This window comes from Segatella copri (assembly GCF_019249795.2).
Taxonomy (GTDB): Bacteria; Bacteroidota; Bacteroidia; order Bacteroidales; family Bacteroidaceae; genus Prevotella; species Prevotella copri_B.
This window is the reverse complement of sequence record NZ_CP156891.1, coordinates 1-230,686: the sequence shown is the minus strand read 5'-3', so window position 1 is coordinate 230,686 and position 230,686 is coordinate 1. Positions and strand designations below refer to the sequence as shown.

193 protein-coding genes, 13 tRNA genes and 4 pseudogenes (1 of these 210 cut by a window edge) are annotated in these 230,686 nt (G+C 43.7%); 115 read left to right on the top strand and 95 right to left on the bottom strand.

Annotation, left to right across the window (positions count from 1 at the left end; genetic code table 11):
• The 6 genes from KUA48_RS01050 to KUA48_RS01025 form a co-directional block, all read right to left on the bottom strand.
• Positions 1–247 carry the 5' end (the start) of a BatD family protein gene (locus KUA48_RS01050; protein WP_218433030.1) on the bottom strand. The gene continues 830 nt to the left of window position 1, outside the view, so 247 of the gene's 1,077 nt are visible here — the first part of the coding sequence; its start codon is at positions 245–247; the stop codon falls past the left edge of the window.
• Positions 248–275: 28 nt separating this feature from the next.
• Entirely contained in the window at positions 276–1,145 is an 870-nt protein-coding gene (locus KUA48_RS01045) for a DUF58 domain-containing protein (protein WP_006846686.1), read from the bottom strand.
• Positions 1,146–1,213: 68 nt separating this feature from the next.
• Positions 1,214–2,209: a MoxR family ATPase gene (locus KUA48_RS01040; RefSeq protein WP_117586534.1), complete on the bottom strand. Its 996-nt coding sequence runs from the start codon at positions 2,207–2,209 to the stop codon at positions 1,214–1,216.
• A gap of 188 nt (positions 2,210–2,397) precedes the next feature.
• Positions 2,398–3,618, bottom strand: coding sequence for an MFS transporter (locus tag KUA48_RS01035; RefSeq protein ID WP_218433032.1), 1,221 nt, complete (start codon positions 3,616–3,618; stop codon positions 2,398–2,400).
• A gap of 69 nt (positions 3,619–3,687) precedes the next feature.
• Positions 3,688–4,506, bottom strand: coding sequence for a 3-methyl-2-oxobutanoate hydroxymethyltransferase (gene panB / locus KUA48_RS01030; protein ID WP_022120572.1), 819 nt, complete (start codon positions 4,504–4,506; stop codon positions 3,688–3,690).
• A gap of 36 nt (positions 4,507–4,542) precedes the next feature.
• Positions 4,543–5,226, bottom strand: coding sequence for an HAD family phosphatase (locus KUA48_RS01025; RefSeq protein WP_218433033.1), 684 nt, complete (start codon positions 5,224–5,226; stop codon positions 4,543–4,545).
• A 185-nt stretch (positions 5,227–5,411) separates the two neighbouring features.
• Between KUA48_RS01025 and rsmG the strand changes: the two genes are divergently transcribed.
• Genes rsmG through KUA48_RS01000 form a run of 5 tightly spaced genes read left to right on the top strand, consistent with a single transcriptional unit; the run spans position 5,412 to position 9,374 of the window.
• Positions 5,412–6,038, top strand: a complete 627-nt coding sequence (rsmG, locus tag KUA48_RS01020) for a 16S rRNA (guanine(527)-N(7))-methyltransferase RsmG (RefSeq protein ID WP_218433035.1) — start codon at positions 5,412–5,414, stop codon at positions 6,036–6,038.
• Between the two features lie 43 nt (positions 6,039–6,081).
• Positions 6,082–6,726 carry an MBL fold metallo-hydrolase gene (locus tag KUA48_RS01015; protein WP_153072449.1) on the top strand — a complete coding sequence of 215 codons (645 nt, stop codon included), beginning with the start codon at positions 6,082–6,084 and terminating at the stop codon, positions 6,724–6,726.
• Positions 6,727–6,762: 36 nt separating this feature from the next.
• Complete coding sequence (gene ruvC, locus KUA48_RS01010; protein ID WP_218433037.1) at positions 6,763–7,338, top strand: crossover junction endodeoxyribonuclease RuvC; 576 nt, start codon at positions 6,763–6,765, stop codon at positions 7,336–7,338.
• Positions 7,339–7,343: 5 nt separating this feature from the next.
• Positions 7,344–8,834: an ATP-binding cassette domain-containing protein gene (locus KUA48_RS01005; RefSeq protein WP_218433039.1), complete on the top strand. Its 1,491-nt coding sequence runs from the start codon at positions 7,344–7,346 to the stop codon at positions 8,832–8,834.
• Between the two features lie 30 nt (positions 8,835–8,864).
• The gene (locus KUA48_RS01000; RefSeq protein ID WP_153072448.1) at positions 8,865–9,374 is read left to right on the top strand and encodes a hypothetical protein; all 510 of its coding nucleotides are present in this window, start codon (positions 8,865–8,867) and stop codon (positions 9,372–9,374) included.
• A gap of 21 nt (positions 9,375–9,395) precedes the next feature.
• On the opposite strand, the gene KUA48_RS00995 is transcribed toward KUA48_RS01000, so the two are convergent.
• Entirely contained in the window at positions 9,396–9,644 is a 249-nt protein-coding gene (locus tag KUA48_RS00995) for a hypothetical protein (RefSeq protein ID WP_218433042.1), read from the bottom strand.
• A gap of 651 nt (positions 9,645–10,295) precedes the next feature.
• On the opposite strand from KUA48_RS00995, the gene KUA48_RS00990 reads away from it, so the two are divergent.
• From KUA48_RS00990 to KUA48_RS00980, 3 genes are all read left to right on the top strand, one after another.
• Positions 10,296–10,553, top strand: coding sequence for a hypothetical protein (locus KUA48_RS00990; RefSeq protein ID WP_218433044.1), 258 nt, complete (start codon positions 10,296–10,298; stop codon positions 10,551–10,553).
• A gap of 92 nt (positions 10,554–10,645) precedes the next feature.
• On the top strand, positions 10,646–10,741 hold the full coding sequence (locus KUA48_RS00985) for a smalltalk protein (RefSeq protein WP_153072405.1): 96 nt from the start codon (positions 10,646–10,648) through the stop codon (positions 10,739–10,741).
• Positions 10,742–11,035: 294 nt separating this feature from the next.
• Positions 11,036–11,551 carry a GNAT family N-acetyltransferase gene (locus KUA48_RS00980; protein WP_118254710.1) on the top strand — a complete coding sequence of 172 codons (516 nt, stop codon included), beginning with the start codon at positions 11,036–11,038 and terminating at the stop codon, positions 11,549–11,551.
• 108 nt (positions 11,552–11,659) lie between these two features.
• Here KUA48_RS00980 and KUA48_RS00975 read toward each other — a convergent pair whose 3' ends face one another.
• On the bottom strand, positions 11,660–12,760 hold the full coding sequence (locus KUA48_RS00975) for an AAA family ATPase (RefSeq protein WP_119227185.1): 1,101 nt from the start codon (positions 12,758–12,760) through the stop codon (positions 11,660–11,662).
• A 224-nt stretch (positions 12,761–12,984) separates the two neighbouring features.
• Here KUA48_RS00975 and trxB point away from each other — a divergent pair, with 224 nt between their 5' ends.
• The 11 genes from trxB (at position 12,985) to KUA48_RS00920 (ending at position 21,641) form a co-directional block, all read left to right on the top strand.
• Entirely contained in the window at positions 12,985–13,917 is a 933-nt protein-coding gene (gene trxB, locus KUA48_RS00970; protein ID WP_153080617.1) for a thioredoxin-disulfide reductase, read from the top strand.
• A 109-nt stretch (positions 13,918–14,026) separates the two neighbouring features.
• Positions 14,027–14,115, top strand: a tRNA-Ser gene (locus KUA48_RS00965).
• A 53-nt stretch (positions 14,116–14,168) separates the two neighbouring features.
• Positions 14,169–15,062, top strand: coding sequence for a DUF4468 domain-containing protein (locus KUA48_RS00960; protein WP_218433046.1), 894 nt, complete (start codon positions 14,169–14,171; stop codon positions 15,060–15,062).
• Between the two features lie 11 nt (positions 15,063–15,073).
• Complete coding sequence (locus KUA48_RS00955; RefSeq protein WP_228112590.1) at positions 15,074–15,424, top strand: mechanosensitive ion channel protein MscS; 351 nt, start codon at positions 15,074–15,076, stop codon at positions 15,422–15,424.
• Positions 15,424–17,775, top strand: a complete 2,352-nt coding sequence (locus KUA48_RS00950) for a putative porin (protein ID WP_218433047.1) — start codon at positions 15,424–15,426, stop codon at positions 17,773–17,775. Before KUA48_RS00955 ends, KUA48_RS00950 begins: the two co-directional genes overlap by 1 nt.
• Before the next feature lie 55 nt (positions 17,776–17,830).
• Positions 17,831–18,748, top strand: a complete 918-nt coding sequence (menA, locus tag KUA48_RS00945) for a 1,4-dihydroxy-2-naphthoate octaprenyltransferase (RefSeq protein ID WP_153080614.1) — start codon at positions 17,831–17,833, stop codon at positions 18,746–18,748.
• 65 nt (positions 18,749–18,813) lie between these two features.
• Entirely contained in the window at positions 18,814–19,443 is a 630-nt protein-coding gene (locus tag KUA48_RS00940; protein WP_118254701.1) for an HD domain-containing protein, read from the top strand.
• Between the two features lie 523 nt (positions 19,444–19,966).
• A tRNA-Ser gene (locus tag KUA48_RS00935) sits at positions 19,967–20,053 on the top strand.
• A 27-nt stretch (positions 20,054–20,080) separates the two neighbouring features.
• Positions 20,081–20,152: transfer RNA gene (locus KUA48_RS00930), tRNA-Glu, on the top strand.
• A 69-nt stretch (positions 20,153–20,221) separates the two neighbouring features.
• Positions 20,222–20,293, top strand: a tRNA-Glu gene (locus tag KUA48_RS00925).
• A 103-nt stretch (positions 20,294–20,396) separates the two neighbouring features.
• Entirely contained in the window at positions 20,397–21,641 is a 1,245-nt protein-coding gene (locus tag KUA48_RS00920) for a DUF5103 domain-containing protein (RefSeq protein WP_153080613.1), read from the top strand.
• Between the two features lie 77 nt (positions 21,642–21,718).
• Here the strand turns inward: KUA48_RS00920 and KUA48_RS00915 are convergent, their stop codons facing one another.
• From KUA48_RS00915 to metA, 4 genes are read right to left on the bottom strand one after another with little or no spacing between them, the layout of a single operon-like run.
• On the bottom strand, positions 21,719–24,100 hold the full coding sequence (locus tag KUA48_RS00915; RefSeq protein WP_153080612.1) for a TonB-dependent receptor: 2,382 nt from the start codon (positions 24,098–24,100) through the stop codon (positions 21,719–21,721).
• Positions 24,101–24,142: 42 nt separating this feature from the next.
• Positions 24,143–25,069, bottom strand: coding sequence for a hypothetical protein (locus KUA48_RS00910; protein ID WP_022121177.1), 927 nt, complete (start codon positions 25,067–25,069; stop codon positions 24,143–24,145).
• Positions 25,070–27,133 (bottom strand): U32 family peptidase, encoded by a 2,064-nt coding sequence (locus KUA48_RS00905; protein WP_218433048.1) that lies wholly within the window; start codon positions 27,131–27,133, stop codon positions 25,070–25,072.
• 38 nt (positions 27,134–27,171) lie between these two features.
• Positions 27,172–28,089 (bottom strand): homoserine O-succinyltransferase, encoded by a 918-nt coding sequence (gene metA / locus KUA48_RS00900; protein ID WP_117586655.1) that lies wholly within the window; start codon positions 28,087–28,089, stop codon positions 27,172–27,174.
• A gap of 350 nt (positions 28,090–28,439) precedes the next feature.
• Here metA and KUA48_RS00895 point away from each other — a divergent pair, with 350 nt between their 5' ends.
• The 3 genes and pseudogenes from KUA48_RS00895 to KUA48_RS00885 all read left to right on the top strand — a co-directional run bounded on the left by KUA48_RS00895 (position 28,440) and on the right by KUA48_RS00885 (position 31,969).
• Positions 28,440–29,774, top strand: coding sequence for a TolC family protein (locus KUA48_RS00895; RefSeq protein ID WP_118086031.1), 1,335 nt, complete (start codon positions 28,440–28,442; stop codon positions 29,772–29,774).
• Between the two features lie 66 nt (positions 29,775–29,840).
• Positions 29,841–30,643 (top strand): annotated as a pseudogene (locus tag KUA48_RS00890) (efflux RND transporter periplasmic adaptor subunit); the annotation flags it as partial.
• 87 nt (positions 30,644–30,730) lie between these two features.
• Entirely contained in the window at positions 30,731–31,969 is a 1,239-nt protein-coding gene (locus KUA48_RS00885) for an ABC transporter permease (protein WP_153088054.1), read from the top strand.
• A gap of 293 nt (positions 31,970–32,262) precedes the next feature.
• Here KUA48_RS00885 and KUA48_RS00880 read toward each other — a convergent pair whose 3' ends face one another.
• The 3 genes from KUA48_RS00880 to KUA48_RS00870 all read right to left on the bottom strand — a co-directional run bounded on the left by KUA48_RS00880 (position 32,263) and on the right by KUA48_RS00870 (position 36,435).
• Entirely contained in the window at positions 32,263–33,717 is a 1,455-nt protein-coding gene (locus KUA48_RS00880) for a hypothetical protein (protein ID WP_089545425.1), read from the bottom strand.
• Positions 33,718–34,840: 1,123 nt separating this feature from the next.
• A complete protein-coding gene (locus tag KUA48_RS00875; RefSeq protein WP_038606222.1) occupies positions 34,841–35,215 on the bottom strand; it encodes a hypothetical protein in 375 nt (124 codons plus the stop codon).
• Positions 35,212–36,435 (bottom strand): site-specific integrase, encoded by a 1,224-nt coding sequence (locus KUA48_RS00870; protein WP_022459668.1) that lies wholly within the window; start codon positions 36,433–36,435, stop codon positions 35,212–35,214. Before KUA48_RS00870 ends, KUA48_RS00875 begins: the two co-directional genes overlap by 4 nt.
• Positions 36,436–36,844: 409 nt before the next feature.
• Here KUA48_RS00870 and kdsB point away from each other — a divergent pair, with 409 nt between their 5' ends.
• The 8 genes from kdsB to KUA48_RS00830 all read left to right on the top strand — a co-directional run bounded on the left by kdsB (position 36,845) and on the right by KUA48_RS00830 (position 50,889).
• Complete coding sequence (gene kdsB / locus KUA48_RS00865; protein WP_153080608.1) at positions 36,845–37,588, top strand: 3-deoxy-manno-octulosonate cytidylyltransferase; 744 nt, start codon at positions 36,845–36,847, stop codon at positions 37,586–37,588.
• 34 nt (positions 37,589–37,622) lie between these two features.
• Positions 37,623–38,972 carry a tRNA lysidine(34) synthetase TilS gene (tilS, locus tag KUA48_RS00860; protein ID WP_153095278.1) on the top strand — a complete coding sequence of 450 codons (1,350 nt, stop codon included), beginning with the start codon at positions 37,623–37,625 and terminating at the stop codon, positions 38,970–38,972.
• Complete coding sequence (locus KUA48_RS00855) at positions 38,969–40,639, top strand: GH25 family lysozyme (RefSeq protein WP_256624505.1); 1,671 nt, start codon at positions 38,969–38,971, stop codon at positions 40,637–40,639. The genes tilS and KUA48_RS00855 overlap by 4 nt, the downstream gene beginning before the upstream one ends.
• Before the next feature lie 116 nt (positions 40,640–40,755).
• Complete coding sequence (locus KUA48_RS00850; protein WP_006846722.1) at positions 40,756–41,628, top strand: RNA polymerase sigma factor RpoD/SigA; 873 nt, start codon at positions 40,756–40,758, stop codon at positions 41,626–41,628.
• A gap of 64 nt (positions 41,629–41,692) precedes the next feature.
• Complete coding sequence (locus KUA48_RS00845) at positions 41,693–43,819, top strand: DUF5686 family protein (RefSeq protein ID WP_118255657.1); 2,127 nt, start codon at positions 41,693–41,695, stop codon at positions 43,817–43,819.
• A gap of 72 nt (positions 43,820–43,891) precedes the next feature.
• Positions 43,892–47,104 carry an exodeoxyribonuclease V subunit beta gene (locus KUA48_RS00840; protein WP_153080606.1) on the top strand — a complete coding sequence of 1,071 codons (3,213 nt, stop codon included), beginning with the start codon at positions 43,892–43,894 and terminating at the stop codon, positions 47,102–47,104.
• A 76-nt stretch (positions 47,105–47,180) separates the two neighbouring features.
• Positions 47,181–50,168, top strand: a complete 2,988-nt coding sequence (locus KUA48_RS00835; RefSeq protein WP_153080605.1) for a PD-(D/E)XK nuclease family protein — start codon at positions 47,181–47,183, stop codon at positions 50,166–50,168.
• 103 nt (positions 50,169–50,271) lie between these two features.
• A complete protein-coding gene (locus KUA48_RS00830; protein ID WP_218433625.1) occupies positions 50,272–50,889 on the top strand; it encodes a sigma-70 family RNA polymerase sigma factor in 618 nt (205 codons plus the stop codon).
• A gap of 95 nt (positions 50,890–50,984) precedes the next feature.
• Here KUA48_RS00830 and KUA48_RS00825 read toward each other — a convergent pair whose 3' ends face one another.
• Positions 50,985–51,353, bottom strand: coding sequence for a helix-turn-helix domain-containing protein (locus tag KUA48_RS00825; RefSeq protein WP_228112333.1), 369 nt, complete (start codon positions 51,351–51,353; stop codon positions 50,985–50,987).
• A gap of 237 nt (positions 51,354–51,590) precedes the next feature.
• On the opposite strand from KUA48_RS00825, the gene KUA48_RS00820 reads away from it, so the two are divergent.
• The 7 genes from KUA48_RS00820 to KUA48_RS00790 all read left to right on the top strand — a co-directional run bounded on the left by KUA48_RS00820 (position 51,591) and on the right by KUA48_RS00790 (position 60,009).
• Positions 51,591–53,501, top strand: a complete 1,911-nt coding sequence (locus KUA48_RS00820; RefSeq protein WP_218433623.1) for an LTA synthase family protein — start codon at positions 51,591–51,593, stop codon at positions 53,499–53,501.
• A gap of 70 nt (positions 53,502–53,571) precedes the next feature.
• On the top strand, positions 53,572–54,270 hold the full coding sequence (locus KUA48_RS00815; protein WP_117694862.1) for a phosphatase PAP2 family protein: 699 nt from the start codon (positions 53,572–53,574) through the stop codon (positions 54,268–54,270).
• 77 nt (positions 54,271–54,347) lie between these two features.
• Positions 54,348–54,728 (top strand): hypothetical protein, encoded by a 381-nt coding sequence (locus KUA48_RS00810; RefSeq protein ID WP_147380719.1) that lies wholly within the window; start codon positions 54,348–54,350, stop codon positions 54,726–54,728.
• A 298-nt stretch (positions 54,729–55,026) separates the two neighbouring features.
• Positions 55,027–56,742 (top strand): glutamine--tRNA ligase/YqeY domain fusion protein, encoded by a 1,716-nt coding sequence (locus tag KUA48_RS00805; RefSeq protein ID WP_118255651.1) that lies wholly within the window; start codon positions 55,027–55,029, stop codon positions 56,740–56,742.
• A gap of 61 nt (positions 56,743–56,803) precedes the next feature.
• On the top strand, positions 56,804–57,445 hold the full coding sequence (locus KUA48_RS00800) for a DedA family protein (protein ID WP_118255650.1): 642 nt from the start codon (positions 56,804–56,806) through the stop codon (positions 57,443–57,445).
• A 225-nt stretch (positions 57,446–57,670) separates the two neighbouring features.
• The gene (locus tag KUA48_RS00795) at positions 57,671–58,696 is read left to right on the top strand and encodes an IS110 family transposase (RefSeq protein ID WP_218433791.1); all 1,026 of its coding nucleotides are present in this window, start codon (positions 57,671–57,673) and stop codon (positions 58,694–58,696) included.
• Positions 58,697–58,983: 287 nt separating this feature from the next.
• Complete coding sequence (locus KUA48_RS00790) at positions 58,984–60,009, top strand: IS110 family transposase (RefSeq protein ID WP_181993552.1); 1,026 nt, start codon at positions 58,984–58,986, stop codon at positions 60,007–60,009.
• A 516-nt stretch (positions 60,010–60,525) separates the two neighbouring features.
• Here the strand turns inward: KUA48_RS00790 and KUA48_RS00785 are convergent.
• Together KUA48_RS00785 and KUA48_RS00780 are read right to left on the bottom strand one after the other, a co-directional pair.
• Entirely contained in the window at positions 60,526–60,690 is a 165-nt protein-coding gene (locus tag KUA48_RS00785; protein ID WP_006846734.1) for a hypothetical protein, read from the bottom strand.
• Positions 60,683–61,255, bottom strand: a pseudogene (locus KUA48_RS00780) (zeta toxin family protein). Before KUA48_RS00780 ends, KUA48_RS00785 begins: the two are co-directional and overlap by 8 nt.
• Positions 61,256–62,328: 1,073 nt before the next feature.
• Between KUA48_RS00780 and KUA48_RS00775 the strand changes: the two are divergent.
• Positions 62,329–64,302, top strand: coding sequence for a VapE domain-containing protein (locus KUA48_RS00775; RefSeq protein ID WP_369503295.1), 1,974 nt, complete (start codon positions 62,329–62,331; stop codon positions 64,300–64,302).
• Positions 64,303–64,446: 144 nt separating this feature from the next.
• Positions 64,447–64,659 (top strand): DUF4248 domain-containing protein, encoded by a 213-nt coding sequence (locus KUA48_RS00770; protein WP_006846744.1) that lies wholly within the window; start codon positions 64,447–64,449, stop codon positions 64,657–64,659.
• 83 nt (positions 64,660–64,742) lie between these two features.
• Here the strand turns inward: KUA48_RS00770 and KUA48_RS00765 are convergent, their stop codons facing one another.
• Entirely contained in the window at positions 64,743–66,344 is a 1,602-nt protein-coding gene (locus KUA48_RS00765) for an ATP-binding protein (protein WP_153089132.1), read from the bottom strand.
• 421 nt (positions 66,345–66,765) lie between these two features.
• Here KUA48_RS00765 and KUA48_RS00760 point away from each other — a divergent pair, with 421 nt between their 5' ends.
• From KUA48_RS00760 to KUA48_RS00740, 5 genes are read left to right on the top strand one after another with little or no spacing between them, the layout of a single operon-like run.
• Positions 66,766–67,347, top strand: coding sequence for a type IV toxin-antitoxin system AbiEi family antitoxin domain-containing protein (locus KUA48_RS00760; protein WP_117694894.1), 582 nt, complete (start codon positions 66,766–66,768; stop codon positions 67,345–67,347).
• 1 nt (position 67,348) lies between these two features.
• Positions 67,349–68,215: a nucleotidyl transferase AbiEii/AbiGii toxin family protein gene (locus KUA48_RS00755; RefSeq protein ID WP_117694892.1), complete on the top strand. Its 867-nt coding sequence runs from the start codon at positions 67,349–67,351 to the stop codon at positions 68,213–68,215.
• Between the two features lie 58 nt (positions 68,216–68,273).
• The gene (locus KUA48_RS00750) at positions 68,274–69,065 is read left to right on the top strand and encodes a leucine-rich repeat domain-containing protein (RefSeq protein WP_022253092.1); all 792 of its coding nucleotides are present in this window, start codon (positions 68,274–68,276) and stop codon (positions 69,063–69,065) included.
• A 29-nt stretch (positions 69,066–69,094) separates the two neighbouring features.
• Positions 69,095–69,925, top strand: a complete 831-nt coding sequence (locus KUA48_RS00745) for a GLPGLI family protein (protein ID WP_153088386.1) — start codon at positions 69,095–69,097, stop codon at positions 69,923–69,925.
• An 18-nt stretch (positions 69,926–69,943) separates the two neighbouring features.
• Entirely contained in the window at positions 69,944–72,514 is a 2,571-nt protein-coding gene (locus KUA48_RS00740) for a carboxypeptidase-like regulatory domain-containing protein (RefSeq protein ID WP_228112443.1), read from the top strand.
• Positions 72,515–72,990: 476 nt separating this feature from the next.
• Here the strand turns inward: KUA48_RS00740 and KUA48_RS00735 are convergent, their stop codons facing one another.
• Positions 72,991–73,362: a hypothetical protein gene (locus tag KUA48_RS00735; RefSeq protein WP_153089133.1), complete on the bottom strand. Its 372-nt coding sequence runs from the start codon at positions 73,360–73,362 to the stop codon at positions 72,991–72,993.
• Positions 73,359–74,171: a site-specific integrase gene (locus KUA48_RS00730; protein ID WP_228112445.1), complete on the bottom strand. Its 813-nt coding sequence runs from the start codon at positions 74,169–74,171 to the stop codon at positions 73,359–73,361. Before KUA48_RS00730 ends, KUA48_RS00735 begins: the two co-directional genes overlap by 4 nt.
• Positions 74,172–74,611: 440 nt before the next feature.
• Here KUA48_RS00730 and KUA48_RS00725 point away from each other — a divergent pair, with 440 nt between their 5' ends.
• The 3 genes from KUA48_RS00725 to KUA48_RS00715 all read left to right on the top strand — a co-directional run bounded on the left by KUA48_RS00725 (position 74,612) and on the right by KUA48_RS00715 (position 75,978).
• Positions 74,612–75,148, top strand: coding sequence for a DNA-binding protein (locus KUA48_RS00725; RefSeq protein WP_218415374.1), 537 nt, complete (start codon positions 74,612–74,614; stop codon positions 75,146–75,148).
• A gap of 286 nt (positions 75,149–75,434) precedes the next feature.
• Positions 75,435–75,524 carry a smalltalk protein gene (locus KUA48_RS00720; protein WP_218433083.1) on the top strand — a complete coding sequence of 30 codons (90 nt, stop codon included), beginning with the start codon at positions 75,435–75,437 and terminating at the stop codon, positions 75,522–75,524.
• A 16-nt stretch (positions 75,525–75,540) separates the two neighbouring features.
• Positions 75,541–75,978, top strand: a complete 438-nt coding sequence (locus tag KUA48_RS00715) for an N-acetylmuramoyl-L-alanine amidase (protein ID WP_215652769.1) — start codon at positions 75,541–75,543, stop codon at positions 75,976–75,978.
• Positions 75,979–76,067: 89 nt separating this feature from the next.
• Here KUA48_RS00715 and KUA48_RS00710 read toward each other — a convergent pair whose 3' ends face one another.
• Positions 76,068–76,967 carry a YitT family protein gene (locus KUA48_RS00710; protein ID WP_006846749.1) on the bottom strand — a complete coding sequence of 300 codons (900 nt, stop codon included), beginning with the start codon at positions 76,965–76,967 and terminating at the stop codon, positions 76,068–76,070.
• A 181-nt stretch (positions 76,968–77,148) separates the two neighbouring features.
• Here KUA48_RS00710 and KUA48_RS00705 point away from each other — a divergent pair, with 181 nt between their 5' ends.
• On the top strand, positions 77,149–77,745 hold the full coding sequence (locus tag KUA48_RS00705; protein ID WP_118254922.1) for a phosphoribosyltransferase: 597 nt from the start codon (positions 77,149–77,151) through the stop codon (positions 77,743–77,745).
• Positions 77,746–77,808: 63 nt separating this feature from the next.
• On the opposite strand, the gene KUA48_RS00700 is transcribed toward KUA48_RS00705, so the two are convergent.
• The 4 genes from KUA48_RS00700 to dapA all read right to left on the bottom strand — a co-directional run bounded on the left by KUA48_RS00700 (position 77,809) and on the right by dapA (position 82,577).
• Positions 77,809–79,125, bottom strand: a complete 1,317-nt coding sequence (locus KUA48_RS00700) for a YihY/virulence factor BrkB family protein (protein ID WP_218433084.1) — start codon at positions 79,123–79,125, stop codon at positions 77,809–77,811.
• A gap of 105 nt (positions 79,126–79,230) precedes the next feature.
• Complete coding sequence (uxaC, locus tag KUA48_RS00695; RefSeq protein WP_218433085.1) at positions 79,231–80,634, bottom strand: glucuronate isomerase; 1,404 nt, start codon at positions 80,632–80,634, stop codon at positions 79,231–79,233.
• 136 nt (positions 80,635–80,770) lie between these two features.
• Entirely contained in the window at positions 80,771–81,658 is an 888-nt protein-coding gene (locus tag KUA48_RS00690) for an AraC family transcriptional regulator (protein WP_153086897.1), read from the bottom strand.
• Between the two features lie 31 nt (positions 81,659–81,689).
• On the bottom strand, positions 81,690–82,577 hold the full coding sequence (dapA, locus tag KUA48_RS00685) for a 4-hydroxy-tetrahydrodipicolinate synthase (RefSeq protein WP_117693154.1): 888 nt from the start codon (positions 82,575–82,577) through the stop codon (positions 81,690–81,692).
• Positions 82,578–82,800: 223 nt separating this feature from the next.
• Between dapA and truA the strand changes: the two genes are divergently transcribed.
• The gene (gene truA, locus KUA48_RS00680) at positions 82,801–83,544 is read left to right on the top strand and encodes a tRNA pseudouridine(38-40) synthase TruA (RefSeq protein WP_153086899.1); all 744 of its coding nucleotides are present in this window, start codon (positions 82,801–82,803) and stop codon (positions 83,542–83,544) included.
• A gap of 60 nt (positions 83,545–83,604) precedes the next feature.
• A complete protein-coding gene (locus KUA48_RS00675) occupies positions 83,605–84,522 on the top strand; it encodes a DMT family transporter (protein WP_117586885.1) in 918 nt (305 codons plus the stop codon).
• A 53-nt stretch (positions 84,523–84,575) separates the two neighbouring features.
• Here KUA48_RS00675 and KUA48_RS00670 read toward each other — a convergent pair whose 3' ends face one another.
• The 11 genes from KUA48_RS00670 to KUA48_RS00620 all read right to left on the bottom strand — a co-directional run bounded on the left by KUA48_RS00670 (position 84,576) and on the right by KUA48_RS00620 (position 93,338).
• Positions 84,576–86,603: a M13 family metallopeptidase gene (locus tag KUA48_RS00670; protein WP_118254917.1), complete on the bottom strand. Its 2,028-nt coding sequence runs from the start codon at positions 86,601–86,603 to the stop codon at positions 84,576–84,578.
• Entirely contained in the window at positions 86,603–88,039 is a 1,437-nt protein-coding gene (locus KUA48_RS00665) for a sodium:solute symporter (protein ID WP_153086903.1), read from the bottom strand. The genes KUA48_RS00670 and KUA48_RS00665 overlap by 1 nt, the downstream gene beginning before the upstream one ends.
• A gap of 58 nt (positions 88,040–88,097) precedes the next feature.
• Positions 88,098–88,171: transfer RNA gene (locus KUA48_RS00660), tRNA-Asp, on the bottom strand.
• Positions 88,172–88,212: 41 nt separating this feature from the next.
• A tRNA-Asp gene (locus KUA48_RS00655) sits at positions 88,213–88,286 on the bottom strand.
• A gap of 35 nt (positions 88,287–88,321) precedes the next feature.
• Positions 88,322–88,395 (bottom strand) — tRNA-Asp (locus KUA48_RS00650).
• Positions 88,396–88,494: 99 nt separating this feature from the next.
• Positions 88,495–89,004, bottom strand: a complete 510-nt coding sequence (locus KUA48_RS00645) for a GNAT family N-acetyltransferase (RefSeq protein ID WP_118254915.1) — start codon at positions 89,002–89,004, stop codon at positions 88,495–88,497.
• 58 nt (positions 89,005–89,062) lie between these two features.
• Positions 89,063–90,175 (bottom strand): glycosyltransferase family 2 protein, encoded by a 1,113-nt coding sequence (locus KUA48_RS00640; protein WP_118254914.1) that lies wholly within the window; start codon positions 90,173–90,175, stop codon positions 89,063–89,065.
• 30 nt (positions 90,176–90,205) lie between these two features.
• The gene (locus KUA48_RS00635; RefSeq protein ID WP_218433087.1) at positions 90,206–90,640 is read right to left on the bottom strand and encodes a hypothetical protein; all 435 of its coding nucleotides are present in this window, start codon (positions 90,638–90,640) and stop codon (positions 90,206–90,208) included.
• 14 nt (positions 90,641–90,654) lie between these two features.
• A complete protein-coding gene (recR, locus tag KUA48_RS00630; protein WP_006846762.1) occupies positions 90,655–91,266 on the bottom strand; it encodes a recombination mediator RecR in 612 nt (203 codons plus the stop codon).
• A gap of 9 nt (positions 91,267–91,275) precedes the next feature.
• The gene (locus KUA48_RS00625) at positions 91,276–91,767 is read right to left on the bottom strand and encodes an outer membrane beta-barrel protein (RefSeq protein ID WP_117726908.1); all 492 of its coding nucleotides are present in this window, start codon (positions 91,765–91,767) and stop codon (positions 91,276–91,278) included.
• A 38-nt stretch (positions 91,768–91,805) separates the two neighbouring features.
• A complete protein-coding gene (locus KUA48_RS00620) occupies positions 91,806–93,338 on the bottom strand; it encodes a carbon starvation protein A (RefSeq protein WP_118254911.1) in 1,533 nt (510 codons plus the stop codon).
• 135 nt (positions 93,339–93,473) lie between these two features.
• Between KUA48_RS00620 and KUA48_RS00615 the strand changes: the two genes are divergently transcribed.
• From KUA48_RS00615 to KUA48_RS00595, 5 genes are all read left to right on the top strand, one after another.
• Positions 93,474–95,174 carry a glycoside hydrolase family 10 protein gene (locus KUA48_RS00615; protein WP_118254926.1) on the top strand — a complete coding sequence of 567 codons (1,701 nt, stop codon included), beginning with the start codon at positions 93,474–93,476 and terminating at the stop codon, positions 95,172–95,174.
• 93 nt (positions 95,175–95,267) lie between these two features.
• Positions 95,268–95,340, top strand: a tRNA-Lys gene (locus KUA48_RS00610).
• 15 nt (positions 95,341–95,355) lie between these two features.
• A tRNA-Arg gene (locus tag KUA48_RS00605) sits at positions 95,356–95,429 on the top strand.
• A 36-nt stretch (positions 95,430–95,465) separates the two neighbouring features.
• A tRNA-Arg gene (locus tag KUA48_RS00600) sits at positions 95,466–95,542 on the top strand.
• A gap of 10 nt (positions 95,543–95,552) precedes the next feature.
• A tRNA-Lys gene (locus tag KUA48_RS00595) sits at positions 95,553–95,625 on the top strand.
• 211 nt (positions 95,626–95,836) lie between these two features.
• Here KUA48_RS00595 and KUA48_RS00590 read toward each other — a convergent pair.
• Both KUA48_RS00590 and KUA48_RS00585 read right to left on the bottom strand, forming a co-directional pair.
• Positions 95,837–95,986, bottom strand: a complete 150-nt coding sequence (locus tag KUA48_RS00590) for a hypothetical protein (protein ID WP_022120708.1) — start codon at positions 95,984–95,986, stop codon at positions 95,837–95,839.
• 70 nt (positions 95,987–96,056) lie between these two features.
• A complete protein-coding gene (locus KUA48_RS00585; RefSeq protein WP_218433089.1) occupies positions 96,057–97,004 on the bottom strand; it encodes an RluA family pseudouridine synthase in 948 nt (315 codons plus the stop codon).
• A gap of 230 nt (positions 97,005–97,234) precedes the next feature.
• Between KUA48_RS00585 and KUA48_RS00580 the strand changes: the two genes are divergently transcribed.
• The 16 genes from KUA48_RS00580 to rpiB all read left to right on the top strand — a co-directional run bounded on the left by KUA48_RS00580 (position 97,235) and on the right by rpiB (position 118,808).
• Positions 97,235–98,851: an ABC-F family ATP-binding cassette domain-containing protein gene (locus KUA48_RS00580; protein ID WP_118151544.1), complete on the top strand. Its 1,617-nt coding sequence runs from the start codon at positions 97,235–97,237 to the stop codon at positions 98,849–98,851.
• Positions 98,852–98,993: 142 nt separating this feature from the next.
• Positions 98,994–99,614 carry a nucleotide exchange factor GrpE gene (locus KUA48_RS00575; protein ID WP_022122109.1) on the top strand — a complete coding sequence of 207 codons (621 nt, stop codon included), beginning with the start codon at positions 98,994–98,996 and terminating at the stop codon, positions 99,612–99,614.
• 84 nt (positions 99,615–99,698) lie between these two features.
• The gene (gene dnaJ, locus KUA48_RS00570; protein ID WP_118065568.1) at positions 99,699–100,862 is read left to right on the top strand and encodes a molecular chaperone DnaJ; all 1,164 of its coding nucleotides are present in this window, start codon (positions 99,699–99,701) and stop codon (positions 100,860–100,862) included.
• A gap of 93 nt (positions 100,863–100,955) precedes the next feature.
• Complete coding sequence (locus tag KUA48_RS00565) at positions 100,956–102,194, top strand: folylpolyglutamate synthase/dihydrofolate synthase family protein (RefSeq protein WP_153073424.1); 1,239 nt, start codon at positions 100,956–100,958, stop codon at positions 102,192–102,194.
• Between the two features lie 111 nt (positions 102,195–102,305).
• Complete coding sequence (locus tag KUA48_RS00560) at positions 102,306–103,391, top strand: aldose epimerase family protein (RefSeq protein WP_153073425.1); 1,086 nt, start codon at positions 102,306–102,308, stop codon at positions 103,389–103,391.
• Between the two features lie 252 nt (positions 103,392–103,643).
• Complete coding sequence (locus KUA48_RS00555) at positions 103,644–104,969, top strand: MFS transporter (RefSeq protein WP_118254908.1); 1,326 nt, start codon at positions 103,644–103,646, stop codon at positions 104,967–104,969.
• Positions 104,970–105,065: 96 nt separating this feature from the next.
• The gene (galK, locus tag KUA48_RS00550) at positions 105,066–106,226 is read left to right on the top strand and encodes a galactokinase (protein WP_118254907.1); all 1,161 of its coding nucleotides are present in this window, start codon (positions 105,066–105,068) and stop codon (positions 106,224–106,226) included.
• Between the two features lie 209 nt (positions 106,227–106,435).
• Positions 106,436–107,623 carry an aldose epimerase family protein gene (locus KUA48_RS00545; RefSeq protein ID WP_118254906.1) on the top strand — a complete coding sequence of 396 codons (1,188 nt, stop codon included), beginning with the start codon at positions 106,436–106,438 and terminating at the stop codon, positions 107,621–107,623.
• A gap of 185 nt (positions 107,624–107,808) precedes the next feature.
• A complete protein-coding gene (locus KUA48_RS00540; RefSeq protein WP_218415021.1) occupies positions 107,809–109,533 on the top strand; it encodes a sodium:solute symporter in 1,725 nt (574 codons plus the stop codon).
• A gap of 204 nt (positions 109,534–109,737) precedes the next feature.
• The gene (locus KUA48_RS00535; protein WP_040552774.1) at positions 109,738–110,418 is read left to right on the top strand and encodes an NUDIX domain-containing protein; all 681 of its coding nucleotides are present in this window, start codon (positions 109,738–109,740) and stop codon (positions 110,416–110,418) included.
• 27 nt (positions 110,419–110,445) lie between these two features.
• Positions 110,446–111,144 carry an L-ribulose-5-phosphate 4-epimerase gene (locus tag KUA48_RS00530; RefSeq protein WP_006846778.1) on the top strand — a complete coding sequence of 233 codons (699 nt, stop codon included), beginning with the start codon at positions 110,446–110,448 and terminating at the stop codon, positions 111,142–111,144.
• A 66-nt stretch (positions 111,145–111,210) separates the two neighbouring features.
• Positions 111,211–112,752, top strand: a complete 1,542-nt coding sequence (gene araA / locus KUA48_RS00525) for an L-arabinose isomerase (RefSeq protein ID WP_117693122.1) — start codon at positions 111,211–111,213, stop codon at positions 112,750–112,752.
• Positions 112,753–112,833: 81 nt separating this feature from the next.
• Positions 112,834–114,426 (top strand): xylulokinase, encoded by a 1,593-nt coding sequence (locus tag KUA48_RS00520; RefSeq protein WP_118254904.1) that lies wholly within the window; start codon positions 112,834–112,836, stop codon positions 114,424–114,426.
• 79 nt (positions 114,427–114,505) lie between these two features.
• Positions 114,506–116,080 (top strand): alpha-N-arabinofuranosidase, encoded by a 1,575-nt coding sequence (locus KUA48_RS00515; RefSeq protein ID WP_218433091.1) that lies wholly within the window; start codon positions 114,506–114,508, stop codon positions 116,078–116,080.
• A gap of 106 nt (positions 116,081–116,186) precedes the next feature.
• Positions 116,187–118,208: a transketolase gene (locus KUA48_RS00510; RefSeq protein WP_218433093.1), complete on the top strand. Its 2,022-nt coding sequence runs from the start codon at positions 116,187–116,189 to the stop codon at positions 118,206–118,208.
• A gap of 156 nt (positions 118,209–118,364) precedes the next feature.
• The gene (gene rpiB, locus KUA48_RS00505) at positions 118,365–118,808 is read left to right on the top strand and encodes a ribose 5-phosphate isomerase B (protein ID WP_006846783.1); all 444 of its coding nucleotides are present in this window, start codon (positions 118,365–118,367) and stop codon (positions 118,806–118,808) included.
• A 489-nt stretch (positions 118,809–119,297) separates the two neighbouring features.
• On the opposite strand, the gene KUA48_RS00500 is transcribed toward rpiB, so the two are convergent.
• Together KUA48_RS00500 and gyrA are read right to left on the bottom strand one after the other, a co-directional pair.
• Positions 119,298–120,506, bottom strand: coding sequence for a hypothetical protein (locus tag KUA48_RS00500; protein WP_218433095.1), 1,209 nt, complete (start codon positions 120,504–120,506; stop codon positions 119,298–119,300).
• Positions 120,507–120,560: 54 nt separating this feature from the next.
• Positions 120,561–123,197 (bottom strand): DNA gyrase subunit A, encoded by a 2,637-nt coding sequence (gene gyrA, locus KUA48_RS00495; RefSeq protein WP_118139554.1) that lies wholly within the window; start codon positions 123,195–123,197, stop codon positions 120,561–120,563.
• A 284-nt stretch (positions 123,198–123,481) separates the two neighbouring features.
• Here gyrA and KUA48_RS00490 point away from each other — a divergent pair, with 284 nt between their 5' ends.
• The 12 genes from KUA48_RS00490 (at position 123,482) to KUA48_RS00435 (ending at position 136,693) form a co-directional block, all read left to right on the top strand.
• Positions 123,482–126,160: an ATP-dependent Clp protease ATP-binding subunit gene (locus KUA48_RS00490; RefSeq protein WP_218433097.1), complete on the top strand. Its 2,679-nt coding sequence runs from the start codon at positions 123,482–123,484 to the stop codon at positions 126,158–126,160.
• 164 nt (positions 126,161–126,324) lie between these two features.
• Positions 126,325–126,397 (top strand) — tRNA-Thr (locus tag KUA48_RS00485).
• 32 nt (positions 126,398–126,429) lie between these two features.
• A tRNA-Gly gene (locus KUA48_RS00480) sits at positions 126,430–126,500 on the top strand.
• Positions 126,501–126,630: 130 nt separating this feature from the next.
• The gene (locus KUA48_RS00475) at positions 126,631–129,234 is read left to right on the top strand and encodes an SLBB domain-containing protein (RefSeq protein ID WP_218433098.1); all 2,604 of its coding nucleotides are present in this window, start codon (positions 126,631–126,633) and stop codon (positions 129,232–129,234) included.
• A gap of 103 nt (positions 129,235–129,337) precedes the next feature.
• Positions 129,338–129,556, top strand: coding sequence for a hypothetical protein (locus tag KUA48_RS00470; protein ID WP_153085499.1), 219 nt, complete (start codon positions 129,338–129,340; stop codon positions 129,554–129,556).
• Between the two features lie 78 nt (positions 129,557–129,634).
• Entirely contained in the window at positions 129,635–130,699 is a 1,065-nt protein-coding gene (locus tag KUA48_RS00465; RefSeq protein ID WP_218433099.1) for a Wzz/FepE/Etk N-terminal domain-containing protein, read from the top strand.
• Positions 130,680–131,951, top strand: coding sequence for an oligosaccharide flippase family protein (locus KUA48_RS00460; protein WP_153086927.1), 1,272 nt, complete (start codon positions 130,680–130,682; stop codon positions 131,949–131,951). Before KUA48_RS00465 ends, KUA48_RS00460 begins: the two co-directional genes overlap by 20 nt.
• A complete protein-coding gene (locus KUA48_RS00455) occupies positions 131,951–133,129 on the top strand; it encodes an O-antigen polymerase (RefSeq protein WP_218433100.1) in 1,179 nt (392 codons plus the stop codon). Before KUA48_RS00460 ends, KUA48_RS00455 begins: the two co-directional genes overlap by 1 nt.
• Before the next feature lie 35 nt (positions 133,130–133,164).
• A complete protein-coding gene (locus KUA48_RS00450) occupies positions 133,165–134,076 on the top strand; it encodes a glycosyltransferase (protein WP_218433101.1) in 912 nt (303 codons plus the stop codon).
• Entirely contained in the window at positions 134,073–134,948 is an 876-nt protein-coding gene (locus tag KUA48_RS00445) for a glycosyltransferase family 2 protein (RefSeq protein WP_218433102.1), read from the top strand. Before KUA48_RS00450 ends, KUA48_RS00445 begins: the two co-directional genes overlap by 4 nt.
• A gap of 14 nt (positions 134,949–134,962) precedes the next feature.
• Positions 134,963–136,069, top strand: a complete 1,107-nt coding sequence (locus tag KUA48_RS00440; RefSeq protein WP_218433103.1) for a glycosyltransferase — start codon at positions 134,963–134,965, stop codon at positions 136,067–136,069.
• A gap of 27 nt (positions 136,070–136,096) precedes the next feature.
• Entirely contained in the window at positions 136,097–136,693 is a 597-nt protein-coding gene (locus tag KUA48_RS00435) for a glycosyltransferase (protein WP_218433105.1), read from the top strand.
• 90 nt (positions 136,694–136,783) lie between these two features.
• Here KUA48_RS00435 and KUA48_RS00430 read toward each other — a convergent pair whose 3' ends face one another.
• Positions 136,784–137,701, bottom strand: a complete 918-nt coding sequence (locus KUA48_RS00430) for an IS982 family transposase (protein WP_118142112.1) — start codon at positions 137,699–137,701, stop codon at positions 136,784–136,786.
• Between the two features lie 127 nt (positions 137,702–137,828).
• Between KUA48_RS00430 and KUA48_RS00425 the strand changes: the two are divergent.
• Positions 137,829–138,392: pseudogene (locus tag KUA48_RS00425) on the top strand (glycosyltransferase); the annotation flags it as partial.
• Positions 138,393–138,596: 204 nt separating this feature from the next.
• Here the strand turns inward: KUA48_RS00425 and KUA48_RS00420 are convergent.
• The gene (locus tag KUA48_RS00420) at positions 138,597–140,159 is read right to left on the bottom strand and encodes an ATP-binding protein (protein ID WP_218433201.1); all 1,563 of its coding nucleotides are present in this window, start codon (positions 140,157–140,159) and stop codon (positions 138,597–138,599) included.
• Between the two features lie 116 nt (positions 140,160–140,275).
• Between KUA48_RS00420 and KUA48_RS00415 the strand changes: the two genes are divergently transcribed.
• The 3 genes from KUA48_RS00415 to KUA48_RS00405 all read left to right on the top strand — a co-directional run bounded on the left by KUA48_RS00415 (position 140,276) and on the right by KUA48_RS00405 (position 144,154).
• Positions 140,276–141,379 (top strand): MraY family glycosyltransferase, encoded by a 1,104-nt coding sequence (locus KUA48_RS00415; protein WP_218433202.1) that lies wholly within the window; start codon positions 140,276–140,278, stop codon positions 141,377–141,379.
• Positions 141,376–142,005: a sugar transferase gene (locus KUA48_RS00410; protein ID WP_194252699.1), complete on the top strand. Its 630-nt coding sequence runs from the start codon at positions 141,376–141,378 to the stop codon at positions 142,003–142,005. Before KUA48_RS00415 ends, KUA48_RS00410 begins: the two co-directional genes overlap by 4 nt.
• 985 nt (positions 142,006–142,990) lie before the next feature.
• Complete coding sequence (locus KUA48_RS00405; protein ID WP_218433203.1) at positions 142,991–144,154, top strand: DegT/DnrJ/EryC1/StrS aminotransferase family protein; 1,164 nt, start codon at positions 142,991–142,993, stop codon at positions 144,152–144,154.
• On the opposite strand, the gene KUA48_RS00400 is transcribed toward KUA48_RS00405, so the two are convergent.
• The 13 genes from KUA48_RS00400 to KUA48_RS00340 all read right to left on the bottom strand — a co-directional run bounded on the left by KUA48_RS00400 (position 144,151) and on the right by KUA48_RS00340 (position 160,173).
• Entirely contained in the window at positions 144,151–144,876 is a 726-nt protein-coding gene (locus KUA48_RS00400) for a hypothetical protein (RefSeq protein WP_153080904.1), read from the bottom strand. The two genes, KUA48_RS00405 and KUA48_RS00400, sit on opposite strands and share 4 nt — an antisense overlap.
• Entirely contained in the window at positions 144,857–145,672 is an 816-nt protein-coding gene (locus KUA48_RS00395; protein ID WP_228113182.1) for a metallophosphoesterase, read from the bottom strand. Before KUA48_RS00395 ends, KUA48_RS00400 begins: the two co-directional genes overlap by 20 nt.
• 46 nt (positions 145,673–145,718) lie before the next feature.
• Complete coding sequence (locus KUA48_RS00390) at positions 145,719–146,432, bottom strand: tetratricopeptide repeat protein (protein ID WP_228112249.1); 714 nt, start codon at positions 146,430–146,432, stop codon at positions 145,719–145,721.
• A 202-nt stretch (positions 146,433–146,634) separates the two neighbouring features.
• A complete protein-coding gene (gene leuB / locus KUA48_RS00385; protein WP_153080901.1) occupies positions 146,635–147,696 on the bottom strand; it encodes a 3-isopropylmalate dehydrogenase in 1,062 nt (353 codons plus the stop codon).
• A gap of 89 nt (positions 147,697–147,785) precedes the next feature.
• Positions 147,786–149,384, bottom strand: a complete 1,599-nt coding sequence (locus KUA48_RS00380; RefSeq protein ID WP_118080508.1) for an alpha-isopropylmalate synthase regulatory domain-containing protein — start codon at positions 149,382–149,384, stop codon at positions 147,786–147,788.
• A 2-nt stretch (positions 149,385–149,386) separates the two neighbouring features.
• Positions 149,387–149,977: a 3-isopropylmalate dehydratase small subunit gene (gene leuD / locus KUA48_RS00375; RefSeq protein ID WP_006846819.1), complete on the bottom strand. Its 591-nt coding sequence runs from the start codon at positions 149,975–149,977 to the stop codon at positions 149,387–149,389.
• 33 nt (positions 149,978–150,010) lie between these two features.
• Positions 150,011–151,405, bottom strand: coding sequence for a 3-isopropylmalate dehydratase large subunit (gene leuC, locus KUA48_RS00370; protein ID WP_218433204.1), 1,395 nt, complete (start codon positions 151,403–151,405; stop codon positions 150,011–150,013).
• A gap of 36 nt (positions 151,406–151,441) precedes the next feature.
• On the bottom strand, positions 151,442–152,944 hold the full coding sequence (locus KUA48_RS00365) for a 2-isopropylmalate synthase (protein ID WP_153080895.1): 1,503 nt from the start codon (positions 152,942–152,944) through the stop codon (positions 151,442–151,444).
• Between the two features lie 458 nt (positions 152,945–153,402).
• Positions 153,403–154,902 (bottom strand): replicative DNA helicase, encoded by a 1,500-nt coding sequence (dnaB, locus tag KUA48_RS00360; RefSeq protein ID WP_022120959.1) that lies wholly within the window; start codon positions 154,900–154,902, stop codon positions 153,403–153,405.
• Between the two features lie 2 nt (positions 154,903–154,904).
• Positions 154,905–157,325: a hypothetical protein gene (locus KUA48_RS00355; protein ID WP_218433205.1), complete on the bottom strand. Its 2,421-nt coding sequence runs from the start codon at positions 157,323–157,325 to the stop codon at positions 154,905–154,907.
• A gap of 58 nt (positions 157,326–157,383) precedes the next feature.
• Entirely contained in the window at positions 157,384–158,295 is a 912-nt protein-coding gene (locus KUA48_RS00350; protein WP_022120961.1) for an ABC transporter substrate-binding protein, read from the bottom strand.
• A gap of 21 nt (positions 158,296–158,316) precedes the next feature.
• A complete protein-coding gene (locus tag KUA48_RS00345) occupies positions 158,317–159,498 on the bottom strand; it encodes a class I SAM-dependent rRNA methyltransferase (RefSeq protein ID WP_153080888.1) in 1,182 nt (393 codons plus the stop codon).
• Between the two features lie 54 nt (positions 159,499–159,552).
• Positions 159,553–160,173 carry a 3'-5' exonuclease gene (locus KUA48_RS00340; RefSeq protein WP_117586623.1) on the bottom strand — a complete coding sequence of 207 codons (621 nt, stop codon included), beginning with the start codon at positions 160,171–160,173 and terminating at the stop codon, positions 159,553–159,555.
• A 110-nt stretch (positions 160,174–160,283) separates the two neighbouring features.
• Here KUA48_RS00340 and KUA48_RS00335 point away from each other — a divergent pair, with 110 nt between their 5' ends.
• The 4 genes from KUA48_RS00335 (at position 160,284) to KUA48_RS00320 (ending at position 165,012) form a co-directional block, all read left to right on the top strand.
• Positions 160,284–162,911 (top strand): DNA translocase FtsK, encoded by a 2,628-nt coding sequence (locus tag KUA48_RS00335; protein ID WP_218433206.1) that lies wholly within the window; start codon positions 160,284–160,286, stop codon positions 162,909–162,911.
• A 173-nt stretch (positions 162,912–163,084) separates the two neighbouring features.
• Positions 163,085–163,684, top strand: coding sequence for a LolA-like putative outer membrane lipoprotein chaperone (locus tag KUA48_RS00330; RefSeq protein WP_022120965.1), 600 nt, complete (start codon positions 163,085–163,087; stop codon positions 163,682–163,684).
• A gap of 272 nt (positions 163,685–163,956) precedes the next feature.
• The gene (locus tag KUA48_RS00325; protein ID WP_153073448.1) at positions 163,957–164,406 is read left to right on the top strand and encodes a Fur family transcriptional regulator; all 450 of its coding nucleotides are present in this window, start codon (positions 163,957–163,959) and stop codon (positions 164,404–164,406) included.
• 45 nt (positions 164,407–164,451) lie between these two features.
• Entirely contained in the window at positions 164,452–165,012 is a 561-nt protein-coding gene (locus KUA48_RS00320; protein ID WP_117586627.1) for an NADH peroxidase, read from the top strand.
• Positions 165,013–165,140: 128 nt separating this feature from the next.
• Here KUA48_RS00320 and KUA48_RS00315 read toward each other — a convergent pair whose 3' ends face one another.
• The 10 genes from KUA48_RS00315 to KUA48_RS00270 form a co-directional block, all read right to left on the bottom strand.
• Positions 165,141–166,775 carry a dipeptidase gene (locus tag KUA48_RS00315; protein ID WP_371833712.1) on the bottom strand — a complete coding sequence of 545 codons (1,635 nt, stop codon included), beginning with the start codon at positions 166,773–166,775 and terminating at the stop codon, positions 165,141–165,143.
• Between the two features lie 102 nt (positions 166,776–166,877).
• Positions 166,878–167,729: a carboxylating nicotinate-nucleotide diphosphorylase gene (gene nadC / locus KUA48_RS00310; protein ID WP_006846832.1), complete on the bottom strand. Its 852-nt coding sequence runs from the start codon at positions 167,727–167,729 to the stop codon at positions 166,878–166,880.
• 17 nt (positions 167,730–167,746) lie between these two features.
• On the bottom strand, positions 167,747–167,971 hold the full coding sequence (locus KUA48_RS00305) for a hypothetical protein (protein WP_153086953.1): 225 nt from the start codon (positions 167,969–167,971) through the stop codon (positions 167,747–167,749).
• 16 nt (positions 167,972–167,987) lie between these two features.
• Positions 167,988–168,947: a DUF4296 domain-containing protein gene (locus KUA48_RS00300; protein ID WP_218433207.1), complete on the bottom strand. Its 960-nt coding sequence runs from the start codon at positions 168,945–168,947 to the stop codon at positions 167,988–167,990.
• 2 nt (positions 168,948–168,949) lie between these two features.
• Positions 168,950–169,666, bottom strand: a complete 717-nt coding sequence (locus tag KUA48_RS00295) for a lipoprotein signal peptidase (protein WP_153073450.1) — start codon at positions 169,664–169,666, stop codon at positions 168,950–168,952.
• 3 nt (positions 169,667–169,669) lie between these two features.
• A complete protein-coding gene (locus tag KUA48_RS00290) occupies positions 169,670–170,053 on the bottom strand; it encodes an RNA polymerase-binding protein DksA (RefSeq protein ID WP_022120972.1) in 384 nt (127 codons plus the stop codon).
• 111 nt (positions 170,054–170,164) lie between these two features.
• On the bottom strand, positions 170,165–173,776 hold the full coding sequence (gene ileS, locus KUA48_RS00285) for an isoleucine--tRNA ligase (protein ID WP_218433208.1): 3,612 nt from the start codon (positions 173,774–173,776) through the stop codon (positions 170,165–170,167).
• Between the two features lie 224 nt (positions 173,777–174,000).
• Positions 174,001–177,921 (bottom strand): alpha-amylase family glycosyl hydrolase, encoded by a 3,921-nt coding sequence (locus KUA48_RS00280; RefSeq protein WP_369503289.1) that lies wholly within the window; start codon positions 177,919–177,921, stop codon positions 174,001–174,003.
• A gap of 323 nt (positions 177,922–178,244) precedes the next feature.
• Positions 178,245–180,239, bottom strand: coding sequence for an NAD(+) synthase (locus KUA48_RS00275; protein WP_218433211.1), 1,995 nt, complete (start codon positions 180,237–180,239; stop codon positions 178,245–178,247).
• A gap of 6 nt (positions 180,240–180,245) precedes the next feature.
• Entirely contained in the window at positions 180,246–181,385 is a 1,140-nt protein-coding gene (locus KUA48_RS00270; protein WP_006846839.1) for a DUF2027 domain-containing protein, read from the bottom strand.
• Between the two features lie 170 nt (positions 181,386–181,555).
• On the opposite strand from KUA48_RS00270, the gene ispE reads away from it, so the two are divergent.
• The gene (ispE, locus tag KUA48_RS00265; protein WP_218433212.1) at positions 181,556–182,416 is read left to right on the top strand and encodes a 4-(cytidine 5'-diphospho)-2-C-methyl-D-erythritol kinase; all 861 of its coding nucleotides are present in this window, start codon (positions 181,556–181,558) and stop codon (positions 182,414–182,416) included.
• 27 nt (positions 182,417–182,443) lie between these two features.
• Complete coding sequence (locus KUA48_RS00260; RefSeq protein ID WP_118191225.1) at positions 182,444–183,058, top strand: DNA alkylation repair protein; 615 nt, start codon at positions 182,444–182,446, stop codon at positions 183,056–183,058.
• 202 nt (positions 183,059–183,260) lie between these two features.
• On the opposite strand, the gene KUA48_RS00255 is transcribed toward KUA48_RS00260, so the two are convergent.
• A complete protein-coding gene (locus tag KUA48_RS00255; protein ID WP_218433213.1) occupies positions 183,261–183,764 on the bottom strand; it encodes an NUDIX domain-containing protein in 504 nt (167 codons plus the stop codon).
• 11 nt (positions 183,765–183,775) lie between these two features.
• Positions 183,776–185,782, bottom strand: a complete 2,007-nt coding sequence (locus KUA48_RS00250) for a dipeptidyl peptidase 3 (RefSeq protein WP_218433214.1) — start codon at positions 185,780–185,782, stop codon at positions 183,776–183,778.
• Positions 185,783–185,989: 207 nt separating this feature from the next.
• Between KUA48_RS00250 and recQ the strand changes: the two genes are divergently transcribed.
• Positions 185,990–187,852, top strand: a complete 1,863-nt coding sequence (gene recQ / locus KUA48_RS00245) for a DNA helicase RecQ (protein WP_218433215.1) — start codon at positions 185,990–185,992, stop codon at positions 187,850–187,852.
• Between the two features lie 7 nt (positions 187,853–187,859).
• Here the strand turns inward: recQ and KUA48_RS00240 are convergent, their stop codons facing one another.
• From KUA48_RS00240 to KUA48_RS00195, 10 genes are all read right to left on the bottom strand, one after another.
• Positions 187,860–189,422 carry an ATP-binding protein gene (locus tag KUA48_RS00240; RefSeq protein ID WP_218433216.1) on the bottom strand — a complete coding sequence of 521 codons (1,563 nt, stop codon included), beginning with the start codon at positions 189,420–189,422 and terminating at the stop codon, positions 187,860–187,862.
• A gap of 67 nt (positions 189,423–189,489) precedes the next feature.
• Positions 189,490–189,651: a hypothetical protein gene (locus KUA48_RS00235; protein ID WP_218433217.1), complete on the bottom strand. Its 162-nt coding sequence runs from the start codon at positions 189,649–189,651 to the stop codon at positions 189,490–189,492.
• Complete coding sequence (locus KUA48_RS00230) at positions 189,644–190,750, bottom strand: ATP-binding protein (protein WP_218433218.1); 1,107 nt, start codon at positions 190,748–190,750, stop codon at positions 189,644–189,646. The genes KUA48_RS00235 and KUA48_RS00230 overlap by 8 nt, the downstream gene beginning before the upstream one ends.
• A gap of 328 nt (positions 190,751–191,078) precedes the next feature.
• A complete protein-coding gene (locus KUA48_RS00225; RefSeq protein WP_218414654.1) occupies positions 191,079–191,867 on the bottom strand; it encodes a hypothetical protein in 789 nt (262 codons plus the stop codon).
• Positions 191,848–193,179, bottom strand: coding sequence for an AAA family ATPase (locus tag KUA48_RS00220; protein WP_218433219.1), 1,332 nt, complete (start codon positions 193,177–193,179; stop codon positions 191,848–191,850). The genes KUA48_RS00225 and KUA48_RS00220 overlap by 20 nt, the downstream gene beginning before the upstream one ends.
• 208 nt (positions 193,180–193,387) lie before the next feature.
• Entirely contained in the window at positions 193,388–194,503 is a 1,116-nt protein-coding gene (locus KUA48_RS00215; RefSeq protein ID WP_153073457.1) for an MraY family glycosyltransferase, read from the bottom strand.
• 69 nt (positions 194,504–194,572) lie between these two features.
• On the bottom strand, positions 194,573–195,316 hold the full coding sequence (locus KUA48_RS00210) for a WecB/TagA/CpsF family glycosyltransferase (RefSeq protein ID WP_218433221.1): 744 nt from the start codon (positions 195,314–195,316) through the stop codon (positions 194,573–194,575).
• 41 nt (positions 195,317–195,357) lie between these two features.
• Positions 195,358–196,458 (bottom strand): glycosyltransferase family 4 protein, encoded by a 1,101-nt coding sequence (locus KUA48_RS00205; protein ID WP_218433223.1) that lies wholly within the window; start codon positions 196,456–196,458, stop codon positions 195,358–195,360.
• A 48-nt stretch (positions 196,459–196,506) separates the two neighbouring features.
• The gene (locus KUA48_RS00200) at positions 196,507–197,613 is read right to left on the bottom strand and encodes a glycosyltransferase (protein WP_153095214.1); all 1,107 of its coding nucleotides are present in this window, start codon (positions 197,611–197,613) and stop codon (positions 196,507–196,509) included.
• A gap of 7 nt (positions 197,614–197,620) precedes the next feature.
• On the bottom strand, positions 197,621–198,658 hold the full coding sequence (locus KUA48_RS00195; RefSeq protein ID WP_218433225.1) for a polysaccharide pyruvyl transferase family protein: 1,038 nt from the start codon (positions 198,656–198,658) through the stop codon (positions 197,621–197,623).
• 178 nt (positions 198,659–198,836) lie between these two features.
• Here KUA48_RS00195 and KUA48_RS00190 point away from each other — a divergent pair, with 178 nt between their 5' ends.
• Positions 198,837–200,060, top strand: a complete 1,224-nt coding sequence (locus tag KUA48_RS00190; RefSeq protein ID WP_264960474.1) for a transposase — start codon at positions 198,837–198,839, stop codon at positions 200,058–200,060.
• A 15-nt stretch (positions 200,061–200,075) separates the two neighbouring features.
• Here KUA48_RS00190 and KUA48_RS00185 read toward each other — a convergent pair whose 3' ends face one another.
• The 9 genes from KUA48_RS00185 to KUA48_RS00145 all read right to left on the bottom strand — a co-directional run bounded on the left by KUA48_RS00185 (position 200,076) and on the right by KUA48_RS00145 (position 209,729).
• Positions 200,076–201,332, bottom strand: a complete 1,257-nt coding sequence (locus tag KUA48_RS00185; RefSeq protein WP_218433734.1) for a Coenzyme F420 hydrogenase/dehydrogenase, beta subunit C-terminal domain — start codon at positions 201,330–201,332, stop codon at positions 200,076–200,078.
• Between the two features lie 4 nt (positions 201,333–201,336).
• Positions 201,337–202,260: a glycosyltransferase family A protein gene (locus tag KUA48_RS00180; RefSeq protein WP_153094293.1), complete on the bottom strand. Its 924-nt coding sequence runs from the start codon at positions 202,258–202,260 to the stop codon at positions 201,337–201,339.
• On the bottom strand, positions 202,232–203,551 hold the full coding sequence (locus tag KUA48_RS00175; protein WP_153094294.1) for an O-antigen ligase: 1,320 nt from the start codon (positions 203,549–203,551) through the stop codon (positions 202,232–202,234). Before KUA48_RS00175 ends, KUA48_RS00180 begins: the two co-directional genes overlap by 29 nt.
• 9 nt (positions 203,552–203,560) lie before the next feature.
• A complete protein-coding gene (locus tag KUA48_RS00170) occupies positions 203,561–204,685 on the bottom strand; it encodes a glycosyltransferase family 4 protein (RefSeq protein WP_153094295.1) in 1,125 nt (374 codons plus the stop codon).
• A 63-nt stretch (positions 204,686–204,748) separates the two neighbouring features.
• A complete protein-coding gene (locus KUA48_RS00165) occupies positions 204,749–205,792 on the bottom strand; it encodes a GNAT family N-acetyltransferase (RefSeq protein ID WP_218433733.1) in 1,044 nt (347 codons plus the stop codon).
• A gap of 2 nt (positions 205,793–205,794) precedes the next feature.
• Positions 205,795–206,535, bottom strand: a complete 741-nt coding sequence (locus KUA48_RS00160) for a PIG-L deacetylase family protein (protein ID WP_218433731.1) — start codon at positions 206,533–206,535, stop codon at positions 205,795–205,797.
• Between the two features lie 43 nt (positions 206,536–206,578).
• Positions 206,579–207,574, bottom strand: coding sequence for an acyltransferase (locus KUA48_RS00155; RefSeq protein ID WP_218433728.1), 996 nt, complete (start codon positions 207,572–207,574; stop codon positions 206,579–206,581).
• Positions 207,575–207,576: 2 nt separating this feature from the next.
• Positions 207,577–208,809, bottom strand: a complete 1,233-nt coding sequence (locus tag KUA48_RS00150) for a glycosyltransferase (protein ID WP_218433726.1) — start codon at positions 208,807–208,809, stop codon at positions 207,577–207,579.
• A 2-nt stretch (positions 208,810–208,811) separates the two neighbouring features.
• The gene (locus tag KUA48_RS00145; protein WP_334649343.1) at positions 208,812–209,729 is read right to left on the bottom strand and encodes a polysaccharide pyruvyl transferase family protein; all 918 of its coding nucleotides are present in this window, start codon (positions 209,727–209,729) and stop codon (positions 208,812–208,814) included.
• A gap of 490 nt (positions 209,730–210,219) precedes the next feature.
• Here KUA48_RS00145 and KUA48_RS00140 point away from each other — a divergent pair, with 490 nt between their 5' ends.
• On the top strand, positions 210,220–210,432 hold the full coding sequence (locus KUA48_RS00140; protein WP_118064684.1) for a hypothetical protein: 213 nt from the start codon (positions 210,220–210,222) through the stop codon (positions 210,430–210,432).
• A 400-nt stretch (positions 210,433–210,832) separates the two neighbouring features.
• Here KUA48_RS00140 and KUA48_RS00135 read toward each other — a convergent pair whose 3' ends face one another.
• Positions 210,833–211,513 carry a S24 family peptidase gene (locus KUA48_RS00135; protein ID WP_256624518.1) on the bottom strand — a complete coding sequence of 227 codons (681 nt, stop codon included), beginning with the start codon at positions 211,511–211,513 and terminating at the stop codon, positions 210,833–210,835.
• Between the two features lie 165 nt (positions 211,514–211,678).
• Between KUA48_RS00135 and KUA48_RS00130 the strand changes: the two genes are divergently transcribed.
• The 11 genes from KUA48_RS00130 (at position 211,679) to KUA48_RS00080 (ending at position 217,917) form a co-directional block, all read left to right on the top strand.
• Positions 211,679–211,870, top strand: coding sequence for a hypothetical protein (locus KUA48_RS00130; RefSeq protein WP_118064667.1), 192 nt, complete (start codon positions 211,679–211,681; stop codon positions 211,868–211,870).
• Between the two features lie 6 nt (positions 211,871–211,876).
• Positions 211,877–212,101: a hypothetical protein gene (locus KUA48_RS00125; protein ID WP_369503286.1), complete on the top strand. Its 225-nt coding sequence runs from the start codon at positions 211,877–211,879 to the stop codon at positions 212,099–212,101.
• 31 nt (positions 212,102–212,132) lie between these two features.
• Positions 212,133–214,193 carry a transposase family protein gene (locus tag KUA48_RS00120; protein WP_218433502.1) on the top strand — a complete coding sequence of 687 codons (2,061 nt, stop codon included), beginning with the start codon at positions 212,133–212,135 and terminating at the stop codon, positions 214,191–214,193.
• A 32-nt stretch (positions 214,194–214,225) separates the two neighbouring features.
• Positions 214,226–215,107: an AAA family ATPase gene (locus KUA48_RS00115; RefSeq protein ID WP_218433504.1), complete on the top strand. Its 882-nt coding sequence runs from the start codon at positions 214,226–214,228 to the stop codon at positions 215,105–215,107.
• On the top strand, positions 215,104–215,718 hold the full coding sequence (locus KUA48_RS00110; protein ID WP_334649341.1) for a hypothetical protein: 615 nt from the start codon (positions 215,104–215,106) through the stop codon (positions 215,716–215,718). The genes KUA48_RS00115 and KUA48_RS00110 overlap by 4 nt, the downstream gene beginning before the upstream one ends.
• 13 nt (positions 215,719–215,731) lie before the next feature.
• Positions 215,732–215,905 carry a hypothetical protein gene (locus KUA48_RS00105; RefSeq protein WP_153095084.1) on the top strand — a complete coding sequence of 58 codons (174 nt, stop codon included), beginning with the start codon at positions 215,732–215,734 and terminating at the stop codon, positions 215,903–215,905.
• The gene (locus KUA48_RS00100) at positions 215,898–216,122 is read left to right on the top strand and encodes a hypothetical protein (protein ID WP_218433507.1); all 225 of its coding nucleotides are present in this window, start codon (positions 215,898–215,900) and stop codon (positions 216,120–216,122) included. Before KUA48_RS00105 ends, KUA48_RS00100 begins: the two co-directional genes overlap by 8 nt.
• Positions 216,123–216,127: 5 nt before the next feature.
• A complete protein-coding gene (locus KUA48_RS00095) occupies positions 216,128–216,442 on the top strand; it encodes a hypothetical protein (protein ID WP_218433508.1) in 315 nt (104 codons plus the stop codon).
• A complete protein-coding gene (locus tag KUA48_RS00090; protein ID WP_218433509.1) occupies positions 216,430–216,840 on the top strand; it encodes a hypothetical protein in 411 nt (136 codons plus the stop codon). Before KUA48_RS00095 ends, KUA48_RS00090 begins: the two co-directional genes overlap by 13 nt.
• Before the next feature lie 14 nt (positions 216,841–216,854).
• Positions 216,855–217,508 (top strand): DUF3164 domain-containing protein, encoded by a 654-nt coding sequence (locus tag KUA48_RS00085; protein WP_218433510.1) that lies wholly within the window; start codon positions 216,855–216,857, stop codon positions 217,506–217,508.
• A 97-nt stretch (positions 217,509–217,605) separates the two neighbouring features.
• Positions 217,606–217,917 carry a transposase gene (locus KUA48_RS00080; protein ID WP_218433511.1) on the top strand — a complete coding sequence of 104 codons (312 nt, stop codon included), beginning with the start codon at positions 217,606–217,608 and terminating at the stop codon, positions 217,915–217,917.
• Here the strand turns inward: KUA48_RS00080 and KUA48_RS00075 are convergent.
• From KUA48_RS00075 to KUA48_RS00045, 7 genes are all read right to left on the bottom strand, one after another.
• Positions 217,856–218,308, bottom strand: a complete 453-nt coding sequence (locus tag KUA48_RS00075) for a hypothetical protein (protein WP_256624490.1) — start codon at positions 218,306–218,308, stop codon at positions 217,856–217,858. The two genes, KUA48_RS00080 and KUA48_RS00075, sit on opposite strands and share 62 nt — an antisense overlap.
• A 16-nt stretch (positions 218,309–218,324) precedes the next feature.
• Positions 218,325–218,942, bottom strand: a complete 618-nt coding sequence (locus tag KUA48_RS00070) for a phage virion morphogenesis protein (protein ID WP_218433513.1) — start codon at positions 218,940–218,942, stop codon at positions 218,325–218,327.
• A 107-nt stretch (positions 218,943–219,049) separates the two neighbouring features.
• On the bottom strand, positions 219,050–220,204 hold the full coding sequence (locus KUA48_RS00065) for a phage minor head protein (RefSeq protein ID WP_218433514.1): 1,155 nt from the start codon (positions 220,202–220,204) through the stop codon (positions 219,050–219,052).
• 155 nt (positions 220,205–220,359) lie between these two features.
• Positions 220,360–221,748, bottom strand: coding sequence for a DUF935 family protein (locus tag KUA48_RS00060; protein WP_218433515.1), 1,389 nt, complete (start codon positions 221,746–221,748; stop codon positions 220,360–220,362).
• Between the two features lie 12 nt (positions 221,749–221,760).
• A complete protein-coding gene (locus KUA48_RS00055) occupies positions 221,761–222,201 on the bottom strand; it encodes a phage protein Gp36 family protein (protein ID WP_118066382.1) in 441 nt (146 codons plus the stop codon).
• Positions 222,202–222,203: 2 nt separating this feature from the next.
• The gene (locus KUA48_RS00050) at positions 222,204–223,733 is read right to left on the bottom strand and encodes a hypothetical protein (RefSeq protein WP_218433516.1); all 1,530 of its coding nucleotides are present in this window, start codon (positions 223,731–223,733) and stop codon (positions 222,204–222,206) included.
• Positions 223,730–224,173, bottom strand: coding sequence for a helix-turn-helix domain-containing protein (locus tag KUA48_RS00045; protein ID WP_153095093.1), 444 nt, complete (start codon positions 224,171–224,173; stop codon positions 223,730–223,732). Before KUA48_RS00045 ends, KUA48_RS00050 begins: the two co-directional genes overlap by 4 nt.
• A gap of 168 nt (positions 224,174–224,341) precedes the next feature.
• Here KUA48_RS00045 and KUA48_RS00040 point away from each other — a divergent pair, with 168 nt between their 5' ends.
• From KUA48_RS00040 to KUA48_RS00005, 8 genes and pseudogenes are all read left to right on the top strand, one after another.
• Positions 224,342–225,448 (top strand): head maturation protease, ClpP-related, encoded by a 1,107-nt coding sequence (locus tag KUA48_RS00040; protein ID WP_218433518.1) that lies wholly within the window; start codon positions 224,342–224,344, stop codon positions 225,446–225,448.
• A 21-nt stretch (positions 225,449–225,469) separates the two neighbouring features.
• Entirely contained in the window at positions 225,470–226,378 is a 909-nt protein-coding gene (locus KUA48_RS00035; protein ID WP_218433520.1) for a hypothetical protein, read from the top strand.
• Between the two features lie 26 nt (positions 226,379–226,404).
• Entirely contained in the window at positions 226,405–227,607 is a 1,203-nt protein-coding gene (locus KUA48_RS00030; RefSeq protein WP_256624492.1) for a DUF2586 domain-containing protein, read from the top strand.
• A gap of 5 nt (positions 227,608–227,612) precedes the next feature.
• A complete protein-coding gene (locus KUA48_RS00025; protein WP_218433522.1) occupies positions 227,613–228,020 on the top strand; it encodes a hypothetical protein in 408 nt (135 codons plus the stop codon).
• A gap of 40 nt (positions 228,021–228,060) precedes the next feature.
• Positions 228,061–228,345: a hypothetical protein gene (locus tag KUA48_RS00020; protein WP_218433523.1), complete on the top strand. Its 285-nt coding sequence runs from the start codon at positions 228,061–228,063 to the stop codon at positions 228,343–228,345.
• Positions 228,346–228,389: 44 nt separating this feature from the next.
• Complete coding sequence (locus tag KUA48_RS00015) at positions 228,390–228,512, top strand: hypothetical protein (RefSeq protein ID WP_256624493.1); 123 nt, start codon at positions 228,390–228,392, stop codon at positions 228,510–228,512.
• The gene (locus KUA48_RS00010; protein ID WP_369503285.1) at positions 228,505–230,094 is read left to right on the top strand and encodes a DUF6046 domain-containing protein; all 1,590 of its coding nucleotides are present in this window, start codon (positions 228,505–228,507) and stop codon (positions 230,092–230,094) included. The genes KUA48_RS00015 and KUA48_RS00010 overlap by 8 nt, the downstream gene beginning before the upstream one ends.
• Positions 230,095–230,098: 4 nt before the next feature.
• A pseudogene (locus tag KUA48_RS00005) lies at positions 230,099–230,686 on the top strand (hypothetical protein); the annotation flags it as partial.

Sequence of the window (230,686 nt, the reverse complement as noted above, 5' to 3'; positions counted from 1 at the left end):
CTATGTGCGAAGTGTCGCCCTTACTCTGCTCTACCACTTCCACTCCCGGCGTAATTTGCTGCTGCGGCTTGAAAGATGGCAGTTGCACCTTATCGCCCTGCTTTACCGAAGCTTTCAGATGCAGCACGGTCTGCTGTCCTATCAGTATCTGGAGCGAGTCGATGCGTTGCTCTACCTGCTGGGCTTGAGCTAAGCCTGAGCATCCCAGGAGAGCGAGCGACAATATGATATTCTTTACTTTAAACATAGTTTCTTTACTTTGAGCTTTCGGTTTATCAGCCCCTCTGCTTGAAAAGCATCAGGAGCGCCTTCGAGAAGTCCTCGTTAGTGGCAATCGAAGTCCAGTCGACCTTGCTTTTGGCAAAGTCGGTTTTCAGATTCTCCTGCTGCATCAGCCATTGCTGGGTATGAGCCATTCGCAGTTTCTTCGAACTTGTATCAATATACATTTCGTGTCCGGTTTCTGCATCCATCACCTTGAGCAGTCCTACATCAGGCAGCACCTTGGCACGTGGGTCGTAAACCTGGATGGCTACTACATCATGTTTCTGGTTGGCAATCTGCAGCTGATGCTGGAAATCCTTATGATCGTAGAAGTCGCTGATTACGAAAGCTGTGCAGTGGCGTTTCATCACGCGGGTGAAATATTCCAGGGCGCAGCCGATGTCGGTACGCTGGCTTTGCGGCTGGAAGTTGAGCATTTCCCTGATGATATAGAGAATATGCTTTCTTCCTTTCTTAGGCGGAATGTACTTCTCGATACGGTCAGAGAAGAAGATGACACCTATCTTGTCATTGTTCTGAATGGCACTGAAGGCGAGTGTGGCAGCAATCTCAGTAGCCAGATCGCGCTTCATCTGCTTCATCGTACCGAAATCGAGCGACCCGCTGACGTCTACGAGCAGCATCACGGTAAGTTCCCTTTCCTCTTCAAACACCTTGACGTAAGGCTTATGAAAGCGGGCGGTCACGTTCCAGTCGATGTCTCTCACATCATCGCCATACTGATATTCGCGCACCTCGGCAAAGGCCATTCCCCTACCCTTGAAGGCAGAATGATACTGACCAGCGAAGATGTTCTGACTCAGTCCGCGAGTCTTGATTTCTATCTTCCGAACCTTTTTTAAGATATCTTGTGTATCCAAAATCCTAAACTATTAACTATAAACTATTAACTGTTAACTATAAACTGTTAACTATAAACTGTTAACGATCAAGGCACTTCCACCTTATTAATGATGCGGCTTACGATTTCCTCACTTGTCACATTGCTTGCCTCAGCCTCGTAAGAAAGGCCTATACGATGGCGCATTACGTCATGAGCCACAGCTCTTACATCTTCAGGAATCACATAGCCGCGATGCTTGATAAACGCATAGGCTCTGGCTGCCTTGGCAAGAGAGATGCTGGCACGAGGACTGCCGCCGAAGGTAATCATGTCTTTCAGTTCGCCCAGTCCGTAGCGCTCAGGATAACGTGAAGCGAAGACGATATCGGCAATATACTGTTCTATCTTCTCATCGAGATAAACCTCGTTTACAATCTTGCGAGCCTTCAGAATCTCCTCAGCTGATGTTACAGGAGTAACCTCAGGAAGTCCGCCCTGGATATTCTCGCGGATGATGAGCTTCTCCTCTTCCAGTGTAGGATAATCGATGATTACCTTCAGCAGGAAACGGTCTACCTGTGCTTCAGGCAACTGATAGGTTCCTTCCTGTTCGATAGGGTTCTGTGTAGCCATTACCAGGAACGGACTAGGCAGTTTGAAGGTTTCATCACCAATGGTAACCTGGTGTTCCTGCATTGCCTCGAGCAGCGCACTCTGCACCTTGGCTGGGGCACGGTTAATCTCATCTGCCAAAACGAAATTGGCGAAGACTGGACCGCGCTTTACATGGAAAGCCTCATCTTTCTGTGAATAAATCTGAGTTCCCACCACATCGGCAGGCAACAGATCAGGAGTAAACTGAATGCGGCTATAGTCGGAGCTGATAAGCTGTGACAATGTCTTGATTGCAAGTGTCTTCGCCAGTCCAGGTACACCCTCAAGCAGGATATGACCATCAGAGAGAAGACCGATAAGAAGGCAATCTACAAGGTGTTTCTGACCTACGATTACCTTATTCATGCCCATTACCAGGTTGGTAACAAACTGACTTTGTTGTTCTATCCGGATATTCAATTCGCGGATATCAATAGCTTCTGCCATAATTCTATATTTTTACGTTTAATTTCTTAATTCAAACAATATATTTCCAAAACTAAACGCAAAAGTACTCAAATTAAGCCACAAAAGCGAAAAAAACTATCTAAATAATATTAAAAATGTTTCATAAAAGCTATTTTTAGGTTCTTTTAAAGAATAGCTTTTATGAAACAAACGAGATTTCAAATATTTTATCTGTTTTTATGCTTCATGTACCAAGGATGAACCAAGAAATTGTACACCAGCAACGATACGATTGTAAAAAGAAGCGCATAGTGCAACATCCCTGATTCAATCATATTATATACAGGATGATCTACGTCAAAATGCGCTCTCGCCGGAAGATTATGGAACAGGAATCCGAGACCGAGTCCCAAGCTCAATCCCAATTCCCAAGCCAGGAAGAACGAGTTCACGCTCGTGCCGCGCTGGCAATGTTTGGCAAGCTTGATATAGAAGAGCAGGAAACGGCTTCCGATGATTCCCAAGCTGAAACCCAGCAAGGTTGGAACCACGATTTCTACAGCAAACTCCTGACTTCCGAACGAAATCAGTTCAGCAGAAGCCAACAATATCAGACCTACGATTATCTGACTCTTCAGATCTGCATCAGCAAAGACAAACTTTTCTGCCAGGAACGCCAAGACCAATCCTCCGAAAATCATCAGAAAGTTACCAGTAGAATGAGGCACAGAAAAGTATAATCCCGCAGAAAAAGTAATCAGGATAATATTGACAAACAGCGGAGTTCCCTGTGGCAGATAGAAGCGGTCGAGGCTGAATACCTTGATTCCTTCGGCAGGCGCCTTGAAAGGAAACTTGGCGCGAGAAACCAGCACGAAGGCTCCCAAAGCCAGCAACGAAGCCGTAGGGAAAACATAGCCCATGCCGAAATAGTTGTAAACAAAAAATGCCAACAAGGGTCCTACAGCTATCGAAAAGCGGGCAAACCAGGAGGTAATATAATTAGCCTCGGTGCGCTGGAACGACTCGCAGGAATCAATAACCAGCGTACTGGCAAGCGTCATCTGAGCCAACCCCAGAAATGCTCCCAACAGAAAACGGACCGCCAGGAGAATCTCAAAAGAAAACCTGATGTTCCAGAACGTATCCAGATAGTAAAGAACCGAATGACAAACAACCACACTTAAAATGGAAAGCTGACAGACCATATTCCTGCGGTAGCGCTGCACCAGATAAGAGCAGAAGCCGCCAAACAGAAACAATCCCAAGCCGTATGCAAGAAGCACACACCCAATTTGCCACTGCTGGAAATTCTCCTGATTCAGGAAATAAGGAATGGCAAAAACGAGCATGTACACACTCGACATCAGCAAGAGGTTGGCAAAGCATAATCGCCAGAAGTCCTTGTGCCACAGTTTGATATGTACTGGTGTATTTTGTGTATCCATTATTCTAAACTCTTTTATGAATCTATCGTATTTATACTCTCTTACACTTCGCTAAAAAGAGAGTTAATGTTAATAACTCTCTTCAGCGCTAGGATAATCTACGGTCTTCACCGCATCAATATAAGCCTTCACACCCTTGGTCATTTCCTCGCCTACCTGAGCAAAGTGGCGCAGGAACTTAGGCTTGAAGCCCTGTGTCATTCCAAGTGCATCAGCATAAACCAGAACCTGTCCGTCGCAGCCGTTACCTGCACCGATTCCGATTGTTACAGCCTTTACCTTCTTGCTTACTTCAGCAGCGAGCTTAGCAGGAACCTTTTCCAGCACGATGGCAAAGCAGCCTGCTTCGTCCAGTGCAATAGCGTCGCTGATAAGCTTCTGTGCCTCAGCCTCTTCCTTGGCACGAATGCCATAACCGCCAAACTTATTAACGCTCTGCGGGGTAAGTCCGAGATGACCATGAACAGGGATTCCGGCATTAACCAGCGCCTTAACCGTGTCGCAGATTTCTACGCCGCCTTCCAGTTTCAGAGCGTCTACACCCGTCTCCTTCATCATGCGGCAAGCATTGCGCAGCGCCTCTTCCTTGCTGATCTGATAGCTGCCGAAAGGCATGTCGCAAACCACGAAAGCATGCTGGCAGGCACGTGCCACGCTGCGGGCGTGATAAATCATCTGGTCTACGGTAATCGGCAATGTGTCTGCATTTCCTGCCATCACATTGCTGGCCGAATCACCTATTAATATAGAGTCAATTCCTGCAGCATCTATAATTCCGGCTGTTGTAAAGTCGTATGCTGTCAGCATGGTTACTTTCTCGCCAGCCTTCTTCATTTCTGCGAAGGTCTTGGTGGTAATTTTCTTCTTGTCAGTAGATAAATATCCCATTTTTTATTTTGTTTTATTTATTGTTCTGCGTTGAATCTATTTCGCATTCTCCACGATGCGCTGCAAGTCAGCAAAGCTGAAACCTCTGTAATCATCTATCACATAGTCGGATAGCGGCTGGATGGCTTCTCTGCTGTTCGTTGTGGCAAGACCTAGGGTGAAAGCTCCTGAAGCTCTCACCGCCTTCAGTCCGTTAAAGCTGTCTTCCAGCCCTACACAGCCCTCCGGTTCCACACCGAAATAGGCTGCACCTTTCAGATAGCAGTCTGGATGAGGCTTGCTCTCGGCGAAATCCTCGCTGGTCAGCACGCGGTCGAAATAAGCCTTGAATTCCGGGTGACGTTCATAGACATTCAGCATCTTCTGAATGTTGCTGCTCGTTACCACAGCGCATTTTACGCCATGCTGCTTCAAGTCGCTGATGAAGTCTTCGAACCCTGCAATATATTCATACTGCATGGTCTTTTCAAACTCATCCAGTCGGGCTGTAATCTTAGCCTGTTCCTCCTTTGCGCCTGTAAAACCTTCGATGTGGGCGAAGACGGCTTCATCGGTGAAATACTTGTCGTAAATCTGAACCAGAGTCTGTCCTTTGATGCGATATTCGAAATCGGGCATTTCCGGATGATACTCCCTGCCTATCATTCCCCAGAAGATGGAGTACTGTGATTCTGTATCGAATACCACACCATCCAGATCGAAGAGTGCTGCTTTTATCATATTTTCTTGTCTGTTTTTATCTATTTTTGCTTAAATTATATTGAAAACGGGTGCAAAGTTACGCAAAAATCTTAATATACGAGCATAATCTGACAGATTTTGATGTTTTTATTACGTGTTTTCCGATTTTTTACACTACCTTTGCAGAAAAATCAGTAGAAATAAAGAAGAATACATATAATTATATGATAGAAATAATAGAGAAATACTTCCCGAATCTCACGGAAGAGCAGAAAAAGCAGTTCGAGGCACTCGATGCATTATACCGCGACTGGAACAGCAAGATCAATGTCATCAGCCGCAAGGACATCGATAATCTGTACGAGCACCACGTGCTCCATTCTCTGGCTATAGCCAAAGCCATCCATTTCCGTCCGGGCACGGAGATTCTCGATTTCGGCTGCGGCGGAGGTTTCCCGGGCATTCCGCTCGCTATCCTCTTCCCTGAATGCAAGTTCAAGCTGATAGATGGAACGGGCAAGAAAATCAGAGTCTGCAACGAGGTGGCTACGGCCATCAATCTGCAGAATCTCAAGGCTGAACACCTGCGCGGAGAAGACGAAAAAGGCAAGTACGATTTCGTGGTAAGCCGTGCGGTAATGCAACTTCCTGACCTGATGAAGATTATCAAGAAAAACTTTAAGCAGAAGGGGCAAAACGCTCTGCCTAACGGACTTATGTGTCTGAAAGGCGGCAATCTGAAAGAAGAACTGAAGCAATACTTCAAGATTTCAGAAATCACTCCGCTCAGCACTTTCTTCGATGAAGAATGGTTCAGCCAGGACAAGCAACTGGTTTACGTTCCGGCTTAGAAGAGTGAAGAGTGAAAAGTAATCATAAAGTTCAAAGTAAGAAATGTTACATATAGAAAGATTTCAAGTAAACATGTTGCAGGAAAACTGCTACGTGGTGAGCGATGAGACCAAGGAATGCGTCATCATCGATTGCGGCGCCTTCTATCCGGAAGAGCGGACGGCTATTACACAATATATTAAGGAGAACCAGCTCAAGCCCGTTCACCTGCTCGTAACCCATGGCCATCTTGACCATAACTTCGGCAACAACACCATCTATCAGGAGTTCGGACTGAAACCTGAAGTATCGGCAGCAGATGAAAAACTGATGAAGGGACTCGCCAAGCAGGCAGAAACCTTCTATCAGATGCAACTCGATTACCAGTTTCCGCCTATTGGCAGATTCTTCGAAGATGAAGAGGTCATCAAGTTCGGCAACCACGAGTTCCAGGTCATCGCCACTCCTGGCCACAGCAGCGGTTCCGTCACCTTCTATTGCGAGGCAGAGCACGTAGCCTTCACCGGCGACACCCTCTTCCACAACTCTATCGGCAGAACCGATTTCCCTGGAGGCAGCATGTTCCGCATCATCAACAGTCTGCGCCATCTCGGTCAGTTGCCTGACGAAACCCAGGTTCTCCCGGGTCATGGCGAATACACCAGCATAGGCGAAGAGCTCGCTCACAATCCATATATGGACCGTTAAAACAGCATTTTTAAAAAGTCAGGAGATTTATCAGCGATGATCAAGAAATCGAATACAGAGAAGATCATTCTCGGCATTGACCCCGGAACCAACGTGATGGGCTATGGCGTAATCCGCATCATCGGCAACAAGGCCGAACTGGTGGTGATGGGCGTCATCGACATGCGCAAGGAGAGCGATCCCTATCTCCGGCTGGGCAAGATCTTCGACCGCGTAACCGGCATCATTGACAGCTATCTGCCCGATGAGATGGCCATCGAAGCCCCCTTCTTCGGCAAGAACGTGCAGTCGATGCTCAAGCTGGGCAGAGCGCAGGGAGTAGCCATCGCAGCCGCCATTCATCACAGCGTTCCTATCCACGAATATGCGCCACTCAAAATCAAGATGGCTATTACGGGACAGGGACAGGCTTCGAAGGAACAGGTGGCGGGAATGCTGCAGCGACTGCTCCATATTCAGCAAGACGAAATGCCGAAGTTCATGGACGCTACCGATGCACTGGGGGCAGCCTACTGCCACTTTCTGCAGATGAACCGCCCGGAGACCGACGCCAAGTACTACAGCAGCTGGAAAGACTTTGCAACAAAGAATCAGAGTAGAATAAAAAAATAAGAGAGATGCAAAAGATTATTAGCATTAAAAATGGTGTTACCCGTATGCCTGAATGGCGTATGGCAGACCCCGTAAACTTCGAGGCGTGCGATGGTGAGCACATCGCTATCGTAGGTCCGAACGGTGGAGGAAAATCAATGTTTGTTGACATCATCGTAGGTCGCCACCCACTCCTGATGCACGACCCTGATTACGATTTCTCACCTAGTCAGAAAACAATGGTGAGCGACAACATCAAGTATATTACCTTCCGCGACACCTACGGAGGCGATAACGACCGCACTTATTTCCTACAGCAGCGCTGGAACCAGCTCGAAATAGACGAGAACACGCCTATCGTAAAGGACAAGTTGGAAGAAGCCTACCGGATGGCAGGCGAAGACACTCCGGAGCGCAGAGCCCTGCAGCAGCACATCTACGAACTCTTCCACATGCAGCACCTGATGGACAAATACACCATCCTGCTCTCAAGTGGCGAGCTCCGCAAGTTCAAACTTGCCTCTACCCTCTTCTCAGAGCCTCGCGTGCTCATCATGGACAATCCGTTTATCGGACTCGATGCTGAAACCCGCGACCAGCTCAAGGAACTGCTCAAGACCCTCTCTTCAGAGCGAGCCCTGCAGATTATCCTCGTGCTGAGCAAGAGCGATGATATTCCTGATTTCATCACCCACGTGGTAGAAGTAAAGGATATGAAGGTTCTGCCTAAGGTAACCCTCGCCGAATATCTTGCCGGCAGAGAATCCGCGCCTGCCCATGTACTGAGCCCGGAGCTGGAACAGGCCATCGTAGACCAGCCTTACAGCGACCGCGAATATCACACCCAGGAAGTGGTGAAGATGAACAAGGTGCGCATTCAGTATGGCGAGCGAATCATCCTCAACGACCTCGACTGGACCGTGATGAACGGCGAACGATGGGCTTTGAGCGGACAGAACGGAGCCGGAAAAAGTACGCTCCTCAGTCTGGTTTGTGCCGATAATCCGCAGAGTTATGCCTGCGACATCACCCTCTTCGACAATCCTCGAGGCAGCGGCGAAAGCATCTGGGACATCAAGAAACACATCGGCTACGTATCGCCTGAGCTTCACCGCTCTTACCAGCGCGACCTGCCAGCCATCCGCATCGTGGCAAGCGGCTTGATGGATTCCGTAGGCCTCTATGTAAAGCCGAAGGAAGAAGATATGGACAAGTGCCGCTTCTGGATGAAAGTCTTCGGACTGGAAGGTCTTGAAGACCGTGGTTTCCTGAAGCTCTCCAGCGGCGAACAGCGCCTCGTTCTCCTGGCACGTGCCTTTGTCAAGGATCCGGAACTGCTGATTCTCGATGAGCCGCTCCACGGACTCGACAACCGCAACCGCCGTCTTGTAAAAGACGTCATCGAGGCCTTCTGTCGCCGCCAGAACAAAACCATGATTATGGTAACGCATTATAAGGAAGAATTGCCAGCGTGCATCGACCACAGCATCTTCCTCTTGCGCCACACCAACGATTAAAAAGAATTGATAATTAATAATTTCAAAAAGATGAGATACATAATATTATTATTTGCGCTCACCCTCAGCATAGCTAAGGCAAGCGCCCAGGATGTATTAAACGAGGTGCTCCGCACTTCTGATGCAATCCTCAACGACACCACGAAGAGCATGGACGAGCGCCGTACAGCCCTCTTCAAGTTTGACGCAATGACCTACATGCGCAGCAAGATTCTGCCACCGTATGTAATGCTCGACAAAAATCTGAGCAAGGACACCTTGAACATAAAGGTTCGCTATCTCAACGAGCAGGCCTACGCCATGAGTGTTTATATTACGCTCTACCAGAAGCGACTGAAGGAGGCTTCAAACAAGAACAAGCCGCTCGTAACCCAGTTTTTCAAGCAGGCAACCATCGACCACAAGGCATTTAAGGATGCAGATACAGAGTTTACCCTGGCTTATTACAACACCCCGGATGTTCCTACTCCTTTCTGCCTCGACTGCGATTGGGTTTCAACCTTGGCATTTATCCGCAGCATCGACTGGTCAAAGCTTTAAGAAAATTCAAATATTTTTAAGTTATAATCGGTCTTCAAAAAGACCAACTGTACAAACCTCTTCCTTAGCTGTTGATTTGCTGAGGGAGAGGTTTTCTTTTAAAAACACATGATTTACTGAAGTTTCGCATGTAGGCTCCACACGCCCTGCAAGGGCAAAAACTTTAGAATTCCAGGCAATTAGAAAAGCTTTCACACTATCATTCAAACAGTTACAAACGTATGCAAACACAGGTCGTTTTTTTTTAAAAAAGCGGATTCTAAACTTCATGCAAAAAGCTTAATGACCTTAATGACCTTGACCTTAATGACCAAAAATGACATATTATCAACTCAATACCTATAAGCATCCTCCCAATACTCATTTTGCAAATGTAAAGTATTTATACCACAAACAAACATTCAAAAACTGGTGTCCCCCGGTCATTAAGGTCAAGGTCATTAAGGTCATTAAGGGTTTCGGGGGGAACGGAATATATATATAATATAATATTAAATAATTTTAATATTATATTATAAGAAAAGAGAGCGAGCGAAAAGTGCTTAATGACCTTAATGACCTTGACCTTAATGACCGCTTTTCACGTTTCTTCGGCTACCTTCAATGCGTATTTTCCTGTTTTGCAATGTTTCTGCAATAAAGTTCTGATAGAAAACGATAGAAAATATTATCTATCAGCCACTTACGCAATTTTCAGCATAGAAAGTTAGGGTAATAGCTTGCATTCTGTCCGAAAATGTTGTATCTTTGCACCGGCAATCGAAAGAACAGCCTTTTGTGCCTTGCTCGGGTCTTCTCTTAAGACCAACGCGGGTCATAAATGATGGCAGGCGCCGGTCATCAATGAAGACCCCGAAAACGGCAGGAACGGGGCGTTCTGGGGAGTTGCAAACACGGACACTAAACATACTACAAACGACTATGATTAATTACAGCATCGTAATGCGTAGCGTGAACGCAAATCTTCTGGAAATCAACCAGGCGAAGTCACGCATCAACCAGGCGAAGAAGGAGGGTAAGACCAACGTTGACCTCAACGCCCCAACCACTCCGGATAATACGCCAGGCGGTTCTACCCCAGGCGGTTCAAACACCGGTCAGACCGGCAGCGAAGGCCAAGGCTCTGAATCAAGCGGCGGTACTACCGGCAAGGACGATACTGGCGACGGCCTTGAATAGCGCAAGGATAGACTGGCTAGGGTGCTAGCCCCTAGCCCAGCCTATCCCCCCCCAAAAAAAAATTCAACATTCAACATTCAACATTCAAAAAAATGAAAGCGAACACTTGGAAAACAATTCTGCAGATAGCCATCAGCATACTGACCGCTATCGCTACTACGCTCGGAGTAACGAGCTGCATGGGATAAAAAAACTGAGAAATCCGGTCATTAAGGTCACGGTCATTAAGGTCATTAAGGATTTCCAAAGAAAGTTAAAGGGAAATGAGTAAAAAATCATCATTTTTTTGCTCATTTTCCCTTTTTTTATTATCTTTGCCTTAAAAATTAATAATTGAACTTTCGTATGTGGTTCAAGTACGGGCTTCTGCCCTTTACCTTTCCCTTCGGCCGGTGACCGTTGGTTCAGGGCGTGTGGGCAAAACTTGCGAAAGTTCAGTAGATAACAAAATAAAGAACGAAGAATTTCATTGAAATAATCTGATGGAAACAGAAAGAATTTTACTTCGATATTGGCAGGAATCAGATGCAGAGGCGCTCTTCAAGTACGCCTCCGACCCTGACGTAGGACCACGTGCTGGATGGCCGGCGCATAAGTCTGTAGAAGAAAGTCGGGAGATAATCCGGACATTCTTCCATAATGACACGACATGGGCGATTGTGTTGAAAGAGACTGGCGAGGCTATCGGCTGCATCGGCTACTACACCCATGAAACCAGCAACATCCCTATCGGAGAAAACGACTGTGAGGTGGGCTACTGGGTAGGAAAGCCATTTTGGAACCAAGGAATCTGCACCGAAGCCTTGAAGCTGATGCTTGACTACTGCATCAACGAGAAGCATTTCGAAAACATCTGGGCAGACCATTTCACAGGCAATCCTGCATCAGGGAAAGTCATGGAGAAATGCGGTTTCTCAGACACCGGAATGCTGAACAGATGTAGCCAGCTTGTGGGTGGCGACAAGGAAATGGTCAAGGTGTTCAAGTACAACGGATAAAGGAGAAAATAGAATGATGAAACTCAATAACACCAAAAGTGAGTGGTTTATGTAAAAAGTTACGGAGAATATGAATTATCTCCGTAACTTTTTACATTTTCGGCTGATTTACCGCTTCAGCGCTATGTTATAATTATAATATTTGCTGTTGCCCGTAATATCCTCCAGCACCTGAATGAAAGGAGGAAACTTCACACTCTCGTTGGCAGAAATGCCGCGGGTTTCAAGAATCATCAGGTCGGAAACCGGCTCAAGAAACTCGTCGAGCTCGAAATACTGGCCCTTCCAGATAAAACTCTTGCGATGCTTATGAATGCGCTGGCGGTAAGGGTCAGCCTGCTGAAGCATACTCTCGTAAAGATTGGCATTAATCTGTCGCTCGGTCTCTATCTGCTCATTGTCTGAAATACGCTTCTTGGTGGTGTGAACATACACATACTTGCCTCCCTCGAAACCGCGACGGCGAAGACGAATCTCGCTACCCGGCTCACCCGTAAGATAAGTCTGAACAATATCGCTGTCTATCGCATTAGGAACCTCGCCCGTCAGCTTCACGATATATTTTCGCTCCTCCTCTATCGGCTGCGGAATGGCAAGCACATTGCTTATCTCCTTGAGCACACGGTTCAGCTTGTTGTTGAAATCTTCGTGGTTATTGATTACCCTGAGATGAGGATGACCCTTCCATGCAGAAACTATCTTCTTGTCCAACTCGCGCGCTATCTTCAGTCCTTCTTCATCGGCCTTCTCCAGGCGCTGCGCATTGTTGGCTGTAGTATAAAACTGCTCGGCACCATCAGCAGCACTCACCAGATGCAGCACAGCATCATAGCGGTCGCGAAGCTGGGCATCCGTATAACCCGCTTCAGAGATGATGCGGTGCCAGAAATCGGGAGTGAGATAGGTAGAAATATCCATCGTACCACGATCGCAGACGATGATGACAGGCTGCTGCAATGTTTCAGCCATACGCAGGAAACTGTCTTCCAGGTTGATCTGAGTCTGGAAAGTAGCCTTCTCGCCCTCAAAGAAAAAATCCTTGTTGGAGGTGAGATAATTCATGCCCGCCTGGGTGAACATGGTTGGAACCTCGGGAATGGTAAAGACCTTATAGCCGAGACTGGAGAAATGTTCAATCACCTTAACCATAGCAGTAGTCTTGCCCGCACAAGGTCCACCCGTCAGTACAATCTTCTTAATCTGATTCATATATCAAGTAAATATTTTTCGTTTCTTCTAATTGATGTTCTTACCGGAGCATCTTATTTTCGGGTGCAAAGATAACAATAATTCTTCAAACGAAAGCAATAATTTATGCAAGAAAAGAAAAATATTGTATTTTTATTTTGATTTCTCATTGTTTTGATGTACCTTTGCAAAGAAAATGGCTCATTTCTAGCCATCGGAAACAAAAATATAACTATAAGATTAAAATGGAAAAGATAAAGACATTAATTATAGGTAGCGGTCCTGCAGGATATACTGCTGCCATTTATGCCGGCAGAGCCAACCTGCAGCCAGTACTCTATTCAGGTATGCAGCCGGGCGGACAGCTCACCATCACCACAGAGGTAGAAAACTTTCCGGGCTATCCTAACGGCGTAGACGGAACACAGATGATGATGGACATGAAGGAACAGGCAGCCCGATTCGGAGCCGAAATGAGAGACGGGAGCATCGTGAAGGCAGATTTCAGTTCACGCCCATTTCATCTTACAGATGAGCGCGACAACGAGATTGAGGCAGAAACCGTGATCATCGCCACAGGTGCATCTGCCAAATATCTGGGTCTTGCCGATGAAGAGAAATATCGCGGACAGGGCGTTTCAGCCTGCGCTACCTGTGACGGATTCTTCTACCGCAAGCGCACCGTAGCCGTAGTGGGCGGTGGCGATACTGCCTGCGAAGAGGCTATGTATCTATCCGGACTTGCCAAGAAGGTTTACATGATTGTGCGCAAGCCTTATCTCCGTGCTTCAGAAATCATGCAGCAGCGTGTAAAGAACAAGGAAAACATCGAGATTCTGTTCGAAACCAATACGCTGGGGCTCTTCGGCGAGAACGGTGTAGAAGGTGCTCATCTCGTGCGCCACAAGGGCGAAGCCAACGAAGAGAAGTTTGACATCAGCATCGACGGATTCTTCCTGGCTATCGGACATAAGCCTAACACCGACCTCTTCAAGGGACAGATAGATCTCGACGAGCAAGGCTTCATCAAAGTAGTGCCAGGTACTGCCACCACCAACATTCCGGGTGTTTTCGCAGCAGGCGATGTGGCCGACCCAATCTACCGCCAAGGTATTGTTGCCGCAGGCTCGGGAGCCAAGGCTGCCATCGAGGCCGACAGATTCCTGCAGCAACAGTAAAAACTATAGTATAAAATCCTATAAAGCGGGGTTAATATAGTTAAAAAATAACAGTAATATTTTGTCAGATGCAAAAAATGTATTACTTTTGCATCTGACAAAATAAAAAGGAAGATTGGCAGAGTGACCGAATGCGCTGGACTCGAAATCCGGTATACCCTCTTCCGGGTATCGGGGGTTTGAATCCCTCATCTTCCGCTAAGTTCCCCTACAGGAACCGTCATTTTATAGTTTCATAAAAACAACTCGACATGAAAAAAATCATCATCCCCATATTTATGCTCCTCCCGCTGATGACTGCACAGGCCCAAACCGTACTGACTGAAGAGCAGCAGCTGGAACAGGCACAGAAACAGTTGGAAGCTGCCAAGAAGGCACTAGAAGTGGCTAAGATAAAAGCACAGGCTGCCAAACTGAAGGCTCAGGCCGACAGCATCAACGCTGCAAGCGCCAAGGCTGAAGCAGAAGCAAAAAAGGCGGAAGCAAAAAAAGGTAATGCTACTGAGCCAGAACCAGTTGTTGTAAAGGAGCCAACCACATCAACCACGGGATGGGCGATTCCTGTTGCCGTAGCCGCTAAGCCAAAGGAGGCTGCCAAGCTTGCCAACAAGCTGGCAAATGGTACAACAGCCAAAGTGGATATGAAATATCTGGCAGGCGCCATCACATATAATGATGAAAACAAGATAGAATTCACACTCGATACGGATGCTAACGGAAAAACTGCCAAGCAGATTTACGACATCGTATTAAAATACATGAGTGAACTGACACAGAACGAGCAGAACATAGCAAGCCGAGTAGCACTGGTAAACGATGCTGAACACATCATCGCCAACACGATGGACGAATGGCTCGTCTTCAGCCAGTCATTCATCTCGCTCGACCGCACGGAATTCAAATACCAGCTGGTAGCCAGAATTTCAGACAATCATCTGAATCTCTCGCTCGGTCGCATCATCTACAACTACGAGGAAGGAAGAAGCACCGGTTTCAAGGAACCTGCAGAAGAGGTAATCAGCGACAAGATTGCGCTCAACAAGAAGCAGAACGACCTGGCTAAAATCTTCGGAAAGTTCCGCAGATGCACCATCGACCGCAAGGATCAGATATTCGCAGAGTTAGCAGCATTAGTAAAACAATAAGTTGAAGAAAAATGGATAATCAGAATACAGACAACAAGATACAACAGAACGAGGCACAGCAGCCTGAAAACGCTACAGCCCAGCCTACAGCTGAGCAGGGAGCAGAACAGACTGAACAGAAGCAGCCTACCAGCTACGCCGTAAGACCACAGCACCGCCGGCTCCGCCCATTGGCCTACAGCGACCAGAACAACATGCTGAAGGTGCGCAACTATCTCAACATCGCCTTCATGCTGCTCGCCATCGTGGGGGTAATACTCTGGACCCAGCTGGAAGAAAGCCGCAATATCGCCTACATCGTACTCATCGTGGGTGTAGTGCTCAAGATTGCCGAAGTATGTATCCGACTATTTAAGAAATAATGAAGAAGAAGAAAATTATATTCTCATCACTCCTATTTTGTGCTGCGACCCTCCCGGTTGCGGCACAAAACGATTTTAACTATAACGAAGATTCGCAGTTCCGTCCTCAAACCAACCGCAAGGTGAACACCGATTCACTGGGCTCAGACAAGGAGATTCCGAAAGGCATCAGGGTATGGACTGTAGACGAACGCTTCGGCGACACAAAGGCTGCGGTAGTAGACACCTTGCAGCACATGTACATGAACTCAACCTTCACGGAAGGACTGAGAGGCGAATACAATACCCTCGGAAACATGGGTACTGCCCGACTGAACCGAATCTTCATCGACCGCCGCAACACGCAGGGCAACTTCATCTTTACAGAGCCCTACGATTATATCGTAAATCCGGTAAGCGACTTCCACTTCACCAACACCTACTCACCTATCACGAACATAACACTGAACAGCTGCGGCGACAAGGTGACTGGAGAAGACGACTTCAAGGCCATATTTGCAGTAAATGCCAACAAAAGGCTAGGCGCCGGTTTCAGATTCGACTACAAGTATGGCAGAGGATATTATAACGCCCAGAGTACCAGCCACTTTAAATACACCATGTGGGCATCTTACCTGGGCGACCGCTATCAGGCACATCTCCTCTTCAGTACCAATCATGAGAAGATGACCGAGAACGGCGGTATTACCAACGATGATTACATCAAACATCCGGAAATCTATACCGAATCGTTTGCCACCAATGAAATTCCTACCGTTCTGGAACAGAACTGGAACCGACTGGACAACCAGCACATCTTCTTTACCCACCGCTACAACGTAGGTTTCAGCCGAAAGGTAAAGATGACCGAAGAAGAAATCAAGGCAAAGAAATTTGCCATGGCTTCGAAAAAGGAAAATGCTGAAGAGGAAGCGAAGGAAGAAGCCAGAAAGAAAGCCAAGGAACAAGGCAAGAAATTTGATGAGAAAGCCTACGACAAACAGCAGAGAGCTAAATTCAGCGGCCGTCCTGACGGAGCCAAGATTGCAGGCGATGAACCGGCTAAAGACTCAGACGCAAAGGACATCAGGAACGACAGTACCCGAATCGCAGTAAACGGAAAAGCTGCTGCCGACAGTCTGCTGGCCGTCCAGAAGAAAAATGCCGAAGACTCGCTTTTCTACAAGAGCGAATATGTTCCGGTAACGAGCTTCATCCATACGGTAAAGTTTGACAACTATCGCCGTATTTACGAAGCTTATCAGACCCCTGCCGACTATTATCTGAAAGAATATTACGATGCAGGCAGGCTGACCGGCGACTCCATCTACGACCAGACCAAGCACTGGCACATGAAGAATACCTTCGCCATTGCCATGCTTGAAGGTTTCAATAAATGGGCAAAGGCAGGCTTGAAGGCTTTCGCCAGCTACGACCTCCGTCACTATGAACTGCCAACCATGGAAGGTGGTTTCGAAAAATACAACGAGCATGCACTGAGCGTAGGCGGACAGCTGAGCAAGCAGGAAGGCAAGACCCTCCACTACAATGCCGTAGCAGAAATAGGACTGACGGGTGTAGACGCCGGAACCCTTGCCATAGATGGTAATGTAGACGTGAACATCCCATTCCTGGGCGACACGCTTCAGGTAAGAGGCGATGCTTTCTTCCATAGAGAAACCCCATCGTTCTATTACCGCAATTATCACGCCCGCCATCTGTGGTGGGAGAATGATCTCGACAAGACCATCCACACCCGCATCATGGGTACGCTCTCCTTCCCTAAGACACGCACCAAGCTGAGAGTGGCTGTAGATGAAATCAAGAACTACACCTACTTCTCGCAGAGCTATGACATTACAGAAGAAGGTTTGCGAACAGGAGTCATAGTAACACCGATGCAGGAAAGCGGAGGAATCAACCTGCTGACAGCACAACTGGAGCAGAACTTCAGACTAGGCATTCTGAACTGGGAAAACCAGTTTACCTACCAGCACTCAAGCAAGGAGAGTGTTCTGCCAGTACCAGCCTTCAATGCCTACACCAACCTCTACATCAAGTTCAAGGTCGTAAAGGTGCTGAACGTAGACCTGGGTGCTGACATGCGCTACTTTACAAGCTATGAAGCTCCCGACTATTCACCTTATATGGGACAGTATACGGTACAGAGCAACGGCAAGAACAACGTAAAGATAGGCAACTATCCTATCGTCAATGTTTACGCCAACGTTCACATCAAGCACACCCGTTTCTTCGTAATGATGAGCCATATCAATGCAGGACAGGGCGACAAGAACTACTTCTTCGCTCCTCATTATCCGATGAACGAAAGAGTGTTCCGTATTGGAGTAAGTTGGAACTTCTTCAATTAATCTTTCTGACTTTCCTTAAGAATTTCAGGAGATTCAATTTTAATCTTTTCAGAATATGATAGAAACAAATTCTATAAAAGCATGGTATCTAGCCGCTCGCCCGAAGACTCTGACGGCGGCGGCTGTTCCTGTTTTATTGGGTATTGCGCTGGCTTATAAAGACGCTCAGCAGATACAGACATTGCCAGCCCTACTCTGCCTGCTCTTTGCATGGGTGATGCAGATAGACAGCAATCTGGTGAATGATTATTTCGACTTCAAGCATGGTAATGACGACGAAACCCGGCTGGGACCGAAACGTGCCTGCGCTGAAGGCTGGATAACATTGGGAGCCATGAAATGGGGAATCATCCTCACTACTCTTCTGGGCTGTGCCATAGGGCTTCCGCTGGTTCTTTTCGGAGGTTGGGAAATGGTTATCGTAGGCATCTGTTGCGTAGTCTTCTGTTTTCTCTATACTACCTGTCTCAGCTATCTGGGCATGGGCGATTTTCTGGTACTGCTCTTCTTCGGCATTGTACCCGTATGCTGCACATACTATCTCGTAATGCCCGAAACCATGCAGGGAGTAAGCATGGAAGCAGTTCTCGTATCTGCAGCCTGCGGACTGGTAGTTGATACGCTGCTCATTCTGAACAATTACCGCGATCATGACAACGACCTGAGAGCCGGCAAGAAGACTCTTGTGGTTCACATAGGAAAGAAGAATGCCGAGCGGTTATACTGCACATTGGGCAATCTGGGCATCATTACCATAATAGGTGTCACCATCTACGAAGTATTTCAGCATGAAGCCAGCAGCATGTTCCTGCCGCTTGCAGCACTCTATATCATTCTGCACAACAAAACCTATATGGAGATGAAAAAGATAGGCGAAGGCAGAGAACTTAACAGAATTCTAGGCAAAACAGCTCTGAACATCTTCTGTTTCGGCATTGTATCATCCCTGATCATCATCGGAATGGCGAACTGAACAATAATAAACTATTAATAATGTACGCGCGTACCTTATTATATAAATAAAGTGGAGGAATATCTATGAAGCAACAGGTAAATCTCGAAATCATGGACTTTGTGGAGAAACAGATTCTCCCCAAATATAATGCTTTTGGCGAAAGTCATGGACTCAGACATGTTACCCGAGTCATCAGAAACTCTCTGAAACTGGTTCCGGTAACCGGAGCCGACATCGATATGGTGTATGTAATAGCCGCTTACCACGACCTGGGGATGAGCGGTCCGCGTGCCATTCATCATATTACCAGCGGTAAGATTCTGCAGGCAGATTCAAGACTGAAGCGCTGGTTCAATAAAGAACAGATCAAAATTATGAAAGAAGCTGTTGAGGACCATCGGGCTTCATCTAGCCGTCAGCCTCGCAGTATCTATGGCAAGATTGTGGCAGAAGCCGATCGCGATATTGATGTTCACGAAATTTTTCTGCGCGCCATACAGTATGGCAAAGAAAATAATCCAGATGATGACAAGGAGCATCAATGGGAGCGGTTCAGCCAACACATGGACGAGAAATATTCAAGAAACGGATACATCAGGTTATGGATTCCCAACTCCCCTAACGAAAAAGCGCTCAACGAACTGCGCAATATCATAGAGGACAAAACAGAGTTGAGAAAATATTTCGAAAAAATATTCGAAGAAAACAGCTAAAACATTTGGTAGTTTCAAAATATTGCATTATCTTTGCATTATCAAATAATGACTAAGATGTTTGCACCGTTGCATCGTGATGATGCATGGGTGCTAGAATGAATAAGGGTCGTTTCGGTTCGATCGGGATACTCATCAAATTACACTATTGAAACCGAGAGGACATTCTCTTGCTCATGGCGGGCCACATAAACTGCAGCAGGCAGGTAAGCTGAAAAGCCGGTGGATTACAAAGGCGGAGGACTCTCAAATGTTTATACATTCGGAGTTTCATCACATCATCGAGCGGCCCTTTCTTTTACAAGAGGCGGATTTCTGAGAAAGAAATCCGCCTCTGCTCGTTTTAGGAATAAAACACTCATAATACTAAAAGAAAACAACCCCTGATAATGTGGGAGTTACAAAGAAAATGCATTTTTATCGAAAAAAAGTTGCAAAAAGATTTGGTAGAATCAGAAAAAAGTAGTACCTTTGCACTCGCATTTGAGAACGATGCTTGGTTGATTCGGTTAAGAATCCGACTGGAAGGTTGGGTGAGTGGCTGAAACCAGCAGTTTGCTAAACTGCCGTGCGGGTTACCGTACCGGGGGTTCGAATCCCCCACCTTCCGCAAGCTATCGTACAAAAATGTATCGTTGGTCGATTCATCTAATGGTTAGGATACAAGATTCTCAATCTTGGCATAGGGGTTCGATTCCCCTATCGACTACATGTGTTTTTCATGGTATTAGATTTATAAGTCTCTATAAGTCGGGAGACCAATAGAGATTTTTTGAATGGTCGATTCATCTAATGGTTAGGATACAAGATTCTCAATCTTGGCATAGGGGTTCGATTCCCCTATCGACTACAAAAGTGTTTTCATGTATTAATTTAGATTGTTTAAGCTTGCATTTAGTTCTTTATCAAAAGGCTACTGCAAGTTATTTTTTTATATATACGTACGGAGCCATATGAAACTATTATACACTGTCATCTCCCTTCTCTTTCTGTTTACCTATCCTGCCTGGGCGCAGCAGCACGAGATATTCAACCAGCGCATCAGAACCCTACAGGTTGTAGGCGGAACGAACTGGTTATCGCTCCCAGTATCGTCACTGGACGGAGAACCTATCCATATCGATTTTGACGACATGACGCACGATTATCATCGGTACAGCTACAAGATTGAACATTGTGATGCAAACTGGAACGTATCTTCTTCGCTCTTTGAAAGCGACTATATGAGAGGCTTCAACGGCAATCAGATTATTGAAGATGTAAAGCAATCCATCAACACCAATCATCCTTACACTCATTATCATCTGGCAATTCCCAATGCCGACTGCCAACTTACCATGAGCGGCAACTACAGACTGACGGTTTATGACGACAATGCGGAAAACGAGGAAGAAGGCAAAATGTTTACAGCCTGCTGGATGATTACAGAGCCTCAGCCATTGGTTAAACTGAAGATAGAAGCTACTTCAACAACAGATATAGATATCCAGAAGGACCACCAGCAACTGAAAATGGAACTGGATCACAGCCAGCTGAGAATCACTCATCCCAACCAGCTGAACATCGTAGTGCTTCAGAACGGAAGATGGGACAATGCTGTCATCAACCCTAAACCCGACTACCTGAGTGCGGGGAAAATGAATTGGCAGCATGTAAGAGCTCTGATTTTCGATGCGGGCAATGAATACAGAAAGTTTGAGTTTCTGGATACCGATCATCCAACCATGGGAATAGACGCTATAGATTGGGATGGAAGCGACTATCAGGTAAAGGTAATGACCGACAGCCCTCGCCCCAATTACGTTTACGACGAAGCTGCCAAAGGTTCGTTTTATATCCGCAACAGCGACAACGTAGAAAACAACAACACCTGCGAATATGCACAGATTCACTTTACCCTGAAAGCTCCAAAACTGCCAGGCGATGTTTATCTGAACGCAGATTGGACCTACGGCCGTTTCCTCCCCGAATACCGGATGGAATATGATGAAATGACGAAAACCTATCACGCACGTCTCTTCATGAAGCAAGGTTATTACAGTTATCAGTATCTCATGAAGATGGAGGACGGAAGCATCAGGCTGCTCCCATCAGAAGGAGATTTCTACCAGACCCAGAACAAATACAATGTACTGGTTTACTATCGGGCTCAGAGCGACCGCACCGACCGGCTAGTAGGATATGGAGAATTAAAATAAAGGAAGGAAATAAATGAGATTAAAAAGAAAAGGAGTTCTAGCATTTCAGAATGCCGGAACTCCTTTTCTATTTAATCCTAAAAGTGGAATTTCAGATCAACACCACATTGGAAAGGATTGCCACGCTGGGCAAAATACTGTTTCTTTTTTGTTACTGCATTATCAACAGCAAAGGTATTGTAATTAGTATCTGTGAGGTTTTTACCCCAGATACTGATGCTCATCTTACTGAAATCAATATCACAATGCGCACCCATCACAAAATACATCTTCTGGCTATAGGTATTGGCATTATCCCAATAAGTCTTGCCCTGCGCATTCATATTCAATCCGAAGGTAAACTGTCCTAAATGATAGTCAGCCATGGCTGCTATCGTATGCTGAGGAACATAAGGAACCTTCTTGTCCTTATAATTCACTGTCTTATCACCCTCGCCATCAGTATATTCATCAAATACGGCGCGTGTAAAACCATAGTTTACACCCCAATCAAAAGCACCGTCGAAAGCCTGCCCCTTGAGCGCAGCTTCAATACCACAACTGTGACTCTTACCTGCATTAACCATCATTCGGCCAAAGCCATAGGTTCCTGCCATCACAGAGAGTTGCTGATTGCGAACCTGCATATAGAAGGCACTCAAATCGAAATGAAGACGATGATCAAAAAGATTAAGATGCGTTCCTACCTCATAATTCCATGAGGTTTCCGGCTTAAAGGCAATAGTCTGGTTCACCCTATCATAATCTTCATCGGTATGAGGAACGTCATAATCGCCTCGCATCGCATGCTGACGGTTAGCATTCAGTTCGGTCTGCAAGATGTCACTGAACATCTGGATATTATAACCGCCTGCACGATAGCCCTTGCTCACCGTGGCATAAACATTGCTACCCTGCTCATCAAGCTGGTAACTTAAGCCAAATTTTGGCAAGAGCTGGTTGTAATCATCACCCGTTTTGCGGTCGAGCATTGAACGCAAAGTACGAGTAGCCTCCTTGCCCATCACCTTAGCTGTTATCGCCATATAAGCATAAGTATCGTAATGAATACTTGTATGCATGAAATCGTAACGCAAACCAAGCGTTGCTTTCAAACGGGAAGAAAGATCAAACGTACTCTCGTGATAGAGACCCAAATTGCTCTGAGGAGTATGGAACAAACCCGGAGCTCCCATATCTACATTGACAGAAACTCCGCTAGCCATTGCCGGAGGCATTGCCTGCTGCATCTGACTCAGGATAACGTTACTGATAGGCTTCGTCAATGCTGAACCGAATTTTACAGGACCATTTGTCTTCAACCACACATGGGAGAAGAATGCACCCTGTGTAAGATGCCAGAAACCGAAGAAAGGCTGACGACTCTTAAATGTGAACTCCTGAGTGATAGAATTCTGCAACTGATCTTGCTGCAAGCTCAAATAATCTTCAGGAAGATAATCCTGATCCATCTTCATATTGTCATCCAGGAACTGATAGCTGGTAGTAGAAGCAAAATCCCATTTCGCTCCTTCATGACGAAGATTGACACCCGAAAGCAGCATGTTGCGGCGATAAAGCCCAGGGAATGTTGTATTTGGTAATGCAGCCTTGCCACTGTTTAAATCCAACTGACCATAAGGAAATGCATGCTGATAGACAAATTGGTAATTGGCTAGCAAATCCATGCTCCATCCTCTATCAAAACGGAACTTAAGATTAAACTTACCGCCTGCCTCATCATAATTGTCGGCATAATCGCTAGTTCCTGCACGATGGAAGAATCCCTTCTGTCCATCATAAAAAGCAGCTACCCCTAATGCGATACGAGGTGAAAGCTTCATATAATGAGCCGCTTCTACATTACGATAGAAATGAGAGCCCAATCCCAGATTAACGTAGGTGCCCTTGCTATCATAAGCATCGCGTGAATAGATGCGCACCAAACCACCTTCAGAATTCTGACCATAGAGTGTTCCCTGTGGACCACGGAGAATATCTATACGGCTGGTCTGATAATGGTGAAGATTGAAAGCAGCCTTGCTCAACACTGGAATTCCGTCAAGATAAATTCCTACAGCCGGACTGTTTATACGGCTTCCAATACCACGCACATACATGGCGTTGGTAAAACGCGAGCCATAGTTGGGCATCACAAAATTAGGAACATAGCAGGAAAGTTCGCGCAAATCGCGAGAAGCTAATCGCTGCATCTGATAAGAACCAAAGGAAGTGCTACTGAGAGGCTGTTGACGAAGACGGAAATTCTCCTTAGGCTGCGAAACAACCACAACTTCATCAATGTCATAAACTCGGCTGCTATCAGCCAGCAAGCCGTTAGCTTCTGCAAACTTTTCACTCGTACCCAATGACAGGTCAGAGCAAGTAGCCCTTTCGTTATCCGCAGCACTAGCCTGCAACGCTACCGCTGCCAAACCAATGCATACGCTCTTTTTACTATAAAATACTATTCTTTTCATAACGGGTGCAAAGGTACATATTTTTTTCTGCACCCCCTATCCTTATTTATGAGGAAACAGATAAACCCGTATGGCAAACCATATATAGGCTACGAGCAACAAATAACCTATATAATATAAGGTAGTAACACTGAAAATGATGTAATCAATGGCGCAAACACCCACTAAACCACCCAGATACAGAACTGCATCACCTGCCGGCAAACGGTGTTTCACCTCATCAACACAAGCTAATCCTACTATCAGTATCGCCCAGACTGTAGCCAGGAAAAAGCCCAGTATAGGCGGTACGGCAAAAGGATTGAGCGTAGGATGAAAATAAAAATGACGCCATACTTCTGGCAAAAACAACTGAATGGTTGCATAGAAGGTTGCTGATATCGAAACAATAAGCACCAACGCTGTAGGATATGGTGAATCAATATCATTAAAATGAACCAGTTTACCATTGCTATGGAAAATCTTACGAACTGTATAGGCTACGGCTATGAGAATAATGATAACCATGAAGATGAGCAAGTGAGTATTGCTGAAGGTCATAATGAACTCTGAAATAGGATCATCGGGCACAACCTTCGGCAGCAGACGGGACTCACGGGTCCAGCCAAACTGATTATCTTCTGTTGCCAACTGCACCCAAACTGAATCTATGGAATCCTGAGGAACCATACGAATATCCGTAACCACCAGCAGGCAGTTCTTTTGGACGGCGAAGGAGTCGATAGGCAAATTGCTCAAAAATTCTTCAGGCTGTTGCGCTATCAATTCCAGGGAATCCTTGAATACCAGAAAATTGAATTTGTTGGTATAATGATGGGTAGTAGAAAACGAAATGGAATCGAGTTGTTTATTACTGTACTCTACCATAGCTGCATGCATCTGGTGATGAGCACGGCGATGATAACAACTGCTGAACATCAAGAGGATGCCCAGCATACAAAGAATCTGTATCGTCCATTTCTTTTTCATTTATTTCTCACTATATAAGTTCATCTGACATTCGTTGCATGCAAACTCCAGACGGAAACGACGACCGTCACCCAACTGCAGAAAGAGAGGCTCTCTCCAGGATGGTTTCTTGCCTCCACGCTTCACACAGTAGCCCAACGAATAGCGGATACAATGGCGGCACTGCATCAGGAGCGATTCTCCCCTTTCGTTGGTAAACTTAGGTTGCATACTTCGGTTTGCCTTGTCTTTTTCTATATTCTCATCATATTCTTCCTGGGTCTTAGCATTCCATGCAGAAGGAATATTCTTACCCAACTCAAATGCCGGAACTACTGGCGACAGACCATGAATCTGATAAAAAACTCTTGCATCATAGTTAGCTATATTATAGAGATATCCCCATTTTCCGTATTCCGGCTGCCAAGTAAATTCCTCTTTCGTAAGTCGGTGCTCACCGGGCTGACTGAATCCAAAACCATTGTTGAACAAGGTTCTATCCCATCCACCCCACAACGACTTATCAAGCTGTTTCTGATTTGCCTTGGTAAGTTCATCTATCAATTCACGCCGGATAGCAGTGAGAATACTGTTCGGAACAAAGTATGTCTCCATTCCCTTCAGAAGTTCTACCTGGTAAGCTTCGTAAATCGTATCGCCCAGTTTGCTCATCTGAGCCTTTATATTTTCGCCTTGCGGGCGTTTCGCCTTTTCGAGTTTCAACTCTTTAAACACCTCAGCCACCTGATAAATCAAGCCACCATCAGCCTCTTTCGTCTTCATGATGTTGACAACAGCCTTTACCCCCTGTGGCTCTTCCCTGAACTTATTACCCATCACAGGCTCCATTTCTATGACAATATAGATTTTACGTTCAGCAGACTTACGAGCCAGCAAAGCCTCGAAAGCCCGATCGTTATTACGATAAAGAGCCATGCCCGGACGCATATGTTCAGGCATTCCAAACGGATAGAGGCGATTGCCCTCTACTCTGTTCACACGAAAGCCTTCCAACTCACGGTCATCATTGATAAAACACAGTCCATCGCCATTTTTAAAGCTGGCTACTGTGGCTACGTTGAAAGAAATGTTGCCACGTATTTCCTTAACCTTCCCCACAAACTCGCCGATAGCTTTCGGTGTATCGAAAGAAGCAATATCCGGCTGTCGCCCATTCAGGAAATAATGGGTAAAGCCACGATTGAAAGTCTTCTTCAGATTAGGTGTAAAATTATATTGAACATGTCCCACCGATGCACGGCGATACTTACGCGGTTCAGCTTTTACGATTGCATCGAGTTGACTGCTATAGGCAGCCACCACATTCTTGACGTAGTTGATATCTTTTAATCTTCCTTCTATCTTGAACGAAGTAGCTCCAGCATCAGCAAGATCCTTAAGATGATCAAGCTGACAAAGATCCTTGAGAGACAACAGATAACGCTGATGTTCTATCTCCTGACCATTGGAATCGAGCAGATCAAACTTCATACGACAGAACTGTGCACATTCTCCACGATTAGCAGAGCGCCCGAAACACTTCTCTGAAGCATAACATACACCCGAATAGCTTACGCAGAGCGCTCCATGTACAAAGACCTCTATTTCTCTATCAGGAATCGCCTGATGGATCGCCTTGATTTCATCGAGCGAAAGCTCACGAGCCAGAACAATACGTTTGAAACCTAACGTGGTAAGCCAATACGCCTTTTCTGGAGTTCTTACATCACACTGGGTACTGGAATGCAATTCTCTACTCCACAAATTCTGCGCCCTCACCTCAGTAAGCACACCCATATCCTGCAGCAAAAGTGCATCAACACCAATCTCATCAAGTTGCTGGATCATCTTAAGCGTATCCAACATCTCATCCTGATAGATGATAGTATTCACTGTAACATGAACCTTTGCTCCAAACTGATGAGCATAATCACACAACTGTCTGATATCTTCCAGCGAATTGCCTGCTGCTGCTCGTGCACCAAAACGAGGTGCACCAATATATACGGCATCTGCACCATGATCAATGGCAGCAATACCACATTCCAAGTTCTTGGCAGGCGCCAATAATTCTAATGTTTGCATAAGAAATCTATCTCGAAATCATCCAACTCCTTCACAAATTAACTGATTTCGTCAATATTGTAAGGAGTCTCCTGATAAACATAATAGTTGATCCAATTACTATAGAAGAGGTTGGCATGAGCACGCCATGTCACCAGAGGTTCTTCGTTCGGATCGTCATGATAATAATAATTTTTTGGCAGTTCTACATCATCACGCTTGCCCACATCACGTTTATATTCCTTATCCAGCGTGTTTGGCGCATACTCAAGATGACCCGTCACAAAGAATTCGCGGCCGTTTCTGGCCATCACAATGCTGACACCGCTTTCAGGCGATTCGGCAATGATGTCAAGTCCCGGCACTTTTTCAATATCCTCACGTCTTACCTCTGTATGGCGACTATGAGGCATATTAAAGATATCATCGAAACCGCGGAAGATTGGCTGAGACAAATCGAGAGGCTTCTGCTTAAAAATACCAAACATCTTCTTCTCTAAAGGATACTTAGGAACACCATAGAAATGATAAAGACCAGCCTGGGCACCCCAGCAGATATAGAGTGTTGAAGTAACATGGGTACGGGCCCAATCAAAAATCTCTTTGATTTCAGGCCAATATTCTACCTCTTCATAAGCCATCGTTTCGATAGGAGCACCTGTAACTATCATTCCATCAAACTTCTGTTTGGAAAGTTCCTGAAAATCCTTGTAGAACATCATCATGTGCTCTATTGGAGTATTCTTCGGCGTGTGACTTTTCAACTTCATAAAATAAACCTCTAACTGAAGAGGAGTATTCGACAGAAGACGAACGAGATCTGTCTCTGTCGTAATCTTGAGGGGCATCAAATTGAGCACACAGATTTTCAACGGACGAATCTCCTGTTTATGCGCACGACTTTCGTCCATCACGAATATATTCTCATGCTTCAGCAGTTCGATAGCTGGAAGCTTATCTGGTATTCTTAACGGCATTTATTTTATTCCTTTCTTAAAATTTTTCTGCAAAGTTACACAATTTCAGCGAAGATAACGAAAGAAGAAACATTTTTTTGAGAAATATAAATAAATTAATGTGGAAAAGTAAAAGAAATCTTTCTCTATGAAAAGGATTGTTAAAGATAAATGAGAATGTTAAACCTATCATCACGTTTTTAATCAAAAACACATATCAGTTGCAACTTTATAGGCGACGCTTACGTCAAATCTAAAAATGATGTATCCTATTAAGATTTGCAATTATGGAAAATAAGAACATTAATCCACATTTAATCAGAACAGATGCAAAGAGATCTGTAAAGATGAAAACAAAAAGTAAAAAGAGTATGAACGCAAGTTTTAAAAACATGGCGGTAGCGCTGATCATCATGTCGGCTCCTATCGCTGTACAAGCTAAGCAATGGTCACTGCAGGATTGTATCAGTTACGCACTGGCTAACAACATTCAACTGCAGAAGACTCAACTCACAAAAGCTTCAGCTCAGGAGGACTATCTGCAATCAAAGTCTGCGCTTCTGCCATCGCTCTCTGCCAGCACCAATCAAAGTGTAAACTATACGCCTTGGGTTTCTAATGGAATCAGTGGAGAAGGTTTCAGCAAAGCTTCCATCGACAAGGTATATTACAATGGCAGCTATAGTGTGATGGGCAATTACACGATTTGGAACGGTAACAAAAATAGAAATCAGGTGAAACTGAACAAGCTGGCAAAGGAAGCGGCACAACTCGATTCGACAGCACAAGCCCTCAACCTGCAAGAACAGATAGCTCAACTTTACGTACAGATACTTTACTCTACAGAGGCTATCAACGTAAACAAAGAAAGTTATCTGTCGAGTGTTCAAAACGAAGAGCGTGGTAAGGAAATGGTAAAAATTGGCAAGATGAGCCAAGCAGACTTAGCACAACTTACAGCACAGAGAGCACAAGATGAGTTTAACATCGTGCAGGCTGAAAGTAACGTTAAAAACTATAAACGACAGTTGAAGGAACTCCTGCAGATTACCAGTGAAGAAGCTTTCGACATCGCTATTCCAAGCACAACTGACCAGATGGCTCTGGCCTCTATCCCAGGAATGAACAGTGTCTATACAGCTGCGCTTCAGAATCGCCCTGAGTTTTTGAGCTATCAAAACAAACTCGACCAGAACGATCTGAACATCAAGATTGCAAAGGCAGGAAAGTTGCCAACCATCAGCGCAAATGCAGGAGCTACGACCAGCACCACATCCATGAACAAAAACGGTTGGGGCAGTCAGATGAAAACCAACTTCAGCATGGGTGGTGGAATCGGTGTCAGTATTCCTCTCTTTGATAACCGACAGACCAAGACTTCTGTCAATAAAGCACTCATTCAGCGTGAAAGCATCTTGCTCGATATAAAGAATGAGCAAACTAAGCTCTACTCTACTATCGAAAACTATTGGTTGCAGGCTAATACAAACCAAAGCCAGTTTAAGGCTGCCAAGGTGAGCAGCGAGAGTGCCCAAACAAGCTACGATCTGTTAAGTGAGCAGTTTAAACTGGGATTAAAGAACATCGTAGAATTGAGAACTGGCAAAGATAATCTTCTGAAGGCTAAACAGAACGAGCTTCAGGCAAAGTATCTTACCATTCTGAATATCAACATGTTGAAATTCTACCAAAACGGTAGAATCTAAAGAGAAAGATTGGTATTAACATCCGAAAACATATTGCAAATCATTAATAGGTATACATACATTTTTATGAAAAAACTTAGAATCAGCAAAATCTGGATTGCCATGATTGTGATAATCATCGTAGCTGTGGCAGCATGGCTGTTCTCTGGAAGTAAAAACGAAGAGCAAATAGACTTCAAGCAGGAAGCTGTAACCACACAAACATTGCAGAATAGTGTAACTGCAACCGGTACTATTGAAGCGGTAACTTCTGTAACGGTTGGTACACAGGTGAGTGGTATTGTAAACAAACTTTATGTTGATTACAATTCGCAGGTAAAAAAGGTGAAGTCATAGCTGAGCTCGACAAAACCAACCTGATGAGCGAGTTGAATACTGCCAAAGCTAACCTGGCAAGTGCGCAAAGCAGTTTGAACTATCAGAGTGCAAACATGAGCCGCTACCAGCCCCTCTATAAGAAAGGTTTGGTAAGTGCTGACGATTATGAAAATGCGCTTCTCACCTATCGCCAGGCGAAAGAGCAAGTAGCTTCGGCCAAGGAAAATGTACAGAAAGCCCAAACCAACCTGAGCTATGCTACAATTACATCCCCAATAGATGGAACTGTCATATCAAAAAGCGTAGAGGAAGGACAGACCGTAGCAGCAAGCTTCAACACTCCAGAGCTCTTTACTATCGCTAAAGATCTGACCAACATGCAGGTGATTGCAAATGTTGACGAGGCTGATATAGGCGGTGTAAAAGAAGGCGACCGCGTTAATTTTACAGTAGATGCTTATCCTGACGATGTATTCCAGGGAACAGTAAAACAGGTTCGTCTGGAAGCTACTACAACAAACAATGTAGTCACTTACGAGGTTGTCATCTCTGGCAATGTTAAGTGTTGAATGTTAAATTACTTAGCATCCAATAGCAAACGAAGTTTTCACTTAACATTTAACATTACAACAAGTAAAATGAATTATCAGAATCTTTTCAAAATAGCCATCCGCGCCATTGCTGCCAACAAAATGCGCTCTTTCCTTACCGCACTTGGCTTCATCATCGGTATTGCTGCGGTTATTACCATGCTTGCCATCGGACAAGGAAGTAAAGCCAGCATCAAGGCAAACATCGCAGAGATGGGATCAAACATGATTATGATTTCACCAGGTGCAGACATGCGTGGCGGTGTGAGACAGGATGCTTCGTCAATGGAGACGCTGAAGCAAGCCGACTATCAGAGCATCAAAGACGAATGTAATTATATCTCAGCTATTTCTCCTACTGTAAACAGTTCCGGACAGTGGATCTACGGAAACAACAACACCCAAAGTTCCATTTATGGTGTAAACCAAGACTATCTTTCCATCCGACAACTGAAAGTGGCAGATGGAGAAATGTTTACAGATACAGACATTAAGGCTGCATCTAAAGTTTGTATTTTGGGACAGACAGTAGTTGACTATCTTTTCCCTGATGGCAGCGATCCTATCGGTAAAGTTGTGCGATTTAACAGCATTCCATTCAGAGTAATCGGTGTCTTGAAGAAGAAAGGTTACAATAGTATGGGTATGGAGCTGGATGATTTAGTACTTGCCCCCTATACAACAGTAATGAAGAGAATTATGGCACAAACCTATTTAGGAGGCATCGTCTGCTCAGCTATCACCGAAGAGGCTTCTCAACCTGCCCAAGATCAGATTACAGAAATATTGCGACGCAACCACAAATTGAAAGACGCAACAGATACTACTGAAGCAGATGAAGATGACTTCAATATCCGCTCTCAAGAGGAAATTTCAAGCATGATGAATTCTACCATGTCTACAATCACCATCCTGCTCGGATCCGTGGCAGGAATCTCGCTGCTGGTAGGCGGCATCGGAATCATGAACATCATGTATGTATCTGTAACAGAACGAACCCGCGAAATAGGTCTTCGAATGAGTGTGGGCGCACGAGGTATTGATATTTTAAACCAGTTTCTGATAGAAGCTATCTTACTTTCTGTAACTGGCGGTATTATAGGAGTGATATTGGGAGTTAGTTTATCGCTCAGTCTTAACTATTTCTTCCATATAGCCACCCCAATAGAGCCTTGGAGCATTATTATGAGTTTTGCTGTCTGTACATTTACTGGCGTTTTCTTTGGATGGTATCCTGCAAAGAAGGCAGCAAGGCTCGACCCTATCGAGGCTATCAGATACGAATAAAAAAATGGGAGAACATTAAATATTCTCTGAGGTTTTTCCGAAAAATTCTTTATAATCTGCTGAATAGCTTAAAATGAGCGATTTATAAGTGTTCAACCTCAATAGAGGTAATGATTTGGCAATAGTCACAACTTCTGCAATATGCATATGTTTGCTTTGCCTAACAACTCTTTACAGTTGCAAAAATACAAAATAAAAATGAAACCACACTATGTTGGTGCAAAAAAACAATAGTCATAAAACAAAGATTAACTTCGCCTTATGACTATTGTTGTCCACATTAAACTTATTTATCATTTAATTGGTTCCGCATGCACATAGTATTCACTGTTTATAGGGTCTTCCCCGTCAGTTTTAAGTATCAGTACCATGCGAGAATGTTTTGTACGCCAATATGCTTTAATATCAGCATCTTCGGGTAGTGCCTTAAACGTTTTACACAGCGAAGCCTTTTCTGTTTCTTTTATAGTACTATGTGCTTCATAGTACTGGTCCATAATCTTCAACAGACCTTCTCTTTCACGTTCAAGCACGCCTAACATATATTCCTTGTCGTTTTTGTCTTTTGCTCCTTTCAGTACAATACGTAACTCTGCATACGGTTTTGTAATGTCTTCTTTGTAGGCAGTAGGTGGAGTTAGGATAAACTCACGGCTCTTGTCCAGCAAGCAATATTCTGTTAGTTCGGGGTTCTTGGAATTATACCTTACGTTATCCCAATCGTAACCAAAGAATCCATCATTCACCAAATAGAGCCTCTTTCGGGCTTGATAGACAATACGGCCATCTTTATAGCCATTGGCATAGACAATAGTATTGTCATGAGGCGTGAAGAAGTATGTGCTCCACCAATAGGAAGTATTCAAACAGTTTGTCTTACGTTCCATGATTCCAAAGCTATCTGGCATATCACGACAATCACTCGTCCAAGTAATTGAATCGTAGTAGTTGTAATAGGCATTATCTGAAGAGTTGAAACCATATTCATCGGTAAGCTCAAATGTTACAAGGCAGAAGGTCTGAAACACAGGGTCTGTGTTGTCTTTGTCGTCTTCTGCATAGTATGCCTTAATCTTAAACTTGCAGTTGTCGGGAACAGAACGGTCAATATCCGTATCATACGTGTAACTTTTCTTCATCATTTCCAAATCGGTTTCGGTCATGCGTTTATATACAATCATGCCATATATAGACTTGTAACCATTGCTGCCATCACTCGTCGCTCCCAATTTTTGTATGGTGTACATTAAGGTCTTGCCATTCGACTCGTCAAGCTTAAGAATCTGCATGTATCTGCTGTCTGTTGTCTGCTTGTTGCTGCCAAACAGTATGAAGCCTTTGTCCATGTCATAAGTCCATGATACACGACTGAAACAAAAGGCTGGCAAGGCATCACTATAAAAATAACTAAAAGCTTGCTGTGATGTCTCAAACCAAAAGTGTGTAGGGCTGCCACCAAATCTGTCTTTCCAAAATTCCTCCTTGCTCAACTTTCCGTTTTCCTGTACCTCATAAGTGGCAATACTCTCCCAACCATAGCCCTTGACCTTACTCTGTATTTCTTCTGCTGCTATTGGCTTTCTCCCTTTTAGCACACAGCACCCCTCATCATTAACAGTATAGGTTTGGTTGAATAGATTCATATCCAACTTACATTGCTCAACACTCAATTCCTCAGACTTATCGCAACTGCCAAATACAACAGTGCAAGCTACGATGAGTGCTATTAACCAAAACTTCTTAGTCATAATAATCCAAATTTAAAGATTTTACATATAGACAGATTACGGATTTTCAGTGTTTCAAATTCTGCTGTCCAAGATAACTGAGTGCAAAAATACAAAAGTATCAACGTAATAGTGCATTTTTTTATTTTTTATAACACTCAAAACATACTTTTGTGCAAATAAAGGAAGAATAAACTACACCTGACAAATCTATTTACATATTTCTATGCACTGCCTACAGTTGGTACACTCACTTTCTGCAACCGTTGGGAGCAAAATTTCTTCGCCCTCATGGTGGAGCGAGGCGTTTTGGGGTTCCCAAAACATAACCTCGCTCCCTCCTCTAAGAACAAAAGACGAGATATTTGCCTTTCGGCTTTCCATGCCCAAGGTTGCAGACCTTAATTCTCTCAATTTGCGCCAAACATCAAAGCTGCCACATTGAAAGAACAAGGTCACAGACACAAGCTACTTTGTACATGGAGTTTGCAAAGGAACAGGTGATATTTTCAGTGTGAAACTTGCCAAGTGTTTCAGTTGTGTGTTGTTGATTTCCTTTGTGAACTATGCCGAGTGTGTTATGTGTGCTGTGGGTCCTCGGTATAGTCTGCATAAATCTAATGCCATGCTAAAACACTGCGGAGGTTCGCCCAAGTGGCTGGAGGCGCAAAGCCTCCAAGGAACGTTGCTGCAACCATTTCGGAGAATAGAGCGGTTGCCAATTAATCCACAAGCACATTTTACAGCGTACCAAGTGAGGGCATGTAAAACGTTGAATTGTTGAAGATAGGTGTTATCTTTATGAGAACCAACCACTTATACCCTCAACAAACTCTCAACAAATAGCTCTACACAACAAATTACTGGGCAAAAAAGAAAGAAAGGAATGGTGTTCATGGTTTTCTCTTTTCAACATTATCTTTCTTTTGTTGAGAGATTTGTTGAGAATATGTTGAGCCGTAAATACCTGATGTTCAATACTTCTTTCATCATATTCAACAATTCAACAAAAATAAGGGGTGTTTTGTCCGTCATTTTTATGAACAGAACTCATCCCCCTACAAGTAAGAATGTCATGCTTATGCTTCAGTACTTATTCACGACAGTACGACAGCGCCAAGCCAACAAACAAGCAAGAGGACATTCAACTAAAGGCGGTTGTTCTTCTATTGAGTTGTAGGATGATGACACTACTTTTCTCTTTTGCCCCATACAATCTCTTGAAGATGGTGGCACGAAACCGAGCTGCCCCGTATGAGTTTATACGGAAGCAAAGGGCAACAATCATCGGAAAGCCATACAACGTTTGCCAAATGCCATTGGAAGTTTCCTGTTTCTGTTGGACTTCCGACACCGTCAATAAACCATCCTTGTATATTGACCTTATCACAGCATGGAGTTTCATGGCGGTGACATGAAGCATATCAACCAATTCACCCTCACTCATCCACAAGTCTTGCAAGTTGGACGGAATGGATAACATTCCATTTCCGTCCACGGTGATTACAGTCCTTTTCATGCCATTCCCCCCATTGTCGGCATATGCCCCTTGATTCGACTTTCAAAAGCTGATATGTCATGCTCCAATTTAGTACTTGTCACCTTTGCGTAAATTTGTGTTGTGGCGATGTCCGTATGTCCCAGTATCTTGCTTACACTCTCTATCGGCATACCGTAGTTTAAAGCCAAAACTGCGAACGAATGCCGGGAGACATGAAATGAAATTCGCTTCTTGATGCCACACATTTTTGCCACTTTCTTTATACGCTTGTTTACCATGTCAAGTGAGCCAATATTAAACAAGTGCATATCTTTTCTCAATGGCTTGTAACGTTCAATTATCTGTATGGCTGCATCTATCAGTTTAATTTTGAATGGTACGCCTGTCTTTTGACGCTGAGAAACTATCCATGGAGACCCACTTATAATGGCAACATTGTCCTCTGTAAGATTCTTGATGTCAACGAAAGAGATACCTGTCCAACAACCAAACATAAACAAGTCTCTCGCAAAAGCAAAGTTGGGATTTTCCAACTCTATTCCTGCAAATATGTCCAATTCTTCCTCTGTCAAGAACTCACGCTCCTTGTGGTCTGGGTCAACGTGGTACATGGCAAACGGATTTCTCTGTATCTTGCCGTTGTAGTGTGCTGCCGTGACGATATGCTTCAATGGTATGGAGTATATCCAAATGGTAGATTGCGTGAGTCCAATGACATTCTTCAAATACAGACAAAAATCACGGATGAACTCCTCGGTAAGCTCATTCATGGACATATCGCTGCGCTTGTACTGAAATTTGATGAACTCGGCAACGTACTTTCTTACCGTCAGATACTTGCGGTAGGTTCGGACAGCTCGGTCTTTTCCCACGCGTTGGGCAAAGGCTGCGTTCTCCTTGTCAAAAGCTCTGAGTAATGTCTCATACTCCGTACCTATGCCTTGATATGCGTTTCTCACCATTTCAGCGGTAACGAACGCCTCACGGTCGGAAAGCCGTTGGTAATGCTTAGCGATTTGAGCCTTGATGTTATCAAGCGCAAAGTTCACCTCATTGGCTTCCTTGCTTCTGCCTTTGGCTCTGTTGCCCTTGGCATCCCATATCGCCTTGGTCACGCTCAGCTTGCAACTGAACTGTGCGATAGTTCCGTTGATTGTCACACGTCCCATGATAGGGACAATTCCGTTTCTCTCCTTGCTTCCGTTTACATAGAAGACTGTCTTGAATGTACTTCTCATAATTCCTTGCTTTTTGTTCTGTGCAAAATTAAATCATGAGAGTTGCATGGCAAATTCACAACCTGTGCAGAATTGAGAAGTAAAAACCGAAGCCGTTAAAAATGCTTATTAGAGCGTTTCTTTGAGGTAATGACTTGAAAGCGTTTCTACTTCTCAAATCCGCCATTTTCGCATTTCCTCACGAATGCCACAAAAAGCCAACGACTGCCACAACCACTTGAAACTCAAAACAAAAGCTCAAATCTGCTATTTTTTGCTTTTTTAGTCATTCTTTTTCAAAAAAACAAAAAGTTTTTTGGTGAATACAAAATAAAGTTGTACTTTTGCGTCTGCGGAAGTGTAACTTTTTTATTTGAAGTTAAACGAATCGCATGAATTGAATAGTAAACAGGTTTAAATATAGAAGATTATGAAATTTATAGGAATTATTCCAGCAAGATACGCATCAACACGTTTCCCGGGAAAGCCACTTGCCATGTTAGATGGCAAACCAGTGATACAACATGTTTATGAGAAAGTAGCAAGTTGTCTAGAAGCAGCCTATGTTGCAACAGACGATGAGCGAATTTTCAATGCTGTAGAAGCATTTGGCGGTAAATCTGTTATGACGCGCAAGGATCATAAGAGCGGTACTGACCGCATAGAAGAAGCTATCGAAAAAATTGGTGGAGACTGGGATGTCATTGTCAATGTTCAAGGAGATGAACCTTTTGTTGACAAAAGTCAACTGGAAACCATCTGCCAGTGTTTTGATGACCCAACAACCCAAATTGCCACTTTAGGAAAAGCTTTTACCAGTATGGAAGCTGTAAAAAATCCTAATAGTCCAAAGATTGTTGTAGACAATCAAGGCTTTGCTATGTATTTCTCTCGCAGCATCATTCCATACGTAAGAGGAAAGGAAGAGGAAGAATGGCTCAAGAGTTTTCCTTATCTGAAACATTTGGGCATCTATGCTTACCGCAAAGAAGTTTTAAAAGAGGTAACCAAACTGCCACAAAGCTCACTAGAAATAGCAGAGAGCCTGGAACAACTTCGATGGCTGCAGAATGGCTACAAGATAAAAGTTGGTACTACAGATGTAGAAACTGTAGGCATCGACACGCCAGAAGATTTGCAGCGGGCAGAAGACTTTTTGAAAAACAGAAAGTAATAAAAAACATCATATACTTTTAAAGTATCGCAGAATGAACAAAATTGAAAATATCGTCAAGAAATATATTATTCACCATAGTATGTTCAAGTGGCAAGCACCATATATCGTTGCCTTGTCCGGAGGTGCTGATAGCGTTGCCCTATTGCTTATCTTGAAAAATATAGGACTGAATATTACTGCTGCGCACTGTAACTTTCACCTTCGCGGCGAAGAGAGTGACAGAGACGAGCAATTTTGTGTAAATCTGTGTAAACAACAGGGAATCAGTTTGTCTCGAATCCATTTTGATACTTATACTTATGCCCATTTGCACAAGGTAAGTATCGAAATGGCTGCACGCAACTTACGCTACAGCTATTTTGCCCAATTAGTAAAAGACTTGCATGCAGGAGGCATTTGTGTGGCCCATCATCGCGATGACAATGTAGAAACTTTACTTCTGAATCTGTTAAGAGGATCTGGAGTAGACGGATTAGCAGGCATCGCCCCCAAAAACGGAAACATCCTGCGCCCTCTTCTCTGCATCAGCCGACAGGATATATTGCAATACCTAAAAGAAAAAAAGCAAGATTTTGTCACAGATTCAACAAATTTGGAAGACGATGCTTTAAGAAATAAAATTCGCCATCATGTAGTACCTCTTTTGGAAAGTATCAACCCGGCAGCAAGTGAAAATATCGCTCTCTCTGCCAAATACATACGCCAAGCGAAAAGTATACTTGAGAGCATGGATAGCATCAGTACATCCGACTCTTATAGGAAAGTTATATATATCCCTAAAGTATCTGTAATGAATGCTCCAAGTCCGGAATTCATACTTCATAAAGAATTAGGCAGATATGGTTTTCATGGCAATGCCATTGATGACATCTGTGAAAGCCTCTTCAGTCAGGATCGTGGTGTCGGTAAAATTTGGAAAAACGAAGACTATATGATAGTCATCGACAGAGAACAGCTGTTGATTTCTAACATAAAAGACTTGAATAACATTCAGGAGCAAAGAGCGTTCCGACTGCCAGAAGAAGGCATTTACAACATGGACGAAGGAACTCAAATCAAGATAAGAATCTTCTCGCATATGGGTGACTTCATGCCAAGCAAAGAATCGCAATGTATCACTTTGGATGCTGAAAAAGTCAGTTTTCCCCTCACCTACCGACTGGTAAAAGAAGGCGATAGATTTCAACCTTTCGGCATGAAGGGTAGCAAACTGTTGAGTGACTATATGACCGATAGGAAATTTGACTATATACAAAAAAAGACACAGCATGTATTAACTGATAGTAAAGGTGAAATCATCTGGCTTATCGGCGAACGTACGTCTGAAAAAACAAAGATTACCGAAACCACCAAGAAAATATTGGAGGTCATCATCAAATGAAAAAGAAAACATTATATATCACAAGTTTAGTTTTCATTCTGCTGGCTGCCGCCAGCACATGGAGCTATTATTGCCTGAACCCATCAAGTGATAGAGTGAACAAGGCAAAAGCAAACATAAAAGTATACAGTCACTACGAATTAATTCAAAATGGAAAAACAATACTCCGGTTCGACGAAGACACTACGACACTGGCTGCCAACTTTATGAATCGTTGGGCGTTGATTCCTTCATGTGAAGGAAGACTTGCCGCCTGCTACAACAACAGCATCAGCCGGAATCACTATCTTGGCAAAGATGCGGATAGCATCTTTAAAGAGAAAGTTGATTCTTTAGACAGTTTGTATAGAGACTCCAAATGGAAAGTTGGAGAACTGAACTATTATATTCACTCTCATTCTGTTCTGGATGTAGGCTACAACTCTATTTGCGCTTATACCCAACACGAACTGAAACTACGCGATTCTGCCAAGAAACTGATTGATTCCCTGAAACATGTACAGAAAAAGGGACATTTCAAGTTGAAACGCTCCATTTCATATCAAGCCTATTATAGAGACGAGAACGGAAAATGGAAGAGTCAGGCATGCAAACTCATCAAAGCAATGAATGGAGAAACTGCACAAGGAAGCCGCATATTCCAACTTTCCTCAGAAACAACTCCTGAAGGGGTTAAAGCTATTTCACCTCAACTTGCAGCATCTTTAGCAACAGCTCATGGAGTCACACTTCGACGCTCTATTGATTACACCCTCTTACCTGATTCTCTAGGATATTATCGGGGTACAACCGACAGTATCTATCAACCAAACGGTCATGGATGCTGGCAAGGATACGATGGAACCTATTATGAAGGTTACTGGAAAAACGGGAAACGTGAAGGATTCGGATTCAGCATTGCTCCCAAGAAGCCATTACGAATAGGCGAATGGAAAAATGACCGCTATAAAGGCGAAAGACTCGTATATACATCGGAACGTATTTATGGCATAGACCTGAGCAAATACCAGCATGGAAAAGGCAGAAAAAAATATGCTATCAACTGGAACCGTTTACGCATTACACATCTTGGACGTCTCAGCAAAAAGACCATATCAGGAACAGTAAACTTCCCGATTCGCTTCATCTATATCAAGAGTACAGAAGGTAAATCGCTGTTAAATCCATATTACAGAAAAGATTATCGTGATGCAAAAGCACATGGTTACAAGGTTGGAACCTATCACTTCTTTACCACCATAACACCTGCTGCCGAACAAGCACGACACTTTCTGAAACACAGTATCATTAGGAAAGGCGATTTTCCTCCAGTTCTTGATGTTGAACCGCTTCCTAGTCAAATCAAGAAAATGGGAGGGGCTGGAGTATTGTTTGCACGCATTAGAACTTGGCTTAGAATTGTAGAAAGAGCAACTGGTGTTAAGCCTATTCTTTACATCAGCCAAACTTTCGTAAATCGCTATCTGCCACAGGCTCCCGATCTGAAACATAACTACCAGGTTTGGATTGCACGATATGGAGAGTATAAACCAGACATCCGATTGGTATATTGGCAACTCTGCCCCGACGGAAGAGTAGCAGGAATACATGGAGAGGTAGACATCAACGTGTTTAACGGATACGATGATGCTTTTCAAAGTTTTGTTAAGAACAAGACCGTAAAATAACCTTTAAATGAGTAAGTTAGGTTAATTACGTTAAAGTAAGTTATAATTCTAGTCGCGTATCAATATTTTTATTATCTTTGCGCCAATTGTGCAATGTGTAACTAAGAGGAAAGATAATGAGACAGCTTAAGATACAAAAGAGTATAACCAATCGTAATAGTGAAGCCCTCGACAAATATCTTGTAGAGATAGGTAGAGCCCCTATGGTTTCTATTGATGAAGAAATAGAATTGGCTCAAGCTATCCGCAAGGGAGGTAGAGCTGGCGAAAGAGCAAAAAATAAGTTGATTGAAGCCAACTTACGTTTTGTGGTGTCGGTAGCAAAACAATATCAGCACCAGGGACTCACCTTGACAGACTTGATTGACGAAGGAAACATCGGACTCATCAAGGCTGCAGAACGCTTCGACGAAACACGAGGGTTCAAATTTATCTCATACGCTGTATGGTGGATTCGTCAGAGTATTTTACAGGCAATAGCAGAGCAAAGCCGAATTGTTCGACTTCCTCTCAACCAGGTAGGATCACTCAATAAGGTAAACCAGGAAATTAATAAGTTTGAGCAGGAAAACCAACGCCGTCCAAGCGTTGAAGAACTTGCTGCCAGAACGGGTGTTGACGAGGACAAGATTTCTCAGAGCATGGCTGCCAGTGGTCATCATGTAAGCATCGATGCTCCATTTAGTGATGACGATGACAACTCTATGGCAGATGTAATGGCAAGCGGAGACGATGCCAGAACAGACAAGCAGGTTGACCATGAAAGTATGGCACAAGACCTAAGACAGGTTTTAAAAGTTTGCCTCAAGGATCGCGAACTGAAAATTATCTGCGCATGCTACGGAATTGGGGAAACCGAAAAGGGGCTCGAGGAAATTGGTGATAAAATGGGGCTCACCCGTGAGCGAGTTCGCCAAATAAGAGAAAAAAGCATCACCAAACTGAGAGAATCCGGGAAGATAGGAATCCTTATGAAATATCTTGGTTAGGAAAGCTGTTGCCCAAAATATTTGGCATAGTTCTTCTGCCAAGTAACATCTTAACTCATAATAAATGAAGAAATATCAAACACACATCATTTTGACGATTATCTTCTGCATGATGGCTTTTGCAGCAAATGCAAGAAGAATGTCACCGAGAGACGCCTTTAGTGACTCGGTGATGTGTTTGGTATTTAAATATTCACAATCTGTTGACACAACAGGTAGAGCTGAGCACAAGAGTTATGCCTACACTAAATTTCAAATCAAAACAAACAAACGTAATGCAACGCTCATGCTAGTACCGACAATGTATGCGGTGGCTCATGGCGGTGGCAGAAGATTCATCAGCGAGTTTTATAACCAAATGACGCTAGACGCAAATGGCAGACCAGTTGCCAAGCGTTTGCTGAACATAAGCACCATTCCGCATAGAAGCAACACATTGTCATCAGTTCTGAAATACATGACTCCAACGGTATATGGAGAAACACTTTTCGAAACTAATATTCTTTCTCCTTTCCACTATAAGAATCGCAGATATTATAAATATGCCGTCACCCAATTACCATTCGGCAAAGCACAAGTATACGTATATCCACGTCTCAAAAACACCCAAGTTATTGAAGCACGTGCCATTGTTGATTCCCAAAGCGGAAAGATAAGCATGGTAGACTTTGAGGGCGAATATGATATGACCCGTTTCTATATCTCGATCATTATGGGTAAAGACGGATTTGGTTCACTTTCTCCTGCAAGGTGCAGCATGAGAGCTAACTTCAGTTTTATGGGTAACAAGATAACGGGCATGTATACAACTGTATACGGACTGCCGAAAATATTAAGTGATTCACTCAATAATGTAGCCGATACTGCATTAATGGCAAAAGTGCGCCCAATTGAATTAAACCAAGATGAGGCTGACATATACAGAAAATTCTATGAAAAAAGAAAACAAATAACAGATTCCTTGAATAACAACATACCAGAGAAAAACTTTGCAAAAGACATACTTTGGGATGTTATAGGTGACAATGTATTAAACAGGATTTCCCAAGGCTTCGGAAAGCAAAACCAAGGCTACTTCCGTATCAGTCCTATTCTCAACCCACTCTATATGGGATACTCCGAGCGAAAAGGAATTGTATACAAGTTTGACCTGAAGGGTGGCTACAGGTTTACAGAAAATCTGGAATTGGGGCTTCGCTTTAAAGGAGGTTACAGTATGAAACAACACAGATTTTATTTCAATATACCAATGACATTCAACTATAACCCGAAGCACAATGGATATCTGAAGTTAGAAATCGGTAATGGTAATAGAATATCGAATAATCGTGTTGCACGAAAGATGTTAGGCATCAGCAAACCTGAAGATAACGATTTTCTAAATCCACTATTCTCAAAATATCCAGGATTGTCATTACCGGAAATTTCAACAGATATTGATGCTAATAACAGGAAACTGACAGAGTTTAAAGATGATTACCTTCGTCTTACTAACCACTGGAGTTTCAACGACTATGTCGGTTTTGAGATTGGCTTGGTTTCACATCAACGAAAAGCTGTAGTAGAAAGTTTCTATAAACTGTTTAATTATCCAAGCAAATATGTGTCAGTAGCACCAGCAGTAGCTTTAGAACTGTTACCATGGGGTAAGAAAGGCTCTATCTTTAAAATAGACTATGAAAAGGGATGGAAAAACCTACTAGGTTCAAACATAGACTACGAACGGGTAGAAGCAGATGCACAAACTATTTTTCAAGCATCACGCCGTCAATCATATTCTATAAGGTTAGGAGCTGGCTTTTATACCCGCAAAGGTGATCATTGGGACTTCGTTGACTATACCAATTTCCATGACGACAATATTCCTGGAGGCTGGAATGATAGCTGGAGTGGAGAATTCGAATTACTGCCATCCCAATGGTATAATGCCAGTGATTATTACGTTCGCGGAAACTTCACTTATGAAGCTCCCATGATTGCAACTGCATGGCTCCCCCTGATTGGGAAATATATAGAAGCAGAGCGTCTGTATGTAAGCAGTCTTGTTGTAAACCATTTACACCCATATACAGAATGGGGATATGGAGTAACAACAAGAGCTATTACATTAGGATTCTTTGCAGCCTTCAAAAACACGAAGTTTAATGGCATAGGCTGTCGCTTCGGTTTTGAACTATTTAGAGATTGGTAATATTCATAAAAGCATGGATAAAACATGATTTCTAGGGCACAATATCAATAACATCATAACAAAAAACAAAATATGAGTTCACAACTAACTGTTTATAAAGCAAGTGCAGGATCAGGTAAAACATTTACTTTGGCTCGCGAGTATATGACACTCGTGATAGCTAATCCTGCTTCCTACAGAACCATTCTTGCAGTAACCTTCACCAACAAAGCTACTGAAGAAATGAAAATGCGTATCTTAGGAAAATTATACGAAATTGCACACGGACTACCAGAAGCAAACGATTATGTAAATCAAATACAGCAGGCTTTACCGTATCTTTCATCCAAACAAATTCAGAAAAATGCAGAATCAGCCCTGCATTTGCTCATACATAATTATAACTATTTCCGGGTTATGACCATCGATACGTTCTTTCAGAGTGTATTGAGAAATCTTGCACGTGAACTTGATCTGACTGCCAATTTACGGATAGAACTCAATGACTATCAAATAGAACAGCATGCCGTTGATGAACTTATAGAAAGTCTTGAAGATACCGATCGTCTACTTTTCTGGATTATGGATTATATCAAAGAAAATATTGATGATGATAAGAGTTGGAATGTCATAGGACAGATCAAGAAATTCGGTGAGAACATATTCAAGGATTATTACAAAGCTCATTCCGACAAGTTGACAGAATTGATGGAACAAGAAGATTTCTTCAAGGATTTTACCGATCGAATGAAGAAAAAGCGCGATAAGGCAAAAGAGCAGCTTAAAGAAATTGCTGCTACTTTTTTCGATTCCCTTGAAGAAGAAGGCTTTACGTCAGACGACTTAGCTGGAAAAACGAGAGGTATTTGGAGCTATTTCAACAAGCTGAAAAATGGTAAATACAGTGATGATGATCTACATAATGATACTTTTAATAAATGTCGGGAAAGTCCGGAAGCATGGGTCAAAAAATCTGATGTGAAAAATTGTACTGATATCTTCAATTATGTAGAATCGGTGCTCTACCCTATTCTGCTGTTTGCAGAAGATAATCGTCCAAGACTCACCCGCATCTTCAAAAGTACCGATCTGACCATAAAGCATCTTAATCAGCTCCGCCTTTTGGGAAGCATAGATAAAAAAGTCAGGGAGATGAACAGAGAGGCAAACCGTTTCCTTTTGAGCGATACTCAGACCTTGCTCAACTCACTGATAAAGGATAGCGATTCGCCATTCATCTTTGAAAAGATTGGCACTCAACTCGACCATATAATGATTGACGAGTTCCAAGATACTAGCACCATCCAATGGAAGAACTTTAAAGTGCTGCTCGAAGAAACCATGAGTAGAGAAGATGCAGGTAACCTCATTGTTGGTGACGTAAAACAAAGTATTTACAGATGGCGATCCGGCGATTGGAGACTGCTCAATAATATCGATAAAGAATTTAATAAAAGCGCGAAAGAAGTAAGCATAGAAACTTTGGGTACCAACTACCGCTCTGATAGAAACATCATTGAGTTTAACAATGCTTTTTTCACAGAAGCAGTAAAATTGGAGATTGAAGACCTGACAGATAAATGTCCTGAAGAATGTAAACAGCTGGAAAGCGCATATAGCGATGTCTGCCAGCAAGTACCAGACCACCATTCTGTTCCTAATGGTTCTATCAGTATTCAGCTCCTGGGCGGTGAAAATATTGAAGACAGAATGATGCAAACAACATTGGACACTGTAGACAAGTTGGTTGAAAGAGGTGTTCCTTGCAACAAAATAGCAATCCTGGTAAGAAGCAACCGTAACATACAGGACATTGCTGAGTATTTTATGAACCATTCCGACTATCCGTTGGTTTCTGATGAGGCATTCAGGCTGGATGCCTCCCAAGCAGTATGCACATTGGTTAACGCTCTCTACATTCTGGTACACCCAAATGACAATATTGCATTAGCAACTCTCAACAAGTTTTGTGACACGTATTCTGTAGCTGGAAATATGCCGGAACAACTTTTGACCAATCGTTCTGAGTATCTGGAAATGCCACTGTTCGATCTCACAGAACGCCTTTTTGCAGAACTTAAACTTGGCGAAATAAAAGACATGATCAAGCAAACTGCCTACATCTGTACTTTTTATGATTGCTTAAGTAAATATCTCACAGATAACAGTAGTGATATCACTGGATTTCTGAAAGAGTGGGATAACCGTATCCACGAAAAAAGTATTCATAGCGATGGCGATGGCGGTATCAGATTCCTTACTATACATAAGAGTAAGGGACTGGAATACGATCATGTTATCATGCCTTACTGTGACTGGCAACTAGAAAAAGCCAACACTATCTGGTGCACACCGCAAGAAGCTCCATACAACGAGCTTCCACTGGTACCTATAGATTTCAGTGCTAAACTGATGAAGCAAAGTATATATGAAGCAGATTATAATCATGAACATCTGCAAAACATAGTCGACAATTTGAATCTGCTTTATGTAGCCTTCACACGTGCCAGTCACAATCTGATTGTAATTGGCAAACGAGCTAATAGTGCATATCGTTCTGCCATTATTGAATCTGTACTCGACAAGGTAGCCAGCCGCCTTGAAGCTAATGATGTAAAGATGGAGTTAACAGGAATAGGTTCTGATGCCAAAACAGATGACATATCTTTCTGCTATAATGAAATATATGTACCTGATTCTTCCAAGAAATCAAACGAGAAGAAGGATACAAACGTGCTCTCAGCCTATTCTCAACCTTTAGAAATTAAAATAAATGTTACGCCTGAAATGCCAGAATTCAGACAAAGTAACCAGAGCCGTGACTTTATAAAGCGTGATGAAACTGAAGAACAACAGAAGTTTTATATCAAAATGGGTACCATTTTGCACAACCTCTTTTCTACAATCCGCACGGTTGATGATATTGATGGAGCCCTGAAACAGTTGGAGTTAGACGGACTTTTATACGATCAAGACCTCACACCAGAGAAAATAAAGGAGATGATCAGGAAAAGACTTGAATCACCAAAGGTCGCAAAATGGTTTGACAAGGAACTGACCATACTAAATGAATGTTCTATCCTGACAGTTGAAAATGGAAAAGTGGCAGAATACCGTCCAGACCGCGTGATGCAAAACTCAAAAAATGAAACCATCGTGGTAGACTTCAAATTCGGTAAACAGAAAGTAGAACACCATGAACAGGTTAGAAAATACATCGGTTTGTTAAAAAGTATGGGACATCACCGAGTAAAAGGTTATCTATGGTATGTATACCCTAACAGAATAGTTGAAGTGATAAAATAATATGGTTCTATTGCCCCTTTCCAAAAAGTAGGGCAAAATAAAGAACAGTTGCAAACATTGAAAAGTCCATTAAGATATGAAAACATTTTTAAAATATGTAGCAAGAGATATTCTCGAGAAATATGGAAACAATCTCAACGACATTGCCGTCGTGTTTCCAAATAAACGCGCCGCTCTTTTCCTCAACGAGAGTCTGGCACGTTTGACTGATCACCCTATCTGGTCGCCATCTTACATAACTATCAGCGACCTTTTTCGCAAACATAGCACATTGAAAGTTGGAGACCCAATCAAACTTGTTTGCGATTTACATAAAACATTCGTAGCCTGCACTGGTATTGATGAGACCCTAGACCATTTTTATGGATGGGGACAACTTCTTATCACAGATTTTGACGATATTGATAAAAACATGGCAGAAGCAGAAAAACTCTTTGCCAATCTTAGCAATATACATGAACTTGATGACATCTCATATCTTACAGAAGAACAGAAAACGCTGATTAAGAAATTTTTTAGCAATTTCAACGTTGATCACAACTCTGAACTCAAAAAGAGATTTCTACAATTATGGAGCCATTTTCTTGATATCTATAAGCAGTTCAACATGCGTCTTGAAGAACAAGGATTGGCTTATGAGGGGGCTCTGTACAGGAAAGTTGTAAATGATGAAAATATCAAATTCCAACACAAGAAATATCTCTTTGTCGGTTTTAATATGATGCAAGTAGTAGAACGGAAACTCTGCGACCGCTTGATGAAAGAGGGTAAAGCACATTTCTATTGGGACTACGATGACTATTATATGCAAAACAACCATGAGGCAGGTCACTACATTCGTGAATATCTCAAATATTATCCTAACGAATTGAATGATATGCCTCCTCATGATCTTCGTGAAATTTATCATAACTTTGATAACAATAAAGACATTACATACATTTCGGCATCAACTGAAAACATCCAGGCCCGCTATGTAAACCAATGGCTTAAAGAAAAGAAACGCTATAAATATGGAAAAAAAGTGGCTATAGTATTAGCCGATGAAGGATTGTTGCAAAGTGTAATACATAGTCTTCCTACAAACGAAGACATCAAGTCGTTGCCAGATTATTCTGAGAACGACAAGTTAGCATATAATATTACATTGGGCTATCCGCTTCAACAGACACCATTCTACAGTTTGCTGCAACAGCTCATCAAGTTGCAGGGCGTAGGTCACCCCAAGCATAGTAACAACTATCGCTTACACAATGTGCTCATGGCACTCCGTCATCCATATACACGCTATATTTCTCAAAATTATAGCAAACTCTTGAGCGCTCTTGATGAGCAGAAGCAGTTCTATCCTACCCGCCAATTCCTAAGCATGGATGGTGATGAAGGTTTGTCACTGCTTTTCAAAGATTTGGGTGAGACTGCAACAGAAAATGAATACAACTTGAGACTCATCCAGTATCTGCTGGATATTTTGAAGACAATAGGTGTGAATAGCAAAGAACAGGACGATCCTTTATTCCAGGAATCGCTCTTCAGGACCTATACCTTATTGAACCGTCTGCAAGAACTCATCCAGACAGGAGACTTAGCAGTAGACTGCATCACTCTAGAACGACTCATCCAACAGCTCATCCAGTCAACAAGTATTCCTTTCCATGGTGAACCTGCAGAAGGAATACAGGTAATGGGTGTATTGGAAACTCGAAATCTTGATTTCGAGCATATCTTAGTACTCTCATGCAACGAAGGGAAACTGCCGAAAGGTGTGAACGATGCTTCATTTATTCCCTATTCATTGAGAAAGGCATATGGCTTGACTACGGTAGATAACAAAGTAGCCATATACGCCTATTATTTTCACAGTCTGCTCCAACGCTCACACGACATCACTTTATGTTACAATAACGCAACAGAAGATGGTCAATCGGGTGAGATGAGCCGTTTTATGCTACAACTCCTGGTAGAAAGCCATCATGACATCGAGCGCTTTTCTTTGGTCGCAGGACAAAACACACTGCGTCCTACTTATGAACCAATAGAGAAAAAACTGCATGCGCTCAGCCAGCTCAAGAATTTGAAAATGCTTACGCCAACATTTCTGAATACATATTTGAGATGTGAAAAGCAATTCTACTATAAATATGTAGAAGGACTGATTGAACCAGATGAAATTGATGAGGACGAAGTAGACAACAAAGTATTTGGAAATATATTCCATCGTGCAGCAGAACTGTTCTATCTGGGATTAGCAAGCAGCGATGCTCTGACAACCGACGGTAAAGGAGAACTCAAACTGACTCGTCCTATCATTGTATCAAAAGAGCAATTAGAGCAAGCCTTAAAAGATGAATCGCTTGTTTATCGCCTGGTAGATCAGGCGTTCAGAGAAGAACTCTTTAAAGTCAGCGCTGCAGGGTATCACCCGAAATATAATGGTCTGCAACTGATCAATAAAGAAGTAATAGCAAGGTATATCCGGCAACTTGTCACGATAGATATGCGCCAGGCTCCATTCACCATACTCGGATTAGAGCTGGTTGTAAAAACTGACGTCGAAGTAGAAACAAGTATCGGCAATTTATCTCTGTCAATAGGAGGTTTTATCGACCGACTGGACGCTGTTGCAGCTAACGGTCATGCAAATGGCAATAATCTTGCAGAACGAATCCGCGTAATAGACTATAAAACAGGACGTATTTCAACAACACGTCCAAGAGAACTGAGCGAAGTGTTTGATCCATCCATGCTCAACAAGCATACAGATTATTATTTACAATCTATGCTCTACTCGATTATTGTAAGCCACAACAGGAATCTGAATCCGGCTCAAGAACCCGTATCTCCAGGCTTGCTGTTTATACAAAATGCAGGAGCAGAAGATTATGATCCGACATTAAAAATGGGCAAGGAACTCATCAGTAGCATAGATGTATACGAAGAAGAGTTTATGAAACAACTGAAAGTTCTCATCGCCAACATCTTTGACAAGGACCAACCATTCCGGCCTACAGATGATAAGCATCGTTGCGAATACTGTCCATACGCAGCTTTATGCAAGTCATAGAAACATATATAAATATGTGGAAACCAAAATGATTGGTTAAAATGAGCAAAATACTTGCTTTTTTGAATTATTCTATGTATATTTGCAAAAAGAATTATTGAGTATGACAGAAAAAGAAATAAACAAGATAGTTAGTGAGAACTTAAACTATGTAAAATCAGTAGCCAACCAGTATAAAGGTAAAGGCGTTGAGTTTGATGACTTGGTTAGCGAAGGAACGCTGGCAATGCTTATGGCAGCCAGAAAGTTCCAAGCCGACCGGGGCACCGATTTTGTGGCTTATGCCGGTCCATTCGTTCACAAGGCTATATCACAGGCCATTGATAAACAATCAGGAGTTTATCGTTTACCGAAAGATCAGAAGAAATATGCCCCAAGAAACGCAGACAAGGCTGTATCTGTAGATGCGCCACTAAGCGCAAACAATCCGTATACCCTATTAGACATATTAAACGATCCGGATGTAAAGATTGCAGATGATACCCTGAACATAGAAATGATGAAGAAAAAGATGGCAGAAAGCATTGCAGATTTATTGCCACGAGAGAAAAAAATCATCACCAAATTCTATGGTATAGGGGTTCCTAAGGAAACGATGGCTGAAATTGCTGAAGATATGGGGCTCAAACGCGAGCGAGTTCGCCAGATACGAAATCTGACCATACGCAGATTGAACAGGAGTATCCGCCACCAGGCATTGAGAAACTACTTCAAGAGGTAACTCGCAATAGTTTGTAAAAACAAAAAGGAGGGTGAATCATTAACTTATGATACACCCTCCTTTTTGTTTCATGTTCTAGTTATTAACTATTAAACTTACTCCAATCCCTTAAAATGATTAGCACGATATTGACGAGGAGTAACGCCTATTCGCTTGAAGAAATTAGCATAGAAACTCTGACGAGTATTGAAACCAGCCATTTCGCTGATACCTTCTACAGTCATTCTTGCATAACGTTTATCGGTAAGTAAAGACATAGCATCGTTTACTCGATAATCATTCACCAACTCGGCATAATTCTTATGAAATCGAGTTGCGCATACAGCAGAAATATAGCGAGAGTTAGTATTCAAATCCTCTGCAAGTTTCTTGGAACTATAGTCTGGGTCCTTGTACTTTCTTTCAGTAACAAGAACACGGATTATCTCGTCGCGAAGGCGGTCCTTAGTTTCTTCACTCAGCATAGATTGATATCTTGCTATTTTTTCTTTTTTAGGTTGAATATTGTACTTAGCCATAGTTATGTTATAAAATTTATTACAACAAAGGTACGACTTTTATTTAGAACGACCAAATTTTTTCTCACTTTTTTGAAAAATAAACACAAAAAAGTCGTTTATATGAAATAAAATGGTTATTTTTGCATTAATTTTCAAGCTCAAAGCCGAGTATATCATAATTATTAGACAAGAAGCATAGATATGAAGCAAATATTGTGGTTTATAAAAACGTATTTTACGTTTGTCATTTTGTTCGGTTTTCAGAAACCATTTTTCATGATATTGGAAAAGGCTTCTGCTACACAACCTATCGATAATATCTGGAGCGAAATGCCTACAGTGATGTGGTATGGTTTATCACTCGACCTCTCTATGGCTGGTTACCTCACCGCACTACCGGGTTTGTTGCTCATCGCAATGATTTGGTTTCGTAAGGAGATTATACGTCCTATTCTGAATGCTTATTATATACTGGCATCTTTCCTGGTTTCCATTACATTCATACTGAATGCAGGATTATATCCATATTGGAACTTCCCGCTAGATAGCACTCCATTATATTATTTCTTTACTTCGCCAAAGGATGCACTTGCAAGTGTTGGAGGGCTTTACATCTTTTTTGCTCTCCTCATCACTGTGCTGCTTACCATAGCCGTCTGGTTCGCACTCCGCATGCCTCATACCCAGAAGCGCTATTCCAGCAGATACAGCAACTATGGTTTTGGAGATTTCGGCAGTGGTCGCAGAACACGCTACTCTGACATAGAGCATCATCGTATGCGCCATTCTCTTATTTTGTTGCTGCTTACTGCCCTTCTCTTCATCCCTATCAGAGGAGGATTTACTGTATCTACAACAAATACAGGAAAGGCATATTTCAGCCAAAATGCGTTTTTGAATCATGCTGCCGTCAATCCGATGTTCAGCCTGTTTGAATCACTTACCCATCAGGAAGATTTTGCATCGCAATACCGATACATGTCAGAAGAAGAAGCTAACAAGCTCTTTGCTCAAATGGTAAGTTCAAGCGACCAGAATACCTACCCGCTCCTGAATGAAGAAGCTCGGAAAAACGGAAAGCCAGATATACTTATTATTATTATGGAAAGCTTTGCCAACGACATCATGCCTTCCGTCGGAACACATAAAGACGTAGCGGTCTGCTTGGACTCAATAGCCCAAAAGGGAATTTTCTTCCCAAGATTCTATTCCAATACTTTCCGCACGGATCGTGGATTGGTTGCTGTTTTGAGCGGTTATCCTGCACAACCTACAACCAGCATCATGCGCTACCCAGCAAAATCTGCACAATTACCATCATTGGCACGTTCATTGGCTAAAGCAAAGCATTACGGCAATGCATATTATTATGGTGGTGATGTTGATTTTGCCAACCAACGCTCTTGGCTGGTTTCCCAGGGCTATGAGAGAATCATTTCAGATAGTGATTTCCCTATAGAAGACAAATTGAGCAAATGGGGAGTACACGATCATATAGTAGCCAACCGGCTGCTTGCAGACCTCAGGAAAGAACAAAACACCAAACAGTCTATGCTGAGAGTATTCCAGACATCAAGCAGTCATGAGCCATTCGATGTGCCATATAGCAGACTGAAAGACAAACGTTTAAATGCATTTGCTTACACTGATAGCGTCATAGGTCATCTTCTGCGTGAATACAGCAAATTGCCTAGATGGAAAAATACTTTGGTATTACTCGTTGCCGATCATGTTGGCGCATACAAAGAACATCTTGACAACTTTGACCGCAGCCGCTATCAGATTCCACTTATCATGACCGGTGGAGCAATAGCTCGCCCAATGAATGTTAAGCTCATAGGAAGTCAGCATGATATAGCAGCTACACTGCTCGGACAATTAGGCATTCCTCACAAAGACTTCTTGTTCAGCAAGAACATGTTGAGTGATGCTACTCCTAAATTTGCATTCTTTGATGTACCCGATGCTTTCGGCATGGTATCAGAGGAAAACTCTATCATCTACGACAACAAATCCAAAAAGGTTGTTTATGATAAAGGCAAAAAAGGTTATAACCTGAAGCGAGGCATGGCTTATCTTCAGAAGTTGTACGATGACTTGAGTGCAAAATAGCCCAAACGACAGGGCAACAGATTATCAGAAACAAGAAAGCGAACATTACAGAATTTCATAAAGAAAGACTATGATAGAATTACTTCATCAAATAGAACAGATTGATACGCAGATTTTTCTGTTTTTCAATGGTTTTCACAACGTGTATTGGGATTACTTCATGATGATTTTCTCAGACCGTTTTGTATGGGTTCCGTTCTATGCCAGTTTTATCTTTGTACTGCTGAAGAATTTTCCTGTCAAGGTTGTGATGAGCACTATAGTTGTCATCACTCTGATTATCTTGTTTTCAGATCAGACTGCATCAGGAATTCTGAAGCCATTGGTAGCAAGAATGCGTCCCAGCAATCCTGATAATCCTATCAGTCCGATGGTACATGTTGTTCAAGGATATCGGGGTGGAAGATATGGTTTCCCGTCTTCTCATGCAGCCAATGCATGGAGCATGGCCTTCTTTGCCCAATATCTGGTTCGCCGGAGCAAACTCACGATATTCTTATGCCTATGGGCATTGATAACCAGTTATTCCCGAATGTATCTCGGTGTACACTATTTTGGCGACATCCTGATTGGTACCCTCATTGGTTTTCTCTATGCCACCTTATATTATTATATATTTCAGTATTTTTTAAGGAAGCATACCGAACGTTTTAAGCCCAACCACGACATCAGATTTGCAAGCGTCCCTATCATTACGGGGCTCGTTTCTATTTGGGTAATCATTTGTACCAGTGGAATACTGTCTTTCTATAGCATACCACTGAGATAAACAAATGTATAAAAAGAGTTAGCTTATAAAAATGGTTTAGATTATACATTATTATTAACATATAAAATTTAAAGATTATGAAGAAATTATCAATTCTTGCATTTGCTATGGGCCTGATAGCTTTCACAGCATGTTCTGAGAAAAAAGCACCAGCACAGGCACCAGCTCAGGCAGAACAGACAGTTGTAACCGATTCTGCATTTCAGGCTGCCGCAGCCGGTGAATATAAGAGCGCAGATGGTGAGCGCTGTGTAACTTTGAACAGTGATTTCTCTGTTAAAGTAAAAGGCCTTGATAAGGAATTTTACAAGTGGGAATTGCCAGCTAAGCCAGAAGGTAAAGCAGCAGTGATTATCCTGAGCCGCAAGGGTCTTGATGCCGACGTTCAGGAGCAGGCAACACTCGATACAGAAGAAGGTTCTATCATTATTAAGAACGAAACATTCCGCAAAAAGTAATAGAATATGAACCTGGTATAAAAAGCAAAACGCCCTCGCTTCACAGCGAAGGCGTTCTTTTTGGTATTAGTTTCATTTAAGGTAAAAAGATTGTATTCAGGATAACGATGCAAAGATAGACATATTTTTCGAAACGAACGAATCTTTTTATATGTTTAAAAACATATTTTGTGAATTATTGCTCCCAAAACAAAATTATCGCTCCCAAAACAAAATTATCTGCCAGATAATTTCGGTACTTACAATTAAATTTGTATCTTTGCACCATAAATTTAAAAATTATTCTTTTTATTGAATTATGGCAATTAATGAAGAAAACAATTTGGAAGAGAAGAAAAGTATCTCTTTCGTAGAACAGTTAGTTGAGGAAGATCTCAAAGAAGGCAAAAACGGAGGACGAATCCAGACGCGTTTTCCGCCAGAGCCTAATGGTTATCTGCATATCGGCCATGCCAAAGCTATCTGCATGGACTTTGGTGTTGCAGAGAAATATAATGGTGTTTGCAATCTTCGTTTTGATGACACTAACCCTAGCAAGGAAAACAATGAATATGTAGAGAATATTCTTCAAGACATCCAGTGGCTCGGATTCAAGTGGGGCAATATCTACTATGCTTCTGACTACTTTGAGAAGCTTTGGGATTTTGCTGTCTGGATGATCAAGAAGGGCAATGCATATATAGATGAACAAACTGCTGAAGAAATTGCACAGCAGAAGGGTACTCCTACCTCACCGGGTACTGCTAGTCCATATCGTGATCGCCCAATCGAAGAAAGCCTTGCTTTGTTTGAGAAGATGAATACTCCTGAGGCCGTAGAAGGCAGCATGGTTCTTCGCGCAAAACTCGATATGGCGAATCCAAATATGCATTTCCGCGATCCTATCATGTATCGTATCATCCATACTCCTCATCACCGTACAGGAACTAAATGGCATGCATATCCTATGTATGATTTTGCTCATGGACAGAGTGACTACTTTGAAGGGGTAACTCACTCTATCTGTACATTGGAATTTGTACCTCACCGTCCGCTTTACGATAAGTTCATCGACTTCTTGAAGGAGAAGGACGGAACTGCAGATGTATTAAACGACAATCGTCCACGTCAGATTGAGTTCAACCGATTGAACCTCACTTATACAGTAATGAGCAAGCGTAAGCTTCACCAGCTGGTTGATGAGAAACTGGTTATCGGATGGGACGACCCACGTATGCCTACTCTTTGCGGAATGCGCCGTCGCGGTTACTCTCCTGAGAGTATTCGTATGTTTATCGACAGTATCGGATATACTAAGTTCGATGCTCTCAACGATATGGCCTTACTCGAAGCATCTGTTAGAGAAGACTTGAACAAGAAAGCATGTCGTGTGAGTGCAGTACTTGATCCTGTAAAACTCGTAATTACCAACTATCCGGAAGGTGAAACAGAGGAAATGGAAGCCATCAATAATCCAGAAAATGAAGCTGATGGCACACACACCATCACATTCTCCAAGAATCTCTGGATAGAGCGTGCTGACTTTATGGAAGATGCTCCTAAAAAATTCTTCCGTATGACTCCGGGTAAAGAAGTTCGTCTGAAGAATGCTTACATCGTTAAGTGCACTGGATGCACAAAGGACGAAAATGGCGTTATCACTGAAATTCAGGCAGAATACGATCCTATCAGTAAGAGCGGCATGGAAGGTGCCAACCGTAAGGTTAAGGGTACATTGCATTGGGTATCAGCAGATCACTGCGTAAAGGCAGAGGTGCGCGAATACGACCGTCTCTTTATGGTAGAAAATCCATCTGCTGATGAACGTGACTTCCACGAGTTGCTCAACCCAGACAGCTTCCACGACTATCCTAACTGCTATATTGAGGAATATGCAGCCAACAAGAAGCCAGGTGAATATCTCCAGTTCCAGCGTATCGGTTATTTCATGGCCGATCTTGATTCTACTGCAGAAAAACCAGTATTCAACAAAACCGTTGGCTTGAAGGATACATGGGCAAAACAGAATAAATAAATCACCTATATCTGTCTCAGTTTCAACACTGAGACAGATATTATTTAGATTCAGATAACAAATGAATACAGCAGAGCTTTTTCTTTGGATACTCGACAATTTAAATTACTGGGTAGTAACCCTTTTCATGGCTATCGAGAGTTCATTCATCCCATTCCCATCAGAGGTGGTTGTTCCACCTGCAGCATGGAAAGCCATGGATCCTGATAGCGGAATGTCGTTTATCCTAGTCATCGTGTTTGCCACCATTGGTGCCAATATCGGTGCACTTATCAACTATTATTTAGCTAAATGGGTAGGCCGCCCTATCATCTACCGTTTTGCAGACAGCCGCATCGGACATATGTGCCTGATAGACCGCCAAAAGGTAGAAGTTGCAGAAGAGTATTTCCGCAAGCATGGAGCCGCATCCACTATTTTTGGGCGCCTGGTACCAGCTGTTCGCCAATTAATCAGTATTCCAGCCGGTTTGGCAGGTATGCATGTAGGCAAATTCTTGCTCTATACCACAATCGGTGCTGGCATCTGGAATACTGTTTTAGCAATCATCGGTTGGGGGATATACCAATATACAGACTATAAAACAACTCAAGATGTATATCAGCAGGCATTAAAGTATAGTCATGAGCTCGGTTACATCATCTTGGCTCTTGCCATTGTTATTGTAGCTTTCCTTGCATACAAGGGGCTCAAGAAGAAATAAGAAACTATCCCCCATCCTGCTTCCTCAAGCGGGATGGGGGATTTTCTTCAGTATAATTCCCCGCACTTCACTTTTACCTTTGCACCTGGAAACAAGTTTAAACGAATTGGTTAACGGGTGTTAAGGTGAACTGTATGTCACTCTAGAATATCACTATTTTTTGATTCAGTCCTTCGCCAAGCCAAATGTTTTCTTGTTTCCATTTAATGCTAAAATGTCAATAATATGGATAAGGAACTTTACTTTGGCGTAGATGTCTCCAAGAAGACTCTCGACCTTGCTTATTATGATGGTGAAACCATCGACTGGAAGAATGCTCATATTAAGGTGAGCAATGATGATGCTGGGTTCAAAAAGATTGGCTCCTGGGTCGCAAAGGTAGGAAAAGACTTCGATACCTTTTTGTTCTGTATGGAATATACTGGACTCTATAACCAAAACTTCAGATTATGGCTGGAATCCAAAGAATATATCTATGGTATGGTGGAACCTCGCAAAATGCATCGCTTCGAGCCAGACTTGGATGATGACCAGCGCTCTCTAGACCGTATCAAGACTGATGAACTGGATGCTTTCAGAATAGCAATCTATTGTGAGCAGAACCACAAGAAGATTCTTCGCAATCCCTCCAAACTTCCTTCACCTGTCTATTTCAAGTTGAAGAGATTGCTGGCAGAGCGTAAGCAGAACACCAAGCAGTCAACTCTCTATAAGCAGCAGCTTCATGATATCAGCGCATACGATACAGACTTATCCGTTGAACGCAAGAAACTCCTGCTGAAGAACATGCAGGAAAACCAGAAAGCAATAGACAAAGAGATTGACAGCTACATGAATGAAGATACAAGCATCAGAAAGAATTACAATCTGCTGACCTCCATTCCTGGCATTGGTCGCATCATAGCGTTGGAAACCATTGTATTGACGGAAAATTTCACTGCAATCAGCAATCCTCGCAAATATGCCTGTTACATAGGAATAGCCCCTTTTAAAAAGGAATCTGGTACCTCAGTAAGAAAGAAAACGGGGGTTTCCAAGAAAGGCTTTTCTGAAGCCAAGGCAGACTTATCCATAGCTGTCCTTTCCGCCATAAGGAACAATCCTTCAATAAGAGACTATTGGATACGCAAGAGAAAGGAAAAATGCGGTGGCATCGTGCTCAATGCCGTCAAGTTCAAGCTGGTCCTTCGTATGTTTGCCGTGATAAAGCGTGGAACACCATATGTGGAGACAGATGCATATAAGAACTAAAATGCAGCAAAAGTGAACTATCGCACTTCTTAGAGCATAACTATTTCCCGACTAAGTCTTTTGTCTGCGTTTTTTTCACTACCTTTGCCGGAGCATCTGAAATGGAAGGAACTCCGGACGGGGGTAGTGAACTATTTTGTCTTAGACAAAGACCTTTCCCTGATCTAGTCTCCCCAGCCTGAAATGCCAGGTCAAGTGCCGTTTAGGGAATTAGCCGTGGAAGCTTTTAAAAGATGTGGCTTACCCTGACATAGAGAGCTCCTTCCTACAAAATGCGGTACAAAGGTATGAAAAATAAATCATTTATCGGCATCGACATCTCAAAAAATGTCATTGACGTATCAATTTTCTGTGAAGAAACCCCAATTAAGGACTTTTCTCACGATGTATTCAACAATTCCCGCAAGGGATTTGGCGAAATGTGCACATGGCTCAAGAAGAATCATGTGGTTCTCTCGAACAGTCTCTTCGGAATGGAGTTCACCGGCAGCTATTCCATGGAGCTGGAGAAGTTTCTTAATACCAGGAACTATCAGTTCTGCATGCTCTCCACCCATGTGGTAAAGCATTATCCCATGGGGCCCAAGGACAAGAGCGACAAGATTGACTCTGCCAAGATTGCAGACTTTCTCTATCGCTATAATGGTACTGAATGTGTCAAGCCTTATAATATGCCTGACAAGACCATGCAGAGACTCAAGGCACTGATGAATGAGCGTAAGTTCCTGGTGGAACAGCGTACATGCTTCATGAACAGAAGACAGCTATGCATCACAAAGGAAGATGCCCAGTTATATGATGGCTACATCAAAAAATTCAGCCGTGACATTGAGAACATCGAGTTGGAAGAACAGAAGTTGCTGGCTACAGACGATAGCCTCTTGTCTACTTACAAGAATCTTCTGACAATACCGGGAATAGGCTTCGTCAATGCCATAAATGTCATTGTCATTACCCGAAACTTTACCGCTTTTGAAACAGCAAGGCAATATGCCAGTTATGTCGGCGTGGCACCGCACTTCCGCACTTCAGGCACCAGTGTGAAATGGCGTCCCCGACCTTCAGCACGCTGTGATGGTCAGGCGAAAGCAGATCTATCCATGGCGGCCACAGTTGTTGTACAATATGATGCAGAGTTACAATCATTTTATAACCGTAAATTAGGAGGTAAGCAAGATTCAGACACAAAACGCAAGGCATTGAATGCCGTTAAGTTCAAACTTGTTCTCAGAATGTTCGCTATAGGTAAGCAGAACAGAAAATGGGAACCGTTGGATTCAAAGAGCAGCAATGAAAAACTTGCAATATCATAAGTCCGAAACAAGTGAACTATAGCAGTCTGTGCTACTGCCATTTAGAGTCTTGTAAAGACACAAACACGGATAACTAATTAGGAATCTAGCCACACGCTATTAAAAGAACGAGTTCCGTGTTGATTTGTAACAGAAAAATCATTTTTGACCATTTCTGCTACCGATATTTTAGTGCCTGTATGTTCCAAAATACCTCTTTTGTATTTATTAACACAAAAAGTTGCTCAAAAATTTGGCTATGTCTTAGGAATCGGGAAACGACAAGGGTCTATATGCCACGAATAAAAGGTGGCGTATAGACCCTTGATTATATGGTGATATTCGTAATCTACATCTCCGCTTTCTGCAGCTTTATATCCTCTGCCGAAGGAAAGAGAAGAAGCAGAACGCAGGCAAAACCAAGCAGCACGCCCTGAACCAACGGCCACCGGTACGTAGCGGAATTGAAAATCGCTGACCGAAGGGTAAAGCAAAGGGGGAAGGGCGACTCTAGTTAAAAGAATGATAAAAACTTTTCTAATTTAATAATTGCTTGGCAGAAACTTCTACTACCCCGCCATTTCCGTCACTAATGACAACAGGACGATTGTATAAAGCCTTTTCTACCAACATATCATGCTGAGCTTCAACTAAGCCTGATTCAACTTTGTTGATAAAGCCCTCAATCTCACTTTCACTCATAATCCTTAATTCTTTTAAATTTAACAATATCCTTAATCTTTGTTGGAAGCAGTCTACCTCCGAAAGCAACACGTTCTCCTTTATTTAAACTGTTATCAAATAGAATCCAGATATCCACTTCTTTCATAAATATCTCAAAAAGATTCTTAAGGCCAGCCTTATACCTACGTTCAATTACAGGCAAAGGAATGTTATGCCCGCGACTAGCTACTCTATCAGCTACACGTCTTTTTGCAAGCTCTATACTATCCAGCCAAAAGAACAAGAGATGCACAACATACCCTTTTTCTTGTGCTCTGCGCACCAGGTTAATATAAGATCTGGTTGCTAAAGTAGTTTCTATGGAGAACGATTCACCCATTTCCAGCAAATCTTCTATTCTCCTAAGCATCAAACGCCCTGCTTCTATCACTACTCCTTCAGGATTGAAAGGCGAGAGACCTTTTGCAATTTCATCAGCATTAACAAATTCCTTAACGAGCAAAGACTAGGGAAGAATCGTCTTAGAAGCAGTCGTTTTGCCTGCTCCATTACAACCTGCTATTATATATAAATGCTTAACCATTTGATTCACATTTAAATTCTTTTGGATGCAAATATACTGCAAAATCTTGATAACGCCAAATATTTGAATGAAATTAACATCATTATTGGCTAATAACTGAACTTTCACATATCAGGAAGTTAAAGGACTGAACTTCGCATGTGGCTTAAGTACGGGCTGAAGGCCCAAAAGCTCCTAGCCCAGGGCTAGGAGCTTCTGCCCTTTCAGGGCGTATGGGGTAAAGTCTTAACTCCTCAGCGACTATAGAGAGCGATAACTCATTTAACTTCTTTAACTCATTTAACTCTTTAACTCCTTAACTCCTGAACCTGCGAAACCTGAATCTAATATGCGAAACTTCAAGTTTTCTGCGTTAATATTTGTTTAAAAATCAGTCCTTTTTCGGTATCGTTAACTTCTTTTATCTGATAATCGTTTAACACAATATAAGACGGGATTCCATACCTCACTCGCATTTTCAAAGATTTCAGCGGTAAAAAAAGAGAAAAAAAGGGACCCTAAAAAAAGGCACCCATTTCAGAACCGAAAATAAACGCTTAAAATATGTAAAAACGGGTTGAATCCTTAAAATATGTTTATAAAAAGCGAAAAACACCCTTCACCACCCTTCACCCGTAACTATTTGACACATAAAACGTTAAATAAAAAGGTGAAGGGTGAAGGTTTGAAAACTCTTTTTTATATATACGCGCGGCAAGGGAAAAAATCCGTTTTTTCATTTTTCTGGCTTTCCGGCTTTTCCAAAAATCCTAAAAAAAAGAATATAATATAAGATTTAAAATATACCCTTCACCCTTCACCTCGTCACTTTTCCGATGTTTCACTTCTTCACTACTTCTTCTTCGAAATACCCCTACAAAAATGGGCGCAAAAATGCTGCGTTAAAAACTTTAACCTAGGTTATTCTTTGTAAAAAGTGAGGGCTATAGCCCTCACTGCCAATGTGCAGCTTTTTGTGTAACTTCGCAGCATGGAAAATAATAACATAACAAAACAAGAAGTGCTGAAATTTTCAGCAGAAATGGAAGAAGAAGCCAGCGTAAAAATGGCTATCGCCAACGTATGTGGTGTAAATGCCACAGACGGCACTCAGGCAGACCGCCCGGAACATCCTCTTCACCATGATCTTCTATATCACCGTCTCGGGCAAGGGATTCCGCATCCTGCTCAGATATATGCGTCCTGAAGGATGCAATCTCACTGCCACCGAACTCCACCTGCTCGCCATCAGGAAAGCCATGGAACTGTACGACAAACTGTTGGGTATCAGCAGCGACAAGCAATGCCAGGACATGGTGAGAAGCTGCGGACTGGCTTACGACCCCGAGGCTTACTTCAACTGGAATGCCGAAGTTCTCGCCATCACCTGGGAGGAGGTGGAGAACTTCGAAAAAGCTACAAAGCAACAGGAGGAACAGAACAGGAAAAGGCAGACGGAGGCTGAAAAACCCAAAAAGAAAAATCCTCGCAAACAGGAAGACGAGGCGCCACCCAAGACGCTCACCACCGAAGAGATTCTGCAATATGTAGACAAACTGGCGGAGAGCTGGGAAGAGCGGTTTGAGGAGCATCATCACAACAGCTACGTAGTAAGATACGCCACATTCTGCCTCTGTTTCGGAGCCGAAAAGGAGGAGGCTGTGAAACATATGGCAGATAAGTTTGGCGGCGAATATGCCGATACCGAGCGGGTGGCACGGGAGATTTACAAGCATACCGAGCGGCTGGGAACCTGGAAGATAAGACAGCAGGGAGATGATGAGCAGAAACGCTATACCAGCATGAGAGCACTGCTGGGATGGCTGGGAGCCCGATATGAAATGCACCACAACACGCTGAGCAACCAGTATGAAGTGCGCGCCATCAACACCGGAGAGAAACTCTATCTCGACTGGACCGAAGTGGATACCCGGGTGAGCAATTCCCTGTTCGTGAAGATGGAACTGGAGAACATCTGTACCACTCAGAAAAAGCTGGATACGGTGATAAGAAGTAACTTCAGTCCCGAATTCAACCCCATGGAGGAATATCTGAAGAGTCTGCCGAAATGGGACGGAAAGACTGACTATATCGCTGAATTGGCCCATCGGGTAACCGTGATGCAGACAGGCGGTTACCGCCATACGGAGGAGGATTTTGTCTATGCCTTCAAGAAATGGCTGGTCAACATGGTGGTTTGCTGGGTTCAGCCCGATGTCACCAACCAGTCTATCATGGTTTTCGTAGGCAAGGGCGGCATCTTCAAGACCACGTTTTTCGACCATCTTCTGCCGCCCCATCTGCGCAAGTATTTCGCCAACGATTCTACGGGCGACTACAAGAACAAGGATTTCCTGCAGATGTGTGCCAGCAAGGCGATAGTGTGTCTCGATGAGTTCAGCTGTCTGCGCGGCAAGAACCTGGATTCCTTTAAGAGCAACATCACGAAGCGCAACATCAGCATGCGAATCCCTTATGCCGAGTGGGACTGCATCTTGCAGAACAATGCGGGGTTCTGCGCCACGAGCAATGAGGTTCATATCATCGATGATGACGAGAACCGCCGTTTCCTCATCTGGCGCATCGAGAAGATCAAGAGTCCCATCGACTTTCCCTTCAATTACGAGGGCATCTACTCCCAGGCTGTGGCACTGGCTCAGGAGGTGATAGAGAAGCGCCGGAGGGGTGAGCCTTGCGACTGGGTTTACTGGTTTACGAAGGAGGAGAACGAGGAGATTCAGCGCCACAATCTTTATTTCCGTGTAAACAACTACATAGCCGAGCGCATCAACAAGTTCTACCGTGTTCCTGATGCCGATACACCGTCCGAGTTCTGCAAGTTTGTTACGGCGAGTGATGTGATGGAGCGCATCTGTACGAACCCCGCCTTCCGCCAGTCGATGTCGAACAAGGATATATCGATGTTCATGGAGGCGCTGGGGTTCAAGAAGATTCACCGCAAGACGGGCAACGGCTGGAAGGTGATAGAGATGCGTCCTGACGAGATAGAGAACAACCAGAAGATGGATGGCAGCGAGAATATTCCGCCCGAGGATCTCCCATTTTAGGAAATTCTGCTTCGGAGATATTTTTTTATCTTTCGGAGATATTTCCGTATCTTTCGGAGGGATTTTCTTATGATTCGGAGAGATTTTATTCTACCAGGCAGAAGAAAGAAGCAACTGACAAAAACAGACTAAAAAGAACAAATTATGATAGAAGACAGAAGTTACGGGAAGGCAGAGCTCGCCATGCTCTACTTTCCCACCGCTACCCCCAGGGTAGCGCTCAACCGGCTGGTGAGATGGATCAACCGGTGTCCCGAGCTCAAGCAGAGCCTCTGTTCGGGCTACGCCGGCAAGTTTTCCCACTTCTACACCCGGCAACAAGTAGCAGAAATCATCGAATTTCTGGATGAACCATAAAAAATCACCCTGGAAGGGAATGCATACAACACACTATGCATATCCCTTCCAGGGTGAATTTATTATAGGAAAAAAAACGTTTTTTAAACGCTTTTGCCCTTAGACTTCCAGTCGTCAATCGTCCCCGTCTTAGACGAGAAATTGCAGCCTATCAGGTAAATCGTTCTGTTGTCTGTAGCATACTCACGGGCATATCCTTTTTCCTCGATTTGTTTCAAGGCTTCAGTCGCTGACCCATCACGCTTAAATTCGAAGATATATACAAACATTGGGGTTTCAATAATGCAATCAACCCGTCCTTCACTTTGCTCCTTTTCTATTAGAACGGTAAAACTGCTTATCATGCGAATCACCAGATAGAAGGTATATTGAAAGTATCGCTCTTTTTCCCGCTCGTCATCTTTACGACGTTGGCTATAGGGTATACTGGCGAAGAAGGAAGTGAGTAATTTTTCCAATTTGTCGCAATCTCCCGTCTTCATCGTGTTAACAACTTCTACGACCCATGCATCAGGCGATTCCTTAGGCTTCAGATAGTTGGCTGCCACCATGGTTACGAAACCAGCTTTTACTTCATCGTTTGGAAAATCCAAGAGATAAGAATCGGTATCCATGTTCCAATCCTTAATGGTGAGATAACCACTCTGGTAAATCATTGGCAATGGAGCCTCTGTATCCGCCTTGTAATCTATAAAACTGCTGGTAGGATAAAATTTCCCTGTCAGTTCATTGAGGTTTTCGTCGAAGTGAGCTAATAAGCGGACCAGATAAGTAGGTGAACCTGTACGGAACCAGAAATCACTCAGGATTTTCTTACTCAGTGAGTTCAAGATACTGAAAGGATTGTAGATGTCGAGCATGCTTGGGCTGAAATGGTAACCGTCATATTTGCGCTTGAGCCGATATTTCATCTCATCCTCAGACACTTTATATCTTGCAGCCATTGCCTTGATTTGCTCATCAAAGACAGAATACAGTTCCTCTTCCGTGATGCCGCAAAGAGCCTCGTAGCGGTCGTCCATACTGATATCATCTGGTTGGTTGAAACCGCTGAATACGCTTACTTGCGAGGACTTGGTAACACCTGTCAACAGCACGAATTTCAAATCTCTGTCAGCAGCCTTGAAGACACTGTAGAACCCTTTCATGATTTCACGATGTCGGTCTTCCAGCAAACGTTCGTTGCCTTCAGAATCGAAGGTCTTTAACCCTGTGTCTAAAACATCCAATAAAGGTTTGTCATATTCATCTATCAGGACAACGGCGCCAAGTCCTGTCTTTTCGTGGGCAGCTTTCAAAACAGCCATAAATCTGTCTCCCAAGGTGTTGGCCAATGAGTTTCTGCCATAATTCAGTTCTTGGGTTTCAACAAAAGTCTGCAAGGTTTTTTCCAATTCGCCTGCCTGTGTGAAGTCCTTGCCGTTGAAATCTAGATGAAAAACAGGATATTGCTTCCATTCTTTTTCTAACTGTTCGATGGCAAGTCCTTTAAACAATTCTTTTTTTCCTTGGAAGTAGCATTCCAAGGTAGAAATCAACAAAGACTTTCCGAATCGTCTTGGACGCCTCAGAAAATATATATTCCCATTGTGTACTAAATCATAAATCAAGTCTGTCTTGTCAAGATAGACATAACCATCATTTCTGATTTTTCCAAAGTCTTGTATTCCTATAGGATATTTCATATTGTTGCTTTTTATTGAATTTTTGGCAAAGTTACGAAAAAAGTTGGTATCTGCAAAATAATGCGGAATAAAATGTCTTTGAAAAATTACGCTAAAATCTGCCGAATAGCTTAGAATGAGCGATTTATGAGTTTTTCACCTCAATGGAGGTAATGATTTAGCAACGGTTCTAATTTCTACAATTTGCATACGTTTGATTGTCAAACAACTCTTTGTCATCTTGGTGGCAAAAATACAATTTTAAATTTAGAATACTGCATTGTTGCATGTTTTTTAGAGTTTATTATCATCTCAAATATAATTAGGACTCTGAAAATATGCAAAAATGTGCGGTATTTTATGAAATTATCCGTAGAATCTTACCGTATTCTCGAAATTTATTGTATTTTTGCAGCTGTAATGACATTTAATAAGAGGTGAAATGAACAATATAGTTTGCAAAGTAGCAGCACTTGGTGGCACTATCTCCACTACTGATATATCTCATCTGTCAGAGTATAAACGACTGTTGAGAGCTAAGGAGCGTGGCGACTTGATAAAGTTGCGTCATGGCATATATGCCGTTCCCGATGCTTTGCTTAATACAATGATTGATGTGGAACGGATTGTACCTAATGGTATTGTATGCCTGTACAATGCGTGGGCTTACCATCAGCTTTCGACAACTGTTCCACCTGCTTTTTGTATAGCCATCGCCAACAAGCGGAAGGTGGTGATACCAGATACGCTTCCGATAGAGCTGTATTATTGGAAGAAGGAGAACTTGGAGTTCGGCATTATGGATGCAGAAATTTCAGGGTATCATGTTCGTATTACCGATATGGAGCGAAGTGTTTGCGATGCTGTAAAATACAGGAATAAATTGGGGTTAGATATTTGTGCTGAAGTGATACGCACCTATCTGAAAAAGCCAAACCGCAATCTCACTCGTTTGCAGGATTACGCCCAACGCCTCAGAGTGTTTAATACATTGAAAAATTATCTTGAAATAGCTATAGAATAAGATGGGAAAGAAAAACTACGGTAAGTCTGTTAAGACCCGCTTGCTCAATCTGATGAATGAGACAGGCTATAAATATATGTATCTCTTGGCAAGATATTTCAACGAGAGGTTGCTTTACAGAGTATCTGTAAGCCAATATAAGGACAATTTTTTGCTGAAAGGTGGCTCTTTGCTTTATGCGATGAACGGACTTGAGGCACGTCCTACAGTAGATGTTGATTTCATGGCAGATAGAATTAGCCGTGATAGGGATTTCCTTGCGCACGTGTTCCAGGAAATTTTGGGCATTGTATGCGATGAGGATGGAGTATCGTTTGATGTTAACAGCATTAAGTTGGAGCCTATAACTGTTGAAAAGAAGTATCCTGGCACAAGATTTTACTTTACGGCCCACATGGATACTATCGCTTACAACATGTCTGTTGACATTGGCTTTGGTGATGTTGTAACTCCATATCCAACAACTATTGACTTCCCATTGCTTTTGCCTGACATTCCATCTGTGAACATACAGGCATATTCCTTGGAGACTGTTGTCGCCGAGAAATTCCATACGATGATAGACCGAGATGTGCTCAACAGTCGCATGAAAGATTTCTTCGACTGTTACCAACTCCTGACAAAGAGAGACTTGTCTGATGACACATTATATGATGCGATTAAGGCGACTTTCGATAATAGAGGGCTTACATACAATCCCGAATTGCAGTTGTTTACAGAAAGTTTTGCGACAGACGCAGCACGTATAGTTCGCTGGAAAGCATTTCTGAAAAAGATTCAATGGAAAGAAACTCTTGATTTCAAGACTGTTATGGAAGTAATAAAGGAAAGGTTGCAGCCTATGGCTGAAAAATATTGGAAAAAGTAGTTTACCCTTTTATCATTCTTTCGTCTTTGAATATAAAGAACACTAAAAATAGAAGATTATGATAAAAAGTAAGATTTCAGTTGCTGTACTATTTCTGCTATGCCTTTGTTGGTTACCAACACTTTCATTGGCAAAAGGAAAGAGCCATTTTACGGTAGAAGATTCACAATATGGAACTCGCCTTGTGAAATGGGAAGGAAAAGACTCTGTTGTGGATTTTAATAACATCCAAGAGCTTAAGGATGTAAAAGTAATAGGAGAAATGGCTTTTGAAATGAATAAGTACATCAAGCAAGTCATCCTTCCCGACAATTTGCTGATTATAGAAAAACGAGCTTTCAATACTTGTGAGAATCTTCAAACCGTAAAGATGCCAAACACAGTGAGGTATATCGGCAATAGTGCATTCAATATGGACCATCAATTAGAGCTTAGCGTCTTGCCGGACAGTTTGCAAGAAATCGGTGAATGGACATTTTGGGATTGTAATAAGGTCTGCATATCCGTGATACCTGAGCATGTGAGCAAAATAGGAAGACTGGCTTTCACTTGTTGCGAAGGCATAAAGGCCCTTGTATTCAAGAATCAACTAGAAGTAATTAACGACCGTGCATTTTCTGGTTGCAAGAACTTGGAACGCATAGTCTTTCCGAACAATTTGAGAGAGATCTCCGATTTTGCCTTTGCCCGATGCATTAACCTTAAAGGCATCAATCTCCCTGCATCTTTGCAGAAAATCGGATATAGAGCATTTGGAAACTGCGAGTCACTTTTATTCGTGAAGTATAATTCTAATCCCAAAGTTGACTCTTCCGCATTTATGAATTGCCCAATAAGCCAAGAGAAATAACATTAGTATCAACAATAAAGACAAAGAATATGAAAAAGATTGTTTTATTGATAACCACCATCTGCCTAACATCAGAGACATTCGGGCAGAAAACGAGTTCCTCTTCCGTAGATGAATACGAATGCATCTACGAGTACCAAATGAAGAATGACAAAGGCTCTTCTGATGCCACTTCTACCATTCTTCAAATTGGCAGAAACTCAGCTATGTTCTCTGATTACACTGCGTTTCAAGCAGACTCTGCCATTGCTTGCAAAGCGCCAAAATCAGAGATTCAAAAGTTCAAGACACGGGAAAAGAGAAATGATTTGCTTTTCGACCAATCTGTCTCTCAAAATGTGCCTAAGGGCAAACTGACCGTTTATAGCGTAATCACGCCAAACTACTACAGCTATACGGAAAGTGCCAATCCCATAAATTGGAATCTGAGCGAGGGCATTGACACTATCTGTGGTTACACCTGTCAGAAAGCTGTTGGAGAATATGGTGGAAGAACTTGGACTGTTTGGTATTCCACGGACATACCAGCATCCTTTGGACCATGGAAACTTTGTGGTTTGCCAGGCTTGGTATTGGCAGCAAAGGATTCAGAAGGCATACATAAGTTCAAAGCTATAACTTTCCGTAAATCAAGCACCCCTATGAACTTCAAGCCTTACACCAATACCATCAAGACTTCGAGGGAACAGTTTGTCAAGGCGAAGAATAAGTTTGAGCAAAATCCTATGGGCAACATTCCTGCAGAATCCATCAGCGAGATGACTATTCAGAAATATGAGGATGGTGGGCATAGTGCCTTGGTCAATGGTGTGGTACTGAGAGTGCGCCCTAATGGATATGTTCCTCTCGAATTGAAGTAAACAAAGAGATTGATAAATATGATAAGGTTTTTAATTTTGATGATGTTAGCTTGTCTCTGTAACTGCACTTTTGCCCAAAGTGTAGTTACAGGAATAGTGCGTGACACCATTGGCACGGCTTTGGAAGGTGTCATCGTAAGAGTAAATGCCGATAAGGCTACTCTTGGCTTTGCGAGAACATCAGAAAATGGAACTTATAAGATAACACTAAAGTCAGATGCCAAGCAGCTAATCGTCACTGCCGAAGCCATCGGATACGAGAAAACCAAAAGAGAAATCAAGAATGTCTCACAAGAGTGCAACTTCAATCTAAAGGAAAAGACCACAGACCTAAAAGAGGTTGTTGTAAAAGCTCCAGCCATCTACCAACGAGGGGATACTTTGTCATACAACTTAGCCTCGTATATCGGAAAGAATGACTATACGCTGAAAGATGCCATGAAGAAACTCCCTGGCATTGAAGTAGGTGACAAAGGTTCTATCAAATATCTGGGCAAGGAGATTTCTAACTTCTATATCAATGGCATGGATTTGTTGGGTGGACGATACAACATTGCCACTACCAATATACCCGCTTCTTTTGTCAACTCAGTCCAAGTGTTGAGTAACCACCAAGCCATAAAAGCCAACAAAGATGTATTCTCAGACAACGTGGCTATCAATGTGAACATGAGCAACAAGGCAAAGTTTAAGCCTGTAGGCTCTTATGGAGTGTCATTAGGGGCAGGCAAACATACCTTATATGAAATCAATGGTGCCGGTATGCTCTTCAAATCCAACTTTCAAATGTTGGCTTCGCTAAAAGCAGGCAATATCAATCAGTTTGCATTGACTGATGGGACGAATCACTTTGACAACAAAGAGACATTATCTACGTTGTCTAATTTATTAGAGAACATTTCCGCTACCACTCCTCCTATTGAAGTTGACAGATATGCCTCACCAACAGATAGATTATTGTCATTCAACATATTGAGAAAGATAAGAAAGGATGTTACCCTAAAAGGTAATATCGGGTATAGCTATGCCAAAAGTCAGTACGACTATAGCTTGACGAGAAGTTATGCGGATGCGGATAACAATGTCATTATCGCCCAAGAGTATTCTCCCCTATCAACCATACATCGCCCAAGCATCCAGTTGGAATACAAGGACAACTCAGAAAAGACTTATCTTAGCAACACACTGTCGAGCACAGGTTCTTTTCTGACATCAGAATTGCCTACTAAAGAGAACGGTTCTCTCTTTAACCAGAAGCAGACCATGAGAGAGTTTTATGTGAACAACAAGTTCTCTACCTTGTGGCATCACAAGGATTTGTGTTGGGCGGTTACGTCTATCATGTCGTATCAAGGTTCTCCTATGGGAAAGATAACTCTTAACAAGGAAACTACCGATAATGTGGTACAAAATGCCAATGGAAGAAGTTTTCGTACAGAGAATACTCTCTCAATGTCTAAGAAGCATCTCTATTCTCGTATTTATTTACCAATATTGCTGAATTATTATATGGATAAGGTGCAAACAAGCCTGCACCCTACAGACGAGAGCAATGATGTGAATATGCAGAATCTCAGAATGGCTCTGGTACCACAATATGAGTACTCACATCCTCAATATAAATATGTCTTCCGATTGGAAATACCTATGCGCATAGACTATATAATCCATAAGGACAACTTGGAAAGCGCATCGTCTGGTTCTTGGTATTATTCTGTTTGTCCTAGCGTATATTGCAACTATAAGGTAACTTCTCGCTCGGTACTTCGCACCAACATATTCTATGCTCGCACCTTTGGGGACATTTTGGATTTCTTGAAAACACCCGTCAGATTCAATGACACCTCGCTGAAGGTTGGCTCTGGTATCTTGGCGGACAACAAGAGTTTGAACGCCTCATTGCATTACGACTATAAGATACCACTGAAAATGTGGTTCTTCAATGCAGACTTTCTATATAATCAGGAAAAGAACAACTTACTGATGAGTCAAGATGCAAGTTCTACTCTCATCACGATGTCGAAGATATATGCCCCAAATACAGGTAGAAGTTTTATGGGGCAAGTTGGTGTCACTAAATTTATAGAACCCATCAAGACAAAGATTTCCTTGAATGGTGGCTACCAATGGAAGCGACAAACGACTTTGCAGAACGACAATCAACAGAAATACACATGGAAGAGTTGGGCATTCTCCCCATATCTGACTTCACAGCCTTGCAAGTATGTGGAGTTGGCTTATAACGGAATGTTTGCCAAAACTTATCTTTCCACGAAGTATCAGAACAACAGCTATCTGAGCCAACAACACAAAGTGTCATTGAAACTCATGCCATTCGATGGCTTTACATTCGACACTTCTGCTGACATTGTAAAGAATGAATTGACGAAAGATGTGTCAAAGACAATGAGTTTGTTCGATATGGGGTTGTCATATAGGAAGAAAGCCATGAAGATTTCTTTTGACATCAGGAACATTTTGAATCAACGCCAATATGCATACACTATCTATAATTCCGTCAATACCTTCACGTATAACTATCTACTGAGGGGAAGAGAGTGTGTCTGCACTGTAAAACTAACAATGTAAACCTAACAAAACAGGTGTTGTAAAATAAAGTTTTTATTATTTCTCAACTTTGGAGAGAAATACATCCATTTATGGCAAGGTCTTTGGGAGTAACCCAAAAGGTTTCGAGTAACTCGAAACATACCTTGCTGTGTCTTTGTGGACACAATGTTTTGGCAAGAATAAAACCTAATACCATTGAAAACACTGCGGTGGTTCGCCCAAGTGGCTGGAGGCGCAAAGCCTCCAAGGAACGACTCGTTTTTCGCTATGTCCAAAGGATGAAACAAATAAATCCCGAAGAATTGGGGACATAGAATACCATTCCTCGGGATGAACAAAAATGTATTCCTGCATGTCATACGATAAACATGTAAAACGTATGACATCAATGTATATATGCTTACACTATTCTTTGCATGGATATATCTTTATCACATTACAAGTGCATTTCTATACGACAGTGAACAACCGAAGCGTCAAAGATACGACCAATTTCAACAAAAGGCATTCGTCCCTCCGTTGAGTTGCAGGACAATAGTTGTTTTCTCTTTTGTTTCGTACAATCTCTTGAGGATAACTTCACGAAGTTGTGCTGCGCCAAAAGAGTGGAGACGAAAGCAAATGGCAACTATCATAGGAAAATTATACAGCGTTTGCCAAACACTAACGGGAGTTTCGTCCTTGCATTGGACTTCCGACATAGACAACATACCTTCTTTATATATGGCTCGTATCACTGAGTTGAGTTTCGGAGCGGTAACATAAAGTATATCAACCAACTCTCCCTCACTCATCCACAGTTCCTCTAAGTTGGACGGAATGGAAAGTATCCCATTTCCGTCCATAGTGATAGTTGTCCTTTTCATGCCATTCCTCCCATTACAGGCAAATGCCCCTTGATTCGACTTTCAAAGACAGAAATATCATGGTCAAGTTTGCTGCTTGTCACCTTGGCGTATATCTGTGTCGTGGTGATATTCGTGTGACCGAGAATTTTGCTAACGCTCTCTATTGGCATACCATACTCCAATGCTAAAACAGCCCAACTATGGCGGGAGACATGAAATGAAACTCGTTTCTTGATGCCACACATTACCGCTACTTTTTTGATGCGCTTGTTGATGCTGTCAAGGTTGCCAATGTTGAACAAGTGATTGCCGTTTCTGAAAGATTTGTATCTCTCAACTATCTGCATAGGAATATCCAACAGCTTGATTTGGAACGGTACGCCTGTCTTCTGACGCTTGGACACTATCCAAGGAGCACCGTTTACCATGGTGATGTTATCTTCCGTCAAGTTCTTGATGTCGATGAAAGCTATACCTGTCCAACTGCCAAAGATAAAAAGGTCTCTCGCAAATGCCATGTTGGGGTCTTCCAACTTTATCTCAGTCATGGCGGTAAGCTCGTCCAAGGTCAAGAACTCACGTTCCTTATGGTCTGGATCAACGTGGTACATGGCAAACGGATTTCTCGGTATCTTGCCGTTGTAGTGTGCCGCCGTAACGATATGTTTCAGAGGTATGGAGTAAATCCAAATGGAGGACTGCGCAAGCCCTACCACATTTTTCAAGTAAAGGCAATAGTCACGGATGAACTCCTCAGTAAGCTCATTCATGGACATATCGCTGCGCTTGTACTGATACTTGATGAACTCGGCAACGTACTTTCTCACCACAAGATATATGAACCGCCACCGTTAAAAATGCTTATTAGGGCGTTTCCATTGGGTAATGATTTGAAAGCGTTTCTACTTCTCTAATCTTCTTTTTCCTCATTTCCTTGTCACTGCCAACTAAAACCAACGACTGCCACAACCACTTGAAACTCAAAACAAATGCTCTATTTTACTATTTTTTGCCTTTTTAGGCGTCCTTTTCAGATAAAAGCAATTCTTAATATCCCTGCGCTCCGCTCTACATCGTTGAAAGTTCAGTAACATAAAAAAATACCACTTTTTTCAACCTTTTTTCCCGAATCCCTGCAAATCGCACAAATCGCATAATTGGGGGTTCGGGAATGTTGTATCTTTGTATCGTCAATCAGAGAGTTTGATGCAGCAACGGTCTCGGCGGAGACACAGACTGCTTTTACTAAAACTAAATTTTTAAAAGTATGATTCTCATCAAGTTAGTGAAGAACAAGAACAAGACAATCAAGGAAGCGTATGGCAAATATTATGCGCGACCAGTAGTAACAGAAACCATCGGTATCGATAAACTCGCCGAACACATGGCGAACCACAACACCCCGTTCTCGAAGGGTGCCATCAAGGGCCTTCTCACCGATATGGTGAGCTGTGTGAAGGAGCTCGTACTCCAGAACAAGGCTGTGAAGATAGACAACCTCGCCATCTTCTCCATCGGCATCATCAACAAGATGGGAGCCGCCAGCATCAAGGAGTGGAGCCTCGCCAAGTTTGTAGAAGGCTACCGCCTCAGAGCCCGTGCTACCGGCAAGCTCAGCAACACCCAGCTCTCTCTCGATGCCAACGCCAAGAACGCCATGGATCTCCTCAACTCTAGCGAGAGCGCTGCAGGCGATACCACCACTGGCGATAACACACAGGGCGGCGGAACCACTGAGGGCGGCGGTACATCACAAGGCGGCAGCACCGAGGGAACAGGCGACAGCGGAGACGGCCTGGAGTAGGGATCCGTCTCTCAAATATGCGAAACGACAGAAGAAGGAAGGAGTGAACTGACCGGCGACAGGGATATTCCGAAGGCACAAAGCGGCTGGTTTTCATCCTGACGATTACGGATAAACAGCAAATCATAACGACCCAAGAACCTGCCTTTTACGGGTATCCGGGCTGGCAGTTACTCCCCCGCCCTTCTTCTTCCAGAAACGCTTACTGAAACTAAATTTCAACCACTAAAACAAGCATGTGACTATCATTATCCACTTAGTATTAATCATTAAAAAACAAAGCAAAATGAAAAAAGTAAATTGGAAAACCATCATCAACTTCCTCATCACGATATTAACAGCTGTAGCCAGCTCATTCTGTGTACAGAACTGCTAAAAGAAGGGAGGTTGCCATGACACAGAAACATCGTAGCATTTCACTCATCGTGATCCACTGTTCTGCCACGAGAGTGACTCAGGATTTCACATTCGAGCAGTTGGAGGCCTGCCATCTTGCCCGCGGTTTCAAGAGTATCGGCTATCATTATTACATCACGAAGGATGGTGTGGTATATCCGGGTCGTCCGGAATCGGAAGTCGGAGCCCATGCCCGTCATTACAATGCCCACAGCATCGGCATCTGTTATGAGGGAGGTCTCGACAAGAACGGCAAGCCTGCCGATACGCGCACTCCAGCCCAGAATCAGGCTCTGTATTCGCTTCTGGAGAGCCTCTGCCTCTCCTATCCTAATGCAGAGATACTGGGGCACCGCGATTTGCCGAACGTTCACAAAGACTGTCCGTCGTTTGATGTCAAGCGATGGCTGAAGTTGGTAGATTTCCATATCTAGCCGAAGCCAGAGGATATAGATGTCTATACTTAGAAAATTACTAAAAAAGGGTGTGTCATGCAGTTATGACACACCCTTTTTCTGTTTATCTATTTCTTCTTCGGCAAACCTATCTTCTTGCCTACCTTGAAACGGTCGAAACCTTCGCCATAAACACCGATGACGGCACTCTGGCTGACAAAGGCGGTAGGATCTATCTCGTCGATAAGACGGAATATCTTCTGAGACTCACGCTGACGCGCCAATACAAACAGCATGTGGACATCCTTGCCACTGTAACAGCCATGACCATCCATCACCGTACAACCTCGGTCGGCGGCGGTATTGATGGCTGCACTGAGCTCCAGATATTTGTCGCTGATGATGAAGAACTGAACCGAACGGCGCAACGCATTCACCACATGATCTACACAGAGCGACTGCACAAAGAGGCAGACATAACCGTAAATCACCATCTCCCAATCGCGCAATACCAGATAAGAACTGGTGATGATACACAGGTCGCAAATCATGATGGCATGACCCAGGGAAATGTTCCAATACTTGTTGATCATCGCCGCTACGGTATCAGAACCACCCGTAGAACCATTGCAGGAAAGACCCAGACCGGCACTGCTACCCATGAAGAACGCACCGATGACCGTTGCCATGAACGGCTGGTCGTGAAGCAGCGGCGTCATGCCTACCGTATGCGTCTCTATCAGACGGGTAGTTAAGGCAAAGATACCAACACCATAGATGGTCTTCAGACAGAACTTATAGCCCAGAATGCGGAATGCGATGAGAAGCAGGAACACATTGAGCGCCAGATAAGATACAGATGCCGGGATGCCAAATCCCCAATAAAGGATAGAAGCAATACCTCCTACACCACCCATCGTGATATGATTGGGAAGCAGGAAGATGTTCAAACCGATACTACCTTCTATCATCGCCAGGGCAATGATAACGTAGTCGCGGATTTCATGAAGTTTTGTTTTTCTCGTCATATAAATATACGTATTTCTTAAAATGCGGTGCAAAGGTACTAAAAAATAAGTAAAAAAAAGGCAGCTACGTGAAATATTACTTAAAAAACAAATCTTTTTTATGAAACCGGCACCTTAATTCGAAAAGATTTCCTATTTTTGCAGAAACTATGCATTATTAATTATCAAAAAATTCTAGTCTATGGCTAATTACGAAAATGAAATCAACTCGTGGCCAGTCCTGAAAAACGGACTGCACTACAAATGGCTTGTCGACTACGCTGCATTCAGCGCCTTCGGTACTTTTGAACTCACAGCAGAGGAATGGGAAAAACGCGACCTTATCGTCAACTTTAAAGGTAACTCTGAGCTCACTACGGAGATGGACCATCAGGAAGCCCTGAAGAAGGCTATCGAAATGGTATCAGACAAGCTGAAGAATCTTTTGGGCGAAGAGGCAGCACAGTTTACCCTGGTCTGCATTCCTGCAGCTCTTGAGGCGCATACCAAGCGCCGTTTCAAGGAGTTCAGCGAGGAGATATGCAAGGCTACGGGCATGACCAACGCCTACCCTGCCTTCAGCTACACGCATGATGTAGATGAAGATGGCGATCCTGTAGATGAACTCCATATCGACGAGGCTTTCTTCCAGGGCAAAAAGATCATTCTCTTTGATGACATCATCGCATCCGGCAATTCGGTAGCAAAGTTTGCCGACCAGCTGGAAGGATATGGTGCCAAGGTTGAACTGGCGCTAGCACTGGGAAAAAAGATTTCTGACGGATATGACCAGAAATAAGATACTATAAATTGATAGTTTTTCAGGCACGGATTACACGTGCCTAAAAAACACCGTTTATTATCAGAAAGCGATTTGCTTTCCCTTTTCTATGAACTCTGCATTCACGATGTCGATATCCTTCCACATCGCCATATCCGACTCCAATGCGGCTAGGCTTGAGACATCCTCGCCATAACTGAAGAGGCGCTCTATCATTACACCATAGGTAAGATGCTCTATCTTCTCTATCGGATGAAGAACCACCGATTCCTCAAAACTGCTTTTCTTACCATTCCGGATTTCTACCAGCAAACGGGCACGTAACAGCTCCTTAACCGACTGGTTGACAATCTGTTGAGGTATCTTCGTTAAATCATGAATTTCTTTCGGAGTATACGCCTGTTCGCCCTGATTGAACCGACGACATACCAGATGCATCACTACCCCACAAACCTTGATGCGCTGCACCAGTTTCAGGTGATCGTACTGCAAATCACCATCATAATAATGGATGTTCTGGTTGGTATGGCAAAGCAAGGCGCCAAACACTACGATAGCCCACGAAATCTGAAGCCATAACAGGAAAAGCGGAATGGCTGCCAGCGAACCATAGATGACATTGTAGCTGGACAGAAAAACCTGCAGATAGATATATCCATACTGAAGTGCCGTCATGCAGACACCCGCCAGGAACGATGGAACCAGGGTACTGCGAACCCGGATATAGGTATTCGGGATGACATAATAGCAGAACACGAAGAACAGGAACATCGGAACAAAAGCCGCCAGATGAAGGATGAACGAAGGAATGCTATCCCCGATATCTGCTATTCTGTCTACATTATCCACCATATTCACCGTCCATACATTGATGCTCGAAGCAAAGAGTATCAGCAGTCCCAGACCAAACAGAATGGTAGGATATTCGGTAACAATCTGTTTCCACGAACGCTCGCCCGTATGCCAGATGTCATCGAAGGTAAGCTCTATCTTCTGCATCAGCGAAACGATGGTATAGAGAAACATCACGATACCCGTACCGATGATGTAGTTGCTCTGCGTATTCTCGATATAATTGTGAACGAAGTTAACGATGGTCTGCGCCACAACAGGCTGTGCCTCGAAGGTGGTAGAGAGCCAGGATTCGAGCAGAGAGGCATAGCCGAAACCACGGGCTATGACAAACATCATAGCCATGAAAGGTATCATAGCCATGAAGGAGGCAAAAGTCAAGGCAGCCACATCCCTGGCCCACATATCCTTGAGATAGAAGATGCGACCGGCAAGCATACCCATCTTGATCCAAGACTTGAGTCTGCCCCGAAAGTCTTTGATATTAGAAGAATTGAATTCTCTGATATCTTCGTAAAAACCTAGTATTCTGTCTATTATCCCCATAAGTTTAAAGTATTGGTTTCACGATGAAACATCAAATCCCTTCACAACACCACCGGGATGCCGTGAAGGGATTTGTCTTAGTATAAATTGCTTCAGTTCTATGGATTAATAGAACTTGAAGTAGTTGCGAGCATTGTTGTAAGAGATATCCTCTACCATGCGAGAGAGGCTCTCCATGTCGTTAGGAAGCAAGCCCTTCTCTACATCATTGCCGAGGAGGTTGCAGAGCAAACGACGGAAGTACTCGTGACGTGGATAGCTGAGGAATGAACGTGAGTCGGTCAACATACCTACGAAACGGCTCAGGAGACCCAATACAGAGAGTGCGTTCATCTGGCGGGTCATACCATCGAGCTGATCGTTGAACCACCAGCCAGAACCAAACTGGATCTTACCTGGGCAAGAACCATCCTGGAAGTTACCGAGCATAGTAGCGATTACCTCGTTGGCACATGGGTTCAATGTATAGAGGATAGTACGTGTAAGCTTACCCTCCATGTTGAGCTCATTGAGGAAGCTGCTCATAGCCTTGGCTGTAGTGAACTCACCGATAGAATCGAAACCGGTATCAGCACCGAGCTTGTTGTACATCAGTGTATTGTTGTCGCGGATAGCACCATAGTGGTACTGCTGTGTCCAGTCGGCAGCGTGATCCATCTCAGCGCAAACCTTGAGGAATGCATGCTTGTACTGACGGATTTCGAGAGCAGAAAGCTGCTGGCCACGCATAGCCTTGGCAAAGATAGTCTCAATCTGAGAATCTGTGTATGACTCATCGTAGAACTCCTCGATACCGTGGTCGCTCAACTTACAGCCGTTCTCAGTAAAGAAGTCGTGACGCTTCTGTAAAGCATCAACCATATCCTGGAATGTAACGAGGTTAACACCTGCTACCTCACCGAGCCTGTTCATATAGTCAGCGAAATCTGGTTTCTCGATGTTCATAGCCTTGTCAGGACGCCAAGCAGGAATCATCTTGATTTCGAAACCGCTCTCACGTGTCTGCTTGTGGTAACGCAGGTCATCGATTGGGTCGTCTGTTGTACAAACACACTCTACGTTATAGTGACGCATCAAGCCACGAGCGCTGAATTCTGGCAACTGCAACTTCTCGTTACACTCATCGTAGATTTCACGGGCTGTCTTAGGGCTGAGCTGCTTATTGATACCGAAAGCAGTCTTGAGCTCCAGGTGAGTCCAGTGATAGAGAGGGTTACGGAATGTATAAGGCACTGTTTCAGCCCACTTCTCGAACTTCTCCCAGTCGCTAGTATCAGTACCTGTGCAGAAGCGCTCATCTACACCATTGGTACGCATAGCACGCCACTTGTAGTGGTCGCCGCCGAGCCAAAGTTCTGTAATACTCTTAAACTTGTGATCATTGGCTACCATCTCAGGGATGAGGTGGCAGTGATAATCGATAATTGGCATTTTAGCCGCATGATTGTGGAAAAGATCCTGTGCAGTCTTAGTGTCGAGCAGGAAGTTTTCATCCATAAATTGCTTCATAATTCGTTATCGTAGTTTTTAAATGTTTATTTATACATTTCAAATTGTAGCGCAAAGATACAACAAATATCGGAAAAAAGAATCGTTTAAGCGAAATATTTTTGATAATTTCACTTAAACGATTACGTTGGCTGTATTATACAATGATTCTTGTCTTATGATAGCTTTCCCGGAACTCGCTTGGCGAGCATCCTTTCTTTTTCTTGAAGATGCGGTTGAAGTTGCTGAGATTGTTGAATCCGCAATCAAAACCTATCTCGCTAATACTCTTGGCGGTATCTACCAGCATACGGGCAGCATAACCCAGACGCAGGTCGATGATATACTCAGAGATATTTCTGCCGGTATGGAGCTTGAAGAAACGGCTGAACGCACTGCTGCTCATGCCTGCCAGCGAGGCAAGCTCCGGCAGACGGAGTTCATCCATATAGTTCTTGGAGATGAAATTCTTCACCTTCAGGATGCGCCGGCTATCGTCTTCTACCGTTACCTTGGCATAACTGCTGGAAGCCAGGGTGCGGGCATTTTCGCAGCGTGACAGTTCGTAGAGAATGGTCAGGAACTGCTGTACGGCATAGAAACCGTCTTTTACGGAACTTAAAGTATCGAGCATTCCGTATACCTTCATGATTGCCTGCAACGGGAATGAGAGTCCCTTCTTTGCTTCCTGCATCATACGGGTAATGCTGGCGTAGGGATTTCTTCCAAAGAGCGTTTCATCACTCATGGAGAAATCAAACTGGACGGTAATCTCACGGATGTCATCGCTGTGGCATTCGTTCTGCTCCCATACATGCTCCAGATCGGGCGATGTGATGAGACAGAGATCATAATCGCCTATCACCTCCTGCGAATCTCCAACGATTCTTCTTACTCCCTTTGCATTCTCTACAAAGTTCAACTCGTACACCGAATGGTTATGGATAGGATAAGTAAACTCCTTTTTGTGTCGGTCTGCAATATAGAGCACATCATTACCCATCAGCGGTGTTATCTCGTGTATGATTCTTCTATCATCTACCATGGTACTAAATGATTAATAACTAATCACTATTTTAGATATTCAAAGTCTTCAGAATGTCGCTCATCTTCTGCTTGGTTGCGATACGGGTAGGAACCAGAGGAAGACGGAGCTCGTTCTCGATGAAACCCATATCATTGAGGAGCGCCTTTACGCCGGCAGGGTTACCGTCAACAAAGAGCAGACTGTAGAGTTCAGTGAAAGAATGATGAATCTTACGGGCTGGCTCATATTCGCCACGGAACTCGAGACGGATCATACGGCTAAAAGCCTTAGGCAGGGCATTGCCGATAACAGAGATAACGCCGGCAGCACCACTGGCAATCATTGAGAAGGTAAGCGCATCATCGCCGCTGATAACATCAAAATTATCAGGCTTGTTCTTGATAATCTCATCTACCTGCTCCAGGCTGCCACTAGCCTCCTTCACAGCTACCACATTAGGGAAGTCACGGGCGATACGGCAGGTTGTTTCAGGCTTCATGTTGATACCGGTTCTGCCAGGAACATTGTAGAGCACGATAGGCAGCGGACTAACCTGGGCGATGGCCTTGAAGTGCTGATAGAGACCTTCCTGAGAAGGTTTGTTGTAGTAAGGACAGATACTGAGGATACCATCGATGCCACTCCAGTCGGTGTTCTTGATTTCTTCAACGACAGCAGCAGTATTATTACCGCCACAATATTTCAATATCTTGATGCGACCCTTGTTCACATCTTTCACCAATTCTGTGATTTTATCTTTCTCTTCCTGTGTAAGACATGGAGCCTCACCAGTTGTGGCAAGGATGCAAAGGAAGTCTGCACCATTGTCAATTTGAAACTCTACCAATCGCTTGAGCGACTGATAATCAACCGAGCCATCGGTGTTAAAAGGAGTAATAAGGGCAACACCTAAACCCTTGAATATATTCTGTGCCATAATCTATAATATCAAAAACGTTGGCAAAAGTACACAATTATTGTCAATTTGCAAAATAAAAATGAACTTTTCTTTCAAGATTGTACCATTTTTGAAAAAAATCTGTATTATTATACCATATTTCACGTTTTTTTAGTAACTTTGCACCCGAATTAAGCAAAGAACGTAGAACAAATCAAAGCTCAAAGTTCATAGCAAAAAACAAAAAAAATCAAAGATCATCATGAGATATTTCATATTCTTCGGTTACGACGGCACCAACTACCACGGTTGGCAGATTCAGCCCAATGCCAATTCGGTGCAGCAGGAGTTGCAGCGCGCCCTCTCCATACTTCTGAGAAAGGAAATGGAGGTGGTGGGAGCAGGAAGAACCGATACCGGCGTACATGCCCGACACATGACAGCCCACTTCGATACCGACAGGATTCCGATGGAACCCGACCAGCTGGTATACCGCCTGAACCGCATCCTGCCCCGCGACATCGCCGTATACGAAGTAAGGGAGGTAGCCCCAGAGATGCATGCCCGTTTCTCTGCCATCTCGCGCACATACCATTATTATATACATACGCAGAAAGATCCGTTTGAGCGCCATTATTCACTGCAGATAAACTATCCCCTGAATTTCGAGAAGATGAACGAGGCGGCTCAGCATTTTCTGCATCACGAAGACTATGCAGCGTTCTGCAAGGCGGGTGGCGACAACAAGACCACCATCTGCCACGTAACAGCCGCCCGATGGATACAGACCTCTCCTACCACCTGGTATTTCGAGATTACCGCCAACCGTTTCCTGAGAAACATGGTGAGAGCCGTAGTGGGAACGCTCATCGATGTAGGCAGAGAAAAGATTACGATGGAACAGTTTCTCGATATCCTGCACAACGGAAGCCGCAGCGATGCAGGCGAAAGCATGCCGGGTAACGCATTGTTCCTGGAAGAGGTAGGGTATGATTTAAAAGATTAAATGATTAGAAACACAAGGGCGCGAGCCTCATTCAACATTCAACATTTAACATTCATAAAAATGTGGTTAGTATTAGCATTTCTCTCAGCAGCGCTGCTGGGATTTTATGATGCCTTCAAGAAGAAGGCGCTTTCAGGTAACGCAGTGATTCCCGTGCTCTTTCTGAACACGCTCTTCTCATCGCTCATCTTCCTGCCGTTCATCGTGATGAGCTATACAGGAAATTCGCTGGATGGAACGATGTTTCATGTAGCAGAAGGCGGATGGGAAGTTCACAAGTACATCGTGCTCAAGAGTTTCATCGTATTGAGCAGCTGGATCTTCGGTTATTTCGGCATGAAACACCTGCCGCTCACCATCGTGGGACCTATCAACGCCACCCGACCAGTAATGACACTCGTAGGCGCCCTGCTGGTTTATGGCGAGGTTCTGAATCTGTATCAGTGGATTGGTGTCATACTTGCCATCATCTCCTTTGCCATGCTTTCGCGCAGCGGCAAGAAAGAGGGTATCGACTTCAAGCACAACAAATGGATTTACTTCATCGTGCTGGCTGCCGTGCTCGGTGCAATAAGCGGCCTCTACGACAAGTATCTGATGGCTCCACCAGAGAATGGTGGTGTAGGATTAGACAGAATGATTGTGCAGAGTTGGTACAACATCTACCAGTGTTTCCTCATGGGAGCCATGCTGCTGATGATATGGTGGCCTACCAAGAAGAATTCTACCCCATTCCACTGGCACTGGAGTATCATCTTCATCAGTATCTTCCTTTCGGCAGCCGACTTCGTTTATTTCTACGCTCTAAGTTTGCCTGGCGCCATGATCAGTATCGTGAGCATGATTCGCCGCGGTTCGGTCATCGTCAGCTTCCTCTTCGGTGCAGCCATCTTCCACGAGAAGAATCTCAAGGCGAAGTTCGTAGATCTGCTCCTGGTATTACTCGGAATGCTCTTCCTCTACTTCGGAACGAAGTAATGATTATAAAAAAGTCTTGCAAGCCAATGTGCCTGCAAGACTTTTTTATGTTTTTACCAGATATGTGCACGCTTGTTCTTAGGAACAAAGAGCTTGTCGCCCTTCTTGATGTTGAATGCCTTATACCATGAATCCACCATTGGGAGGGCACCGTTCACACGAGCCTCGTTTGGAGAGTGAACATCCACGGTCATCAGATACTGCAGGTACTCAGGACGGGCATTGCCTGCCCATACACGTGCCCATGCCAAGAAGAAGCGCTGTTCTGGAGTAAATCCATCCTTCACACCCAACTTCTCTGTCTTCATCACATTCTGAAGTGCACGGAAAGCGATGTTCAAACCACCATTGTCACCGATGTTCTCACCCAGGGTCATCTGGCCGTTTACCTTCTTGCCAGCCAACTCAATCTTGTTGAAATGGTCAACCAGGATCTTGGTGCGAGACTCGAAGTTCTTCTTGTCAGCAGCAGTCCACCAGTTGTTCTGGTTTCCGGTCTTGTCAAACTGGCTACCCTGATCGTCAAAACCATGACTCATCTCATGACCGATTACACCACCGATACCACCATAGTTCATCGCATCATCGGCTGTCGGGTCGAAGAATGGAGGCTGGAGAATAGCTGCAGGGAAGCAGATCTCGTTGGTAGTTGGGTTATAATAAGCATTGATAGTCTGAGGAGTCATTCCCCACTCAGTCTTATCTACCGGCTTGTTCACCTTGCGGGCGATGGCATCCTTGGTAAAGAACTCAGAGATATTTGCCATATTCTCGTAGAGAGAGAGGCTGTCATCTACCTGCAATCCGCTATAGTCCTTCCACTTGTCAGGATAACCTATCTTGATGATGAAGTTCTCCAGCTTATCCTTAGCCTGTGCCTTGGTAGCAGCACTCATCCAGGTAGCCTCGTCGATGCGCTGTGAAAGCGCAGTCTGGAGATTGTGAACCAAGTCGAGCATACGCTTCTTGCTGCTCTCCGGGAAGTACTTCTCTACGTAAATCTTTCCGATAGCCTCGCCCAACACACCGCTCACGGTACTTACGGCACGCTTCCAGCGAGGACGGTCCTGCTGAACACCGCTCATTACCTTGCTCAACTCAAAGGATACGGCACGGAAATCATCGCTCAATACGCTGGTTGCACCAGAAATCACCTTGATCTCTGCGTATGTCTTCAGATCATCCAGAGAGGTCTCTGCGAGAATCTTCTCAACCTCGTGGATTGGTTCAGGCTGACCCACGCAAATTTCCTTGAAAGCAGGGAAACCGGATGCCAGGAACACATTGCCCCAGTCGATGCCAGGATAATCGAGCACGAGCTGGTTGTAGGTCATCTTGTGATAGTTCTTATCGATGTCGCGGAGCTGTACCTGACTATAGCTTGCCTTAGCGATGCGGGTCTCGATAGCCATCACAGCCTCCATCTTCTTCCGGGCGGTAGCCTCGTCGTTGCCTACCATCTGAAAGAGCTTCTTCATATAAGCCTTGTATGCATCACGAATCTTCTTGGTCTGCTCGTCATCGTTTACATAGTAATCGCGTACACCAAGACCAAGACCACTCTGTCCTACCTCAACGAGGTTGTTGGCGGCATCACGAAGGTCGGCGCCCACACCGATGCCATACATCATGGTACCCTCGCCACGGAAATCGAGCTGAGCGGTAACGAGCTGATACTCTCTGCGGTCCTTGATGGCTGCAATGCGGTCGAGAGTTGGCTTGATAGGTGCCCATCCCTCCTTATTCAGGCGAACGCTGTCCATACGGAGGTTGTAGAGCGAACCGATCTTCTGTCCGAGTGACCCCTTCTGCTGTGGCTTGGAAGCATATTCAAGGATGATGTCCTGGATGCGCTTCTGGTTCTGCTCAAAGAGATCGGTGAAAGCACCATTGTCGGTATGCTCGGCATCGAGTGGATGATTCTTCATCCAGTTGCCTGCGGCATAGCGATAGAAATCATTACCCGGCTTGATGGTCAAGTCCATGTTGGTCTTGTCAATACCGGAGCCCAACTTCTCCTGCTGGGCAAAAGCAGTTGTTGCACTGAGCAACAATGCTGCAAATAATACTTTTGTTCTCATTATTGTTTGTATTTAACTGTTTCTTTTTTTATAAGGGCGAGACCTGCAAATGTCAGGGCGCCATTCAGCATCAGAAGCTCATAGCCGAACTTATAGCCCACATACTGCGAGGTAAGGGTATCGATGGCGAAGCAGATGAGCGGACTGGCGATGCAGACCCATGGCGACCAGCGGTCGTTTACCTGACGCTTGGTGAGCAGACTGAAGGCAAACAAACCCAACAGCGGACCGTAAGTATAAGAGCAGAGGATGTAGATGGCATCTATCACGCTCGTAGAATTAATCGCCTTGAAAGCAATGATGAAGAGCATGAACACCAAAGCTACCGCCAAATGCATCTGCTTGCGGAGCTTCATATCATCCTTCTTGCCCAGAATATCCACGCACAGACTCGTAGTAATCGCGGTCAATGCTGAATCGGCACTGGAGAAACTTGCCGCCACAATGCCAATGGTAAACAAGACCACCACCAGGTTTCCCATCGCCCCCGAAGCCGCAAACATCGGCAACAGATCATCAGGAGCATCAGGCAAAGCCACTCCCTGTTTCTGAGCCAGCATTACCAGCAACACCCCCAGACTCAGGAAAAGCAGATTGGCAGGCACAAAGGCAAAACCATAGCTGCAAACATCCTTCTGGGCCTCACGGAGCGACTTGCAGGTAAGATTCTTCTGCATCATGTCCTGATCAAGACCGGTCATCACAATCACAACAAAGACACCGCTGAGAAACTGTTTCCAGAAATTCTGTTTCGACATCCAGTCATCAAAGACAAAAATACGGGAATGACTGTCGTGAGCAATCGCAGTGATCGTTTCGGAAGGAGTCATGCCCAACGCCGACATCACCTGAAAGATAATGAGGACGAGCGCCGCAAACATACAGAGCGTCTGAAAGGTATCCGTCCACACCAGCGTCTTGATGCCACCCTTGCGCGTATAAAGCCAGATAAGCAGTACCATGACAGGAACCGTGACCCAGAACGGAACACCAATCCCATTGAGCACGAAACGCTGCAAGAGGATACAGACGACAAAGAAACGGACCGCCGCACCCGTCATCTTGGACAAGAGGAAGAACGAAGCTCCAGTCTTATACGAACGTTCCCCCAACCGCTGCTGCAGATAACCGTAAATCGTAGTGAGATTATACCGGTAATAGATAGGAAGCAAAAGAAAGGCAACCAGGAAATAACCCAGGATGAAACCGATGCACATCTGAAGGTAGGTCATATCCGTTCTCATCACCATGCCCGGCACACTGACGAAAGTGATGCCCGAAATAGACGCTCCCACCATACCGAAAGCAACCATATACCAAGGCGAACGGCGGTTAGCACGATAGAAAGTTTCATTACTTGCCATATTACGGGCAGTAAGATGACTGAAGAGCAGCAGCACACAGAAGTATGCCAGAACTGTGATAACGATAGCCATATTCTCTTAGATTTACATAAAAACAAAAAACCTCCGAGATCACTCTCGAAGGTTTCTGCGGTGCGTACGAGACTCGAACTCGTGACCTCCTGCGTGACAGGCAGGCATTCTAACCAACTGAACTAACGCACCATTATTATTATGGAGGAGTTGAAATGTTCAAATGAAATTAGCGGTGCGTACGAGACTCGAACTCGTGACCTCCTGCGTGACAGGCAGGCATTCTAACCAACTGAACTAACGCACCAAACTATTTTGGCAAACCTGTAAGATGATTTTGAGCGGTGCGTACGAGACTCGAACTCGTGACCTCCTGCGTGACAGGCAGGCATTCTAACCAACTGAACTAACGCACCAAACATGAAATCAAATTGAATGTCTTAGCACTCATTTTTCATTTGCGAGTGCAAAGGTACTACTTTTTTTTGGTTCTACCAAATTTTTATGCAACTTTTTTACAGAAAATATTGAAAAAACATCGCATCCTCATATCCAACTTGGCTACAAAGCCATTGTTTCAGGACATTATTCCCCTCAAATCCAACAGATTGCAGCATTTTAGCCGCTTTTTGGTTTCTGATACCTACAATAGCATAAATCTGCTGAAGATGAAGTACATTCCGAGCATATTGCAACAAGCGTGACACAGAAGCCTTCGCGTAACCCTGCCCCTGAAACTCCTTTTTGATGACAATTCCGAGTTCGGCACGGTGATGACGGGGATCAAAATCTGTAAGATCCAGGATGCCCACCTGCTCATTCTGCTCATTCTCTACTATCAGGCGCACCTGATTGTCTACATAAATATCTGCCGAAGCACTGGTTATATAGTCGAGCAGCACCCGGCGCGAATATGGAACATTGGAAACACCCAGTTCCCAAAGCCGATCATCATTCTCTATCTGGTAGAGAAAATCAAGATCTTCCAACTCTAAAGCACGTAATCGAATATTCGGTTCTTTCATAAACTACACTTATTAATAATGTACGCGCGTACCTTATAATATAGAAATAAATCTATCCTTATAAATAACCAAATTCATCCTTATCCATCACCTCCCTATCCGTAATCACCTTACCGATGACCTTCGTATAGGTAGCCAGTTTGATATTCTCGTCAGACCGCTGCGCAAGCTGATGCAGCATCTCTTCATAGCTCATCTCGTCAGCATCAAACAATACCTGGTTTGACAGGTCGACATGAGAAGGAGAAAAGAATCCCAGACTCTTTCTGATTTTCGCAGTCATCATCTGCGTAAAGGCTACAGAGGCACGGGCATAGATGGCAAATTTGACAGGAATACTCAAGAGATGCGACATACCCGAATAATGTTTACGGAAGAAGATAAGCATCGCCTCATAAAACACATGAACATAGCGGAAGCTCGACTTCTGAGTACTTTCACCTTTGTAATGCAGGATATCTACAGGCAGATAATAGTTCTGATAACCACCCTTCAAGATACGGTAAGAAAGATCAATATCCTCGCCATACATGAAGAAATCCTCATCCAGCAACCCCACCTTCAGCAAGGCTTCACGACGAATCATACAGAAAGCACCGCTCACAACCTCTATCTTTGCCGGCTTATCCCATGGAAGATAACCCATGTAATAATGACCGAAACTGCGATGCTGAGGAAAACGGCTGCACAACCCCATCATCTTATAGAAAGCCACCATCGGAGAAGGCAATCCTCTCCTACTCTCAGGAGCTGGTTTGCCATTGGCTCCCAACATCCTTACACCCAGAGCACCGGCATCAGGATGAGAATGCATAAAACTGACAGCATCCTTGAGAACATGCTCACCGATAATGGTATCCGGATTCAGCAAAAGAACCAAATCACTCTCGCTCTTGCGGATAGCAAGATTGTTGGCACGGGCAAATCCGTTATTATGCGTACAGGCTACAACATGGAGATTAGGATATCGGGAAGCCGGGAAACAATGTTCGAGATATTCCACCGTTCCATCCTGAGAATGATTATCAACCACGATAATCTCTGCCGTATCGCCACTTGCATCACCCAGCTGCCCACACTCCAACACGCCGATAGCTTTCTCTACCGAACGCAGACACTGGGCAAGATAGTACTTCACATTATAGCTTACTATGACAACACTGAGTTTCATATCGAATATCAAATATTAGATACTGAGAGTTTAACCTTCCGCCTCTGTTGTTTCTTCTTCACATCTTCCGACAGAAGGATAAACAAAGAAGAGACAGAGAAAAAGGATGATAGCCATATATCCAAAAGCAGGCGCCATCGTCTGATAATACATAAACGTATTGATCAGCATTGGCAAGCAGAGCATATTCAGACGGGCAGTGCCCAGAGGAAGAAGTGCATCTCCCTTACGGGTTACCAACTGACGGTGAATGGCCTTGAAACTGAAGAGTTTGAGCGCCAAAGGAATAACGGCAATGGTAAGAAACTCCATCGCTACGGTAATCACATAGACCAACGTGACATCACCTGCCAGATTAGTAGGTTCCAGAATTTCTGTCTCATAGAGCAAGACCAGCAGGAATCCTACCAACAGGACAAAGAGAAAATTGATCATCAATATTCGTTGTACTTGTTTGATTTTCATTTTGTTGTCTTTTGTTATTGTCCAAATGGAGTTCTGTTCAGAATACTCCGTCCGAGGGTAACCTCATCTGTATACTCCAATTCATCACCCACTGAGATACCACGGGCGATAACAGAGAGTTTAACAGGATAATCAGCAAGTTTACGGGAGATATAGAAGTTGGTAGTATCACCCTCCATCGTACTGCTGAGAGCAAAAATCACCTCCTTCACCCCACCTTCAGCCACACGCTGAACCAGCGATTCTATCTCTATATCCGAAGGACCAATACCATCCATCGGCGAAATGATGCCGCCCAAGACATGATAGAGTCCGTGAAACTGCTGCGTGTTTTCTATCGCCAGTACATCCTGCACATTCTCGACAACACAGATGGTAGAAGCATCGCGCCGGGAATCAGAACAGATCGGACAGACATCAGTATCGCTGATATTATGACAAACTCTGCAGTATTTCACTTCACGCCGCATCCTGGAAATGGTATCAGCAAAGAGTTCCACATCCTCACTCTTACGCTTGAGCATAAAAAGTACAAGGCGCAAAGCTGTTTTGCGCCCTATACCTGGCAATTTAGAAAACTCCGCCACTGCCTTTTCCAACAAAGTCGAAGAAAACTGTTGCTGCATCTTAGCAGTTTAGAGATAAATACCAATACCCAGTTTCAAACCTACGGTAGAATAATCTACATGCTTCTTGAAACTCTGATCGTAGTAGATAGCTGGCTCGAGGGTAACCGACTTGCCGAGGAAGAAAGCATAACCTACCTCTACCCCTGGCATGAAATCATTATAACCTCCTGAATGAGCCAACTTTACGCCGCCACCCAGATACAGACCATTCTGCTCGATATAATAACGTGCCTGGGCACCGACAGAGAAATAATCCTTCACGCCTTCAAGACCAGAATGATTATATTCTACCTGCCCCAACAGCATCCAGTCGTCTTCTACGAAGTATCCTGCCTTAGCCTGAATACCGAGATTGAGGTCCTGAGAGCCATTATAACTCAAGTTTAAGCCCGTCATCGACGCACCTATATACTGTTTTCCACTTTCAAACTGAGCATGGGCAGCTGTCGAAACGACAAGTGCCAATGCTGCAATAGCTATTTTTTTCATTCGTATCATATAAATTTACGTATATTGATTAATACTTATATATAAATCTATTGTTTCTTCTGATAACTGCGATACCAACCCAGGAACCATACCAAGGCAATCACCAGAATGATGACACTGCCCGTATAAGCCAAGCTCTCACCCAAAGCCAAAGCTGTTGGCGAAATGAGCAGGAAGGTTGAACATATCACGGTCATAAACAAGGCAGGAACCAGCGTCATCACAAAAGGCTTCTTCTGCTGTACCAGATAAACCGTCAATGTCCAGAGAGTGAACACAGAAAGCGTCTGGTTAGCCCAGCCGAAATACTGCCAGATGATATTGAAACCATCAGGATTCTCCATCTGCCAAACCAGAATGCCCACCGTAAGAGCAAACAACGGAGCGCAGATATAAAGACGCTTGCGCATTGAGCGCTGCTCCAAACCGATAAACTCAGCGATAATCAGACGGGCACTTCTCAAAGCCGTATCGCCACTGGTAATAGGCGCTGCAACAACACCCAGCAGAGCCAGGATTCCACCAGCCACACCCAACCAGCTGGAACATACTATCTTAACAACGGTAGGCGCATCGAAGTTCTGGATAAGCGACTTGCCGCCATCAAACTGAGCAATAAACTGCTGAGCCGCCTCAGGACTTACGCATTCACGCCATCCACCATAGTAGAAGAAATACATGGAAACCGTAGCCCATATCAAGGCAACAACACCTTCTGTAATCATGGCACCATAGAAAATAGGGCGTCCCATCTTCTCATTCTTCATGCATCGGGCCATGAGCGGACTCTGCGTAGCATGGAAACCACTGATGGCACCACAGGCTATCGTGATAAAGAGGCAAGGGAAAATCGGACTCTTCTGTACAAAAGACTCCGTTCCCAACCAAGCCGGATTCTCATTGAGATTGCAACTCTGCAAATTGCTCCAGAGTTCAGGCAATGAAGGCCACTTCACAAAGAGAACTATCATCAGAGCACCCGCCATAAAGAGAAGCGAGAAGGCAAAGAGCGGATAAATCTTTCCGATAACCTTATCGATAGGCAGTAATGTAGCAATGACGTAATAAACGAAAATCACCACAATCCAAAACATCTGGCTGCCCCAGAATGCATCCGTATTACAAATGCCACTCATGATGATAGCCGGACTGTATACAAACACAGCTCCCACCATCATCAGCAAAAGTACCGAAAAGACCAACATCACTTTCTTGGTGCGTCCACCCAAATACTTACCTACCAATTCCGGCAAACCAGCTCCACCGTTACGGATACTGAGCATACCGCTCATGTAATCATGCATGGCTCCTGCGAAGATACACCCGAAGATAATCCACAGATAAGCCACCGGTCCGTACCAGGCACCCATAATGGCACCGAAGATAGGACCCGTTCCTGCAATGTTGAGGAACTGAATCATGAAGATCTTCCAACTAGGCAGTACCATAAAGTCGACCCCATCGGCTTTGGTCACTGCAGGCGTAGGGCGGTCATCAGGACCGAACACATGCGCCACAAACTTTCCATAAAGAAGGTAACCCAATACAAGGGCAACCAAACTAATAACGAAACTGACCATTTTTCTTTTATTGCTTAAAATTTTCTCTCTTTTCGGTGCAAAATGCACTTTATTTTAATATTTCAACCGCAAAAGTAATATTTTTATTTGAAATAAAAAAAAATATTGGTATCTTTGTTGCCAAATTGTAAGATTATGAAGAGATTTAAGATATTTTTTATCGTTTTATGCTCTGTTTTGGCCGCAAAAGCCCAGAGTATCGTGTTCAATAACCAGGTGCCGAAACATGAAGTAAGAGCTGTATGGCTGACAACCATAGGAGGTATCGACTGGCCACACTCTTATGCCCAGTCTTCTTATTCTGCCGAAAAGCAGAAAAAGGAACTGACGGATATACTGGACCGGTTACAGCAAGCTAAAATCAACACTGTACTGATACAGACCCGCGTAAGAGGTACCATGATTTATCCGTCGGCATACGAACCTTGGGATGGATGTCTGTCAGGATTTCCGGGCAGAAGTCCGGGCTATGATGCCCTGCAGTTTGCCATCGACGAATGCCATAAGCGCGGTATGGAACTGCATGCCTGGGTGGTAACCATCCCTGTAGGAAAATGGAACGCACTCGGCTGCAAAACCCTCAGACAGAAGATGCCGAAACTCATCAAGAAGATTGGAGCCGACGGATACATGGATCCGGAAAACAGTCGGACTGGTGATTATCTAGCAAACATCTGCAGGGAAATTACACATAAATATAATGTAGACGGTATTCACCTCGACTACATCCGTTACCCTGAAACCTGGAACATTAAAGTGAGCCGGGAACAGGGACGCCGGTATATCACCAACATCGTAAGAAAGATTCACGATGCAGTGAAGGCTGAAAAACCTTGGGTAAAGATGAGCTGCTCACCTGTAGGAAAGTATGATGACCTGAGCAGATACCGAAGTTTTGGCTGGAATGCATACACGAAGGTCTGCCAGGATGCACAGGGCTGGCTCAAGAGCGGTCTGATGGACGAGCTCTTCCCTATGATGTATTTCAAGAACGAACACTTCTATCCGTTTGCCATCGACTGGCAGGAACAGAGCCATGGCAAGATTGTGGTTCCAGGACTGGGCATCTACTTTCTCGATCCGAAAGAAGGAAAGTGGAACATCAATGACGTGACGGCAGAAATGTACCATATCCGAAACCTCGGAATGGGATATGCATTCTTCAGAAACAAGTTCCTCCTGGACAACAAACAGGGTATCCTCGACTTTACCCAACGTTTCAATCCATACCCATCATTGGTTCCGCCGATGACTTGGGCAAGCAAGAACCAACCAGAACAGCCACAACAATTATCAGTAATCACCACCGATAACAAGGTATCAGTTTCCTGGAGCAATCCTTCAAACTATACGGATGGCACTAAAATCGCAACCCCTTATATATATAATAATGTATACGCAAGCAAGAAATATCCGGTAGACATCACCGATGCACGCAACCTGGTTGCCGCACGAATCATAGGAAATTCGTTCAAAATAGAAAATTCTGATGCAAAACATCTGTTTGTTGCCGTAACTTCAATGGACGGATATGGCATAGAAAGCCAGCCGACCCAAGAAAAAGAGGAAGAAAATCCACTTTTTGCCCAAAGCACAGGAGCTGCGAAATTACTCAAATGTGACGGAAAGAAGGTATATCTAGCAGAAACCACAAAAAATCTCGTTTTTGACGTTCTGATGGTCGAAACCCTGCAAGGATGCGATATTCTGCACCTCCATGCAAAAGATAACACGCTAGATGTTAGAAACTTAAAGGAGGGTATCTACCGCGTGGTAAGCATCAACAAGAAGGGGTATAGACATACATTAGGAACCTTCAAGATGAAGAAAAATTGATTTTTTTCGAAAAAAGTTGCGAAAAAATTTGGTGGAATCAAAAAATAGTAGTACCTTTGCACTCGCAATTCAGAAATGAGGCTTTTAAATGTTGCACCCTTAGCTCAGTTGGTAGAGCAACTGACTCTTAATCAGTGGGTCTAGGGTTCGAATCCCTAAGGGTGTACAAAAGATAAGAATTGGCTCCGTAGCTCAACTGAATAGAGCACTTGACTACGGATCAAGAGGTTCAAGGTTTGAATCCTTGCGGAGTCACTCTCCTATCAAAGCTTCACTGAAACAAACGGTTTTGGCTCCGTAGCTCAACTGAATAGAGCACTTGACTACGGATCAAGAGGTTCAAGGTTTGAATCCTTGCGGAGTCACCAACAAACAGTTGCACCCTTAGCTCAGTTGGTAGAGCAACTGACTCTTAATCAGTGGGTCTAGGGTTCGAATCCCTAAGGGTGTACAAAAAGAGCATTTCTTAACAGAAATGCTCTTTTTTGTTTTATATTTCTCCCTACCATTTAATATCACCTTTAAATATCACTTTATATCTCTTTAAATATCAATATAAAAAAAGTTGCAGCCATCCAAAGTTTACACCCAGACAACCGCAACCAATTTACCAATCAAAAATATCTAAAATCTCATCCCGTCATCATCATACAACTCTACTATCAACAGAAGAGCCAGTAAAGAACTGCCAGCACGGCTATCATAACAACAGCTACCATTGCTTTAATCATGCAGGTAGCCACCTTCTTTAAGACAAACAGTCCTACAACAAGGACTACCAATACCAGCGCATAATATCCAAAATCATTCATATCACATTATTATATAGTATAAACTACCAAATTATATAGTATAAACTACCAATCAGTATTCATCACCCTATTAACGATCATTTTTTAATGCCCTACGGAATTCAGCCGGTATCGGAGTTTCAAATTCCATAGGCTGATGCGTTACGGGATGATAGAAACACAGCACATAGGCATGCAGGCACAAGCGCTGGCATGGATCATCACCATTACCATACTTGATGTCACCACACACCGGATGCCCCATATCAGCCGTATGAACACGAATCTGATTCTTACGGCCCGTTTCGAGTTTGAACTCCACCAGAGAATGAGCCGTTGTACGCTCTAATGTATGGAAATGGGTAACAGCATACTTGCCGCCATTATCCGTATCACTGCTGTAAGTAATATAAGCCTTGTTATCTTTCAGCCAGTTGGCAACGGTACCTTCATCTTCTTCCATCTCTCCGGAAACCAGAGCCACATATCTACGGTCGTACACATTATGATGCCAATCATCCTCCAAAGCCAACTCCGTCTGCTTATCCTTGGCATAAATCATCAAGCCCGAAGTATCACGATCCAGTCGGTGGACTACATGCGCCTGACAGTTCTGGCGAGTCTTATGAAAATAATCATCAAGTACCGTTTTCACATTCAGAGCAGAATGACCGGCTGCCATACTCAATATACCGATGTTTTTCTCGACAACAATCAGATATCTGTCTTCATAAACAATCTTAAGGTATCTGCTTTTAAATACCTCATGATTCTTCTTTGTCTTGCTCACACTCACTTTCATACCCGGCTTCAGGGCATAATCAAACTGGGTAATGGTTTTGCCATTTACCTTGATTCCCCTACCCTGCAGAGTCTGCTTCACCTTAGTCTTGCTAGGTCCCTTCACATTCTCCATCAGCCATTCCAGCAACGGAGCAGGTTTTTCTACCTTGTAATGCTCATATTCATTTGGGTTTCCGTAGCCATAAGCATTATTGGTATGCTTATTAAAATTTCCTTTTCTATTTTGTTGTCTCATATTGTTATCGATATCATTTTCTTAACATGAAAAACACAGAATCAATGCTGCATTTTCTCAGTTTCAGCCTACAAAAGTAAGACTTTTCTGCAAAATAACAAAAAGCCACCATGTTTTTAACTAAAAATTAGTAACTTTTGCCAATAAATCATTGTGTTTCAAATATTTTTTTGTAATTTTGCAGCTGAATTAAAGATATAATCAGAACAAAAGATATTTAGGAACAAATAATGATTACAGTACAAAATCTTGCGATCCAATTCGGAAAGAGAGTGCTTTACAAGGATGTAAACCTCAAGTTCACTCATGGTAATATTTATGGTATCATCGGTGCTAACGGTGCCGGAAAATCTACTTTCCTCCGCGCTATCAGCGGCGACCTTGAACCAAACAAGGGTACAGTAGAAATGGGACCAGGCGAGCGACTTTCTGTCTTGGAACAGGACCACTTCAAATATGACGATTTCCGCGTGATGGATACCGTCCTGATGGGCCATCAGCCATTATGGGAAAACATGAAGGAGCGCGAGCGCCTCTATGCTAAGCCAGAGATGACAGAAGAAGATGGTAACCTCGCTGCTGAGCTGGAGCTCAAGTTTGCAGAAATGAATGGTTGGGAGGCTGAAAGCAATGCCGCACAACTTCTGCAGAACCTCGGCGTAAAGGAAGACCGCCACGACAAACTCGTTGGAGATCTCTCTAACACAGAGAAGGTGCGCGTGATGCTGGCAAAGGCACTCTTCGGCAACCCAGACAACCTCCTTCTCGATGAGCCTACCAACGACCTCGACCTCGACACTGTTGAGTGGCTGGAAGACTATCTCAGCAACATTGAACAGACCGTACTCGTAGTATCTCACGACCGTCACTTCCTCGATGCTGTAAGTACCCAGACCGTAGATATCGACTTCGGTAAGATTACGATGTTTGCAGGTAACTACTCTTTCTGGTATGAGAGTTCTCAGTTGGCTCTCCGCCAGGCTCAGAACCAGAAGATGAAGGCTGAAGAGAAGAAGAAGCAGTTGGAAGAATTCATCCGCCGATTCTCAGCTAACGTTGCCAAGAGTAAGCAGACAACATCCCGCAAGAAGATGCTGGAGAAACTGAACGTTGAAGAAATCCGTCCTTCAAGCCGTAAATACCCAGGCATCATCTTCCAGATGGACCGTGAGCCAGGTAACCAGATTCTGGAGGTAGAGGGACTGAAAGCATGCGACGAAGACGGAACAGTGCTCTTCGACAATGTAAACTTCAACATAGAAAAGGGCGAGAAGGTAGTATTCCTCTCTCACAACCCTAAGGCGATGACCGCACTCTTCGAAATCATCAACGGCAACCGAAAGGCTGACGCAGGTGACTACAAGTGGGGTGTTACTATCACAACAGCTTATCTCCCACTCGATAATACAGAATTCTTCCAGAGCGACAAGAACCTGGTAGACTGGTTGAGCCAGTATGGTCCAGGTAACGAAGTTGCCATGAAGGGCTACCTCGGAAGAATGCTCTTCAGCGGCGAAGAAGTACTGAAGAAGGTAAATGTCCTCTCCGGAGGTGAGAAGATGAGATGTATGATTGCACGCATGCAGTTGCAGAACGCCAACTGCCTGATTCTTGATACACCAACCAACCACTTGGACCTGGAGAGTATTCAGGCATTCAACAACAACCTGGTAGGTTTCAAGGGCAATATCCTCTTCTCTAGCCACGACCACGAATTCATCAACACCGTGGCAAACCGCATCATCGAGCTCACTCCATCAGGCACCATCGACAAGCTCATGTCTTATGATGAGTATATCTACGATGAAGCTATAAAGGAGCAGAAGGCTAAGATGTACGGATTCTAAACAGAAAGTTATTCTGCTGTTTTAAACAGCAACCACAAATTATCTTATAATTTAATAGTGCCAATTCGATGAGAATCGGGTTGGCACACTTTTTGTCAAACAACCAATAACAAGAATTATCATGTTTAAAAAATTTAAGACTATGTCAAAAGAAAAAGAAATCAATATAGAGGACGGAAACGTTCAGGAGACTGTTCAGAATGAAAATAATGAGCAGACAACTCAAAATGAAAATACTGAGGAAAATCAGAATACTGACAACAAGGCAGAAGAAGGTGACAACAATACAGACGCTGCTGACAAGAAGGCAGAAGAGATTGATCCTTTAACAAAAGCACAGCAAGAGGTAGAGGAACTCAAGAAACAGTTGCTCTATAAGACTGCTGAGTTTGAGAATTACCGCAAGCGTACCCTCAAAGAGAAAGCAGAACTGATTTTGAATGGCGGCGAGAAGACTGTAGCTGCTATTCTGCCTATTCTCGACGACTTTGAGCGTGCCATCGCTGACAAGAGCGAAGACCCTAAGGCTATCAAGGAAGGTGTCCAGATGATTTTCAACAAGTTCGTAAAGACACTCGAAGGTCTTGGCGTTAAGAAGATTGAAACCAACGACAAGGATTTCGATGTAGATTTCCACGAGGCTATTGCTATGGTTCCGGGAATGGGCGATGACAAGAAGGGAAAGATCATTGACTGCGTCCAGACAGGTTATACGATGAACGACAAGGTGATTCGCCATGCCAAGGTAGCTGTAGGTCAGTAAGAAAGAAATATCAAGAATTATTTTTCAAAATCCAGAACATTCCATTAGAATTCTGCAAGAAAATTCAATATTTGAAATAAGCAAATGGCTAAGAGAGACTATTATGAGGTGCTGGGCGTAGACAAGTCGGCATCAGAAGACGAAATAAAGAAGGCGTATCGAAAGATAGCCATTAAGTATCATCCAGACCGCAACCCTGGCAACAAAGAGGCGGAAGAGAAATTCAAGGAAGCTGCCGAAGCTTACGAAGTTCTCCACGATGCCCAGAAGCGCCAGCAGTATGACCAGTTTGGTTTCGACGGGCCACAAGGTGGATTCGGCGGATTCGGCGGTGGTGCCAGCATGGACATGAACGACATCTTCTCTATGTTTGGAGATATCTTTGGCGGACACGGCGGTTTCAGCGGCTTTGGTGGCGGCGGTTTCGGTGGCGGCTCACAGAAGCGGGTTTACCAGGGTGGCGACCTTCGCGTAAGAGTAAAACTGACTCTCCAAGAGGCAGCAACAGGTGTTACCAAGCGCTTCAAGATTCGCAAGGATGTAACTTGCTCTGCATGTCACGGAACAGGTTGCGAAGGTGGTGCCCAGCCAGAAACATGTCCGGAATGTCATGGAAGCGGCTATGTCTTAAAAACGGTGCGCAGCATGTTCGGCATGATGCAAACTCAGGCTGCATGTACAAAGTGTGGCGGTGAGGGAACTATCATCAAAAACAAATGTAAGGAATGCGGTGGCGACGGAATCGTGAAGGGCGAGGAACTCGTAGAAATCAATATCCCTGCAGGTGTCGACAACGATATGGTTGTTACCGTTGAAGGAAAGGGTAACCAAGGCAAGCACAATGGTCTCTACGGAAACCTACAGGTAATGGTAAGCGTAGAAAAGAACGATGATTTCGAGCGTGTTGGTCAGGACTTATACCATAATCTTGTTCTTGACTTTGCAACTGCCACTTTGGGTGGCGAGGTAGAAGTCCCTACCTTGGATGGTAAGACGAAGATCAAAATAGAACCAGGCACACAACCAGGCAAACAGATTCGTTTGCGTGGCAAAGGTATGCCGGCTATTAAGGGATATGGTTATGGCCGTGGTGATATTATCGTCAATATTACCGTTTTCATCCCTACATCTCTGACCAAAGAAGAAAAGGATCTTGTTGTGAAATTCAAGGAATGCGATAATTTCAAAGCAGATAATGCAGAGAAGAAATCTCTCTTTGAAAGTTTCAAGAATCTCTTTAAAAAATAAACTGTAAAGAGCAATCCCCGAAGAGGGCGAACTATCTTCGAAAGAACGGTTCGCTCTTTTCGGGGATTATCTATATATATAATAAGGTATAACATGAATTATCAAGAAACTGTTGAATATCTTTTCACCAGCACGCCGGTTTTTGAAAAGATTGGAGCCAAGGCATACAAACCTGGGCTTGATACGATGTATAAAATGGATGAACACTTCGGACATCCTCATAACCAATATAAATGTATCCATATTGCAGGAACCAACGGAAAAGGTTCATCATCCCATACACTTGCTGCAATCCTGCAGAGCCAGGGCTATAAGGTCGGTCTGTTCACATCTCCACATCTTGTAGATTTCAGAGAACGCATTCGCGTAAATGGTGAGATGGTAAGCGAAGAGTATGTAATCGACTTTGTAGAAAACAACCGGAAATTCTTCGAACCGCTACATCCTTCGTTCTTTGAACTGACCACCATGATGGCATTTCAGTATTTTGCAGAACAAAAGGTAGACTTTGCCGTCATCGAAGTTGGATTGGGAGGAAGACTGGATAGTACCAACATCATCACTCCTATCCTATCCGTTATCACGAATATCAGTTTTGACCACACCCAATTCCTCGGGAATACACTCGGCGAGATTGCAGGCGAAAAGGCGGGTATCATCAAGCCACAGATTCCTGTCGTTATTGGCGAATGGAACGAAGAGACCCAACCTGTGTTCATCAAGAAAGCCCATGAGCAGAATTCTCCTATCCATTTTGCACATGCAACTGACGCAGACATGAACTTCGAACTGAAAGGCAACTATCAGAAAAAGAACTTCTGCACCATATCCGCAGCCGTAGAATGCCTGAAGGAAGAAGGAATAGAAATCAAAGATGAAAGCATAAAAAACGGCTTCGAACATGTATGCGAGCTGACAGGCTTACGTGGCAGATGGGAAAAACTCAACGAGCACCCTCTCACCATCTGTGATACGGGACATAACCTTGCCGGATGGGAGTATCTGGAACCTCAGATTGCATCCGTCAAAGCCGATACGAAACATATTGTCTTCGGAATGGTTGACGACAAAGATGTAGAGCATGTAATGGGACTATTAGAAAAGTTGCCAAAAGAAAGCACGATTTTCTATTGGACACAGCCATCAACCAAAAGAGCGATTCCTGTAGACAAATTATACGGATACGCACAAAAGCACGGCTTAAACGGAACATGCTATCAAACTATCGCACAGGCATTTAACAAAGCAAAAGCAAACGCAAAAAAAGATGATTTTATCTTTATTGGCGGATCTAGTTACGTCGTTGCCGATTTGCTATCAGAATCGTTTTAGGATTTTTTAAATCAAAAAGTTCATAAAATATTTGTAATACTCATTTTTTTTTAGTTACTTTGCAGTACATTACTTAAACCAAAGTAAGGTAACTAAAAAAAGTGAGATATTATGAATACAGAACCAGCAAATAAGTGTGGTTTGAAAAGAGAAGATTTTCAGACCACAGTGAATGGCAAGAAGACTGATCTCTTCGTGTTAAGAAACAAGCAAGGCAACGAAGTTGCAGTGACTAACTATGGTGGAGCAGTCGTAGCCATCATGATGCCAGACAAGGATGGCAACTATGCCAACCTCATCCAAGGCCATGACAACATACAGGACGTCATCAACTCGCCAGAGCCATTCTTGAGTGTGCTCATCGGTCGTTATGGCAACCGTATTAAAGAAGGCAAGTTCATACTTCACGGCAAGGAGTATCAATTAGCATGCAACGATGGTCCCAACCACCTGCATGGTGGACCTACAGGTTTCCACACCAAAGTTTGGGATGCAACCCGCATGAGTGATAGCGCTGTCGTATTGAAATACACGAGCCCTTATGGTGAAGAAGGCTTCACTGGTGAGTTGACAGTTTGGGTAGCTTACACATTGACCGACGACAATGAGTTCGTTATCAAGTATCAGGCTACAACCAACAAGACAACCATCTGCAACCTGACACATCACGCTTTCTTCTCAATCCAGGGTATTGCTAATCCTACCCCAACAGTTGACAATATCATCTGTGAGGTGAACGCAAACTACTATCTCCCTATCGATAAGTATTCTATCCCTACAGGTGAGATTTTGAAGGTTGAGGGCACACCATTCGATTTCCGTACACCAAAGCCAATTGGTCAGGACATCAATGCAGACAACGAGCAGATCAAGAATGGTCAGGGCTATGACCACAACTATGTATTGAACAAGACAGAAGAAGGTGAGTTGAGTTTCGCTGCCCGTATAAAAGACCCTGTAAGCTGCCGTACCATGGAGGTTTATACCACAGAACCAGGTTTGCAGATGTACACAGGTAATTTCCTTGCAGGTATCTCAGGACAGTTTGGTGCAACATTCCCACGTCGCAGTGCAGTCTGCTTCGAGGCACAGAAGTTCCCAGACACTCCAAATCACACCTATTTCCCAAGTTGCAGATTAAATCCGGGTGAAACATACATCCAGAAGACAATCTATAAGTTTGGAATTGACAAATAAATCAGAATAAATCATGGAGCAGGTACTCTAAACAGCACTTGCTCCATTTTCGCGCTTGAATGACAAAACCCATCCAGCGCGACAACAATCTTAAAGAGAAGTCTTAACGTCTTTAAAGAAGAAACAACCTCTTTAGAAGAAAAGAGTAGCAACCTCTTTACCATAAAAGAGAATCAATAACCTCTTCAAAAAGAGTATAAACAAGCTTTTCGCAAATAATAATAACAAATAACAATATCAACTATCAAAAAAATGGAAAACCAAAGTAAAAATGGCAATATCATCGCCATTATCACGATGATGTTCCTCTACGCCATGATTTCGTTCGTAACGAATTTGGCTGCTCCTATCGGAGTTATTTGGAAAAATGTATTCGCTGACAGCGGAAGTGCTAACATGATCGGTATGTTGGGTAACGCCATGAACTTCTTGGCTTACCTCTTCATGGGTATCCCTGCAGGTAAGTTGCTCACCAAGATCGGTTACAAGAAGACCGCCCTCACCGGTATCGCTACCGGATTCGTAGGCGTGCTCATCCAGTTCCTTTCAGGTAATTTCGGTGCCGACATCTCAGGCTTCGCCGTTTACCTCTTCGGTGCGTTCATCTCAGGTTTCGCAGTTTGTATTTTGAATACTGTTGTAAACCCAATGTTGAACCTCATCGGTGGTGGTGGTAACCGCGGTAACCAGTTGAACCTCATCGGTGGTACATTGAACAGTTTATCCGGAACTTTAACCCCAATGCTCGTAGGTGCCCTTATCGGTACTGTTACTGCTAATACAAAAATGGTAGATGTGAACCTCGTGCTTTACATTGCCCTTGCCGTATTCGCAGCAGCATTCGTTATCTTGAACTTCATCCCTATCCAGGATCCAGAGATGGGTAAGACTACAGACAAGACTGTATTCGAGCATTCACCATGGGCTTTCCGTCACTTCAACCTCGGCGTTATCGCAATCTTCGTTTATGTAGGTGTTGAGGTAGGCATTCCTGGAACATTGAACTTCTACATTTCTGATACAACAGCAAATGGTGGTGGTTTCATCAATGGTACAGCCTTGGCAAATGCAGCAGCTATCGGTGGTTTCGTTGCAGGTACATATTGGCTCCTGATGCTGGTTGGTCGTCTTTGTTCCAGTTTTATTGCTGACAAGGTATCTAGCCGCATGATGATGATGATTGCCAATGGTGCAGGTATGATCTTTATCGTCCTCGCCGTACTTCTCGGCAAGTCAACAACAGTAGAAATGCCTGTATTTACAGGTACATCATTCCAGATGGTAACAGTGCCTATCGCAGCCATGTTCCTGGTACTCTGCGGTCTCTGCACTTCTATCATGTGGTCTTCTATCTTCAACCTTGCTACTGAGGGTCTTGGCAAGTATACAGCCCAGGCTTCAGGTATCTTCATGATGATGGTAGTAGGTGGTGGATTGATGCCATTGGTACAGAACTTCATCGCAGACAACGCTGGCTATATGGCTAGTTACATTGTTCCTCTCATCTGTATGGCATACATGTTCTTCTATGCTGTAGCTGGTTGCAAGAACATCAACAAGGATATTCCTGTTGATTAATAACACGAAATAAATTAGCCCTAAGGCTTATATAGTCTTGGGGCTAAATCATATAATCAAATCTTTAGTAACAACACAACAAAAACTTAACTAATTATGGATATTGAAAAAGTAAGAAGCCGCTTCATCAAGCATTTCGATGGTAAAACAGGTAACATCTACATGTCACCAGGTCGTATTAACCTGATTGGCGAGCATACCGATTATAATGGTGGATTTGTTTTCCCAGGTGCAGTAGATAAGGGTATCATGGCAGAAATACGTCCTAACGGAACAGATACCGTCATGCTCTACTCTATCGACTTGAAGGACCGTGTAGAATTCAAGGTTAATGATCCTGAAGGTCCACGCGCTTCATGGGCACGTTACATCTATGGTGTTTGCCAGGAGATGAAGGCATTGGGCGTTGACGTAAAGGGTTTCAATGCAGCATTCTATGGTGATGTGCCTCTCGGTGCAGGTATGTCTTCTTCTGCTGCTCTTGAAAGCTGTTTTGCTTTTGCTTTGAACGACCTCTTTGGGGACAACAAGGTTTCTAAATGGGATCTCGTTCTCGCTGGTCAGGCTACTGAGCACAAGTATGTAGGTGTTAACTGCGGTATCATGGACCAGTTTGCTTCTGTTTTCGGCAAGGAAGGTAAGTTGATGCGCCTCGATTGCAACAGCCGCGAATTTGAATACTTCCCATTCGAGCCTAAGGGCTATAAACTCTGCCTGGTAAACTCTAAGGTAAAGCACGAGTTGGCAGGTTCTCCATACAACGACCGCCGCAACTCTTGCGAAAATGTTGTTAAGCACATTGCAGCAAAGCACCCAGAAGCTAAGTTCGAAACTCTCCGTGATTGCACATGGGAGCAGTTGGAAGAGGTTCGCGCTGAGGTAGGCGAAGAGGATTACAGCCGCGCTCACTTCGTATTGGGCGAGAAGGACCGCGTTTTGGCTGTCTGCGATGCTCTTGAGAAGGGTGACTACGAGACAGTAGGTCAGAAGATGTACGAGACTCACTACGGCTTGAGCAAGGAATACGAGGTAAGCTGCGAGGAACTCGACTTCTTAAACGATGTTGCTAAGGAGAATGGTGTTACTGGTAGCCGTATCATGGGCGGTGGCTTCGGTGGCTGCACCATCAACCTGGTAAAGGACGATATCTACGACAAGTTCGTTGAGGACATTACAGCTAAGTTCACAGCTAAATATGGTCATGCTCCAGAGATTTACCCTGTAATAATCTCTGAGGGTTCTCACAAGGTTTGCTAATATATACATTATATATAATATAAGGAACTGCAGTTAGTATTGCTAACTGCAGTTTTTTTGTCCCAAATAAGACAAAAACAGGCGTTTTCATACAAATAGTGTTAAAAAGACACTTTAGAAGGAAAAAAGTTAGGGAAAACGCTTGCAGATTCGAAATAAAATTGTAATTTTACACCCAAAATGAATAGACAATAAAAAACAGCCTAAAAATGAGTACATTTAAGACCCTATTTATGGGAGTTGGTTTTGCGGCTATCGCTACCCTCTCAGCTTGTTCATCAAGCAGCAATGCAAGTCTCACACAATCTGGTTTGAATCCGGCAGATTTCGATTCAACAGTATTGGGCAAGAAGACTGAGTTAGTAACTCTCAAGAATGCAAACGGCATGGAAGTTTGCCTCACCAATTATGGTGGACGTGTCGTTTCCATTTCCGTTCCAGACAAGGACGGAAAGCCAACAGATGTGGTTCTTGGTTACGATAATATCCATCAGTATGCTGACACCCTTAACTCTCCTTCAGACTATGGTTCTTCTGTAGGACGTTATGCCAACCGTATCAAGGATGCTAAACTTTCACTTGCTGGTTCAACATACCAGTTGAAGGCAAATGATAATGGCAACTGCCTACATGGTGGTGGTGCTACAGGATGGTTGAACCAGGTTTACGACATTACAGAGAAGAACGACTCATCCGTTACCTTCATTATCAATGCGAAGGATGGCGAGAATGGTTTCCCTGGCAACGTAACAGCAACAGCTAAATATACAGTCAAGAGTGACAACACACTCGACATCGAGTTTGGCGCTACAACAGACAAAGAGACCGTTGTCAATATGACCAACCACAGTTACTTCAACTTGAATGGCGATCCATCTAAGGAAGGTTTCGATCAGATAATGTACATCAATGCAGATAAGTTTACTCCTGCAGATTCACTTTACATCCCAACTGGTGAAATCAAGAGTGTCGATGGAACCCCTATGGATTTCCGTAAACCTGCAGAAATCGGCAAGAAGGTTGATTATAACTTTGATCAGATTAAGAATGCTACAGGTTACGACCACAACTGGTGTTTGAACACATATAAGAATGGTAAGGGCGATGACAAAACAGTTTGCGCAAGCCTCTACTCACCAAAGAGCGGTATCCTTCTTGAAGTATTTACCAACGAGCCAGGCATTCAGGTTTACACCGGTAACTTCCAAGGCACAGGTATTGCCTGCAAGCATGGCATCAAGTATCCTAAACACGTAAGCGTTTGCTTCGAGAGCCAGAAATATCCTGATTCTCCAACCAAGATTGCTCAGGGTGTAAAGGATTGGACAGATGCCACATTGAAGCCAGGAGAGAAATACTATTCTCACCTCGCTTACAAATTCAGCGTTAAAAAGTAAGCGTAAGTTAGTTTAAAAGTCAGCGAACCGGCGGATAAAGTCCGCCGGAACAACTAACATCCAACAAGAAGTTTTCGCAATGACAAAAAAAAACGAAATGTGCTGGATAAGAAACTAACATAATAAGCATCCAATAAAAGAAAAGAATAAACAAATAATAATAAACAAACAATCTTATAGTAATTATGAATTGGAATTCAACAGAATTCGTATGGCTTGATTGGGCTATACTCGCCATTGGTGTTATCGGCGTAATTTGGGCTGTCTGGCACGCAATCGTGAAAGACAGAAAGGCTCAGAAAGGTGAAGACTCTTCTGCCTACCTCTTCGGTAAGGGTGAGCCATGGTATGTAATCGGTATGGCTATCTTTGCTGCCAACATAGGTTCTGAGCACCTCGTTGGTTTGGCTGGTACAGGTGCCAAGAGTGGTGTTGGTATGGCACACTGGGAGATGCAGGGCTGGATGATCCTCATCTTGGGTTGGCTGTTCGTACCTTTCTACCAGTTGCTCATTAACAAGATGGGTAAGATCATCACCATGCCAGACTTCCTGAAGTTCCGCTATACCCAGCGCACAGGTTCATGGCTCTCTATCATCACCCTCGTAGCTTACATCCTTACTAAGGTGAGCGTTACAGCCCTTACAGGTGGTATCTTCTTTGAATATCTTTGGGGCTTGAACTTCTGGGTTGGTGCCATCGGTCTGATTATCCTCACCACCATCTTCACCGTATTCGGTGGTATGAAGGGTGTGATGACATTGTCAACTATCCAAACTCCTATCCTCGTCATCGGTTCTTTCCTCGTACTCTTCCTCGGTCTCTCTACCCTTGGCGGTGGCAGCATAGCTGCTGGTTGGGCCGACATGATGGATTACTGCGGCAAGCTGAACAATGGTTATGGTACAACTCACATGTTCCACTGGGAGGCAGGTGACTCTATGTATCAGGAGTATCCTGGTTTCGTAGTATTCATCGGTGCAACCATCATCGGTTTCTGGTACTGGTGTACTGACCAGCACATCGTTCAGCGTGTACTCGGTCAGGTTCCTGGCGAGAGCAACGTAGAGGTTATGAAGCGTGCCCGCCGCGGTACTATCGCAGCCGGTTTCTTCAAGGTACTCCCTTGCTTCATGTTCCTCATCCCAGGTATGATTGCAGCCGCATTGGCTCAGAAGGGTGCCATCCAGATGAACGAGACTGATGCAGCCTTCGCCATCATGGTAAAGACCGTTCTTCCTGCAGGTATCAAGGGTATCGTAACCATCGGTTTCATCTGCGCACTCGTTGCTTCATTGGCAGCATTCTTCAATAGCTGTGCTACCCTCTTCACCGAGGACTTCTACAAACCATTGAAGAAGGGCATGTCTGAGGCTCACTACGTACTCGTTGGCCGTATCGCTACCGTAGTAGTTGTGGTTCTAGGTTTCGCATGGTTGCCAATCATGATGAAGATGGATACTTTGTACAATTATCTCCAGGGTATCCAGTCACTTCTGGCTCCAGCCATGGTAGCTGTATTTGCAATGGGTATCTTCTTCAAGAAGATTACTCCAAAGGCAGGTGAATACACCATGATTACCGGTTTCCTCATCGGTATGCTCCGCCTCGTTACCAACGTCATTACTGATACAGGTAAGGCTACAATGGATGGTGCATTCTGGGATTACACCGCATGGTTCTGGCAGACCAACTGGCTCGTATTCGAGTGCTGGTTGCTCGTATTCCTCATCATCTTCATGGTAGTAGTAAGCTGCTTCACTCCAGCTCCAAGCAAGGAGCAGGTAGAGGCAATCACCTTCACATCAGACTTCAAGAAGTCTATCCGTGAGAGTTGGAGTGCCTTCGATATTATCGGTACCCTCGTAGTAATCGGCCTCTGCGCAGCATTCTACGCATACTTCTGGTAAAATATTATTCACGTCAGGAGCAAGAAGTGAGGAGTCTGGAATTTTCTCAAAGATCAGACAAAACTGTTTCTGTTGAAAAAATCCGCGATCCTTTCTTCTCCTTCTTACTCCTTGATTTTCCTCTCGAACCTGCTCTATGAAGAGCAAGCAAAAGAACACAACTATACATACATTGAATCATTACATCAAAACAGCAGAAAGACCATGACCCAGTTTTATAATGAATACTCCAAAGTATTAGTATCCGTCGATTGTATCATTTTCGGTTTCGACGGTAGTAACCTCCAGGTACTGATAGGCAAACGCAAGATGGACCCGGGAAGAGGCGAATGGTCACTCTATGGTGGTTTCGTTGGCGCAACAGAAAATCTCGAAGATGCTGCCAACAGGGTCATCCTGGAACTTACTGGAATGAAAAACCTCTATATAAGACAAGTAGGAGCTTTCGGCCGCATCGACCGTGACCCAGGTGAGCGAGTTATCTCTATCGCCTATTGCACTCTCATCAATGTGAAAGACTATGATGACAGCCTCCGTGTAGAACACGGATTGGAATGGGTTAGTCTGAACGAACTTCCAGAACTTTACTCAGACCACAAACTCATGATCCGCAACGCTATCGCACAGATACGCCGCCGCATCAATCATGAGCCATTAAGCTTCAAACTCCTCCCAGACCTCTTTACGCTGACACAGCTTCAGCATGTATTCGAGGCAGTAATAGGCGAAGAGATTGATAAGCGCAACTTCCGCAAACGCGTGAAGGATATCGACTTCATCGAGAAAACAGAACTCATCGATAAAGTCAACTCGAAACGAGGCGCCGCCCTCTACCGCTTCAACAAGAAAGCATACGAGGAAGACCCATCGTTCAACTTGAAATAGAATAAACAACTTAAAACAAAAGATATTATGTTAGAAGAATTAAAAGAAAAAGTGTTCAAGGCAAACCTTGATCTCGTTAAGCACAACCTCGTGCTCTTTACATGGGGAAATGTAAGTGGTATCGACCGCGAGAAAGGTCTGGTTGTCATCAAACCATCAGGCGTCGATTATGACACCATGAAGGCTAGCGATATGGTAGTGGTAGACTTGGAAACAGGTAAGGTAGTAGAAGGCGATCTGAATCCATCATCAGATACACCAACTCACCTGGTTCTCTACCGCGCATTCCCAGAGTTGGGTGGCGTAGTTCATACTCACTCTACTTATGCTACCGCTTGGGCACAGGCTGGCTTGGACATCCCTAACATTGGTACAACTCATGCTGATTACTTCCACGATTGCATCCCTTGCACTGATGCGATGACAGAGGATATGATGGCAGAATATGAGCACAACACAGGTGTTGTCATCGTTGACCGTTTCAAGAAAGATAACATCAACCCAGTTCATACTCCTGGCGTATTGGTTAAGAACCATGGTCCTTTTACATGGGGTAAGGATGCTGACCAGGCTGTTTATCACGCAGTAGTAGCTGAACAGGTAGCAAAGATGGCTTTCATCTCATTCTCTGTTAATCCAAACACCACCATGAACCCATTGCTCGTAGAGAAGCACTTCAACCGCAAGCACGGTCCTAACGCTTACTACGGACAGAAAAAGCACTAATTAAAGCGTGTTTCAAATAAAGATATTAAATCACATTAACAATAACAATTAATACAACAAACAATCATGATTAAAGCATTTGAAAATTTAGAGGTATGGTTTGTAACTGGTGCACAGCTTCTTTACGGAGGCGAAACAGTTAAGATAGTTGATGGTCACTCAAAGGACATGGTAGATGGTCTGAACAACAGTGGCATCATCCCAATCAAGGTAGTTTATAAGGGCACAGCTAACTCTTCTGCAGAAGTTGAGGCTGTCATGAAGGCTGCCAACAACGATGAGAAGTGCGTAGGTATCATCACATGGATGCACACCTTCTCTCCAGCTAAGATGTGGATCAAGGGCTTGCAGGCTCTCGAGAAGCCTCTCCTCCACTTCCACACTCAGTACAATGCAGAACTCCCTTGGGATTCTATCGATATGGATTTCATGAACCTCAACCAGTCAGCCCACGGCGACATCGAGTTCGGTCACATCTGCACCCGTATGCGCATCCCTAGAAAGGTAGTTGTAGGTTACTGGAAGAGCGAAGAGGCTCAGAAGCAGATTGCAACATGGGCTCGCGTAGCTGCTGGTGTTGCTGATGCTCACAACGTACGCTGCTTGATGTTCGGTATGAACATGAACAACGTTGCCGTAACAGATGGTGACCGCGTAGAGTTCGAACAGCGCTTGGGTTACCACGTAGATTACTACCCAGTATCTTCACTCATGGAATACTACAAGAAGGTAACTGATGCAGAAGCTGATGCTCTCGTTGAGGAGTACAAGAAGGAGTACACCATCAAGATTGATGAGTCTGGCGAGGAAGTTTATTGGGAGAAGGTGAAGAACGCAGCTAAGGCTGAGATCGCTCTCCGTCGCGTATTGAAGGATGAGAACGCAGTAGCATTCACAACCAACTTCGATGACCTCGGCGATGCTGACATCGACGATCCAAACTTCTGCGGTTTCGACCAGATTCCTGGTTTGGCTTCACAGCGCCTGATGGCAGAGGGTTATGGTTTCGGTGCAGAGGGTGACTGGAAGACAGCTTGCCTCTACCGCACACTCTGGGTAATGAACCAGGGCTTGGAGAAGGGTTGCTCATTCCTCGAGGACTACACACTCAACTTCGCTGCCGACCGCACATCTAGCCTCCAGAGCCACATGCTCGAGGTATGCCCATTGATTGCAACAGACAAGCCAAAGCTCGAGGTTCACTTCCTCGGCATCGGTATCCGCAAGCAGCAGACTGCCCGTTTGGTATTCACATCTAAGACAGGTAAGGGTGTTAAGGCAACTGTAGTTGACCTCGGCAACCGTTTCCGTCTCATCGCAAGTGAGGTAGAGTGCATCGAGCCAAAGGCAATGCCTAAGCTCCCTGTAGCTTCAGCTCTCTGGGTTCCACAGCCAACCTTCGAGATTGGTGCAGGTGCTTGGATCCTCGCTGGTGGTACTCACCACAGTGCATTCTCTTACGATATCACTGCTGAGTACTGGGAAGACTTCTGCGAGATTCTCGGTATTGAGTTCGTCAACATCGACAAGAACACAACTATCAGCAGCTTCAAGCAGCAGCTCCGCAACAACGAGATTTACTACATGCTCAACAAGGCGTTGAGATAATTTAAGTGAAGAGTGAAGAACGAAGAGTGAAGAATTCCATTGCTTTTCTCTTTGTTCCTTACATTAAAGAAAGAATCAATAATGAGCGCAAAAACTATTATAGAATCAGGTAAGGCCATTCTCGGTATCGAGTTTGGCTCTACCAGAATCAAGGCTGTCTTGATCGACACCGACAACAACCCTATCGCACAGGGTAGCTTTGAGTGGGAAAACCAGTTGGTTGATGGTCTCTGGACTTACAGCATCGACACAATCTGGAAAGGTTTGCAGGATTGTTATGCCGACCTCCGCAAGAACGTGAAGGCTGAGTACGACTGCGAAATCAAGCAGTTGGCTGCCATCGGTATTTCTGCGATGATGCACGGCTACATGGCTTTCGGTAAGGATGAGAACATTCTCGTTCCTTTCCGCACATGGCGTAACACCAATACAGCCAAGGCTGCAGCTGAACTTTCAGAACTCTTCCACTTCAACATCCCATTGCGTTGGAGTATCTCTCACGTATATCAGGCTATCCTGAATGGTGAGAACCACATCAACAAGATTGACTTCCTTACCACTCTCGCCGGTTATATCCACTGGCAGCTCACAGGCAAGAAGGTTTTGGGCGTAGGCGATGCATCAGGTATGCTCCCTATCGACTCTAACACCAACAACTACGATGCAGAGATGGTAGCTAAGTTCGATAAGCTCATCGAGCCTAAGAACCTGGGCTGGAAGATTCTCGACATTCTCCCTGAGGTGCTGAACGCAGGCGAAGATGCTGGCGTATTGACCGAGGAAGGTGCAAAGAAGCTCGACCCATCAGGCACACTCCAGGCAGGCACCCCACTCTGTCCTCCAGAAGGTGATGCAGGTACTGGTATGGTAGCTACCAACGCTGTACGTCAGCGCACAGGTAACGTCAGTGCAGGTACATCTTCTTTCTCTATGATTGTATTGGAGAAAGCCTTGAGCCAACCTTACGAAGTCATTGATATGGTGACTACTCCAGACGGTAGCCCTGTAGCAATGGTTCACTGCAACAACTGTACTTCCGACCTCAATGCATGGGTAGGTTTGTTCAAGCAATATCAGGAGTTGCTCGGTGTTCCAGTAGATATGAACGAGGTATTCGGCAAGCTCTACAACCACGCTCTTGAAGGCGATGCTGATTGCGGAGGATTGATTGCTTACAACTATATCTCTGGTGAGCCTGTAACAGGTCTTGCAGAAGGTCGTCCTATGTTCGTACGTTCTGCCAACGACCACTTCAACCTTGCCAACTTCATGCGTGCCAACCTCTATGCTTCAGTAGCTGTATTGAAGATTGGTAACGATGTATTGTTCAAGGACGAGAAGGTACAGGTAGATCGCATCACAGGTCATGGCGGTTTGTTTAAGACCAAGGGTGTAGGTCAGCGCATCCTCGCTGCAGCCATTAACTCCCCTATCTCTGTCATGGAGACAGCAGGCGAAGGTGGTGCATGGGGTATCGCTCTGCTCGCAGGTTATCTCGTTAACAACGAAGAGAAGTTGAGCCTGGCAGATTATCTCGACAAGAAGGTATTTGCAGGCAATACTGGTGTAGAGATTGCACCTACTGCCGAAGATGTAGCCGGTTTTGATAAATATATTGAAACCTACAAGGCTGGTCTTGCTATCGAAAAGGCAGCAGTTGAGAACAAAAAGTAACTAAACGATAAATACGTTTGTGGGGATTCTACCTCCACAAACGTATTATACTAAAAATCGACAACAATTAATAAGAACAATGATGAAGAAACTATTCGCTACCACATTGCTTTCAACAGCAGTTGCATTCTCAGCTCAAGCTCAGGATGTAACAGGAACAATCCATGCCAACCAGGGAACACAGAAAATCAATAAAGAGATTTATGGCCAGTTTGCCGAGCATCTCGGAAGTTGCATCTATGGTGGTCTTTGGGTAGGTCCTGATTCTAAGATTCCTAACACTCAGGGTTACCGCAACGACGTGCTCCAAGCCCTCAAGGACCTGAAAGTGCCTGTATTAAGATGGCCTGGAGGATGCTTCGCTGACGAGTATCACTGGATGGATGGTATCGGTCCACGTGAGAAGCGACCAAAGATGCAGAACAACAACTGGGGTGGAACCATTGAGGACAACTCTTTCGGTACACACGAGTTTCTGAATCTCTGCGAGATGTTGGGTTGCGAGCCTTACATCAGCGGTAACGTGGGTTCCGGCACTGTTGAGGAATTGGCAAAGTGGGTGGAATATATGACCAGCGATGGAGATACTCCTATGGCAAAACTCCGCCGACAGAACGGCCGCGACAAGGCTTGGAAGGTAAAATACCTCGGTGTTGGTAACGAAAGTTGGGGCTGCGGTGGCAACATGCGTCCTGAGTATTATTCAGATCTCTTCCGCCGCTACTCTGTTTATTGCCGCAACTATGACGGGAACCAGCTCTATAAGATTGCATCTGGAGCGAGCGATTACGATTATAACTGGACTAAGGTATTGATGGACCGTATCGGCAACCGTGCCAACGCCATCTCTCTACATTATTATACAGTAACAGGCTGGTCAGGCAGCAAGGGTTCTGCCACCAAGTTCAACAATGAGGATTACTACTGGACCATGGGCAAGGCGCTCGGCATAGAAGATGTCATCAAGAAGCACGAGGCTATCATGGACAAGGCTGATCCAAAGAAGCAGGTAGCCCTCCTCGTTGACGAATGGGGAACCTGGTGGGATGAGGAGCCTGGCACTATCAAGGGCCACCTCTATCAGCAGAACTGTATGCGCGATGCCTTCGTTGCAGCACTCTCGCTGAATGTATTCCACCGCCATACAGAGCGTGTGAAGATGACCAATATCGCACAGATTGTCAACGTACTCCAATCAATGATCCTGACAGATACAAAGGGAACAGGTCACATGGTTCTGACTCCAACCTATCATGTATTCAACATGTACAAGGACTTCCAGGAGGCAACCTATCTCCCAATGGATGTAAAGTGCGACTCTATGGATGTTCGCGGCGATGATCATGCAAAAGATGGAAGAAAGATTCCATTGGTATCTACTTCAGCAGCCAAGAAGGCAGATGGAACCATTGTGGTTGCTCTTGCCAATGTCAGTCTTGACAAGGCTCAGCAGGTAGAGTTTAATCTGGATGGTGCAGCTGCTCCAAAAACTGTAACAGGACAGATTCTTTCCTGCAACAAGGTGAGCGATTACAACGACTTCGCACACCCGGATGTAGTGAAGCCTGCAGTTTTTAAGGATGCAAAAGTAAAGAAAAACACCCTTAAGGTAAAAATTCCTGCAAAATCTATCGTAGTTTTGAAAATAAAATAGTATCTTTGAAGGCGAAAAAAGGAAGTATCCTTCTTTTGAGTAGCCTTCAGAGCTAGAAAAACAAGAATATTTCAGCAGAAATAACAACAATAATAAATATAAAATTATGAACGACATTAAAGTAATGAATCATGCAGCTGATAACATCCGTATCTTGGCTGCTTCAATGGTAGAAAAGGCAAATTCCGGTCACCCAGGTGGTGCTATGGGTGGTTCTGACTTCATCAACGTGCTCTTCTCTGAGTACCTGGTTTATGATCCAGCAGATCCAACATGGACTGGCCGTGACCGCTTCTTCCTCGACCCAGGTCACATGAGCCCTATGCTCTATGCTGGTTTGGCTTTGCGTGGTTTCTTCTCTATGGAAGACCTCAAGCAGTTCCGCCAGTGGGGTTCTGTAACTCCTGGTCACCCAGAGCTCGACCTTCAGCGTGGTATCGAGAACTCATCTGGTCCTCTCGGTCAGGGTCATGCCCTCGCAGCTGGTGCAGCTGTTGCAGAGAAGTTCCTCGAGGCTCGTCTGGGTTCAACCATGATGCAGCACAAGATCTACGCATACATCTCTGATGGTGCTGTAGAGGAAGAGATTTCTCAGGGTGTTGGTCGTATCGCCGGTAACCTCGGTCTGAACAACCTCATCATGTTCTACGATTCTAACGACATCCAGCTCTCTACAGAGTGTGGCGTTGTTATGAACGAGGATACAGAGATGAAGTACAAGGCTTGGGGCTGGAATGTCATCAAGATCAACGGTAACGACGTAGCTCAGATTCGTGAGGCGCTCGATGCTGCCCAGAAGGAGCAGGACCGCCCTACCCTCATCATCGGTAAGACCGTAATGGGTAAGGGTGCTCTCCGCGCAGACGGCACAAGCTACGAGGCTTGCATCAATACTCACGGTGCTCCTCTCGGTGGCGACGCTTACGTAAATACTATCAAGAACCTGGGTGGTGATCCTGAGAATGCATTCGTTATCTTCGACGATGTAAAGGAAATCTACGCTAAGCGTGCTGAGGAGTTGAAGAAGATCGTAGCTGAGCGCAAGGCTGCAGAGGCTGAGTGGCGCAAGGCTAACCCAGAGAAGGCTGCCCAGATGGATGAGTGGTTCAGCGGCAAGTCTCCTAAGGTAGACTGGAGCAAGGTTGAGCAGAAGGCTGGTTCAGCTACACGTGCAGCATCTGCTGCTTGTCTCGGCGTTTTGGCAGAGCAGGTTCCTAACATGATCTGTGCTTCAGCTGACCTTTCTAACTCTGATAAGACAGACGGTTTCTTGAAGAAGACCAAGAGCATCGTTCGCGGTGACTTCTCTGGTGCTTTCTTCCAGGCTGGTGTTGCAGAGTTGACTATGGCAGATATGTGTATTGGTATGATGCTCCACGGAGGTGTGGTTGCAGCAATGGGTACATTCTTCGTATTCTCTGATTATATGAAGCCAGCTGTACGTATCGCAGCCCTGATGCAGGTTCCAGTGAAGTTCATCTGGACTCACGATGCATTCCGCGTTGGTGAGGATGGACCTACTCACGAGCCAGTTGAGCAGGAAGCACAGATTCGCCTCATGGAGAAATTGAAGAACCACGCAGGTAAGGACAGCGTTCGCGTATTCCGTCCAGCTGATGCTGACGAGACTACAGTTTGCTGGAAGCTCGCTATGGAGAATGTTGAGACTCCTACAGCTTTGATCTTCTCTCGCCAGGGCATCGCTAAGTTGCCAGAGGGAACAGACTATGAGCAGGCAGCCAAGGGTGCTTACATCGTAGCAGGCAGCGACGAGAATCCAGACGTTATCTTGGTAGCTAGCGGTTCTGAGGTTTCTACATTGGAGGCTGGTTGCGAGGCTTTGCGTGCCGACGGCATCAAGGTTCGCGTGGTAAGTGCTCCATCAGAGGGCTTGTTCCGCGGTCAGAGCAAGGAATATCAGGAGAGCGTATTGCCAAAGAACGCTAAGATCTTCGGTATGACTGCCGGTCTTCCTGTAACACTCCAGGGTCTCGTAGGCGCTAATGGTAAGGTTTGGGGTATGGAGAGCTTCGGTTTCTCAGCTCCTTACAAGGTACTTGATGAGAAGCTCGGTTACACAGGCGAGAACGTTTACAAGCAGGTAAAGGCTTTCTTGGCAGAGGCTTAATTAGCATAAACTAAACAGGAGTTGGAAGCTGGAGTTGGAGATTTTGCAGGATGGCAGATTTCCATTTCCGGCATCCGACTCCTTTCACTCTTTTAATATTAACCTTGTGAAGGATAAGGGTTTACCCCGTTTTCTTCACTTAAAAACTTAAGTATTATGGAAGTAAAGACAGTTGGTATTGCATGCGATCACGCAGGTTTTCCATTGAAGCAATTTGTATTGGAATATTTGGAAAAGAAGGGTTATCCTGTAAAGGATTATGGTACATACAGCGATGCGAGTGTAGACTATCCTGACTTCGGTCATGCTCTTGCTAAAGGCATTGAGAGCGGCGAAGTATATCCAGGTATCGGCATTTGCGGCAGCGGCGAAGGTATCGCCATGACATTGAATAAGCATCAGGGTGTACGTGCCGGATTGGCATGGTGCAAGGAGATTGCTCATTTGGTTCGTCAGCACAACGATGCCAACGTATTGGTACTTCCAGGTCGTTTCGTAGACAACAAGACCGCCGAGGCTATTCTCGACGAGTTCTTTGCCACAACATTCGAGGGTGGCCGTCACGAGCGTCGCGTCAAGAAGATTCCTGTTCAGCAGTAAAGTTCTGAATGGATAAAAAAGAATTAAGGCTGAGTCATCGCATGATGGCTCAGCCTATTTTTATGGAATACGGACATACCAAGAAGCTTTTTACGACACATGAACAACTTCAATAAATGCACGCAAGCGTAAGATACAATCGCAGAATGCGGAAGAAGTTGTCAGAAAAGACAGATGAAGTTGTCGGAAAAGATAGTATAGGTTATCGGAGAAGTTAACTCCGTAGGCCGCACAACAGCTGTTGTGCGCTTGCATAACAGCTGATATGCGCTCGCACAACACCTGTTGTGCATGCGTAGACCAGCTGATGGACGCCTATAGCAAACCAACATTACTCGCTGATGTTTTTATCAATCATTTAGCCACTAAAAACACAGTTCTATTTGTTATTTTACCGGAACAACCCTATGTCAAAGAAACAAAAAAAAGGGATGCCACACTAGGTGACATCCCCCTATGAGAATCAAATACTTATTTGAAGCTTAAACTTTACTTGCTCTCAGCCTCAGCCTGCTTGGTCTCAGGTGCATTAGGACCATAGTAGCCATAGTAAGCCTGGTAACGGGTGTAACCCCAGTTAGCCTGAGCCTTCTCTGGATCGAGCTGCTTAGCCTTGTCGAGAACTTTGATAGCCTCCTGGTAAACAACCTTGCGGCCGTTAGGATCCTGCAAGTTACCAGCCTTGCTGTTGTAGCAAGCACCCAGATAAGTAAGAACAACTACGTTATCCTCCTTTGCAGCAAGAGCCTGCTTCAAACACTTGATAGCGTTGTCTGCATCGTTCTTCTGGATATACATCATACCCTTGTTGGCAAGAGCTACAAAGTTGTTAGGGTTCTTTGCGATAGCATTGTCCAAAAGTTCAGCCTGCTCCTTCTCCATCTTCAATGAAGAGTACATAGAGTTCAAACCATCAAGAACAACCTCATTGGTCTCGTCCTTTGCAAAGATATCCTTGAGCTTGTTAACATAGGCAAGAGAATCCTCGTGAGTCTTCAAGCCATCCTTCATCACATAGAGCTTGAGGTTGAGGGCATCCTTAGCCTCCTTCTCACTCTTCATGGCGATGTCGCAATACTTCTCGCAACGGGCAGCATCCTTAGCCTGGTATGCATAACGGGCTGCAAAGAGAGCAACCTGACCGATATACTCCTTCTCGCCATCCTTCTGCTTCTGGTCTACAGAAGCGAAGAGAGGCTCATTGTCTGTATCGAGGAATGCACCCCAATACTTCAATACCTCATCAGCCTTATTGTTCTGGGCTGCTGTCTGACCCGCATTAACGAGCTGAACACGAGCACCCCATACACGGCTAGCGTTGTTGTTAAACTTAGGAGCAACCTTACCCTTAGCGTTAGGAAGCTGGTCGTACTTGTAGCACTCAATAGCATTGATCAATGCATTGTAAGCGCCCTCAGACATAGCAGCCTCGTCAACCGGGTCGTTCTTCTTCATGATCTGATTGGTCTGCTGGATGCTCTGCTGGTCGTTGAACTGCTTCATAGCGAGATCAACGAGCTTGTTGTAAGCCTTGGCCTTCTCTGCATCGTTAGCCATCTGACCCAAATTCTGCTTAACCAAAGCCTCAGCCTCGGCATAAGACTTAGCCTTCATGACCGCCTTGAGAGCGTCACTGTCGCCTGCGAATGCTGATGTGGCACCTAGTACCATCATTGCAGCTACTAAAAACTTTTTCATTTTTCTTAATGAGTTTAAAAGTTGTTGTTATTTATTTTTTACGCGTCTTTTCTTTTATTCGAAATCTACGTTGCCCGAATCGGTATCCTCAGCTTCAGATGCTTCGTCAGCGAGATGAGCCTCAGCCTCAGCAGCCTCTTCAGCAGTCTTGGCACCTACGGTATCATTCTCTATCTCCTCGCTCTTCTTAGCCCAGGCAGAACGGCTCTCCTCTTCTACAGAAGCCTCGAGCTCAGAACTCATCACCTTGCATACGCTGGCAATGACATCATTCTTCTTGGCAAGATTGATGAGGCGGACACCCTGAGTAGCACGGCCCATGACACGGCAATCAGCTACGGCAAGACGAATTACGATACCACTCTGGTTGATAATCATGAGGTCGTTATCATCGGTTACGTTCTTGATAGCTACCAGTCGACCGGTCTTATCGGTAATATTCAGGGTCTTCACACCCTTACCGCCACGCTTGGTAACGCGGTAATCGAGTACATCAGAACGCTTACCATAACCCTGCTCGCTCACTACCATCACGGTTTCCTTCTCAGGATCGTTGACAACAATCATACCTACTACAGCATCATTACCCTCATCGAGGCGCATACCACGAACACCGGTAGATGTACGGCCCATTGTACGAATCTCGTTCTCGTCGAAACGGACAGCACGACCATTGCGGTTGGCAATAATCAGTTCGTTATGACCATTTGTCAGACGAACATCTACCACCTCATCGCCCTCTACGATGTTGATAGCTATCACACCGTTGGCACGTGGACGGGAATATGCCTCCAGACAAGTCTTCTTCACCGTACCATTCTTGGTAGCGAATACTACGTAATGGTTGTTGATGAACTCAGCGTCGTTCAAGCCTCTGAGGCGGAGGAATGCATTCACCTGGTCATCGCTCTCGATGTTGAGGAGGTTCTGGATGGCACGACCCTTGGAATTGCGGTCGCCCTCAGGAATCTCGTAACACTTCAACCAGTAGCAGCGGCCCTTCTTGGTGAAGAACAGCATGGTCTGGTGCATGGTAGCAGGATAGATATACTCGGTGAAGTCCTTATCACGGGTACGGGCTCCCTTAGAACCTACTCCACCACGAGCCTGCTCACGGAACTCTGACAATGGGGTGCGCTTGATATATCCGAGATGACTCACGGTGATAACCACTGGGTCGTTTGGATAGAAGTCTTCTGGATTGAACTCATGGTCATCTGGCTTAATCATGGTGCGACGTGCGTCACCATACTTCTCCTTCACCTCGTTGAGTTCATCCTTCATTACCTTCTTGCAGAGCTCAGGATCGTTCAGAATCTGGTTCAAGTAGTCGATGGTCTTCATCAACTCGTTAAATTCATTGTGCAACTGCTCCAGACGCAAGCCTGTCAACTGGCTGAGGCGCATATCAACGATGGCCTTACTCTGAAGCTCATCGAGTTCGAAGCGCTTCTCCAAGTTGCGCTGAGCATCAGAAGGAGTCTTGCTGGCTCTGATAATATGTACCACCTCGTCGATGTTGTCGCAGGCAATGATCAAGCCCTCGAGAATATGAGCACGCTCCTGAGCCTTCTTCAGTTCGAACTGGGTGCGGCGGATCGTAACATCATGCCGATGCTCTACGAAATACTTCACACACTCCTTCAAGCTCAAAAGACGTGGACGGCCATTAACAAGAGCGATGCAATTCACTGAGAATGAACTCTGAAGAGCTGTCAGCTTAAAGAGTTTGTTCAGAAGAACATTGGCATTGGCATCACGCTTCACATCAACAACGATACGCATACCCTGACGGCCAGACTCATCGTTTACGTTAGCGATGCCATCTACTCTGCCTTCCTTGGCAAGGTCAGCAATAGCCATCACGAGCTGCTCCTTGTTAACACCATAAGGAATCTCGGTGATAACAATCTTATCATGGTTTTCACCACTTTCAATCTCGGCTGTGGCACGAACCACGATTCTGCCTCGACCCGTTTCGTATGCATCCTTCACACCCTGTATACCATAGATGGTAGCACCGGTTGGGAAGTCAGGAGCAGGGATATACTGCATCAATCCATCGGTGTCGATGTCAGGATTATCAATGTATGCACAGCAACCGTCAATTACCTCACCCAGGTTGTGGGTAGGCATATTGGTAGCCATACCTACTGCAATACCGTTACCACCATTTACCAGAAGATTAGGAATCTTGGTAGGCATCACGGTAGGTTCCTGAAGGGTATCATCAAAGTTGTTGGTCATATCAACCGTTTCCTTGTCAAGGTCATCCATGATATGCTCACCCATCTTGGAGAGGCGGCACTCTGTATAACGCATGGCAGCAGGAGAGTCACCGTCAACAGAACCGAAGTTACCCTGTCCGTCAATCAAGGTATAACGCATGTTCCACTCCTGTCCCATACGCACCAGAGCGCCGTAAACAGAAAAGTCGCCGTGAGGGTGATACTTACCGAGCACCTCACCAACAACACGCGCACATTTCTTATAAGGTTTGTCACTGGTGTTTCCAATGCCGAGCATACCGTAAAGAATACGGCGGTGCACAGGCTTGAAACCATCGCGTACATCAGGGAGGGCACGAGCCACGATAACTGACATCGAATAATCGATGTAGCTCGACTTCATCTCCTCCTCAATGTTGATCTTCATGATTCTATCATGATCCATTGTCTGATTTTCGTCCATTTCTTATATTAATGTATTATTGTTTATTCGTTACTTTCAAAACGCCTGTTTTCCATTCGGAAATCGCGTTTAAGGGCATTTCCTTGCGTTCTAAGCCGTTTTACCCTTTTGAAATTCCCGACAAAGATACAAAAAAAAATGATACTAAAACGCTTTAGAGGCGAAAAATCGCATTATTTTAGCATTATTTGTATTTTAACAATGCAAAAAAGTTGGCATATCATTTGCTATTATTGAAAATAATGTGTACTTTTGCACTGAGATATTTAAAAATATAAGCAAATATGATAAATCCGTTTTCACATATACAGGACATACTGAACAGAAGTAGCAAAGAAGCAGCACGCACCTTGGGAAGTGAAATCAGCGTGGAGCATCTGATGCTGAGTCTGATCAGCCAGAACGACAGCGATGTCAACAAGCTCCTGAAGGGCGCAGACATCAGTCCGATGGCTTTCAGCGGAGTCCTTAACAGCAAACTGGAAAAGCGTGTGGAAGAAACTCCTGCCGATAACGTGAAGGAGAACAGCCACATCCCATTCAGCCAGATAACAGACAGCATTATCAGAGACTCTATCCGCGAGGCAAACAACTACGAGCACTCCAAGATTGTAGAGCCAAGACATCTGCTGCTTGCCATCTTGAGAAATGACAAGAACCCTGTAGCCAACTGGCTGAGTCAACTGGGCTTAAGCTACGACCGTGCCATCGAAATGCTCTATCCTACTGACAAGGATGATGAGCAGAAGACAGAAGAGCCGAAGGATTTCAAAATGGAACCACAAACACCAGATTCAGAAATCCCTGATGCTGACAGGCAGGAGGAAGCAGAGAACCTGGAGATGGCTGGTGGAATAGAAACAGAAGATGACTACAACGAGCAGAACGACATGATGGAAACTGACGAAGAGCCATTCGATATGGAAAAGGACCAGAACCCGATGAGACTGTCTACTCGTTCAAATGGAACTCCGCGCAAAAAGAGCAGCACCCCTACCATCGACAAATTCAGTTTCGACCTGACCAAGGCTGCAGCCGATGGAAAACTGGACCCTGTAGTGGGCAGAGAGAAGGAGATTCAGCGTGTGCTCGAGATTCTGGGACGCAGAAAGAAGAACAACCCAGTATTAATAGGTGAACCGGGCGTAGGAAAGAGTGCCATCGTAGAAGGACTGGCACAGCTCATCAACAACCAGGAGACATCGCCTATGTTCTTCAACAAGCGTCTGATAAGTCTCGACCTGACTGCCATCGTTGCAGGAACCAAATTCCGCGGACAGTTTGAAGAGCGCATCAAGAATGTCATCAAGGAACTTGAGAACCATCCGGAAATCATCATCTTCATAGATGAGATTCATACCATGATAGGCGCCGGTTCCGGTGAAGGAAGCATGGATGCTGCCAACATTCTGAAGCCAGCCTTGGCAAGAGGTGTCATCCAGTGTATCGGTGCCACCACGCTCGATGAGTATCGCAAGAGCATTGAGAAGGATGGAGCCCTGGAGCGCCGTTTTCAGAAGGTTATCGTTGAACCGACAACACGCGAAGAAACCCTGCAGATACTTCACAACATCAAGGAACATTACGAGAAGCATCACTGTGTGAGATATACAGACGAGGCTCTCGAGACATGTGTCAAACTGACAGAGCGCTATATCACCGACCGCCACTTCCCAGACAAGGCTATCGACGTGATAGATGAAGCCGGCTCGCGCGTACATATTAATAATGCAAGTGTTCCTGCTCCATATATCAAGCTGGAAAAAGAACTGAAAAAGATAATCAGCAAGAAGCAGCAGGCTGTAGCAAACCAGAACTTCGAGATGGCAGCCTCATGCAGAGATGCCCAGACCAAGATCGAGAAAGAGATTGAGGACATGAAGGCGCAATGGCAGCAGGGAGAGATTGGCGAATATGTTGAGGTGACAGCCGAAGACATTGCCAACGTTATCAGCATGATGACCGGCGTACCGGCCCAACGCATGGCAGAGGGTGAAAGCAAACGTCTGAAAGATCTGGAACACAACCTGAAGCACAAGGTGATTGCTCAGGATAATGCCATCAACAAGATGGTAAAGACCATTCTGAGGAACCGTGTAGGCTTGCGCGACCCTAACCATCCTATTGGCGTATTCATGTTCCTGGGTCCTACAGGTGTAGGTAAGACCTATCTTGCCCAGAAACTTGCCGAGGAAATGTTTGGTTCGAAAGATTCACTCATCAGAATAGACATGAGCGAATTCTCCGAGAGTTTCAACGCCTCACGTCTGGTAGGTGCACCTCCAGGATACGTAGGCTATAACGAAGGTGGACAGCTGACCGAAAAGGTACGCCGCAAACCATACAGCATCGTATTGCTCGACGAAATAGAGAAGGCCAACAGCAAGGTATTCAACCTGCTCTTACAGGTACTCGACGAAGGAAGGCTCACCGATGGCAACGGCCGACTTATCGACTTCCGCAACACCATCATCATCATGACCTCTAATGCAGGAACCCGCCAGCTGAAAGATTTCGGCAGAGGCGTCGGCTTTACTTCTGCAGGTATAAAAGGCGGATTGGCGATGGATGAGAAAGACAAGGAGTATGCCCGCAGCATCGTCCAGAAGAGTCTGAGCAAGCAGTTTGCTCCAGAGTTTCTGAACCGTCTCGATGACATCATCACCTTCGACCAGTTGGATCTCAATGCCATCAAGCGCATCATCGACCTCGACTTGGAAGGACTGGTCAAGAGAATAGAAGACTTGGGATTCCATTTCCAGATTACCGAAAAGGCAAAGGAGATGGTAGCCAAGAAGGGATACGATGTGCAGTTTGGTGCCCGCCCACTCCGCCGCGCCATCCAGACCTACATCGAAGATTCCGTTTGCGAGATGTTACTCGATGGCACAATGAAGCCAGGCGACACCATCTCGGTAGGCAAAAATTCGAAAAAAGAAGAATTGACATTCAAGAAACTATAATCTGAAGAGGGACTATCCACTGGCGATAGTCCCTCTTTTATTATGAACCCGGTATAGCAACCAACAAACTTTAGTTAATAAGAGTTAACCACGAGAAAAGTTTAGGCAATAATTTCTTATTTCAAAAAATATTCATTACCTTTGCATCTGCTTTCGGGCAAAAAGCCATGATGGCTCAGTTGGTAGAGCAACGCATTCGTAATGCGTGGGTCGCGGGTTCGAGTCCCGCTCGTGGCTCTTTCTTGTGAAAGGAGTTAGTATTTTCCTTCGCGAGATTAGCACATCGGTAGTGCACGGGCTTCCCAAGCCTGTGAGGCGGGTTCGACTCCCGTATCTCGCTCAGAACATCAGCAAACCCAGGGTTGAACCCTGGGTTTCTTGTTTTTATTAACATCTTTTCAGCCTTCTATAGCAACAAAATCACTTTTTTCGAGTTATTATATAAATTAAACTAAGATAAAAGAATAATAATGAAGAAACATATCATACTTGTACTGGCGCTCGTCCTGTCTTCAGGGCCGCTTTTCGCACAGAGTTCACACATGACCGATGATCAGGTCATGAGCTTTGTGGTGAAAGAACATGAGCGTGGCACATCCAACTCACAGATTGTTACCAAACTGATGCAGCAAGGCGTAGACATCTCCCAGATTCGACGTGTACGCAATAAGTATCAGAAGATGTCGCAGCAGAACGAGCTCTACAGCACAACCGCTGCAGGAAATGCAGGCAACAAGAGAATGCGGACCAACAATGGCAAGCAAAGAGAAGATTACCAGGACAAGGACAATGAGAAGCAGGCTTCAACCTATAGCAATTATCGCATCCAGAGCAAGCAGAACGACAGCTACTATTCATCTTATGATGAGAATAATCCTGACTATGCTAACTTCAGCAAGGAGATGAACGCCCTGGTACCCGATACAGCTACCATGGTAAAACAGATGCAGGCAGAGCTCGGCATCAAGCGCAACAAGGTATTCGGCCGCGACATTTTCAATAACAAGGATCTCAGTTTCGAGCCAAACATGAACATCGCTACCCCACAGAACTATCGACTGGGACCTGGCGATGCGGTTATCATTGATATCTATGGAGCCTCACAGAAAACCATAGAGAGCACCGTTTCGCCAGATGGTGAAGTAACCATCGAGGGTTACGGACCAGTCAGCGTTTCAGGCTTGACTGTAGCTCAGGCTAATGCCCGCCTGCGCAATACCGTGGGCAGCAGATACCGTTCCAGCCGCATCAAGCTCACCGTAGGACAGACCAAGACCATCATGGTAAACGTAATGGGCGAGGTTAAGATTCCGGGCACCTATACCCTCTCAGCCTTCGCCACCGTATTCCATGCCCTCTACATGGCTGGCGGAACCAATGATCTGGGTACATTGCGAAACATCAAGGTATACAGACACAATAAGCTGGTAACAGTTGTCGACATCTACGACTACATCCTGAACGGCAAGCTGACGGGTAATGTCCGTCTTGCCGACAACGATGTCATCGTAGTAGGTCCATACGATTGTCTCGTAACCATCGCCGGAAAGGTAAAGCGCCCGATGATCTACGAAATGAAGAAGAACGAGAGCGTCAATTCCCTTCTGAAGTATTCCGGCGGTTTTACAGGCGATGCTTATAAGAAATCAGTAAGACTGAACCGCAAGACAGGCAGAGAACATGCCGTATATAATGTTGGGGAGTTCGACTTCTCAAGTTTCCGCATCGATGACGGCGACTCAATCAGCGTAGACAGCATCCTGCCACGCTACGCCAACACCGTAGAGGTGAAAGGAGCCGTATTCCGTCCGGGCATGTACAATCTCGGCGAAGAAATCAACAGCGTACGCACCCTTGTAGAGCATGCCGAAGGATTGACTGAGGAGGCATTCACTAACCGTGCCGTAATGCACCGCATGAAGTCTGACCGCTCGCTCGAAGTAATAAGTGTAGACATCGCCGGCATCATGAACGGCAAGACTCCAGATATCCCTTTGAAGGAGAACGATGTTCTCTTCATTCCTACCCGACAGGAAAAGATTGTAGAGCGTACTCTCACCATCCGTGGCGAAGTGCAGTATCCAGGAGTTTACCAATATGCCGACAATGAGACCCTCGAAGACTTCGTTCTTCAGGCAGGCGGCTTAACCGACAAGGCTTCAACCGTTAATGTAATGGTAAGCCGTAGAGTGATGGATGCCAAGGCTTTACGTCCAGATAGCGTTATCGCCAAGACCTACATCCTATCTCTTAAAGACGGCTTCGTTATAGACGGCACCCCTGGCTTCAAGCTGATGCCATTTGATGAAGTAATGATTCGTCAGAGTCCGGCTTATGTTGAGCAGCAGAACGTATCGATTACCGGTGAAGTGATGTTTGCCGGTCTCTATACATTAGACCGTCGCAACGCCCGCCTGAGTGAACTCTTCAAGAAGGCAGGTGGAGCTACCGACCAGGCATATCTCAAGGGAGCCCGCATCATCCGCAAAGCCAACGAGCAAGAGAAGCAGCGCATGGAGGCAGTATTGAAGATGCAGCGCGAAGAGATACAGAAAAATCTTCTGCAACTAGCCTCCAGCAGCAACAATGCTGGTGCCATCTCGCAGACCTCTAAGGATGTAGAGCGTACCAACATAGAGAAGTTCAACGTACCTAGCGAATACCCTGTAGGTATCGACCTTCCAGAAGCACTGGCGAACCCAGGCAGCGATGCCGACATCATCTTGCGCGAGGGCGACCGTCTGGTCATTCCTCAGTACAATGGTACGGTAAAGATCAATGGTGCCGTAATGTTTGCTAACACGGTAGCCTACGAAAAGGGCAAGAAGGCAAGCTACTATATCGATCAGGCAGGTGGTTTTGCCTCAGATGCATTAAAGAGCAAGGCATACATCATCTATATGAATGGCAAGGTAGCCAAGCTCTCTCATGGTGCCAAAGTGCAGCCAGGCAGCGAGATTGTCGTCCCAGCTAAGCTGAAGCGCAAGATGAGTACCGCCGAAATGATGAGTATGGGAAGCAGCATGAGCAGCATCGCCGCCATGATTGCTACGATTGCTAATATGAGTAAGTAATTGAGTGAAGTATGACGGTACTGAAACTCTTACCAAATGTCCTCATTTCAAAGATTCGAAGAAAAGTTGTAATTTTACAAGAAATAACATAAAAATAAAGAAAATGGACTTAAATACATTAATAAATGCTAGATTAGAAATGATGGGCAACGACAGACCATCAAGCTCTTGCAGTACGCATGGTGATACAAGAAAAGAAGCTATTGCACAAGCAATAGAATTTCTCCAGCGCGAATACGAGTCTAATGAACTTGATGAACCATCCGAATATGGCTATCGAGTTAATGTAGAAATCTTTAAGAAAGGCAAGCCGAGATTCTAAAATAGTTTTTTGCCAAAAACTCGGAGAATCTGGGTAATCGTTGTACTTTTGCATAAAAAAATAAAAGTAGATAGAAAAATGAGTGAAAATACAGAATATAGTTATAAAACAGCAGATCAAGCATCCGCTAATCTCGTTCATCTGGTTTCTTTACTAAAAAAGAAACTTTTAGCTATCCTAATATTTACCTTTAGTGTGATGATACTGACTGGCATATACATTTTCAGTTTGCCAAGAACGTGGAAATCAGAAACAATACTCTTGCCTGAATCATCAGCAAATTCGGTATCGGGAAATCTTGGGTCAATAGCAGCAATTGCTGGAATAAAAATGAATACAGGTTCAACAGAAGATGCTATCTACCCTGAGTTTTATCCAAAAGTATTAGGCTCTACTATATTCCTTACCGAATTACTCAAACAAGAAATAACCGTATCTCGCCTTCATAAGAAGGTAAGCATCTTTGAGTACTTTGAAAATTATCAGATTAAACCATGGTGGGGCAAATTGTTCAATTTAAAGAAGGAAATTATAAAGTCAAATATAAATCCTACACATATATCCAAACAGCAACAGACTATTGTTGATGCTCTATTTGGTTCGTTTTTTTGCAGTGTGGATAAGAAAACAGATATGATTTCGGTAAGCGTAACAACTCTTGATGCAGATGTTTCTGCACAAATTGCAGATTTGATCCGCAAAAGATTGCAAATATACATCACACAGTATCGTACAAACAAATCTCGTAAAGACGTAGAGTACACAAGAAAGATTGTTGCTGAGTCAAGAGCTCAATACATTAAAGCACAACAAAAGTACTCAGCTTATTGCGATGCCAATGAAGATATTGGTCTCATGTCTTTTACACAGGTTAGAGACCGATTGGAGAACGAGATGCAGATGGCATACAACATGTATCAACAATCAGTGCAACAGATGCAACTTGCTCAGGCAAAACTTCAAGAACGAACTCCAATATTCGTTACAATACAACCTGCAGCAATACCATCTAAGCCATCTGGACCAAAACGAATAATAACAATGGCTCTAATGTCGTTTTTAGCCTTTTTCTGTAGTTTTTCCTTCTATATGGTCAAAGATATATACAATCAAAAAATGGGACATGCAACCAACGAATATTAAACAATATTTTTTAACAAACCGCAAAGATCTGGTTGATACCTTATATCTTATGATGTTACAAGGTATCAACCAGCTACTTCCTATTTTTGTGATGCCGTATCTCATGATAAAACTCGGTGCCACAGGTTATGGTTATGTTGGATTTGCTCTGTCTGTTATACAATACCTAATTATCATTGTTGATTTTGGATTTAATCTCAGTGCAACCAAACATATAGCAATGGTAAAAGATGACTATGTTGAACGGAGTCGTGTTTTTTGGAATGTAATTGCAGCCAAATCAGTATTGTTAACTGTTTCAGCAGTTATACTTGGTACTTTGCTTGTCGCTGTACCCACTTTTCAATTCTACTCTAGAGCAATCATCGCTACATTTCCAATGCTACTAGGCTCGGTATTTACATTTATGTGGTTTTTTCAAGGAATAGGTAAAATACGTTTATTTTCTATTATAAACACAATATCTAAGGTTACCCTTCTGCCACTCATATTTATTTTCGTGAAGAGTCCTAATGACTATGTACTAGCAGCATTTCTTCAAGCTGCAGTATTTCTGTTTACTGCAATTATTTCTAATGTATATATAATATACAAACGACTTATAAATTGGGTGCCACCAATATGGACTGGGATACAAAGTGAGCTACATACTAGTTTTCCTCTATTTCTCTCATCGGCTTCAACAAGCATATATACACAACTAATCGTTGTTGTACTCGGCTTCTATTGCACAACAGATATCATTGGCAAATACTCTTCTGCAGAGCGTATCATGCGAGCAGTGTGCTTTCTTGTTTACACCCCACTAAACCAGGTGTTCTTTCCAAAGATCAGTTCTGTATCGGCAAAGAATTGCAGTGAGGCACGCCGCTTATTTGGACAAGTACGCATACTTGTATTAATGGTCATGGCAATTGTAGGAGTAGCAATCTGGACTAGTAGTATTTGGCTACCATCAGTACTTGGTGAAGACTACTCTGGTCTTGATATCTATTTGAAAATTTTCGCACTTACTCCATTTGCTATTGGAGTTGGAGGTGTTTATGGGCAAATGGGACTAATAGCTCTAGGGAACGAGCACACTAGCCATCGTTTTCGTGATGTATATTTCATAGCAGCGATTGCATCAATCTGCATGATGTTAATATTCATACCTTCCCTTCAAGCCGTTGGCGCTAGTATTGTTGTAACAACAACAGAAGTTGCCGTGGCTATCTTAATGATATATAACTATAAAAAATATTTGAAATAATGTTGATTATAACTTTTCTTTTAACAATTTTAATAGTAGGCATAGGCTATTATATATCGCATGATATATTTTCGCCATACGTAGCAGTACCAGGTGTATGGGCTATCGCTATACTTATATACTATTTACTACCAAATACATTTTATCCTATCAAGAATAATTTTCCATTCATTCTTACAGTATGGATTGTAGGATTTGTTGTTGCATCTATCGCATGTGATTATATAGCACCACCAGCCTCAAAAATTTCAAAAGAAATACAGCCGAACCAGAATATTTTATTGGTCTATTCTATCATAACATGTATTTCTATTCCTATTGTTTGTGCAGTAATTATAAAGCAAGCATTCATGGAAGATCCAGAAAATATATTTCGATACATGAGAATGATGAGCACTGGTCAAGATGAAAATATAGAGATGCCAAAACTTGGCATACTACTCTATTTTGTATCACTTTCCTTTGTTATGATATTTTTTTCTTTGCTTTATTTCAAAAGTAAAACAATGAAAATCATCATAATTCTACTGAATCTTTTATTGGCAACAGTAACTATGGCAAAAACTTCCTTCTTGGGTGTAATGTTCTCATCGTTATACCTTTGTTTTCAACAAGGAAAAATCAAAGTTAAGCATTTGATTATAGGATTGATAATTTTTATTGGATTTAGTTTCGTATTACAATCTGTGCGTGCCGTTGGAGAAGACATGGAAGCTACTAATTTCCTTGCACTTTATTTATCCAGCAGTATGGTTGCATTCGACTATTATGCAGTTCCATGCTCTTCCCCTATAATAGGCATGCATACATTCCGAATTATCTATGCAATAGGCCATGCTATCGGACTTACAGAAGCTCCAACAGACACGATACTTGAATTTGTATCAATACCAGATATTACCAATACATATACAAATATGTATCCCTTTTATGAAGATTTTGGTACTCCTGGAGTATTTCTATTTTCAATAATATATGGCATCTTTTATGGGTACTTATACAAAAAAAGTAGAACTGGAGGAAAACTAGAATTGATACTCTACGCAATTTTTTTAACATTTGTATTGATGGAATTTATCGGAGAATTTATATTTACAAATTTTTCCATTACGATACAGTATGTATTCTTTGCCTCTTTACCTTTTCTTTTCAGCAAGCAAAAAGGTAATTTGGCTTGAAACTAATTCGGTTTTAAATATTTAATTTTGAAGAAATGAACAACATTGATATTTTGATGGCAACATACAATGGAGCATCTTACATAAGAACTCAAATTCAGTCGTTACAAGCCCAAACTTTGACCGATTGGAAATTATATATTCATGACGATGGTTCTTCTGATGACACCATGAGCATCTTAAAAGAAATGAAAGCAATGGACAGTAGAATCAATATAATTGAGGACGGGATAAGATTTCATGAAAGTGGGCTCAATTTCATGCACCTTCTAAAATCTTCAAAAGCTCCATTCTGTATTTTCTGCGACCAAGATGACATCTGGCTAGAGAACAAACTAGAACTGATGCTTAGATTCATTGAAGCAAAAGATAATACAATACCACAGGCTGTATATTCTAATTCTTATGTATATATACCGGAAACATCTGATATTAGCGGCTATGCTACTCTTTGCTTTCCCCAAAAACTAAAAGATGTATTGTTTCTAAACAGTGGCATACAGGGTTGTGCTCTAATGTTTAACGCAGCACTGCGAGACATTTGTAAAAATGCACCAGACATAGTAGCAATGCATGATCATGTATTGACAGTTTGTGCTGCTGCCCTAGGAGAATTATCTTATCTCAACAAGAGGCTGATGCTATATCGCAGACACCAATCTACAGTCACTGGACCTACTGCTAAGAAACTGTCAGATAGATACAATTCATTCTTTGATATGGACAAAACAGTTATGTCTCACAAACACTATCAGGCATTAAAAAGTTTGTATCAAAAGTATGAAACGTATATTTCTGATGACAACAAGAAAATATTTTCCGACTATTTCCGTTTTGAAAAAGAATGCCGTATACGAAGATTCTTTCATGTACTTGCAAAAGGCTATAAATTATATGGACGAACTTCTATATTGGCAATAAAAGTTTTATTAAGAAAATTTGTATGAAAATATCAATATTTACACCAACATATAATCGCGCCTATACCTTAGGTGCGCTGTATGAAAGCCTGCGAAAGCAGACTTGTCAAGATTTTGAATGGATTATTGTTGATGATGGCTCTACGGACAATACAGAGGAACTATGCCATAGATTTAATTCTGATTTGTTTCCCATTCACTATTTTAAAACTCAAAACCATGGCAAACATGTTGCTATAAACTTTGGGGCACAAAAAGCTTTGGGTGAATGGTTCTTCATTGTTGACAGCGATGACCAATTACCAGAACACAGTATAGAAAATATCATAAAAGAATCAAAAAAAATTAGTGACAACAAAGATATTGCTGTACTCTGTGGCATGAGATTTTATAAAAATGGAGAACGAGTTGGAGGCAATTTAAATTTCAAAGAAATCGATTGTTCTGCTCTTGATTTTAGATATAAATATCATATTAAAGGCGATGCTGCAGAAGCTATTCGTACAACCGTTATTAAGAAATATCCATTTCCTGTATTTAATGATGAACGATTTTGTCCTGAAGCATTTCTGTTTAATCGTATAGCAAGAAAATACAAGACACATTATTTTAATAAAAATGTATACTTGTGTGAATACTTGACTGATGGCCTCTCCGCAAAAATCACCAAGATTAGAATGAATAGTTGGAAAGGAACTTGCTTGTGTTATTCTGAACTTGCAAATAGTTCTGTACCCTTTAAGATCAAGTTGCGTTCATGGCTCAACTTTTGGCGTTTTCATGCCTGTCATAAGTCAGAAGAAGTATATGACAATTTGTTCAAAATACCTCGATGGTCAAAAATCATCAAACCTTTCGGATATATTATTCATATAATGGACTTAAAAATCATCAAATAATTAGAAAACGAGAAATGAATATTATTCATATAATAAACGCTCTTGAAATAGGAGGAGCGGAGAGACTATTAGTAGAAACTTTGCCGGAAATCAAACAAATGAGACATGACGTAAAAGTTATCCTACTATATTCGTCAAACAGCTATTTTGAAAAGCAGCTGAAGCAAAGTGGGATTGAAGTGATTGCCCTCAACCATAAACATGAAGCGTATAATATTTGCCTCATAGCCAAACTCCACCAACTAATAAAAGATGCAGATGTTGTACACTCCCATTTGTTTCCATCACAATACTGGGCTGCACTAGCTCATTGTGGCATCAAAAAAGGAATACTAGTAACTACAGAGCACAATACATCAAATACACGTGCAAAGTATTGGCTCACTACACAAATTGACAAATGTATATATGGCTTGTATGATGGCATTATCTGTATTTCGGAAGCAACAGCCGATTTTATGCGCAAACGTACACCCCATAAAGTCACTATCAAGGTCATTGAAAATGGCGTTCGATTACCATCTATAAGCAGTCAAAAAAACTTGAATATTCAGCGCAAAGACATTGTTAGCGGATTGTCAGATACCAACTTCGTATTATTACAAGTTGCACGTTTCTCTACGCAAAAGAATCAAGACTGCTTAATTCGCGCCCTGAAATTGCTACCAGACAACATTCATGTACTATTTGCCGGATATGGGAAACGTGAAGAAGTCTGTCGCCAATTAGCTGAGAAAGAAGGTGTATCTGAACGAACTCATTTTTTAGGTATGCGAGAAGATATTGCACAACTATGGAGTATAGCTGACTTAGGCGTAATGTCATCACACTGGGAAGGTTTTGGCTTGGCTGCAGTGGAAGGTATGGCATACGCCAAACCAGTCATTGCATCAAATGTTCCTGGACTTGCCGAAGTTGTTGGTAACCAACAACTTTTATTTTCTCCAAACGACGAGCATGAGCTTGCAGTAAAAATATTGCAGTTTTATAACGATAAGAAAATGCTCAAAGACATTGGAATAAGATGCCAAAAACAGGCTAGTAAATTTGACATCAAGAACATGGCAGCTCAATATGTAAATTTCTACAATCAGTTGCTAAAACAAAAGAAAGATAAATAACAAATCTATTTTAAAGAAGATTAAATTATGAAAATTATATTTTGCGATAATACCTTATGGGGATTGGTAAATTTTCGAGGCGAAGTTATAAAATATCTCAAAAACAAAGGACATGAAGTTGTACTTGTCGCTCCAGAAAAAGAAGACAAACAAATGAGAACTACCATTCCCGATGGTGTGCATTACATTCCAATCAAAATGGAGCGCACATCTCTGAACCCAATAAAGGACATGAAATATTTTCGTACGATGCTTCATATTTTCCGCAAAGAACAACCAGATTACATTTTTACATATACCATCAAGCCAAACATATATGGATCAATTGCCGCAAGACTAGCAGGATGCCGCTCTACTGCTATGATGGCTGGGTTAGGATATATTTTCATAAATGACAGTATCATACTGCGTGCAGCAAGAGCATTCTATCAATTTGGACTTTCATTTGCAGAACATATAATAGTGCTTAATGACTATAATCGCCGGCTAATTGAACAAAAGCATTTATGTGCCCCTAAAAAAATAGTTTTTTTAGAAGGCGGTGAAGGCATCAACATAGACAACTATAAGAAATATAACAATACCTCAGTTCGGGATAACGAGCTCTATCTAAAGGCTTTATAATGTTTTTATATAAGGGACACAGAGGCTTGGCAACCATCTATATATCTTGGATGGTTGCTGAGACAAAATCCTCATGTAAAATATGCAATGTTAGAAAAGACTAAGCTGTTTCGTATCTTCGATAACGTATCCAGTAAGTGCCTTGGGCTTGTTGTCAAAGAAACAGTATGCCCCTAATGCAGAAATAATATTTATGATGAAATTCGCAACAGACCTGTGACGTGAATGTACTATCTGAGCCGTATTTTTCAACAGGTCATTAATCGTTTCAATGATGTATCTTTTGCGTAGCATCATCTTGTCATAGAACGGCATTAGTTTGTTCTTCATGTTCACTCTCAGTCCTGTTACCAACTGGATGCCTTCCTCAAAAAGCGAATCGAAGAGTTTTTGCGAGATATATCCTTTATCTGCAAACAGCTTACCATACAGACGTTTAGCCAACACATCGAATACCGTTGGATCTTTGTCGCTAACGTTTGCACCAGTGAGAACAAAAGCAATTATCTCACCTCTATCATTACAAGCCAGATGTAGCTTGAACCCATGACACCATCCCATTGTTCCCTTTCCGTTTGTGGCAATGCCTTTGAACACTTTGTTGGCATAACGCCTGAGATTGTGGCATATTGGTATCATGGTTGAATCAACAAAGGTTATACCTGTACATCTGCCAAAAGCACGGAGATTCAGGAAGAACATGAGAGGGAAGAATACGCGACTTTCAAGTTCTACAAAACGGTTATAAGACACCGCATTTGGAAAATATGACTTCAAAGTTCCTCTAATAAAGAATAGGTAATAATGCTTGAAGTTTCGGAACGAGCCGAAATGGAAATACAGCAAAATCGTCATGATTTCACTATCAGATAAAGAGGCTTTACGTCGTCTGCGCTTTACTCCATCTTCACCCAAAAGCAATTTTCCTGCATTTTCAGCATCAAAAACTTTGTAAAATTCATCAATAATACAAAATAATTCTGTAACTTTGTCCTTGGTAATCTCCATAATGATATCTTTTTATGTTTGTAACTAATTGGATTTCAACTACAAAGATACAAAAAATATCGGAGATTACCAACTTTTTTAGGCACTATTTCTTATCCCGAACTGAGGTAACAATGCCTCTAATGATACAACATTTTTGTTTATCGGCAGAATTTTGTGGGATAAGGGTTATGATGAGTTTACGAAAGCAGCCCGCAAGGTAAAAGTTTTATATCCTAATGTGAACTTTGAGTTATTAGGCTCTCTTGACCCCAAATATCCGAAAAGCGTACCTGAAGAGCGCCTTCGTAAAGACGAAGAAGATGGAATAGTAAAATATATCGGTTTCACACACGATATGGACAAGGTGTTTCAACGAAAAGGCATTGTTATTACTGTGCCGTCATATAGCGAAGGTATGAATCGTGCCCTAATGGAAGCGTGCGCATCAGGCAAGCCTATTATTACATCTGATATACCAGGCTGTCGTGAAGCTGTGGTTGAAGGCAAAAATGGCTTTCTTGTACCTGCCCGCAATGCTGACGCATTAGCGGAAGCTATGTTAAGATACCTACACCTCTCTCCACAAGAGAAACAGGACTTTTCGGATGAGAGCCGTAAAAAAGCCGAAAACCTATTTGATGTCCAAAGAGTAATAGCTAAATATACAAAGATTATTCATCAGAATGAAACCCTCATGACAAATAATTAATCGCCAATGTAAATGATAATTGATAATATTAGCTTACCTTTGCAGTTGTAAGTGTGGCCTGAGACAGAATGAAGTCTGATAAATCTATCAAATATAGCCAATATCTGACTTCAATCTGTCTCAGGATACACATTCTTACCAGAAGATTAGCTCAAAAATAATTCATTATTTCTACCTATAAGAATTTTACTTCACTATACTCCTTTAAAGCATCTTCCAATCCATCAGCCCTCTACTTTGCCTGTCAAACTCGAGGGCTAAAGAGATAACGGGTTTAGAAGATGCAGCATAGGCATCAGCATAATGACGAGAAGAGATTTGATGTGAGGCAGAAACTACACCACCATTATCAGACATCTTAAGCTCTAAAATGTAGATATTTTCTGAAGTTTCAACCACCAAATCTATTCTACCTGCAGACATCTGCTGTTCCTCTGAGACCTTAAAGCCACAGAGATAGAAAATATTTTTCAGAATAAAACGGAAATGCTCCTCAAAAACAAAGTTTTCCTTCTTTTGGGTACTATAAGGAGTGCCAGCAACCAACTGCTTAAGACAAAGCATACTCCTATCGATATTAGCAGCTAGCATCGATATCTTTAATTCTTGAATAGCATTGCTTACTTGCGAAGACTCCTTATGCAACATTATCGGAAGAATCATACCAAACATCGCATTTCGTACTTCTCGGTTAGGATAACCTAACATATAACTGCTACCTACTACCTTTTTGATTGTAAGATAACCGGACTGATAAAGGAAGAGTTTTGAATCATTCATATTGACATCACTCATTTCCAAATAGTCAGAATCAATCAAACAATTGTCCAGCTCAGGAATCTCGTTGATGAATTTACGCAAGACCTTGAGCAACATTTCGTTGGAACCAGAAGCTATCCAATAAGAATTTAGACGCAGATTAGCCAAGGCATTACAGACACTAAAAGGATTGTAAACACCGACGAGACTACGAGAGAAATGATAGCCATCATAGATAGAACTCATTGTATCCATAAGGGCACTCTTCGTGATAGCATAGTTATCTGCCAATTCAGATAGCTGTTCTGAAAAATAGAACTGAATTTCATCTTTAGTCAAACCACATATTGTTGCATACTCATTTCTAAAACTGACATTAGTTAATGTATTAAGCATACTAAACAAACTTATCTGAGTAAACTTAGTAATGCCAGTAATAAAGACGCACTTGATGCAGTAACCATAGTCTTTTAACCCTGTAAAGAAGTTACGGTATATCTCACGACATGCATCATGATGATTGGTTTCATAGGTATGCTGCAAAGGAACATCATACTCATCTACTATAATGGCTATCTGTACTCCCGCCTGTTCGTATGCTCTTTGGATAATACCATTTAAACGATTACCTAAAGACTGCTCATCCGGATTTCTGCCATATATTTTCTCGTATGAAGACAATACATTGTTCAAATATTCTGTAAGCGTCTGTGCAGAAGAACCGCCCAAACTCATACTGAAATAGATTACAGGACGTTTTACCCACTCCGACTCAAGTTCCATAATTTTGAGACCTTCAAAGAGTTCCTTTCTACCCTCAAAATAACACTTAAGGGTAGAGCACAAAAGAGACTTACCGAAACGGCGTGGACGGCTCAGGTAATTGTATTTAGTACCATTAGCCAGTTTCCAAACCATATCAGTCTTATCAGCATAGATATAATGATCTCTACGCATCTCTTCAAAATCCTGTATGCCTAAAGGCAATTTTCTATTCAGTTGCATCATATTGTCTCATTTTTCTGCAAATATACTCCTTTTATATGAAACAACCAAACAATTTTTATGTTTTATACAATATTCACGTACCTTTTCAGTTTATATAATAAAATGAAGATATAAATATGTTAACTGAAATATTACCAATCATAGGAGCATTCATACTGAGCATGACATGTGGTGCATTTTTCATTCCATCAGTGCTGAAAATCTGCAAGAAAAAAAAGTTGTATGATATTCCAACCCTAAGAAAAGTGCATAGCGCACCTATACCACGATTGGGTGGCATTGCATTCATACCAAGCATGATGATTTCAGCTGTGGCAGTATTGCTTATCATAGCTACAAATAATATTCAAGACAAAATCTCTCTCAGTATGTGGAGCGTAGGTTTTATCTTGAGTCTGTCGATTATCTACTCTGTAGGAATCATAGACGATTTAATCGGTCTTAATGCTAAAGTGAAATTTGTCGCTCAAATTCTCGCTGCCAGCATCATGCCTATATGTGGACTCCAGATTAATGACCTTTACGGACTGTTTGGAATTTACGAAATACCTTCGGTTGTTGGTATTCCTCTAACCATCCTTGTATTTGTGTTCATTGACAATGCACTCAATCTGATAGACGGCATTGATGGTTTGGCAACAAGTCTCTCCATCATTGCTCTGCTTGGTTTCTTCTATTGTTTCATACCATACAACCTGATTGCTTATGAAGTGATGATTGCAGGTTTGGTTGGCGTACTGACAGTATACCTATATTATAATATGTGGGGGAAAGTAGAAAAAGGAACCAAGATATTCATGGGTGATTCGGGCAGCTTAACGTTGGGATTCTTCTTGGCATTCCTATTTGTCAAAGCAATTGCCGTAAATCCCAATATTATGCCAATGTCTCCCAAACGCGTACTGATAGCATACAGTCTGCTCATCATACCTACTTTTGATGTCGTACGAGTAGTTTTACATCGCATCAGAAACAGAAAACCAATCTTTGATGCAGACAAAAGCCACATACATCACAAGATATTGGCTATGGGATATAACCAACACTATACGTTATTCTTTATCATCCTATTAACCCTAACTTTCGTTGGCACCAACGTAATACTTGGCTATATGAATGTAGGATTAACAGGTATCTTACTTATCGATATAGCCCTCTATACAATGCTACACATCGGTATCAATCAAAAAATCAAACTAAAGAAAAAAGTAGAGAAATGATCATACAAAACAAAACAGAAACCAAGAATAGAAACAACAGAATGGAGCGTTTTGTAAAACGTTCCACAGATATTCTTGTTTCTGTACCTTGTCTCGTTCTATCTTCTCCCCTATTTGTCATTATCTCCTTAGCTATCAAATGGGAAGATGGATTACCTATCATCTACAAGCAAGAACGTATAGGTTTGCACGGGAAACCTTTCAACATCTATAAGTTCAGATCTATGAAGGCTGATGCAGAAAAAGATGGTCCAAATCTACTGGAGATTGAGGGCGACACGCGACTCACACGTGTGGGAAAATTCATTAGGGCCCACCATTTTGACGAACTTCCACAATTGTGGAACATCGTAAAAGGCGATATGTCATTAGTCGGTCCCCGCCCAGAACGAAAATACTATATAGACCAGATTATGGAACATGACCCTCGATATACTTATCTGTATCAGATTCGTCCGGGTGCTACTTCTTATGCTACCCTATATAACGGATATACGGATACGATGCCAAAGATGTTGAGAAGATTGAGTCTTGACCTCTACTACCTGGAACACAGATCCTGGTGGTTTGATGCTAAGATTCTGTTCAAAACTATGACGAATATCATGTTTGGCAAAATATTTTAATGAGTAGCTACTTATACATCGTAAGCTACTGACTTTTGCATCATAAGTCCCTGACTTTCATATCGTAAGTAACTGATTTTTGCATCGTAAGTCTTTGATTTCCGTCTCGGAAACAACCGACTTCTGGGTGACAGGGTGACAGAGGTGACAGGGAACACAGAGCTGAGAATGCGCTGTATAGCTCTCTTGCTATGGGCATAAACTCTCCTGTCTCCGCCTCCGTTGGCTTTCGGAAGTAGAGATCCGTACATTACTGTTTTTGTCGCGACGCCTCCAAAGTAGGTAATAAGGTTCTAATCTGTGTCACACGGTGCAAAGATACAAAAAATAAAATAAATGAGAGTTCCCACTAGTGGGAACTCGTAAACGATAATTACCGTTTTTTAAAATCTTTTAAACGATAAAGGCTAAAAAATATATCCGATAATAGCAAGTTGCAGAAGAATTTGGAGTTGGAAGACACCTTATCTAACTGTTGGGAAGAATCATACCCAACATAGCATATTGACTATATATTGATGGTAACCATTTTTATAGAGCGCATATCGAATCAAAACAATGATGAACATCCTGTTTGGCGAAAGATTTTAGACATCGAACGCTGTGAAAGGGAAAAAGACGGTTTTGTAACATTTTTTTATTTCACAGCTTTTTATTTGGCATTATTTATATAAAAATCTGTTTCCTTGTACAAATAGAAAAGACTCCGCAAAGGGTTTTAAAACTTTTTTTTAAGTTGATGGTAAATTTGTTGCCATTTTATTTTTTTGTTTCAATTTTTTTTAGTACCTTTGCAAACGTTATCCTGAATACAATCTTTTTACCTTAAAGAAAACTAATACCTATTGAATGTAGAGCAGTTGTCTGAGAAGATAGCTGCTCTTGTCTTTTTTATAGCTCCCCATACAATAAATACCGCAAAACATCCGTTTTTTATTTATAGAAACAAGTCTTATCACTTGTATAAATCATCACAGAAGAAACAATGGAAACAGAAGTAAAGAAGATTCCTTATCTCGACCTGAAGGCTATCAATGAGCCATACGAGAAGGAGATAAAGGATGCTATCAACAAGGTGGTCAACAGCGGATGGTATCTGCAAGGTGAAGCCGTAAAGAAGTTTGAGAAATCGTATGCACAGTTTATCGGTACTGAATACTGCATCAGCTGCGCTAACGGGACGGATGCGCTCAAACTGATACTGATGGGGGAACTGGCTATCGGAAAGTTGCAGAAAGGTGATGAGGTAATCGTGCCTGCCAACACTTATTTCGCTACCGTACTTGCCATCAGCAGCGTAGGACTGACACCTGTATTGGTGGATGCCAATATCGATACATTACAGATAGATGACCAACTGATAGAAGCCCGAATTACACCGAAGACCAAAGCCATCATGATTGTTCATCTCTATGGCAAACTGGCATGGACTCCAAAGATTGCTGAAATCTGCAAGAAGCATCATCTCTTGCTTTTCGAAGACAATGCGCAGGGATTCGGATGCTCCACTACTCTATCTGATTCTTCTGAAAAACCATCAAAAAGAAGATATACCGGAAATCTTTCGGATGCTGCTGCCCACAGTTTTTATCCTAGCAAGAATCTGGGAGCATTGGGAGATGCGGGAGCTGTAACTACCAATAACAGGGAATTGGCGGAAGCCATCATGTCACTACACGAATATGGAAAGATAGAAGACGGCATCTTCAGATACCAGGGCGTCAACTCGCGCATGGATGAGATTCAGGCTGCGGTACTGAATGTGAAACTGCAATATCCTGAGAACGAACAGAAAGCGAGACACAGACAGATACAGCTATACCTGGAACATCTGGATGACGATATCAAGGACAGATGCATCGCTGCGAAACTCATCTCTCCTGCTCATGAAAATGTTTTCCACGTTTTCCCTTTCCTTACCCCGAAGCGAGACCAACTGAAAGCATTTCTGGCAGAGAATGGGGTGGGTACAAAGATTCATTACTTCTGCCCACCCTATCTGCAGCCATGCTATCCGGAAATGAATCATCTGGAATTTCCGGTAGCTAAGAGAATAGCTGACGAAGAACTGAGTCTGCCTTGCAACTCATCGCTCAACGATGAAGATATCATCAGAGTAAGCAAACTCATCAACCTGTTCTTGATTTAAAGGTACTGCACTTTGGCACCGATAGAGAGGCCGAAGACATCCCAGAAACCGGCATTGCCGTTACGGTAGAAACGCATAAAGTAGATATCCGTTGTACCCAACTCATAGAAGAACGTAATACTCTTGATACGCTTACGTTTATTGTGCGGAATATCATACTTAAAACGTTCACCCAAGGCGATATTAGGACGGACTCTGGTAGAGAACGGATAGTAGCCGCTTTCATACTTGGTAGGCTGCTTAGTCCAGAAATCATGTCCGAACACCGTATTGAAATACAGGCTGCACTCCAGCGGTTCAAACCACCAGCCCTTACCGATATTGCAACGCCAAGGAATGAAATTCTCCTTGAGCGTCATGGTTAACTTCTCATCGTCAGAACTGAACTTCGGGATGTAGCCAAACAAGAGCTGCGTTTCCCACTGGCGGCGCTTACCATATTCCCATCCGATACCCAGCGAAATGATACCCATATTGCCACAGGTCTGAATGATGCCACTAGTAGGTATCAGCAAATCCCAGTGCTTGCGGTAGCGCATGACGCGGCGGTCATATCGGGTCAGTTTGCCATCCGCCAACACCAGAGTATCATGAACAATACTATCCGTCAGTTCCAACTCCTCACTTTTCCCGGTAACCTCATCGGCAGCATGAACCTGTACAGAACCTGCAGCAAGCAAAGCTCCCCAAATGAATATATGCTTAAAACTCAATAATTTCATAACGATAATCTTTTGGAGTAATGGTGAATATATAGTACTGATGCTTAGCGGCATTGGCCACCTGATAATAGATGATGCCATCGCCATAAATATCTTCTTGCTTGGTATGATGACCATGACCGTAAAGACAGCACATCAAACCTGGGAATTGATGCGTATAAAAATTGAAGACCTTAGCTACATTATTATTAAACTGCTCTGAATAAGGGGCAGCATGCATACAGACAATGGTACGCGAAAAGTCATCTGCATCTGCCTTAACCTGCTCTTCCATGAAATCGAAATTAGGTACAGGGCGAGAATAGTCAAACTCTATGGCATTGGTATTGAGGCAGACAAACTTTACCTTACCGGCGATGAAACTGAAATCCGGATTACCAAAGATTTTCTGATAAGACTGGTTACCTGTTCCCAAACAGTCATGATTACCCAGCAGAGCCACGAAAGGTATCTTCAACTTCTGAAGATGGTCACGGGTCAACTGAAACTCACGGGTAGCACCAAAGTCGGTAAGGTCTCCACAATGAATCACGAAATCGAGGGAATCACTGCGGCGATTGATATCATTAACCTCACTCTTCAAATCATCCAACCACTGGTGTGAATCGCTGATCATAGCAAAACGGATTGTATCTTTCGACTTTACTGCAGCCTCAATCTTCTGAATATTGGTAACATTCAGATTTCTATCGCCGTCGATTTGCACATCATACGGATGAACATCGAAGACGGTATCGCAGGATGCCACCATACAGAGACAACAGGCAACCAGGATATAGGGAATAATTTTATGCATTCTTGTCTTATTATCTTTAAAAACTCTTTTTTATAACTCTCAAATACTACTTTTTCTTCTTTTTCAACCTTGCATAGAAACCTTGCAACCTGCCAGGCTGACAACCGGCATCGAGCAGTTTCTTCAAATCACGATAGGCTTCGTCTTTTCTTCCAAGCAGAATCAGAATGTCTACATGATTGAAAGCAAAATCCTCATTACCGGCATCCAACTCCATCGCCTTGGCGTAATCAAACTCTGCCAGCTCAAGCATACCCCTCTCCTTCTCCATGCCACCTCTTGCAGCATAAGCCATCGCACTGTCAGGGTACTGCTCTATCAGACTGTTAATACCATCGTAAGCCTCGGTATAATGCTTATCTTTTTCATTGAGCAAAGCCAGACCGAGTTGCGCCTGGAAGTTGCCAGGAACAAGTACCAGAAGATTCTGATAATCTAGACGCGCAAAGTTATAACGGAGCAACTTCTCATTGACAAAGGCACGATAGAACAAACCGGCGATATTGGTATTGTTCAGAAAGAGTACCTTATCAAGATCATCCTTGGCATATTGCCACTGCTCCAGCTGGATATTCCAAGCAGCCTTTTTCAGTCGCAGATTGATACTGTCGGGATGATATGCAAGCACTTCTGTAGCCTTGGAGAGTGAATCGCGCAAGGTTTTATTCTGAGCAGCACGTGCCTTGTCGGCATCTACGTTCTGCGCAGATACAGACAAAGAAACCATTGATGCCAATAATAATGTATAAAAACTTTTCATGGTGCAAAGTTAAGAAGACTTTTGCAAACTGCCAAATAAAAAACTATAAAACTTATTTGAGTTTACAAAAAGAACTAAATTTCAGAAAGACAGGACAATCAACAAGAAAAGCCTTAAGAGAAAGAAACATTCCTCTTAAGGCTTTTATCAAGAAAGCATCTGGATAGAAAATTCACCCAGCGCCGAAAAATCCATTCACAGATTAAGCATTTTTAATCCAGTTAACGATCCATGCGCCAACCTCAGTTGTGCCATACTGAGCACCACCCTCAACCTGAATTTCAGGTGTGCGGACATTGGCATCGAGAGAAGCATCTACAGCCTTGCGGATCAAGGCGCCCTCCTCGTTCAAGCCGAAGTGCTCCAACAACATAGCTGCAGAAAGAATCTGAGCTACTGGGTTAGCCAGGTTCTTGCCCGCTGCCTGTGGCCATGAACCATGAACAGGCTCGAACAATGGTGTGTGCTCACCGAGAGAGCTAGATGGCTGCAAGCCCATAGAACCGGTGATGCAAGAGGTCTCATCGGTCAGGATATCACCGAAGGTATTCTCTGTAACGATGACATCGAAGAATGTAGGCTCAGTCAATACGCGCATAGAAGCGTTGTCGATGAACATATAATCGGTGTTTACCTCAGGATACCGTGGCTCCATCTCCTTGGCAATCTGACGCCAGAGACGAGAAGATGCCAATACGTTTGCCTTATCTACTACTGTTAGGTGCTTGTTGCGCTTCATGGCAAACTCGAAAGCTACCTTCAGGATGCGCTCAATCTCAGGACGGGTATAGATATCTGTATCGTATGCCTTATCGTTATCCTGATACTTCTCACCGAAGTACATACCGCCAGTCAACTCGCGGATAACTACGAAGTCAGCACCCTTCAGGAGTTCATCCTTCAATGGTGACTTGTGGAGCAGGCAATCGAATGTGGCTACTGGGCGAACATTGGCGAAGAGGCCCAACTTCTTACGCATAGCAAGCAAGCCCTGCTCAGGACGAACCTTGGCTGTAGGGTTGTTGTCGAAACGTGGGTCACCAACGGCTGCGAAGAGTACAGCATCAGCATCCATACAAGTTTTGAAGGTCTCCTCTGGGAATGGATCACCTACCTCGTCGATAGCGTGAGCGCCGCAGATAGCCTCGTTGTAAGTAAACTCGTGGTTGAACTTCTCTGCAATGGCCTGCATAACTGCTACGCCCTGCTTCATAATCTCTGGTCCGATACCATCACCGGCGAGAACTGCAATGTTTAATTTCATCTTATCTGATTTTTTAATTGTTTTATTGTTTATAACCTTCGGAGATATTTTCATAATCTTCGGAGATAATTTCGTAATCTTCGGAGATATTATTCCATATCCAGATTTCGAGGCGATACAGCCTGTTCGTCGCTCTTATCTGCCTCATACATATTAATCATCTTCAGCGTTGCCTTGATAGCTGCTTCTGTCTGGTCAGCATCCAAGCCTCGGGTGCGCCAGATACGGTCACCTTCACGCCAGGTAATGACGGTCTGAACGAGGGCATCGGTACGGCCACCAGGTGGGATGGTTACCTGATAGTTGTCGAGCTTAGGGAAGGTCTTGCCGAGCTTCACCTTGTAGATATTGCGGAGGGCTTTCACGAAGGCATCATACTGACCATCACCAGAGCTACGGTCTTCATACTCCTTACCCTCTATTTCTACCTTCACGCTGGCGATAGGCTTCAAACCGTATGAGGTTGATACCATGTAACTTACCAGTTTCACCTTATCCTCTGGAGCTCCATGCTTCAAAACATCACTCACGATGTATGGCAGGTCGTCCTGGGTTACCAGTTCCTTGCGGTCACCGAGTTCTGTGATTCGCTTGGTCACCGCCTTGGTCTGCTCAGGCGTCAGTTCCAATCCCAGTTCATTGAGGTTCTGCACGATATTCGCCTTACCAGAGTTCTTACCCAACGCATACTCACGATGTCTGCCGAAACGCTCAGGTACTAGGTCGTTGCAATAAAGCTTGTCCTTGTTGTCACCATCGGCATGCACACCAGCTACCTGGGTAAAGACGTTGTCTCCTACTACCGGAGTATTCGGAGCCACGGCAATGCCACTATATCCTTCAACCAATCGGGAAATATCGTTCAGACGGTCTTCCTTAATATTGGTCTTTGCCTCGAACATGTCTTTCAGAATCACCTGAACACTTGCCAATGGTGCATTGCCACAACGCTCACCCAGACCATTCACGGTAACGTGAAGACCCTTGGCGCCGCTCAATACGGCAGCCAGCGAGTTGCTCACAGCCAGATCGTAGTCGTTATGGGCATGGAAGTCGAAGTGAGAATTCGGATAACGGCGCACCATCTGGCGCATATACTCCACACACTGCAATGGGTTCAGAATACCCAACGTATCAGGAAGAAGGAAGCGCTTGATAGGCAGTTTTACCAACTCATCCATCATCATGAAGAGATAGTCACGACTGTCACGCATACCGCTCGACCAGTCCTCCAAATAGAGATTCACGGTGAATCCCTTGCTCAAAGCATAGTCGATGGTCTGCTTAATATGAGCGAGATGCTCCTCAGGCGACATCTTGAGTTGCTGGGTGCAGTGCTTGTAGCTACCCTTAGCCAAGAGGTTGATGACATGACCGCCGCATTCAGCAATCCAATCCACACTCTTGTTGTTATCCACGAATCCCAATACCTCAACGGAATCCAGTTTACCTATAGTCTTAGCATAACGGCAAATTCGAGCGACAGCATCCTTTTCACCTTCTGACACACGCGCTGAAGCCACCTCAATACGATCTACATTGATGTCGTGCAACAGCATTCTTGCTATCATCAACTTCTCGTGAGGAAGAAAACTGACACCATTGGTCTGCTCGCCGTCGCGCAGCGTGCAGTCCATGATCTCAATCTCCTTGATGCGGGAATTATCTCTCTTTGCGTTAACGTTCATAATTACTTGTTTTTAGCTTCCCAAGCCTCAACCTTGTCGCGGTTCTGAACGAGGAAGTCTACATCGTCCAAACCATTCTCCAAACAGTGTTTCTTGTAGCCGTTGATTTCGAAGTGCTCGCTCTTGCCGGTAGCAAGATTGGTCACGGTCTGGTTAGGAAGATCTACCTTCACCTCTGTCTTGTGATCCTTGTCGATGCTCTCGAAGAGTTCCTTCAGGAATTCCTCGCTTACTACTACTGGCAATACGAGGTTGTTCAACTCGTTGTTCTTGTGGATATCAGCAAAGAAAGAACTGATGACTACACGGAAGCCTGCACCTGCGATAGCCCAGGCAGCATGCTCACGGGAAGAACCGGAACCGAAGTTCTTGCCAGCTACGAGGATGACACCACTGTAAGATGGGTCGTTCATCACGAAGTCTGGCTTTGGAGTTCCGTCGGCATTGTAGCGCCAGTCGCGGAAGAGGTTGTCGCCCATGCCCTCTTTATCGATGGCCTTGAGGAAACGGGCTGGGATGATCTGGTCTGTATCTACATTCTCCAAAGGAAGAGGAATGCAGCTTGATGTAATTACATTGAATTTCTGTTTCATTTCAATTTAACATTTAACATTGAACACTTAACATTACATAAACTCTCTTGGGTCGGTAATCTTACCAGTGATAGCGGCAGCAGCTGCTACGTATGGACTGGCAAGAATGGTGCGGGAACCTGGTCCCTGACGACCCTCGAAGTTACGGTTGGATGTACTTACAGAGTACTTGCCTGCAGGAATCTTATCATCGTTCATTGCCAGGCAGGCAGAGCATCCAGGCTGACGGATTTCGAAGCCGGCAGCCTCAACAATCTTATCAATTCCCTCTTCACGTATTTGTTTATCAACCAACCATGAACCTGGTACAAGCCAAGCAGTTACACCATCTGCCTTCTTCTTTCCTTTAACAAGAGAAGCGAAAGCACGGAAGTCTTCAATACGACCATTGGTACATGCGCCCAAGAATACATAATCGATAGGATGACCCTCGAGTTTCTCGCCTGGCTGGAAGCCCATGTAGTTGAGGCTCTTCTTGAAACCAGCCTGCTCTTCCTCAGGAATCTCATCGAGAGTTGGGATATTCCCGGTAATGCCGATACCCATACCTGGGTTGGTACCATAGGTGATACGTGGTTCGATATCCTTTGCCTCGAAAGTCAACTCCTTGTCGAAGACTGCATCATCGCCACTCTTCAAGGTCTTCCAGTAAGCCACAGCCTTGTCCCACTCTTCACCCTTAGGTGCATATTCACGACCCTTGATGTACTCGAATGTTGTCTCATCAGGAGCTACGAAACCACCACGGGCACCCATCTCGATAGAGAGGTTACAGAGGGTAAGACGGCCTTCCATAGACATATCCTTCACTACATCGCCACTGTACTCAACGAAGTAACCGGTAGCACCTGAAGTAGTGAGCTGGCTCATCAGATAGAGAGCAACGTCCTTGGCAGTAACGCCCTTGCTGAGCTTACCGTTGATGCTGATACGCATAGACTTTGGCTTGCTCTGGAGAATACATTGTGAAGCCATCACCATCTCGACCTCAGAAGTACCGATACCGAAAGCTACAGCACCCATGGCACCATGGGTAGAAGTATGAGAGTCACCGCAGACGATGGTCATACCTGGAAGAGAAAGACCCTTCTCAGGACCTACTACGTGGATGATACCATTATCCTTTGTGTTCATGGCAAAGTGAGTAACACCGAAATCAGCGGTATTCGTTGCCAAGGTATCTACCTGCTTCTTTGAGATAGGATCCTCGATTGGTTTATCCTGATCGTGAGTAGGAGTATTGTGGTCAGGCATACAGAAAATCTGGTCTGGACGGAACATCTTGAGTCCGCGTGCTCGCATACCAGCGAATGCCTGAGGTGATGTTACTTCGTGACAGTAGAGACGGTCGATGTAAAGCTGTGTAGGGCCGTCTTCTACAATCTGGACAACGTGCTTGTCCCAAATCTTGTCGAATAATGTATTCATAATATCTTGTTTGTTATATATTTATCTGAATTAATTTTATCTTACCTTGAACTTGTTGATACAATCGATGTAAGCCTCAACAGAAGCCGTAACGATGTCGGTATCTGCACCGAAGCCATAATATACATGACCATCGTATTCTACCTGCATGTGAACCTTGCCCACATCATCAGAGCCCTTGTCGATAGCCTGGATGGTGAACTCCTTGAGGTTCATCTCCTTGGTGATGACCTTCTTGAGAGCATTGATAGCAGCATCTACCGGACCATTACCAGATGATGCAGCCTCAAACTTCTGACCTGCAATATCAAGACCGATACTTGCCACGCTCTTCACGCCCTTACCTGTAGTAACCTGCAACCAGTCGAGCTGAACACCATGCTTATCAGCAGAATCAGCACCGGCAAGCATCAAAACATCCTCATCGGTAACTTCCTTCTTCTTATCAGCCAGTTGGAGGAACTTCTTGTAAATCTTGTCGAGCTTCTCCTCATCATTAATCTCTACGCCATTGACATGGAGACGGTACTTCAATGCAGCACGACCAGAACGGGCTGTCAATACGATAGCATTGTCATCCAATCCCACATCCTTAGGATCAATGATTTCGTAAGTCTGAACATTCTTCAAGACACCATCCTGATGGATACCGGAAGAATGAGCAAATGCATTACGACCCACGATAGCCTTGTTTGGCTGGACAGGCATATTCATCAGGCTGCTCACCATGCGTGAGGTAGGAATAATTTTAGTGGTATTGATGTTGGTATCAATATTGATATGCTTGTGACACTTCAGAATCATGGCAATCTCTTCGAGCGAAGTATTACCTGCACGCTCACCGATACCATTGATGGTAACCTCAACCTGGCGTGCACCATTCAAAACACCCTGCAGGGTATTGGCAGTAGCCATACCGAGGTCGTTATGACAGTGGGTAGAAAGGCGTGCCTTGTCAATGCCATCAACATGCTCCATGAGATACTTGATTTTGTCACCATATTCATCAGGCAGACAATAACCTGTAGTATCAGGAATGTTCACTACAGTAGCACCCGCCTTGACAACAGCCTCTACGACACGAGCCAGATACTCATTATCGGTACGGCCTGCATCCTCAGCATAAAACTCTACGTCCTCAACATACTTTTTAGCATACTTGACAGCAGCTACAGCACGTTCGATGATTTCCTCGCGGGTAGAATTGAACTTATACTTGATATGACTGTCGCTGGTACCGATACCGGTATGGATTCTCTTATGCTTGGCATACTGCAAAGCCTCAGCAGCACAATCAATATCTTTTTCTACGGCACGGGTAAGTGCACAAATAGTAGGCCAGGTTACAGCCTTAGAGATTTCTACCACTGAATTGAAGTCGCCCGGACTTGATATAGGAAATCCAGCCTCAATTACATCCACGCCCAACTGCTCCAGTTGCTTTGCCACCTGAATCTTCTCAACTGTGTTCAACTGACATCCCGGAACCTGTTCGCCATCGCGGAGGGTCGTGTCGAAAATGTATAATCTGTCACTCATATCATTAAAATTTTAAATTTACACCTTATTATATATATAAGAGCTACACATTCAGAACGCACTACGTTTATATAGCAATCCGTGCAGAAGCATCAGATAAAGTAAAAAGCCTTCCCCCACTCCATAGACGGAAGTGTAGAAAGGCTTTTAATATCTTAAGCGATGAACTATACGCACACCTTATCACTTCCGCCCACAAACTGCAGTCGAAGTCGAATAATAATGCCTGTAATGTTCAACAATGTTGTTCTCATATCTATCATATTATGTTATATTCTTAAATTCGCATGCAAAGATAACACTTTTATTTGATACTAGCAAACAATTTATAACTTTTTTAATAGAAATGATAACAAATTCCTACAATCTTATTGTTTTTTTACCCAAAAACGTTAATCCTGTGCAAGAATTTGGCGAAAAAGCCAGTTTTTGAGTGAAAAAAATGACAAACTCTAACCTTAGAAAGGCAGATTCTCTGCAGGCGGCGGTGGTAGCGGACTACCATCCTGCCCTCCGCCATTCATCCTTGAGCCTACAATCTCACCACCTTCCTCAACAGGTGCTGCTGCAGCATCCTGCGGATCCTGGAATCGGGTAAATTCTCCACGGAAGTTCAGGAGAACATCTCCAACAGAGCCCTTACGGTGCTTGGCAATGATAATCTGTGCCATACCATGAAGGTCATTACCCTTTTCATCCTGATAGATATGATAATATTCCGGGCGGTGAACGAAAAGCACCATATCGGCATCCTGCTCGATTGCACCGGATTCACGGAGGTCACTCAACTGAGGTCGCTTTCCTTCCAAACCCTCACGGTTCTCTACATTACGGGAGAGCTGCGAAAGAGCAAGCACAGGAATATTCAGCTCTTTGGCAATACCTTTGAGCGAACGGGAGATGGTAGATACCTCCTCCTGACGGCTACCAAACTTCATACCATTGGCATTCATCAGCTGGAGATAGTCGATCATCAACAGTTTAACACCCTTTTCCCTTACCAGTCGGCGCGCCTTGGTACGGAGTTCGAAAACAGAAAGACCAGGCGTATCATCAATATAAATAGGTGCACCTGTCAGTTTTCTCAGTTTTTTATCCAACCGCTCCCATTCTGGCTGTTCCAATTGTCCATTCAGTATTTTTTTACCCGAAATCTCGCAAACATTCGAGATGAGTCGGTTCACCAACTGAACGTTATTCATTTCCAGAGAGAAGAATCCGATAGGCACATCATAATCTACCGCCACATTCTTGGCAATACTCAATGCAAAGGAAGTCTTACCCATGGCAGGACGACCGGCGATAATCACAAGGTCGGACGGTTGCCAACCTGATGTCATATCATCCAACCCACGATAACCCGTAGGAATACCGGTAAGACCACCCGAGTTCTGAGCAGCACGCTGCAAGATGGCAACGGCCTCCTTTACAACCGGATCAATCTGTGTATAATCCTGCTTCATATTGTTCTGCGAAAGCTGGAAGAGTTCACCTTCAGCTTTCTGCATCAGTTCATCCACATCCACACCTTCTTCATACGCCATCGTCTCGATGTCGCCGGCATAATGAATCAGCTGGCGCTGCATATATTTCTGCGCCAGGATACGGGCATGCGACTCTACATGGGCAGCCGAAGCCATGCCTGCAGAAATATCCATGAGATATTGTGCTCCTCCCACCTTATCCAGTTCGCCAGTCTTGGCTAACTGATCGGCAAGAGTCATGATATCCACAGGCCGTTCCTCCATGTTCATCACCTGGATAGCCTGATATATTCTCTTATGACGCGGGTCATAAAAAGTATCCGGCTTGAGCAACTCCGACACCACCGAAAAGGCATCAGAATCTATCATCAAGGCACCGAGTACCGCCTGCTCCACATTCACAGCCTGCGGCTGCAAATGGGCGTAGGTTGGATCTATCTGTACCTTATTCTTATTTTTATTATTCTCCGCCATCGTTATTGTTTTTTCCTTTCCTCGAAAACTTTTTTTGTTATAAATTCCAATTCTATAGGCGCAATACCACGATTATCGAGCCAATCTCCCATCTCGAGCAGGCCGAATGCATCTATATCTTCCTTAGGGGAAAAAGCTGCATGACCAGATGCTTCATTCAAAAATCTGATAGCTGCAGTTCCTCCCTTTTTCACGAGAACGCAGAGTCCATAATAGAAAAATTTCATAGACTCCCATCTGTGGTCTTGTGGCTTGGAAACTTTGCTCACCATCGCAGATAACATTTTCATGAACATGCGTTCCTTATCAGCCTTATCCATATCTGTCATGTCAGAATTCAATATTTCCCTGATTTCATTATCATCACTATTTTGCAGATAAGGTTCTATTAAAGCCATTGCATGGTCAATGTTTTTATCGCCTTCCGATTCTGAAAAGAGCAAAGAGAAAGCCAGTCTGCATTCAACCTGTTCTTCCTTAGGATACTGTTCATCCATCTGGAAAGCCCATTCCAAAGCCTCTTTATAATGATGGAGTTTCAATAAGAGATCGGTCTTTTTCAGCTTGAGCTTAAACTGCTTACTCTCATCTGATTCTTCTTTAATCAAGCAATTCAATGTTATTAAAGCCGCCGGGTCTTTTATTTCTTCTTCTATTTCTAATTTCAACTCCGTGGCAGCCTTATAAGTTGGGCTTGTTTTCTTAATCACATAGAGATGTTCAAGCGCTTCATCATATTTTTCCTCCGATTTGTATGCCAATGCAAGCATCATATGCTCTTCGTCGGTATATTTTTCCAGATTACGCAAAATCTTGCTAACAAAGGCATAGTCACCTCTTTTAGCAGAGAAACGGGCCAGCGACAGGCGATACTTGTCATATTCCGGTTTGGCAAACAGTCCCGTAGTAAAGAAAGGAATTTCCTTCTGCACTTCGAAAGGATTATCAAATGCCTTCCTCATTGGAGAGAGAGTATAGAAACGGTAGAGGTCCTGCACATAGCGATGACGAACCCTGATTGCACGTTTCTTCTTTTCCTCTTCAGAGAGATTCTCTTCATGTTCCATTACCGAATCAAGCAGTGTGACATTTTCAGAATCCTTTGCTTCTGTAGAATCAGTCTCATCCTCTACTGGCTCTTCGGTATTCTGCTCTTTTTCCACCTCATCTTCTTCGTCATAAAAAACAGGACCAGACACCATATTTTCCGGAGCAACATCCAATGATTCAATAAATTCCTTAGATGCATTATTCAATGAAAGAATGATGCTATACAGATCGGTATCACACATAGAGGCACCTCTCAAGAGATTGTTGATGAAATTGCGATGCTGTTTCATCGTAGCCCGAACATTCTTGAGCGTAGAATTACGGACATAGAAAGGAACAAACCAATTATAGAGTGAATGGAAATGACCGAAGCTCTTCTGGTTGGCAAACTGATGATAATAGACATCAACTCCTATATCTTCTGAATTCAACATATAGTCGAAGGCTCCCTTAAGGGCATCATCAGGATTCTCCCCATCTGCAGAGAAGCAATTAAGTCCCAATTCACCCGTTTGGTCTATCTTTTCGGCCAAATCCTGAGTAAAAGAAGTGAGCATGGTCTTCACCACGGAATGCATCATCTCCTTGCTATCCTTTTTACTTGTAAGACATAGACGCATCTGGCGTTGGAGATCAACACAGGCTGCCAAAAATTCATCATTCATGATCAAACCAGCAGCAGAATCCCAATATTTCTGTTTTTCACCCGAATTGGTTATTGCAGAGAAAACAAAACCCACCAAAGCTCGCTGGCGAACACTGCAAGTACTGTCGTCAGACTTGATTAAGCGCATCAAGACTGCAAGTCTAGGGGCATCCATGAATACAGAGCATGACAATGAAACAGCCGAAACTATCATATTGATGGTGTATGGATCTACCAAATCGGAAGCGATGATATCAAGAATATCCTTGACAAAATCATCATTCCATTCATCAGTTGCCAAAATATAAGAAAACACCATATTGCGATAGGCATTAAGCTGCTCTTGTATCTTTTGTCTTTCCTCGTCTATCTGTTCTTCAGACAAGTCTACCCTCAAATTTAGCATAGCTTCATCTGTAGCAAATTTCTCAAAGGTTTCCTGTACCTCATCAAAACTTGTCAGATTCTGAGCTCTTTTGCGAAGTGCAACAAATGTAGACTCATTAGCCAAAATCCATTCGTGGCGCATTTTACTATAGAGCTTGTCTATATCCATATCCAAATCTGAAGCAAGATCATAAAGTTCCCGATGTTTGAGTTTGCCATCTATATAATCATGATATAAAGCATCATATCTTTGTTCAATTTCCGCTATTCCAGGCAGACATGGCTCCAAACCCACTTCCTGGTCAATTATCGTGCGAATAGCCTCTATTCTGGATATCATAGTGACATTTTCATGCGAAAACTTTGTCCAGCTAAAATCTTCTCTTTTCATAAGCCGCTTATTTTTGTGCTACAGCCAGGTCACGACGTCTTGGTTCCATAGCGTGTTCATATTTAAGTTTTGGAAGATTACTGATGGTTTTAGCATCGGCACCCGTATATTTTGTGATGATTCTTGCATAATGCTGTACCCCACGACTGTTTATGCTATCAACAGCAATATTATACGCCTTGATAAACTTAGCAACTTGGTCTTTACGGCGCGGCTCTGAAAGTATTTTCTTGCGGAAAGCCACAACACCCAACTGCAAGTTCTTATCTCTGCTATCAAAGAGTTTTACATGCTGTTCAAGTCGGGCTTTGGTAGCTTGAGGTTCTGGCAGCAACATGGCATCCATCTCGTTGTTAAGCAACATACGCAGACGGATGTTCAAATCGTTGATTTGAACCTTATAAGCATCATATTTAGGCTTACCGCTATCGATTGCTAAAGTAGCCAGATAATCAGTTGCAGAGTAGCGGGTCATTGCCACCATCTTATCTGACAGTTGTTTCAGTTCTGATATACGCGAACGCTTATTGGTGATAAACTGCCAATAAAGATTGGTAGAAATAGGGTACGTCAAAGCAGTACCCCGTTTCTCTATATGATGAGCACGAATCAGATCGGTCACGGCTCCCTCTACGCGCTTGCGCTCGATAGCAGTATCACAATCCATTTGTGCAGTATATCTACGCAAATGTACGTCTACACCTTGCTGCTGGAAGATACTATCATCACATGCCAGAAAGATTGGCAGGCAGTCCATTGTTGGCATCACCGCTATCTTCAGCGCAGCACGGTCTAGGCTATCCAATCTAGCCTTTTCCTTCTTGCTCAAGCGATGACGTTCTGCTTCCGACTTGCCACATCCTGCAAATCCTATAGCCAGCAAGAGCATCAAGGCTGTAAACGTTTTGAACTTATTCATTATCTATCCTTTAATCATTTGTTATTCTACATAGAGAACCAATCCCTTCAAATATTCACCTTCCGGATGATAAATATTGATAGGATGGTCGGCAGGCTGGTGCAACTGGTGCAAGATGCGAACCTTTCTTCCAGCCTGCGCTGCAGCAGTAAACACAGCATTGCGGAACTGATCCTTCGTAACCACCTGAGAGCAACTGAAGGTAAAAAGGATGCCGCCCTTCTTAATACGCTGCAAGCCCTTTACGTTCAGGCGGGTATAGCCCTTCAACGCATTGCGTAAAGCCGCACGGTGCTTGGCAAAAGCAGGAGGATCAAGAACTATCAGATCATACTGCTGGTCATGTTCATCAAGATACTTGAAGGCATCTTCGCAGATAGCCTCATGGCGTGCATCTTCAGGGAAATTGAGCGCAATATTCTCATTGGTCAATTCTATCGCCTTGGCACTGCTGTCTACGGAGTGAACAGCCTTAGCCTCGCCTCTCATCGCATAAACAGAAAAACCGCCGGTATAGCAGAACATGTTGAGCACGCTCTTACCCTTGGCATAATGCTCGAGCAGCGAACGGTTCTCACGCTGATCTACGAAGAAACCCGTTTTCTGACCACGCAACCAGTCGATATGGAATTTCAGTCCATTCTCTACAGCAACATCGTCAGCATCACCTCCCAGTATAAAGCCATTTTCCTGTCTGAGGTCAGCCTTATATGGTAAGGTTGTCTCACTCTTATAGTAGATATTCTCCAGTGCTTCGCCCATCACCTTCTTCAAGGCTTTGGCTATCTCCATGCGGCAAACATGCATACCCACACTGTGAGCCTGCATGACAGCAGTAGGACCATAGCAGTCGATAACAAGTCCCGGCAAGTTATCACCCTCACCATGAACCAAGCGATAAGTAGTATTGGATGAATTACCGGCAATACCCAAAGCGAGTCTCATTTTATATGCCGAATCCAATCTGGCACACCAGTACTCCTCATCAATCTCAATATCTCTAAAAGAAAGAACACGTACAGCGATAGAACCGATCTGATAATGACCTATAGCAATGAATTCACCACTACGGGTAAACACTCTCACAATGTCGCCCTCCTCTATGCCCTCATCCATTGCCTGGATAGCACCCGAGAAGATCCATGGATGAAAACGCTTGAGCGATTCTTCCTTACCTTTCTTTAAATATACGCTTTTATACATATTTATATATGAAGTTTCTTACGATTATCAATTTCTATTCCTTACCACCTTATATCATACCCTGAGTTCATCGAGCTCGTAATCGCCTGTAGCAGACAAACGCTTAAATTCCTCATACAGATTAATGCAGCACCAGGCATCTGTAGCTGCATAGAGAGCCTGCGATTCCTTCAAATCGCTAGCCTCCCAATTGCTCAACCGTTGCGCCTTGCTGATTTTCTGGTGAAACAGGTTAGCATATAGTTTCTGCAGACTCATGTCTGCGATACCAAAGTTCTTAGCAACATCCTGCAACTCGATAAAGTAACCAGCCTTAAAAGCAGCTCGCTTATGGAGCTGCAGCAAGTCATCGTGCCAGGAAAGTCCTACTTTTGGCACGGTGGTATCTTCGAGCAAGCGAATGATGGCAGGAGTCATGCCCGTATGATGCAGGCGGAAGAGATAACATGTATCATGTGTACTCACCTGCAACAACGAAACATGGTAAGCCTGACCACGCTTGAATGATGGGCGCGTTTCAGTATCCACGCCCAGTATATAATGGCTAAGTAGGTCATTAACAGCCGCTTCTGTATCTTCAGGCTTGTCAACGACTACGATTTTGCCAGGAAACAAAGCTCTTGGCAAATTCGTGATTGCCGCCTTGTCGAAACTAGTGAAAATAATCTTCATTATGCTTTTTATTCTTTACAAGTTGCAAAATTAGAAAAAAAAGATGAGAAAAAGAATTGTTTTCTCAATTATTTTCGCTAATTTTGCAGATAAATTATTCAAAAATATATAAAATGGCTAAAAAAAGAACTGAAAAAAAGACCAAAACCTTTAGCGAAGCTATTGGTTTACAGTATATTTTCAACAATACTATCACTGACTTTTTCATAGGATTAGCCTTGGTAGTCATTGCTGTGGTTATCATCATCGCTATGATCTCCTTTCTCAACACAGGAGCCAATGACCAGAGTTTGCTCGAAAATCTGAAGCCAGGCGAATGGACCAACACGGAAAAACAGTTTCAGAACTACTGCGGATCCTGGGGAGCCATTGTATCCTATTGGCTCATTGTCATCAATTTCGGATTTCCAGCCTTCTTGCTCCCATTCTTTGTCATCATGGTGGGATTGCAGATGATGCATGCCTACAAGCTGAACCTGTGGAAATGGTTCTTCTGCATGATTGTGATCATACTATGGATGTCGGTAACCTTTGCCAAGTTCATCGCACCTATCATGCCAAGCCTCATCTTCAATCCGGGCGGAAAGCACGGACTCTTTGTCGTGCAGAATCTGGAGAACATCATGGGTCCTCCAGGACTTACTGCCATTCTTTTCTTCGTGGCGGTAGCATTCCTCACCTATCTCACCACTGAAACTATTACGGTTATCAGAAAAGCACTCAACCCTATCGGTTATATATCAAATAAGGTGAAATTTGAGATTACTAACCATGGAAAGAACAGGAAAGATACGGAAGCTATCGACGAGGTATACGCCAACGCAGCATATGGTGCTGGCACAGAGGATGAGAAAGAAGAATATAAGGAAGAAGAACCTGCCAAAGTCATCGACCTGAATCTGGATCCGGACCAGACTTTCGCAACCCCAGACACACCTTCTACGCCTGTTGAGCCAGAGGCAGACGGACAGGAAGCTACAGGAACAGAAGGTGATACGGAAAAAGATGAAACCATCGCTATAGCCAACGGCACGCTGAACGAGAATATGTCACTCATTGCACGTCAGCGCGAACTCCGTACAAAACGGGCTGAACGGGAAGCATTGGAAAAGCAAGCTGCCGAGGCTGCTGCAGCTTCTGAGCATATAGGTATGGACATCTCTGTAGCCACAGCCGACGAGAAGGCTACAGGCAACACCTTGAGCAATGCAGAAGTACTGAATACTCCGATCAATCCGAAGGAGCCGTTCACCAGATATAAATATCCGGTACTCAACCTTCTGAAGAAGTATGAGGATGACGGCGTATCCATCGATGAGGAAGAGCAGCGCGCCAACAAAAACCGCATCATCGAGGTGCTGGGCAACTTTGGCGTACAGATCAAAACCATCCGTGCTACGGTTGGTCCTACCATCACACTCTACGAAATCCAGCCTGCAGAAGGCGTACGTATCTCTAAGATCAAGAATCTGGAAGATGACATCGCCTTGAGTCTGGCAGCTCTCGGCATCCGTATCATCGCTCCTATTCCAGGTAAGGGAACCATCGGTATTGAGGTACCTAACGCAAAGGCGAACATCGTTAGTATGGAAAGTACTTTAAACTCAAAGAAATTCCAGGAAACCAAGATGGAGTTACCTATCGCTTTGGGTAAGACCATTACCAACGAAGTGTTTATGGTTGATTTGGCAAAGATTCCTCACCTGCTTGTTGCGGGTGCTACCGGACAGGGTAAATCTGTAGGGTTGAATGCCATCATCACCTCTTTATTATACAAGAAACATCCAAATGAACTCAAACTGGTTCTCATCGACCCTAAGAAAGTGGAGTTTAGCGTCTACTCCCGTATTGCCAATAAGTTTATGGCTGCGGTTCCTGATGAGGAAGAACCTATCATAACCGACGTAACCAAGGTGGTTAGAACCCTGAACAGTCTGTGTGTACTGATGGATAGCCGTTACGACTTGCTCAAAAAGGCAGGAGCACGTAACATCAAAGAATACAACCAGAAGTATATCAACCACAAGTTGAAGTTGACAGATGGACATGAGTATATGCCATACATCGTGGTGATTATAGATGAGTTCGGTGATCTGATCATGACAGCCGGCAAAGAAGTAGAACTTCCTATTGCCCGTATCGCCCAGCTGGCACGTGCCGTGGGTATCCACATGATTATTGCCACCCAGCGTCCTACAACCAGCATCATCACGGGTAATATCAAGGCTAACTTCCCTGGCCGTATCGCCTTTAAGGTTACATCTGCCATCGACTCAAAGACCATTCTTGACCGTACAGGAGCCAACCAGCTGATTGGTCGTGGTGATATGCTCTATCTCTGCGGCAACGAACCTGTACGTGTACAGTGTGCCTTTGTTGATACACCTGAAATCGAGCGCATCAACGAGTATATCTGCGAACAGCCTGGCCCTATCGAACCTATGGAGTTGCCAGAACCAGCTAATGATGAAGGAAGCGCAGGTGGAAGCGGCAGCATCAGTGCCCGCGAACTGGATCCGTTCTTCGAAGAGGCAGCCCATGCGATTGTTCTTTCACAGCAGGGTTCTACCAGCATGATCCAGCGCCGGTTCAGTATCGGCTATAACCGTGCAGGACGATTAATGGACCAGATGGAAGCTGCAGGCATCGTAGGTGCAGCACAGGGCAGCAAGCCTCGTGAGGTACTGATACAGGATGAAAACCAGCTTAATAATCTGTTAATGGCACTTCGAAACTCTTAATTTTAGTAAATAACTAAGGGTATGAAAGAAGATAATATTGGAAAAGGTTAAATTATTAAACCCTGAAGCCGTGAAAACGTCTAAGAGAGAAAAGACGTTTTTACGGCTTTATGATAGAGTATGAAATTTTAGAAGATATAACATAGAATTTTAAAAGAAAGGAAAAGATAAAAATGAAAAAGATTTTAGCATTGGCTTTCGTTGCAATGATGAGCATCGGAGCCATGGCGCAGACTGCGCAACAGGTACTTGATAAGACCGCTGCCGTTATTGGCAACAAAGGTGGAGCTAGCGCCAACTTCAAGATGAGCAGCTCTAAGTATGGATCAGCAAGCGGCAGTATTGCCATCAAAGGCAACAAGTTTAACGCCCGTACCCCGCAAGCCATCGTCTGGTTCAACGGCAAGACCCAGTGGACTTATCTAAAGAAAACCAACGAGGTGAATGTCAGCAACCCTACACAGGCTCAGCAGATGTCCATGAACCCTTATACCTTTATTAATATATATAAGACTGGTTATAAGTCAACGCTCAAGACAGCAGGCAGTAACTATGTAGTACATCTCGTTGCCAATAACCAGAAACGTTCTGTAGCCGAAATGTATATCACCATCAACAAAAAGACACATATTCCATCAGTTGTCAAGATGCGACAGGGCAATACCTGGAGTACCATCACGGTAAGTAACTTCAGAGCCAAGAGCGTTTCTAACAGCACATTCAATTTCAACAGCAAGGAATGTCCAGGAGCTGAAGTCATCGACCTGAGATAATCGCCTGAAATATCGTATAAAGTTTATTTTCAAATAAGATTCCCCGCCACAACCTTCCGGTAGCGTGACGGGGAATTACTTTTTCCAAAAGGGTTTTAGTATCAATAATTTCCAAAAGCGAATCATAGGATCTACCTTTTTGCACAACAAATCTTAAAACAACTATGCAATTGTAAAATATTCAAAAATACTTTGGAATTTTTGCAAAAATATTTGGCGGATACAAAAGAATTGCTTATCTTTGCAACAACAAATTATAACAACAAGTAATTATGAAACAGACAGAAGCCTATCAAAGACTCGTGGAGAAAGGTATCCGACCATCACTCCAGCGTATTGCCATCATGGATTGGCTTATTAATCATCCCACTCATCCAACTATCGAGGATGTGTACAAAGGATTAGCTGAAAGTATCCCAACATTGAGCAAGACAACCGTTTACAATACACTCAGAATGTTGAGTGAGCACAATGCGGCTCAAATGATCACAATCGATGAACATCGCGTGTGTTATGATGGAAATATTAAAAGCCACGTTCACTTCTATTGCAGAAATTGTGGCAAGGTAATTGACTTTTTCGGCGAACCTGCTCCAACAGTGGAACCAGGAAAGGAAATTGAAGGAAACATCGTATTGGAAGAACAGCTCTACTACAGAGGAATCTGTACAGAATGCGCTAAAAAAAGCGTAAAGTCACCTCTCACAGAGACTGTTCACTAATTCAAAAGACAATAATTATACAACAACATTTAAAACAAAAGCATTATGAAGAAAAAGTTTATTTGCACCGTTTGCGGTTACATTTACGAAGGTACAGAAGCACCTGAGAAGTGCCCTATCTGCAAGGCTCCAGCCAGCAAGTTCAAAGAGATGGAAGATGCAGTTGATGACGATATGACATTTGCTACCGTTCACGTTCTCGGTCAGGCATTTAAGGATAGCGTTAATGAAGACGTTATCAAGGGTTTGAAGGACCATTTCAATGGTGAGTGTGGCGAGGTAGGTATGTATCTTGCTATGGCACGCCAGGCAGATCGTGAAGGCTATCCTGAAATTGCAGAGGCTTACAAACGTTATGCCTATGAGGAGGCTGATCACGCTTCTCGTTTTGCAGAACTTCTCGGTGAGGTTTTGGGTGATACCAAGAGCAATCTCGAGGCTCGTATTGCAGCAGAGAAGGGTGCTTGTGAGGATAAGTTCCGCATTGCCAAGCTTGCTAAGGAGCAGGGTTCAGATGCTATCCACGATACCGTTCATGAGATGGCTAAGGATGAAGCCCGCCACTGTGCAGGTTTTGCAGGTCTCTACAAGAGATACTTCAAGTAATAGATTTTAAAAGACGTAACTTTAAAAATTATAATACTATTTAGTATTGTAAGTCAAGAAAACAGGAAAGCCGATTCTTGTATAGTAATATACTTGAATCGGCTTTCTTTATGTGATGATAAATATTGTTACTTTGTTTCAGGAACCAGGAACTTGTCTCCTGTTTGCTTAATAAGTTCCTTGGCATATTTCTCAGGATACCCAGGACGAACTGGGGTTGCACCTAATCCATAAGGAGTCTTCTCGAAACTGCCATCTTTTTTGGTTGGCTTGATAATCATGTCATTATACTTCACTACCATAAACTGGAAGAGCTGTTGCCAACGCGCCAACATCTGCTGTGCCTTCTCAATACCATAATCATTGAGATACTTGACAGCAGCCTGTGGATCCTGTGCATACAGTTCCTGAGCCTTAGCCTCAACACCTGGTTGTGCAGCAAAATAGCTGTTATCCAGACTATCACGAACCTCCTTCAAAGTTGGGAACATCTGGCTGTAACGAGGATAAACCATATTGCTGGTCATATTGCACACCCAGTAAGCATTCTTGAAACTGAAATTCACTGCATCTGCTCCCGGTGTGTTATAACACTCAGGACGAACTGTAGAAGAACAGTAGATTGGTGTGAACGCTACCATATTGGCATCATCATTACCAAACCAAAGAACACCGCCAATCTCTCTAGGCATCCATGAACGCATCTGGCTAACAAAAACAAAACCACTCTGCTGGGTGCTGACCGGTCGTTCGTTGAAGCACTGCTTTCCATCCACCTTAAACATCAATGGAGTTGGCCTGTAAGGCATCTGCCAGATACCACCCCCGATATCAGTGCCATCAGCAACAGAAAGAGGTGTACCCTCATAATGGTCACGCATGCAAGCCTCAACATCAGCAACACTCACCTTCTTGTTTGGAACCACCCAGAGAGGCATATCCTTCGCATTAGGATCCTTGCCCAAAGCCCAATCAAGATAAGGACTCATATCATAGAAATGATTCAAAAGAGCCCAAGCACGAGCATCGCAGAAACGACGTCCTGAGAAATCAGGCTTAGCATATGCCATTTTCCATGAGAAATCAGCATCCTTGCCCTGATACCATCCCTTACTGCGAGCAAAAGAAACGACATCCTTGGCATACATCACGTTTTTCTTGTCCTTCATATTGAACTTGCCGATGCGACTCTGGTTAGCATGTGCACAAACTGCATTATCAGGAATACGGAGAGCTACCCAAACCACGCCCTTAGAACCTGGTCCCTTGCCCATCATCTCCATAATCCAAGCTTCGTTCGGATCACAGATGGTAAAGGTCTCGCCTTCTGAATTATAGCCGTAAGTATTGGCGATGGTTGTCATCACTTTGATAGCCTCACGGGCTGTCTTACTACGCTGCAGGGCAACATAAATGAGTGAACCATAGTCCATGATACCTGTAGAATCAGCCATCTCCTCACGTCCACCATAAGTAGTTTCACCGATGGTGACCTGCCATTCATTGATATTGCCAATCACATTATAAGTCTCGGCAGCCTCCGGAATCTCACCATGATATTTATTGGTATCCCAATCGTAAATCTTACGCATCTCGCCCTTAGCATGCTTACCGGCAGGAAAATGACAGAGATTTTGGAACATACCATAGTCATCAGCACTATATGAACACATCACAGATCCATCAACCGATGCTTTTTTCCCTACTATAAAGTTGGTACATGCCTCAGCCTCAGAGACACTGCCCAACATAGCCACAGCCATCAAGGCAGAAGCAAAAATCTTATTCATAAAATATACCTTAATTTATATATACAAAAAGAGAAGAGCATTTGAATTCTTCACTCTTCCCTCTTCATTCTTCACTTATTCGCAAGCCTTGAAACTCATATCCAAGCCCTTCACACTATGTGTCAAGGCACCAACTGAGATGAAATCAACTCCCTGCTCTGCATAATCGCGGATGGTATCGTAAGTGATACCGCCAGAAGACTCAGTCTCATACTTACCTGCGATGATGTCTACTGCCTTCTTAGTATCAGGCACAGAGAAGTTATCGAGCATGATACGATTTACACCACCATGCTTCAATACCTGGTCAAGTTCATCGAAACTGCGAACCTCGATTTCAATCTTTAGGTCGAGGCCCTTCTCCTTCAGATAAGCATGGCAACGGTCGATTGCGTTATCGATACCACCAGCAAAATCGATATGGTTATCTTTCAAGAGAATCATATCAAAAAGACCAATGCGATGGTTCATACCACCACCAATCTTCACAGCCTGCTTCTCCAACATACGGAGACCTGGAGTAGTCTTACGGGTGTCAAGGATATGAGTCTTTGTACCCTCAAGACGCTTTACATACTTAGCAGTCATGGTAGCAATGCCACTCATACGCTGCATGATATTGAGCATCAAACGCTCTGTCTGGAGCAAAGAACGGGTCTTACCCTCTACAATCATTGCAATGTCACCCTTCTTAACATGGGTTCCATCCTGAAGCAACACTTCTACCTTCATGGTAGGATCGAAACGGGCAAATACCTTCTTTGCCATTTCAACACCTGCCAACACGCCATCTTCCTTGATAAGCAAGTGGCTCTTACCCATGGCGTCTTCTGGGATACAACACAAAGTTGTGTGGTCGCCATCACCGATATCCTCAGCAAATGCCAAGTCTATCAACTTGTCTTCTAATTGATCTACGCTTAACATATTATTAATGTTTATGTTTAATGTTTATTGATTACTTTTCCGTTCCACAGGGCACGAAGGATGCCTTCCTCATCGCGTTCCACCCGGATTTCGCCGCCTAACCATTCGGTCATCGGCAACTCCTCGCGAAACTCGAAGTAGTTCACCACCCTGTCCTCTTGTATTTCTACCACAGCCTGCTGCAATATCGAGCCATCCGGCAATATCACCTGATGGGCTCCGCATCTCCTCATTTCAGCCATATCTTAAACATCCAGACTAATTACTCGTCATCTGAATAGGTTTATCAGGCATAGAAACCGGTGCACTGGTCGGAGGCGCCAAAGCTCCATCCGGACGCGCTGGAACACTCGGACCTGGTATACGGGTCTTACGAGCTGTATCTACTTTTGCCGAATCAGAAGATGCTGCAGAAGAAGAAACCGGTGCCACCTTTTTAGGATGCATACGGATGAGACGAATCTTATTGACAAACATCAGTTTAAGAGTCGTCAAAGAACCGGCATCAGAACTGAAGCCACCCTCATTCAACATAAAGTACCCCTTTATACATTTGATTCCAAGGCTATCATTATCAGCGAGTTCTACACTATAGTGCTGAGCACTCTGAATATGAATTACAGTCTGTGCCACACTATCGTTCTTGAACTGAACAGCCAGCAAAGCGATGCCATCACGCATACCATCCTGGAAGATAAACTGCGATTCGAAATCAAGACGGAACCGGTCACCCTTATGGAAAGCAGTATCAGCTTCAATTTTAAAACTGCGACTGTTGAAGCCCTCATCAGGCGAGAATACCATCGAAGTAGCATCCTTCCAGATATTGGCAGTATCGCCAACAGCAGTAAGATTGTCAAAATCACTATTTCCTGTACTGTTTCCACCCAATGCAACCACCTCTTTATCCAATCTTTCTGCCAAATCCTTATACACATCATGCAGCAATTCTGTATGGCGCATATAATAAACCATCGAACTGTTGAAGTCTGCCGAGGTGACATCATGTTTCTTCAGTACAGCCTCGCGATAAGCCAGACTATTCTTCTCACTACCACCGTCTTCGTTCTGCGCCATAGCAAGAGCGATGTGATAATCGAAGAGAATATCCGTCATCTTTCCTTTAGAGAGCACATCTCTTGGCAGCGAAGGCTTGCAAGAAGCAAAGGCTGCACAAAAGGTTACTATCCAACAGAGATAAAGAAAAGCTTTCTTCATGATTACTTGTCCTCCTTATTTTCTTGAGATTGAGACTTTATCTTTTCTTCAGCAGTTTCAATAAAAGAAGAATCTTTAACCTTCTTCTCCTTATCATCACCTCCGAGAGCTTCCAGTTCTTTTCTACAGAAAAGCAAGAGAGAAATGATGCCGACTGATACACAGGAATCTGCAAAATTGAATACAGGATCGAAGAATGTACCATGCTGTCCACCCCAGAAAGGGAACCATTCAGGCCATGTATAGGTGAAGAACGGAAAGCGGAACATATCAACCACCTTGCCCATGAGCACGGGTGCATACCCCTCGCCGAAAGGCACAAGATAAGATACATAATAAGGTGAGGCACCGGTGAAGATAAGTCCGTAGAAGATGGAATCAATCATATTGCCGATTGCACCTGTCAGAACCAGCGCCACCAAAATGATGTATAACAAGCGATAGGTACCACGCTTAATGATGCGATGCAGATAAATGCTCAAAGCACAGATGGCTACCAGGCGCAACAGACTTAGCCAGAACTTGCCGATAAACGACATACCCCAAGCCATTCCGTTGTTCTCAACAAATTCGATATAAAACCAATCAGTAACACGAACAGACTCGCCAAGGCAAAAATGGGTCTTGATGTACACCTTGATAATCTGATCGATAACAAGAAGCACAACCACCATTGCCGTGACGAGCCATCCGTATTTAATTTTACTTGTTTTCTCCATTTATTACTTTTTTCTAGCCTCCTTAGAAGCTACACTCAAAGTGGCATGAGGTACAGCACGCAAACGCTCCTTAGGAATCAACTCACCTGTTTCGCGGTCAATACCATAGGTCTTGTTCTGGATACGAACCAAAGCTGCTTCCAATCCCTTGATGAACTTCTGCTGACGCTGGGCCATCTGGATGATTTCTTCTTTGCTTTGTGCTTCACTACCCTCCTCAAGAGCCTTGTAGGTTGGTGATGTATCTACCACATCATTACTGTCTGAGTGGTTCAGCTGAGCCATGCAATCATGATAAGTCTGCTTTGCCACCTTCAATTTCTCATCAATAATAGCGCGGAACTCCTCGAGCTCCTGATCGCTATAACGTAGTTTTTCGTTAGCCATAGATGTTATCTATTATGTTATTTGTTAATGTTTTTAGGAAATAAGGGCTAGAAAGTTAGAAGCAAGCAGTTTGGAAATGCTCCTAACTTCTAACTTCTAACTCCTAACTATTTAATTCTTCTCTACGAGAATGTTCAACTTAAAGTCATCAAACTCGGTCTCAACACCTGCGTTGTCACCGATTTCGATGCTGTCTGCTAATACCTGACCCTTGATGTAGTCGGCGAATGACTCGATGGCTGCGTTGGTCTCCTCATTAGGAGCCACAGTTACGTTGATGCGGTCGGTAATCTCCAGACCTGTCTCCTTGCGGAGGTTCTGGATACGGTTGATCAACTCACGAGCCATACCCTCCTTCTTCAATTCTGGGGTCAACTCTACCTCAAGCGCTACGGTCAGATTGCCCTCGTTAGATACGAGCCATCCTGGAATATCCTCAGAGATAATCTCCACGTCGGCTACCTCTACCACGGCTTCCTGTCCGTCGATATTCAATGTGATGTTGCCTGCCTTCTCAAAAGCTGCAATCTGGTCCTGATCGAGCGCTGACATCTGGGCAGCAACACCCTTCATCAGCTTGCCGAACTTCTTACCCATCACTCTAAAGTTACACTTCACCTTCTTTACGAGAATACCCTGACCCTCAATGAAGTTAACCTCCTTCACGTTCACCTCGTTCTTCAACAGTCCTGCTACTGCCTCGATGTGTGCCTTCTGTACATCATCTACTGCAGGAATCATGATCTGCTGGAGTGGCTGACGCACCTTGATGTTCACCTTGCGGCGCAAAGCCAATACCATAGAAGTAATCTTCTGGGCGATGGCCATACGCTCCTCCAGGTCGGCATCGATAGCAGCCTCATCAGCTACAGGGAACTTATCGAGATGTACGCTCTCCAACTCGCCGCCCAAGTCGTGATACAACTCGTCTGCATAGAATGGAGCGAATGGTGCCAGCAGCTTAGCCACTGTCATCAGGCAGGTATAGAGAGTCTGGTAAGCACTCAGCTTATCCTCGCTCATCTCCTTACCCCAGAAACGTTTACGGTTCAGACGAACGTACCAGTTAGAGAGGTCATCGTTGACGAAAGCATCGATGAGACGGCCTGCGCGGGTTGGATCATAGCCAGCCAACTCTCTGTCAACGCCCTTGATGAGGGTATTGAGTGAAGAGAGAATCCAGCGGTCAATCTCTGGGCACTTCTCGAATGGCACCTGAGCAGCCTCTGCATCGAAACCATCTACATTAGCATAGAGGGCGAAGAAGCTGTAGGTATTATATAAGGTACCGAAGAACTTACGACGGGTCTCGTCCACACCATTAGGGTCGAACTTGAGGTTGTCCCAAGGCTCGCTGTTGGTCATCATATAGAAACGAACAGGATCGGCACCATACTTATCAATCATCTCGAATGGGTTGGTTACGTTACCCACGTGCTTACTCATCTTGTTACCCTTGGCATCGAGAACGAGACCAGAAGAGATTACGTTCTTGAAGGCTACGCTATCGAATACCATGGTAGCGATGGCGTGCAGGGTAAAGAACCATCCACGGGTCTGATCCACGCCCTCGTTGATGAAGTCGGCTGGATAGAACTTAGGAGGAATAGCATATCCCTCGTAGGTGCTGTGGATGAGTGCATCGCGGTCTGCCTCTGTGCCACGGGCCATCTCACCCTCGAATGGGTAGTGGAGCTGGGCGTAAGGCATTGAACCTGAATCGAACCAAACGTCGATGAGGTCGCTCTCACGATACATTGGCTTGCCCTCCTCGTTAACCAATACAATCTTGTCAACGTATGGACGGTGGAGGTCAATCTTATCATAGTTCTCCTGACTGTAGTCGCCAGGAACGAAACCATTCTCCTTCAATGGGTTGCTCTGCATGATACCGGCAGCCACAGACTTCTCGATTTCAGCATAGAGTTCCTCAAGGCTGCCGATGCACTTCTCGCCACGGTTCTCGTCACGCCAGATTGGCAATGGAGTACCCCAGAAGCGGGAACGTGAAAGGTTCCAGTCGTTCAGGTTCTCAAGCCAGTTGCCGAAACGGCCTGTACCGGTGCTCTCAGGCTGCCAGTTGATGGTCTTGTTGAGTTCTACCATGCGCTCCTTGCGGGCTGTATCCTTGATAAACCAGCTATCCAATGGATAATAGAGGATAGGCTTGTCGGTACGCCAACAGTGAGGATAGTTGTGCACGTGCTTCTCGCTCTTGAAAGCCTTGCCCTCCTGCTTCAACTCGTAGCAGAGTACGATGTTCAGGTCTTCAGCCTTATCAGAAGCCTTCTTGTCCCAGACGCCATCCACATTAAACTGTGGGTCGTAGGCATTCTTCACGTAGCCGCCTGCGTGATGAGCATATGCCTCCTTGTTGACGCAAGCGTTCACGAAGTTGGCATCGAGGTCTTCGATGAGATAGAACTTACCCTGGAGGTCAACCATTGGGCGGGTCTCGCCCTTCTTATTAATAAGGTAGAGAGCTGGGATGTTGGCATCCTTAGCCACCTTGGCATCATCGGCACCGAATGTAGGAGCGATGTGCACGATACCTGTACCGTCATCGGTAGTAACGTAGTCGCCGAGGATTACGCGGAAAGCCTCACTCTCCATCTCGACGAACTGATCGCGACCATCCTCAGAAGCGAACACCTTCTCAGGATGAGCAGCAGCATATTCTGTTACGAAAGCCGGTGCGAAGAGATCAACCTTCTCGCATGGCTTTACCCATGGCAGGAGCTGCTCGTAGTGCATGCCTTCGAGGTCGGTACCCTTCATGTGGTCGATAATGCGCCATGGGCACTGCTTCTTCTCCTTGTCGAATGGCAGGAGATCGCCTTCCTTGCACTCCTGGTCTGCCTTCAGATAAGAACCTACCAGAGCCTCAGCCATCACGAGTGTCATAGGCTCGCCATTGTAGAGGTTGTAGGTCTCGATGGCTACATAGTCAATCTTAGGACCCACACAGAGAGCCACGTTTGATGGCAAAGTCCAAGGTGTAGTGGTCCATGCGATGAAGTATGGCTTGCCCCACTTGGTCCACTCAGCCTTAGGATCCTTGATGAGGAACTGGGCTGTGGTGGTGAGGTCCTTAACATCGCGATAGCAGCCAGGCTGGTTCAACTCGTGAGAGCTCAAGCCTGTACCTGCACCTGGAGAGTATGGCTGGATGGTGTAACCCTTGTAGAGCATCCCCTTGTTGTAGAGCTGCTTGAGGAGCCACCAGAGAGTCTCGATATACTTGTTATCGTAGGTGATATAAGGATGATCGAGATCTACGAAGTAACCCATCTTCTCAGTCAACTCGCGCCACTCAGCGGTGAACTTCATCACGTTCTCGCGGCACTTGTGGTTGTAATCCTCAGTAGAGATATACTTCTCTGAAGCCTTGTTGTCGATATCCTTCTTGGTGATGCCGAGTTCCTTCTCGACACCGAGTTCAACAGGGAGTCCGTGGGTATCCCATCCCGCCTTACGGTGAACCTGGAAACCCTTCATGGTCTTGTATCTGTTGAATGTATCCTTGATACTACGTGCCAACACGTGGTGAATACCCGGGTGGCCATTAGCTGATGGAGGTCCCTCGAAGAAGATAAACTGAGGGCAGCCTTCACGCTCGTCGATAGACTTGTGGAAGATATCATTTTTCTCCCACGCTGCTAGTACGTCATTGTTTGTCTGAGTCAAATTCAGACCGTTGTGCTCGGCAAATTTCTTAGCCATATTATCTATTTAAATTTTATATTGTTTTTACTTTTGGGCGCAAAGTTACAAAAAAAAAAGGTTTTACCCAAAATCTTTAATATATTTTCTACTTATATATACAAAAAAGACTCCTAAATGACTGAAAAATTGCTCTTTTCAAGTCATTTAGGAGTACTAAAACCTAAAATAAATGAAATATGATAAACTAAATGTTTCTAAAAGTAATGGCGGCTAACCATTGACTACTTGATAACAAACTTCTTGCCATTGCAGATGTACATACCTGGAGACAGGACATACTCTGCATCAGAAACCTTGTTCACTTCGGCTACCTTCACACCATTGATAGAGTAAATCTGCAACTTAGCAGGAGCCTTCTTGCAACCTACCTGGTTGATACCTGTTGAGGCAGACTCATTGGTCTTACCGTTGCGGTAATAAACTGCACCGTTCTCGAAAGCATTGGTCTTACCGTTGCGGTCATAAACTGCACCGTTGACGAAAGCAAAAGTTTCTGTCTGGTTGACACCATTACCATTATTGTTGAAGATAATATTAGTAGGAGCACCTGTCAAATCACCATCAAACTTCCACATCCAGACATCCAGACCATTCTTCTTCATGTCAGTCTTAGTACAGCTTACACCTGGCCAGGTACCACCGGTAAAGTTGTCTGCATCATTCCAAGCCCATACGTGGATGTCACTCCATTCTGCAGGAGCGAGGAAGTAAGCGAAGATACCTGTTGGAGTAGGAATAACTACCTCTTTTATCTTGGTGAAGGTTGCAGAACCAGTATTGGTTTCATTGTCAGTATTGGTTGCGCTCCAAGTTACAGTCTTGCTCTCGCCTTCCATCATGTCAGCACCGAGAGTGAAAGTAGCAGCCTTACCAGGAGTAAAAGCCACCTGCTCGCCATCACCAATCTTATACCAACCGCTCTTGGCATTGTTGCTGAGGGTTGCTGTTACGGAGATAGTCTTCTGGAAGTCACCACCATTAGGACTCAAAGTAACCTTGGCTGCAGTATTGACAGGAGCGTCAATCTTCTCATTGGTCTTACCGTTGCGGTCATAAACTGCACCGTTGACGAAAGCAAAAGTTTCTGTCTGGTTGACACCATTACCATTATTGTTGAAGATAATATTAGTAGGAGCACCTGTCAAATCACCATCAAACTTCCACATCCAGACATCCAGACCATTCTTCTTCATGTCAGTCTTGATACAGCTTACACCTGGCCAGGTACCACCGGTAAAGTTGTCTGCATCATTCCAAGCCCATACGTGGATGTCACTCCATTCTGCAGGAGCGAGGAAGTAAGCGAAGATACCTGTTGGAGTAGGAATAACTACCTCTTTTATCTTGTTGAAGGTTGCAGAACCAGTATTGGTTTCATTGTCAGTATTGGTTGCGCTCCAAGTTACAGTCTTGCTCTCGCCTTCCATCATGTCAGCACCGAGAGTAAAAGTAGCAGCCTTACCAGGAGTAAAAGCCACCTGCTCGCCATCACCAATCTTATACCAACCGCTCTTGGCATTGTTGCTGAGGGTTGCTGTTACGGAGATAGTCTTCTGGAAGTCACCACCATTAGGACTCAAAGTAACCTTGGCTGCAGTATTGACAGGAGCGTCAATCTTCTTGGCACTTGTACCACCATCATACTCCAAGTGGATATCGCCTGTGATACCAGTGATTTCACCAGACTGTGCACCATTTCCATTATTCAAGATGACATTGAAATTCTCTACGCCATCGAAAGAGTAAGTCCAGTATTTAGCACCATCAATCTCCACAGGACCGGCCATTACCTTACCAGGCCATGCGCCTGTCAAGTCTTTGCCGTCTGTACCTGTTGTCCAAGCATGGATGTGAGGAGCATTAGCAGCCTTTACATATACCATGATAGAAGCATTAGGATCTACCTTGGTGAAGGTCAAGCTACCGCTCTTCACTTTACCGTCCTGGCCCTCTGCGCTCCAATCAACAGTCTTGGTGTCGCCAAAGTTCATACCTTCGCCGATGGTAAGGTTCTCACTCACACCAGGAGTCAAGTTCACCTTATCCTGGCCTTGTATCTGATACCAACCAGACTTAGCGTCTTCAGAGAGAGTAACTGTCATGTTAATAGTCTCAGTGCGGAATGATCCACCTGCCTGTGAGAATGAAACGCTTGCAGGCTGAATAGGAGCCTCATCAATCCAAGTTGTACCAGCCTCTTCATTACCATCATAGGTCTGACCACCCTTATGCTGAGCAGCAGTTTCGTAGATGAAAGCGCCATCCTCAATGAGCTTGCCACCAGTCCAGTCTTTCACGAGTACGCGAACCTGACCCTGATTATTAGGAGCATCAACGGTGATAGTAGGACCTGTGTAAATCTTGCCTGTTACCAAGTCTGTATAAGTACCAGCTGGGCAATCTGTGAAAGTAGCACCACCATTGAGGGCTACGAGTGCATAGCTGTCCTTATAAGCACGCTTGAAAGCGATACCGCCATTGGCAGTGCAACCATCTGTAGTCCACTGACCCTTGCGGAGAGCAGGCACTGCCTGACGAATCTTGTTCAGACGGATGAGGTGCTGAGCCACATCATGATTCAAAGAGGCAGCCACATTACCAGAAGCCTTGTATTCACCGAAGTCTGATGCTTCTACATCACCTGTGATATAACCACCGAAGTAAGCACGACCGGTGTTAGAAAGAGGACCATTAGGACCTTTATCAATTACTACACCACGACGGAAACCTACCTCAGAACCATAATAGAGACATGGGATTCCACGGAAGGTAAACAAGAGAGAGAGGTTCTCAGCCCACTGAGCATCTGTACCACCGAAACGGTTGGTATCGCTTGGACCTGGACTATAGTCATGGCTATCTACATATACCACATTGAAAGTAGCGTCATTATAGCACTCGTCGCCGCTTGCCAAGCTGAAAGCCTGTTGGGCAGTGTTGTAGCTGTAGTGCATAGGGAAGTCAATGACGTTGAATCCGCTTGACTGAGAATAGTCTGGCTCGTGCCATGCACCATTGAGCATCTTGGCATTGTTGCTCTTTGGAGAAGTAGTCTCCTCCAAGCAAAGCAGTTGTGGGCCTACAGGCTCAGAACCCTCAGGAATCACCTGATTATCCCAGTAACTTTTGCTTCCATCCCATTTGTTGAGCAAGGCCTCGTCCGACTTCCAGGTATAGAAGTAGCAAGAGAGGTTTGCCTGACCTCTATAGGTTACATCGTTCATACGTGTACAAACCTCACCATACATAAAGAAAGGTGCCTTGTTCAAGCGCTTGTTCTCGTACTGCTTACCAAGTGCTTCAAATTGAGGGATAAACTCCTTGTTGAATGTCAAGCGGGAGATGTGGCCGGATGTATCAATACGGAAACCATCGACACCCATCTTGATAAACTGTCCATAGCAATCTACGAGATACTTAGCCACGTAGTCGTTCTCTGTGTTGAGATCCACACAATCACCAGCAATCTGACCCATCCAACGGCTTGGGAAGTCCCAGTTCCAGTTGTTGGCAGTATGGTGCCAATAGTTGTGTATATCGTGGTTATTGCCATCTGTATTCTTCATCAGGGCAAGACGACGCTGATACTGTATCTTTACATTGCCCAAGTAATCATTGCCCAACTTTCTCTCATCAGGGATCATACAAGCATCAATGTATGCTTGGTTACGAAGATGAGTATCACGGTCGAACATCTTGCAGAGCTTCTCCTCACCGAAGTTACTGGTGTGGTTGAGCACGATGTCAAGAATGATCTTGATACCCTTGGCGTGAGCCTTGTCGATGAGTTCCTGGAACATCACGTCACCGCTCTTTTTGCCGTCACCACTCTGATAGCGGCAGTCAACCTTAGAGAAATCCATGGCATGATAGCCGTGGTAGTCGTAACCAGAAGCGTTCTGTACGACAGGAGTAATCCAGATGGCAGTGAATCCAAGCGCCTTGATGTAGTCGAGCTTGTCAATCACACCCTGGAAGTCACCACGCCAACAAGGATCCTTGGTACTCTTCTGTGCTTCCTGGTTGTCCCAGCAGAGCACGTTGTTACTTGGATCTCCATCGTAAAAACGGGTGGTGATCATGAAATAGATACTTTCGTCTCGGAAATCAGTACGATTGCTGGTAAACGTGTCTGTAGCCATCGTCTGCATAGAGACCAACATGAGCATTAAAACCGCCCATAATTTTGCGACAAGTTTCTTCATAATGAAATTATTAAGTTAAAATTGAATAGTTGAATTATCTGCCGCAAAATTACAAACTATTTCTATCCACCCAACAAGATATTTCACTTTTCTGCTGATATTTTTGTGCAATCGATTTCACAAATATTAAGAAAAAGAGGCTGGATTCTGTAAACCAAATATTTACAAAATCCAGCCCCTTTATAGAGTATATAATTAATATAACGGGCGCGCCAGAAAATAGAAAGAATATTGTACTTTTGGCTTGTCCGAAATCAAATTCAGAGGTTTTCAGCCTCTTGCAGCCAGATGGCAGATGCAGCATCACTAGGCATACGCCAGTCGCCACGAGGACTGAGGCTTACGCTACCGACTTTCGGGCCGTCTGGCAGACAACTGCGCTTGAACTGCTGATTGAAGAAACGGCGCACGAAGGTCTTCAGCCACTTTTTGATAGTCTCCTCATCATAGCTGTCAGGATCATTATCACTGATCTTTACACGCTCCAGTTCGGAATCAACAAATGCCTTCTTTGCCAACATGTAAATCTTGGAAGGACGGAAACCGAAACGCAGGAAATAGTAGAGGAAGAAATCATGCAGTTCGTATGGTCCCACCAAATCTTCCGTCTTCTGCTTGATATTTCCATTCTCATCTGCCGGAATCAACTCTGGACTGATAGGAGTATCGATGATATCACGAAGAGTGATGCGGCTCTGTTCGTCTACCCCACTCTCTGCTACATGATTTACGAGATGACGGATCAGGGTCTTAGGAATGCTGGCATTCACGCCATACATGCTCATGTGGTCACCATTATAGGTAGCCCATCCTAATGCCAACTCTGAAAGGTCGCCGGTACCGATAACCATACCACCCATCTTATTGGCTAAATCCATCAGAATCTGGGTACGTTCACGAGCCTGGGAATTCTCGTAAGTCACATCATGCACACTGGCATCCTGACCGATGTCCTCAAAGTGCTGGGTTACAGCCTTGGCGATGCTGATTTCCTTAATGGTAATACCAAGACTCTGCATCAGCGAGATAGCATTATTGTAGGTTCTGTCTGTGGTTCCGAATCCCGGCATAGTGACACCTACGATACCCTTTCGGTTCATTTTGAGTTTATCAAAAGCTTTTACACAAACGAGTAAGGCCAGCGTAGAATCCAAACCGCCGCTAATACCGATTACTACGGTCTTGGCATGGGTATGAACGATACGCTTGGCTAGTCCCATGAGTTGGATATTGAAAATTTCCTCGCAAGAGGCATTCATATCGCTGCTGGTAGGAATAAACGGATGAGGATTCACCTCACGTTCCAACACAAAATCGCGTTCATTTTCGGTAGGATCGGCTTCGATATTACGGATATTGAACTGACCGCCGAGAACAGAATACTTAATATTGCGCTGGGCATTTACATAAGTAGAATTCGTACGACGCTCAGAGCGGAGTTTCTCTACATCTATCTGTGAGATAACCATCTGCGGTTCAATAGAGAAACGTTCACTCTGTGAAAGTAAAACTCCATTCTCATAAATCAGGGCATTTCCGCCATAAACCACATCCTGCGTACTCTCACCGAATCCGCAGGAACTGTAGATATATCCGGTCATGGTACGGGCACTCTGCTGGCTGAGCAGACTCTTCAGATAATGATGTTTTCCGATGAGTTCGTCGCTTGCAGAAAGATTGAAAATCAGGTCTGCTCCTGCTAGCGCCAGTTTGTTGCTAGGAGGAGCCGGAGCCCATACATCTTCGCAGATTTCCACACCAAACTGTACGCCATCGAAAGTTTGAAAAATCTGAACATCAGACGTCAGTTTCACCTTATGTCCGGCATAACGGACTTCGCAATCTCTCAGGTCCTGAGCCGAAGCAAACCAGCGTTTCTCATAAAACTCGCTGTAGTTTGGAAGATACGTCTTCGGTACAATACCGAGAATCTGTCCATGCTGGATAACGATACCACAATTGAGCAACAAGTCGCCCGCTATCACCGGCGCACCCACGATAGAGATGATATCGAGTTTGCGTGTGAAATCGAGCAACATCATCACCGCCTGCTCAGATGATTCAAGAAGCACCTGCTGACGGAAGAGATCCTGACAGGAATAGCCCGTAACAGAGAGTTCCGGAAATGTAATGATCTCTACACCCTTTCCCTCAGCCAGCGCTATCTGTTCCTCTATCTGCTGGGTATTGAAAATGACATCCCCCACCTTTACGGCAGGGATGGCACTAGCTACCTTAATAAATCCGTACTGCATAATAAATTACTTTATTGTTACCTGTGTAGCACCATAGCCATACTCCTGGAAAGAAGCATCCTGATAGGTGCAACTCTTATAGCGATAGTTCAATTCATGAATGAGAGTCTGGCGTAACACACCTTCGCCCTTTCCATGAATAAAGATAATTTTCTGTCCCTTCTTTTTCTTATATTCCTCCATGGTCTTCTTAAAGATATCCATCTGATAATGAAGAATATCTGCAGAATTCATTCCAGCAGTTGTTTCAAGCACTTCATCCGCATGAAGATCTATCACAAGGGTACCATCATCCTTCTTGCTTTTCTTCTTGCTGGTGTTGGCGACAACCTTCTCATCCTTATACATCTGCTCTTTCAGACGCTTGGAATCGATAACCAGCGGACGGGCTATTTCATCGTTCTCTACAATCGTAAAGAGATAGGCTGGAGTCTCGAAGAAATCGTTCTCTTCGAAAAGATGAAGTTTGTAGAATTTCACGGGATCGAGACGGAACTGAACATCTGTTGCCGGCTTCAGGAGAAATGGCTTGTCCTTCTTGTAAGCTATCATCTGGATGGCGATATGCTCCATCTCGTTCAGAGCCTCACGACCGAATTCCTCGATGAAGAGTTTGGTATTCGGTTCTATTTCTCCCTCTGCTTTCAGAGTCCATGCATTTCCCTCAGCCACAAGATAGGTATAGTGGAGATAGTAGTTGCTGTCATTCACCATATAGGTCTCGAAACGGGTATTGGTTACGTCCTTGATGTTGATAGGTACAAAGGCGAGATAAGCACTGAGTTTGTTGCCACCCGTACGTTCCTGAACCGGTTTCACAAAGGTTATCTCACGGTCGGCAGCATCATATTCCTCTACATCCATATCCACGTCATCGTGATCATTCAAGATAGCCTTGATACTCCGGCTGTCCTGATGCAGTTCGGTATTGGCATGCTCCTCAGCCTTCTGCTGCGCATCCATCTTAGCCGAAATCATCTTGCCCATGGAGTATTCATCCTGCTCCACCACAACCACCTCGTTGATAGGCATCGGAATCTCAAAACCATCCTCATCCTCAACGAGCACAATATTTTTACCTTGGAAGCCGGCAACCTTTCCGCCACCCACTTCGCTCAAGAATCTGACTTTATCTCCTTTTTTCATAATCTATTAATAATTTGTAATTGCAAAGATACAAAAGATATTGCAAAACAGGGCTTATTTTAATATTTTTAATGTTACTGATAAAAATAATCCTGTAAAAGATGCACCATGTTAGATATTTTTCCGTATCTTTGCAAAAAATAGTAACGAACCCTTTAAACAGAAAAGTTATGATTACATTTCCTTGCGCCAAGATCAATCTTGGTTTAAATATAGTTAGCAAGCGGAAAGATGGATACCACAATCTTGAAACGGTGTTCTACCCTATTCCGCTGACCGATGCACTTGAAATCAAGCTCATGGGCGATGAATTCCCTAGCGATGTTCCTTGTGATCTGAAGATTACAGGTAACGCAGTAGACTGCGATGAACAGAACAATCTCGTTGTAAAAGCTTATAATCTCCTGGCTGCCGACTTCAGGATTCCACGCATCCATGCTCACCTGGTGAAGCGTATTCCTTCGCAGGCAGGTTTGGGTGGCGGTTCTGCCGATGCAGCCTTCATGATCCGTTTGTTGGACGAGCGTTTCCGCCTCAACATCGGTAATGCGGAGATGGAAAAATATGCTGCCAAACTGGGCGCAGACTGTGCCTACTTCATTTCTGCTGACCCCGAAGATGGTGACACAGCATGCTATGCAGAAGGCATCGGCGAAGAACTGATGCCGGTAAGTGGTCCTGGCGATAATCTGAGGGGCTATCATCTGGTTGTGGTGAAGCGCGATGATATTGCCGTCAGCACCAAAGAGGCTTATGCAGCCATCACCCCACAGGCACCAGCCAAATGTTGCCGCGACATTGTACGCCAGCCTATCGAGACTTGGAAAGAGGAACTTGTCAACGATTTTGAGGCACCTATCTTCAAGATGCACCCGGAACTGCCTGACATCAAACAGAAGCTGTACAACCTGGGTGCCGTATATGCAGCGATGAGTGGTAGCGGAAGTGCCATCTTCGGTATCTTCAAGCATAAACCTGCAAATATAGAGGAACAGTTCGAAGGAATGTTCTGTAAAATAATGAAACTATAATTTAGTTAATAATTTACTCTAAATATAATGAACGAAGAAACACATCAGAAACTGATGACTATCAAGCGAAGCTTCCGCTTGCTGATGAACGGTCCGGGATCGCAATCTATGCGCGATAAGGGACTGGGATATAAACTGAATTGGGGCGTACCATTCTATGAACTGAAAAAGATGGCTGAGGAATATGGCAAAGACTATGACCTCGCCATCGAACTGTGGAAGGAAGATATCCGGGAGTGCAAGATTCTGGCTACACTCATCATGCCTGCCGATAAGATGCTTCCGGAAATCACAGATTTATGGATGGAACAGGTACAGAGTCAGGAGATGGCAGAGATGCTTGCCTTCAACCTTTTGCAGCACGTAGATTATGCGCCTGTCATCGCCTACCAGTGGATAGCAAGTGATAAGCCGCTCTATGAGATTGCCGGTTTCCAGCTCCTTGCCCGTCTCTTTGCCAATGGAAAAGAGCCTAACGAGCGTGGCATCAACGAATTCCTGGATCAGGCTGCCACAGCATTGCAGGGTGACAACATGGGAATAAAACATGCTGTCTCTAATGCGGTTCTCCGTTTCTGCGACTTCGGCGAAGATTTCGAGAAAATTGCAAGAGGCGCACTCAAGGGTATCTACGAGATATAATCTTACTCACATGTTCTTTATCTCCCACAGATTTCTATATTCTATAGTGGAGTAATTTAAAATCTCCCACAGATTTCTATATTCCACAGAGGAGTAATTTAAAAAGTCCCACAGATTTCACAGATTTACACAGATTTTTTCTCGAACTGCAGAAATGCTCTGTGTAAATCTGTGTCATCTGTGAAATCTGTGGGACTTTTTCTTAGCGGTCGAAAAACTTCTGGTATTCGTTTTCGAAGTTCGGAGTGAAAACACCCTTGCCGATGTTTTCGCTGATTTCATCCTTGGTCCAGAATCTGCCACCGGCCAATTCTTCCTGGCTCGGTTTCACCTCGCCATCATATACACAGCGATGTACATAAACCAGTTCCTTTTCCCGCTGACTCTCAAAGACATAATGCCCAAGAGATTCCGGTTCAAAATCGGTGATACCCAATTCTTCCCTTACCTCGCGATGCAATGCCTGACTCACACTTTCGCCTAAATCAACATGACCGCCGCAGGCTGTATCCCATTTATCCGGCTGGATATCCTTCCAGGCTGGACGATGCTGCAGATACAGATCACCCCGGCTGTTGAATACATGCAGATGAACAACCGGATGCAATATCTTGCTTCCGTCATGGGCATGACCGCGGGTAACAGCGCCCAGGATGTTGCCCATTTCATCTACTATCGGAAATTCCTCGTTCTTATTATCTATCATCGTTTCTCTTATTACAAAGTTCCGTATTCATCAGAGTAGCGTAACATCTGGTCGACATAGCTCTCCTCATAATCCAATACTACGTCTGTAATTTCGCCTTCTTCATCCATCTCCAGCGTCATCTTCGGATTGATAAATCCCTTGTATGGAGCGAGATTCAGTTTCTTGTATCTTGCCAGTATCTCGCGATGCAATTCCGGATCAATATTCACGGCATACTTCTCTACCAACAGGCGGGCAGTCTCGAAATCACCCTCACTCTTGATGCGCTGAATTTCAGCAAGCAACTCACCGAAGAGATGGCGGAGCTTGGCATAATCATTAATCTTCACATAAGTCTTCGTCGTAATGATATTGCCCTCACTGTCCTTCAAAGCATCCTCGGCAGAAGCATAGTTCATATCCATCTTCACCAGTTCCACAGCACCCTCGGCATGCTCCATCACCCACCAGGCTATCAGCGCACGGTTGCGCATGTGGGCTTCCTCTATCTTGTCGCCTTCCTTGATGCGGATGGTCTGGGTGAGCAGACCGTTCATCAGATAACCGTAATACTGAGCCTTGTATGCCTCATCATTCGGAGTCAGGCCCAGTTCTACCAATTTATGGTCGGCTACATAATAGAGTCCGAAAAGATCGGCTCTCGCCTCTTCTATCGTACTGCCATACGCCTTCAGTGCATCGGGGTCGGTACCAGGCAAGAGCTGTCCGCTACCATGCCCCAGACACTCATGCAGGTCGGTATGCAGATCATCGGTAATATCCTCGTACTGATTCATCAGACTGATGGTATCCTCGTCGATAACGAATTCATCGCGGAAACCATTGCCTTGAGCTGCCTTGTTATATGCCTCGGTCAGGTTACCGATGGTCACACTCTTAGAACCATATTCCTGACGGATCCAGTTGGCATTCGGAAGATTGATGCCGATGGCAGAAGCAGGATATTCCTCGCCACCCAACATCGCCGCACAGATGACATTGGCTGTAACACCCTTCACCTCCGGCTTGCGGAAACGTGGGTCTACAGGTGAATGGTCCTCAAACCACTGGGCATTCTGACTGATGGTCTGGGTGCGCTTCGTTGCTTCAAGATCCTTATATTCTACGATGCCTTCCCAAGTACCTTTCAGTCCGAGCGGATCGCCATACACTTCGATAAATCCGTTGATGAAATCAATCATTCCCTCGTGCTGCTGCACCCAGGCAATGCTGTAACGGTCGAAATCCTTGAGATCGCCTGTACGGTAATACTTCACCAGGAGATCGATGAGATGTTTCTGTTCCTCATTTTCTGCATATTTCTGAGCACGGAGCAACCAGGAAACAATCTCCTTGATAGCTGCGCCATAGAGGCCGTCTTCTGTCCATTTCAGCTCCACCAGTTCACCATTACGCTTGGTCAGTTTAGAGTTCAGTCCATACGAAGGTGCCTGTTCGTTGCCCTCTTCCTTCATCCTGGCATAGAAACGTTCTACTTCTGCCTGAGAAACATTCTCATAGAAATTGCAGGCTGAAGTCTGTACCAGATCCTCGCCATCCGTCTGATTCACGCGCTTAGGCATGACTTCCGGATTGAAGATGACAGGCACCAGAATGCCCAACAGATCTTCCTTGCTCTGTCCCTTGGAAAGAGGCAGATATTCATCGGCTACAGCCCCAACCATCTCATAGAAAGATTCCTCTGAAAATCCTGGCACAAACTTTTCACATCCATAGTGATGATGGATGCCGCTGGCAAACCAGACACGCTTCAGATAAACTTCGAAAGCCTTGAAATCTTCGCTTTCGCGATTACCCTCATAATGACGGTATACAACCTCCAGAGTTTTACGGATGCGCAGGTTGTATTTGCCCTGCTGGTCGAAGGTGATATCACGTCCCAAGAGGGTTGCCTTCGACAAGCAATAAATATAAATTTTCTGTGTGAGCGACAGGTTTTCGAAACCCTTCAGCTCATAACGGAGCATCTGGATATCGGCAAATCGCTCTTGAGTGTTTACATTACATTTTGCCATTTTTATCTGTATTTACCATGCAAAAGTAATACATTTTTTCCACATACCAAACTTTTCCTCCTGTTTTTCGCTCTTTGCAAAGTTTTTTACTTGAAATATGCACTTTTTCTTGGAGAAAACTTTTATTTATGCAGATTATTCATTACCTTTGCATGAAAAACAAAACAAAAACATGCCGGCAAAGGCATAAATCATAAAACGGCAATCATGCAGATAAACGAGATATTAAAAAGCTATTTTGGATACGATTCCTTCCGCCCCAACCAGGAAGCGATTATCAGAGAGGTAATGCAGGGACACGACTGTCTGGTTCTCATGCCGACTGGTGGTGGAAAGAGTCTGTGCTACCAGGTTCCCGCATTAGCGATGGAAGGTACTGCTGTGGTCATTTCACCGCTCATCAGTCTGATGCACGACCAGGTGGAGGCGCTCAAGGCAAACGGTATCCCAGCAGAAGCACTGAACAGCGGAAACGACACGACCGATGAACTTATCATCCGCCGCCGATGCGAGAAGGGAGAACTGAAACTTCTTTATGTTTCGCCCGAAAAACTCATCAGCGAGATACCTTATTTATTCAGCAACATCAAGATTTCGCTCTTTGCCGTTGACGAGGCCCACTGCATCAGCCAGTGGGGACACGATTTCCGTCCGGAGTATTCGCAACTCGGTATGCTGCACGAGAATTTCCGCAATGTCCCGGTGATGGCGCTCACAGCCACAGCCGACAAGATAACGCGCGAAGATATCATACGCCAGCTTCATCTCAATGGGCAGACGTTCGTAAGCAGTTTCGACCGCCCCAATCTCTCCCTCACCGTAAGACAGGAGAGTACCAAAAAGGCAAAGCTCCAATACATCACCCGCTTCATCAGTAATCATCCGGAAGAAGCAGGCATCATCTACTGTCTCTCCCGCAAGAACACCGAAATGGTAGCTCAGGAACTTATCGATATGGGTATCAATGCCGCAGCCTATCATGCCGGAATGACTGCCCAGACCAGAGCATCAGTACAGGAGCGGTTCAAGATGGACCAGATTCAGGTGGTATGTGCTACCATCGCTTTCGGAATGGGCATCGACAAGAGCAATGTGCGCTGGGTAATCCACTATAATATGCCTAAAAGCATAGAGAGTTTCTATCAGGAAATAGGTAGAGCCGGAAGAGATGGAGCACCATCAGATACCGTGCTGTTCTATTCGATGGCCGACATCATCACCCTCCGTTCTTTCTGTGAAGAAAGCGGACAGCGTGATGTGAACATGGAGAAACTGCGCCGCATGGAGGAATATGCCGAATCGAGAGTATGCCGACGACGCATTCTGCTGAATTATTTTGGCGAGACATCATCCTGCAACTGCGGCAACTGTGATGTTTGCAAGAATCCTCCACGCACCTTCGACGGCACCATCAGAGCCCAGAAAGCCCTGAGTGCCGTGGTCCGTTCGGGTGAGCATATTGCAGTAGGTACCTGCATCGAGATTCTGAGAGGCATGCATTCTTCTGCAGTTGTGAAAAACAAATACAACGAGATGAAAACCTTCGGGGTGGGCAGGGATACAACATCTAAGGACTGGAATGCTTATCTGCTGCAGATGCTGCAGATGGGATTCTTCGAGATTGCCTACAACAACCACAACTACATGAAGGTTACCGATTTAGGCTGGAAGGTACTGAAGGGAGAACATCATGTTTCGCTGGCTTATATCGAAGAAGATGATAAAGCCACCCGCCCAAAGAAAACGGTACGCAATAGGAAGGGCGCCATCGCCCAGCCGGGAAATCTCATTCCTGAGGTGCATGCCGAACGTGTCATCTTCCAGGAAGACTCGAAAGGCGTGGAAGACAAAGGGCTCTTTGAACACCTCAGAAAGATACGCAAGAACCTTGCCGACGAACAGGGTTATCCTCCATATATCGTACTCAGCGACAAGAGCCTTCATGAACTTGCAAGGATGAAACCTACCACCAAGAATGCCATGAGCCTGATCAGTGGTATCGGAGAATTCAAGCTCAATAAATATGGCGATACCTTCATCAAGGCTATCAGGAAATATACAGGACTATAAGATCTTGTTATCCTATCTTCCATTCCAGACAGTTCACCTCGTCCTTCACCGAGAAGTTCAAGCCTATCTTCACCACCTTCTTGCCGCTCATTTTGAAGGCGTCGACATAGTGCTTTGCCTCAATCTGGGCGAGAGCCTCCTCGGCACTCTTGTTGAACTTCAGTTCCATCACGTAGATGGTATCTGCCGTTTCCATCGTGATATCGATTCTGCCCTTCGCCGTATGCGGTTCCACATGGATGCTATAGTTGGTGAGCAGGGCGAACATGATGTAAAGCGTCTGCTGCCAATGCCCCTCGTAGTTGGTGTTGTCGCAGTAAGGCACCGTCTCCAGGAAGTCGTTCAGCAGGCTAAAGGCAGCCTCCATATCCCCCTTCTTTACCAATACCGACATCTTGGCGATGGTCGTGTTAGCCTTCGCAGACTTGTCCGTCAGATAATGAGGCAAGAGACTACCATACAGCCCCACCCTAATCTCCTGGTTAGGCAATGCCAACTGATACAACTTTGTCGGTTTGTCATATCCCTTGATGGTGACATACCCGCTCTGATAGAGCAAAGGTACGATGGTGGTCATCGTTTCTGTGGGGGCATCAAAGTCCTTCTTGCCCACCTCTATGGTCTCGCCAAGGTCTGCAGGCAGGAATTCATATTTTCTCATCATATTGATGAGATAGGTAGGTGTGCCCGATCCGAACCAGTAATCATCCATTTCCTGCTTGGCAAAGCAATTCAGCAAGCTATAAGGATTGAACACATCAGGAGATGGCCAAGTGAAGTGATAACCGTCATAATGGTCTTTAAGCTCCTGGATGGTCTCCTCCCTGCTCAGTTCAAGATGCTCGGCAAGAGCGTCGATGTCATCGCTCATCTGGGTCAACAGTTCCTCTTTGGTGATACCGCAGATACCGGCATAAGGCTCATCCATGCTCACGTTGGTGATATTGTTCAGCTCGCTGAAGATGCTCAACTGCGAAAACTTCGTAATGCCCGTCAGGAAAACGAAGCGAAGCAATGGCTCGCAATCTTTCAAAGGACTGTAGAAATTGCGCATCGTATTGCGCAAGACATCGAGTTTTTCCTTCTCGTGAGCCACATCCAGCAGCGGTGCATCATATTCATCGATGAGCACCACCGCCTGCTTACCAGTCTTTGCTGTAACAGTGTTTATCAAGTTGAGCAAACGAACGTTCGGATCTGGAGAATCACAATCTACTCCAAACCTATCCTCATTTTCCTTTAATATATATAAGAGGTATCGATCCAGCTGTTCCTTCTCCATATGTTTGCCTCCAGCCAGACTGAAGTGCAGCACGGGATAAGTATTCCACTCCTTCTCCAGCTTCTCGATGGCAAGCCCCTCGAAGAGTTCCTTCTTGCCCTCGAAATAACTTTTGAAGGTGGAAACCAGCAGCGACTTGCCGAAACGGCGTGGTCGGCTCAGGAAGAAATACGTTCCATCGGTATGTGTCATCTGATAGATGTATTCCGTCTTATCTACATAGAACATATCCTCCTTGCGGATCCGTTCAAATGTCTGAATTCCTATAGGATATAATTTTCTTGCCATAATCAAACGCAGTCTAATGAAATTTATTTCAGTTTTTCTTGCCTCAAAAAGTCAGGCTGTCCAGACTTTAAGCACCTTTTATAATGTTACCATCTACTTGATAAGCCACACAGTCCATCGGAGGAACGAAGTTCAGCAAATAAACTGTCGAACGCTCCTTCAGACTGATTTTCGAACATTTTCTAACTTCCTTTTCAGCCAGATAACCTGCCAAAAAACTATTATTCATTCCCATATATCATCTCATCAAGTTCAGAAGATAATTCAGATATTTCATCAGAAAGAGAATCAAGATAATCACCCATGATAAAATGGTATTCATCATCCACGATATTCTCCATTTTTCCTTCATCTGTCATGCAGTATGCCGAATACCATGAAATCGGGATTGCATATTCCAGCATTTCTTTCATTTTCTCATCAAGCTTCTTTTCCTTAGCCAGTGCCACCTTCATCAGCACATTCAGAGAAGTCAGCACATACGGACTATGGGTGGTCATAACCACATAGCTATTTGCCCCCGACTGCTCATAGGCCTTCTTGATATTCTTCACAATCTCCTTCACCATCGCAAACTGCGACTTCGGAAACAGATTTTCTTCCAGCTCCTCAATATACAGCTGGGCGAATTTATATCTATACATCTTAGTTCCCTTAATCACATCATCCGCACTGATTTCTTTATTCTCATCATCCAGCATAATCTTTGCCACCAAACTCGTTAAATCAGTAAGGCTCGACTTCGGAATCTTCCCCACCTGTCCGGTAACATAATCCACAAGCACAGCCAAAGGCAACGCCGACAGTATACCACTTGAAGCATAAACAGGCGCTATCGTTCTACCCACCTGCTCAAGCACGATTCTGTCAGAATCCGTAACCTTATCATAATAATATTTCATATTATCATCAAATGGAATTCTCAGCGGATGCTTGATATCATATTCCTTCTTCGCCTCCTGATATTCCAGAAGATAATTAAATATCGAATCATAGTCAGATGAGCGATAAACCTTATCAATGTTCTGAATAGCCGAAACCAGATTGCGTTCCGAAGGAATAAAACTCAGTTTTGCATTATAGCGCTCAGTTTTGAAATTCGCTTTCTTTCTGATTTTCACATTCGCCTTCACGCCATCCATCTCGATGGTAAGGCAATCACCATCATAAAAGATATAAGAATCAGCAGCAAAGAAAGCATCATCGAAACGATGAAACTTCTTCAGCTCTTTCAGGAATCGGCCATAATGGGTATATTTCTTCAGCAGATTCTCGCCATCAAGCATGATTCGCTTTTCTATCCAGCGACAGAAGCACAATATTTTCATAAAGGTACTTTTTCCCGAAGACTGTTTACCCACAATAAGCATTACGGCAGACAAAGCGATGTCTCCCGTATCAACAATTGGGCCTATATTTTTAATTCTTACCTTAGGCATATCTATAATAATGAATGTTCAATTGCAAAGTTAAGCAATTAAACTCAGAAATGCCCTTCTTGGCTTATCTTTTTATATATTTTTACACATTCTCCAATCATATAACTTTCCCCATGCTGCCACGCCCCATCCACCACCCCCACAAACGCAAAAATCCTGACCCAGAGATTCCATAGAATCTCCGAGCCGGGAACAGCATATATTTAAATATAGAGAATTAAATTTCATCTAAATTAAAAACTGGATAATCCTCTGCATAAATACTTAAACTTAAAAGAACATCATCTGTCATTTCATGCTTGTGAGACTTCAGATTCTCCCATACTTCCGAGATGAGACTAGCTATCAGAGTTGCCTCTTCTGCTATGTAACAATACTTATAATAAGCTTTTCCCCACCATTGAAGAGTTTTATAGATCTGTTGCCAAGATTTATTCTCCAACATCTTTGCAAAGTCTGCCTTGCCTTTTACAAAATCGTGGATTGGCTGATAAGGCAAATCTTCTGGTGCGAGATAGGCCTTGCAAAACATCGTGGGACTCATCACCACCCACTCCTTTTTTGAAACATTGGAATACCTTTTAGAGAACATCCAATGAATCGCTTGTTGACACAGTAAATCATCAAAAACAAATATTGCCTTGTCAGAAACTAGACAAACAGCAGGATTCAACAGTTCAAGAGTATGCGATACTTTACGATTCAAGCTAGCAGCCTCTAGTCCTTCAGTCGATTTATACCCCAGTCTCAACTCAACCATTAGCAGCTTACAGTTTGTCTTATGGTTATTTTCGTAATCAGCGATACCTATTACCGCATCCATTGTAGCTTGCTTTTGCCCACTACAAATCATAACCTCATAAGTATCCATGTCCAAACATTCGATTCGCTCGTCAAAAAAATTATCTTTATAATCCCTTTTACAAACGTCACTTAGTAGCGCCCCAGCCTTTTCATAAATGGGGTGCGACTCTACACACTCATTATCAAAAATCTGTATCGCCATATTGCTGAATCCTTTCCAATGCTATATTGAACGAATTAAAGATAGGTTCGATGTCACTGCCAAGAGGCTTAAAAGCATACTGAAACCCATCATCATCCACACTCTGAGCTAAATAGAAGTTTGTTTCAGCCAAGATTTCTTCCTTTTTGGCTATTGCCTTGATGGCAGCGACAAAGTCAGGATTATGACTCGCTAAGACTATTTTTACTCCCAACGATTTACGGATAAGAATCAATAATCTAGCAAAAACAACAACCCACTGAGGGTGCAAATGAACTTCCGGCTCATCTATCATTAGAACCGTCTTGTCATCTAAATGACCATTCTTTATCAACTGGAAAAGATAGGCAAACGACTTCATACCAGTAGCGATTTTATCCAAAGGAAGCAATAGCTTGCCATCCTTGCGCTCATAATACATTTCTTTATCGCCCAACAAACTGTCAGAAACATTAATTTTTCCATTTAGGATTTCTGATATGCGATACAGCAAACGTATGTTTTGCTTATCATGACAACCATTTTCCTCTAGCATTAATTTTCTTAATCTTTGCCAAAACACATTCTTTAGGAAGTCATCCAAGCCGAAAGCCATTGGAGTGTCTATGTAAATCGCTTTGTCCAGATTAAAGAGAGAGCCTATTCTCCCATCAGATATAATGTTGACCCCTTCCTCTTGCAAGGCAATCTTAACGGGAACCATCTCATCTTCATATAGATATGTATGAAGAAAAGACGAGACATCTGTCAAGGAGCGATCCTCGCTTTTATACAATACCTCTTGCTGCATTTTATCTACCTGTAGGCTTATCAACTCAGCAAAAGTTTGAGCATTTCTAGCCTTTTCCTCACCATCTAAATTCTGATTCAAGAAATTAAGAACTCTATCTTTTCGTTGTTCTTGAACATTCTCAGCATTCAAGAATTTATCTAGTTGTGAGGCAAATTCACCTATAAACAAATGTAACTTGCCAGAGTATTCGCCTATTGAGTCTAATGAGAAATTATCATCGAGTTTTAAATCGTCAACAGATTGCAAAATATTCAGACCATTGTTAATCCCTCTATGTAGTCCCCACATTTCCCTAATAGCACGAGTGATATTTTGCAGCAATGAATTTATTTCTGTTTTATATCCTTTAACCAGATAGGAGTCAAAATCCGTAGCAATATCTATCATATAATATAACCATCTAGATATAGTACTCTTACCACATCCATTTGGTCCTGCCAGCACGGTGATACCATCTATTATGATATCAGCCTCCTTGATAGCATGATAGCTACATATAGAAAAACGATACTTGCTCATTTATTCAATCATTTATAATTATTTTCGCAAAGGTACAACTATTATATGAAAACACCTAAGATTTCATAGTTTTTAACACGAAAAGCCATCACACTTTCCCCATGCAGCCACGCCCCCATCCACTACCCCCACAAACGCAAAAATCCCGGCCCAGAGATTCCTTTTTGAATCTCAGAGCCGGGAATAGCATAGTTTTAAATATAGAGGATTAAATATCCATTTCCGCCCTCCTGGTGTGTAGGATGACATCCAGCACCAGGTGGAACACTATCCATACAGCGATGTCGATGCCCAGGATATACGTGATGTTTACGTGGCCGATCATCAGGAAATTGAGCAGGATGAACATCAGCGAGAGCAGGCAGATAGCCACCATCACCTGTCTCACCCTCAGTCCGCATCTCAGCAGTTTATGGTGGATGTGGCTCTTGTCAGGCAAGAACGGATTCTGCCTGTTTCTCAGTCTGTGACCCACCACTCTCACCACGTCGAGCAGCGGCACCAGCATCGTGGTAAAGGCAAACACCATGTTGTAGTCAGACACCACATGCGGGCTCACATCCACCGTGCTCAGGTGAATCATCAGAAAACTGATGATGTAGCCCAGCGACAGCGAACCCGAATCGCCCATAAAGAGCTTCCTGCCCCTCATGGCATTTCCAAACACGTTGTAGAACCAGAAAGGGATAATCACACCCAGCGCCGTAATGCAGAGCAGGGCAAAGGAAAACAGATGCAGCCAGATGTGCTGCCCCGCCAGAGCCACCAGCGAGATGCCGCAGAGTCCGGAAGCCAGTCCGTCGATGCCGTCAATCAGGTTGATGGCATTGGTTACGTACACCACGATGAGCACGGTGAAAGGCATGCCCACCCATGGCGACAACTGATAGATTCCGAAGAGTCCGTCGAGCGACTTAATCCACACGCCCGAAGCCACGAGCAGTGATGCCGCCACTATCTGCACCAGGAACTTCTTCTTGTACCCCACTCCAATCAGGTCGTCGGCAAGTCCCACCAGGAACAGCATCATGCTACCCACCAGCAGGGCCAAAAACTCATAAGGCACCTCCCCGTGCATCGACCCGCTGCTCAGTCCCATCAGATGATATATCAGCACCAGGCCGCCCATGGTAATAAGCATCACAGGGAAGAACGAGAGTCCGCCCAGACGGGGAACCGGCGCATGATGCACCTTTCTCTTATCCGGCATATCAAAGAGTTTCTTCTTATGCGAGATAAGGAGGATGTTAGGCAACACCAGCATGGCGATGGTGACAGACACAACAAGTGCTACCAGCAGGAAAATATAAATTGGTTCAATCATAAAAGTAAATAGTCTAAATTGTTACTTTTTATTGCATTTTCTATAATGTATTATCTATAGCTGCATTATCTATAGTTGCATGAAACGTTTACGCTTCCACTCCTGATAAAGCAGCATAGGCAGGGTAACCACAATCCAGCCACATCTCTTCAACTGTTTTTTCGGGTCGCAGAAGATGCGATATACAAATTCCAGATGAGCATCGAGCATCCATTTCGGCGCACGCTTCTCATCCTGTCCGCTGTAGAACTTAAAGGCAGCCCCCACGGCAATCATCACCCCTCTTTTCAGATAAGGTTTCAGTTTGCTCATAAAGATTTCCTGTTTCGGAGCGCCCAGCGCCACCCAGATGATATCCGCCCCATCCTCGTTCACCATCTTTGCGATGGCAGGATAGTCAAACTCATCCACAGCCTTGAAGGGCAGTTCATAGAAGCTCATGTTCTCTACCTTCGGGTTCATCGCCTTCAGGTTCTCTTTTAACCCGTCGAGTGTTCTCTGATTGGTACCCATAAAGAACATCCGGTATTTCTGCAAACTGACCAAGTCCTTGAAAATCTGGCTACCGCAGTATTGCGGATACCTTTTACCATACAGCCATTTGATGTAGAGCGGCACATATCCGCTGTCACAGATGGCAAACATACCGCCATTTACAATCTTTAAGTAGTCTGGCTTTCTATTAGCGTTGTTTAGGATTACTCCATCCGCCACGCATATATAGTCAGACTCGTTTTTTGATAATTGTTCATCGATTCTTCGCCCTACTTCCCGAGGCGAGAATTCATAGTTGATATTAAAGTATTTCTCCATAAAATATTACTTTCTTTCTCTATATATCGCTCCGTATTTTTTTACTTCAAAGCCTTTTTCAAGCAGAATTCCATTCGTTTTTCAAAAGCCTCCAAAGTAAAATCACTTTTGAATCTCTTCCATCCATTCTCTCCCATATTCTTTCTTAAATCAGCATCTTTCAATAGTTTTTCAATGCTATCAGCAAGAGCTATTGGATTATTCATCTCCACCAGATAGCCGTTTTCGCCATGACGGATGATGCTGCTGATGCCACCAACATCTGAGGCAACACATGGCAAAGCATGCTGCATAGCCTCTAACAAGACAAGAGGGAAACATTCGTTTAAGGTAGGAAGGATGAAGAAATCAGACTTTTTGTACAGATCTTCTTTCTCTTCACCATATTTCTTTCCAAGATAAGCTACTTTGTTTTGCAGATTTCGCATTTCCACTTCTTCTTGAAAACGTTGCGCATCAATCTCATTGGTTTCTGCTCCAACGAAATCACAGGTAAAATTCAACTTCTTATCATCTAGCATCTTTAAAGCATCAAGAAGTACAAGAACACCCTTAGCTATTAATAGGTTTGATAAGAAGAGGATTCTAGGCGTCGTATTTTCTCTAGTGATATCCTTTGCATCAACTGCGTTACCAGGAATACCATTTTCACAAATCAGCACCTGTTCGCGTTTCACGTATTTCTTCACATCCTCATATAAGGCATCAGCCAACAGGATAACCTTGATTCCTTTGAAGAATCTGCGATACATCCAGTCATCCAGCTTCTTGTCCTGTCGGGTTACGACACCCTTGTTATGGTAATGTACCACCACCTTTCTTCCCATCAGTTTCAGAAGCTGCACCACGAGAAAGTCCTTATAGAAGGCAACGCCACAAGCCGTAGGAGTAACATATACAAGCTGTGGTCTAAAGGTAATCACCATTAGCACTACCTTGCACAAGAGCATCAGATACTTGATATACTTCATCACTCCTCCCTTACCAATATCCTGCAAGGTTTTGGCAGAAGTAAGATTGATATACTTACACTTGAAAGCCTCGTTGATAACACGGCTATCATGAATATACTTTCCCATCATAGCCGCACCATGTACGGGTGGCGGCAGGTGTAGGACAAAAAGAATTCTTTGTTTATTCATAGATAAAATATTATGCTAATCGCATGGCTTGAAGATATCCTTCAAAAACTATAAATTCTCCATACGAGCATATAAAGATTTAATATGCTCTTCAAAACTGCTAACCATCATATTTTCCTTAACTACCAACTGCATTTTCAAAGGCTTCATACTATAAAAAGCAAGCTTTAACTTTTCGATAAATTTTGTTTCATGATGTGGATCAATGATATATCCATTTTTCCCATCCTTTACAAGGCAGTTACTTCCTGCATCCTTGCTGATCAATACTTTACATCCAGCAACTAAAGCTTCATTGGTAACAGCGCCAAAAGGTTCTTTGTAACTTGGCAACGTAAAGACTTGACCTACATTATACCAAGCATATAACTCATCCCCTTCTAAACGCCCCGTAAAAATAACAGCAGGATTACCTGCTGCAATTTTCTCTAGTTTTTCTTTTTCTGGTCCATCACCAACAATCACAAATATGGTATTATCTAAGTTAGCTTTTATGAATGCACGTAGAGCAAACTTCACATTCTTTAAAGCCACCAATCGACCAACAAATAACAAAACCTTTTTGCCTTCAAGATGATATTCACTCACATAGTTTTGGCTAATCGGAAGCACACGCTCTAATCTTTTCTTGGCAATCACATCATCACAGATAATCGGGAAATATATTCCCTTCTGATATTTTTTCTGATTATAAGCTGCAACCTTAGGCTCAACATTGATCACATCATCAACAAAAGGCATCATTGCCTTTACAGCCCTAGCATGTCGCTTAGTAAATGGATTGTTATTTACCAACATATCATAACTATCATCATTGATTATAACGATTTTATAATGCCTTCTCGTGATAATTTTATGCAAGATGATTAAAATAGTAGGAATTCCAAATTCAGCTCCTAAAACTATATCGGGACGGGAAGTATCTAACTTTTTCCAAATAGCCTTCATCCATTTTAATAAGCCCATGTCTTCTTTCACTATATAACTAGGCTCAAAATCAAATTGCTCTTCTATCTTGCTATAATCAAATGTCTGATCCCTCAAATTACGCCAAAATAAGCAGATTTGTGAATTGTAATGCTTAGCTAACGAATTAAACAAGTCTATACGATATGGGGCTACAATAGGGTGGAAGATTAAAAGTTTCTTTTTCATAACAACACTATATATTTTTTAAAAAACTCAAAGAAACATCTCGCAAATTCGCCAATAATCTATCTACATGATGATAGTCTATTTGTGTACCTAAAGCCTTATACATATCCTTACCAGTAGTAACAACAAATAAATGCTGAAGACCAAGATAATTCAAAAGCGTTGAGATTCTGTCACTACCACCACTTTTATTATTGAGAACAACAAACTGTTTATGAAATAATATAGAAAAGACAGTTGCATGGAAAGAATTAGTAATAACATACTTTGCATCACGTATATAGCCTAACCATTCTTCAACAGTATAATGACCCTGAACTAAAGATTTTTGACTCCACAAATCAACAAAGCAAATATTTTCTTCTTGCGCTATATTTTTAGCAGCAACATTTTGATCTTTGTTTTCACCAAGTATATATGCTACTACCTTAGGTTCCTTTACACGACAAACTTTATCCAACAAATTCTCTTCATAGAACCTAGCATCCCATAATAACGTTGGATCTATAACGAGTTCTGCATCAACATTAAATACATTTTTACATATTTCAATTCCTGATTTTTCTCGAACAGAAACCTTATCAAACTGTTGCATCAGCTGTTTTGCCTTTAAAGTAAAAGCCTCATTTAATGACCATTTAGAAAGACCAAAAGAAGCTGCATAGGATATTCTTTTACAATTACCGGAAACAAAATCAAGGAAATAGTTGTGCCCCATAAAGGACTCTCGCCATACCTGATCACTACCAACAATAACAGCATCAAAATGTAAAGATGGGAAAGTTGCTATCAATTGTTTTGTAGATGTACAGAGTGGTGTTTTAGGAGCCAAAAACTCCTTATTAAATTTCAAGAATCTATACCAAGAAAAGTAATGCTTATAAGAATAACTATGATACAAGCGTCGCCAACCAGAAAATGTACGAATTCTGTCTATTATGTAAGCATCATGTCCCATTTCTTTTAACTTGCTCAATAATGCATAAGCCTGTAAAACAGCACCATAATTATTTGCCCAATGATAAGTTAATATGCCTACTTTCATCGCTTATAATATTTTATTAAGTGAATAATTCTCATTATAATACTGCGTTAAATTAATATTTAATCGTCTGTAAATCAATAACTTATATTAAGAAGTGCTTATGAAAACTTAATTATAAAAAGTTGGTCAAGTCGCTGATTTTCAGTAACTTTGCAAATCACAACAAACGCAAAATTATATGAATACAGGACTTGACCAATATATGGATATCTTTAAAGATGCAGTTGAAGATTCGGCTGCAAAGTTAACAAAAAGTTTCGAGAAAATACTCATCGAGGTGATAATTTTGTTCATGGTAATACCAAGAAAGATAAATTTCACCCAAATGGGGAGGTATGGCTCGCATGTTGAGCAAACCTATCGCAACGCATTCGGCTTAAAAAAGTCGAAAAGCATTGACTGGCTCAAACTTAATGTCTCACTTGCCAAGCGCTTCTTTGGTAAACAGGGAAGATGGGCTATTGCCATTGATCCCAGCTACATCAGCAAAGCTGGCAAGAAGACTCCACATATCGGTCGTTTTTGGTCGGGATGTGCACAGTCTGTTAAACATGGTCTCGAAATCATGGGTATTGTCCTCATTTATATTGATGCCAAAGACTGCATGATGTTAAAAGCACACCAGTCGCTAAGTAATAAAGAACTGAGTCTTAGAAACAAGACTATGGTAGATTTCTATATCAGCGTCATTAAGCGTTACCGCAAGGAACTTCTCAAACTCTCAACCCTCATAGTTGCAGATGCTTACTTCTCTACAAGTACATTTGTTAATGGGATAAAGAAAGAAGGGTTCTCTTTGATAAGCCGCTTTCGTGACAATGCTTGTCTCTTTTATGTCTATGCTGGTCCACGTACTGGAAAACGTGGTCGCCCCAAGACCAAGGATGGCAAGATTGATATGAAGAATCTTGACCTCACTCGAATGGAGAAGATGGAGATGAAAGATATAGAAGGAACAGCTTATACTTTGATAGCCTATTCCAAGGCACTCAGGTGTAAAGTTAGACTTGTCATCTGGCAGATGCCGAATGGCAAGAAGAAACTATTCTTCTCTACAGACACCTCACTTTCGGGTGAAGAGGTACTTCTTTATTATAGAACCAGGTTCCAGATCGAATTTTGCTTTCGTGACGCCAAAGGCTATACTGGTCTTATGGACTGCCAGGCTCGCGATAAGTGGAAACTCGATTTTGCTTTCAATGCTTCGTTCACATCACTAAATGTTGCCAAGGTAACTATGAAGGAGATGGGAATGGAATATTCTATGTCTTCATTCAAGTCACTGATGACCAACATTTATCTGGTGAAACGAATTTTTAAAGCAAGCGGGTACACCCCGAACCGAACTTTAATTAGCAAGATTTTCAAAGATCTCTCGTGCTTACAGCGTACAGCTGCTTAGCACATTATTGAATTATTAACGAACTATTGTCATTAAACCAACAACTTCTAATAAGTTATATATTTCTTTATAGACCCGTTGTTTAAAACTTGGTTTACATAAACTATCAATTAAAGAAGACAATTCTTTATTCTGACCTGCAAAGAATATTTCTCTTTTTGTCTTATCTATTTTTGCAGAATGATTTATGGATGGATTTCTTAAAGTTATAACATCATAAGGAACCTCTATCGTATCACTATCTGTCTTACTAAAGAGCTCTTTACCTTTTTTACTTTGAACTATCACACAAGAAACACCTTTGTCATCGTCCCATTTCCTATTATACGTATGAATGTTCCAAAAATCCCCGATTGTTATATCTGCACCAGAGCGCAAGCCCTTAAAATTACACCCATAGCAACAAGGCCGTAAATATAAATCATTAAAGAAGCCGTCTAAATATTTGCATTCATTAAGCACATAGGAGAAAGAAACAGTATTTCTTTTGCCATCAGCCGAGGCTTCGGCAAAGAGGAGAGAAAAACAGTATTTTTTCCAACCTTTCCGTTTGTCTCTAAAAAATACATTATCTAATTCTACCCCATCAGGAAAATAAATTTCCCTTTTGGGAATAGAAAGAATAGAGGAGTGAAAAACAGAATTTTTGCTGCTCTTACGAGCAGCGTAATAATAAATTTGCTCTTGAAGATACCATCTAAAAACACCAGGCGAAGGAACTCCATGACAAACGAAATCTAGGGTAATAAGATTCTCATAATCTTTCCTTAAAAACGTTTTCAAGCCAGCAATTTGACAAGGGGTTCCAGAAAAAAGGACTAAACGTCCATTTTTCAGAAAAGTTTTCACTTGCTCATATGCATTTCCTATCTTACTCTGTACATATTTAGACCCTCTAAGAGAGTTTAAGCCTTCCAATGTTTCTGTGTAACAATGAACAACCTCCCACTTTTTATTAAAAGCAGCTCCAAAAACGACCCCACCATTTTCTATAATTTTTTGAGCCAACAAAGAAAAGATTCCTCCACTAGAACTCTCTTTTCTGATTTGCTCATCAGGACTTTTAGCAGCATAGCATGATATAGGATATTGACCTGATGAAATATTCAATACAGGACATACCTTTTCACACAAATGGCACCCAACACATAGGTTTGTATCTACAGAAGGATAAAGAAAGCCTTCATTATCCTCAGACATTGATATACACTGTTTAGGACAACTTTGAGCACAAGAATTACACCCACAACATTTTTTTCCGATATCAATCATTCTATTATTTTTTTAATTTAAGACACAGATGCATTAAAGATTCTGGCAAAACAGACAAAAATATAATAGCGTATATCTTGAAATTCTTCAAGTTATATTTTAATGCCTTAAAAGACTCATTCCAAGCAAGAAGCCTTTGACAATTTCTCATTGCATCAAAGGCTCTCATCTTATGCCAACTAGACAAATAACACCTTAATCCTTCTACTGTCTTATTTTGAGAATATATTTTCTGCAGCTCTACCCCTACAGGATCTTCCTTAGATATCCTTTTCATAGGACGTTGATCAAAGCTATGAGTATCTCTTATGCAATAAACTGCGAGCGCTTTCTTACTATAAGCTATTTGAGAACATAGAGCCATCTTTGCCCAAGTTAATAAATCCTCTCCTAAAGGCAATCCTACAGGAAATCCACCTATCTGCTGTATTATACTTTTTCTCAAGACAATCGCAGATGTCCATAATGGAGGAGTAGATGTTGAAGCAACCCTAAAATAATTGTCGATAATGCCATCTTCTCCTTTAAAGCTCAAATTATTAATTATTGTATTAACTTCTTTTCCACTAGGACTTTTCAATAAATAGTCTGTCGCCCAAATTCCACAGCTAGGATATTTATTGATTAAATCAATTTGTGTTTGAAGATAGTCTTTATGCCACATATCATCAGCATCTAAAAATGCAATATATTCACCTTTAGATTCTTCTATACCTCGATTACGAGCACATCCCACTCCCCCATTCTCTTGATTTATCAATTGAATGCGAGAATCTGAGAAACTTTTCACAATACTAACACTTCCATCTGTAGAGCCATCGTTAACGATTATGATTTCATAATTTTTATATGTCTGATCCAAAACTGCCTGAAGCGTTTTAGCTATTTGCTTTTCTTTATTATATAGAGGTATTACTACTGAAATCATTATTTAAATCTTTAATTTTATAAAATATCCCAAGAAAAATAAATGGTATCACATAGCTTTGTTGAGCATAAGTGATAACATTATCAAATCCCATTGCAAAAAAGCAAGCCACAAAAGAAGCAACGGTCAAAGCGCCTGCAAAAGTTACAATTTCACAACCTTTGAATTTCCAGGTTTCAGATAACACAACAAAAAGCATAACTATAACAAAAAAGATAAATATGCCAAGTCCAATATTTCCCGACTCAGACAACATTTGTACCCAGTCTGAATGTATTAAACGCAATCCATTATCCTTATCAGCCTGCTCCTTTAGCCAACCTAAAGCTGCACCACAACCGCTTCCCATCGTTTCATGTCCATAATAAGCATGGTTCATAATTCTCTCCCACATAAAATTACGACCATTCATTTCGACTTGATCCATTGATGCAGAACCAACAGACACTGTGGAAGCCTTGGAACCAAACATTTTTTCTCTTACCTCAGGAACGGCAAAAATGGAAGTGATAAAAAGTATAACCATCAAACCTATATAAGGTATGGATCTTCCTTTTTTATATATCATATAAAAAAATGACAAACCTAATACTGAAGCACCAATGCCAGTTCTTACACTATCTACAACCGTTGAGAGAAACACCCAACCTGCCATCCATAAATATTTTCTTTTCTTAGTAACAAAATACATAATAAAGAAAACAGAAAACAAAATAGCAAAAAAGTCAGCCAATGAAGCATACGATATAAAAAGACCGCCAGCTCTAAAAGTAAACAAAGCTTTTAAATTTGGTAATGTATTAGATATAATACCTCCTAAAAAGAGTGCATACACACAGCATATCCAGCAAGTTTTCTCTAAGAAAACATAGAAATCATCTTCACATTGGATGGCATTGTATCCCAACCAAAAATAAAGATACGGAAGACAAAACTTCAAGATCATCATCCATCCCTGTTCTGGATATGGAGTATAAGTCATTGTATAAAGATTCCATAGCACAAACAAGGTATATGCTCCAAGTACCATATTAAAACGATATCGGAAAGCCCCTCTATACATCATCAACAGCAATATAACTATCCATACTCCGTATTTCACCAAAGAAAGTGGACCAAGGAATAACATTGCTGTCAATATACTGTATATCAAAAAGCTTAATGGTTGATTGCACTCATATTTCCATCCCTCATACCATGGCACTTTTACCAACATCGGCTTTCTCGTGGCATACATATAAGCAAAATAGAAAGCAATCAAACCAACTATCAAGTTTATAATTAATGACATAATTACTACTTATTTCAATTTAGAATATAAATCATTAAACAAATCACCATACCTTTCAAAGGTAAACTGATGCACATAATCCGATAAATGAGAGCGCATTTGCTCTAAAAGTTTTGGATTTTCTAAAAGACAACAGATTTTATTAGACAAATCATCTACCGATTCCGGTTGATGAAGTAATCCAACATACCCTTCTCTTACTACCTCAGGCAAGCCTCCTGTATTACTAGCTACCAGCACACATCCACGTGCCATACCTTCTATTGCCGTCAGGCCGAAGCCTTCGCTTCTAGATGGCATTAATAACACGTCTATTTTATCATAATATGATTGCAAGGCTGCTTGTTCTTGCCTTCCAACAAACTTTATTATATTTTTAAGATGCAACCTATTAGCATCTTCCTCCATTTGTTTCAGCAAGGAACCATCCCCTACCACCAACAAACGAACATTCTTATGCTTGTCATATACTTTGGCAAAAGCAGGAACTATAAGATCCATACCCTTGATATGCTCCAAACGACTCACCACACCAATGGTTATAATATTCTTATTTTCTCTTTTTTTATCAGTAATCTGAATATAACCAGGCAAGGCATTATATATGGTATAATGAGCATGAGCAGGAATACGACAGATAGAAGAATCAAATAAAGAACAACTCCCAAAGAAGTTTTTCTCTGCTCTAAGTGTAATACAGGTAAAAGCTCTCAATACATGACTCTGCAAAAACTTTAATAGTTTCATTGCTTTTACTCCATATACATCAGCATTGGTATGAGCTGTCGCAACGATATTCTTCTGCCCCATCAGTTTTAACAGGATGATGGGAATGGCACCAGGTGCCATATACTGTACATGCACAACATCAGGTCTAAGAGATAATTTAATCTTCCATAAATTTTTCAAGAGGAACAAGATTCCCTTCACTCCTCCCAATCGTACTCCTGCTTTTGAAAAGAGTACCACTTTACTACCCACTTCTTCATACTGCTTCACCATATTTTCGGTGTGTTCAAAGTAGCAGGCTGTTGTCACCTGATGTCCTCCCTTCACCAATGCACGCACCAGATTTAGGGTCTGTATTTCCGTGCCTCCAGTCAAGAGGCACGGAATTGTTACTAATATTTTCATAAGTTACTAAAAAACAATCATGATGTTATAATAACTATAAATGCAAGGATACAACACTTATAATTAAGAAATAACACTTCGAAATTTAAGTAGAGAGCGCTTCATATTCGTACTTAATGAAGAGTTGAATTGACGAAGACTATTTACATAAATACTTCCATCTGCCCAGCCAGATTTATAGGTTTCATCACCTCTAAGGTGATCATACTTAACCAAGCCTTTCTTGATAGCTCTGCAAATCAAATAATAAAGATGAATTTTTACAGGTGAATATTTCTGATACTCAGGATTTCCTGCTGGCATATAATAATAGTAGGTACTGTCATCCTCAAAACCAAGATGCCAAGCAACAACAACCTCCCCAACAGATAGTGTTGAAAAATGTACAGGTCCATTTATGCCACACAATCCAAGTAAGTTTTTGTGAAACAGGGGAGCCTTATATGCGTGTGGCCATCGCAAAGTATGTACTTTTAAAAACTCCTCAAACAATTCTACAGGTACTTCATCAATACAATTATATTCATTAAACTTAAGTTCTGCTATTTCATTTAATCTACGAATCTGTCTTCTTATATCTCCACGAAGCTTTGTATTTAAGAAAGACAACAAATCCGAATCATCAGACATATCAGACAGATTCAAGCAAGGACAAATTTCTCCTTGTATCCAATTTGGGTCAGAAGATATAATATCACTTCTAATTCCCTCTAAACATACCTCATCTGCATGATATGTTTTCAAACACTCAAACAAGTCAACCCAAAAGGCTTCTTTTTCATCATCACTAATCATTTTTGAAAAAAGAGGATCATGATAATCATAGTCTGAATACCCTACAGATACGATACTCTTCATAAAAGCTTGTTTCCAGTTCTTTTTCCAAAGCACCAAAGGTAAGAAAACTTCTATATCTTTATATCGGCCCCAAACAAAAATAGGAGTAATCTTTCTAAGAGGCATATAAGTATCTATCCAAATTCTAGCAACAGCAGGATGAAAAAATACATGACTAAATGGTGACGATTCATATATATGATTCCATTTCATCAAAAATGTCTCACTCCAAATCTCTTTCCAATCATTATATATCTCAAAACTCCACATATCTATTTCACTCTAAAATATAATTCCTTATCCCATTTGTTTGCCCAAAGAAACACAGGTGGCAATACTCCACTCCATGGCTTGCCACAAGGAGCCTTTGGTTCAATATAAACATCAATTGCTTTCAATTTTACGGCATGCTCTTTCTTATTCATTCTAACAAGACAAGCCTGTTTCCAATCAATCTTCCAACAGTTATAGAACCAGAACCATACACAGTATTCATACTGCTTGGCGTTGGGGCAAATCTTATCAAATAAATGAGATACAATATTGCTCGTAGTTACATGATCCGACCAACCTTCTCCATTTTTATGAGGATAGAACACAGATATATCATTCTGACCATCCACTATTTTGTGTATAAGACTAGAAAGTTTATCTGTTTGAGAATCACTCTCTAGAACTCCACCATCTGGATAATCCAAGAAATGGATATATTCTTGAGACAACCCATATTCTTTCGCTGCACGAATAGTCAACTGTCGGCGCTGACGGATCAACTCGCTTTCATCAATGTCACAACAGCCAGCATGACTTTTACCTCCACCCGTCATGACAATCAATTCAACTCGTTTTCCCTGCGCTATCAAACGCTGCATCAAACCACAACACCCAAACACCTCATCATCAGGATGTGGGGCAACTATCACGGAAAGATTAGCTGGAGTCAAATCATGAAGACTGCTTGTCTTTAAATGAATAGTTTGAACACGAACTTTCCTTATGAGAATTTTATACATATCCTATTTGTACAATAATATATATTGAAAAATATTATCTTCTCTATCCAATCAGTATCTTTCCCACTTTTGTTTGCATCAAGGCCCAAGAAAGACACCAAGAAATACATATCACGGAAAGTGTAAGCATGAAAGGAAACAAAACAACATGATTAGCAGCCAAATCCTCCAGAGGAAATATACGCTTTGCCGTAGAAGATATCATATAAGGTCCTACCCAATAATGGAAGATATAAATACCAAAGGAATATTTACTTAACCAAACCAACGGTTGACATAATCTTAAAATATGCCCTCCCATATTAGCAAAAATATACAATATTCCTACTAATAAACTTGCTACACAAAACACTGAATACCATGTTTGATCTCCATATTCTAAAGGACTAAAATAAGTCTGAAGTAAAAATGGAATCAATAAAAGTGTCACAAGATGATATTTTGATATAACTTTTTTTATTTTCGTTTGGTAAGAAGACAATAACATACCAAGTATGAACCATCCAAACCATTTAGAAATATTATGAATTCCCATAATCATGGGTAAAAACTTTTCTTGACTAGCTCCCAAAAGAAAGACTACCAACATAAAGACCTGCACATTAACAGACTTCATATATTTCTTAATAAACCATCCCAATGGAAAACACCAGAACAGGAAAGATAAATACCATAAGTGGGCAAAACCACCAGTATATAACTCCCATGGCCTAAAAGAAACACCTGTTGTTGCCATCATTAAGATACCAAATACAAAGAAAGGAAGCAACAAGCGCATTGCTTTCTTTTTGATAAGAGGTACAAATTCTTGGTATTTACCTTTATCATAAAAATAGCTGAACAAAAAACCAGCTATCAATGTAAACATAGGCATAGCTATATTAATCCCCACACATTGGTTGAACCAGAAATATGCATCATGATACATCTGTACCGTTTCAGGGAAATGAGCAGGTACATACATATACTGATAAACATGGAAGAATACTACAACCAAGATAGACAAAGAACGTAAAATCGAAATATATGTAAGTTTCATTTTTAGTCTTCTAATATTCTTTCATAAATATCGATCACATGCTCTGCACTAACTTGCTCATATAACTTTTGAGTAGAATAGTCTTGTGAAAGAGTATGATTCATCCAAGCCATATAAAGCTTTAAAATACCATTTTTAATACTCCTATAACTCTGATTATTCACACTAATTCCACCACCAAATTGAGCCAATGTGTCAGCTGCAAAACCATTGGTCGGCGATATGGCAAGAATTGGTTTTCCTAACTGAGCATAGTCAGTAAACTTACTGGCGAAAAAGATTCCTTTTTTCAGACGAGCTTCCAGCAATACCAAACAATCGAATTCCTGCATTTTTTGAATCGCCTCCATATAAGGGAATCCACCAATACATTTTACATAGTCTTCCAGCTGATATTTTCTAATAAGTTCTGTAGTATAATCATTAAAATGCCCCATAATAGAGAACTCCATCTTATTGAAACCTTCATCTATTAACTCACGTAAAGCCTTAAAAGTAAGTTCTGGATTGCGCTCTATAGACAGATTTCCAGAATGACAAATTCTAAACTTATCATTGACTGGTTTTTCTTTCAATCGAGGAACAATATCCTCAACCAATGCAATATGTGGAATAACCTCTGTTTTCTGTTCTGCCAAAAAAGGATAATGTGATGTAAAATGCTCCAACAAAGACTGGGAAGGAAATGTATTTACATCTGCACCCTTTAAACACATCTGAGTAAATTGATCCTTTCTAGCCTGTTCTTTTGCCGAAAAATGATGCGTATAAGGCTCTGGCCATATAGGAGCAGCAGGATCATTCCAATTAGCAATCCATCTAATCCCCAACTTTTCTTTAAGACGAAGACCGATAATATGTGGAATATCACTTGGTGAACGGGTCAACACAGCATCATAATGATTCTCTTTACAGAGCTTCAATGCCAGTTCGTATGCACGACACGCCCAACGGACACCTCCTTCAGGATACATACCTAACTTAACAGAAGAGCGAAGAACGTCCCACATACGAGTGAGTTTTCCTCCTACTGGATAAGTTATAGTGATATTATTCTTTTTAAGTGACAACCAAGGTTCTGTCCATTCAGTCGAATAGGCAGGACCTTCATCCACCTTTGATAACACATCCACATGCCAACCTTTTTTATACATGGCATAAGCCAACTTACCATTACACAAATTTTCAGAAAATGTATAAGGAAGATAGCCGGGAGCTATTAATAATAATCTCATAATCAAATTTCATTTAAAATCTTTCGCATATCCTTTTTTACGACATCACTCATTTTTTTTGCATTATCATACAATTTTTGTCCCACTACATCTATATTTTTACGCAAATTATCAATAGTAGATAACATTAGATTTGTCGTAAGTTTACTATCATCAATACAATATTCCTCACATTCAAACTGATGCATAAATTCACGAGTTTTTACATGATAAGCAACTCCAACTAGCGGAGTACCAGTAGCCATTGCAAATATGGTTGAGTGAGTTTTATGCCCTATAAAGAATTGACATTTCGCAACTTCTTTTATATGACTTTCTGTAGTTAAATCATCGTCATAAACCTTACACATTGTCGGTTTTGATACCTTATCAGTAATTTCCTTAATCAGTATACGATCATCAGGACCAGTACCCTTTAACTCCATTGGGAAGAAACGGACTTCGTAACCTTGTGCATTCAAATAATTACATGTATCGACAAATGTCTTAATATAATTGGCATGTACTTCAGGCTCTCGTTTCTGTGTTGCATAAATCGCAATTCCTACCCTCTTATCACGTTTTGTTGGAAGGACATAATCAGCAATCAAAGAGTTGAGAGTGATCACACTTTCAAAAGTATTTATTACTTTATCATTGGTTACACCCATTCTTCGAAGTTCATCTGCCGATTTCAACTCACGAGGAAGCATTATTTTGCAAGCTGATAGAATCTTCTTTGTGAGTATTTCATTCTTTGGATTATGGAATTCAAAAGGACCAAAAGACTGCGAAAAGCATACTAATGGTTTACCCAAAGAAAGAACTGCCATTGCATCATAATTAATAGAAGAAACTAAATCTCGGGAAAGCAAAGTCGTAAAATGATGTCCACCAACACTCAGTACTAAATCTGCATCCTGTACAACCTTTCTATATATAGGGGGTAAAACGAAATGTGTAAAAATGAATGAGACCCTAAATCAGTGGAAAGCCCTTTAAACACTGGGGGGTTGAGAGATTTGAGAGGTTAACCAGAGGAAAAACGAAATGTTACATTCATATAACATTCATATGACATTCAACGAACATTTGAAGAGCGTTCAAAGGGAAAATGTTACATTGAAGGCGATATGAGGGCTTTTTGAGGGAGTTGGTGGGTGGTTTATCATCCATTTATGCGTAAGAGGCTCCTGATGGCTCATATCGCCTTCTTTGGGCTTTGATGGATGGAATGGATAACAGAGATTGTTCCTTCGTCAGGCATCTATAGGCTTTAAAAGTAAGTTTGATAACTGTATTTCTTGATTATTGGAAAATTCTAAATAAGCAATATTTAGAAGTTTTATATTATTAAATTCTTCCATATAATAAATATTTGGTATCTTTGCACCCGATAAATTATTCATGTTACGACAAAATTATAAGGCAATGACGAAGGTAATACATGTACACCTGCTATCAGGTAGGAAGAACTACTATTTCGGCTCTATTTCGGCCATATTTGACGTTTTAACGCCCGAACAGATAGGCTACACCAAGAGCAGCTTGCTCCATGCAGGATTGACGGATGGAGGCTGTCTGATGAATGGCAAGGCCATGATCATACAGAGCCATCTAAGACGAAGTGGTGGCAAGGAATAAAACGGCTAAAACGCTCATTTAAAAGGATTTGAACGGCTTGCAAACTATCTTTGAATAGTTTGTGAGCCGTTTTCCCGTTTTAGCCAACAACGAATTGACCAATTTACCGTAAAAATAGGGTTTGGAAGGACACTTGGAAGGACATTTGGAAGGACATTCTAACATTTGGAAAAACGAAATGTTTGGATAGGAAGGACATTTGGAAGGACAAAATACAATGTAAAAACATTAGATATAATAAGGAAATGGGTATGAAAAAGGCGAAAAAATGGCTTTTTCTCTTATATTTATTAACTAAAAAACAGTGAAAAAGTCCTTATTTAAGGGGCAAAAAACAAGTGAAAGTCCTAAAAATAAAGGACTTCCACATATTTATATATAAAAAGCATACACATCTCAATCATTCTAAGCTAACACACCCAACAACCAGTGCAAGACCAGTAATTTCTTCTGTTGGCAGGTCGAATGGGGGGAAATCCTTATTGTCAGAAACAATTTTAAAGCATCCCTCTTGCTCACTTGGCATGATTCTCTTAACAAGGATGCCTTGCTCCCTTGTTGCTATAACATGGCAACGATTCCACTGTATATATTTTGCATCATGGAGAATAGTACAAGCTATAACATCCCCAGACTTAAAACGTGGATACATAGACAAGCCAGAAACCTCGATCATAAAATCAACTTGACAGAATCTAAACTTTGGAATGATATAATAATCTTTCACGTCACTCTTTTGTATAGCGAAACATTCATTTCCAAATCCAGCAGCAGCACGCTCTGTTACCAAAGGAATCGGTTTTATGTCATTTGGCATTCCATCTATAGCAGGAATGGCCTCACGACTGGATTTCACATTTTGTGTGTTTTCATCATTGGTTAGCATATTACCTTGACCTGTCAATAGCCAAGAAGGATTGATATATCTACATTTTGCGTATATTAATTCAGAATCGAATGTATTTCTGGCTATCCACGCACTGATAGTTTGTGGAGATACGCCTAATAGCTTAGCAAATTGTGCTTTATTTCCATTTGTAAAATGAGAAATCAAAGCTTCTAACATCGTTTTTTTATCCATAATATGTTAAAATCTACATTTTGTTGATAAAAATATCTCCAAAACTTTTGTTAATATCTACATTTTGTTTATCTTTGCAGCGTGTTTAATAATTGAACACGTCGCCAAAGATACAAAATATTGGCGAGAAAAGGTAAAAATAATAGGAATTTAACATAAAAAGGCATGAATAAAAGAATCATCGTAGGTCATGGTGTTGGCAAAAGAATAGCCACACTGATGGGTATTACACCCGAAATGGTTAGTAAATCGCTCAACTACAAGAAGGACTCTCACCTGGCAAGAAGGGTGAGATACATGGCCATCAAGGATTTTGGTGGCATACCTGTAGGCGATAAGTTGGATCCTCAAAAATAAAGAATTATGAAGGAAGCATTTAGACTGATATATGGTAAGGAATGGAAATGGTTTCTCAGCCTTGCCCTTGCCATGAAACTGAGATTGATTTGGTTCTTGGTGAGCTTTGTGATGCTTTGCGCATTGTCTTTTGACAGAAGTGACGTATTGTGTGTGTTTGCCGTGATTGTGAACTTCCTTGCCAGTGCCATCGCCTTGAGAGGTGTGCCTGGTGATGGGATAGAAGAGTAAAAACATACAAGAATATTAAACAAATAACGGAATGGAGTTTTACAACAAGATACTGTGTGTGACCTTCGAGGAGCTAACTGGTGGTGACGAGCCTGTCATCAAGGGTGACACTCTCATCAAAAATGTCAATCGTGGCAACATCCAATGCGCCCGACAAGCAAGAGGAGAAGGAAACTATGCCCTGTATGTGTATGCCTCCCTTCCCAAGAAGTACAGAATGAGATTCGTGGAGAAATATGGCGACCCCAAGGACGTGTTGGAGCGACAAGAGTTGAAGGACTACATGCAGGTGGATGAGGAAGCTCGTAAGTTTTACGAGTCGTTTGAATACGATTTGAATGGTGTTCAAACAAGACTTTCACAGAAGCTCATCGACGAATACACCCAGAACGCAAGCGTGCTGAAAATGCTCCTTGCCAGGATGAATGACCTGCAAGCCACGACACATGCCCTGGGTGGTGGCAGAAGAAGCGACCTCTGGAGCATCGTGTTCAAGCAAAGCGAGAAGATGAGGGAAGCCTTTGGACATACACTCCCCAAGAACCTCGCTCGATTGAAAGTGAAGATGAGCACCTTCAAGAAGGATGGCTATCCCTCACTGATAAGTGGCAAGATAGGCAATAAGAACACGGTGAAGATAACAGAGGAAGCTGGCAGAAGACTCGTGGCACTGAAAAGAAGCCGTGTGCCAGTGCTGACAGACTCTCAGATTTTCACCCAGTTCAACCAAGAGTGTGAGAGCCGTGGGTGGAAGCCCCTGAAGAGCATCCGCAGCTTGAAGATATGGCTTGACAGTGCAGCCGTGCAGCCATTGTGGTATGATGCCGTACATGGCGAGCAGAAGGCACACCAAAAGTTTGACCGCAGACACAAGACCCAACTTCCACAGATGAGGGATGCCCTCTGGTATGGTGACGGCACGAAGCTCAACCTCTACTACAAGGATGAGGATGGCAAGGTGAGAACCACGAGCGTGTATGAGGTGATAGATGCTTACTCAGAATGTCTCCTTGGTTTCTGCATCAGTGACAGCGAGGACTATGAAGCCCAGTACATGAGCTACAGGATGGCCATACAGGTGAGCGGACACAAGCCCTACGAAATCGTGTATGACAACCAAGGTGGCCATAAGAAGCTGGAGAACCAGGAGTTCTTCAAGAAGCTATGCCACATCCATCGTACCACCACCCCATACAACGGAGCGAGCAAGACGATCGAGAACCTCTTCTACAGGCTACAGAGCCAGGTACTTCACAAGGAATGGAACTTTACAGGACAGAACATCACCACCAAGAAGGAAACGAGCCGCCCGAACTTGGAGTTCATCGAGGCAAACAAGGACAGCCTTCCAACATACGACGAACTGAAAGCCATCTATCTGGAGGCAAGGAAGGAATGGAACGAAATGCCACACCCTGCCACTGGAGAAAGGAGAATCGACATGTATGAGAAGAGCATGAACCCTGAGACCCCAGTGGTGACAGTGAGCGACATGGTGGAAATGTTCTGGGTACAGGCAGACCGCATGAGCACCTTCACCTCCAGTGGCATTGAGATAACCATCAAGGGCAAGAAGCGAACCTATGAGGTGATGAGCAGCCCTGGAGTGCCAGATCTGGAATGGAGAAGAAAGCACACCTATCAGAAGTTTGTGGTGAAATATGATCCATACGACTTCACAAGCATTCGCCTCTACTGGAAGGACAAAGCAGGACAGCTTAGATTTGAGAGAGTGGCTGAGCCATACATGGTGATACACCGAGCCATACAGGAACAGACCGAGGGCGAGGCTCTTTTCATCAGGCAACAGCGTGAGGCAACCGAGCAAAGTCGCATAGAGCGACAAGTGGAGGCAAGGCAAATCGAGTATGACGAGGGCGTGGCTCCTGAACAGCACGGCTTGCAGACACCAAAGCTGAAGGGTGTGAGCAAGGAGGTGCAAAGACAGATAGACCGACGCACAAGGAAATACAGAGGTCAGCCAGAAGAACTGAGCATCGGCAAGGTGACCAAGAAAGTGAGCAACATCGACTGGGATAATATTTGCCAGGTGGTGGAGTTTGACGATACCAAGACAATGGGAAAAATGTAATAACAATTTAAAATAAAGAAAGGAACTGAATCATGGAGTTTACAAACAAGGAAAAGGAACAGATAACAGGCAGACTGAGAATGTATGTGTCAAAGTTTGCGAGCCAAAACAAGGCCGTGGCAAGCATGAAGGGCACAAGTGCAGGAACCGTGAGCAACATCCTCAACGGCAAGTGGGAGAACATCAGCGAAGACATGTGGCGCAAGGTAAGCGACCAGGTTGGCACGGTGGGTGGCAACGATGAGGGCTGGCAGATTGTGGAGACACATGCCTTCCATGACATCACCCTTGCCATGCGTGATGCCCAGAACGACAAAAACGTGACCTGGGTGGTGGGCGAAGCTGGAAGTGGCAAGACCACCACGGCAAAGATCTACGGTGAGGAAAACCGTGAGGTGTTCTACATCCTTTGCTCAGAAGACCTCCACAAGGGCGACTTTGTGAGAGAGATAGCCCACAAGATGGGCATCCGCACCGATGGGTACACGGTTAGGGAGTTATGGATAACCATCCAAAACGAGCTGATTCAGATGGATGCCCCTCTCCTGGTGTTCGACGAGGCAGACAAACTCATTGAAAGCGTCTTTCAGTATTTCATCAGCCTCTACAATAAGATTGAGGACAAATGTGGCGTGGTGTTCCTCTCCACCGATTACATCAAGACACGCATAAGCCGTGGCCTAAGATGCAAGAAGCGTGGCTACAAGGAGTTCTACAGCCGTATCGGTCGAAAGTACTTCGAGCTGGACGACACGACTCCCCAGGACGTGTACGCTATCTGTACGGCAAACGGACTGAGTGACCGCAAGGACATCGAGGAAGTGATAACAGAGGCCGATGGCTGTGAGTACGACCTGAGAAGAGTGAAGAAGAGCGTGAGAAGAGTGAAGAAAATCAAAAGCATCAAGAAATGAGAGCATTGACAGTGAAAGAGGTGTTGAAGCAGAAAAAGCGCACATTTGTCTTCAAGGGGAAATGGAAGGATGCCTTTGGTGAGCCTGAGCGTACAGGCGTATGGTTCATCTGGGGCAACAGCGGCAACGGCAAGAGCAGCTTCGTGATGCAGCTTTGCAAGTACCTGTGTGAGTTTGACCGTGTGGCTTACAACAGTCTGGAGGAAGGTGACTCGCTCACCATGCAGAACACCTTGAAGAGATATGGCATGAGCGAGGTGAACAAATCGTTCTACCTGTTGAACGGTGAGAACATGAGGGAACTGAGCGATCGCCTTGACAAGCGCAAGAGTGTGAACATCGTGGTGGTGGATTCCTTCCAGTACACACAGATGAACTACAGGGAATACATCCGCTTCAAGGAGGCCCACCGTGACAAGCTCATCATCTTCATCAGCCATGCGCAAGGAAAGGCTCCAAGAGGCAGCGCAGCGCAAAGCGTGATGTACGATGCCACCTTGAAGATATGGGTGGAAGGCTTCAAAGCCTTTTCGAAAGGTCGCTTCATCGGGGAAAAGGGTGAATACACCATTTGGGACGAAGGAGCGAACAGATATTGGGGTGACGACTAAAAATGAATGAATCATGGAAGAAGTTATAAACAAAATCATGGAGTACATCCAGAAAAAGACCGAAAATTTCTCGTATATGGATCAGCAGATGATGTATGATGAAATAGCTGGTAAACTGACAGACATGTCACTGGATGCTCTTAAAAACGAATATTTAAATAATATGGAGGGAACTGAAAATGAGTAAAGTTGACAGAATGATTGAACTGAAGCCAATGAGACATGATAGTCATGAGACATTGGTAAGCGTGGGACATCGATGTGAGTATTGCCAGGGGAACGGATGGTACTGGGGAACCGATGACATCGGGAAAGGAATCAAGGTTACCTGCCCAAAGTGTAACGGCAAGGGTGAACTTGATGCCATCATCAACATCACATGGAAACCAACCTGTAAAGATTAAGGCTTATGAAACAGAACAAGGAAAAATTAGGCGTAGCAATAATAACAGCGTTTTACGAGGTAAATGGCAAAAAAAGTTATGCTGAAATTAAGATAGGTATTGCCTGTGCCAAAGATTTCGATCGGAAGGAAAAGAAAGAATTCACAGACGTTCTAATCAAATGGTATAAAGAAAGAATTGCAGATGTTGCTATCCGTAAGGATAATAATAATGCAAAATTAATAAAAATCACCGTAAGATACAAAATGCAGACGTGTGATTTTATTATAAATGATAAGTTCTTTTTAGGAATATTCAAAAGTAAAATATGCAAGAAGTGACTAATTTTGCAAGGTTCTACTCCATCTTGAAACGAGTGCCAAAAATCGGTGATAACGAGTACTTGAAGAAAGAAATGGTCAGCGTTGCTACTGGAGGAAGAACCGAGAGTCTGAAGGAAATCACACGAAAAGAGTATGATGACCTTTGCAACCTCCTGGAGAAGCGTTTCCCTGAAAAGAGAAACATCTATGTGGAGCAGCGCAGAAAGAAGCGAAGTTCCTGCCTGAAGCTCTTGCAGAAAATAGGAGTTGATACTACCAGCTGGACAGCCATCAACAACTATTGCAAGAGTCCAAAGATAGCAGGTAAGGTGTTTGCAGATCTTGATATAGAAGAATTGCAGCTGTTATCTCTGAAACTGAGAATGATACTTAAAAAGCAAAAAGACAACGAATAAACATTATTAAGATTATGAAGACAGAAGACATTTTGAAAGGCCTCAGTGCCGAGCAACAGGAAGAACTCCTGAGAACATTGACTGCCAACAAGCAGCAGAGTGAACTTGACAAGCGCAATGCCTATGAAAGCATCCGTGGAAGCCTGGCACGAAACGTGAAGGACAGAGTTGTGGAGATAGCCTTGAAGGTGAAGGGTTTCCGTGACTGGCTTGACAATGAGAGCGAGGGCTTCAAGAGTGTGATGGCCGAGTATGGCAAGCTTCGCAACAAGGAGCAGCGTGGTTTCACCATCGTGGTGGATGACTTCAAGTTTGAGGTGAAGAGCCAGGATGTGAAGGGCTTTGATGAGCGTTCCGAGCTTGCAGCGCAAAGACTGATGGACTTCCTTGGTGCTTACATTGAGAAGAGCGAGAAGGGCAAGGATGATCCGATGTACCAACTTTGCATGAACCTCCTGGAGCGTAACCGTAACGGCAAGTTCAACTATACAAGCATCAGCAAGCTTTACCAGCTCGAAGGTAAGTTCAACGATGAGGAATACACCAGCATCATGGATTTGTTCCGTGAGAGCAACGTGACCAAGGAGACCGTGGTGAGCTACTATTTCAGCATGAAGAGCGAGGATGGTGTTTGGCGCAAGATAGAGCCATCTTTTTGCCGTCTGTAGGCGGTTCGTTCAAAGATTAAACTTAAAATGAGGCATCCCGAAAAGAATGCCTCATTTTTTATGTCTCTTTTTGAGAGATTTTTGTTATTTTTGCACCGTGGCAAAGGGAAGAGACAAGAATCTTGTAAATTCAAGAAACAAGCGTATTTATGAGCGTTACTATTATTGGACAGAGGTGAGAAGACTCCGTTTCGATGACGCTTTGAGGAGATTGAGCACCGAGGAGTTCTTTCTCTCAGAAAGTCGTATCATGCAAATCATACGAGACATGATCCAGGCAGGCGTGACCGTGGATGGCAAGAAAATAGAGAAACCTTTGTTCACCGGCTTCAAGTTGAAGCCTCGCTCTACATCCTCTTCATTGAAATCGTCACCTTACGTGGAGGGGCAACTGTTTGCGTGTCCTTGATGGCATCGGTCGCCACAACCGAATAGACCATTTCATAGACCTTGATGCCATGATTGGCGGTGTAGAACTTGGATGTTTCCCTCACAAGTGCCCCATCTTCCTTTGGTCGATAACCTTGCAAGAGGCGGTGAAGCTCTTCCACCATCGCAGCCCTTTCTTTTATGGCCTCCATCGTTCCGCTGTCATAGTGGGTGTCATCATAGCAGTCGATGAGCAACTGAACGTTGACCTTGATGGTCCCCTTTTGGCTTCTGTCTGCCAAGTTGCTCCAGGTCGCCTCCTGTAGGTCGATGAGCACGGCTGGAAAAGTTATTGGGTACATGTCAGTGTTGGCATTGTCGATGTTTTCCAACTGGCCATAGTTTTCATCAACGAGGGAAAGCCCTGGCATCCCCTCCTTGACATGATTAATGATTTGATAAAGAAATAATTCCATCTTTGATTTTTTCCAATGAATCGTTTATAGTCTTGTTTACCTTCACCTGTAGCTCCTTGGAGTCGCCCATGAACTGACGTTGTGGAATATGGGCTTTCACGGTGATCTTGTCTTTTTTAGTCAATGCGAGGCACTTCCACAAGCGTGCCTCTTCTGGAAGTTCCTTTGGCAGTGTTCCCTTCCCCTTGACACCAGCGAGCGAGTAAGCCATGTGCCATGCAAAGCGTCTCATCTTGGGCGAGACCGTGGGATGCGTGGTGATGTCGCCTCCATCATTGTGGATGGCAGCGTATGGCACAGGGTTCTCTATTGTCACCTCACCCAACCCTGGCTTGCTCTGTATGGAACTCATCAGGTGGTTTCGCCTGGAGGTGAGTGGCCCATACTTGGCATCTGGGCCACCTTGCTTTTGTCTGAGGGCCTTTTTCCATGGATGAAGACCGTCATCAAGCCAACCACCATCACGGAAATTTTGCTTGAAGTGGTTCACAGCTATCACTCCAACTTTTCGAGGAAGGCGGTCGTTTACTTCCTTCATTATGTCATCCTTGGCCTTTTCAACCAATTTTTCTAAGTTTTTTGCATCCATAGGCAAAGTTTTTTATTCTTTTTACTTGCATTTCAAGGAAATGTTGTATCTTTGCAACGTCCCCATTCGCTCATATAGGCTGTCACGGCTTGAGGTTTGGGGATTTTTTATTTTTCCTTCAATGAATAAAATTGCTCATAGCCTTTTTGACATAGAGCCATTTTAACCTCGAAGGTCTTTCCCTCATACTCAAATTCATATTGTCTGAACTCTACGAAATGAAGAACCTTTTGTTTCTTTTCAATGTTGGCAATGTTTTTTGGAAGGCTCATGTCCTTTCCCTCACCAAGCGGACTTACCCTAATGAATTTCATTTCTGATGGATTATTCCATATATAAATGGCAGCATCGACATCATAGTCATGGTGGCAATGTTTCAGAAGGGCGTTTCTTACTTTGTTGGTACGGTTCAAAGTTCCAGAAAGAACAGAGCTACATGGTTCTTTGTCCATCTTTGGCATGAGGTCTTGGTCTTTCACCTCTTGCTTGCGAGCAAAAGCCTTTTCCTCTATAGGTTGTTTTGCTTCCAATCTATTTATACAGCCGTCTATGAATGGACAATTAAAACAATCCTTGGCTCTATTAGAGAATAGTCTTTTAAGTCTATTCCTGAAAGAACCTTTTTTATAGAAATCGCAGTGTTTGCAGTCCTTTGGGAAGTATGGGTGATTGTCACTGAACGTGTGTCCATCCTTGCCAGTGTTGTTCTCCAGTCCCCTCTGAGGCTTTGTAGGCTCCATGTCCTTGGGACGGACCACTGGGTCATCAGTGGCTTCGAGCGAACACTTGCAGTTCCATCGGTCTCCTGGGTGGTGCTCATTCCAGAATGGATCATCCACTGGGAGTGTGAGCTTCATCTGCCAATAGGCACGGTGGCTACTCTCTGGCTCCTTGGAGGTGGTCGGCATCCATCTGAGGTTTGGCAAGATGTCCTTGTTTCGCTCAAACTCTCTCCAGTCGGCAGCAGCATGGGCACGTATGACGGCCGTGTCGTATTCCGTCTGTAGCCAAGAACCTACTTGGTGGCTACTGATTGCACTCACATCCTCCACCCACTTGCCAAAAGGTTTCAACTGTCCCTTGGAGTCATAAAGTTTTGCAGCCATCTCCTGGCCCATGGTGTGAACCTTGAAGGCAGCAAAGACCTCGTTGGAGTGTCTGAGAGCCTTGTAGAAGTATTCCTCATGGGTTGGAGGTGTCTTTGCCTTGGCAAGTCCCTCCACGGTTCCCTCATTGATGATGCGTAGTACCTCACGCCACATTACACCCTCAATGCTGTTTTCCGTGTCAAAGCCCTGATAGATTTTTTTGATGAACTGGGCCAGGATGTCGGCATTGAAGCGAATGCCACCATCTACATTGTCGAAATGGTGGTGTCCGCATTGGCATTGGTGGTCGCCATAATAGAGGGTGTCAATCAGAAGTCGGTGTCCGCCCCGATAGCTGGGGCTATTCCGAAAAAACTTTTCAGGCGGTCTTTGAACGCTTTTTTATCACTGTTCAAAGGCTTCTTTTTCGGGTCTTTTTTCTCGTTGTCTGGGTCTTCTTCCTCATGCTCGTTCCCCTTGCATTGGAGACTGTCTCGCAAGGCCTGCTTCTGAGTTTCAATGGCTTCTTTCTGTTGGTCGTAGTCCTTTGGCTTTTCAATGCTGAATGTTTCATAGAGCCAGTCATCATCCATAGGCAAGCCCATTTCCTTCATTCCCTTCACGATGTTAAGCATGGCCTGAGGCTCAGTCTTGTCCTTGTGGGCATAGACAAACTCACCACCCTCCACATTGAAGCCAAGGTTCTCGAAGATGTTCTTCATGTCATAGTTAAGTATGTCAAGCAGAAAATCACGATCATCAGCGTTCATGTCATCCTCTTCCTCCTTGTGGACAGTTCCAAGGGCTTGCGTGCCATTGTCCTTTGCATCGGTGGTGAGGGTATTGCCCAGCACACGGATGGAAATCTTGCTGTCCCAATATTCCGCAAAGTTCTGGTAGAGGTCAGAAGAACCTGTTTTGTTTCCTGCCTCTATCAGCTTCATCTCACTCTCATTTGGATGGATATAGACGGCATTGCTACCTTGGTTTCTTGCATCGGCAATGATTTTCTTGCGAGCGTCCTCATCACCTGCATCATAGGTATATTCACGGATTGGCATACCAAAGATGTTGCAGAACTTCGCCCAGTCGCTCATGTCGCCACGCTTGTAGAGCACGGCAGGAAGAAGTTCCGCAAAGATGCCCAGTCCACGCTCAGTGCCGACAAACAGGATGTTGTCGAACTCATCTATGTCGATGCCACTTTGGTCGCCCTGGTGCTTCAAGAGCTTGTGGAAAACAGGATCATAGTGTTTGCGGTCAATGAGATCGTATCGAATGTTCCCATCATCATCCAAGTAGAACTGAACGAGGGTGAAGCCATAGAACTTCGACATGACAAGATCCCTTCGCAACTGTTTGAACCATGGAGAGCGAAGCTGACGGCAAATATCCTCATCGGGCTTGCCGTCTCGTTGGAACTCAATGGGAATCTGAGTGACACCACGAAGTCGCTTGTCGAGCACACCTGATAGATGGAGGTCAAGCTGGGCTGACTCATACATGTCAAACAACTTGACGCGGTACGAGAAATCCACACTTTTGGCACTCCTTACGGATTCCATGTAGTCCTTCATGTTGAACATGAAAAGCTCAGGCATCTGTAGGAACACGTCTGGAGGGCGGTTTCCCTCTACTTTTCTGAAACCACCCTGAACTATCTTGTTGGAACTACCACCATTTGGCTTGTATCCCAGTCTCTTCTTAAATTTCTTCATATCAATTCTTGTTTATAAAAGTGTCGGTCTTATCTCATCTGCCAAGATTTGCCATCTGGAATTGTCTGCAACTTGCTCATCGGGCAACTTGGGAGCACCGTCGATGGTGATGTCTCCCTTCATCACTCCCTTCAACCACTCAATGGCACGGTCATAGCGGTCTTGCCGTATCTTTGCCAGCTTGTAAGGGTTGTGCTGACAGAAGATGTGATAGACAGTGATGTCGATGGCAAACATCAGGATAAGAGGGTTTCTTGCCTCGCCCTCAGCTGAGAAGATCTTGTCACAGTCGTATGTCTTGTTAAGGTAGCCTCTCATTTCAGAGATGGCCCTGTCCTCGCAAATCTCAATGATTTGTGGGTCGTATGTCGTGGACTCCTTGCGAAGGAGGGAGTCCAGAATCTCACGATGTATGGTTGCATCGTAGTCCGAAGTATTGATAAAATTTGCCATAGTTACATTCTATATGGGTTGTCCTCGTTTAATTCCTCGTATGATATGGTGACGGTCGGCTCCATTTCCACCACCTTGTTTTCAAGAATGGTGATTCCACCCTCTATGCAGTCGGGGCCGTCGGCATTGTATGGAAGGTGCATTTCGAAGAGTTTGAACTGGTTGATGAGTTCCTGCATGTGTGGATTGTCACGTTCTTCCTCGTTGAATACCCATTCGCAGTTTCTGTCAATCGGCTCCAGGTTCGCCTCTATTCGGGTCGCCTTGTCAGTCTTCTTGCGCTCATCGCCCTTGATGTACAGCTGCTTGTTCCTGTGATTGCATTCCTCACGCAGCAGGGGCTTGAATACCTGGTTGAAGAAAGGGTCTTGCAGCTTGTTGTTCTCCATGTAGTAATACACGTTGGTCTTCCCTCCCACATACTCCATGATGTCGAAATACCAACCTATGAAGGTGGCATTGAGTTCCCTGGCAAGGAATCCCTTGATGATGTAATACACACCCTTGTGCTTGCCGATGAGCCACAAGGCCTTGGTGGAACTTGCCTTTTTCTTCGAGTCGGAATAGGCAGGGTCGCCATAGGCTATGAGAAACTTGAACTTTTTGAGCGGTGGAACCTTGCCGAATGGCAGGTACTTGAATATGGTTCCCTCGCTCACAGGATTGTTGAAGTACTCGGCTTGTGCGCTCTTGGTGGATATGTTTGAGAGTACGGTGTCGATTTGTTCCTCTGTGTTCTTGGCTGGCCAGGTTGAGTGTCCATCCTTGTCACGTATGTTCACGATGTCCCAGTGTCTTGCCTTGGCTCCAGCCTTCTTGATGCAACAGTCCTTGGCTATGATGTTTCCACACCACAGAATCAAGGTAGGCTCAGAGATGGAACGTGTAGGATAAAGCGAGGCCTCGAACCAGTCCCATTTCTTTTTTAGCGTCTCTGGGTTTCTGCAATCCTCATCCGTGTCGTAGTCATCCATGTAGATGACATCGGGGCGAACTTCCTCATTTCGAGCACCACGAGGGGCAGAGCCAGCACCCAAGGCTACGAACTTTGCACCACACTTGGCGGTGAACTCACCATCTGTCCACTGACCAAGCGTCACCTGGGAGCCATAGAACTGACGGATTCGGGGATTTGACTCAAAGTTAATCTTGTAAGGTGCAAGGAGACGCTTGGCAGAGTCAATGGTGGCAGATGCCAGGACAAAGAACCTCTTGCGCTTGGTCAGTGCAAGGTACATGCAGATAAACATCGCCACGGTAGATTTGGCAAGCTCACGGCTCCAAGACAGCACCTCATACCATTCATCATGCTCGATGACACGCTTGATGGCACGCACGTGGAAAGGCGCAAACTCATACTTGGCATACTTGGGAAAGAAGTACTTGATCCATTTGATTGGGTCTTTCTCCAGTTTCTTTCTCTTCTTGTCGATTTCACTCTGTGAGAGCCAGTCTTCCACAGGTACATCGGCAGCCAGTGCCTTGTGGTGTTCTGCCCACCTTTGCAGGGCATTTCTTTCTTCTTGTGTCATTTCAACTGATCTTTAATGAATAAATCCCAAAGCTCGTTGTACTCCTTGGCCTTTTCTATGTCAATGGAGCGAAGCCAGTTGGTAAACTTGATGCCCACGTTCACTATGTCTGTGATTCCTGCCTCATTCTGTAATTTCTTGATGGCAGAAGACAGCTTGACAATGGTGTCTGCCTCCTTGGCCGTCAAAGCACGCTGTCCTTCAGGACGTGCATTCGCCCCATCCTGTATGTCACTGATTTGCTTGATCATGCCAGCAATGATTTGCTCCGTGGAGATAGTTATGGAGACACGTAGCTCTTCCCATTTCCCTTCCCTGATCCATCGGGAGACCGTCTGCCTGGTGATTCCCACCTTTTCAGCGATTTCTTCCTGTGTGCATCGGCTTTTGATGAACAAATCCTTGGCAATGCTCTTCTTGTCTATGTTACTTTTTACCATATTTATATAGTTTTGATTCTGCAAAGTTCTAAAGAAATCCGCAAAAAAAGAAATCGTGATTTCATGGTAGCATCCATGAACACCACCATAGCGTCCATGAGCACCACCATGAAATCACGATTTGGACAGCTCGAAAAAAGTCCCGATATTTGCAGAAAAATTCGACGTATGAAACAAAAATTTAGCAATATAATAAAAGGTGATGGCAAGTCTATCATCATGCTTTATGGAGAAGTCGGTGAAGGGCGTTCCGTAGATAGCAACCGTGTGGTGAGCGAGCTTTTCGCATTGGAGAACCAAGGCTGCAAGATCGAAGTGCGCATAAACAGCCAGGGTGGAGATGTTTTCAGCGGCATGGCTATCTACAACGCCCTCCGAAACTCCAAAGGCGACATCACCATATTTATTGATGGAGTGGCAGCGAGCATCGCTGCAATCATTGCCTTATGTGGAAAACCGCTCTATATGAGTCCCTATGCCAAACTTATGCTTCATAATGTGAGCGGTGGCACATACGGCAATGCCTCCGAACTTCGACTGATGGCAGATCAGATGGAAGAATTGCAGAACAACCTTGCCACCATGATAGCAGGTCGCCTTGGCATGGAGGCTGAAAACGTGGCAAAGAAATACTTCGATGGGAAGGATCACTGGATGACAGCGAGCGAGGCAATGGACATGAAGCTCGTGGATGGAATCTATGACATGGATGAGGTGTCGAACCCACCGACAACAACAGAAGGCATTTACAACTATTTTAATAATCGGTTTGACTTCAAACCACAAAACAATGAAGAAATGGCATTAATAGATGAAATCAAGACGATTCCAAGCTTTGAGGACAAAGCGGATTCGAGTGCCGTCCTGGCACACATCAAAGAACTGGAGAACAAGGCAGCCAAGGTGGCCATCCTCGAAAAAACGGTGAATACCTACAAGAATGAGCTTGAAAAGGCTCACAAAGAGCAAGATGATGCTCTCATCAATGAGGCGGTCAAGGCTGGCAAAATTAGCAATGAGCAGGTGGAGACCTTCAAAAACCTCTTGAAGAGCGACCGTGAGAACACCATCAAGCTCATCGGTGGCATGAAGGGACGTGCAAGCAACCGTGCCATGGCTTTCATCAACCCAGACACACCATCAGGTGGCTCGTTCGCCAACAAGACATGGGATGAGATTGACAAGGAAAACAACCTTGCCCAGTTGAAGAACCAAGACCCTGCACTTTTCAAGAACCTCTACAAGCAGAAGTTCGGTGTGGACTACAATGAGTAATAACTTTTAATTTTATAGAAAATGGCATTAAACAGAGAAATTTGGATCAATACCATCACTGAGAATTTCTATCCAGACAATTCCTTCATGGCGAAAAGTATTGACGATTCCGCATTCGTGAACAACAAGACCGTTCACATCCCTAATGCTGGCAAGCCTTCGAGCGTTGTCATCAACCGCAGCGAGAAACCAGCGAAGATCAAGGAACGTGAGGACAACGAACTCACCTACAACATTGATGAGCTGACAACAGACCCTATCCACATCTCCAATGTGGACACGGTGGAACTCTCCTACGACAAACGCAACAGCGTTCTTTCCAACGACCGCAAGCAGTTGCAAAAGGCAGCAGCACAGAACTTGCTCTACAAGTGGGCAGGTAGCTTGAAGACAAAGTTTTTCACAGCTGGTGAGGCTCGTGAAGCCCACACCTCAGCGACTGCCTCTGGCAATCGTAAAAAAATCACCAAGGCTGTAGTGATGAAAGTATTCGTAAGGTTCAATATGGATGACGTGCCAGCAGATGGTCGTTTCATGTTGCTTGATGCAGCCATGTATGCGGATTTGCTTGACGACCTGACAGACAAGGAACTCTCAGCCTTCCTCGCTTGTGCTGATGCTTCAAGGGGCGTTCTTGGCAAGTTGTATGGCTTTGAGATCATGCAACGTTCCCAGGTGCTTCGCACAACGGCAAACGGTGCAGCCATCTTGAAATGGGAAGAGGATGATGCTGACACTGAACTTGCAGCTGGTCTTGCCTGGCAGCAAGACTGTGTGAGCCGTGCCTTGGGTGACGTGAAGATGTTCGATGATATGGGCAACCCAACCTATTATGGTGACATCTACTCATTCCTTGTGCGTACAGGTGGCTCTCCACGTCGTTACGACGGCAAGGGTATCGCAGTCATCATTGAGAGCAACGCAGCCTAAAAGGTTAAATCGTAAAATTAGACTCTATGATATTACCAAGAGTAAAAATTCAGTTCCTCAATGGCCAGTTGGGAACCGTCGGTGAGAGTGCCGACGGACTCCTGGCCCTCATTTGCGGTGCGGCAGCCGTAGCAGGAACCTTTGTGCTTAACACAGCCTATACCATCACAAGCATGGATGACCTTGCCGAGCTTGGAGTCACAGCGACAAATAACGCAGCCCTCTATAAGCAGGTGTCCGAGTTCTACGATGAGGCAGGAACAGGCACAAAGCTGGTCCTCTACCCAGTCAATCCAAGCACCACCTTGACCAACATGTGTGATTACACAAAGACGGACGCAGGGTATGCGAGAGACTTGATCACCAAGCAAAACGGCAATTTGAGGGGCATCGGCATCGCCAATGTCAACACGGGAGCTTCTGGCACAAGCATCAACGGCATCGACCCCGATGTGTTCACTGCCATGCCAAAGGCACAGCAGCTGGCAGAATGGGCGACCACCGAGCTTTACGCCCCTTTGTTCTTCATCCTCGAAGGTCGCAACTTTGACCCATCGAAGGAATTGAAGGACATGACCAAGGAAAAGTATGACCGTGTGGGCATTGCCATCGGTGACACCGTGGCATCCTCCAAGGGAGCGACCATTGGCACGTGGCTTGGGCGCATTGCCAAGAGTCCAGTGCAGCGCAACATTGGCCGTGTGAAGGATGGCTCGCTTGCCCCATTGGAGATGTATGTGGGTTCCAAGAAAATTGATGAGTCCGAGAGTACCATCAAGGCAATCTATGAAAAGGGCTACCTCGTGCCACGCAAGTATGTGGGACGCTCAGGCTACTTCTTTGCTGATGACAACCTGGCCTGTGATCCTACAGGTGACTATGCGCACATCGCCCACCGTCGGGTGATAGACAAGGCATATCGCCTGGCATACGACATCATGCTTGACATGCTCCTTGACGAGCTGGAAGTCAATGATGACGGCACGCTGCAAGTTGGAATCGTGAAAAGTTGGCAGCAGACCGTGGAAAACGGCATCAACAAAAAGATGACCGCCAATGGTGAGCTTTGCGCAAATTCCGATGGTGAGGGATGCCAGTGCTACATCGACGAAAAGCAAAATGTACTCAGTACCTCGAAGGTGCTTGTGACTCTGAAAGTGCGTCCATACGGATATGCCCGATACGTGGACGTGAATCTGGGATTCTTAGTAGAAACAAGTAACAGCTAAAGAATATGTTTAATTCAAAGGAATACGAGTGGGCCGACATCAACGTTGTCATGGCAGGTCGCCCTGTCACAGGATTCCGCTCCGTGAAATACTCTTCAAAGCAGGAAAAGGAAGCCTTGTATGCCAAGGGCAACAAGCCACAAGGTGTGCAACGAGGAAACAAGTCCTATGAAGGCTCCATTGGCTTGCTGCAAAGTGAGTATGAAGCCCTGAGCCAAGCTTGCGGTGGTGACATCCTTGATGCTTCTTTTGATCTTGTCGTTTCTTACGGCAATGCCACAAAGGGTGATGTCATCGTGACAGACATCCTTGTGGGTGCAGAGTTCACTGAGGACAACACCGAGTGGAAGCAAGGTGATAAGTTCCAGGAAAAGGAACTTCCTTTCATCTTTGTGGATAAGAAGAAAGGATAGTGTTTGGACACCATTCAAATAACATTCAAATAATAGAAAAATGAAAATAGATAAGCAAAAAGTAGAAGAGTGGAAGAAACAGCATGGCGAAATCTTCCAGATAGAGACCCAAGGCAAAAGCTGTATTGTCCGCAAGCCAACACGCAAGGAATACAGCTATGTGTCAGTGGTGAAGAATCCTGTCAAGGCACAAGAAACCTTGCTCAACCAAATTTGGCTTGACGGTGATGAGGAAATCAAGACCAATGATGACCTTTTCTTCGCAGTGTGCTCACAACTTGAAGACGTATTGGCTATCAAGGAGGCTGACATAAAAAAGCTTTAGAGGATGCGGAAATAGATGATGTCGAGGCAAAGGACATTCTCTATATGAACACCTTGCTGAGATATAATCTATTCCTGGATCCTGATACGCTTTCAGATGAGGAATGGGCGTGGACTATCAGGTATTTAAAGGAAATCAAAGAAGCAGAGAATAAGACAGATGGCTAAAAGTGTACTTCAATTTCTTATCAAGTTGCAAGCCAACGAAGGCAATGTGCTGAGTGTGGCAAGAAGAACGTCTGAGCAGCTGGACAACATCACCAGAAAGGCGACCCTTGTAAAAAGTCGCCTCCAATCAGCCTTTTCGTTTTCTAACTTGAAGACCTCCCTGATGTCCCTCCCTGGCATGGATTTCCTGATGAATCCCTATACCCTTGCAAGTGCAGGTGTCGCAGCCATCTCGTCCATCGGTGCACAAGCCGAGCAAACGAGCGTGGCTTTTAAGACACTTGTGGGCAATGAGACGGCAGCAGCCAAGATGCTTGGAGACATTTACAACTTCGCAGCAAAGACTCCCTTTGAGCCTCTTGATCTGGAGAACAATGCCAAGATGATGCTTGGATTCGGTGTAAGCGCACAGAAGGTGGTTCCATACCTGAAACAACTTGGCGACATTGCCATGGGCGACAAAGAGAAGCTTGGTGGTCTCTCACTTGTCTTTGGACAGGTGGCATCAGCAGGAAAGATGCAAGGGCAAGACTTGATGCAGTTCATCAATGCAGGTTTCAACCCTTTGAAGGAACTCCAAAAAATGACAGGTAAGACATACGCCGAGCTTCAAGACATGATGAGCAAGGGACAGATAGGCTTTGATGCGGTGGCAGCAGCCATCGCCCATGCCACAAGCGAGGGCGGTGCTTTCAACGGCATGAGCGACAAACTGAGCCAGACTGTCAGCGGAAAGTTCTCCACCATGATGGGAAACATCAGGCAAGCAGCCATCAGCATGTTCGACTCCATCAAGCCTGTTGTGCTTGGACTGATGGACATTGTTGGAGCATTGGTTCCACCGATTTCATCAGCTCTTCAATTTCTTCTTTCCATCGTTGGCGGTGTTATCGGCTTCTTTATGAAGTGGAAGACGGAAATAGCCTATGTGGCTGTAATAGCTGGTGTTGGAGCCATCGCCTTCAATGCCCAGGCAATAGCCCTATGGGGGCTTGTGGGTGTGATGAAGGTGGTGGCGGCCGTGACCAAGGTGTGGGAAGGCGTGCAGTGGCTGTTGAACATCGCCATGAACGCAAACCCTATAGGTCTTGTCATCACTGCCATCGCAGCCCTTGTCGCAGGTGTGGTCTATTGTTGGAACAAATTCGCTGGTTTCCGTGCCTTTCTCCTGACCCAGCTTGAAGAGTCTGGAGCGCAAGAGTGGCTTTTCCCCATGGAGCCAATGATCAGCGTCAATGGGCAGAACATACTTGTGAGGCGAAACGTCTCAAAGGGCAAAATCAGGGGAAGCATCAAGGAACGTTGGACGCAGGATGACTACAGCGTGAGAATCGAGGGCATCTTGATGGGCATGGATGGCAAGTACCCTGAGGCGGACGTGGCAAAGCTCAGAAGTTTCTGTGAGGCTGGTCACGTGAAGGCACTGAATCCATTGCTTGAGATATTCGGCATCAGCCAACTTGCCATCGAGAGTTGGGACATTCCCTTCACTTCTGGCACTATCAATCAAAACTACACCATACAGGCCTACAGTGATGACATCTACAAGTTGCTGTTGAGCCGTGACGACTTAAACGCATAGAATTATGTACACCATGGCATTTGACATCAGAATCGGCACATACAAGCTCTGTATGATTGACAAGGTAGAAATCCATCGTAGCGTGGAACTACTTGCGGACACGGCTGTCATTACTCTTCCTGCATCAGAGTACAACCATGCCCTCCAGGTCGAAGACAAGCTAAAGCGAGGCGACAAGGTGATAATCACCCTTGGCTACGAAGAGGCAGGACTTGAAACTGAGTTCGAAGGATGGCTTCAACGCATATCCACCGATGGAGGGAACGTCAAGCTATATTGCGAGGATGACATCTTTCTGTTCCGAAAGGACATGAAGAACGAAGTGCTTCAAAAGGTAGCCTTGAAGGATCTCCTTGCCAAGGTGGTCTCTGGGTGTGGTCTCTCATTCAAGGTGGAGTGCTCCTATTCCTGGACATACGGAAAGTTTGTCATCAACAACGCAACTGGCTACGATGTCTTGAAAAAGGTACAGGAGGAATGTGGGGCTGACATCTACCTACAGGATGAGACCTTGCACATACACCCTCCAGGCGAAAAGATGGGTGTGGAATGCTTCTATGACTTCGCCCTGAACGTGGAGGAAGACAACCTC

Bases quoted from the DNA above. Each gene is read 5' to 3' on its own strand.
- KUA48_RS01040 (WP_117586534.1), bottom strand. From the start codon at position 2,209: ATGGCAGAAGCTATTGATATCCGCGAATTGAATATCCGGATAGAACAA.
- KUA48_RS01035 (WP_218433032.1), bottom strand. From the start codon at position 3,618: ATGGATACACAAAATACACCAGTACATATCAAACTGTGGCACAAGGAC.
- panB (WP_022120572.1), bottom strand. From the start codon at position 4,506: ATGGGATATTTATCTACTGACAAGAAGAAAATTACCACCAAGACCTTC.
- KUA48_RS01025 (WP_218433033.1), bottom strand. From the start codon at position 5,226: ATGATAAAAGCAGCACTCTTCGATCTGGATGGTGTGGTATTCGATACA.
- rsmG (WP_218433035.1), top strand. From the start codon at position 5,412: ATGATAGAAATAATAGAGAAATACTTCCCGAATCTCACGGAAGAGCAG.
- KUA48_RS01015 (WP_153072449.1), top strand. From the start codon at position 6,082: ATGTTACATATAGAAAGATTTCAAGTAAACATGTTGCAGGAAAACTGC.
- ruvC (WP_218433037.1), top strand. From the start codon at position 6,763: ATGATCAAGAAATCGAATACAGAGAAGATCATTCTCGGCATTGACCCC.
- KUA48_RS01005 (WP_218433039.1), top strand. From the start codon at position 7,344: ATGCAAAAGATTATTAGCATTAAAAATGGTGTTACCCGTATGCCTGAA.
- KUA48_RS01000 (WP_153072448.1), top strand. From the start codon at position 8,865: ATGAGATACATAATATTATTATTTGCGCTCACCCTCAGCATAGCTAAG.
- KUA48_RS00995 (WP_218433042.1), bottom strand. From the start codon at position 9,644: ATGAAGTTTAGAATCCGCTTTTTTAAAAAAAAACGACCTGTGTTTGCA.
- KUA48_RS00990 (WP_218433044.1), top strand. From the start codon at position 10,296: ATGATTAATTACAGCATCGTAATGCGTAGCGTGAACGCAAATCTTCTG.
- KUA48_RS00985 (WP_153072405.1), top strand. From the start codon at position 10,646: ATGAAAGCGAACACTTGGAAAACAATTCTGCAGATAGCCATCAGCATA.
- KUA48_RS00980 (WP_118254710.1), top strand. From the start codon at position 11,036: ATGGAAACAGAAAGAATTTTACTTCGATATTGGCAGGAATCAGATGCA.
- KUA48_RS00975 (WP_119227185.1), bottom strand. From the start codon at position 12,760: ATGAATCAGATTAAGAAGATTGTACTGACGGGTGGACCTTGTGCGGGC.
- trxB (WP_153080617.1), top strand. From the start codon at position 12,985: ATGGAAAAGATAAAGACATTAATTATAGGTAGCGGTCCTGCAGGATAT.
- KUA48_RS00960 (WP_218433046.1), top strand. From the start codon at position 14,169: ATGAAAAAAATCATCATCCCCATATTTATGCTCCTCCCGCTGATGACT.
- KUA48_RS00955 (WP_228112590.1), top strand. From the start codon at position 15,074: ATGGATAATCAGAATACAGACAACAAGATACAACAGAACGAGGCACAG.
- KUA48_RS00950 (WP_218433047.1), top strand. From the start codon at position 15,424: ATGAAGAAGAAGAAAATTATATTCTCATCACTCCTATTTTGTGCTGCG.
- menA (WP_153080614.1), top strand. From the start codon at position 17,831: ATGATAGAAACAAATTCTATAAAAGCATGGTATCTAGCCGCTCGCCCG.
- KUA48_RS00940 (WP_118254701.1), top strand. From the start codon at position 18,814: ATGAAGCAACAGGTAAATCTCGAAATCATGGACTTTGTGGAGAAACAG.
- KUA48_RS00920 (WP_153080613.1), top strand. From the start codon at position 20,397: ATGAAACTATTATACACTGTCATCTCCCTTCTCTTTCTGTTTACCTAT.
- KUA48_RS00915 (WP_153080612.1), bottom strand. From the start codon at position 24,100: ATGAAAAGAATAGTATTTTATAGTAAAAAGAGCGTATGCATTGGTTTG.
- KUA48_RS00910 (WP_022121177.1), bottom strand. From the start codon at position 25,069: ATGAAAAAGAAATGGACGATACAGATTCTTTGTATGCTGGGCATCCTC.
- KUA48_RS00905 (WP_218433048.1), bottom strand. From the start codon at position 27,133: ATGCAAACATTAGAATTATTGGCGCCTGCCAAGAACTTGGAATGTGGT.
- metA (WP_117586655.1), bottom strand. From the start codon at position 28,089: ATGCCGTTAAGAATACCAGATAAGCTTCCAGCTATCGAACTGCTGAAG.
- KUA48_RS00895 (WP_118086031.1), top strand. From the start codon at position 28,440: ATGAACGCAAGTTTTAAAAACATGGCGGTAGCGCTGATCATCATGTCG.
- KUA48_RS00885 (WP_153088054.1), top strand. From the start codon at position 30,731: ATGAATTATCAGAATCTTTTCAAAATAGCCATCCGCGCCATTGCTGCC.
- KUA48_RS00880 (WP_089545425.1), bottom strand. From the start codon at position 33,717: ATGACTAAGAAGTTTTGGTTAATAGCACTCATCGTAGCTTGCACTGTT.
- KUA48_RS00875 (WP_038606222.1), bottom strand. From the start codon at position 35,215: ATGAAAAGGACTGTAATCACCGTGGACGGAAATGGAATGTTATCCATT.
- KUA48_RS00870 (WP_022459668.1), bottom strand. From the start codon at position 36,435: ATGAGAAGTACATTCAAGACAGTCTTCTATGTAAACGGAAGCAAGGAG.
- kdsB (WP_153080608.1), top strand. From the start codon at position 36,845: ATGAAATTTATAGGAATTATTCCAGCAAGATACGCATCAACACGTTTC.
- tilS (WP_153095278.1), top strand. From the start codon at position 37,623: ATGAACAAAATTGAAAATATCGTCAAGAAATATATTATTCACCATAGT.
- KUA48_RS00855 (WP_256624505.1), top strand. From the start codon at position 38,969: ATGAAAAAGAAAACATTATATATCACAAGTTTAGTTTTCATTCTGCTG.
- KUA48_RS00850 (WP_006846722.1), top strand. From the start codon at position 40,756: ATGAGACAGCTTAAGATACAAAAGAGTATAACCAATCGTAATAGTGAA.
- KUA48_RS00845 (WP_118255657.1), top strand. From the start codon at position 41,693: ATGAAGAAATATCAAACACACATCATTTTGACGATTATCTTCTGCATG.
- KUA48_RS00840 (WP_153080606.1), top strand. From the start codon at position 43,892: ATGAGTTCACAACTAACTGTTTATAAAGCAAGTGCAGGATCAGGTAAA.
- KUA48_RS00835 (WP_153080605.1), top strand. From the start codon at position 47,181: ATGAAAACATTTTTAAAATATGTAGCAAGAGATATTCTCGAGAAATAT.
- KUA48_RS00830 (WP_218433625.1), top strand. From the start codon at position 50,272: ATGACAGAAAAAGAAATAAACAAGATAGTTAGTGAGAACTTAAACTAT.
- KUA48_RS00825 (WP_228112333.1), bottom strand. From the start codon at position 51,353: ATGCTGAGTGAAGAAACTAAGGACCGCCTTCGCGACGAGATAATCCGT.
- KUA48_RS00820 (WP_218433623.1), top strand. From the start codon at position 51,591: ATGAAGCAAATATTGTGGTTTATAAAAACGTATTTTACGTTTGTCATT.
- KUA48_RS00815 (WP_117694862.1), top strand. From the start codon at position 53,572: ATGATAGAATTACTTCATCAAATAGAACAGATTGATACGCAGATTTTT.
- KUA48_RS00810 (WP_147380719.1), top strand. From the start codon at position 54,348: ATGAAGAAATTATCAATTCTTGCATTTGCTATGGGCCTGATAGCTTTC.
- KUA48_RS00805 (WP_118255651.1), top strand. From the start codon at position 55,027: ATGGCAATTAATGAAGAAAACAATTTGGAAGAGAAGAAAAGTATCTCT.
- KUA48_RS00800 (WP_118255650.1), top strand. From the start codon at position 56,804: ATGAATACAGCAGAGCTTTTTCTTTGGATACTCGACAATTTAAATTAC.
- KUA48_RS00795 (WP_218433791.1), top strand. From the start codon at position 57,671: ATGGATAAGGAACTTTACTTTGGCGTAGATGTCTCCAAGAAGACTCTC.
- KUA48_RS00790 (WP_181993552.1), top strand. From the start codon at position 58,984: ATGAAAAATAAATCATTTATCGGCATCGACATCTCAAAAAATGTCATT.
- KUA48_RS00785 (WP_006846734.1), bottom strand. From the start codon at position 60,690: ATGAGTGAAAGTGAGATTGAGGGCTTTATCAACAAAGTTGAATCAGGC.
- KUA48_RS00775 (WP_369503295.1), top strand. From the start codon at position 62,329: ATGCCACAGACGGCACTCAGGCAGACCGCCCGGAACATCCTCTTCACC.
- KUA48_RS00770 (WP_006846744.1), top strand. From the start codon at position 64,447: ATGATAGAAGACAGAAGTTACGGGAAGGCAGAGCTCGCCATGCTCTAC.
- KUA48_RS00765 (WP_153089132.1), bottom strand. From the start codon at position 66,344: ATGAAATATCCTATAGGAATACAAGACTTTGGAAAAATCAGAAATGAT.
- KUA48_RS00760 (WP_117694894.1), top strand. From the start codon at position 66,766: ATGAACAATATAGTTTGCAAAGTAGCAGCACTTGGTGGCACTATCTCC.
- KUA48_RS00755 (WP_117694892.1), top strand. From the start codon at position 67,349: ATGGGAAAGAAAAACTACGGTAAGTCTGTTAAGACCCGCTTGCTCAAT.
- KUA48_RS00750 (WP_022253092.1), top strand. From the start codon at position 68,274: ATGATAAAAAGTAAGATTTCAGTTGCTGTACTATTTCTGCTATGCCTT.
- KUA48_RS00745 (WP_153088386.1), top strand. From the start codon at position 69,095: ATGAAAAAGATTGTTTTATTGATAACCACCATCTGCCTAACATCAGAG.
- KUA48_RS00740 (WP_228112443.1), top strand. From the start codon at position 69,944: ATGATAAGGTTTTTAATTTTGATGATGTTAGCTTGTCTCTGTAACTGC.
- KUA48_RS00735 (WP_153089133.1), bottom strand. From the start codon at position 73,362: ATGAAAAGGACAACTATCACTATGGACGGAAATGGGATACTTTCCATT.
- KUA48_RS00725 (WP_218415374.1), top strand. From the start codon at position 74,612: ATGATTCTCATCAAGTTAGTGAAGAACAAGAACAAGACAATCAAGGAA.
- KUA48_RS00720 (WP_218433083.1), top strand. From the start codon at position 75,435: ATGAAAAAAGTAAATTGGAAAACCATCATCAACTTCCTCATCACGATA.
- KUA48_RS00715 (WP_215652769.1), top strand. From the start codon at position 75,541: ATGACACAGAAACATCGTAGCATTTCACTCATCGTGATCCACTGTTCT.
- KUA48_RS00710 (WP_006846749.1), bottom strand. From the start codon at position 76,967: ATGACGAGAAAAACAAAACTTCATGAAATCCGCGACTACGTTATCATT.
- KUA48_RS00705 (WP_118254922.1), top strand. From the start codon at position 77,149: ATGGCTAATTACGAAAATGAAATCAACTCGTGGCCAGTCCTGAAAAAC.
- KUA48_RS00700 (WP_218433084.1), bottom strand. From the start codon at position 79,125: ATGGGGATAATAGACAGAATACTAGGTTTTTACGAAGATATCAGAGAA.
- uxaC (WP_218433085.1), bottom strand. From the start codon at position 80,634: ATGAAGCAATTTATGGATGAAAACTTCCTGCTCGACACTAAGACTGCA.
- KUA48_RS00690 (WP_153086897.1), bottom strand. From the start codon at position 81,658: ATGGTAGATGATAGAAGAATCATACACGAGATAACACCGCTGATGGGT.
- dapA (WP_117693154.1), bottom strand. From the start codon at position 82,577: ATGGCACAGAATATATTCAAGGGTTTAGGTGTTGCCCTTATTACTCCT.
- truA (WP_153086899.1), top strand. From the start codon at position 82,801: ATGAGATATTTCATATTCTTCGGTTACGACGGCACCAACTACCACGGT.
- KUA48_RS00675 (WP_117586885.1), top strand. From the start codon at position 83,605: ATGTGGTTAGTATTAGCATTTCTCTCAGCAGCGCTGCTGGGATTTTAT.
- KUA48_RS00670 (WP_118254917.1), bottom strand. From the start codon at position 86,603: ATGAGAACAAAAGTATTATTTGCAGCATTGTTGCTCAGTGCAACAACT.
- KUA48_RS00665 (WP_153086903.1), bottom strand. From the start codon at position 88,039: ATGGCTATCGTTATCACAGTTCTGGCATACTTCTGTGTGCTGCTGCTC.
- KUA48_RS00645 (WP_118254915.1), bottom strand. From the start codon at position 89,004: ATGAAAGAACCGAATATTCGATTACGTGCTTTAGAGTTGGAAGATCTT.
- KUA48_RS00640 (WP_118254914.1), bottom strand. From the start codon at position 90,175: ATGAAACTCAGTGTTGTCATAGTAAGCTATAATGTGAAGTACTATCTT.
- KUA48_RS00635 (WP_218433087.1), bottom strand. From the start codon at position 90,640: ATGAAAATCAAACAAGTACAACGAATATTGATGATCAATTTTCTCTTT.
- recR (WP_006846762.1), bottom strand. From the start codon at position 91,266: ATGCAGCAACAGTTTTCTTCGACTTTGTTGGAAAAGGCAGTGGCGGAG.
- KUA48_RS00625 (WP_117726908.1), bottom strand. From the start codon at position 91,767: ATGATACGAATGAAAAAAATAGCTATTGCAGCATTGGCACTTGTCGTT.
- KUA48_RS00620 (WP_118254911.1), bottom strand. From the start codon at position 93,338: ATGGTCAGTTTCGTTATTAGTTTGGTTGCCCTTGTATTGGGTTACCTT.
- KUA48_RS00615 (WP_118254926.1), top strand. From the start codon at position 93,474: ATGAAGAGATTTAAGATATTTTTTATCGTTTTATGCTCTGTTTTGGCC.
- KUA48_RS00590 (WP_022120708.1), bottom strand. From the start codon at position 95,986: ATGAATGATTTTGGATATTATGCGCTGGTATTGGTAGTCCTTGTTGTA.
- KUA48_RS00585 (WP_218433089.1), bottom strand. From the start codon at position 97,004: ATGAGACAACAAAATAGAAAAGGAAATTTTAATAAGCATACCAATAAT.
- KUA48_RS00580 (WP_118151544.1), top strand. From the start codon at position 97,235: ATGATTACAGTACAAAATCTTGCGATCCAATTCGGAAAGAGAGTGCTT.
- KUA48_RS00575 (WP_022122109.1), top strand. From the start codon at position 98,994: ATGTCAAAAGAAAAAGAAATCAATATAGAGGACGGAAACGTTCAGGAG.
- dnaJ (WP_118065568.1), top strand. From the start codon at position 99,699: ATGGCTAAGAGAGACTATTATGAGGTGCTGGGCGTAGACAAGTCGGCA.
- KUA48_RS00565 (WP_153073424.1), top strand. From the start codon at position 100,956: ATGAATTATCAAGAAACTGTTGAATATCTTTTCACCAGCACGCCGGTT.
- KUA48_RS00560 (WP_153073425.1), top strand. From the start codon at position 102,306: ATGAATACAGAACCAGCAAATAAGTGTGGTTTGAAAAGAGAAGATTTT.
- KUA48_RS00555 (WP_118254908.1), top strand. From the start codon at position 103,644: ATGGAAAACCAAAGTAAAAATGGCAATATCATCGCCATTATCACGATG.
- galK (WP_118254907.1), top strand. From the start codon at position 105,066: ATGGATATTGAAAAAGTAAGAAGCCGCTTCATCAAGCATTTCGATGGT.
- KUA48_RS00545 (WP_118254906.1), top strand. From the start codon at position 106,436: ATGAGTACATTTAAGACCCTATTTATGGGAGTTGGTTTTGCGGCTATC.
- KUA48_RS00540 (WP_218415021.1), top strand. From the start codon at position 107,809: ATGAATTGGAATTCAACAGAATTCGTATGGCTTGATTGGGCTATACTC.
- KUA48_RS00535 (WP_040552774.1), top strand. From the start codon at position 109,738: ATGACCCAGTTTTATAATGAATACTCCAAAGTATTAGTATCCGTCGAT.
- KUA48_RS00530 (WP_006846778.1), top strand. From the start codon at position 110,446: ATGTTAGAAGAATTAAAAGAAAAAGTGTTCAAGGCAAACCTTGATCTC.
- araA (WP_117693122.1), top strand. From the start codon at position 111,211: ATGATTAAAGCATTTGAAAATTTAGAGGTATGGTTTGTAACTGGTGCA.
- KUA48_RS00520 (WP_118254904.1), top strand. From the start codon at position 112,834: ATGAGCGCAAAAACTATTATAGAATCAGGTAAGGCCATTCTCGGTATC.
- KUA48_RS00515 (WP_218433091.1), top strand. From the start codon at position 114,506: ATGATGAAGAAACTATTCGCTACCACATTGCTTTCAACAGCAGTTGCA.
- KUA48_RS00510 (WP_218433093.1), top strand. From the start codon at position 116,187: ATGAACGACATTAAAGTAATGAATCATGCAGCTGATAACATCCGTATC.
- rpiB (WP_006846783.1), top strand. From the start codon at position 118,365: ATGGAAGTAAAGACAGTTGGTATTGCATGCGATCACGCAGGTTTTCCA.
- KUA48_RS00500 (WP_218433095.1), bottom strand. From the start codon at position 120,506: ATGAAAAAGTTTTTAGTAGCTGCAATGATGGTACTAGGTGCCACATCA.
- gyrA (WP_118139554.1), bottom strand. From the start codon at position 123,197: ATGGACGAAAATCAGACAATGGATCATGATAGAATCATGAAGATCAAC.
- KUA48_RS00490 (WP_218433097.1), top strand. From the start codon at position 123,482: ATGATAAATCCGTTTTCACATATACAGGACATACTGAACAGAAGTAGC.
- KUA48_RS00475 (WP_218433098.1), top strand. From the start codon at position 126,631: ATGAAGAAACATATCATACTTGTACTGGCGCTCGTCCTGTCTTCAGGG.
- KUA48_RS00470 (WP_153085499.1), top strand. From the start codon at position 129,338: ATGGACTTAAATACATTAATAAATGCTAGATTAGAAATGATGGGCAAC.
- KUA48_RS00465 (WP_218433099.1), top strand. From the start codon at position 129,635: ATGAGTGAAAATACAGAATATAGTTATAAAACAGCAGATCAAGCATCC.
- KUA48_RS00460 (WP_153086927.1), top strand. From the start codon at position 130,680: ATGCAACCAACGAATATTAAACAATATTTTTTAACAAACCGCAAAGAT.
- KUA48_RS00455 (WP_218433100.1), top strand. From the start codon at position 131,951: ATGTTGATTATAACTTTTCTTTTAACAATTTTAATAGTAGGCATAGGC.
- KUA48_RS00450 (WP_218433101.1), top strand. From the start codon at position 133,165: ATGAACAACATTGATATTTTGATGGCAACATACAATGGAGCATCTTAC.
- KUA48_RS00445 (WP_218433102.1), top strand. From the start codon at position 134,073: ATGAAAATATCAATATTTACACCAACATATAATCGCGCCTATACCTTA.
- KUA48_RS00440 (WP_218433103.1), top strand. From the start codon at position 134,963: ATGAATATTATTCATATAATAAACGCTCTTGAAATAGGAGGAGCGGAG.
- KUA48_RS00435 (WP_218433105.1), top strand. From the start codon at position 136,097: ATGAAAATTATATTTTGCGATAATACCTTATGGGGATTGGTAAATTTT.
- KUA48_RS00430 (WP_118142112.1), bottom strand. From the start codon at position 137,701: ATGGAGATTACCAAGGACAAAGTTACAGAATTATTTTGTATTATTGAT.
- KUA48_RS00420 (WP_218433201.1), bottom strand. From the start codon at position 140,159: ATGATGCAACTGAATAGAAAATTGCCTTTAGGCATACAGGATTTTGAA.
- KUA48_RS00415 (WP_218433202.1), top strand. From the start codon at position 140,276: ATGTTAACTGAAATATTACCAATCATAGGAGCATTCATACTGAGCATG.
- KUA48_RS00410 (WP_194252699.1), top strand. From the start codon at position 141,376: ATGATCATACAAAACAAAACAGAAACCAAGAATAGAAACAACAGAATG.
- KUA48_RS00405 (WP_218433203.1), top strand. From the start codon at position 142,991: ATGGAAACAGAAGTAAAGAAGATTCCTTATCTCGACCTGAAGGCTATC.
- KUA48_RS00400 (WP_153080904.1), bottom strand. From the start codon at position 144,876: ATGAAATTATTGAGTTTTAAGCATATATTCATTTGGGGAGCTTTGCTT.
- KUA48_RS00395 (WP_228113182.1), bottom strand. From the start codon at position 145,672: ATGCATAAAATTATTCCCTATATCCTGGTTGCCTGTTGTCTCTGTATG.
- KUA48_RS00390 (WP_228112249.1), bottom strand. From the start codon at position 146,432: ATGAAAAGTTTTTATACATTATTATTGGCATCAATGGTTTCTTTGTCT.
- leuB (WP_153080901.1), bottom strand. From the start codon at position 147,696: ATGAAATTAAACATTGCAGTTCTCGCCGGTGATGGTATCGGACCAGAG.
- KUA48_RS00380 (WP_118080508.1), bottom strand. From the start codon at position 149,384: ATGAACGTTAACGCAAAGAGAGATAATTCCCGCATCAAGGAGATTGAG.
- leuD (WP_006846819.1), bottom strand. From the start codon at position 149,977: ATGAAACAGAAATTCAATGTAATTACATCAAGCTGCATTCCTCTTCCT.
- leuC (WP_218433204.1), bottom strand. From the start codon at position 151,405: ATGAATACATTATTCGACAAGATTTGGGACAAGCACGTTGTCCAGATT.
- KUA48_RS00365 (WP_153080895.1), bottom strand. From the start codon at position 152,944: ATGAGTGACAGATTATACATTTTCGACACGACCCTCCGCGATGGCGAA.
- dnaB (WP_022120959.1), bottom strand. From the start codon at position 154,902: ATGGCGGAGAATAATAAAAATAAGAATAAGGTACAGATAGATCCAACC.
- KUA48_RS00355 (WP_218433205.1), bottom strand. From the start codon at position 157,325: ATGATATCCAGAATAGAGGCTATTCGCACGATAATTGACCAGGAAGTG.
- KUA48_RS00350 (WP_022120961.1), bottom strand. From the start codon at position 158,295: ATGAATAAGTTCAAAACGTTTACAGCCTTGATGCTCTTGCTGGCTATA.
- KUA48_RS00345 (WP_153080888.1), bottom strand. From the start codon at position 159,498: ATGTATAAAAGCGTATATTTAAAGAAAGGTAAGGAAGAATCGCTCAAG.
- KUA48_RS00335 (WP_218433206.1), top strand. From the start codon at position 160,284: ATGGCTAAAAAAAGAACTGAAAAAAAGACCAAAACCTTTAGCGAAGCT.
- KUA48_RS00330 (WP_022120965.1), top strand. From the start codon at position 163,085: ATGAAAAAGATTTTAGCATTGGCTTTCGTTGCAATGATGAGCATCGGA.
- KUA48_RS00325 (WP_153073448.1), top strand. From the start codon at position 163,957: ATGAAACAGACAGAAGCCTATCAAAGACTCGTGGAGAAAGGTATCCGA.
- KUA48_RS00320 (WP_117586627.1), top strand. From the start codon at position 164,452: ATGAAGAAAAAGTTTATTTGCACCGTTTGCGGTTACATTTACGAAGGT.
- KUA48_RS00315 (WP_371833712.1), bottom strand. From the start codon at position 166,775: ATGGCTGTGGCTATGTTGGGCAGTGTCTCTGAGGCTGAGGCATGTACC.
- nadC (WP_006846832.1), bottom strand. From the start codon at position 167,729: ATGTTAAGCGTAGATCAATTAGAAGACAAGTTGATAGACTTGGCATTT.
- KUA48_RS00305 (WP_153086953.1), bottom strand. From the start codon at position 167,971: ATGGCTGAAATGAGGAGATGCGGAGCCCATCAGGTGATATTGCCGGAT.
- KUA48_RS00300 (WP_218433207.1), bottom strand. From the start codon at position 168,947: ATGAAGAAAGCTTTTCTTTATCTCTGTTGGATAGTAACCTTTTGTGCA.
- KUA48_RS00295 (WP_153073450.1), bottom strand. From the start codon at position 169,666: ATGGAGAAAACAAGTAAAATTAAATACGGATGGCTCGTCACGGCAATG.
- KUA48_RS00290 (WP_022120972.1), bottom strand. From the start codon at position 170,053: ATGGCTAACGAAAAACTACGTTATAGCGATCAGGAGCTCGAGGAGTTC.
- ileS (WP_218433208.1), bottom strand. From the start codon at position 173,776: ATGGCTAAGAAATTTGCCGAGCACAACGGTCTGAATTTGACTCAGACA.
- KUA48_RS00280 (WP_369503289.1), bottom strand. From the start codon at position 177,921: ATGGCTACAGACACGTTTACCAGCAATCGTACTGATTTCCGAGACGAA.
- KUA48_RS00275 (WP_218433211.1), bottom strand. From the start codon at position 180,239: ATGCAGTACGGATTTATTAAGGTAGCTAGTGCCATCCCTGCCGTAAAG.
- KUA48_RS00270 (WP_006846839.1), bottom strand. From the start codon at position 181,385: ATGAAAAAAGGAGATAAAGTCAGATTCTTGAGCGAAGTGGGTGGCGGA.
- ispE (WP_218433212.1), top strand. From the start codon at position 181,556: ATGATTACATTTCCTTGCGCCAAGATCAATCTTGGTTTAAATATAGTT.
- KUA48_RS00260 (WP_118191225.1), top strand. From the start codon at position 182,444: ATGAACGAAGAAACACATCAGAAACTGATGACTATCAAGCGAAGCTTC.
- KUA48_RS00255 (WP_218433213.1), bottom strand. From the start codon at position 183,764: ATGATAGATAATAAGAACGAGGAATTTCCGATAGTAGATGAAATGGGC.
- KUA48_RS00250 (WP_218433214.1), bottom strand. From the start codon at position 185,782: ATGGCAAAATGTAATGTAAACACTCAAGAGCGATTTGCCGATATCCAG.
- recQ (WP_218433215.1), top strand. From the start codon at position 185,990: ATGCAGATAAACGAGATATTAAAAAGCTATTTTGGATACGATTCCTTC.
- KUA48_RS00240 (WP_218433216.1), bottom strand. From the start codon at position 189,422: ATGGCAAGAAAATTATATCCTATAGGAATTCAGACATTTGAACGGATC.
- KUA48_RS00235 (WP_218433217.1), bottom strand. From the start codon at position 189,651: ATGAATAATAGTTTTTTGGCAGGTTATCTGGCTGAAAAGGAAGTTAGA.
- KUA48_RS00230 (WP_218433218.1), bottom strand. From the start codon at position 190,750: ATGAAAATATTGTGCTTCTGTCGCTGGATAGAAAAGCGAATCATGCTT.
- KUA48_RS00225 (WP_218414654.1), bottom strand. From the start codon at position 191,867: ATGGCGATACAGATTTTTGATAATGAGTGTGTAGAGTCGCACCCCATT.
- KUA48_RS00220 (WP_218433219.1), bottom strand. From the start codon at position 193,179: ATGAGCAAGTATCGTTTTTCTATATGTAGCTATCATGCTATCAAGGAG.
- KUA48_RS00215 (WP_153073457.1), bottom strand. From the start codon at position 194,503: ATGATTGAACCAATTTATATTTTCCTGCTGGTAGCACTTGTTGTGTCT.
- KUA48_RS00210 (WP_218433221.1), bottom strand. From the start codon at position 195,316: ATGGAGAAATACTTTAATATCAACTATGAATTCTCGCCTCGGGAAGTA.
- KUA48_RS00205 (WP_218433223.1), bottom strand. From the start codon at position 196,458: ATGAATAAACAAAGAATTCTTTTTGTCCTACACCTGCCGCCACCCGTA.
- KUA48_RS00200 (WP_153095214.1), bottom strand. From the start codon at position 197,613: ATGAAAAAGAAACTTTTAATCTTCCACCCTATTGTAGCCCCATATCGT.
- KUA48_RS00195 (WP_218433225.1), bottom strand. From the start codon at position 198,658: ATGAAAGTAGGCATATTAACTTATCATTGGGCAAATAATTATGGTGCT.
- KUA48_RS00190 (WP_264960474.1), top strand. From the start codon at position 198,837: ATGAATACAGGACTTGACCAATATATGGATATCTTTAAAGATGCAGTT.
- KUA48_RS00185 (WP_218433734.1), bottom strand. From the start codon at position 201,332: ATGATTGATATCGGAAAAAAATGTTGTGGGTGTAATTCTTGTGCTCAA.
- KUA48_RS00180 (WP_153094293.1), bottom strand. From the start codon at position 202,260: ATGATTTCAGTAGTAATACCTCTATATAATAAAGAAAAGCAAATAGCT.
- KUA48_RS00175 (WP_153094294.1), bottom strand. From the start codon at position 203,551: ATGTCATTAATTATAAACTTGATAGTTGGTTTGATTGCTTTCTATTTT.
- KUA48_RS00170 (WP_153094295.1), bottom strand. From the start codon at position 204,685: ATGAAAATATTAGTAACAATTCCGTGCCTCTTGACTGGAGGCACGGAA.
- KUA48_RS00165 (WP_218433733.1), bottom strand. From the start codon at position 205,792: ATGTGGAGTTTTGAGATATATAATGATTGGAAAGAGATTTGGAGTGAG.
- KUA48_RS00160 (WP_218433731.1), bottom strand. From the start codon at position 206,535: ATGTATAAAATTCTCATAAGGAAAGTTCGTGTTCAAACTATTCATTTA.
- KUA48_RS00155 (WP_218433728.1), bottom strand. From the start codon at position 207,574: ATGAAACTTACATATATTTCGATTTTACGTTCTTTGTCTATCTTGGTT.
- KUA48_RS00150 (WP_218433726.1), bottom strand. From the start codon at position 208,809: ATGAGATTATTATTAATAGCTCCCGGCTATCTTCCTTATACATTTTCT.
- KUA48_RS00140 (WP_118064684.1), top strand. From the start codon at position 210,220: ATGACGAAGGTAATACATGTACACCTGCTATCAGGTAGGAAGAACTAC.
- KUA48_RS00135 (WP_256624518.1), bottom strand. From the start codon at position 211,513: ATGGATAAAAAAACGATGTTAGAAGCTTTGATTTCTCATTTTACAAAT.
- KUA48_RS00130 (WP_118064667.1), top strand. From the start codon at position 211,679: ATGAATAAAAGAATCATCGTAGGTCATGGTGTTGGCAAAAGAATAGCC.
- KUA48_RS00125 (WP_369503286.1), top strand. From the start codon at position 211,877: ATGAAGGAAGCATTTAGACTGATATATGGTAAGGAATGGAAATGGTTT.
- KUA48_RS00120 (WP_218433502.1), top strand. From the start codon at position 212,133: ATGGAGTTTTACAACAAGATACTGTGTGTGACCTTCGAGGAGCTAACT.
- KUA48_RS00115 (WP_218433504.1), top strand. From the start codon at position 214,226: ATGGAGTTTACAAACAAGGAAAAGGAACAGATAACAGGCAGACTGAGA.
- KUA48_RS00110 (WP_334649341.1), top strand. From the start codon at position 215,104: ATGAGAGCATTGACAGTGAAAGAGGTGTTGAAGCAGAAAAAGCGCACA.
- KUA48_RS00105 (WP_153095084.1), top strand. From the start codon at position 215,732: ATGGAAGAAGTTATAAACAAAATCATGGAGTACATCCAGAAAAAGACC.
- KUA48_RS00100 (WP_218433507.1), top strand. From the start codon at position 215,898: ATGAGTAAAGTTGACAGAATGATTGAACTGAAGCCAATGAGACATGAT.
- KUA48_RS00095 (WP_218433508.1), top strand. From the start codon at position 216,128: ATGAAACAGAACAAGGAAAAATTAGGCGTAGCAATAATAACAGCGTTT.
- KUA48_RS00090 (WP_218433509.1), top strand. From the start codon at position 216,430: ATGCAAGAAGTGACTAATTTTGCAAGGTTCTACTCCATCTTGAAACGA.
- KUA48_RS00085 (WP_218433510.1), top strand. From the start codon at position 216,855: ATGAAGACAGAAGACATTTTGAAAGGCCTCAGTGCCGAGCAACAGGAA.
- KUA48_RS00075 (WP_256624490.1), bottom strand. From the start codon at position 218,308: ATGCCAGGGCTTTCCCTCGTTGATGAAAACTATGGCCAGTTGGAAAAC.
- KUA48_RS00070 (WP_218433513.1), bottom strand. From the start codon at position 218,942: ATGGATGCAAAAAACTTAGAAAAATTGGTTGAAAAGGCCAAGGATGAC.
- KUA48_RS00065 (WP_218433514.1), bottom strand. From the start codon at position 220,204: ATGTGGCGTGAGGTACTACGCATCATCAATGAGGGAACCGTGGAGGGA.
- KUA48_RS00060 (WP_218433515.1), bottom strand. From the start codon at position 221,748: ATGAAGAAATTTAAGAAGAGACTGGGATACAAGCCAAATGGTGGTAGT.
- KUA48_RS00055 (WP_118066382.1), bottom strand. From the start codon at position 222,201: ATGGCAAATTTTATCAATACTTCGGACTACGATGCAACCATACATCGT.
- KUA48_RS00050 (WP_218433516.1), bottom strand. From the start codon at position 223,733: ATGACACAAGAAGAAAGAAATGCCCTGCAAAGGTGGGCAGAACACCAC.
- KUA48_RS00045 (WP_153095093.1), bottom strand. From the start codon at position 224,173: ATGGTAAAAAGTAACATAGACAAGAAGAGCATTGCCAAGGATTTGTTC.
- KUA48_RS00040 (WP_218433518.1), top strand. From the start codon at position 224,342: ATGAAACAAAAATTTAGCAATATAATAAAAGGTGATGGCAAGTCTATC.
- KUA48_RS00035 (WP_218433520.1), top strand. From the start codon at position 225,470: ATGGCATTAAACAGAGAAATTTGGATCAATACCATCACTGAGAATTTC.
- KUA48_RS00030 (WP_256624492.1), top strand. From the start codon at position 226,405: ATGATATTACCAAGAGTAAAAATTCAGTTCCTCAATGGCCAGTTGGGA.
- KUA48_RS00025 (WP_218433522.1), top strand. From the start codon at position 227,613: ATGTTTAATTCAAAGGAATACGAGTGGGCCGACATCAACGTTGTCATG.
- KUA48_RS00020 (WP_218433523.1), top strand. From the start codon at position 228,061: ATGAAAATAGATAAGCAAAAAGTAGAAGAGTGGAAGAAACAGCATGGC.
- KUA48_RS00015 (WP_256624493.1), top strand. From the start codon at position 228,390: ATGAACACCTTGCTGAGATATAATCTATTCCTGGATCCTGATACGCTT.
- KUA48_RS00010 (WP_369503285.1), top strand. From the start codon at position 228,505: ATGGCTAAAAGTGTACTTCAATTTCTTATCAAGTTGCAAGCCAACGAA.